Source organism: uncultured Maribacter sp., assembly GCF_963975365.1.
Taxonomy (GTDB): Bacteria; Bacteroidota; Bacteroidia; order Flavobacteriales; family Flavobacteriaceae; genus Maribacter.
Genome location: NZ_CAXBGF010000003.1, coordinates 57,672 through 288,357 on the forward strand (window position 1 = coordinate 57,672; position 230,686 = coordinate 288,357).

General features: G+C 36.3%; 223 protein-coding genes and 2 tRNA genes (2 of these 225 only partly in view). 126 read left to right on the forward strand and 99 right to left on the reverse strand.

Annotated elements, in window-relative coordinates; all coding sequences use genetic code 11:
* From corA to AACZ49_RS04955, 5 genes are all read right to left on the reverse strand, one after another.
* Positions 1-457: the 5' portion of a magnesium/cobalt transporter CorA gene (corA, locus tag AACZ49_RS04935; RefSeq protein WP_339652295.1), read on the reverse strand. The gene continues 638 nt to the left of window position 1, outside the view; only the first 457 of its 1,095 coding nucleotides appear in the window; the start codon lies at positions 455-457; its stop codon lies beyond the left edge, outside the window.
* A 32-nt stretch (positions 458-489) separates the two neighbouring features.
* On the reverse strand, positions 490-1,275 hold the full coding sequence (locus AACZ49_RS04940) for a tRNA pseudouridine(38-40) synthase TruA (protein WP_339652297.1): 786 nt from the start codon (positions 1,273-1,275) through the stop codon (positions 490-492).
* A gap of 890 nt (positions 1,276-2,165) precedes the next feature.
* Positions 2,166-3,635: a magnesium chelatase gene (locus AACZ49_RS04945; RefSeq protein ID WP_339652299.1), complete on the reverse strand. Its 1,470-nt coding sequence runs from the start codon at positions 3,633-3,635 to the stop codon at positions 2,166-2,168.
* An 8-nt stretch (positions 3,636-3,643) separates the two neighbouring features.
* On the reverse strand, positions 3,644-4,057 hold the full coding sequence (locus AACZ49_RS04950; RefSeq protein WP_339652301.1) for a hypothetical protein: 414 nt from the start codon (positions 4,055-4,057) through the stop codon (positions 3,644-3,646).
* Between the two features lie 104 nt (positions 4,058-4,161).
* Positions 4,162-5,310, reverse strand: coding sequence for a VWA domain-containing protein (locus AACZ49_RS04955; protein WP_339652303.1), 1,149 nt, complete (start codon positions 5,308-5,310; stop codon positions 4,162-4,164).
* A 163-nt stretch (positions 5,311-5,473) separates the two neighbouring features.
* Between AACZ49_RS04955 and AACZ49_RS04960 the strand changes: the two genes are divergently transcribed.
* The 5 genes from AACZ49_RS04960 (at position 5,474) to AACZ49_RS04980 (ending at position 10,414) form a co-directional block, all read left to right on the forward strand.
* Entirely contained in the window at positions 5,474-6,319 is an 846-nt protein-coding gene (locus AACZ49_RS04960) for a DUF1853 family protein (RefSeq protein WP_339652305.1), read from the forward strand.
* 177 nt (positions 6,320-6,496) lie between these two features.
* On the forward strand, positions 6,497-6,793 hold the full coding sequence (locus tag AACZ49_RS04965; RefSeq protein WP_339652307.1) for a hypothetical protein: 297 nt from the start codon (positions 6,497-6,499) through the stop codon (positions 6,791-6,793).
* 705 nt (positions 6,794-7,498) lie between these two features.
* The gene (ggt, locus tag AACZ49_RS04970) at positions 7,499-9,211 is read left to right on the forward strand and encodes a gamma-glutamyltransferase (RefSeq protein WP_339652309.1); all 1,713 of its coding nucleotides are present in this window, start codon (positions 7,499-7,501) and stop codon (positions 9,209-9,211) included.
* 55 nt (positions 9,212-9,266) lie between these two features.
* Complete coding sequence (locus tag AACZ49_RS04975) at positions 9,267-9,677, forward strand: GNAT family N-acetyltransferase (RefSeq protein ID WP_339652311.1); 411 nt, start codon at positions 9,267-9,269, stop codon at positions 9,675-9,677.
* A 14-nt stretch (positions 9,678-9,691) separates the two neighbouring features.
* The gene (locus tag AACZ49_RS04980; RefSeq protein ID WP_339652313.1) at positions 9,692-10,414 is read left to right on the forward strand and encodes a class I SAM-dependent methyltransferase; all 723 of its coding nucleotides are present in this window, start codon (positions 9,692-9,694) and stop codon (positions 10,412-10,414) included.
* 18 nt (positions 10,415-10,432) lie between these two features.
* On the opposite strand, the gene hisIE is transcribed toward AACZ49_RS04980, so the two are convergent.
* From hisIE to AACZ49_RS05090, 22 genes are all read right to left on the reverse strand, one after another.
* Positions 10,433-11,041, reverse strand: coding sequence for a bifunctional phosphoribosyl-AMP cyclohydrolase/phosphoribosyl-ATP diphosphatase HisIE (gene hisIE, locus AACZ49_RS04985; RefSeq protein ID WP_339652316.1), 609 nt, complete (start codon positions 11,039-11,041; stop codon positions 10,433-10,435).
* Positions 11,042-11,183: 142 nt separating this feature from the next.
* Positions 11,184-11,876, reverse strand: coding sequence for an aspartate/glutamate racemase family protein (locus AACZ49_RS04990; protein ID WP_339652319.1), 693 nt, complete (start codon positions 11,874-11,876; stop codon positions 11,184-11,186).
* Between the two features lie 108 nt (positions 11,877-11,984).
* Positions 11,985-12,740 carry an imidazole glycerol phosphate synthase subunit HisF gene (gene hisF, locus AACZ49_RS04995; protein WP_339652321.1) on the reverse strand — a complete coding sequence of 252 codons (756 nt, stop codon included), beginning with the start codon at positions 12,738-12,740 and terminating at the stop codon, positions 11,985-11,987.
* Between the two features lie 40 nt (positions 12,741-12,780).
* Positions 12,781-13,059 carry a GIY-YIG nuclease family protein gene (locus AACZ49_RS05000; RefSeq protein ID WP_339652323.1) on the reverse strand — a complete coding sequence of 93 codons (279 nt, stop codon included), beginning with the start codon at positions 13,057-13,059 and terminating at the stop codon, positions 12,781-12,783.
* 35 nt (positions 13,060-13,094) lie between these two features.
* On the reverse strand, positions 13,095-13,610 hold the full coding sequence (locus AACZ49_RS05005) for a DinB family protein (RefSeq protein WP_339652324.1): 516 nt from the start codon (positions 13,608-13,610) through the stop codon (positions 13,095-13,097).
* Positions 13,603-14,367, reverse strand: coding sequence for a 1-(5-phosphoribosyl)-5-[(5-phosphoribosylamino)methylideneamino]imidazole-4-carboxamide isomerase (hisA, locus tag AACZ49_RS05010; RefSeq protein ID WP_339652325.1), 765 nt, complete (start codon positions 14,365-14,367; stop codon positions 13,603-13,605). Before hisA ends, AACZ49_RS05005 begins: the two co-directional genes overlap by 8 nt.
* A 6-nt stretch (positions 14,368-14,373) precedes the next feature.
* Positions 14,374-14,796, reverse strand: a complete 423-nt coding sequence (locus tag AACZ49_RS05015; protein WP_339652328.1) for a GNAT family N-acetyltransferase — start codon at positions 14,794-14,796, stop codon at positions 14,374-14,376.
* Positions 14,796-15,377, reverse strand: a complete 582-nt coding sequence (gene hisH / locus AACZ49_RS05020; RefSeq protein WP_339652329.1) for an imidazole glycerol phosphate synthase subunit HisH — start codon at positions 15,375-15,377, stop codon at positions 14,796-14,798. Before hisH ends, AACZ49_RS05015 begins: the two co-directional genes overlap by 1 nt.
* 84 nt (positions 15,378-15,461) lie before the next feature.
* Positions 15,462-16,604: a bifunctional histidinol-phosphatase/imidazoleglycerol-phosphate dehydratase HisB gene (gene hisB, locus AACZ49_RS05025; RefSeq protein WP_339652331.1), complete on the reverse strand. Its 1,143-nt coding sequence runs from the start codon at positions 16,602-16,604 to the stop codon at positions 15,462-15,464.
* Positions 16,594-17,652, reverse strand: coding sequence for a histidinol-phosphate transaminase (hisC, locus tag AACZ49_RS05030; protein WP_339652333.1), 1,059 nt, complete (start codon positions 17,650-17,652; stop codon positions 16,594-16,596). Before hisC ends, hisB begins: the two co-directional genes overlap by 11 nt.
* 42 nt (positions 17,653-17,694) lie before the next feature.
* Positions 17,695-18,981 (reverse strand): histidinol dehydrogenase, encoded by a 1,287-nt coding sequence (gene hisD / locus AACZ49_RS05035; RefSeq protein WP_339652335.1) that lies wholly within the window; start codon positions 18,979-18,981, stop codon positions 17,695-17,697.
* Positions 18,982-19,095: 114 nt separating this feature from the next.
* Positions 19,096-19,953 carry an ATP phosphoribosyltransferase gene (hisG, locus tag AACZ49_RS05040; RefSeq protein ID WP_339652336.1) on the reverse strand — a complete coding sequence of 286 codons (858 nt, stop codon included), beginning with the start codon at positions 19,951-19,953 and terminating at the stop codon, positions 19,096-19,098.
* A 235-nt stretch (positions 19,954-20,188) separates the two neighbouring features.
* Entirely contained in the window at positions 20,189-21,004 is an 816-nt protein-coding gene (locus tag AACZ49_RS05045) for a prohibitin family protein (RefSeq protein ID WP_339652337.1), read from the reverse strand.
* Positions 21,005-21,014: 10 nt separating this feature from the next.
* Positions 21,015-23,042, reverse strand: a complete 2,028-nt coding sequence (locus AACZ49_RS05050) for a VWA domain-containing protein (RefSeq protein WP_339652339.1) — start codon at positions 23,040-23,042, stop codon at positions 21,015-21,017.
* Positions 23,043-23,110: 68 nt separating this feature from the next.
* The gene (gene fabG / locus AACZ49_RS05055) at positions 23,111-23,860 is read right to left on the reverse strand and encodes a 3-oxoacyl-[acyl-carrier-protein] reductase (protein ID WP_339652341.1); all 750 of its coding nucleotides are present in this window, start codon (positions 23,858-23,860) and stop codon (positions 23,111-23,113) included.
* Between the two features lie 107 nt (positions 23,861-23,967).
* Complete coding sequence (gene sucD / locus AACZ49_RS05060; protein WP_339652342.1) at positions 23,968-24,840, reverse strand: succinate--CoA ligase subunit alpha; 873 nt, start codon at positions 24,838-24,840, stop codon at positions 23,968-23,970.
* Positions 24,841-24,911: 71 nt separating this feature from the next.
* Complete coding sequence (locus AACZ49_RS05065; protein ID WP_339652343.1) at positions 24,912-25,847, reverse strand: UDP-3-O-(3-hydroxymyristoyl)glucosamine N-acyltransferase; 936 nt, start codon at positions 25,845-25,847, stop codon at positions 24,912-24,914.
* Positions 25,848-25,883: 36 nt separating this feature from the next.
* Positions 25,884-26,450, reverse strand: coding sequence for an elongation factor P (gene efp, locus AACZ49_RS05070; protein WP_339652344.1), 567 nt, complete (start codon positions 26,448-26,450; stop codon positions 25,884-25,886).
* A gap of 51 nt (positions 26,451-26,501) precedes the next feature.
* A complete protein-coding gene (gene lpxA / locus AACZ49_RS05075; RefSeq protein ID WP_339652346.1) occupies positions 26,502-27,287 on the reverse strand; it encodes an acyl-ACP--UDP-N-acetylglucosamine O-acyltransferase in 786 nt (261 codons plus the stop codon).
* Position 27,288: 1 nt separating this feature from the next.
* Positions 27,289-28,689, reverse strand: a complete 1,401-nt coding sequence (locus AACZ49_RS05080) for a bifunctional UDP-3-O-[3-hydroxymyristoyl] N-acetylglucosamine deacetylase/3-hydroxyacyl-ACP dehydratase (RefSeq protein ID WP_339652347.1) — start codon at positions 28,687-28,689, stop codon at positions 27,289-27,291.
* A 2-nt stretch (positions 28,690-28,691) separates the two neighbouring features.
* The gene (gene lpxD, locus AACZ49_RS05085; RefSeq protein WP_339652348.1) at positions 28,692-29,708 is read right to left on the reverse strand and encodes a UDP-3-O-(3-hydroxymyristoyl)glucosamine N-acyltransferase; all 1,017 of its coding nucleotides are present in this window, start codon (positions 29,706-29,708) and stop codon (positions 28,692-28,694) included.
* Between the two features lie 23 nt (positions 29,709-29,731).
* Entirely contained in the window at positions 29,732-30,961 is a 1,230-nt protein-coding gene (locus tag AACZ49_RS05090) for an HD domain-containing protein (protein ID WP_339652349.1), read from the reverse strand.
* 86 nt (positions 30,962-31,047) lie between these two features.
* Here AACZ49_RS05090 and AACZ49_RS05095 point away from each other — a divergent pair, with 86 nt between their 5' ends.
* The 6 genes from AACZ49_RS05095 to AACZ49_RS05120 all read left to right on the forward strand — a co-directional run bounded on the left by AACZ49_RS05095 (position 31,048) and on the right by AACZ49_RS05120 (position 35,899).
* A complete protein-coding gene (locus AACZ49_RS05095; protein ID WP_339652350.1) occupies positions 31,048-32,592 on the forward strand; it encodes a PglZ domain-containing protein in 1,545 nt (514 codons plus the stop codon).
* A gap of 10 nt (positions 32,593-32,602) precedes the next feature.
* Positions 32,603-33,022: a tRNA (adenosine(37)-N6)-threonylcarbamoyltransferase complex ATPase subunit type 1 TsaE gene (gene tsaE / locus AACZ49_RS05100; protein WP_339652351.1), complete on the forward strand. Its 420-nt coding sequence runs from the start codon at positions 32,603-32,605 to the stop codon at positions 33,020-33,022.
* Between the two features lie 219 nt (positions 33,023-33,241).
* The gene (locus AACZ49_RS05105; RefSeq protein ID WP_339652353.1) at positions 33,242-33,373 is read left to right on the forward strand and encodes a hypothetical protein; all 132 of its coding nucleotides are present in this window, start codon (positions 33,242-33,244) and stop codon (positions 33,371-33,373) included.
* Positions 33,374-33,475: 102 nt separating this feature from the next.
* On the forward strand, positions 33,476-34,138 hold the full coding sequence (locus AACZ49_RS05110) for a hypothetical protein (protein ID WP_339652355.1): 663 nt from the start codon (positions 33,476-33,478) through the stop codon (positions 34,136-34,138).
* Positions 34,139-34,237: 99 nt separating this feature from the next.
* Entirely contained in the window at positions 34,238-35,437 is a 1,200-nt protein-coding gene (locus AACZ49_RS05115) for an alanine dehydrogenase (RefSeq protein ID WP_339652356.1), read from the forward strand.
* Positions 35,438-35,515: 78 nt separating this feature from the next.
* On the forward strand, positions 35,516-35,899 hold the full coding sequence (locus tag AACZ49_RS05120; protein WP_339652357.1) for a DUF4258 domain-containing protein: 384 nt from the start codon (positions 35,516-35,518) through the stop codon (positions 35,897-35,899).
* A 7-nt stretch (positions 35,900-35,906) separates the two neighbouring features.
* Here AACZ49_RS05120 and AACZ49_RS05125 read toward each other — a convergent pair whose 3' ends face one another.
* Positions 35,907-37,073, reverse strand: a complete 1,167-nt coding sequence (locus AACZ49_RS05125) for a proline dehydrogenase family protein (RefSeq protein ID WP_339652358.1) — start codon at positions 37,071-37,073, stop codon at positions 35,907-35,909.
* 112 nt (positions 37,074-37,185) lie between these two features.
* On the opposite strand from AACZ49_RS05125, the gene aroB reads away from it, so the two are divergent.
* Positions 37,186-38,247: a 3-dehydroquinate synthase gene (aroB, locus tag AACZ49_RS05130; protein ID WP_339652359.1), complete on the forward strand. Its 1,062-nt coding sequence runs from the start codon at positions 37,186-37,188 to the stop codon at positions 38,245-38,247.
* 109 nt (positions 38,248-38,356) lie between these two features.
* On the forward strand, positions 38,357-38,686 hold the full coding sequence (locus AACZ49_RS05135) for a hypothetical protein (RefSeq protein WP_339652361.1): 330 nt from the start codon (positions 38,357-38,359) through the stop codon (positions 38,684-38,686).
* A gap of 2 nt (positions 38,687-38,688) precedes the next feature.
* Here the strand turns inward: AACZ49_RS05135 and AACZ49_RS05140 are convergent, their stop codons facing one another.
* The 3 genes from AACZ49_RS05140 to AACZ49_RS05150 form a co-directional block, all read right to left on the reverse strand.
* Entirely contained in the window at positions 38,689-39,207 is a 519-nt protein-coding gene (locus AACZ49_RS05140) for a DinB family protein (RefSeq protein WP_339652363.1), read from the reverse strand.
* Positions 39,208-39,294: 87 nt separating this feature from the next.
* Complete coding sequence (locus tag AACZ49_RS05145; protein ID WP_027066901.1) at positions 39,295-39,774, reverse strand: winged helix-turn-helix transcriptional regulator; 480 nt, start codon at positions 39,772-39,774, stop codon at positions 39,295-39,297.
* Between the two features lie 116 nt (positions 39,775-39,890).
* On the reverse strand, positions 39,891-40,994 hold the full coding sequence (locus AACZ49_RS05150) for a M14 metallopeptidase family protein (protein ID WP_339652365.1): 1,104 nt from the start codon (positions 40,992-40,994) through the stop codon (positions 39,891-39,893).
* Positions 40,995-41,253: 259 nt separating this feature from the next.
* On the opposite strand from AACZ49_RS05150, the gene AACZ49_RS05155 reads away from it, so the two are divergent.
* The 4 genes from AACZ49_RS05155 (at position 41,254) to AACZ49_RS05170 (ending at position 44,451) form a co-directional block, all read left to right on the forward strand.
* Positions 41,254-41,610 carry a helix-turn-helix transcriptional regulator gene (locus AACZ49_RS05155; protein WP_339652366.1) on the forward strand — a complete coding sequence of 119 codons (357 nt, stop codon included), beginning with the start codon at positions 41,254-41,256 and terminating at the stop codon, positions 41,608-41,610.
* A 71-nt stretch (positions 41,611-41,681) separates the two neighbouring features.
* On the forward strand, positions 41,682-42,062 hold the full coding sequence (locus AACZ49_RS05160; protein ID WP_339652367.1) for a hypothetical protein: 381 nt from the start codon (positions 41,682-41,684) through the stop codon (positions 42,060-42,062).
* A gap of 509 nt (positions 42,063-42,571) precedes the next feature.
* Positions 42,572-42,841: a hypothetical protein gene (locus tag AACZ49_RS05165; RefSeq protein WP_339652368.1), complete on the forward strand. Its 270-nt coding sequence runs from the start codon at positions 42,572-42,574 to the stop codon at positions 42,839-42,841.
* Between the two features lie 140 nt (positions 42,842-42,981).
* A complete protein-coding gene (locus AACZ49_RS05170) occupies positions 42,982-44,451 on the forward strand; it encodes a Gfo/Idh/MocA family oxidoreductase (protein ID WP_339652369.1) in 1,470 nt (489 codons plus the stop codon).
* A 71-nt stretch (positions 44,452-44,522) separates the two neighbouring features.
* Here AACZ49_RS05170 and AACZ49_RS05175 read toward each other — a convergent pair whose 3' ends face one another.
* From AACZ49_RS05175 to AACZ49_RS05190, 4 genes are all read right to left on the reverse strand, one after another.
* Positions 44,523-45,479 (reverse strand): sterol desaturase family protein, encoded by a 957-nt coding sequence (locus tag AACZ49_RS05175; RefSeq protein WP_339652370.1) that lies wholly within the window; start codon positions 45,477-45,479, stop codon positions 44,523-44,525.
* Positions 45,480-45,587: 108 nt separating this feature from the next.
* Positions 45,588-46,016 carry a large-conductance mechanosensitive channel protein MscL gene (mscL, locus tag AACZ49_RS05180; protein WP_339652372.1) on the reverse strand — a complete coding sequence of 143 codons (429 nt, stop codon included), beginning with the start codon at positions 46,014-46,016 and terminating at the stop codon, positions 45,588-45,590.
* A gap of 8 nt (positions 46,017-46,024) precedes the next feature.
* Complete coding sequence (locus AACZ49_RS05185; protein ID WP_339652374.1) at positions 46,025-48,688, reverse strand: DNA gyrase/topoisomerase IV subunit A; 2,664 nt, start codon at positions 48,686-48,688, stop codon at positions 46,025-46,027.
* A gap of 25 nt (positions 48,689-48,713) precedes the next feature.
* Positions 48,714-50,576, reverse strand: a complete 1,863-nt coding sequence (locus AACZ49_RS05190) for a DNA topoisomerase IV subunit B (RefSeq protein ID WP_339652375.1) — start codon at positions 50,574-50,576, stop codon at positions 48,714-48,716.
* A gap of 240 nt (positions 50,577-50,816) precedes the next feature.
* On the opposite strand from AACZ49_RS05190, the gene AACZ49_RS05195 reads away from it, so the two are divergent.
* Positions 50,817-51,713, forward strand: a complete 897-nt coding sequence (locus tag AACZ49_RS05195) for a DnaJ C-terminal domain-containing protein (RefSeq protein ID WP_339652377.1) — start codon at positions 50,817-50,819, stop codon at positions 51,711-51,713.
* A gap of 2 nt (positions 51,714-51,715) precedes the next feature.
* Positions 51,716-52,009, forward strand: coding sequence for a chaperone modulator CbpM (locus tag AACZ49_RS05200; protein ID WP_339652378.1), 294 nt, complete (start codon positions 51,716-51,718; stop codon positions 52,007-52,009).
* Here AACZ49_RS05200 and ychF read toward each other — a convergent pair.
* Positions 52,006-53,100 (reverse strand): redox-regulated ATPase YchF, encoded by a 1,095-nt coding sequence (ychF, locus tag AACZ49_RS05205; protein WP_339652380.1) that lies wholly within the window; start codon positions 53,098-53,100, stop codon positions 52,006-52,008. The genes AACZ49_RS05200 and ychF overlap by 4 nt on opposite strands.
* A 200-nt stretch (positions 53,101-53,300) precedes the next feature.
* Here ychF and AACZ49_RS05210 point away from each other — a divergent pair, with 200 nt between their 5' ends.
* From AACZ49_RS05210 to AACZ49_RS05230, 5 genes are all read left to right on the forward strand, one after another.
* Entirely contained in the window at positions 53,301-53,879 is a 579-nt protein-coding gene (locus tag AACZ49_RS05210; RefSeq protein ID WP_339652382.1) for a sigma-70 family RNA polymerase sigma factor, read from the forward strand.
* Positions 53,880-53,936: 57 nt separating this feature from the next.
* Positions 53,937-54,950, forward strand: coding sequence for a FecR family protein (locus AACZ49_RS05215; RefSeq protein WP_339652384.1), 1,014 nt, complete (start codon positions 53,937-53,939; stop codon positions 54,948-54,950).
* 15 nt (positions 54,951-54,965) lie between these two features.
* Positions 54,966-55,118: a hypothetical protein gene (locus AACZ49_RS05220; protein WP_339652385.1), complete on the forward strand. Its 153-nt coding sequence runs from the start codon at positions 54,966-54,968 to the stop codon at positions 55,116-55,118.
* 192 nt (positions 55,119-55,310) lie between these two features.
* The gene (locus AACZ49_RS05225; protein WP_339652719.1) at positions 55,311-58,058 is read left to right on the forward strand and encodes a TonB-dependent receptor; all 2,748 of its coding nucleotides are present in this window, start codon (positions 55,311-55,313) and stop codon (positions 58,056-58,058) included.
* Positions 58,059-58,116: 58 nt separating this feature from the next.
* Positions 58,117-58,860: a class I SAM-dependent methyltransferase gene (locus AACZ49_RS05230; RefSeq protein ID WP_339652386.1), complete on the forward strand. Its 744-nt coding sequence runs from the start codon at positions 58,117-58,119 to the stop codon at positions 58,858-58,860.
* A gap of 14 nt (positions 58,861-58,874) precedes the next feature.
* On the opposite strand, the gene AACZ49_RS05235 is transcribed toward AACZ49_RS05230, so the two are convergent.
* Positions 58,875-59,225 carry a 4Fe-4S dicluster domain-containing protein gene (locus AACZ49_RS05235; RefSeq protein WP_339652387.1) on the reverse strand — a complete coding sequence of 117 codons (351 nt, stop codon included), beginning with the start codon at positions 59,223-59,225 and terminating at the stop codon, positions 58,875-58,877.
* Between the two features lie 89 nt (positions 59,226-59,314).
* Between AACZ49_RS05235 and AACZ49_RS05240 the strand changes: the two genes are divergently transcribed.
* The 8 genes from AACZ49_RS05240 (at position 59,315) to AACZ49_RS05275 (ending at position 66,804) form a co-directional block, all read left to right on the forward strand.
* Positions 59,315-60,379, forward strand: coding sequence for an acyl-CoA reductase (locus AACZ49_RS05240; RefSeq protein ID WP_339652388.1), 1,065 nt, complete (start codon positions 59,315-59,317; stop codon positions 60,377-60,379).
* A 71-nt stretch (positions 60,380-60,450) separates the two neighbouring features.
* Positions 60,451-61,515, forward strand: a complete 1,065-nt coding sequence (serC, locus tag AACZ49_RS05245; protein WP_339652390.1) for a 3-phosphoserine/phosphohydroxythreonine transaminase — start codon at positions 60,451-60,453, stop codon at positions 61,513-61,515.
* A 62-nt stretch (positions 61,516-61,577) separates the two neighbouring features.
* On the forward strand, positions 61,578-62,528 hold the full coding sequence (locus AACZ49_RS05250) for a D-2-hydroxyacid dehydrogenase (protein ID WP_339652391.1): 951 nt from the start codon (positions 61,578-61,580) through the stop codon (positions 62,526-62,528).
* 69 nt (positions 62,529-62,597) lie between these two features.
* Positions 62,598-63,230 carry a DUF937 domain-containing protein gene (locus tag AACZ49_RS05255; RefSeq protein WP_339652393.1) on the forward strand — a complete coding sequence of 211 codons (633 nt, stop codon included), beginning with the start codon at positions 62,598-62,600 and terminating at the stop codon, positions 63,228-63,230.
* 78 nt (positions 63,231-63,308) lie between these two features.
* Positions 63,309-63,767 carry a DUF6146 family protein gene (locus AACZ49_RS05260; protein ID WP_339652396.1) on the forward strand — a complete coding sequence of 153 codons (459 nt, stop codon included), beginning with the start codon at positions 63,309-63,311 and terminating at the stop codon, positions 63,765-63,767.
* 30 nt (positions 63,768-63,797) lie between these two features.
* On the forward strand, positions 63,798-64,115 hold the full coding sequence (locus tag AACZ49_RS05265) for a DUF6787 family protein (RefSeq protein ID WP_339652399.1): 318 nt from the start codon (positions 63,798-63,800) through the stop codon (positions 64,113-64,115).
* 62 nt (positions 64,116-64,177) lie between these two features.
* Positions 64,178-64,495: a hypothetical protein gene (locus tag AACZ49_RS05270; protein WP_339652401.1), complete on the forward strand. Its 318-nt coding sequence runs from the start codon at positions 64,178-64,180 to the stop codon at positions 64,493-64,495.
* 47 nt (positions 64,496-64,542) lie between these two features.
* Positions 64,543-66,804 (forward strand): TonB-dependent receptor, encoded by a 2,262-nt coding sequence (locus tag AACZ49_RS05275; protein ID WP_339652403.1) that lies wholly within the window; start codon positions 64,543-64,545, stop codon positions 66,802-66,804.
* A 69-nt stretch (positions 66,805-66,873) separates the two neighbouring features.
* On the opposite strand, the gene AACZ49_RS05280 is transcribed toward AACZ49_RS05275, so the two are convergent.
* The 4 genes from AACZ49_RS05280 to folE form a co-directional block, all read right to left on the reverse strand.
* Positions 66,874-67,323 (reverse strand): monoheme cytochrome C, encoded by a 450-nt coding sequence (locus AACZ49_RS05280; RefSeq protein ID WP_339652406.1) that lies wholly within the window; start codon positions 67,321-67,323, stop codon positions 66,874-66,876.
* Positions 67,323-68,543 (reverse strand): sulfite oxidase, encoded by a 1,221-nt coding sequence (locus AACZ49_RS05285; protein WP_339652409.1) that lies wholly within the window; start codon positions 68,541-68,543, stop codon positions 67,323-67,325. The genes AACZ49_RS05280 and AACZ49_RS05285 overlap by 1 nt, the downstream gene beginning before the upstream one ends.
* Before the next feature lie 54 nt (positions 68,544-68,597).
* On the reverse strand, positions 68,598-68,897 hold the full coding sequence (locus tag AACZ49_RS05290; protein WP_339652411.1) for a hypothetical protein: 300 nt from the start codon (positions 68,895-68,897) through the stop codon (positions 68,598-68,600).
* A gap of 83 nt (positions 68,898-68,980) precedes the next feature.
* Positions 68,981-69,580 (reverse strand): GTP cyclohydrolase I FolE, encoded by a 600-nt coding sequence (gene folE / locus AACZ49_RS05295; RefSeq protein WP_339652413.1) that lies wholly within the window; start codon positions 69,578-69,580, stop codon positions 68,981-68,983.
* Positions 69,581-69,812: 232 nt separating this feature from the next.
* Between folE and AACZ49_RS05300 the strand changes: the two genes are divergently transcribed.
* The 3 genes from AACZ49_RS05300 to AACZ49_RS05310 are packed head-to-tail and all read left to right on the forward strand — an operon-like array spanning position 69,813 to position 71,822.
* The gene (locus AACZ49_RS05300) at positions 69,813-70,493 is read left to right on the forward strand and encodes an ABC transporter ATP-binding protein (RefSeq protein ID WP_339652414.1); all 681 of its coding nucleotides are present in this window, start codon (positions 69,813-69,815) and stop codon (positions 70,491-70,493) included.
* A 10-nt stretch (positions 70,494-70,503) separates the two neighbouring features.
* The gene (locus AACZ49_RS05305; protein ID WP_339652416.1) at positions 70,504-71,061 is read left to right on the forward strand and encodes a CPBP family intramembrane glutamic endopeptidase; all 558 of its coding nucleotides are present in this window, start codon (positions 70,504-70,506) and stop codon (positions 71,059-71,061) included.
* On the forward strand, positions 71,058-71,822 hold the full coding sequence (locus tag AACZ49_RS05310) for a TIGR02757 family protein (protein WP_339652417.1): 765 nt from the start codon (positions 71,058-71,060) through the stop codon (positions 71,820-71,822). Before AACZ49_RS05305 ends, AACZ49_RS05310 begins: the two co-directional genes overlap by 4 nt.
* A 158-nt stretch (positions 71,823-71,980) precedes the next feature.
* Here AACZ49_RS05310 and AACZ49_RS05315 read toward each other — a convergent pair whose 3' ends face one another.
* On the reverse strand, positions 71,981-73,651 hold the full coding sequence (locus AACZ49_RS05315; protein ID WP_339652418.1) for a cytochrome c peroxidase: 1,671 nt from the start codon (positions 73,649-73,651) through the stop codon (positions 71,981-71,983).
* A gap of 78 nt (positions 73,652-73,729) precedes the next feature.
* The gene (locus AACZ49_RS05320) at positions 73,730-75,352 is read right to left on the reverse strand and encodes a phosphatase (protein WP_339652420.1); all 1,623 of its coding nucleotides are present in this window, start codon (positions 75,350-75,352) and stop codon (positions 73,730-73,732) included.
* 377 nt (positions 75,353-75,729) lie between these two features.
* Here AACZ49_RS05320 and AACZ49_RS05325 point away from each other — a divergent pair, with 377 nt between their 5' ends.
* Entirely contained in the window at positions 75,730-77,214 is a 1,485-nt protein-coding gene (locus tag AACZ49_RS05325) for a carboxypeptidase (protein ID WP_339652422.1), read from the forward strand.
* Positions 77,215-77,229: 15 nt separating this feature from the next.
* On the opposite strand, the gene AACZ49_RS05330 is transcribed toward AACZ49_RS05325, so the two are convergent.
* The gene (locus AACZ49_RS05330; RefSeq protein ID WP_339652424.1) at positions 77,230-77,685 is read right to left on the reverse strand and encodes a hypothetical protein; all 456 of its coding nucleotides are present in this window, start codon (positions 77,683-77,685) and stop codon (positions 77,230-77,232) included.
* A gap of 149 nt (positions 77,686-77,834) precedes the next feature.
* On the opposite strand from AACZ49_RS05330, the gene AACZ49_RS05335 reads away from it, so the two are divergent.
* The 4 genes from AACZ49_RS05335 (at position 77,835) to AACZ49_RS05350 (ending at position 81,157) form a co-directional block, all read left to right on the forward strand.
* Positions 77,835-78,257, forward strand: coding sequence for a hypothetical protein (locus tag AACZ49_RS05335; protein ID WP_339652425.1), 423 nt, complete (start codon positions 77,835-77,837; stop codon positions 78,255-78,257).
* A 13-nt stretch (positions 78,258-78,270) separates the two neighbouring features.
* Positions 78,271-78,957: an SGNH/GDSL hydrolase family protein gene (locus AACZ49_RS05340; RefSeq protein WP_339652427.1), complete on the forward strand. Its 687-nt coding sequence runs from the start codon at positions 78,271-78,273 to the stop codon at positions 78,955-78,957.
* A gap of 140 nt (positions 78,958-79,097) precedes the next feature.
* Entirely contained in the window at positions 79,098-79,535 is a 438-nt protein-coding gene (locus tag AACZ49_RS05345) for a nuclear transport factor 2 family protein (protein ID WP_339652430.1), read from the forward strand.
* Positions 79,536-79,591: 56 nt separating this feature from the next.
* Positions 79,592-81,157 carry a M28 family peptidase gene (locus AACZ49_RS05350; RefSeq protein WP_339652431.1) on the forward strand — a complete coding sequence of 522 codons (1,566 nt, stop codon included), beginning with the start codon at positions 79,592-79,594 and terminating at the stop codon, positions 81,155-81,157.
* A 129-nt stretch (positions 81,158-81,286) separates the two neighbouring features.
* Here AACZ49_RS05350 and AACZ49_RS05355 read toward each other — a convergent pair.
* Positions 81,287-81,362: transfer RNA gene (locus AACZ49_RS05355), tRNA-His, on the reverse strand.
* A gap of 216 nt (positions 81,363-81,578) precedes the next feature.
* Between AACZ49_RS05355 and AACZ49_RS05360 the strand changes: the two genes are divergently transcribed.
* Together AACZ49_RS05360 and AACZ49_RS05365 are read left to right on the forward strand one after the other, a co-directional pair.
* Positions 81,579-83,567, forward strand: coding sequence for a tetratricopeptide repeat-containing sensor histidine kinase (locus tag AACZ49_RS05360; protein WP_339652432.1), 1,989 nt, complete (start codon positions 81,579-81,581; stop codon positions 83,565-83,567).
* 272 nt (positions 83,568-83,839) lie between these two features.
* Positions 83,840-85,912 (forward strand): tetratricopeptide repeat-containing sensor histidine kinase, encoded by a 2,073-nt coding sequence (locus AACZ49_RS05365; protein ID WP_339652434.1) that lies wholly within the window; start codon positions 83,840-83,842, stop codon positions 85,910-85,912.
* On the opposite strand, the gene bshB1 is transcribed toward AACZ49_RS05365, so the two are convergent.
* Both bshB1 and AACZ49_RS05375 read right to left on the reverse strand, forming a co-directional pair.
* The gene (bshB1, locus tag AACZ49_RS05370) at positions 85,909-86,625 is read right to left on the reverse strand and encodes a bacillithiol biosynthesis deacetylase BshB1 (RefSeq protein WP_339652435.1); all 717 of its coding nucleotides are present in this window, start codon (positions 86,623-86,625) and stop codon (positions 85,909-85,911) included. The genes AACZ49_RS05365 and bshB1 overlap by 4 nt on opposite strands.
* Positions 86,626-86,657: 32 nt before the next feature.
* Complete coding sequence (locus AACZ49_RS05375) at positions 86,658-87,812, reverse strand: PLP-dependent aspartate aminotransferase family protein (protein WP_339652436.1); 1,155 nt, start codon at positions 87,810-87,812, stop codon at positions 86,658-86,660.
* 146 nt (positions 87,813-87,958) lie between these two features.
* Between AACZ49_RS05375 and AACZ49_RS05380 the strand changes: the two genes are divergently transcribed.
* Entirely contained in the window at positions 87,959-89,224 is a 1,266-nt protein-coding gene (locus AACZ49_RS05380) for a M14 family metallopeptidase (protein ID WP_339652437.1), read from the forward strand.
* Position 89,225: 1 nt separating this feature from the next.
* Here AACZ49_RS05380 and ccsA read toward each other — a convergent pair whose 3' ends face one another.
* Positions 89,226-92,411: a cytochrome c biogenesis protein CcsA gene (ccsA, locus tag AACZ49_RS05385; protein ID WP_339652720.1), complete on the reverse strand. Its 3,186-nt coding sequence runs from the start codon at positions 92,409-92,411 to the stop codon at positions 89,226-89,228.
* Positions 92,412-92,549: 138 nt separating this feature from the next.
* Between ccsA and AACZ49_RS05390 the strand changes: the two genes are divergently transcribed.
* From AACZ49_RS05390 to galK, 8 genes are all read left to right on the forward strand, one after another.
* A complete protein-coding gene (locus AACZ49_RS05390; protein ID WP_339652438.1) occupies positions 92,550-93,314 on the forward strand; it encodes a DUF2520 domain-containing protein in 765 nt (254 codons plus the stop codon).
* Positions 93,298-93,825 carry an HAD-IIIA family hydrolase gene (locus AACZ49_RS05395; RefSeq protein ID WP_339652440.1) on the forward strand — a complete coding sequence of 176 codons (528 nt, stop codon included), beginning with the start codon at positions 93,298-93,300 and terminating at the stop codon, positions 93,823-93,825. The genes AACZ49_RS05390 and AACZ49_RS05395 overlap by 17 nt, the downstream gene beginning before the upstream one ends.
* Before the next feature lie 2 nt (positions 93,826-93,827).
* The gene (locus AACZ49_RS05400; RefSeq protein ID WP_339652441.1) at positions 93,828-94,415 is read left to right on the forward strand and encodes a Maf family nucleotide pyrophosphatase; all 588 of its coding nucleotides are present in this window, start codon (positions 93,828-93,830) and stop codon (positions 94,413-94,415) included.
* Between the two features lie 31 nt (positions 94,416-94,446).
* The gene (locus AACZ49_RS05405) at positions 94,447-95,394 is read left to right on the forward strand and encodes a septum formation inhibitor Maf (protein WP_339652443.1); all 948 of its coding nucleotides are present in this window, start codon (positions 94,447-94,449) and stop codon (positions 95,392-95,394) included.
* Between the two features lie 4 nt (positions 95,395-95,398).
* A complete protein-coding gene (locus AACZ49_RS05410; RefSeq protein WP_339652444.1) occupies positions 95,399-95,977 on the forward strand; it encodes a mechanosensitive ion channel domain-containing protein in 579 nt (192 codons plus the stop codon).
* Positions 95,978-96,057: 80 nt separating this feature from the next.
* Entirely contained in the window at positions 96,058-98,589 is a 2,532-nt protein-coding gene (locus AACZ49_RS05415; RefSeq protein WP_339652445.1) for a PIG-L family deacetylase, read from the forward strand.
* 111 nt (positions 98,590-98,700) lie between these two features.
* Positions 98,701-100,434, forward strand: a complete 1,734-nt coding sequence (locus tag AACZ49_RS05420; protein WP_339652447.1) for a sodium:solute symporter — start codon at positions 98,701-98,703, stop codon at positions 100,432-100,434.
* A gap of 27 nt (positions 100,435-100,461) precedes the next feature.
* Positions 100,462-101,619 (forward strand): galactokinase, encoded by a 1,158-nt coding sequence (gene galK, locus AACZ49_RS05425; protein WP_339652450.1) that lies wholly within the window; start codon positions 100,462-100,464, stop codon positions 101,617-101,619.
* 72 nt (positions 101,620-101,691) lie between these two features.
* Here the strand turns inward: galK and AACZ49_RS05430 are convergent, their stop codons facing one another.
* Positions 101,692-102,537 (reverse strand): DUF2911 domain-containing protein, encoded by an 846-nt coding sequence (locus AACZ49_RS05430; protein WP_339652452.1) that lies wholly within the window; start codon positions 102,535-102,537, stop codon positions 101,692-101,694.
* An 88-nt stretch (positions 102,538-102,625) separates the two neighbouring features.
* On the reverse strand, positions 102,626-103,825 hold the full coding sequence (locus AACZ49_RS05435; RefSeq protein ID WP_339652454.1) for a T9SS C-terminal target domain-containing protein: 1,200 nt from the start codon (positions 103,823-103,825) through the stop codon (positions 102,626-102,628).
* A 173-nt stretch (positions 103,826-103,998) separates the two neighbouring features.
* Between AACZ49_RS05435 and AACZ49_RS05440 the strand changes: the two genes are divergently transcribed.
* From AACZ49_RS05440 to AACZ49_RS05450, 3 genes are read left to right on the forward strand one after another with little or no spacing between them, the layout of a single operon-like run.
* Positions 103,999-104,496, forward strand: a complete 498-nt coding sequence (locus tag AACZ49_RS05440; protein WP_339652457.1) for an SRPBCC family protein — start codon at positions 103,999-104,001, stop codon at positions 104,494-104,496.
* Positions 104,497-105,186 carry an SDR family oxidoreductase gene (locus tag AACZ49_RS05445; RefSeq protein WP_339652460.1) on the forward strand — a complete coding sequence of 230 codons (690 nt, stop codon included), beginning with the start codon at positions 104,497-104,499 and terminating at the stop codon, positions 105,184-105,186.
* Positions 105,187-106,500, forward strand: a complete 1,314-nt coding sequence (locus AACZ49_RS05450; RefSeq protein WP_339652462.1) for a deoxyribodipyrimidine photo-lyase — start codon at positions 105,187-105,189, stop codon at positions 106,498-106,500.
* A gap of 3 nt (positions 106,501-106,503) precedes the next feature.
* Here the strand turns inward: AACZ49_RS05450 and AACZ49_RS05455 are convergent, their stop codons facing one another.
* Positions 106,504-107,472: a DUF6340 family protein gene (locus AACZ49_RS05455; protein ID WP_339652465.1), complete on the reverse strand. Its 969-nt coding sequence runs from the start codon at positions 107,470-107,472 to the stop codon at positions 106,504-106,506.
* A 343-nt stretch (positions 107,473-107,815) separates the two neighbouring features.
* Between AACZ49_RS05455 and AACZ49_RS05460 the strand changes: the two genes are divergently transcribed.
* From AACZ49_RS05460 to AACZ49_RS05475, 4 genes are all read left to right on the forward strand, one after another.
* Positions 107,816-109,243, forward strand: coding sequence for an amidohydrolase (locus tag AACZ49_RS05460; protein ID WP_339652467.1), 1,428 nt, complete (start codon positions 107,816-107,818; stop codon positions 109,241-109,243).
* An 86-nt stretch (positions 109,244-109,329) separates the two neighbouring features.
* The gene (locus tag AACZ49_RS05465; RefSeq protein WP_339652468.1) at positions 109,330-109,773 is read left to right on the forward strand and encodes a VOC family protein; all 444 of its coding nucleotides are present in this window, start codon (positions 109,330-109,332) and stop codon (positions 109,771-109,773) included.
* A gap of 30 nt (positions 109,774-109,803) precedes the next feature.
* Positions 109,804-110,802 carry a pirin family protein gene (locus tag AACZ49_RS05470; protein WP_339652469.1) on the forward strand — a complete coding sequence of 333 codons (999 nt, stop codon included), beginning with the start codon at positions 109,804-109,806 and terminating at the stop codon, positions 110,800-110,802.
* Positions 110,803-110,856: 54 nt separating this feature from the next.
* Positions 110,857-111,219: a hypothetical protein gene (locus tag AACZ49_RS05475; protein ID WP_339652471.1), complete on the forward strand. Its 363-nt coding sequence runs from the start codon at positions 110,857-110,859 to the stop codon at positions 111,217-111,219.
* On the opposite strand, the gene murA is transcribed toward AACZ49_RS05475, so the two are convergent.
* From murA to AACZ49_RS05490, 3 genes are all read right to left on the reverse strand, one after another.
* The gene (murA, locus tag AACZ49_RS05480; protein ID WP_339652474.1) at positions 111,206-112,513 is read right to left on the reverse strand and encodes a UDP-N-acetylglucosamine 1-carboxyvinyltransferase; all 1,308 of its coding nucleotides are present in this window, start codon (positions 112,511-112,513) and stop codon (positions 111,206-111,208) included. The genes AACZ49_RS05475 and murA overlap by 14 nt on opposite strands.
* A gap of 16 nt (positions 112,514-112,529) precedes the next feature.
* On the reverse strand, positions 112,530-113,189 hold the full coding sequence (locus AACZ49_RS05485) for a DUF4290 domain-containing protein (protein WP_339652477.1): 660 nt from the start codon (positions 113,187-113,189) through the stop codon (positions 112,530-112,532).
* Between the two features lie 81 nt (positions 113,190-113,270).
* Complete coding sequence (locus AACZ49_RS05490; protein WP_339652480.1) at positions 113,271-113,558, reverse strand: DUF493 family protein; 288 nt, start codon at positions 113,556-113,558, stop codon at positions 113,271-113,273.
* An 87-nt stretch (positions 113,559-113,645) separates the two neighbouring features.
* On the opposite strand from AACZ49_RS05490, the gene AACZ49_RS05495 reads away from it, so the two are divergent.
* The 5 genes from AACZ49_RS05495 to AACZ49_RS05515 all read left to right on the forward strand — a co-directional run bounded on the left by AACZ49_RS05495 (position 113,646) and on the right by AACZ49_RS05515 (position 118,167).
* A complete protein-coding gene (locus tag AACZ49_RS05495; protein WP_339652482.1) occupies positions 113,646-114,215 on the forward strand; it encodes an ATP-binding protein in 570 nt (189 codons plus the stop codon).
* Positions 114,208-116,103 carry a RecQ family ATP-dependent DNA helicase gene (locus tag AACZ49_RS05500; RefSeq protein ID WP_339652485.1) on the forward strand — a complete coding sequence of 632 codons (1,896 nt, stop codon included), beginning with the start codon at positions 114,208-114,210 and terminating at the stop codon, positions 116,101-116,103. The genes AACZ49_RS05495 and AACZ49_RS05500 overlap by 8 nt, the downstream gene beginning before the upstream one ends.
* Position 116,104: 1 nt before the next feature.
* The gene (fmt, locus tag AACZ49_RS05505) at positions 116,105-117,052 is read left to right on the forward strand and encodes a methionyl-tRNA formyltransferase (protein WP_339652488.1); all 948 of its coding nucleotides are present in this window, start codon (positions 116,105-116,107) and stop codon (positions 117,050-117,052) included.
* A 173-nt stretch (positions 117,053-117,225) separates the two neighbouring features.
* A complete protein-coding gene (locus tag AACZ49_RS05510) occupies positions 117,226-117,498 on the forward strand; it encodes an HU family DNA-binding protein (RefSeq protein WP_058102542.1) in 273 nt (90 codons plus the stop codon).
* A 108-nt stretch (positions 117,499-117,606) separates the two neighbouring features.
* On the forward strand, positions 117,607-118,167 hold the full coding sequence (locus AACZ49_RS05515; RefSeq protein ID WP_339652493.1) for a YqgE/AlgH family protein: 561 nt from the start codon (positions 117,607-117,609) through the stop codon (positions 118,165-118,167).
* On the opposite strand, the gene AACZ49_RS05520 is transcribed toward AACZ49_RS05515, so the two are convergent.
* Positions 118,164-119,021, reverse strand: coding sequence for an aminotransferase class IV (locus AACZ49_RS05520; protein ID WP_339652494.1), 858 nt, complete (start codon positions 119,019-119,021; stop codon positions 118,164-118,166). The two genes, AACZ49_RS05515 and AACZ49_RS05520, sit on opposite strands and share 4 nt — an antisense overlap.
* 51 nt (positions 119,022-119,072) lie before the next feature.
* On the reverse strand, positions 119,073-119,456 hold the full coding sequence (locus tag AACZ49_RS05525) for an START-like domain-containing protein (RefSeq protein WP_339652496.1): 384 nt from the start codon (positions 119,454-119,456) through the stop codon (positions 119,073-119,075).
* Positions 119,457-119,665: 209 nt separating this feature from the next.
* Between AACZ49_RS05525 and AACZ49_RS05530 the strand changes: the two genes are divergently transcribed.
* Positions 119,666-119,739, forward strand: a tRNA-Met gene (locus tag AACZ49_RS05530).
* A 528-nt stretch (positions 119,740-120,267) separates the two neighbouring features.
* Here the strand turns inward: AACZ49_RS05530 and AACZ49_RS05535 are convergent.
* The 5 genes from AACZ49_RS05535 to AACZ49_RS05555 are packed head-to-tail and all read right to left on the reverse strand — an operon-like array spanning position 120,268 to position 123,533.
* Positions 120,268-121,047, reverse strand: a complete 780-nt coding sequence (locus AACZ49_RS05535; RefSeq protein ID WP_339652499.1) for a PRTRC system ThiF family protein — start codon at positions 121,045-121,047, stop codon at positions 120,268-120,270.
* Positions 121,037-121,744, reverse strand: a complete 708-nt coding sequence (locus AACZ49_RS05540; RefSeq protein ID WP_339652500.1) for a hypothetical protein — start codon at positions 121,742-121,744, stop codon at positions 121,037-121,039. Before AACZ49_RS05540 ends, AACZ49_RS05535 begins: the two co-directional genes overlap by 11 nt.
* A 2-nt stretch (positions 121,745-121,746) precedes the next feature.
* A complete protein-coding gene (locus tag AACZ49_RS05545) occupies positions 121,747-122,790 on the reverse strand; it encodes a hypothetical protein (protein ID WP_339652501.1) in 1,044 nt (347 codons plus the stop codon).
* Between the two features lie 36 nt (positions 122,791-122,826).
* A complete protein-coding gene (locus tag AACZ49_RS05550; protein ID WP_339652502.1) occupies positions 122,827-123,045 on the reverse strand; it encodes a PRTRC system protein C in 219 nt (72 codons plus the stop codon).
* A complete protein-coding gene (locus AACZ49_RS05555; protein ID WP_339652504.1) occupies positions 123,045-123,533 on the reverse strand; it encodes a PRTRC system protein E in 489 nt (162 codons plus the stop codon). Before AACZ49_RS05555 ends, AACZ49_RS05550 begins: the two co-directional genes overlap by 1 nt.
* Before the next feature lie 320 nt (positions 123,534-123,853).
* Between AACZ49_RS05555 and AACZ49_RS05560 the strand changes: the two genes are divergently transcribed.
* Together AACZ49_RS05560 and AACZ49_RS05565 are read left to right on the forward strand one after the other, a co-directional pair.
* Complete coding sequence (locus tag AACZ49_RS05560; RefSeq protein ID WP_339652506.1) at positions 123,854-125,971, forward strand: ATP-binding domain-containing protein; 2,118 nt, start codon at positions 123,854-123,856, stop codon at positions 125,969-125,971.
* Positions 125,971-126,618, forward strand: a complete 648-nt coding sequence (locus tag AACZ49_RS05565) for a DUF2290 domain-containing protein (protein WP_339652507.1) — start codon at positions 125,971-125,973, stop codon at positions 126,616-126,618. The genes AACZ49_RS05560 and AACZ49_RS05565 overlap by 1 nt, the downstream gene beginning before the upstream one ends.
* Before the next feature lie 207 nt (positions 126,619-126,825).
* Here AACZ49_RS05565 and AACZ49_RS05570 read toward each other — a convergent pair whose 3' ends face one another.
* From AACZ49_RS05570 to AACZ49_RS05585, 4 genes are read right to left on the reverse strand one after another with little or no spacing between them, the layout of a single operon-like run.
* Entirely contained in the window at positions 126,826-131,733 is a 4,908-nt protein-coding gene (locus AACZ49_RS05570) for a helicase-related protein (RefSeq protein ID WP_339652510.1), read from the reverse strand.
* A gap of 35 nt (positions 131,734-131,768) precedes the next feature.
* The gene (locus tag AACZ49_RS05575; protein WP_339652513.1) at positions 131,769-132,203 is read right to left on the reverse strand and encodes a hypothetical protein; all 435 of its coding nucleotides are present in this window, start codon (positions 132,201-132,203) and stop codon (positions 131,769-131,771) included.
* A gap of 11 nt (positions 132,204-132,214) precedes the next feature.
* Positions 132,215-133,489 carry a hypothetical protein gene (locus tag AACZ49_RS05580; protein WP_339652515.1) on the reverse strand — a complete coding sequence of 425 codons (1,275 nt, stop codon included), beginning with the start codon at positions 133,487-133,489 and terminating at the stop codon, positions 132,215-132,217.
* A complete protein-coding gene (locus tag AACZ49_RS05585; protein ID WP_339652517.1) occupies positions 133,479-134,315 on the reverse strand; it encodes a M23 family metallopeptidase in 837 nt (278 codons plus the stop codon). The genes AACZ49_RS05580 and AACZ49_RS05585 overlap by 11 nt, the downstream gene beginning before the upstream one ends.
* 60 nt (positions 134,316-134,375) lie before the next feature.
* Between AACZ49_RS05585 and AACZ49_RS05590 the strand changes: the two genes are divergently transcribed.
* From AACZ49_RS05590 to AACZ49_RS05625, 8 genes are all read left to right on the forward strand, one after another.
* Positions 134,376-135,602, forward strand: coding sequence for a hypothetical protein (locus AACZ49_RS05590; protein ID WP_339652519.1), 1,227 nt, complete (start codon positions 134,376-134,378; stop codon positions 135,600-135,602).
* Between the two features lie 141 nt (positions 135,603-135,743).
* Positions 135,744-136,574, forward strand: a complete 831-nt coding sequence (locus AACZ49_RS05595; protein ID WP_339652520.1) for a hypothetical protein — start codon at positions 135,744-135,746, stop codon at positions 136,572-136,574.
* Positions 136,575-136,641: 67 nt separating this feature from the next.
* Positions 136,642-138,207, forward strand: a complete 1,566-nt coding sequence (locus AACZ49_RS05600) for a hypothetical protein (protein WP_339652522.1) — start codon at positions 136,642-136,644, stop codon at positions 138,205-138,207.
* Complete coding sequence (locus tag AACZ49_RS05605) at positions 138,204-138,461, forward strand: hypothetical protein (RefSeq protein WP_339652523.1); 258 nt, start codon at positions 138,204-138,206, stop codon at positions 138,459-138,461. Before AACZ49_RS05600 ends, AACZ49_RS05605 begins: the two co-directional genes overlap by 4 nt.
* A 35-nt stretch (positions 138,462-138,496) precedes the next feature.
* Positions 138,497-141,037 (forward strand): type IV secretory system conjugative DNA transfer family protein, encoded by a 2,541-nt coding sequence (locus AACZ49_RS05610; protein ID WP_339652526.1) that lies wholly within the window; start codon positions 138,497-138,499, stop codon positions 141,035-141,037.
* A 41-nt stretch (positions 141,038-141,078) separates the two neighbouring features.
* Positions 141,079-141,456: a hypothetical protein gene (locus AACZ49_RS05615; RefSeq protein ID WP_339652527.1), complete on the forward strand. Its 378-nt coding sequence runs from the start codon at positions 141,079-141,081 to the stop codon at positions 141,454-141,456.
* Positions 141,457-141,521: 65 nt separating this feature from the next.
* Positions 141,522-142,016, forward strand: a complete 495-nt coding sequence (locus tag AACZ49_RS05620; RefSeq protein WP_339652529.1) for an ORF6N domain-containing protein — start codon at positions 141,522-141,524, stop codon at positions 142,014-142,016.
* A 341-nt stretch (positions 142,017-142,357) separates the two neighbouring features.
* A complete protein-coding gene (locus tag AACZ49_RS05625; RefSeq protein WP_339652531.1) occupies positions 142,358-143,374 on the forward strand; it encodes an AAA family ATPase in 1,017 nt (338 codons plus the stop codon).
* Here AACZ49_RS05625 and AACZ49_RS05630 read toward each other — a convergent pair whose 3' ends face one another.
* The 3 genes from AACZ49_RS05630 to AACZ49_RS05640 form a co-directional block, all read right to left on the reverse strand.
* Positions 143,375-145,792 (reverse strand): S8 family peptidase, encoded by a 2,418-nt coding sequence (locus AACZ49_RS05630; RefSeq protein ID WP_339652532.1) that lies wholly within the window; start codon positions 145,790-145,792, stop codon positions 143,375-143,377.
* Positions 145,793-146,127: 335 nt separating this feature from the next.
* On the reverse strand, positions 146,128-148,428 hold the full coding sequence (locus AACZ49_RS05635) for a relaxase/mobilization nuclease domain-containing protein (RefSeq protein WP_339652533.1): 2,301 nt from the start codon (positions 148,426-148,428) through the stop codon (positions 146,128-146,130).
* Between the two features lies 1 nt (position 148,429).
* Positions 148,430-148,816, reverse strand: a complete 387-nt coding sequence (locus tag AACZ49_RS05640; protein WP_339652534.1) for a hypothetical protein — start codon at positions 148,814-148,816, stop codon at positions 148,430-148,432.
* 1,055 nt (positions 148,817-149,871) lie between these two features.
* Here AACZ49_RS05640 and AACZ49_RS05645 point away from each other — a divergent pair.
* The 13 genes from AACZ49_RS05645 to AACZ49_RS05705 all read left to right on the forward strand — a co-directional run bounded on the left by AACZ49_RS05645 (position 149,872) and on the right by AACZ49_RS05705 (position 162,315).
* Positions 149,872-150,555 carry a ParA family protein gene (locus tag AACZ49_RS05645; protein WP_339652535.1) on the forward strand — a complete coding sequence of 228 codons (684 nt, stop codon included), beginning with the start codon at positions 149,872-149,874 and terminating at the stop codon, positions 150,553-150,555.
* Positions 150,556-150,566: 11 nt separating this feature from the next.
* Positions 150,567-151,013: a hypothetical protein gene (locus AACZ49_RS05650; RefSeq protein ID WP_339652537.1), complete on the forward strand. Its 447-nt coding sequence runs from the start codon at positions 150,567-150,569 to the stop codon at positions 151,011-151,013.
* Positions 151,014-151,141: 128 nt separating this feature from the next.
* On the forward strand, positions 151,142-151,372 hold the full coding sequence (locus tag AACZ49_RS05655) for a hypothetical protein (protein ID WP_339652538.1): 231 nt from the start codon (positions 151,142-151,144) through the stop codon (positions 151,370-151,372).
* Positions 151,350-151,664: a hypothetical protein gene (locus AACZ49_RS05660; RefSeq protein ID WP_339652540.1), complete on the forward strand. Its 315-nt coding sequence runs from the start codon at positions 151,350-151,352 to the stop codon at positions 151,662-151,664. The genes AACZ49_RS05655 and AACZ49_RS05660 overlap by 23 nt, the downstream gene beginning before the upstream one ends.
* Positions 151,651-152,001, forward strand: a complete 351-nt coding sequence (locus AACZ49_RS05665) for a DUF4133 domain-containing protein (RefSeq protein WP_339652542.1) — start codon at positions 151,651-151,653, stop codon at positions 151,999-152,001. The genes AACZ49_RS05660 and AACZ49_RS05665 overlap by 14 nt, the downstream gene beginning before the upstream one ends.
* Entirely contained in the window at positions 151,986-154,526 is a 2,541-nt protein-coding gene (locus AACZ49_RS05670) for a TraG family conjugative transposon ATPase (protein ID WP_339652543.1), read from the forward strand. Before AACZ49_RS05665 ends, AACZ49_RS05670 begins: the two co-directional genes overlap by 16 nt.
* Before the next feature lie 3 nt (positions 154,527-154,529).
* A complete protein-coding gene (locus AACZ49_RS05675) occupies positions 154,530-155,147 on the forward strand; it encodes a hypothetical protein (protein WP_339652544.1) in 618 nt (205 codons plus the stop codon).
* Positions 155,148-155,156: 9 nt separating this feature from the next.
* Positions 155,157-156,068, forward strand: coding sequence for a hypothetical protein (locus AACZ49_RS05680; RefSeq protein ID WP_339652545.1), 912 nt, complete (start codon positions 155,157-155,159; stop codon positions 156,066-156,068).
* Positions 156,069-156,114: 46 nt separating this feature from the next.
* A complete protein-coding gene (locus AACZ49_RS05685; protein ID WP_339652546.1) occupies positions 156,115-156,732 on the forward strand; it encodes a hypothetical protein in 618 nt (205 codons plus the stop codon).
* Between the two features lie 9 nt (positions 156,733-156,741).
* Positions 156,742-157,749, forward strand: a complete 1,008-nt coding sequence (gene traM / locus AACZ49_RS05690; RefSeq protein ID WP_339652547.1) for a conjugative transposon protein TraM — start codon at positions 156,742-156,744, stop codon at positions 157,747-157,749.
* 4 nt (positions 157,750-157,753) lie between these two features.
* On the forward strand, positions 157,754-158,722 hold the full coding sequence (locus AACZ49_RS05695; RefSeq protein ID WP_339652548.1) for a DUF4138 domain-containing protein: 969 nt from the start codon (positions 157,754-157,756) through the stop codon (positions 158,720-158,722).
* A gap of 3 nt (positions 158,723-158,725) precedes the next feature.
* Positions 158,726-159,265, forward strand: a complete 540-nt coding sequence (locus AACZ49_RS05700; protein ID WP_339652549.1) for a conjugal transfer protein TraO — start codon at positions 158,726-158,728, stop codon at positions 159,263-159,265.
* An 11-nt stretch (positions 159,266-159,276) separates the two neighbouring features.
* The gene (locus AACZ49_RS05705) at positions 159,277-162,315 is read left to right on the forward strand and encodes a TraQ conjugal transfer family protein (RefSeq protein WP_339652550.1); all 3,039 of its coding nucleotides are present in this window, start codon (positions 159,277-159,279) and stop codon (positions 162,313-162,315) included.
* 18 nt (positions 162,316-162,333) lie between these two features.
* Here AACZ49_RS05705 and AACZ49_RS05710 read toward each other — a convergent pair whose 3' ends face one another.
* Positions 162,334-162,816, reverse strand: a complete 483-nt coding sequence (locus tag AACZ49_RS05710) for a hypothetical protein (RefSeq protein WP_339652552.1) — start codon at positions 162,814-162,816, stop codon at positions 162,334-162,336.
* Between the two features lie 466 nt (positions 162,817-163,282).
* Between AACZ49_RS05710 and AACZ49_RS05715 the strand changes: the two genes are divergently transcribed.
* The 5 genes from AACZ49_RS05715 (at position 163,283) to AACZ49_RS05735 (ending at position 171,729) form a co-directional block, all read left to right on the forward strand.
* Complete coding sequence (locus AACZ49_RS05715; RefSeq protein WP_339652554.1) at positions 163,283-163,591, forward strand: DUF6660 family protein; 309 nt, start codon at positions 163,283-163,285, stop codon at positions 163,589-163,591.
* 110 nt (positions 163,592-163,701) lie between these two features.
* Positions 163,702-168,066, forward strand: coding sequence for a CusA/CzcA family heavy metal efflux RND transporter (locus tag AACZ49_RS05720; protein WP_339652556.1), 4,365 nt, complete (start codon positions 163,702-163,704; stop codon positions 168,064-168,066).
* Between the two features lie 37 nt (positions 168,067-168,103).
* Complete coding sequence (locus AACZ49_RS05725; RefSeq protein ID WP_339652558.1) at positions 168,104-169,288, forward strand: efflux RND transporter periplasmic adaptor subunit; 1,185 nt, start codon at positions 168,104-168,106, stop codon at positions 169,286-169,288.
* A 15-nt stretch (positions 169,289-169,303) separates the two neighbouring features.
* Positions 169,304-169,720, forward strand: coding sequence for a transcriptional repressor (locus AACZ49_RS05730; RefSeq protein WP_339652559.1), 417 nt, complete (start codon positions 169,304-169,306; stop codon positions 169,718-169,720).
* A gap of 41 nt (positions 169,721-169,761) precedes the next feature.
* Positions 169,762-171,729: a heavy metal translocating P-type ATPase gene (locus tag AACZ49_RS05735; RefSeq protein ID WP_339652722.1), complete on the forward strand. Its 1,968-nt coding sequence runs from the start codon at positions 169,762-169,764 to the stop codon at positions 171,727-171,729.
* A gap of 37 nt (positions 171,730-171,766) precedes the next feature.
* Here the strand turns inward: AACZ49_RS05735 and AACZ49_RS05740 are convergent, their stop codons facing one another.
* The 28 genes from AACZ49_RS05740 to AACZ49_RS05875 all read right to left on the reverse strand — a co-directional run bounded on the left by AACZ49_RS05740 (position 171,767) and on the right by AACZ49_RS05875 (position 195,494).
* Positions 171,767-171,976 carry a GDCCVxC domain-containing (seleno)protein gene (locus tag AACZ49_RS05740; protein ID WP_339652560.1) on the reverse strand — a complete coding sequence of 70 codons (210 nt, stop codon included), beginning with the start codon at positions 171,974-171,976 and terminating at the stop codon, positions 171,767-171,769.
* On the reverse strand, positions 171,976-172,572 hold the full coding sequence (merTP, locus tag AACZ49_RS05745; RefSeq protein ID WP_339652563.1) for a mercuric transport protein MerTP: 597 nt from the start codon (positions 172,570-172,572) through the stop codon (positions 171,976-171,978). Before merTP ends, AACZ49_RS05740 begins: the two co-directional genes overlap by 1 nt.
* Complete coding sequence (locus AACZ49_RS05750) at positions 172,569-172,937, reverse strand: metalloregulator ArsR/SmtB family transcription factor (protein WP_339652566.1); 369 nt, start codon at positions 172,935-172,937, stop codon at positions 172,569-172,571. The genes merTP and AACZ49_RS05750 overlap by 4 nt, the downstream gene beginning before the upstream one ends.
* Before the next feature lie 338 nt (positions 172,938-173,275).
* On the reverse strand, positions 173,276-174,052 hold the full coding sequence (locus AACZ49_RS05755; protein ID WP_339652568.1) for a M90 family metallopeptidase: 777 nt from the start codon (positions 174,050-174,052) through the stop codon (positions 173,276-173,278).
* A gap of 28 nt (positions 174,053-174,080) precedes the next feature.
* Positions 174,081-174,299 (reverse strand): heavy-metal-associated domain-containing protein, encoded by a 219-nt coding sequence (locus AACZ49_RS05760; protein ID WP_339652571.1) that lies wholly within the window; start codon positions 174,297-174,299, stop codon positions 174,081-174,083.
* Between the two features lie 23 nt (positions 174,300-174,322).
* Positions 174,323-176,581 (reverse strand): heavy metal translocating P-type ATPase, encoded by a 2,259-nt coding sequence (locus AACZ49_RS05765; protein WP_339652574.1) that lies wholly within the window; start codon positions 176,579-176,581, stop codon positions 174,323-174,325.
* A 108-nt stretch (positions 176,582-176,689) separates the two neighbouring features.
* Positions 176,690-177,256 (reverse strand): AraC family transcriptional regulator, encoded by a 567-nt coding sequence (locus AACZ49_RS05770; RefSeq protein ID WP_339652577.1) that lies wholly within the window; start codon positions 177,254-177,256, stop codon positions 176,690-176,692.
* Positions 177,257-177,284: 28 nt separating this feature from the next.
* Complete coding sequence (locus tag AACZ49_RS05775) at positions 177,285-177,455, reverse strand: hypothetical protein (protein WP_339652580.1); 171 nt, start codon at positions 177,453-177,455, stop codon at positions 177,285-177,287.
* 204 nt (positions 177,456-177,659) lie between these two features.
* Positions 177,660-177,788: a hypothetical protein gene (locus AACZ49_RS05780; RefSeq protein WP_339652581.1), complete on the reverse strand. Its 129-nt coding sequence runs from the start codon at positions 177,786-177,788 to the stop codon at positions 177,660-177,662.
* 135 nt (positions 177,789-177,923) lie between these two features.
* The gene (locus tag AACZ49_RS05785; protein WP_339652582.1) at positions 177,924-178,409 is read right to left on the reverse strand and encodes a DUF305 domain-containing protein; all 486 of its coding nucleotides are present in this window, start codon (positions 178,407-178,409) and stop codon (positions 177,924-177,926) included.
* Positions 178,410-178,430: 21 nt separating this feature from the next.
* Complete coding sequence (locus AACZ49_RS05790; RefSeq protein WP_339652583.1) at positions 178,431-179,141, reverse strand: PepSY domain-containing protein; 711 nt, start codon at positions 179,139-179,141, stop codon at positions 178,431-178,433.
* Between the two features lies 1 nt (position 179,142).
* Positions 179,143-179,727: a DUF2911 domain-containing protein gene (locus AACZ49_RS05795; RefSeq protein WP_339652584.1), complete on the reverse strand. Its 585-nt coding sequence runs from the start codon at positions 179,725-179,727 to the stop codon at positions 179,143-179,145.
* Between the two features lie 18 nt (positions 179,728-179,745).
* On the reverse strand, positions 179,746-180,234 hold the full coding sequence (locus AACZ49_RS05800; protein ID WP_339652585.1) for a nuclear transport factor 2 family protein: 489 nt from the start codon (positions 180,232-180,234) through the stop codon (positions 179,746-179,748).
* A gap of 147 nt (positions 180,235-180,381) precedes the next feature.
* Positions 180,382-181,044, reverse strand: a complete 663-nt coding sequence (locus AACZ49_RS05805; protein WP_339652587.1) for a class I SAM-dependent methyltransferase — start codon at positions 181,042-181,044, stop codon at positions 180,382-180,384.
* A gap of 34 nt (positions 181,045-181,078) precedes the next feature.
* Positions 181,079-181,216 (reverse strand): hypothetical protein, encoded by a 138-nt coding sequence (locus AACZ49_RS05810; RefSeq protein ID WP_339652589.1) that lies wholly within the window; start codon positions 181,214-181,216, stop codon positions 181,079-181,081.
* A 187-nt stretch (positions 181,217-181,403) separates the two neighbouring features.
* Positions 181,404-181,931 carry a hypothetical protein gene (locus AACZ49_RS05815; RefSeq protein WP_339652590.1) on the reverse strand — a complete coding sequence of 176 codons (528 nt, stop codon included), beginning with the start codon at positions 181,929-181,931 and terminating at the stop codon, positions 181,404-181,406.
* Positions 181,932-182,073: 142 nt separating this feature from the next.
* A complete protein-coding gene (locus tag AACZ49_RS05820; RefSeq protein WP_099543566.1) occupies positions 182,074-182,592 on the reverse strand; it encodes a DUF3347 domain-containing protein in 519 nt (172 codons plus the stop codon).
* A gap of 22 nt (positions 182,593-182,614) precedes the next feature.
* On the reverse strand, positions 182,615-183,067 hold the full coding sequence (locus AACZ49_RS05825; RefSeq protein ID WP_339652591.1) for a heme-binding domain-containing protein: 453 nt from the start codon (positions 183,065-183,067) through the stop codon (positions 182,615-182,617).
* A gap of 1 nt (position 183,068) precedes the next feature.
* On the reverse strand, positions 183,069-183,743 hold the full coding sequence (locus AACZ49_RS05830; RefSeq protein ID WP_339652592.1) for a DUF3347 domain-containing protein: 675 nt from the start codon (positions 183,741-183,743) through the stop codon (positions 183,069-183,071).
* Between the two features lie 73 nt (positions 183,744-183,816).
* Entirely contained in the window at positions 183,817-184,203 is a 387-nt protein-coding gene (locus tag AACZ49_RS05835; RefSeq protein ID WP_339652594.1) for a DUF302 domain-containing protein, read from the reverse strand.
* A gap of 4 nt (positions 184,204-184,207) precedes the next feature.
* On the reverse strand, positions 184,208-184,390 hold the full coding sequence (locus AACZ49_RS05840; protein ID WP_339652595.1) for an SHOCT domain-containing protein: 183 nt from the start codon (positions 184,388-184,390) through the stop codon (positions 184,208-184,210).
* A gap of 18 nt (positions 184,391-184,408) precedes the next feature.
* Positions 184,409-186,793 (reverse strand): multicopper oxidase domain-containing protein, encoded by a 2,385-nt coding sequence (locus AACZ49_RS05845; RefSeq protein WP_339652596.1) that lies wholly within the window; start codon positions 186,791-186,793, stop codon positions 184,409-184,411.
* Positions 186,794-186,805: 12 nt separating this feature from the next.
* Positions 186,806-187,246 carry a hypothetical protein gene (locus AACZ49_RS05850; RefSeq protein ID WP_339652597.1) on the reverse strand — a complete coding sequence of 147 codons (441 nt, stop codon included), beginning with the start codon at positions 187,244-187,246 and terminating at the stop codon, positions 186,806-186,808.
* Between the two features lie 237 nt (positions 187,247-187,483).
* The gene (locus AACZ49_RS05855) at positions 187,484-188,026 is read right to left on the reverse strand and encodes a DUF3347 domain-containing protein (RefSeq protein ID WP_339652599.1); all 543 of its coding nucleotides are present in this window, start codon (positions 188,024-188,026) and stop codon (positions 187,484-187,486) included.
* 19 nt (positions 188,027-188,045) lie between these two features.
* Positions 188,046-189,896, reverse strand: coding sequence for an efflux RND transporter periplasmic adaptor subunit (locus AACZ49_RS05860; protein ID WP_339652601.1), 1,851 nt, complete (start codon positions 189,894-189,896; stop codon positions 188,046-188,048).
* A 10-nt stretch (positions 189,897-189,906) separates the two neighbouring features.
* Positions 189,907-191,172 carry a TolC family protein gene (locus tag AACZ49_RS05865; protein WP_339652602.1) on the reverse strand — a complete coding sequence of 422 codons (1,266 nt, stop codon included), beginning with the start codon at positions 191,170-191,172 and terminating at the stop codon, positions 189,907-189,909.
* Positions 191,165-195,004: an efflux RND transporter permease subunit gene (locus tag AACZ49_RS05870; protein ID WP_339652603.1), complete on the reverse strand. Its 3,840-nt coding sequence runs from the start codon at positions 195,002-195,004 to the stop codon at positions 191,165-191,167. The genes AACZ49_RS05865 and AACZ49_RS05870 overlap by 8 nt, the downstream gene beginning before the upstream one ends.
* Before the next feature lie 109 nt (positions 195,005-195,113).
* Positions 195,114-195,494: a hypothetical protein gene (locus AACZ49_RS05875; protein ID WP_339652604.1), complete on the reverse strand. Its 381-nt coding sequence runs from the start codon at positions 195,492-195,494 to the stop codon at positions 195,114-195,116.
* 303 nt (positions 195,495-195,797) lie between these two features.
* Here AACZ49_RS05875 and AACZ49_RS05880 point away from each other — a divergent pair, with 303 nt between their 5' ends.
* The gene (locus AACZ49_RS05880; RefSeq protein ID WP_339652605.1) at positions 195,798-198,032 is read left to right on the forward strand and encodes a TonB-dependent receptor; all 2,235 of its coding nucleotides are present in this window, start codon (positions 195,798-195,800) and stop codon (positions 198,030-198,032) included.
* 59 nt (positions 198,033-198,091) lie between these two features.
* Here AACZ49_RS05880 and AACZ49_RS05885 read toward each other — a convergent pair whose 3' ends face one another.
* Positions 198,092-198,676: an RNA polymerase sigma-70 factor gene (locus AACZ49_RS05885; RefSeq protein ID WP_339652606.1), complete on the reverse strand. Its 585-nt coding sequence runs from the start codon at positions 198,674-198,676 to the stop codon at positions 198,092-198,094.
* Positions 198,677-198,791: 115 nt separating this feature from the next.
* Between AACZ49_RS05885 and AACZ49_RS05890 the strand changes: the two genes are divergently transcribed.
* The 5 genes from AACZ49_RS05890 to AACZ49_RS05910 all read left to right on the forward strand — a co-directional run bounded on the left by AACZ49_RS05890 (position 198,792) and on the right by AACZ49_RS05910 (position 208,130).
* A complete protein-coding gene (locus AACZ49_RS05890; RefSeq protein ID WP_339652608.1) occupies positions 198,792-199,946 on the forward strand; it encodes a FecR domain-containing protein in 1,155 nt (384 codons plus the stop codon).
* A gap of 101 nt (positions 199,947-200,047) precedes the next feature.
* Positions 200,048-203,311 (forward strand): SusC/RagA family TonB-linked outer membrane protein, encoded by a 3,264-nt coding sequence (locus AACZ49_RS05895; protein WP_339652610.1) that lies wholly within the window; start codon positions 200,048-200,050, stop codon positions 203,309-203,311.
* A 17-nt stretch (positions 203,312-203,328) separates the two neighbouring features.
* Entirely contained in the window at positions 203,329-204,666 is a 1,338-nt protein-coding gene (locus AACZ49_RS05900) for a hypothetical protein (protein WP_339652611.1), read from the forward strand.
* Positions 204,667-204,761: 95 nt separating this feature from the next.
* A complete protein-coding gene (locus tag AACZ49_RS05905) occupies positions 204,762-207,308 on the forward strand; it encodes a fused MFS/spermidine synthase (RefSeq protein WP_339652613.1) in 2,547 nt (848 codons plus the stop codon).
* Between the two features lie 57 nt (positions 207,309-207,365).
* Positions 207,366-208,130: a DUF6503 family protein gene (locus AACZ49_RS05910; protein ID WP_339652614.1), complete on the forward strand. Its 765-nt coding sequence runs from the start codon at positions 207,366-207,368 to the stop codon at positions 208,128-208,130.
* 11 nt (positions 208,131-208,141) lie between these two features.
* Here AACZ49_RS05910 and AACZ49_RS05915 read toward each other — a convergent pair whose 3' ends face one another.
* Positions 208,142-208,585, reverse strand: a complete 444-nt coding sequence (locus tag AACZ49_RS05915) for a Rieske 2Fe-2S domain-containing protein (protein ID WP_339652615.1) — start codon at positions 208,583-208,585, stop codon at positions 208,142-208,144.
* Between the two features lie 596 nt (positions 208,586-209,181).
* Between AACZ49_RS05915 and AACZ49_RS05920 the strand changes: the two genes are divergently transcribed.
* The 28 genes from AACZ49_RS05920 to AACZ49_RS06055 form a co-directional block, all read left to right on the forward strand.
* Positions 209,182-210,903, forward strand: a complete 1,722-nt coding sequence (locus AACZ49_RS05920; protein WP_339652616.1) for a GMC family oxidoreductase — start codon at positions 209,182-209,184, stop codon at positions 210,901-210,903.
* Positions 210,904-210,907: 4 nt separating this feature from the next.
* Positions 210,908-211,627, forward strand: coding sequence for a gluconate 2-dehydrogenase subunit 3 family protein (locus AACZ49_RS05925; protein ID WP_339652617.1), 720 nt, complete (start codon positions 210,908-210,910; stop codon positions 211,625-211,627).
* 246 nt (positions 211,628-211,873) lie between these two features.
* Complete coding sequence (locus AACZ49_RS05930) at positions 211,874-212,296, forward strand: hypothetical protein (protein ID WP_339652619.1); 423 nt, start codon at positions 211,874-211,876, stop codon at positions 212,294-212,296.
* A 179-nt stretch (positions 212,297-212,475) separates the two neighbouring features.
* Positions 212,476-213,057, forward strand: coding sequence for an AraC family transcriptional regulator (locus AACZ49_RS05935; protein ID WP_339652620.1), 582 nt, complete (start codon positions 212,476-212,478; stop codon positions 213,055-213,057).
* A gap of 111 nt (positions 213,058-213,168) precedes the next feature.
* Positions 213,169-213,534 (forward strand): cytochrome c, encoded by a 366-nt coding sequence (locus AACZ49_RS05940; RefSeq protein WP_339652724.1) that lies wholly within the window; start codon positions 213,169-213,171, stop codon positions 213,532-213,534.
* Complete coding sequence (locus AACZ49_RS05945; protein ID WP_339652621.1) at positions 213,534-214,691, forward strand: hypothetical protein; 1,158 nt, start codon at positions 213,534-213,536, stop codon at positions 214,689-214,691. The genes AACZ49_RS05940 and AACZ49_RS05945 overlap by 1 nt, the downstream gene beginning before the upstream one ends.
* 120 nt (positions 214,692-214,811) lie before the next feature.
* Positions 214,812-215,033: a hypothetical protein gene (locus AACZ49_RS05950; RefSeq protein ID WP_339652622.1), complete on the forward strand. Its 222-nt coding sequence runs from the start codon at positions 214,812-214,814 to the stop codon at positions 215,031-215,033.
* 113 nt (positions 215,034-215,146) lie between these two features.
* Complete coding sequence (locus AACZ49_RS05955; RefSeq protein ID WP_339652623.1) at positions 215,147-215,962, forward strand: prohibitin family protein; 816 nt, start codon at positions 215,147-215,149, stop codon at positions 215,960-215,962.
* Between the two features lie 107 nt (positions 215,963-216,069).
* Positions 216,070-216,579 (forward strand): hypothetical protein, encoded by a 510-nt coding sequence (locus tag AACZ49_RS05960; protein ID WP_339652624.1) that lies wholly within the window; start codon positions 216,070-216,072, stop codon positions 216,577-216,579.
* A gap of 33 nt (positions 216,580-216,612) precedes the next feature.
* Positions 216,613-216,873 carry a hypothetical protein gene (locus tag AACZ49_RS05965; RefSeq protein ID WP_339652625.1) on the forward strand — a complete coding sequence of 87 codons (261 nt, stop codon included), beginning with the start codon at positions 216,613-216,615 and terminating at the stop codon, positions 216,871-216,873.
* Positions 216,874-216,889: 16 nt separating this feature from the next.
* A complete protein-coding gene (locus AACZ49_RS05970; RefSeq protein WP_339652626.1) occupies positions 216,890-217,105 on the forward strand; it encodes a heavy metal-associated domain-containing protein in 216 nt (71 codons plus the stop codon).
* A gap of 28 nt (positions 217,106-217,133) precedes the next feature.
* Positions 217,134-217,352, forward strand: a complete 219-nt coding sequence (locus AACZ49_RS05975; protein WP_339652627.1) for an SHOCT domain-containing protein — start codon at positions 217,134-217,136, stop codon at positions 217,350-217,352.
* A gap of 39 nt (positions 217,353-217,391) precedes the next feature.
* Complete coding sequence (locus AACZ49_RS05980; RefSeq protein ID WP_339652628.1) at positions 217,392-217,607, forward strand: SHOCT domain-containing protein; 216 nt, start codon at positions 217,392-217,394, stop codon at positions 217,605-217,607.
* 62 nt (positions 217,608-217,669) lie between these two features.
* Positions 217,670-218,116 (forward strand): hypothetical protein, encoded by a 447-nt coding sequence (locus AACZ49_RS05985; protein WP_339652629.1) that lies wholly within the window; start codon positions 217,670-217,672, stop codon positions 218,114-218,116.
* A gap of 21 nt (positions 218,117-218,137) precedes the next feature.
* Complete coding sequence (locus tag AACZ49_RS05990) at positions 218,138-218,467, forward strand: DUF5676 family membrane protein (protein ID WP_339652630.1); 330 nt, start codon at positions 218,138-218,140, stop codon at positions 218,465-218,467.
* A gap of 12 nt (positions 218,468-218,479) precedes the next feature.
* Positions 218,480-219,763 (forward strand): multicopper oxidase domain-containing protein, encoded by a 1,284-nt coding sequence (locus AACZ49_RS05995; protein ID WP_339652631.1) that lies wholly within the window; start codon positions 218,480-218,482, stop codon positions 219,761-219,763.
* A 29-nt stretch (positions 219,764-219,792) separates the two neighbouring features.
* Positions 219,793-220,947, forward strand: coding sequence for a hypothetical protein (locus tag AACZ49_RS06000; protein WP_339652633.1), 1,155 nt, complete (start codon positions 219,793-219,795; stop codon positions 220,945-220,947).
* A gap of 3 nt (positions 220,948-220,950) precedes the next feature.
* Complete coding sequence (locus AACZ49_RS06005) at positions 220,951-221,754, forward strand: ATP-binding protein (protein WP_339652635.1); 804 nt, start codon at positions 220,951-220,953, stop codon at positions 221,752-221,754.
* A 4-nt stretch (positions 221,755-221,758) separates the two neighbouring features.
* A complete protein-coding gene (locus AACZ49_RS06010) occupies positions 221,759-222,475 on the forward strand; it encodes a lycopene cyclase domain-containing protein (protein WP_339652637.1) in 717 nt (238 codons plus the stop codon).
* Between the two features lie 4 nt (positions 222,476-222,479).
* On the forward strand, positions 222,480-222,986 hold the full coding sequence (locus AACZ49_RS06015; protein ID WP_339652638.1) for a hypothetical protein: 507 nt from the start codon (positions 222,480-222,482) through the stop codon (positions 222,984-222,986).
* A 27-nt stretch (positions 222,987-223,013) separates the two neighbouring features.
* The gene (locus tag AACZ49_RS06020) at positions 223,014-223,487 is read left to right on the forward strand and encodes a universal stress protein (RefSeq protein WP_339652639.1); all 474 of its coding nucleotides are present in this window, start codon (positions 223,014-223,016) and stop codon (positions 223,485-223,487) included.
* A gap of 58 nt (positions 223,488-223,545) precedes the next feature.
* A complete protein-coding gene (locus AACZ49_RS06025; RefSeq protein ID WP_339652641.1) occupies positions 223,546-224,022 on the forward strand; it encodes a universal stress protein in 477 nt (158 codons plus the stop codon).
* A 7-nt stretch (positions 224,023-224,029) separates the two neighbouring features.
* Positions 224,030-225,445, forward strand: coding sequence for an NAD(P)/FAD-dependent oxidoreductase (locus AACZ49_RS06030; protein WP_339652642.1), 1,416 nt, complete (start codon positions 224,030-224,032; stop codon positions 225,443-225,445).
* A complete protein-coding gene (gene nhaA, locus AACZ49_RS06035) occupies positions 225,438-226,772 on the forward strand; it encodes a Na+/H+ antiporter NhaA (protein WP_339652643.1) in 1,335 nt (444 codons plus the stop codon). The genes AACZ49_RS06030 and nhaA overlap by 8 nt, the downstream gene beginning before the upstream one ends.
* A gap of 2 nt (positions 226,773-226,774) precedes the next feature.
* Positions 226,775-228,130, forward strand: coding sequence for an APC family permease (locus tag AACZ49_RS06040; RefSeq protein WP_339652644.1), 1,356 nt, complete (start codon positions 226,775-226,777; stop codon positions 228,128-228,130).
* Between the two features lie 21 nt (positions 228,131-228,151).
* Positions 228,152-229,168, forward strand: a complete 1,017-nt coding sequence (locus tag AACZ49_RS06045) for a type II glyceraldehyde-3-phosphate dehydrogenase (protein WP_339652645.1) — start codon at positions 228,152-228,154, stop codon at positions 229,166-229,168.
* An 8-nt stretch (positions 229,169-229,176) separates the two neighbouring features.
* Positions 229,177-230,238, forward strand: a complete 1,062-nt coding sequence (locus tag AACZ49_RS06050; protein WP_339652647.1) for a class I fructose-bisphosphate aldolase — start codon at positions 229,177-229,179, stop codon at positions 230,236-230,238.
* Between the two features lie 13 nt (positions 230,239-230,251).
* On the forward strand, positions 230,252-230,686 hold the 5' portion of the coding sequence (locus tag AACZ49_RS06055) for a dicarboxylate/amino acid:cation symporter (RefSeq protein ID WP_339652649.1). Its footprint extends 930 nt past the window's final position; the window shows 435 of its 1,365 coding nt (coding positions 1-435); it begins with the start codon at positions 230,252-230,254; its stop codon lies off the right edge, out of view.

Below are 230,686 nucleotides of genomic sequence, written 5' to 3' on the forward strand. Positions count from 1 at the left end.
GAAAGACTAAAACTGTATTCTCGAGCAGCACAAGTGCAATATGCTCCCCTATTATTTCATCTTCCTCAGATATATATAGCATTCTGAAAACAGCGAAAATATAATCATCATATTCATCAATTTTCGGGCGCTGTTCTGTATTTACAATATCCTCTAACACTAAAGGATTCAAATTAAAATGTTTGCCAATACGTTCTATGAAAGGTTCATCAGAAATACCGACAACATTTACCCATGAAATCTTATTTCTCCTATCTTCTTTTATAAATTCATCGAGATCAATAAACTCTTTGGTTTCAAAATTATCGGCATCGTAGGTCGTACTATAAATAATGCTGTCACCTGGTTCTTTATCGCCCATATAACTAATGGTGCCAGGTGCCTTACCCATTTTGTTCTGTTGACGAGACTTCCTCTTCTTTCTCTTTGGGAAGTTTAGTTTTTTGTTTGAAGCCATAAATGATTTTTTTTATATAATAAAACTCCTTTCTAACTATTAAAATTTAGCTTGTTTAAGAGTAAACCAGATCCAGGTGCAATTGTATTTAACTTAAAAAGAGAGCCAGGTTCCAACGATAATTTAATTTGATTTAAGGTAACTTCACTTTTACCCAATTGTACTAACACACCCATAATCATACGTATTTGATAACGCATAAAACCTTTCCCTTTAATTTTCAATATATAACTGTTTTCAGGAAAAAAATTAGCCGTTAAAACATCATTTTTCTCAATGCAGCAAGATTCAATGGTTCTAACTGTTTTAGTATTTGGCTTAAGACTTGCCGTGTATATTGAAAAATCATGCCTGCCCACAAATAATTCAGCACCTTGTTTCATGATTTCTAAATTAAGATCCTCTATATAATTTGTTATAAAAGGTGCACTGAAAGGATGATTTTTACATCCGAAAGAAAAGAAATAAAAATACTCTTTGGTTTTACTATCCTTGATTATGTTGAAATTTCGACTTACCGGTTCTATGGAGAGCAACCGAATATCAGAAGGTAAATTTTTATTAAATTCTATAATAAAGTTTTCTAAATCTTGTAATTCCTCTTCTAAAAAAAGTTCGAACGCACCATCTAAAGAAGAAACTTTGGCATCTGTTCTTCCAGCCCCTAATATCTTATAACTTCTATTGGGATATAAAAATTCAAACGTTTTGTTCAACATACCAACTATAGTACGTTGTTTAGGCTGTATTTGCCATCCACTATATCTAAATCCTAAATACTGTAACCGTACCAAATAGCAAAAACCTTGAATCTTCATGATGGTAAAAATAAATACAATACATGTAACCTTGTGTATATTATTAAAATACTCTTATGTTCATCCTTTTTTTATAAATTAGAGATTTAGGATTGTAATAAACTATAGGTAGTGTTTTAGTTGATATAATTAAGTAGTTTTAAGTACTGTAATTGTTAACCTTATAATCAAAAATAGTAATGTTTTTTTTAAGAAATAATCCTACTAAAGTTTTAATTACATAGGTTTTAAGAGATTGGACAACAAAATATACCTTTTGTCGAATTGTTTAAAATAAAGAGAATTCTTGCTCGTTCTTGAAGTAAAAAATAATGGTTTTCCAAGACCATTAAATCTAAATTAATATGAATTTTATTAAAAATATACTAACATGGAAACGCACATTAATTTTATCTGTTGGTATATTGGCATTATTAAACATTTTTAGTTTTTACGGGCTTTACACAAACAAGTTTTATTTCTTTAAAATTGACAATTACATATTTCCTTTACTATCAATCGTACATTTTATTTTTCTATACGTTTTATGGTTTAAGATAAAGGAAGATGAATTGAGCGATCCACCAATGCGCACACTTGAGTATTTACTATACATTATCTCGTTGGTTTATGTTTACAAACTTGTAGAAACCATAATCATTCTATTAAGTTACAATAGCTTCGACAATCACTTAATACCCAGCACTTTTTTACCATTAGGATATTTTATATTACTACTTTACATTTCACTCTTAATCGTTACATACTTAGCTATAGATTACAGAAAAAAAATAGTAGGAACATATCTTTTTGATGATATGAATCAGCATGTTGATCATTGGAAATAATCCAATAAACAAAAGCCCTTTCATAATTGAGAGGGCTTTTTGTTTATATACAAATATGATGTATTAAATACCATTTAAGAAGCTACTGTATAGGTCTTTAAATTCATAACCATCAGTAAAACGTTGCTTGTTCAACTTTTTGTAGGATACCAAGCCCCACAATAACAATTCTTTCAAGAAATAAACATCTTTTTCTGGGTACTCTGGCTGATGGTCCTTGATCAATTGATTTAAAGCAGGTATACTGTCTAAAGCACGTTTGTATTCTTCATCAGTGAAATCATCCAACAACTCAAATCCCTCACCTTGAAAAAACCAATGCAATAACTCGTCATACACGGTTTCTTCGTCTTTACGTTCTAATTTATTGATTTTCGGAAAGTACTTTGGAAACAATGATTTTACGGCATCATCGATTAAGATTTCTGCAACACCGTCAGCTCCCTCCTGCTCTCCTTCATACACCAATTCTATTTTACCGGTTATTGCTGGTATAATTCCCGCAAAATCACTTAAACGAACCATAGTTTTATCTGCACCGTTTAATAATGTCCTACGTTCTGCTGTGCTTAATAAATTTTCAAATGCTGTTATACTGGTGCGCGCACTCACTCCACTTTTTGCATCGACATATTCGCTCTCGCGTGCTTCGAAACTTACTTGTTCCAATAAATCCTTGGCCAAATCGGGTACATATATACTTTCTAATTGTCTGGCATCTAATTTAGCTTCTTGCTCGGTAATTTTGCGTGCCGTTTCGATATCGTCTGGGTAATGTGTTAAAATTTGCGACCCTATTCTATCTTTCAATGGCGTTACAATACTTCCCCTATTCGTATAGTCTTCAGGGTTTGCCGTAAAAATGAATTGAAGGTCTAAAGGCAACCGAAGTTTAAAACCACGAATTTGAATATCACCCTCTTGTAAAATATTAAAGAGTGAAACTTGTATTCTGGCCTGCAAATCAGGTAGTTCGTTAATAACAAAAATACAGCGGTTTGCACGCGGTATCATTCCAAAGTGAATCACTCTATCATCGGCATATGATAATCTTAAATTTGCAGCTTTAATAGGGTCTACATCTCCAATTAAATCGGCAACAGTAACATCTGGTGTGGCCAATTTTTCATAGAATCGGTCATCTCTATGTAACCATGAAATCGGAGTATCTTCCCCCTTTTCCGCAATAAGCTCTAAGGCATATCGCGACATAGGTAATAACGGATCATCATTAATTTCTGAACCATCGACAACAGGTATCCATTCATCCAACAGATTCACCATCAATCTGGCTAGACGTGTTTTTGCCTGTCCTCTCAAGCCTAAAAGATTGATATTATGTCGCGAAAGAATTGCACGTTCCAATTCTGGAATTACCGAATCTTCATACCCCCAAACACCTATAAAACTATCTTTACCGGCTTTTATATTATCGCGAAGATTATCGCGAAGTTCATCCTTAATTTTTTTTGTTTGATATCCGGCCTTTACTAACTGACCTAATGTTTTTATTTCTGTATGCTTCAATTTCATATATTTTTTTAATCAAATGGTAATAAATCTGGTTCTTGATATTCTATTTTGGCTTTTTCCGAATTAAAAATATCAAACCCATAGTGCGTATTCATCAAATCTTTAAAGTTATGTTTCAATCTTGGGAATTCAAGAATAAAATCCTTAAAAGTATCCGATTCAGATCTTAACATAAAATGATATACTGTTTTTATGCCAGCTATGGTCAATGTCTTATTGTATTTATGGCCAGCTCCTAAAAGTTTTACAAATGCCAACAACTGATTGTGAATATGCTCCTCTGCCTTTGCAACACCGTATCTATTTATTTGTAGCCAGGCAAGTCTCAAATGCGCTTCATGATCGAACAATGCTGCATTAAAAACCCCCGTTTTAAACTGCTCTTCAAATTCTAAATCATTTAAGTTGTAATGTGTATTCATTAGCGGTTTATAATTGCTATTCTATAATCTGTACTAGCTTTCTATTTTGGTTTTAAAATTGAAATATTTCTAAATAGCCAATACTTTGTAATAAATAATAAATACTATTTAAGCCGCTTCTTTCTGTTCGCCTCATAATCTTCAAAAATCATTTCCCCTAAACCTTTAAGTCCGGTGAAAAAAGCCTTGCCTTTATTGGCTTCCGTAAAATGACGTATAAATTGCATTAAATAAGGATCTTGTGCAATCATAAAGGTTGTAATGGGTATATGCAACTTTCGCGCCTCCCTCGCTTTATTATAACATTTTTCTACAATAAAATCATCAAGCCCCACACTGTTCTTATAATACGTACCATCGGGCATGCGCAGGCAACTAGGCTTACCATCGGTAATCATAAAAATCTGTTTATTGGTATTTCTTTTTCTACGCAACATGTCCATTGCTAACTGTAAACCGGAAACGGTATTGGTATGGTAAGGTCCCACTTTTAAATAGGGCAGATCTTTAATAGGAATTGGCCATGCATCGTTACCAAAAACCAATATATCTAAAGTGTCTTTAGGGTAACGGGTAGTAATAAGTTCTGCCAATGCCATCGCCACTTTTTTTGCTGGTGTAATACGATCTTCACCATATAATATCATACTATGGCTAATATCGATCATTAGCACGGTGCTCATCTGCGCTTTATATTGCGTGTCTTCAACAACCAAATCTTCTTCGCTAAGCTGAAAACTGCCCATACCATGATTTATTTGGGCATTTTTAAGGCTCTCGGTCATAGAAATGTTATCAAGGCCATCACCATAACGGTATTCTCTAAAATCGCCAGTATGTTCATCACTCTGTCCAGATTTACCTGTTTTATGGTTGCCGGTACCGCTGCGTTTCAGTTTACCGAAAATTTGGTCTAATGCACGCTGACGAATAATACGTTCCATTTTAGCCGTAATCGAAATATCACCGCCCTTACCTTCTTCACCTTTATCGCCGTCACCACCGCCATCTTCATACTCTTCACGTATATAACCTTTCTGCTTTAATTCCTCAATAAAATCTTCAATCGTATAATCTTCGGTGGTTAGTTCATATTCCTTGTCCAATTCTTGTAGCCAATCAATGGCTTCGTCAAAATCGCCAGAAGTATGTATAATCAGTTCTTGAAAAATATCAAAAAGCTTATCAAAAATAGATTGTTCGGGAGCTTCATATTTTTGAAATCGATACCCTTTTCTTACATTCATAGTCATACTATAAAATTAACACATTTCAATTGGATGCCCGTCGTATTTATAAAATGTTAACGTTATTGTTTAATATTTTAGGTAGATTTAAATTATATATAAATCGGTAAACACGCAAAGAAGAAATAAACCTATTCTAACTAATAAATGGCTACCTAAAATGGCCGAATTGAACATTATAAAAAAAAGAGCCATCAACGAACAGCCATTAACAATCAAACAAATAAAAGGGTTTATAGATACGCCACCGATTTGGGAGCAAACGCAGTATGGAATAGAGCAGTTTAAATTTCCAATAATCGATTTGTCCGACTTCACAACCATTCCCATTCCAGAAAATTTGCGCCTGGGGCATCAAATAGAATATGCCTGTAAGCAACTATTAGAAATTTCGGAACAGTATAAAGTGCTTGTTTATAACCTACCTATTCGTGAAGAAAAGCAGACTTTAGGTGAAATAGATTTTATACTGAAGGATGTTGTTACCGAACAAATTATACATGTAGAACTCACCTTTAAATTCTATATTATAAATACGGATATTGTTGAACCCTTGCACCAATTGATAGGCCCCAACAAACGTGATTCATTTTTCATGAAAATGGAAAAAATAAAGAACAGGCAATTTACTTTATTACATTCCACCGCTGGTATAAAAGCATTGGCCGATAAGGGCATATCTATTACCGGCTTAGTACATCAAACCTGTTTTAAGGCACAACTCTTTAAACCTTATACAGTCAAGACGCTACAAATGGACCCGCTAAACGAAAAATGTGTTGTTGGGTATTGGTTACGATTACCCGACTTTACAACCGAAGCATTTACAGCCTACCAATTTTATATACCCAATAAAAGGCAATGGGTTTTAAACCCCATTTCTACTTCTGAATGGACTTCGCATGCGAATACGTTATTATATATAGAACAACAGCTACTTAAACAAAATTCACCTATGGTTTGGATGAAAAGAAGTGACACCGAGTTTGAAAAGTTTTTTATGGTGTGGTGGTGATGGAAAAGTATAAAAATTTTAAAATAAAAGAAATAGATTATATTTTTTTGGTTGATAACTGCTAAAAAGCAGATTTTTTCTACGGGTATGAATAGGTTGCTTTTGATGAAAACATATAAGCTGGATATAGCATTTGTTGATATCCCTTTGTTAGCAAACATTAAAACCTCAATTCACATGGAATCCTTAACCGAAAATCCATATTCCTCGAAAATCATTCTAACCATAATTGCTGTTGTGGTTAAATTAGCTTTAGATGCTATAATGCAAGCCTTTTTTAATGTTAAGCCAGAGGATTTCGAAAATGATAACAAGGAATATGCAGTAATCATGTTAACCCACCTTTCCGACTTGCTACTTAACATCAGAAAAGATTTATACTCGAAAAAGACCAACTTAAAAAGAAGTGAAATGTTAGAATTTATGATAAATGATATTAAGAAACATCAGAACAGAATAAGTAATTATAAATAAAACATTTGCTAAAAACACCTATAATTACTTGCGGGCAGATTTTCCATTCGGAAAATCCACGCATATCCAATATGTTTAGTTTGAGAGCCAAAATCCTGTTGGATTTCACACCGCAACAAATCATAGATAAACGTTGTTAATCATTGTGAAAAAGTCAAAAACCCAATAATTTAAATGGAAAGTAAAAACTTGAATTTGATTCTTGGAATTGTTTCCACATTCGTATTTACTGGACTACTCATGGACTAAGAACCTTTTAATTATAGAGGATTGCGAATTGACATTCGCAATCCTAGAATGATATTTTTACTGATTGCAGTCATAAATTTCGCTAGTTATATTGGTTTGAAAAAAAGTACTGATTTAATTCAATTTCTAAATTATTAAGTTAAAAAGAATTGTGAAAACTTAAATTTTAGCTGAAAATTACTGAACAAGACGGATAAAAACATTTGGTATCCTTTACAAAATAATTTATTAGGATAGCATTAAATAGAAGAATAAAGCGTAATAAAAAATTAAAACCAAGTATAAACAACGAAATGGTTACAACGTATAGCTCATGGCGGTCGAAATTTCGATATGAAAATTCTAGCCTGATTTGGTAACTTAGGGCTACAGTGGAAAAGTCCGTTGGACATTTTCCACAACGGAGCCATATATTAACCGTTTAAAAACCATTCAAATCCCTATAAATTAACCGCCATGAAAACCAAAAAACTATATCAACTCAGTTATCTTTTCATTTTACTAATCACCACTATTGCAAATGGACAAATCTATGGCCGTAATGGTATGGTAGTATCGAGCAGTGAAATTGCTTCGGAGGTAGGCGTTGATATACTTGAAAAAGGTGGTAACGCCATTGATGCCTCCGTGGCTACGGCATTTGTTTTGGCGGTAACACACCCTTCCGCAGGAAATATTGGCGGTGGCGGTTTTTTGGTCTTTATGGATGCCAGTGGAAATGCCACCACGATCGACTTTCGGGAAAAGGCACCGCTAGCGTCATCGCCGACCCTATTTTTAGATGGCGCAGGCAACCTACCCGAGGGTAAGAATCTATACGGAATGGAATCTACCGCAAACCACATTGGAGCGAAGTCTGTTGGCGTGCCAGGAACCGTTGCGGGTATGTATATGGCACATCAAAAATATGGCTTGTTACCCTGGGCCGATTTGGTACAACCGGCCATAGATATTGCTACTAACGGATTTCCATTGACATACAGCCTTTATGAAGCAGAGACCTTTTTTAGCGCCAACTCCCCTATTCCATTTCTACAGGAGTATTTTAAAAAGGATAATGGGGATTTTACCGAGTTTGGGGAACTTTGGAAACAACCGGAACTGGCCCAGACCTTAATTGAAATTCGTGATTACGGTCAGGATGGATTCTATAAAGGAAAAGTCGCCAAAGAAATTGTACGGTACATGAAGGAGAAAGGGGGTATCATCACCATGGATGACCTAAAAAAATATAATGCAGTGGAACGTAATCCCATAAAAGGCACTTTTAATGGTTATGATATTTACTCCATGCCACCGCCCAGTTCTGGCGGTGTGGCTTTAGTGGAAATGATGAACCTTATGGAATTGGCCGATTTAAAAACCATTGAATTCAATTCTACAGAATACGTGCATCTAGTTGCCGAAGTGATGCGCAGGGCTTTTGCGGACCGTGCAGAATTTATGGGCGATGCCGATTTTAACGAAAACCTTCCGTTAGATAAACTCACCTCCAAAGCATTTGCGAATAAACGATTCGAAAATATTGATATGACCAAGGCATCGGTCAGTGATTCCACCAAATTTGGGCAACTATACGATGGTAGCAGCACCACACACTTTTCGGTTGCGGATGCACAAGGCAATGCGGTATCCGTTACATACACGTTGGAACATAGCTATGGTTCTGGGATGGGTTCCAAAAAATTGGGCTTTATTTTCAATAACGAAATGGGCGATTTTAACCCAATACCAGGCGTAACCACTACGGACGGACTCATTGGTACGGACCCTAATTTAATTCAGCCTGAAAAACGAATGCTATCCAGCATGACGCCTACTATTGTGGCTAAAGATGGCAAACCGTATTTAATTATCGGCAGTCCGGGTGGGCGGACCATTATAAACACCGTTTTTCAGACGGTACTCAATGTTTTAGCTTATGATATGCGGGTAGACAAGGCCATTGAGGCAATGAAAATTCACCACCAGTGGTTACCAAATACCATAGAATATGAGAACGGACTTCTTTCACCAGACACCATAAAGAACTTACAAGCCATGGGGCATACCCTGGAAGCCACCAATGTACTAGGGGAACTGATGGGGATTCAAATAGATACCGAAAACAAAATTCTAATTGGCGCATCCGATTCTTCTAGCCCAGATGGCGCTGCGGTGGGGTATTAAATTGATATTTTAATTTATTCAGAATATTTAGTTTTGTCACTATAAAACAAGTTAGATGGTGCGAAAAGTACAAGAAATAACCGCTGAAGAAACTTGGCCTATTCGCCAAATAGTTATGTGGCCCAATAAACCTTTGAATTTTATAAAACTAAATAGTGATTTTGAGGGAAGACATTTTGGGTTGTTTTTGGATGAAACCTTGGTATCGGTAATTTCTTTGTTCACTGAAAATAGTATAGCCCAGTTTCGAAAATTTGCTACCCTACAAGAATACCAAGGTCAAGGTATAGGGAGCCAATTACTTACAGAAATTATGCAAGTAGCCGAAAAGGAAAGAGTACTAAAAATTTGGTGCAATGCCCGAAAAGAAAAAACGAATTACTACGCCAAATTTGGTTTAAAAGAAACAGCGATAACATTTAGTAAAGAGGGTTTTGATTATATAGTAATGGAAAAAATACTTTAAAACCACCTATGACAATGGAATACGACCATATCACAGCTTTGCATTACGCCGCTTACAGGCCTTCTTTACATACCGAGATTTTAAAATCACATCTAAGTTCTAAACCCTCCTATACTTTGGGATTGGATATTGGTTGTGGTACCGGACGATCCTCTATTTCATTGTCAAATTTTTGTAAAAAAGTAATTGGTGTAGATCCTAGCAAAGAAATGTTAGATAAATCGCTAAACCATTCTCGAATTACCTATAAACTAGCCGATTCTAATGCACTCAATTTTGATAATGATGAATTTGATATCATAACCTTTGCGGGTTCTCTATTCTATGCCAAATCACAAGCTGTGCTTAATGAAACTATAAGGGTGGCTAAGAATAAATGTAAAATAATTATCTATGATTTTGAAATAGTTCTAGAACCGGTTTGCAAACAATTAGGACTTGAAAATGAACCAACACCATCATCTAATTATGACCACCAGATAAACTTTTCTGGGCTTAATGAACAGTTTATAAAGCTGATTATTGAACAAATAAATCAAGTTAAGCTAGATATCGAACCTTCGGACCTAGCCCATTTACTTTTGTCCTCAAAAAATAACTATGCGAGATTGGTTCACAAGTTTGGCATTACTACTATTTATGATAAAACGGTAAAGCAGTTACAGGCTATTTTCACAAATGAAAAGATTTCATTGAATGCAACGACTTACATGACTTCTTATGAAGTGATAAAATAATCTGAAAGTAGTTGCAAGTTATTTTTTCCGCTTCATCAACTCCGCCTCAATATCTTTTAAGGTAAAACCCTTAGCTTGTAAAAGCATTAGATAGTGAAAAAGCAAATCTGCACTTTCATAAAGGAAAAGCGCGTCATTATCATCCATTGCTTCAATAACGGTTTCTACCGCTTCCTCCCCTACTTTTTGGGCTATTTTATTGATCCCTTTTTTGAATAAAGATGCTACATAAGATTTTTCATCATCCGCAGCCGTACGCCTTTGTTCTATTGTTACTTCCAATTCAGAGAAAAACCCGAACTGAGAGTTGTTTTCTTCTTCCCAACAAGTATCGGTTCCTTTATGGCACGTTGGGCCTACTGGGTTTACTGAAATAAGTAATGAATCGTTATCACAATCGTTCTTAATGGAAACAAGGTTCAAGAAATTTCCACTTTCTTCACCCTTGGTCCAAAGTCGTTTTTTAGTCCTGCTAAAAAAAGTAACCTTACCGGTTTGTATCGTTTTCTCCAATGAATCTTCATTCATATACCCCAGCATCAGTACATTTTTAGTGTGTGCATCTTGTATGATAGCAGGTACCAGTCCGTCACTCATTTTATCCCAGTTTGGTGTATTAAATTTCATATCTGTACTTATATTTCATTCTTAATTTAATCATGCCCGTTATTCTGCATATATTTCAGAATCACATTATGATGAGCTCAATTTTTATTTAACTCTGAATCTAGTTTAAGGTAACTCCAATTATTTTTTTAACAACCTACAATTATTGAAGCGCGAATTCAACAGCTGCATGCGCATGCTCTTTGGTGGTATCAATAACCACAATATCACAATCTTCTTGCTGAATTAGCAAAGGTATTTCGGTACAACCTAAAATAACACCTTCAGCCCCTTCTTTTTTAGATTTTTTAATGATGTCCAAATATTGTTTTTTAGACGCGTTGGTTATAATGCCTTTAGATAATTCGGAATAGATAATAGTATGCACTATTTCTCGGTCTTCTTTATTCGGTATCAGCACTTCAATTCCAAACTGATGCTTTAAAACATCCTTATAAAAATCGAGTTCCATTGTATATTTGGTTCCCAATAACAACACTTTCTGACAGCCTTTGTCCTTAACTACTTTACCCGCTACTTCTGCTATGTGCAATAGAGGAACGGTGATTTTTTCTTTAATGGCTGGCACGCTTAAATGCATGGTATTGGCACAAATTAAAATAATTTTAGCACCGGCATTTTGTAAACGTACTGCAATATCGGTCATTTCGGTATGTAAAGTATCCCAATCACCTGCTGCTTGTTTTGTTGAAATATCAGCAAAATTTACCGACTCTAGTATGCATTTGCAAGAGCTTTGTCCGCCAAGTTTTTCAGCAACTTTAGAATTCAACAATTGGTAGTACAACTGTGTAGACTGCCAAGTTATACCTCCAATTAAACCTATTTTTTTCATTTCTTAAGCCTTATTCATTACTATTTTCTGTCTAAGCATAAACAATGTGACTTTTCATGTTTCAATCTTTATGACTAAACGCTGTATGACATTTTGCCAAACAGAAAACTAAATACGTACCGGAATACCATTATCTCGTAACTCCATCTTCAATTCTTGAATTCCAATTTCCTTAAAGTGAAAAACACTTGCTGCCAAGGCGGCATCCGCTTTTCCTTCAATAAAAGTATCGGTAAAATGTTGTTTGTTTCCTGCTCCTCCAGAGGCGATGATGGGAATATTCAATTCCGTCGATAATTTAGCCAAAGCCTCATTTGCAAATCCGTCTTTAGTCCCATCATGGTCCATAGAAGTGAATAAAATTTCTCCTGCACCACGTTCCTCCACTTCCTTTGCCCACTCGAACAATTTACGTTCCGTTGGTACTTTACCACCCACTAAGTGAACGATCCATTCTCCAGCAATCTGTTTGGCATCAATGGCAACAACGATACATTGTGAGCCAAATTTTGCGGACAAATCATTGATCAATTGCGGATTTTTTACGGCAGAAGAATTTATAGAAACTTTATCCGCGCCATTTTGAAGTAAAATATCCACATCCTCTACTGAAGATATACCGCCACCAACAGTAAAAGGGATGTTTACTTTCTCCGCTACACGATACACCAACTCGGCCAATGTTTTTCGTTTCTGTTCCGTTGCCGAAATATCCAGGAAAACCAATTCATCAGCACCTTCTTTACTATAGATTTCCGCTAATTCTACTGGATCACCGGCATCGCGCAAATCAACAAAATTGACACCTTTTACGGTTCTTCCATCCTTTATATCCAAACAGGGAATTATTCTTTTTGCTAGCATAGTTTTTCATCACCCTGAACTTGTTTCAGGATCTCATTATTTAGTAATCCAAGGTCTGAATAGTTGGATTTTTCTGTTTGATAAAATTTAATTTCCAATCAAGATGACAATTTTTCAAATGTTTTTCCCTTGAAATGGCCCTATTAATATCTGTAAACTCTTCAAAATAAACTAAATCCACTAGACTATATTTTTTAGTGAATTTTGAACCCTCACCCAATGCATGTTCCAAAATTCTTTTTGATAAACTGGAAGTTACTCCAATATAAAAAGTAATTCGGTACTTATTTGTCTTAATATTTACAAAGCTTTGTTGCATAAGATGTGTGACCCTGAAACCAGTTCAGTGTGACGTTATTCATTTTTTACATTCAAATCTACCCCATCATAAAAGCCTAAATCGGTATTCTTTAATTGCTTTACCCAAAAGGCAATTTGCCCGGTATGATATGAATAATGTTCCACGGCATGAAGAATAATACCTACCCCAGAAAATGTAAACCCCTGTACAGACCTCATTCTTACCAATTGGTTGGGCGTTGCATCAAAAATTACGCGTTTCGCTGTATCTACAACATCTTCCAATTTTTTCAACAATTCTGCTTTGGTGAGTCCGCCAGTGGCAGAAAATTCGGCGTCACGATTTCTTTTGTCTTCATTTTCACCCAAAGATGAAATAATGTACTGTGAAATATTTCCACACAAATGAAGCATTAAATTCGCAATACTGTTTAATGAAGAATTCGGTTTTTGCCACACCTCTTCATCTGAAATATCCGAAAGACTTTTCTTTATCATTCGGGTACTTTCATCCATACGGTACAGGGCATTCTTTACCAATTCTTCAATTAATTGAGATTCTTTATCCATTACTTAAAATATAAGATTCTAACTGCTTTAAACTGATTCTATTCTCATAAATGGCTTTACCTATAATGGTACCTTCACAGCCCATTTCTGCCAATTTGGGCAGTTCATTAAAAGTAGAAATACCACCGGAGGCAATTAATTTTAGTGCACGAACAGTTTGGTCTTCGACTGCGCTCAGACTGACATTTATATTTTCTATTATTTTCCGATACAAATCAAACGACGGACCTTCTAACATACCGTCTTTACTGATATCGGTACAAATAACATATTGAATTCCTTTTGATAGATATGACTTAATAAACGGAATAAGTTCCTCTTTAGATTCCTCTTGCCATCCAGAAACGGCTACTTTTTCATCCATAGCATCTGCGCCTAAAATTATCTTCCCTGCACCATGTTTTTCAATCCAACCAAGAAAAGTATCAGAGTCTTTAACGGCAATACTGCCACCGGTAATTTGTTTGGCCCCACTTTCAAAAGCAATCCGCAAATCATTATCCGTCTTTAATCCGCCACCAAAATCTATTTGCAAACTAGTCTGGGAAGCTATTTGTTCCAATACCTTATGGTTTACAATATGCTTCGATTTTGCTCCGTCCAAATCTACCAAATGCAAATAGTTTATGCCATGGGCTTCAAACTCTTTAGCAACTTCTAAAGGACTTTCATTATATATTTTTTTAGTATCGTAATCGCCTTTGGAAAGACGGACACATTTACCATCAATAATATCAATTGCAGGAATAATTCTCATGTTTTTTTACTCTAATATTTGTTTATCTACCGACATCCATAATGGTGAATCGGCTATTTTTTTAAATCCATATCTCTCATACAATTGGTGTGCATCTTTCGTCTTTAGCGCCAATGTCTTTAGGTTTTTTATAACTGAATCGGCCAACATATGTTCAACAAGTAATTTGCCAAATCCCTGTCCTTGAAATTTGTCAAGGATAATAACATCCATAAAATATCCAAAATAAGTATAATCCGTAACGACCCTGGCATAACCAATTTGTTCGTTATCCAAGGTATACATACCAAAGCAATACGAATTTTCAATGGTCTGTTCTATTTCCGTTAACGTTCTTCCTTTTCCCCAATAAGTTTTGGCAATGAACTTTTGAATCTCATTCGTATTCAATAACCTTTTATCGGTCGATATAAAATAGTTGGGTTCCATTACATTCTTAAAAAATTATCAAGAATCGTTTCACCTACTGAACTACTCTTTTCTGGGTGAAACTGAGTTCCATAAAAATTATCCTTTTGTAAGGCTGCGCTATATTCAACTCCATAAAAACACTGAGCAATTGTTTCACTGCATAACGGCGCGTAAAAACTATGCACTAAATAAATATGCTCTTTTTCTTGAACATCTATAAATAAGGGTGACTTCAAATTTGTTATCTGATTCCATCCAATCTGTGGAACCTTTACTTTAGCATCAAATTTAACAACATCAACATCAAAGATGCCTAGACCCTTAGTTTCTCCTTCTTCAGATGAATGACACATTAATTGCATTCCCAAACAAATACCCAAAACAGGCTGTTTTAAAGTTGGAATGATTTTATCCAAACCACTATCACGCAGTTTTTTCATTGCACTACTTGCCTCTCCCACACCAGGAAATATAACTTTATCGGCATTTTGAATTTCCGATACATCGTTACTTAAAACCGCTTCATAACCCAATCTCCTAATGGCAAACTTAATACTCTGTATATTTCCTGCACCGTAATTTATGATGACTATTTTCATTAAAACTAGTATTAAGTAGTTAGTATTAAGTACAAAGCAAATCTTAAAAGACTGAATACTTTGTACTTATTACTAAATACTATTTTAAAGAACTCCTTTTGTACTTGGTAAAACCATCTTCTCTACATCACGTTTTACGGACATTTTTATACTCTTTGCAAAAGCTTTGAATATGGCCTCGATCTTATGGTGTTCATTGGTACCTTCTGCTTTAATATTTAGGTTGGCTTTGGCACCGTCAGTAAATGATTTGAAGAAATGATGAAACATTTCGGTTGGCATATCCCCTACCTTTTCACGCTTAAAGTCTGCATTCCATACCAACCAATTTCGCCCTCCAAAATCAATTGCGGATTGCGCTAAACAATCATCCATTGGCAAACAAAACCCATAGCGTTCAATGCCCAATTTATTCCCTAATGCACTATGAAAAACCTCGCCTAATGCTATACCGGTATCTTCTATCGTGTGATGCTCATCGACCTCCAAATCACCATCAACTTTTATGGTTAGATCCATTTGTCCATGCCGTGCCAACTGGTCCAGCATATGGTCAAAAAAAGCCAATCCGGTTTTGATATCGCTTTTACCTGTACCGTCAAGGTTTAGTTTAATGGAAATATCGGTCTCATTGGTTTTTCTATGAATTTCGGCAGTTCTATCCTTTAATTTCAAAAATTCATAAATCTTTTCCCAATCGTTACTTTCAATGGCTATGTAACTTTCTAGTTCATCTCGTTTTATAGTGATTTCAGCAGTGCCTAAATTCGTTTCGTCATTGATAAAAATACCTTTAGCGCCTAGGTTTTTAGCCAATTCCATATCTGTTAATCGATCCCCAATTACAAAAGAATTCTCCAAATCGTATACATCGGAAAAATATTCGGTTAACAATCCAGTGCCTGGTTTTCTAGTATTGGCATTTTCATGCGGAAAAGTGCGATCTAGAAATACCTTATCAAAGAAAACCCCTTCATTTTCAAAGGATTTTAGAATAAAATTGTGCACTGGCCAAAAGGTATCTTCAGGAAAAACATCGGTACCTAAACCATCTTGATTGGTAATCATCACCAACTCATAATCCAACTCCTTAGCAATTTTTCCTAGAAAAGTAAATGCCTTAGGATAAAATATCATTTTCTCAAAAGCATCTATCTGCTCATCAATGGTTTCTTTGATAATGGTACCGTCACGGTCTATAAATAATACTCGTTTTTTACTTTTCATATGAATTCGATATTGCTTTTAAAGCGGTAATTACACTATTATTTTCTTTGGATGTACCAACGGTAAACCTCAGTGTATTTTGGCATAAAGGTTGAGTTGTACGATTTCTAACGACAACACCTTTTGCCAATAACTGATGATATCTTAATGTTGCATCATCCACTTTTATCAATACAAAATTGGCGTCTGTTGGATAAATTGTTTCAACAAAGGAAATCGTATTTAAGGCATCAATAAGTTTTGTGCGTTCATTTAAAATTTCATTCACCTCATTTTTAACGGATGCCTTATCCAACACTCGTGTAATTGCCTTATCCTGTGTTAATTGATTAACATTATAAGGGGGCTTAATTTTATTTAAAACAGCAATAATCTCAGTTGATGCAATGCAAATGCCCAACCGTATACCTGCCATGCCATAGGCTTTGGATAATGTTTGCGTGACTATTAAATTTGGAAAATCTGCAAGTTTTGATGTCCAGCTCTCTTCGGGTGAAAAATCGACATAAGCCTCGTCAATAACTACGAGCCCGTTGAACGAATTTAATAGTTCCTCTATTAAATTCGTGGAAAAACTATTTCCTGTAGGATTATTAGGAGAGCAAATAAACAATAGTTTAGAATTCACATCAATAGCTTTCTTAATTTCAGGAATATTAGGCTGAAAATCATTAGTTAACAACACTTCTCTATTTTCTACCAAATTGATGCCAGAAAGTACCTTATACATTCCATAAGTTGGTGGAAGTGTAATAATATTATCCTGCTTAGGCTCACAGAAAGCCCTAAACAACAAATCTAAAACTTCATCACTACCATTACCTAAAAGGATATTCGCCTCATCAACACCTTTCTGGTCCGCTAAAATGGCTTTCAAACTTCTTTGTTGCGGATCTGGATACCGATTTACCCCGTTCTCGAACGGATTCTCGTTCGCATCCAAAAATATCATGGTAGAACCATCGGAAACATATTCGTCACGTGCGGAAGAATACGGACTTAACCCCTTTACATTTGCCCTTGTTATGTTATTTAAATTGAAACTCATTAGTACAAAATTAGGTCTCGACTGCGCTCGACCGGACAACAATTAATTTTTTAAACTCTTTAATCTTAAGGTAACCGCATGTTTATGTGCCTGTAAACCTTCTGCTTCCGCCATAAGTTCTATAGCGTTTCCTATAGCCTTTATACCTTTCTCGGTGATTTTTTGAAAAGTCATGCTTTTCATAAAACTATCAAGATTTACCCCACTATATTGTTTAGCATAGCCATTTGTTGGTAAGGTATGATTGGTACCAGAGGCATAATCCCCAGCACTTTCGGGCGTATAATTTCCAATAAAAACAGACCCCGCATTTTGAATATTTTCGATATAAAAATCTTCATTCTCTACACAAACAATAAAATGTTCTGGCCCATATTCATTGATCAAGTCAATAGCTTCTTGATCATTATCTACATAAATCAATTTACTATTGACTATTGCTTGTCTCGCAATTTCTTTTCTTGGCAAAACTTCCAACTGAGACAAAACCTCTTTCTCAACGGAATCTATTAACATATTAGATGTTGAAACCAAAATAACCTGACTATCGACCCCATGCTCCGCCTGACTTAATAAATCGGAAGCAACGAAGGCCGCATTTGCAGTATCATCAGCAACCACAAGTAATTCTGAAGGCCCGGCTGGCATATCAATAGCAACACCATGCTTTGTTGCTATTTGTTTTGCTACTGTAACATATTGATTGCCTGGTCCGAAAATTTTATACACTTGCGGAATGGTCTCAGTTCCAAATGTCATACCGGCAATAGCCTGAATACCTCCAACCTTTACAATTTTGGTTACACCACATAAATTGGCGGCATATAAAATAGCAGGATTCAAATTCCCTTTCTTATCAGGTGGGGAGCATAATACAATTTCCGCGCATCCAGCTAAGACAGCAGGTACGGCCAACATTAAAATTGTTGAAAATAAAGGTGCCGTTCCCCCAGGAATATAAAGACCCACTTTCTGAATAGGTCTTTTTTCTTGCCAACAAGAGACTCCAGGTGACGTTTCTACAGTTACACGACCCGTTTTTTGGGCTTTGTGAAATACTTCTATATTAGATTTAGCAAGTTGAATAGCGTCTTTAAGCTCCTCAGAAACCAATAAATCCGCTTCATTAATCTCTGCTTGGGAAACCAATAAATTAGCTAGTACAACCTTATCGAATTGTTCTGTATACTTTAAAAGGGTAACATCTCCATTATCGGCAACCTCTTTAAATATACCATTTACCAATCCTTCAATATCGGCTACGGTCTGTGTAGGACGCTTTAAAACAGAGTCCCAATCTTCTCTTTTGGGATTAAATATTTTATTCATTTTTATTTAGTTGTTGGTTGATGGTTGTTTGTTGCTCTTTTACAAAATGTAAAAAGAACAATAAACTTTTCAACTAATATCAATTCCGAATACTACTTAAAACTCATTACTATCTTATAATACCATTTTCTCAATTGGGCAAACGAGAATGCCTTCTGCCCCTGCCTTCTTCAACTCATCAATTACTTCCCAGAATTTGTCTTTATTTATTACGGTGTGTACAGAACTCCAACCTTCATCGGCCAAGGGTAAAACAGTTGGACTGCGCATTCCTGGCAATAACTTTAGAATTCCATCTAATTTATCATTTGGAGCATTAAGCAATACATATTTAGAGCCTCTTGCCCTTAAAACGGATTGAATTCTAAATTGTAACTTATCCAGTAACTCTTTTCTTTCCTGGGTTATTTTTGGTGAAACTGCCAAAACTGCTTCACTGGTAAGCATTACTTCTACCTCTTTTAAATTGTTTTTAAACAAGGTACTTCCGCTAGATACAATATCACAAATTGCATCGGCCAAACCAATATTTGGAGCAATTTCTACAGAACCACTAATTATGTGTAAATCAGCAGTAACTCCCTTGTCCTTTAGGTAATTTATAACCGTGTTTGGATAGGAAGTGGCTATGCGCTTACCTTCAAAATCCTTAACCGAATTATATTTCACAGATTTTGGTACAGCCAAGGAAACTTTGCATTTAGAAAAACCTAGTTTTTCTACTATAGAAATATCCTCGCCTTTTTCAATTAATACGTTTTCTCCGATAATTGCGATATCTACTACTCCATCTCTTAAATATTGAGGAATATCGCCATTTCTCAAATAAAAAACTTCTATAGGAAAATTTCTCGAGGAAGCTTTGAGCTGGTCTTTTCCATTATCTATGGAAATTCCACAGTCCTTTAATATTTGAAGGGATTCCTCATTAAGTCGTCCTGCCTTCTGAATAGCAATTCTAATTTTTGTCATTTTATTAATTTAATGCTTGACCAACCAAAACAGAGTTAAATACAAAACCCGTTTGATTGCTCAAACGGGTTTTAAAATATGTTGTACTACTACAATACATTCCTACCTCGCCTGAGCGTGAGTATGGAAATGATGATGTGTAGTTCTGTTTTTCATTATATTGTAAAAGTATAAGGTATTTTTGATTTCACAAAACAAATGTTTAAAATGAAACAAAAACTTTAGCCTTCGTGTTTTAGTTATTACCTAAAATTAATGGTAGACCTTCTCCACCACCACCCACAATGACCACTTTAGAATTTGGGGACTCCGCTAATTTTAAGGTAGCATCAATTCCTTTATCCTTTAAAATCTGGTCATTTAATGAAGCGCTTAGAATACGGTTGGCATCTGCTTTCCCTTGTGCTTCAATGGTTACTTTTTCAGCCTCTTTTTTAGCGGTCACCAAACGAAATTCATATTCCAAGGATTCCTGTTCCTGTCTAAGCTTGCGCTCAATAGCATCCTTGATAGTTCCCGGCAAGGTAACATCACGTACCAAAACCTCATTTAATTGAACATTCTGTTTATCCAAAATCTTTTTTGTCTCTTCAAATATTTCATCTTGGATGGCATCTCGCTTACTGGAATATAACTGTTCTGGGGTGTATCTCCCAACTACGCTACGGGCCGCACTTCTAATGGCCGGCTTAATTACACGATCTAAGTAATTTTCCCCTAAATTCTGGTGCAGAAATCCTAATTCGTTCGGAACTGGTTGATACCAAGCAGAGGCATCGATTTGAATTTCCAAACCATTCGATGATAATACTTTCATTTGTTCAAAAAGTTCTTGCTGACGTACTTCATAAACAAAAACCTTGTTCCATGGCGCAACAATGTGAAAACCCTCACCCATTGGGGGCTCATCAGTTACAACACCACCTCCAAAGGTCTTATATAGAACTCCTGCTTGCCCGGAGCCTATGGTTATGGTGGATTTAGAAATTCCAATAATCAATACAATAAAAATAAATATTGCGGGTAACGCAATCTTAGGTAACTTATCCATTCGTGTCTATTTAAATTAATCCGTTATATTTTCTGATAAACCATTCTGCCGTGAAAGCAAAAACGATGATTGCCAAAAGCAATTTGAAATCTATCAAAGATACGATATTTTCAGTGCTTTTCTCTGTGGGCACATAGGTATCATTTTCAATTAATTCGGCTATTAAAGTTTCTATTTGCGAAGGATAAAATTGTTTTCCTCTAGCGTTTAAAGCAAGTTTTTCCATTTTTAAATTATCGCTAGATACAAACTGGTTTTCCATATCAAATTCAGAAATAACAAATGTGCCGACTTCAGATTTACTTTCATTTGCAACTGATACTCTAAAGTCATATTCACCGGCTAAAAGATTAGAAAGGTCTGCTTCAAAATATCCATTTTTTAAAACCATAGGATTATCCTGAATTAAATTTGTATTCCTATTAGTTACCTTAATATTCATTTTTACATTAGGATCAAACAAAAAGGCCTCGTCAAAAAAAGTTGCGGTTATAATGGTGTTTGTACTGCCTTCATAAATTTTTTCATATTCGACATTAAGGCGCGACTTATTCTTTGTACTGGTAAGGTATCGAATTAAATTACCGACGAATTCGTCAAAATTGATAAAATCACCGGTATTTCTAAATGTTTGCATTCGCCATTTCCAAAGATTTTCGCCAACTAGCAAAGCCTGTTTTTTTGAATTATCCGCTATGATAGACAATAACGGCTGTTGTACATTCAATCCTTTTATTTGAGTACCAAGCAATGCCTCATAAGATTTTTGAAAAATAATAGGTCCAGCATCACTTAATAATGGAGGGAAATCTGTTAAATCGAATTTAGAAATATCATACTTTGAAAATACATTATTCAATAACCCAAAAACTTCTTGCTTTGGATATCCATTTTCAATCTCAAAACCAAGATTCTCCTCATTCAAAAATGAATAATCTGCATGGGAACCTGTAATTATAAAGGTATTTGCATTTTTACTTTTAGCAAAATTCAATGATGGTTTAAAACTAATAGTTGGCTGATAAAAAATGAATAAATCCAGTTGATCTAAAGTACTATTAGTAACATTTGGCTTTAAAATGGTTACTTCTCTTTGCTCATTACTTTCTATAGCTTTCTTGAGAGTTCCCAAATCAGGGTGCAAAATATCGGCAATCAATCCTATTTTAGTTTTCTCATTAATTACCTCAATACTAGTAGACCTTCTATTGTTGGCTATATTTCGTTCTTCAGGTAATTGAGATATTTCTACCAACAAATTTTTAATTCCGACAGAATTAGCATTTAATTCTATAGAAATAGTTTTAAAATTAGATTCGTTATTAAAACTAAAGTTCTCGCGATATACAATTCTATCATTCATCTTAACAGTTAAGATAGTCGAAACAGCCGTGCTACCTTGATAAGAAATATAGGTTTCTAACGGGAATTTATTTTTTAAGAATGCATATTTATTGGTTAAAATAGGCCCAACAGATAAATCTTTATACTTTGTAGTATCACCCAAGACTATAGTATAAAGAGTATTATTTTCATCAGTTTTAAAATAACTATAATCTTGGCCAATAGTCTGGTTACCGTCAGATAATAAAAGAGTTACAGTCTGTTCACGAGCAAATACATCTTTTAAAGCAGAAAGAGATTTAAAAATATTGGTGTTCTTATCTTTAAATGTTAAACTATCCAAAACACCTAATTCATCACCAAATCTATAATCCCTTATTCTAAATTTATTTGAAATTTCTTGTGAGGATTTTAATTTAGAAATCACCTCCTTAATTTCATCTCCACTCTCAGAAATAGAGCTTGAATTATCAGCTAATATTACTAGATTTGGTTTTTCTAAACTATAAGATATCTGAGAAAACTGAGGGTTTATAAGTAATATGAGAAGACCAAATATTCCAATAAAACGTAAAAAGGCTAAGAGCAAATATACGTTGCTTTTAGCCTTTTGTTTATAAACATATTGAAGCACAACTATACCTAGAGCAACGATAGCAGCAAGAACAATATACAATACCGTTATGGTTTCCATGGATTTAGAAAATATTATGCGCTTTAGAACAGATGAATTATCTGATAACCGAATTATTGATTTTCGGCTTAAGTTAACATACCTCCGTCTACATTCAAAACTTGACCGGTTACATAACTAGAAAGGTCTGATGCAAAATAAAGACATGCATTGGCAATATCCTCTGGAGAACCACCTCTTTTTAAAGGAATACCATCTCGCCAGCTTTGAACCGTTTTTTCATCAAGCTTTTCTGTCATTTCAGTTTCAATAAAACCTGGTGCAATTGCATTACACCTTATATTTCGTGAACCTAATTCAAGTGCTACAGATTTTGTAAACCCGATCATACCTGCTTTTGAAGCAGCATAATTTGTTTGACCCGCATTACCTTTAACCCCAACTACACTACTCATATTTATTATAGAGCCGCTACGTTGTTTTAGTAAAGTTCGTTGAACCGCTTTGGTCATATTAAAGACCGATTTTAAGTTAATATCGATTACCGCATCAAAATCCGCTTCAGACATTCGCATTAGAAGATTATCTTTCGTAATACCGGCATTATTGATTAAAACATCAATTCTACCACCAAAATCCTCTAAAACCTTAGCGACCAATTCTTCAGCTTCTTGAAAACTAGCTGCATTACTTTTATAGGCCTTGGCATTAACACCTTTAGCCTTCAATTCTTTCTCTAATTCAAGAGCAGGAGCTTCGCTAGAGCTATATGTAAAAGCAACATTGGCTCCATGTTCGGCAAATACTTGGGCTATACCCATTCCAATTCCCCTACTTGCTCCTGTAATAATTACGTTTTTATCTTCTAATAATTTCATAAGTCAATCATTTACTTAAGGACGTTTACCAAATATACCTTTTGTTTAAATTATAGGCTAAAAAAAATCCCGCTACAAACGGGATTCTATATGAATAATATGAATTTTTAACCCATTACTTCTTTTACTTTCAATCCAATTTCTGCTGGAGAATTAACTACATGAATTCCACATTCTCTCATAATACGTTTTTTAGCTTGCGCCGTATCATCACTACCACCAACAATTGCACCTGCATGACCCATTGTTCTACCAGCAGGAGCAGTTTCACCTGCAATAAAGCCTACCACTGGTTTTTTACTTCCACTTGCTTTGTACCATTGTGCAGCATCAGCTTCTAATTGACCTCCAATTTCACCAATCATAACTACACATTTAGTCTCAGGATCATTGATTAAAAGCTCTACAGCTTCTTTTGTTGTAGTACCAATAATTGGATCACCTCCAATACCAATAGCAGTGGTAATACCTAAACCTTGACGAACAACTTGATCAGCTGCTTCATAAGTTAATGTACCTGATTTAGATACAATACCTACATTACCTTTTTTGAAAACAAAACCAGGCATAATTCCTACTTTCGCTTCACCGGGAGTAATTACACCAGGGCAGTTAGGTCCTATTAAGCGACAATCCCTATTTTTTATGTAGTTCGCAACCATTACCATATCAGCAACTGGTATACCTTCTGTAATTGTAATAATAACTTTAATACCTGCATCTGCAGCTTCCATTATTGCATCGGCAGCAAACGCTGGTGGAACAAAAATAATAGTCGTATCAGCGCCAACTTTTTCAACAGCTTCAGAAACTGTATTAAAAACTGGTTTTCCTAAATGCTCCTGACCTCCTTTTCCTGGTGTTACACCACCCACAATATTAGTACCGTACTCAATCATTTGCTCGGCATGAAAAGTACCTTCACTACCTGTGAAACCTTGCACGATTATTTTGGAATCCTTATTTACTAATACGCTCATACTACTGTAGTTTTATTTTTTAACAGAACAAAAATATAGGTTTGTAAATGAATTTTAAAGCATTAACTCGCTTATTTGTTGTCCAACTTTTTAATTATTTCTGGAATCTTCTTTATATATGCTAATTGTTTCAGTTTTTCGCGTGACTCTTCTATTGGTGTGCCAAAATAACTCTTACCGCCAGCTACCGATTTAGTAACTCCGGTTTGCCCCATAATAACCGCATTTTTACCAATCGTAATTCCACTATTTGTACCTACTTGCCCCCATAAAGTAACTTCATCTTCTATGATAACACAGCCTGCAATACCCGTTTGGGATGCAATTAAACATTTCTCACCAATAACTGTATCGTGCCCAACATGAACTTGATTATCAAGTTTTGAACCGAAACCGATTGTAGTATCTCCTGTCACTCCCCTATCAATAGTACAAAGTGCCCCAATGTCAACATTGTTTTTCAAAACAACTCGTCCTCCAGAAATTAATTTATCAAAACCTTCAGGACGTTTTTTGTAATAAAATGCATCTGCACCTAAAACGCTTCCTGCATGAATGGTTACATTGTCGCCAATAATACAATTATCATATATAGATACATTGGAATGTATCAGGCAATTATCCCCAATAGTTACATGGTTACCTATGAATGTATTCGGTTGTATAACCGTATTCTTTCCAATTTTTGCCGAAACAGAAATTGCTTGGCTATTTGGAACGAAAGGTTGAAAAAAAGTAGTCAATTTATTGAAATCTCTAAACGGATCATCTGAAATCAACAGAGCCTTGCCTTCTGGACAATCAACATTTTTGTTGATTAATATTATCGTAGCCTTAGACTTTAAGGCTTTATCATAATATTTAGGATGATCTACAAATACAATATCACCATTCTCAACAACGTGGATTTCGTTCATTCCCAAAACTGGAAAATCATCGTCACCCACATATTTACTCGAAATAATATCGGCTATTTGCTTTAATGAAAATATAGTAGGAAACTTCAACTGCTAAATTTGATTAGTATATTTTGCCACTTATAATTACTCTTTCACACGCTCCATATATGAGCAACTAGAAGTGTCAATCTTAATTTTATCTCCTTCATTAATAAATAATGGTACATTAACCTCTGCCCCAGTCTCTACTTTTGCTGGTTTAGTTGCATTAGTTGCTGTATTTCCTTTTACCCCAGGTTCCGTATAGGTAACTTCCAGAACGACACTTGCAGGCATGTCAACGGATAATGGCATATTATCTTCTGTGTTAAACAAAATAGTTACAACTTCACCCTCTTTTAATAAGCCTGGTGCATCTAACGAACTTTCTTGCAAAGTAATTTGATTATAATCATCCGTATTCATAAAATGATATGTTTCTCCTTCTGGATATAAATATTGATAAGAACGTGTTTCAACTCTTACATCTTCTATTTTATGACCCGCGGAAAAAGTATTGTCCAATACTTTACCAGAAGTAACACTTTTTAATTTTGTACGCACAAAAGCAGGTCCCTTACCTGGTTTCACATGTAAAAACTCAATTATTTTATAAATATCATTGTTATAACGTATGCAAAGTCCTTTACGAATGTCTGAAGTAGATGCCATTAAAATATAGTATTTGGAATTGTTAATTTAAATTTTATTGAGGAGTATTCTTTAGTTATTACTAAAATAACCTTTCATAATACCACGTTGCGAATCACGTATAAATTGAAGTATTTCATCACGTTCAGGAGTTGCTTCCATTTCTGCTTCAATAATTTGTACGGCTTGCGAATTATTGTAGTTCTTTTGGTAAAGAATTCTATAAATGTTCTGAATCTCCCTGATTTTATCGGAGGTAAAACCCCTTCTTCTCAATCCTACAGAGTTGATCCCAACATAAGATAATGGCTCTCTAGCCGCTTTTACATATGGCGGAACATCTTTTCTAACTAAAGAACCACCCGTAACAAAAGCATGTTGACCAACAGAAACAAATTGGTGTACTGCAACCAAACCTGCTAGAATAACATTGTCCCCAATTGTAACATGACCTGCTAGTGTTGAATTATTAGAGAAAATACAATTATCTCCCACCAAACAATCATGAGCAACATGACAGTACGCCATTATCAGGCAATTTTTGCCGATAACAGTTTTCATACGGTCAGAGGTTCCCTTATGGATTGTGGCACATTCCCTAATAGTGGTATTGTCACCAATAACTACCGTTGTTTCCTCTCCATCATATTTTAAATCTTGAGGAGAAGCAGAAATTACGGCACCTGGAAAAATATTACAATTCTTTCCTATACGTGCACCCTCCATAATAGTTACATTGGATCCGATCCAAGTACCATCACCAATAGTCACATTATTATGAATAGTGGTAAAGGGTTCTACTACAACATTTTTAGAGATTTTAGCGCCCGGATGAATATAGGCTAAAGGTTGATTCATTCTAAGTTCTTTTAACTATTTGTGCCATTAACTCTGCCTCACTTACCAACTTGTCGTTCGCATAGGCGTATGCTTGCATATGACAGATACCTCTTCTAATTGGAGTGATTAAACTACAGTGAAATATTAATGTATCTCCTGGCAATACTTGTCTTTTAAATTTTACTTTATCTATTTTCATAAACAAAGTCAAATAATTTTCTGGATCAGGAACGGTACTTAACACTAAAATACCACCTGTTTGTGCCATAGCTTCTACTTGAAGAACCCCTGGCATTACTGGAGCCCCTGGAAAATGACCAACAAAAAAAGGTTCATTCATGGTCACATTTTTCATACCCACTACATGCTCATCTGAAAGTTCGATAATACGGTCTATTAATAAAAAAGGAGGCCTATGAGGTAGCATATCCATTATTTTATGAATATCCATTAACGGAGGCAAACTTAAATCGTATTTCGGTACTTTATTTCGTTTTTCTAATTTGATAATTTGTGAGAGCTTCTTCGCAAATTCGTTATTCACAAAATGACCAGGCTTATTGGCTATTACCTTGCCCCGTATACGTGTACCAATTAATGCCAAATCTCCTATAACATCTAACAACTTATGCCTTGCAGCCTCATTTGGCTGATGTAATGTAAGATTGTCTAAAATACCATTAGCTTTTACAGAAAGTTTCTTCTTATTAAACGCTTTTTCTAATTTCATCATTGTGGCTTCAGAAATTTCTTTATCCACATAAACGATAGCGTTGTTTAAATCCCCACCTTTAATTAGTCCGTTTTCCAAAAGCATTTCAAGCTCATGAAGGAAACTAAAGGTACGAGCATTTGAAATTTCTGTTTTAAAATCAGAAATTTTATCTAAAGTAGCATTTTGAGTCCCTAAAACTTTGGTTCCAAAATCCACCATTGTCATCACTTGATATTCGTCTGAAGGAATAATTGTTATTTCACTACCTGTGTCCTCATCCTTAAAAGAAATAACTTCTTTAACAATGTATTCTTCACGAACTGCATCTTGCTCAACAATGCCGGCATTCTCCAATACCTCTACAAAAAATTTAGAAGAACCATCCATAATTGGTGGTTCTGCAGCATTCAGCTCTATCAATACATTATCGATTTCAAGACCTACTAAAGCTGCCAAAACGTGTTCTGAAGTTTGAATCTTTACTCCATTTTTCTCTAAATTGGTACCCCTTTGCGTATTCACAACAAGATTTGCATCAGCTGGAATAATTGGCTCACCTTCTAAATCTACCCTTTTAAATGCATAACCATGATTTTCACTTGCGGGTAAAAATTTAATGGTAACATTGCTACCCGTATGTAAACCAACTCCGGTTAGGCTAACCTCTTTACTAATTGTTCTTTGTTTATTTTTTGTTGTACTCATCCTCAATCCTTCTTTTCTAAAGTGTCGATTCTATTAATTATTTTTGATAAGTTCTTAAAATGAACATACGATTTATTGTAATCACCATAATTCAAAGCTGGCGAACCTTGTAAAACCTCCCGGTCCTTTACATTCCTCCCAATACCTGATTGGGCTTGTATTTTAACAAAATCACCAATAGTGATATGGCCTACAATACCAACTTGACCACCTATCATACAATGCTTACCAATTTTAGTAGAGCCTGCAATACCGGTTTGAGCAGCAATTACTGTGTGTTCACCAATCTCAACGTTGTGGGCAATTTGAATTTGATTATCTAACTTTACGCCTTTTCTCAAAATTGTAGACCCTAAAGTCGCTCGATCTATAGTGGTCCCTGCACCAACATCAACATTATCTTCCAAAATAACATTACCCGTTTGTGGTACTTTAATGAATTCTCCATCTTCATTGGGCGTAAAACCAAATCCATCTGCTCCAATAACCACTCCACTATGAACTACACAATTATCTCCTATTATTGTTTCTGAATAAATTTTAGCTCCTGCAAAAATGGTAACATTATTACCAACCTTTACATTATCCCCAATATATACATTCGGATATACTTTTACATTATCGCCAAGTGTTACGTTATTTCCTAAATAAGCGAAGGCACCAAGATAAACATCAGCACCATAAGTTGCTGTATCCGATTTAAAAATAGGTTCCTCTATTCCTAGTTTATTGTTTTTGACCTGATTATAGTATTCCAATAATTTAGAGAACGATTTATAAGCATCTTCTACCTTAATTAAGGTAGTAAATAATTCATGCTCAGGAATAAAACTTTTATTTACTATAGTTATTGAAGCTTTAGTTTTATATATGAATGAAGTATATTTTGGGTTTGCCAAAAAAGTAAGAGAACCCTCTTCGCCCTCCTCGATTTTAGCAAGTTTATACACAGCTATTTCTGGATTTCCATGAACCTCTCCTTCTAAAATACCTGCAATCTGACCTGCTGTAAATTTCATGGGCGTAAAAGTAAGAAAAATAGTTAAACTGCTTCTTTTGGGTAGCACATATAATATTTGGTCACCGTTTTAGAAAGTGCATTCAAATTAAGGTGATCCGATAATTTAGCAACATCTGTTATTTTCCCATTTTTCTTCAAGATATTAATATTCTGGTGCTCTCTATCATATGCCTTATTCTTTAACTCGCCGGTAAAAACAAAATAAGAGGTTTCTTCATCCGTAAGTTTGTAATGCTTCTTTATTTTACTGAACTTATTCTTAAACTTGGTTTCATTTATTGGCTCCTTTTTAAGTTTAATATGCAAAAGCTTTCTATTTAATATCATTTCACATAGTGTTGATAGCACAAAATCGTCAGAGTATTGCCATTCCTTTAATGCAGCCAATATATCGACATCATCTAATTTAGCAAACTTTGCCAACGTTATTCTATCAAAATTACTTTTATCGATATGTTGCGATAAGAAATAAAGTAATGCTTTGCTGCAATTTAGTGTTGTACCACTTTTAATTAAAAAACGTGCTCTTTTCAAAATGCTGATAAGCAATTGCTCGGCGACCACACCTGTCTTATGCAAATATACTTGCCAATACATAAAACGCCTTGCCATTAAAAATTTCTCGACGGAGTAAATTCCTTTTTCCTCGATCACAAGATTACCATCAACAACATTCAACATCGTGATCAAACGTTCTGCATTGGTATTCCCTTCGGCCACACCGGTATAAAAACTATCTCTTTTTAAATAGTCTAATCGGTCCATGTCTAACTGACTCGAAACCAATTGGTTTAAGAACTTTTTAGGGTGTTTACCTGAGAAGATCGAGATTGCTTCCGTTAAATTTCCGTTAAATCGTTCATTGAGTTCTTCCATAAATTGAAGAGAAATGAACTCATGACTTACACCTTCAACGATACTATGCTCCATGGCGTGAGAAAAAGGACCATGACCGATATCGTGCAAAAGAATAGCCCCAAGCAGTCCATCAGTTTCAGACTCCGTTATTTCAACTCCCTTGAAACGAAGTACTTGAATCGATTTCTGCATTAAATACATGCAGCCTAGTGCATGATGAAAACGAGTATGATGTGCACCAGGATATACTAAATACGATAACCCCATTTGCGATATTCTACGCAACCGTTGAAAGTAAGGGTCGGCAATGAGGTCAAATACTAGCGTATTGGGGATTCTAATAAATCCGTAAATTGGATCATTAAAGATTTTCAATTTGTTCGATGTCTTCAATATAGATTTGTCTTTTCTGAAATTAACATTTCAAAGTTATACAAAAGCATCAGCATAGAATTTGATTATCGTCAAATAATAATACAATGAACAAGATTAAAATATTATGGGTAGATGATGAAATCGATTTACTCAAACCTCATATCATTTTTTTAGAAGCTAGAAACTATGAAGTAATCACCTGTCAAAGCGGTCAAGAAGCATTAGAAGAATTAGCGGATATGAGAGTAGACATTGTTTTTCTTGACGAAAACATGCCAGGTATATCTGGTTTAGAAACCCTTTCGGAAATAAAAATAATTGACGGTTCTATACCTGTAGTGATGATTACTAAAAGTGAGGAAGAATTTATCATGGAAGAAGCTATTGGTTCTAAAATAGCTGATTACCTTATTAAGCCTGTAAACCCGAACCAGATATTACTTTCCCTTAAAAAGAATTTAGACCATTCTAGATTAATTTCTGAAAAAACGACCAGTAATTACCAGCAAGAATTCAGAAAAATTGCAATGGATCTTTCTATGGTAAATAGCTACCAAGAATGGGCAGATTTATATAAAAAATTGATTTATTGGGAATTACAGTTAGAGGAGATTGAAGACAGCGGTATGTTCGAAATACTTGAATCCCAAAAAATTGAAGCTAATCAACAATTCGGAAAATTCGTTGATCGTAATTATGAAGATTGGTTTACCGATGTAGATGGCCCAGTAATGTCTCACACGTTATTTAAAGAGTGGGTCGCGCCGGAAATTAAAGACGAAAAAACGTTACTTATTGTTGTAGACAACTTACGATACGACCAATGGTATGCCTTTGAAGATACCGTGAGCTCATTTTACAAAAAGAAGAAAGAAGAATCTTATTATAGCATTTTACCGACGGCAACACAATACGCTCGTAATGCGATATTCTCAGGATTGACTCCGTTGGATATGGAAAAAAAATATCCTGATTGGTGGAAGAATGATACCGATGAAGGCGGTAAAAACTTATATGAAGACAAGTTTTTAGGTGCGCAGTTAAAAAGACTAGGACTTGATTTAAAATGGGAGTATCATAAAATCAGTAGTTTAAAGCAAGGAAAACATTTAAGTCAAAATTTTAAGGCTCAAAAGGATAACGACCTTACGGTAATTGTGTACAATTTTGTAGACATGCTTTCACATTCTAAAACAGAGATGGAAGTGATAAAAGAACTTGCCTCTAATGACAAGTCTTATCGATCCTTGACCACCAGTTGGTTCAAAAATTCACCGATGTTAGAAATTATTCAGCAAGCACAGAATTTGGGAATGAAGTTGATTATTACCACGGATCATGGCACTATAAATGTAAAGTCTCCATCAAAAGTAGTCGGAGATCGTGAAACAAGCTTGAACCTTAGATACAAAACAGGAAGGAGTCTTACATACGAAAAGAATGAAGTACTAGCGGCTAAAGACCCTAAATCAATTTACCTACCTAGTATAAATATGAGTAGCTCTTATATTTTTGCGAAAAATGATTTTTTCTTCGCATATCCTAATAACTACAACCATTATGTAAGCTATTATAGAAATACCTATCAACATGGTGGTGTTTCTTTAGAGGAAATGATCATTCCTTTTGTAGTTTTGGAACCTAAATAAGTTAAAGTTTATGGAATTCATTTATAGTGAAAATGAGTTGAGAAAAATTGCTAATGAGATAATTCATAATTCAAAAAGCAAAATTCTGGCATTTTATGCGCCAATGGGTGCGGGTAAAACGACACTGATAAAAGCACTGGTCAAGGAATTGGGAGGCAAGGACAATGTAAGTAGTCCTACATTTGGACTCGTAAATGAATATGAAAATCTGAATGGAGAGCTATTAGGATATCATTTCGATTTTTATAGGCTAGAAAATGAAAATGAGGCTATGGATATGGGCTTAGAAGATTACCTTAATACAAAAGGATGGGTTTTTATGGAATGGCCAGAGAAAATACCTAATCTAGTTCCTATTGATGCACAGATAATTAAAATTGAAATACTGAGTGAGAAATCTAGAAAATTAACATTGCTAAACAATTTATAAAGCATACAATTTTCAAGGCAAAGGGTATTAATCATTTTTAAGTATCGTTACTACCGAGTTTTTATTGTATTTTTTTCGATGAAATACTCAAAAATCGATGAAATGCTCATAAGATCAGTTGAAATGTATAATTTTAACGTTTAACAGCATTTTGTTTGCGTATTATTTCTTACGTTTGTAAGGAGAACTAATTCTTGTTTAACCAAAAATCCATTGAAAATGAAGAACAAAAGAACTTTTCTTGCCTCACTGGCATTAGGTGTATTTCTTTTAGCTATGGCTGCACCAATTATTAATGTTGATAATCAGCAACTTAATGTTGATAAGAAAAAAATTGATAGAAGAATATAATTTTTATTCTTTTATTAGGATTTAAAGAGCAATTTTATTGCTCTTTTTTTTTAGACATAATATTTAGCATTATACTTCGTTAGCATACTGTAATAGTGTATTATGATTCATAAAGTAAAACGAAAAAAAGCTAAAAAAAAGATATTCCTAGAATCTCTATTAGTCTTCTTTATTGCTATTTCTCCATTTTTGTATAAAATATATGATTATCTACCATATGATTCGAATGATAATGCCTCATTTTTAGGTATAATTATTGGAGATAATGGGTTTCAAGACACTCAAACTTTTCTTTGGTTTTTAACCTCAAAAATTGTCCCTCTTTATCTATTAATTTTTTGGTTCTTAACCTCAAGAGATTGGTGGTATCATATCATTATTATACCAATAGCAATGTATGCTTTTCAATTTTTCGAAGTATTCTATGATTCCGATGATTATATTGACACTGATAATATTTGGTGGTTAATACCTATCTGTCTTATTACTATTCCCTTTGTATATTTTATTCGTATCAAGCTTTACGATAAGCATGTACATGGTATAGATTTAGAAGCAATTGAAGCTGAGCTTGAAGAATTAAAAAAAAGAGGCTTTGAAAGCAACAATATTACATCTAACGAACAAACGCTTTCGAATGACAAGGTATTAGAAATGCCATCTTTGTCTGAAGAATTAAACACAACTTTGTCAACAGGTAACATTGAGCATATATTAAAAGGATACCAAGAACGTATACAAAGCTGGTTAAACTTCAAGTTTTAATTACTTACTATTACAAATACCTTTCCCCATTATTCATTTCCTTAAAAATTGTACATTTGAGTTTCAAATACTTTTTTTTGAAAAAGTACATTTTTAACTATGAACCAACCCACTTCGCCATTTAGCAAACATCAATTACTTCCCCAAGAAGAAACATTAGAAGTTTTTAGACAAAAAGGTGAATTATTTATTGGCATTCCTAAAGAAAATCAATATCAAGAAAAACGTATCTGCCTTACTCCAGATGCTGTAAATGCAATTACCTCAAATGGGCATCGTGTACTTATTGAATCAGGCGCTGGCGAGGGTGCACATTATACCGATTTAGATTATACCCAAGCAGGTGGTGAAATTACAAAAGATACTAAAAAAGTATTTGCGTGTCCGCTAATTTTAAAAGTAGAACCTCCTACCCTAAACGAAATAGGTTTTATAAATCCACAGACCGTCATTATTTCGGCCCTTCAAATTAAAACTCAATATAAAGAGTATTTTGAAGAATTGGCAAGAAAGCGAATTACGGCAATTGCTTTTGAATACATTAGAGATGATGAAGGCAAATATCCTGCAGTACGTTCACTCAGTGAAATAGCAGGTATTTCTTCGGTTCTAATAGCAGCAGAATTAATGGCCGCAAATAATAATGGAAACGGACTAATGTTCGGCAACATTAGTGGTGTACCTCCTGTAGAGGTCGTAATTATTGGCGCAGGTACTGTAGGTGAATTTGCAGCAAGATCAGCTATTGGTATTGGGGCGAACGTAAAAGTTTTTGATAACTCGATAACTAAACTTAGAAATATACAGACCAACTTAAAACAAACAGTTTATACATCAACAATACAACCCAAGAACCTCTTAAAAGCTCTTAAACGTTGTGATGTTGCCATTGGTGCTACTAGAGGAAAAGATAGATCGCCAGTAGTTGTATCTAGTTCTATGGTAGAGCATATGAAAAAAGGTGCCGTTATTATAGATGTAAGCATTGATACCGGTGGTTGTTTTGAAACCAGTGAAATAACCAATCATAATAAGCCTACTAGAAAAAAGTTCGATGTAATACATTACGGCGTTCCAAATATACCTTCTAGGTATCCAAAAACAGCTTCAGTGTCAATTAGTAATATTTTCACCCCTTATCTTTTAAAAATTGGTGAGGACGGCGGACTTGAAAATTCTCTTCGATTTGACAAAGGGTTACGAAACGGACTATACATGTACCACGGAATTCTTACTAATAAATCTGTTGGCGAATGGTTTGATTTGCAATACAGTGATATTAATTTCTTAATTTTTTAGAATACTACCTATTTTCCTTTTCCTATCCTTATAAAAAGGTATAATTTCGCGTTCTAAATTAATTCAACAAAGAACTAAATGGATTTTCTAAAAAGGTTAGGTTTTTTCTTGGTAGGTTTATCTATCGGCATCGTTTTTCTAACCATGTTCTTAAAAAAGAAATCAGAAGATACAGGCGTATATTTTTGTTATCTACCAAATTGTCGAACACTAAAGGATATTCGCTCGAAACCTATGTATTACAGTGATGAGGCCAAACTAAAATTAGTTGAATACCAATTAGATTCTCTTGATGTAAAGCATATATTGACTGAAGGTGATGTAGATTTCAGTAGTAGTGATACCAAATCGGTACCTTGCAAGACCTACATCGTAGAATCTGATTTAAAGGATCGTGAATGGAAATTTACTGTGCAAAATTGCAGAAATAAAGCCACACTTCAGCAAATAGACGTGCACTAAATTATTCTTAAATTTTTCTACGTTTTCTTTCCTTCTTAAGTAATGTTAATTCTCTACTGGTTTGTCCGGCTACCGAGGTATTCTCATCTGCTCTTCTTATTAAGTAAGGCATAACATCGCGAACAGGTCCGAAAGGTAAATATTTAGCAACATTATATCCATTTGCTGCTAAATTGAAAGAAATATGATCACTCATACCATATAATTGTCCAAACCAAACATGTTCGTTGTTTTTATCTATTCCTTTGTCGGCCATTAATTTCATTAAGCGATAACAGCTATCTTCGTTATGAGTGCCAGAAAATATTGATAGCGTATCAAGATTTTCAATCATATATTTAATAGTGGCATTAAAATTCTCATCTGTCTCAGCTTTAGATTTACAGATAGGCGAAACATATCCTTTATCTTTAGCTCTGTCATTTTCCTTTTCCATATATGCCCCTCGAACAACCTTCATTCCCACTTTAAACCCTTCTTTCTTAGCACGTTCGTGTAACGATTTTAAATAAGGCAAACGATCCCATCTATAGGTTTGCAGCGTATTAAATACAATTCTTTTCTTTTTATTGTATTTACGCATCATATCTTCTGCTAAATCATCAGCTGCATCTTGCATCCAGCTTTCCTCACCATCAATTAACAACGATACTTCAAGATCATGAGCTTTCTTACAAACTTTATCGAACCGGTTTATGACCCTTTGCCATTCAGCTTGCTCTTCTTTAGTAAGTTCTTTTTTCTCACTTACTTTCTGGTATAGCGCAAATCGACCAAATCCAGTTGGTTTAAAAACCGCATATGGTATCGCTTCTTTTTCTTTTACAAAATCCAGTATGGTCAAAATAATTTCAGTAGCAGCATCAAAAGGATCTTCTTCTTCCTTACCTTCTACAGAATAATCTAAAACAGAACACACCCCTTTCTTCCACATTTTATCTACAACTGGTAAACAATCTCTTTCGTTGACACCTCCACAAAAATGGTCAAAAACCGTTGCTCTAATTAAGCCTTCTACTGGCAAATGTGCTTTAATTGCAAAATTTGTAATTACCGAACCCATTTTCACTAATGGTTCATTCGAAATCATTTTAAAAAGAAAATAAGCTCTTTCTAATTCCGAATCTGATTTTAGAGCAAATGCCGTTGCGGTATTTTCAAATATTTGGTCCATTTTTTATTATTTCTATAGCTGGTAAATATAATCACAGATTTTATAATCCTAAGACTAAAAATAACCTTTATTTTGTGCTCAATTAGAAACCAATACTTAGCCATACCATATTATGGAATCTATAATTTCAGACTCATACGCAGTACATTTTAATGAAAATGCTTTTAAATCACTTAATGCCCATTTAGATAAAAAAGCGTATTCGATTGTTTTTATTTTAGTCGATGAAAATACACATGAACTATGCTTGCCACAGTTTATGGCCGAAATAAATGGAGAATATCAATTTGAAATCATTGAAATAGAATCTGGTGAGATCAATAAAAACATAGATACATGCGTTGGTGTTTGGGAAGCCCTATCAGAACTCGACGCTGATAGAAAAAGTATTCTGATTAATCTAGGCGGCGGAGTATTAACCGATTTGGGTGGTTTTGTTGCTTCTACATTTAAAAGAGGAATTGACTTTATAAATGTTCCAACTACGCTATTATCTATGGTAGATGCTTCTGTTGGAGGTAAAACTGGTGTAGACCTAGGTTCTTTGAAAAATCAAATAGGTGTAATTAACCAGCCAGTTATGGTACTGGTGGCGCCTGATTTTCTTGATACTTTAGATAAAAGACAAATTAGAAGCGGATTTGCTGAAATGCTTAAACACGGTCTTATTCAAGATAGATTGTATTGGGAAACATTAAAGAAAGCTGAAAGTTTAGAGGATATGAAAAAACATATTCTTTCATCAATTAAGATTAAGAACAATGTTGTTTTACAAGATCCAACTGAGCAGAATATCAGAAAAATATTAAACTACGGGCACACTTTAGGTCATGCTATTGAATCTTATTTTTTAGAAAATGATTCGAAAGAAACGTTGCTGCATGGAGAGGCCATTGCCATTGGAATGATTTTGGAAGGATATTTATCCTATAAATTAACAAATCTTCCTTTAGAGGACTTAAATGATATTAAAACCACTTTTTTAAGTAGATATGAAAAAGTGGAATTCTTAGAAGATGATTTTGATAACATACTCAAACTCATGAAGTACGACAAGAAAAATTCGCATGGAAAAGTAAATTTTGTTCTATTGAAAGAGATTGGTAATCCTGTTTTTGATATTGAAATTCCTGTAGAATTATTTGCTAAAGCTTTCGCATACTACAAAGTTTAAAAACTTCATATACCTAAAACACCACTTTCACAACTATACAAATTTAATTGACTGTATAATTACTAGTTTAGGTTAAGAAATTAAGTAACCTTCTTAAAACAAATTAGTTATGACCAGAAGACTTATCGATTATCGCAAACTAGACCACCAATTAGCGGCACTTTTAATTGAAACATACCCATATGGATATGGTGATGAGGATATTATATCCTTTAAAAATATTCAGGGTGATTATGTAGAAGCTGTTCAAATAAAAACCGCCGACACTCTTTATTTGGTAAAAATAAGTAAAAGCCTTTCAAACTTTATTGCGAATGTTGAGGGAAATTTAGAAAAAGAGCTTGAGCCTAAAACACCTGAAGAAGTTATGCGATCAGAAGAAATGACCAATGCATTATATCTGAATTTCGAAAGGGAAGTGGAACCAGACCTAGACTAAATTTACAAATAGCGTTCTTTTAGTATAATTTCATGATGTCTTTGATGACCACTTATGGCAAGTCCTAAAGCGGCAACCGACCATGGTAAACCACTAGCCGTACCCATTCGTCTTAATTCAACTTCAGATAAGTTTTTAAATAAATTAATTGTCGCATTTCTAACGGAAAGATATTCTTCTAATATATCTTCTTTAGTTCGTTGATTGCAATTACTCGCTAATATGTAATCATCTTGCTCAAAACCTGGCATAGGCGTTTTATCATTTCTTGATATTCTAAATGCACGATATTGAAATATACGTTCTGTATCGATTAAATGAACAAGCACTTCTGCAATGGTCCATTTACCTACTCCATAACTAAATGCTAATTGCTCAGAATTCAATTCCGCTACAAAATTCTGAAACCATTTTTTACCTATTAATAAAGCTGACTTTAAATCTTCTTGATCCTCAAGTTTTTTCAAGTAAGTGGCATAATAGAAATCAAATTCCTCTTTATGTAAATCTGTAATTGTCATAATTAAGCTTCTTTCTTAGTTATTTGAAAATCAAAAAAGCCCAATCATAAAAATAACTGGGCCTTTAGAGTTAGTTAAGGTTAAAAATTATAACTCATTAAATATGGTATGCATTAATCGTTTCTTATCATTGAAACTCTCCTCCAAAGAAATCATTGTTTCAGTTCTACTTATGCCATCAATATCATCTATTTTAAAAATGATGTTTTTTGCATGAGTGGTATCCTTCGCTCTAATTTTACAGAATATATTGAATTTACCAGTGGTAATATGTGCTATGGTAACGTTTGGAATTTGGTTTAAACGTTCCAATACAAATTTTGTCTGATGGGTTTTTTCCAAGAAGATACCAACATAGGCAATAAATGCGTAACCTAATTTCACATAATCTAATGTAAGTGAAGAACCTTTTATAATTCCGGCTTCCTCCATTTTCTTAACTCTCACATGAACAGTACCTGCTGATATAAGAAGTTTTTTAGCAATATCGGTAAAAGGGGTTCTGGTGTTGTCAATTAACATATCCAGAATTTGGTGGTCTATTTCGTCTAATTTGACTTTGCCCATAGTGGTAAAATTTTTGGCAAAAATAAAAAATTATCACATTAAATTCATTGAATATGAACTTTTTTTAATGAAAATGTAAACATTTTTAAGTTTTTAAAGAAATAAGACAATAAAAATCAATCCAATAGTTTTAATATCTTATTGTTTTTAAGCCACTCTAAGTCTTCTTTTACCTCTAGATCAAGTCTTTTATGACCAAATATTTCTAAAGGAGTTGTTTCGAAAATATGCTGAATTGGATTAAAAACAACCCTACCATCTTTAAGAACTTCCTTGTATTGAACAGAAAACGGACTTTTCACTACTTCAGTTCCATTTACATTCCTAGATTTTTTTATCAAAATATCTACAAACTGTTTTCCATTTTCCGGAATAGCTAAATATTGCTCAATTGTATAATCTTCAATTTGTTTTAACACAATAGTATTTATTCCTTTTAATAAAGAGTAAAAAATAAACTCCCTAGTCTTTTCCCGCTGATAATCTTCATAATAATGTCCTGCTTCGAATAAAATAGTAGGCGTTTCTCTCATTTGAAATGCATCCCCAACACAGTTCGCATTAAAACCATCATCATATCTACCGACCTGACCAGGAATTAATTCCTGCAATTTAGAATTCATAGCAGCAATTAACTGCATGCTTAATTTACGTGAAGGCGAATTACTTCTTTCAACATCAAAAGCAGGTGCTAAAAAAGATACCGTTGCTGGCTTATTGGTTTTGCCAACGTTGAAAATTGTACGTTGATCATGCAGGTTAAAACAAAAATCTGGATGAAAAGAATCATACTCTTTTTTAAGTATTCGACTTTCTGGTTGCGTTAAGTCTTGAGCGTCTCTATTTAGGTCAACTTCGTTTGCATTTACCCTAGTATAATCACGAGCACCATCTGGATTAAGAATTGGGATGATTTTTAATGTACAATGTTTTTCAATTTCTAAAGCACTAACAGTATCATGTTCCAAAAAATTCAATAAATCTATTACTGCCTTTGTGGTCGTTGATTCATTACCATGCATTTGAGACCACATTAAAATACGTGTAGGACCATGCCCGAAAGTAATGCTTTTTATAGGTTCATCGCGTACAGATTTCCCAATTGTAATAACCCCAAAACTTTTGGAAAGACCTAAAATAAATTTGTTTAGATGATCATAAGTAATATATCTACCCTGAATACTTGATACATAAATTTGACCATAATCAATTGCCTCCATATACTTCCTTAGATTAGTAATGACAAAAATAGCACAGCTATAGTTTACATTTGTAAACAGTTGAATATTAAAATAAGGCCGAAATAAATCGAAAATATTTACAAAATTAACTTTTATATTTAATAACAAACTAAAATACACATTATCAGTATTTTATATGATTCAATAGTAACTATAACTTTAATAAAAATTATCGGATTTATATGATTTACCACACTAATAATAATAACCAATGTAAGAATACATTAGTTTTGTAAACATGTTAGATACTACCACATTTATAACCAGGCTGAAGACTATTTTAAATCATCACGAACTTTCTTCAGCTTCTTTTGCAGATTTAATTGACGTACAACGCTCTAGTATTTCTCACTTATTAAATGGTAGAAATAAACCAAGCCTTGAATTTATAATGAAAATAAACGACACTTTTAAGGAGGTGGATTTACAATGGCTTCTATATGGAGAAGGAGAATATCCAAAGAAAAACTTAGACAAAAAATCAAACGAGTGTTCAAACATTAAAGTGGTTACGAGACCAATTCAAAAAAAGGAGGTTGAGCGTATCGTAATCTTCTATACCGATGGCACATTTAAAAATTATGAAGAGCAATAAGAATATGTTTTAACATAAACTATTATTGTCTTTTTCAATCAACTTCTCTCCTATTTTCTTTATTTTGCACCATGGTAAAAAAAATATCTACCCTTATAATCACATGCCTACTTTTTAGTTCTTGTTACCAACCGGAACGTGATTGCGAAAAGTACAAAACAGGCTCTTTTAAATTTACTTATAAGTTAGGAGAGATTATTAAAGAAGGTAAATTTACCAGAGATGAAAAGTTTAGCGTCGATTATTATGAAAACAAAATCGATAGCGCCACGGTACGTTGGTTTAATGACTGTGAGTTTGTTTTACAAGATATTCACAGCAAAACTGCCATTCATTATAAAATAATCAGTACTACAGATTCATCTTACACTTTTCAATACAAAAGTGCCGTAAAAGATCCAAACAAGGAACTAATCGTTAAAACAGGAACCGCTGTTAAGATTAAATTATAAAGTTCGATATTTTCATTAACCCCAATGCATGGGTTTCACTACTCACCCTTACATTTCTTGAAATTCTTTTAGGAATAGATAATATTATTTTCATTTCAGTGCTGCCGGATATTTGGAACCTGGCCATCATAAAAGACCTCGAATTTAGGTTTAGTATTAGCAATAGTAATGGGTATTTTACTATTTTTCGGGATATCGTTACACACCTCTATAAAAAAACCTTTCTAGGTATTCGATAGCCATTGGATTACCGGAGGTATTAGTGATCAATAAATTATCCTATTCCTAAGCGGCTGGTTCCTGCCCTATAAGAGCACAAAAGAAGTTTATGCAAAGGTTGAGGATTAATGTCATGACGAACCTGAAGTAAAGAAAGCTAGATTTACCTCATTAGCGAATGTTATTCTTCATATAACGGTTACTAATATCGTTTTCTCCTTTGCATCTATTCTTACCGCTATAGGAATGACCAACGACATTTCACCTAGCCTAACTACGCCCTTATACTAATGATCGTTGCAGTTATCATCACAGTGGTAATTATGATGCTTTTTGCGAATCCTGTTGGAGAGTTTGTTATTAGACACCAAACCATTCAAATTTTAGGATTATCGTTCTTAACATTAATTGGCTTTATACTTATTGCAGAATCTACTCATTTAAGTCATCTTATTGTATTTGGTAACGAAGTAGATGTAATACCTAAAGGATACCTCTACTTCTCTATCGCATTCTCACTTATGTTTGAATTTTTCGACCTGTGTATGAAAAAAAAATAAAGTTGATATTGTCGATCTAGAAGAATAAAGCATTCTAATAATATTCACATAGAACTCTGTATATCAATTATTTTGTAATTGTTTTATAGGGGTCTTTTCATTACCTTGGTTTACCAATCAAACTTAAATCAAGTCTAACTATGAAAGAATCCAACAAAAACAAATCCACGAATCTTAATCGACGAGATTTCGTTAAAAAAACTGCATTAGCTTCATCTGTATTTATTATTCCAAGACATGTATTGGGCGGCCCGGGTTTTATTGCTCCTAGCGACCGTCTCAACATTGCCGCAATTGGCGCAGGCGGTAAAGGTATTAGTGATATAAAAAATGCATCAGTAATGGGAAGAGAGCGTGTAGCAGCTTTGTGCGATGTTGATTTTACCGGTACTGCAGCAAAAAGCATAGAGAATTTTCCAAAAGCCAAGCTTTACGATGATTTTAGGGTCATGCTAGATAAAAAGAAGAACATCGATGCTGTAACCATATCAACCCCAGACCATGTTCACGGGCCTGCAGCTAAATGGGCAATGGAAAGAGGAATTCATGTATATGTGCAAAAACCTATGACACATAACATTAAAGAAGCCCGAATTTTAACCCAAATGGCACGCACCAATAAAATAGTAAGTCAAATGGGAAACCAAGGCGGCTCAAATCCGCTTTTAGGCATGGTACAACGTTGGATAGATGAAGGTAAGATTGGAGCGGTATCTAAAGTTCAAGTATGGACGAATAGGCCTGTGTGGCCACAAGGTATTGAAATGCCTAAACCAGATGCCAACTTAAAACCAAATGGTTTAAATTGGGATTTATGGTTAGGCCCTGCAACTGAGCGAGAGTTTGTCCCCAATCTTCATCCATTTAATTGGAGAGGCTGGTGGGATTTTGGTACAGGTGCCTTGGGAGATGTAGGATGTCATTTAATAGATATCCCTTTCAGAACATTAAATTTAAAGTACCCTACAGATGCAGAATGTAGCGTCGCATCAGTATTTTCAAAGATGTGGACTCCAGATTATTATCCAGATGGTTGTCCTCCATCATCATTTATAACATTACACTTTGACGCTACTGAAAAATCAAAATCACCCATAGAAATGACTTGGAGCGATGGTGGCATTAGACCATCGCATCCAGATATTATTCCAGCAAACGACGATATAGGTGGTAAGAATAGTGCAAATGGTGTATTAATTATAGGTGAAAAAGGAATTATTTCAACAAACATAAATGATAGCTCACCGTTAATGCCAAAATTATACCTAAACGATGGTACTACGGAATTCGGACCTGAAGTAGAGGAAGATTTAGAACCAGAATATGGTCATCAACGTAAATGGGTAGATGCCTGTAAAGCTGGTTTTGGTAGCGCTGAGCACTTAGCACTTACTTCTTCGTTTGATTATGCCGGACCTATGACAGAAACTGTTTTAATGGGTAATTTAGCTATTAGAAGTTATATGCTTCAAAAAGAAAACGCAGAAGGCGCTATGGAATTCTTTGCTCGTAAAAAATTATTATGGGATGGAGAAAATATGAGAATCACCAATATGGAAGAAGCCAACCAATTTGTTGGAAGAACATATAGAAATGGATGGGAGGTTTAACACCTCTCTTTGCTGTAAGAACGAACAAAAAAAAGGGAGGTTTAAACCTCCCTTTTTTTTATAACAATACTTTAATTTGGTCTATTGAAAGCAACCTTAGGATTTACCTGTTTTTGCTCTTCAAACAATCGCTGTTGCTGCTTAACTGTCATAGTGCTACCGTCATGACTCCAACCAGGGGGTCCAAAAATATACATTAGTTTGTGACTGAATTTCCTGGACTTTTTCATGTCAGCCCAAATATCCGTGAATTCATGAGTAAGAATTACAATAGGATTGTTAGAATTAGGCGCGTGAATTACACCGAATTTTACATCTATTTCTTCATCATACTCTTTCCAGGTTCCAAATATCTTATCGAAGAAGTTTAAAAACCCACCATGGTTTTTATCCAAGTATTCTACATTCTGAGCATGATGAACTTGATGCATTGTGTGCGTATTGAATATTTTTTCAATGAATCCCATTTTTGGAACATACTGCGAGTGTAATTGAAATTGCCAGAACGACTCAATAGCCAAACAAACGACTACCATCTCTACCGGAAATCCAATAATAGGCATCCATACATAAAAAAAAGGTTTGTACAAAAGTGTAAACCAACCATTTCTTATAGCAGTACCGAGATTAAAATTATCTGATGAATGATGTACTATGTGAGCAGCCCAAAGGATTCGGATTTCATGATTTGCTCTATGAAACCAGTAATACGTAAAGTCATCTGCAAGTTGACATAGTAACCAAACATACCAAGCATATCCAAATGATTTATACCCCATTATATTAGTTCTTACACCATCGACCATAGGATTGAAAAGTTCATATGCATATTCGAAAAGAACAACTAATAAAACCACCTTAAGTAAAGGTCCGATTATAGCTGAGCCAATACCCATTACACTACTTGCGGCAAAATCTTTCCAATCATAAAGATCATCATCTCCATGAGTTTTACTGTAGGTTAATTCTAATAAAATAAAGGCTATAAAAGCTGGCGCACCATATACCAGAGGGTTGGTAAAATCCATTAATTTAATATTTTTGTAAATGTAGTTATAAAAGCATTTATTCTATAATTTGTCCAATCTTAACTTCTTATTTTAGGATAAGACAATTCAATTATTAAACACATCGCATTATTGTTTACCTCTAAGAATTTCATTTTGCTCTTTCAACAAACTCTCTATACTAGCAAGCAATGCTATATTTTTGGGCGTCTCCACCTCTTTATTAGATGGGTCTTCAGATTTCTCTTTAAATCGATTTATAAACTTAACCATAACAAAAATGGTGAAAGCGATAATACAGAAATCGACCAATGACTCTATTAATTCTCCATATTCAATAGCGACTTCCTCAACTTTTTCACTAGCCACTCTTAAAACCCATTTCTTATTTGATAAATTAACGTCATCTGTCAATAATGAAAGTGGAGGCATTATAATTTTAGACACCAAAGCACTTACCACCTTATTGAATGCCGTACCTATAATTATACCGATAGCCAAGTCAATCATATTGCCTTTAATGGCAAAATTCTTAAATTCTTCAAAGAATTTTTTCATATCAATAATTAATCAAACAATGTTTTAGGCTCATCTGGTGGCAGTCCCTCATTCGATTCTTCACTGTCATTTTTATCATCAGATTCTACAGCCTCTTCATCAACTACTTCAATATCCTCTGGCTTCTCTGGAACGGCAGGTTCAAAAGGCAATGGATCTAATAAATTAATATTCTTAACCTTTTCAGTAATGAATTGATTACCTAAAGCTTTAATTCCTTTTATAGATATAAAACTCTCTAAATCAACAAATTCATTTTCTTTCGCATCTTTACCTCTAGGTTTAGGGAATTCAATTTCCACTAAGGGTCGCCAGTCTGTCGAAACTAGTTCTAAATACGATTTAGAATGCTCAGAAATAAACAAATCTTCTTTATTCTCATTTTCTATAAGAAACCGTTTTACGTAAAAACGCTCTTTTTCACCCTCCCAATAAATAACTGAAATTGGCTTCTCTGGAATCCATTTTTCAAGCACAATCATATCATCATCGAAGTGAGATGTCAACACTGGTAAAAATGTTTTAGCAACTCCTTTTTGATTGATAACCAACAATAAATCATCACCTTTAAACTCACCAAGAAGCTCTCCCCTACCATCAACATTTAGTCTACGAACAACATCGTCGAACCAAATTTTTCGCGGTTTTAAAGTTGATACGCCTTTCTCTTTTAACTCAATTCGTTTTACCGAGTACTTTGTAACTATATTTCCTTTTGACGCTCTTCCTTTGATCAATACATCAGAAAAATCAATATCCCATTTCAGCTTCTTAATACTACCTACCTGACGCAACAACACCGTAATAACTTCAGCCTCACCATTTGGGTTAGCAGAAAAATACAATACTTGAGAACCAGGTTTACCGGTCGTTAAGTCATAAATTCTGTCCCTAGTAATACTCGTAATATTAAATCGCTTAATATAGGCCGGGCCACCTTTACCGTCTTTATAGACCAAATTATAAGTTGTACGCTTATCCTTTTTCTTAAAGACAGCGACATGAATAATACCCTTACCAACAAAAATCTTGGAATCTACTTTAGACACCATCATTTTTCCTTCATTGGTTATCACTATAATATCGTCTATATCACTGCAATCAGTAACATATTCATCTTTTTTGAGCGAGGTGCCTACAAATCCCTCATCCCTATTCACATAAAGCTTAGTATTTCGAATAGCAACCTTAGTGGCTTCAATATCGTCAAACACCCTAATTTCTGTTAAACGACCTCGATCTTTACCGTAAGTTTCTTTTAAATTCTTAAAATAATTTATCGCGAACTCGATTAAATTAGCCAAATGATTTTTAACTTCTGCAATACGCTCCTGCAAACTCTCTAGATATTGCTGAGCCTTATCCAGATCAAATTTTGAAATTCTTTTAATTCGAATTTCGGTAAGTCTAGTTATATCTTCCTCGGTTACCGCTCGTTTTAAATGTTTGGTAAATGGGGCTAAACCTTTATCAATAGCATTAATTACACCTTCCCAAGTTTCTTCATCCTCAATATCTCGGTAGATTCGATTTTCAATAAATATTCTTTCTAATGACGCAAAATGCCACTGCTCTTCCAATTCACTTAGTTGAATTTCAAGCTCCATTTTCAAAAGTTCTACAGTTGAATCAGTAGACCTTTTCAGCATTTCCGTTACACCTATAAACAAAGGTTTATTATCTTCGATTATACAACCTAGTGGAGAAATTGACGATTCGCACGCCGTAAAGGCATAAAGCGCATCAATGGTTTTATCTGGTGAAATGCCAGAAGGAAGATGAATTAAAATTTCAACATCAGCAGCCGTGTTATCTTCAATTTTTTTAATTTTAATCTTGCCTTTATCATTAGCTTTTAGAATTGAATCTATTAAACTTCCAGTATTAGTTCCGTATGGTATTTCATTGATTATCAGTGTATTTTTATCAATTTGAGCTATTTTAGCACGGACTCTAATTTTTCCTCCTCTTAATCCGTCATTATAATTTGTCACATCAATAATACCAGCTGTTGGAAAGTCTGGATATATCTTAAATCGCTGACCCTTTAAATGCTTTATTGAAGCATCAATAAGCTCAATGAAATTATGGGAAAGCACTTTCGTAGAAAGACCAACCGCTATACCCTCAGCTCCTTGCGCTAACAACAAGGGGAACTTTACAGGTAAATTTACCGGCTCTTTTTTTCTACCGTCATAGGAAGATTGCCATTCAGTAATTTTTGGGCTAAAGACAACTTCTAGTGCGAATTTAGATAGCCTTGCTTCTATATATCTAGATGCAGCTGCCCTATCGCCTGTCAATATATTACCCCAGTTCCCCTGGGTATCTATAAGCAGATCTTTCTGTCCAATTTGGACCATGGCATCAGCAATACTAGCATCGCCATGTGGGTGATACTGCATAGTATGCCCAACAACATTGGCAACTTTGTTATACCGACCATCATCCAATTCTTTCAAAGAATGCATGATCCTGCGTTGTACTGGCTTAAAACCATCTTCAATCGCAGGTACAGCTCGTTCTAAAATTACATACGAAGCATAATCCAAAAACCAATCTTTATACATACCACTAACCCTTGTTAAAGCATCAGATGAGTCTGTATTAATATTGTTTTCTTCGGAAAGATTTTCGTTAATATCTTCGTTCAAATCGTCATTTTCTTCCATTCAGAAGCTATCGTATTTATTTTATTTATACTACTTTATCTTTAATTAAGTCAACTTCAACTTTAAGGTTTTTGATGATAAATTTTTGTCTATCAGGAGTATTTTTTCCCATATAAAAGCTTAATAGTTCTTCTATGGACATTGCTTTATCTAGCATTATTGGTTCTAATCGAATATCATCACCAATAAAGTGCCTAAACTCATCAGGTGATATTTCTCCCAAACCCTTAAATCGTGTTATTTCTGGTTTACCTGTCAACTTATTTATAGCATGTTGACGCTCTTCATCGCTATAACAATAAATGGTTTCTTTTTTATTACGAACCCTAAATAGAGGGGTCTGCAAAATATATAGATGATTTTCTTTTATCAACTCTGGAAAAAATTGCAAAAAGAAGGTAATTAGCAACAATCTAATATGCATACCATCCACATCGGCATCGGTAGCAATTATAATATTATTATAACGTAAATCTTCAATAGACTCTTCTATATTCAATGCAGCCTGCAAGAGATTGAATTCCTCATTTTCGTAGACAATCTTCTTAGACATGCCATATGAATTTAAAGGTTTTCCTTTCAAACTAAATACAGCCTGGGTATTAACATCTCTTGATTTAGTTATAGAACCCGATGCAGAATCACCCTCGGTAATGAATAAAGAACTTTCTAACCTACGATCATTCTTCATATCACTTAAATGAACCCTACAATCTCGAAGCTTCTTATTATGCAAACTTGCCTTCTTTGCGCGATCACGTGCCAATTTACGAATACCCGAAAGTTCCTTTCGTTCTTTTTCGGCCATCATGATTTTTCGCTGAAGCTTATCTGCAGTATCTGTATTCTTATGAAGGTAATTATCTAAATACTTACCAATGAAATCGTTTATATAGGTTCGTACGGTAGGAAATTCTCCACCCATATCGGTAGAACCTAATTTCGTTTTAGTTTGACTTTCAAAAACTGGCTCTGTAACCTTTAATGCAATGGCTGAAATTATAGACTTTCGAATATCGGATGCATCGTAATCCTTCTTGTAGAATTCTCTTATAGTTTTAACTATAGCTTCTCTAAATGCAGCTTGATGCGTACCACCTTGCGTAGTATGTTGGCCGTTAACAAAAGAATGATACTCTTCGCTATATTGTGTTTTACTATGTGTTATAGCAACTTCAATATCCTCTCCTTTCAAATGAATAACAGGATAAAGCATATCATCCATATTATTATTATCCTCAAGAAGATCTTTTAATCCGTTTTCAGAGTAAAATTTCTCACCATTAAAAACTATAGTAAGACCAGGATTTAGATACACATAGTTTTTCAACATGCGTTCTACATACTCATTCCTAAACTTATAATTTTTGAATATAGTTTCGTCTGGCACAAAAGTAACCTTTGTTCCTTTTCTTTTACTAGTATCTTCTGGACCAACTTCATTTTCTAAGTTTCCAGAACTGAACTGAGCTGTCTTTAATTGATTGTCACGTGAAGATTGTACTTCAAAAAAACTAGATAGTGCATTTACAGCTTTGGTACCAACACCATTAAGTCCAACAGATTTTTTAAATGCTCTACTGTCATATTTACCCCCAGTGTTCATTTTAGAGACCACATCTACAACTTTACCAAGCGGTATACCACGGCCATAATCTCGCACCTTAACAACCTTATCTTTTATAGTAATTTCAATGGTCTTGCCTGCACCCATAACAAATTCATCGATACAGTTATCAATAACTTCTTTCAGCAAAATATAGATGCCATCATCTGCCGATGAACCATCTCCCAATTTACCGATATACATACCAGGTCTTAATCGAATATGTTCTTTCCAATCAAGCGAGCGTATATTATCTTCAGTATATTGAGTGTCTTGGGACATTAAATAAAATTTTATGAAAGTGCTGCTAAAGATAGTACCACTTGGTAAAAGATAAAACCCCTAAAGGTTAAAGTAATTAACAATGAATTCCACATTTTTGTTGATAGCACTAACAAATAAGAATAATCACTAACAAATCCATCATTCTAAAACTTACTTTAAATTGGCAAATAAGGGATGATATCCATCATAGGAAAGACCTCATTGTTTTTATATCTTTAGTTTAGATTTTTAAGACCTATGGAATTTATTGATTATTATAAAATTCTTGAAATAGACAAGAAAGCTACTCAGGCAGATATAAAAAAAGCCTATAGGAAATTGGCTCGAAAGCTGCACCCAGATTTAAATCCCAATGATAAAAGGGCACAACAAAAATTTCAGCAGATAAATGAGGCAAATGAAGTTCTAAGTGATCCTGAAAAAAGAAAGAAATATGACCAATATGGCAAAGATTGGGAGTATGCAGAGGCATTTGAAGAGGCGAAAAGAAATCAACGTAGTTCATCGGGAGGACGCAGAAGCACGTATAGCACATCAGGAGGCGGCAATGAAGATTTTTCTGATTTCTTCGAGTCTATGTTCGGTGGAGCAGGTTTCAGCGGTAGAGGAAGAAGATCTACTCAGTTCAAAGGTCAAGATTTGAACGCTACCTTAAAATTGAATATGCTCGACATCCTAGAAGATCAGAAGCAAACATTAGACCTTGGGGCAAAGAAAATAAGGATTACAATACCCGCTGGTGTTGAAGATGGTCAAACCATTAAAATCGCCGGTTATGGTGGCGAAGGAGTAAATGGAGGCCCCAAAGGAGATTTATATTTAACATTTGAAATCAACAACAATACGCCATTCAAAAGAGTTGGTAATGATTTATATAAAAATCATATCATCACCCTATATGATGCTATTTTAGGTAAAGAAATTGAAGTAGAAACTTTAACCGGCAAAGTAAAATTAAAGGTTAAGCCAGAAACTCAAACCGACACAAAGATTAAATTAAAAGGTAAAGGTATGCCGGTATACAAGAAAAAAGGCGCACATGGAGATTTATATATTACCTATAAAATATCAATGCCAACAAACCTTTCGGCGAAAGAAAAAGAATTATTCAAACAACTTTCAGAATTACAATAAATATGGATTCAGAAAATTATATAGAAATAGAGGTGTATTGCGAGCGAACACAGACTCCATTAGATTTCATAGACGATCTTTTGGAATTTGATATGATTGAAGTACATCAAATTGAAAACAAAACTTATGTTCAACCTCACTATATTATAGAAATAGAACGTATATATCGATTACGAAAAGATCTTGGTATTAATATGGAAGGCATAGACACCCTCAACCAAATGTTAAAAAAAGTCAACAGACTGGAACAAGAATTAAAATTGTTAAGAGATCGGTTGACTATTTATGAACATTAAACATTAAACCTGAAATGCATTACATCGCCATCTTTAACAATGTATTCCTTGCCTTCTACTCTCATTTTACCAGCTTCTTTTACTTTTGATTCACTACCAAAAGTAACGTAATCATTATAGGCAATTACCTCTGCCCTAATAAATCCTTTTTCAAAATCAGTATGTATAACACCTGCCGCTTGAGGGGCTGTAGCTCCAACTGGGATTGTCCAAGCACGAACTTCTTTAACGCCAGCAGTAAAATACGTATCAAGATTTAATAATTTATAAGCTCCACGAATCAATTTTGCAGAACCTGGCTCTTCTAGCCCTAGGTCCTCCAAAAACATCTTTCGCTCATCATAGGTCTCTAATTCAGTAATATCGGCTTCTGTACCCACTGCGAGAAAAATAACTTCAGCATTTTCGTTGGCAACCATTTCTTTCACCTTCTCCACATAGACATTCCCTTTCACAGCTGCATCTTCATCCACATTACAAACATACATAACCGGCTTATCCGTTATAAACTGTAATGGTTTTACGAATTCAAGCCTAGACTCCTCATCAATTTGAATTGCCCTTACCGACACACCTGCCTCTAGTCCACTCTTTATAGCCAATAAAGCAGCCTCTTCTTTTTGAGCTTCTTTATTACCAGTTCTTGCTGCTCTTTTTACTTTTTCAAGTTTTTTATCTACGGTCTCCAAATCCTTTAATTGAAGCTCCATATCAATAGTCTCTTTATCCCTAATTGGATCCACACTACCATCTACATGTATAATATTGTCATTATCAAAACAACGTAAAACATGTAAAATGGCATCCGTTTCACGAATATTACCAAGAAACTGGTTACCTAATCCTTCACCTTTACTTGCTCCTTTTACCAAACCTGCTATATCAACGATTTCAACCGTAGCAGGCAATACCCTTTCAGGATTCACTAATTCTTCTAATTTCTCTAATCTAGCATCAGGCACATTAACAACACCAATATTTGGCTCAATAGTACAAAATGGAAAATTTGCACTTTGCGCCTTAGCATTAGATAAACAATTAAAAAGTGTTGATTTACCCACATTTGGTAATCCTACTATACCTGCTTTCATAATAAAGATTATTTAAAGGGTGCAAATATAGTTTTTACTTGAACATTCTACATTCAATTTCTGCTCTTATGTTCAATTAAAATGAATAGTAAATATTTATATTATTTTCAAATTTTTTAGACCAGCAATATCTATTGTTTGATGTTTTAACATTTTTTAAGATAATTTTTAATATTTTACGCCAAGAATCGTAGTAATAAATGGAACTTCACTCTGACGAAACACTCTGGTATTTTTTTAAAAAGGGAGAAATCAATGCTTTTTCACTTCTATTTAAAAAGTATTATCCCCAATTACATGCCTATGGAATAAAATTGAGCAATGCTCCTGCTCTTACTGAAGATTGCCTTCAAAACTTTTTTATTCAACTTTTTGAAGAAAGGGAGAAACAAGGAACTATAAAAAATCTTAAAGCATACTTATTTGTTTCTTTTAAAAGAAGACTTATAAAACAACTTCAAAAAAATCAGAAAAACATTCCAATTTCAGAAGCTCAATTATTTAAATCTAACTTCACCTTTTCTGAAGAGGAAATTTCCATAAATCAAGAAATTCAATTTCTATGTACAACGACATTGTCTCAATTAATAAACCAACTTTCCCCAAGACAAAAAGAAGTTATTTATTTAAAGTATTACAGTAATATGCGAAGCACTGATATCGCTGAAGTCATGGATATGAATTACCAAAGTGTATTAAATATCCTCCAAAAAGCACTATCAAAATTAAGATTATTATCTGAAAATCAACAAATTAAATCTATTTTGAAAAAAAATTGAAAATAGTAGGGTATATTTTATAAAATTAAACCTCTTATAAATGGAACACCTTACTAAATGGACAAAACAAACAAATTCGATTTACAGTATTTCTTAACAGATACGTCATTTAAGAATTGGGCAAAAGGCTTAAATAAAAATGATATTGCTTACTGGAATAATTGGCTCCTTAATAATCCTCAGCATATCGAAACTGTTGAAAATGCCAAGGCTATTGTAGTTGGTATAAATTTTAAGCCACAATTTCTAAGCAATGAGAAAGTTAACCAAGAGCTAGCTAAAATTCTACCCAAAATAGGAATTGAAAATTCCACAAAAAAACCTTTAACAAAAACAAGATCATTAAATAAGACTATATATTTTTCAGCCGCAGCCTTTGTTCTTATTTTATTAAGTTGGACAAGTTTGTCGCTTTTAAATGTTCACAACACAACCACGCATAAAACGAATTTTGGTGAAATTATAGACCTAAAATTACCTGACGGCACTTCTGTAGTATTAAATGGTAACTCAGAAATATCTTACAAAAAAGATAATCCGCGATTGATAAATCTTAAAGGTGAGGCATATTTTAAGGTTAAATCTATACCGAGTACCAATGCGAAATTTTGGGTTATAACGAATGACCTTAAAGTAGAGGTTCTTGGAACTCAGTTTCATGTAAACACTAGAGAACAAAAAACAAATGTCATTTTAGATGAAGGTTCCATTCATTTAGAATTTAAAAATGGCGGTGTCACTAAAATGATTCCTGGTGAAATGGTATCATTTTCAAATAAAAGCAATGAGGTTGTTCATAAAAAAGTTACTATCGAAACACCATATGCCCTATGGCTCGGTGGAACATATGTTTTTAATGAAATTCCCCTAAAAGATGTGATGATTAACCTAGAGCTTACTTACGGCCTTGAAGTCAAGTATTCATCTGATTATTTAAAAGATATACCCATATCAGGAGGTATTCCAAATCAAAATTTAAAAATATGTATTGCCGCAATTGAAAAAGCAACCAGAACAAGAATTATTAACAAAGGAAATATTTTACAAGTACAGGAGAACCCAATTTATTAACTAAACTATTTATTTATGAAAACAGACAAATTAATGAGAATGCTAATCGCAGTATTGCTTTTTTCGAGCAGTACCAGTATGATGGCATCTAATGAACTGAAAAAAGAGGTAACTCTAAGTGAGTTTCTAAATGATATTAGTGCAAAGCACGAAGTGTTTTTCACCTAAAACCCTACCCTGGTTTCTACCACCAGTTTAAATCCTGAGGAATATGAATTTCCTTTATTGGATAAGATCATCAATAAATTAGAACGTAAAACTAGTTTCGATTTCGAATATTTAGGTAACAAATATTACGTGGTTTACCATAAGAAGGCGGAACGAGCGAAAGTTTTAAAAGTTAATTCTGTTAACAATGGTATTACCGCCTTAACACTAAACGAGGTAATTCAAAATAACGTTACAGGTAAAGTTACCGATGATTCTGGAATGCCTTTATCAGGAGTAAATATTATTGAAAAAGGAACTACCAATGGTACTACTTCAGATTTTGATGGTAATTATTCAATAGATGTAAACAATGATACAAAATTAGTATTTAGTTATATTGGTTTCGCTACTCAAGAAGTATCTACTGCTGGTAAAAACGTCATAAATGTTCAGTTATCTGAAGGTATGCAATTAGACGAGTTTATTGTTGTTGGTTCTCGTACCGCACCAAGAAGTAACGCTGACACACCATTACCTGTTGATGTTATAGGCGCTAAAGACCTTACCTCTACAGGTCAGGTTACTTTTGATAAGGCTTTACAGTATAGAATTCCTTCATTTAACACGGTTCAAACTCCGGTAAACGATGCGACATCATTATTAGATCCTTATGAAATTAGAAACATGGGACCATCTAGAACGTTAATCTTAATTAACGGTAAACGTAAAAACCTAAGTGCATTATTGTATACTCAAACATCTCCAGGACGTGGTGAAACTGGTGCGGATATTTCTGCAATACCAACAGATGCAATTAAGAGAGTTGAAATCTTACGTGATGGTGCTTCTGCACAATACGGTTCTGATGCAATCGCAGGTGTTATGAACATTATTTTGAAAGATACACCAAATGAAGGTTCTGCAACAGTAAGAACAGGTATCACTTCTGAAGGTGATGGTGAAATGTTCGGTGTTGCTGTTAATAATGGATCATCAATAGGCGACGATAAAGGTTTCGTAAACTATACCGCAGATTTCTCTAAAGTAAATCTTGCAAATAGACCAGGTACAGTTGATGCCGCAGGTGAAGCAGGCGATTTTGGAGCTGACATTGCTGATGTACAATCTTTCTTATCAAGAAAACCTGATGCTGGAAACATTAATGGATCTCCAGAAACTGCTGCGGCTAAATTTTCTGTAAACTTTGGTTATGACCTAAGCGAGAATACCTCTCTTTATGCGAATGCAGCTTACGTATACAAGGCAGTAAACAGTTTTGCAAATTACAGAACTCCTTATTGGAGAACAGAAGCAGACTTTCCTTATTTAGCAGATTTCTTTCCAAATGGTCCAGGTGGAAGTTACGATGGTTACGTTCCTACTTTTGAAGGCTTACTAAGCGATTACAATGGAACTGTAGGTTTCAAATCAACCATAAATGAATGGAACGTTGATGCTAGTTTTACTACTGGTGGAAACTTACAGACATACAAAGTAAACAATTCACATAACAGAAATGTAGTTTACTCACCATCAACTTGGGTTGATGCTAATGGTAACGGTTCTGTTGAGGATGGTGAACTTACCGAAGGATCTCAATTATACAGAGAAAACAGTCAACAATCATTTGATCCAGGAGGAACCAAGTTCTCTCACAATGTGGGTAACATTGATATTTCAAGAATACTTTCTGACAAGGTTAGTATTGGTGTTGGTGCTGAATTTAGAACAGAAACTTTCGAAGTTATTGAAGGTGAATTGGCTTCTTATGACGGTGGTGGTGCAGATTCATTTGCAGGTGCTTCTCCTCAAAATGCTGGAAAATTCAATAGATATAATATTGGTGGATATTTAAGTTTAGATTACGATGTATCAGATGCATTCTTATTAAGCGGTACTATTAGAACTGAAAACTATTCAGATTTTGGTAATGCATTCGTGTATAAGTTTAGCTCACGTTATAAAGTAAGTGATGCTTTCACTTTAAGAGGTTCTATCTCTTCTGGTTTCAGAGCTCCTACCTTACACCAAATTTATACTCAGAAAGCACAATACAGTTTTGTACCAGGACAAGGTATTCAAGTTGGTGGTTTAATAAACAACGTGTCTACACAAGCAAAATTATTAGGTATCCCTCAATTAGATGCTGAAACATCAACTAACTTCACTATTGGTTTTGGAGGTAAAATTGAAAACAAATTCAGCTATACATTTGATTATTACAACATCGCCGTTAAAGACAGAATCGTATTAGGTTCTGAAATAGGACCAAGTGGTAATGCTACAAACCCACTTGATATTCTTTTGAACAACAACAATTTAAGTGATGTAAGTTTCTTTTCAAATGCAATAGACACTAAAACTTCTGGTATTGATGTGGTTCTTGCTTATAAAGGAATAGAGTTAGGTGAAGGTAGACTTGATTTAAATTTATCAGGAAACTATACCATACAAAACGAAAGAGATGGTGCAGTAAAAGATGTGCCATTGGTAGCAAATTCAGGTCAGTCTGTAGTTAATGAAACACAAGAAGCTTTGTTCTTTACATCAAGACCAAAGACAAAGTGGATTTTAGGTGCAAACTATGACATTAACAAGTTTGGTTTTTCTTTGAATAACACATATTTCGGAAAAACAACTTTTCAACAGCAAGGTTTAGATAACAATATATTTACAGAGTTCACTCCAAAAATTGTTACTGACTTAGGTGTTAACTTTAGTGCAACCGACAAATTAACGTTAGCATTAAATATCAACAACTTGCTGAATGTTTTACCTGAATGGAGTTTCAAATCTAAAAATGCAGCAGGTGATGCTATATTAGCCGATGCAGCACAAACACAAAACCAGTCTAACTTAATTACCTTCAACCAACGTTATTCTCAAATGACATATGATGGTTATCATTTTAGTCAATTAGGTACTATGTTCAACTTATCATTAAATTATAAGTTCTAATTTGATTTAGTTTATTATAAGAAAGCTACCTATATTTAGGTAGCTTTTTTTTTGTGATATGGGTGAGTTATACAATGAAAACCTAGCTTGGGTTTATGATGAAATTTATCAAGGTTTTATAGATTATAGTGCAGAATACGAATTTTATAAGAATTTGTGTAATGACCATAATAGAAACCGAATATTAGAAATTGCATGTGGTACAGGTAATTTAGCTAAATCATTTACTAAAGATTTTAATATGTATGCTGGTTTGGATTTTAGCGAATCGATGCTCAATATTGCAAAGGAAAAATTTCCTCCTGGAAATTTTATTCAAGGTGATATGCGCCATTTAGAATTTGTCAATCAGTTTGACACTATTCTAATTACAGGTAGATCTACAAGCTATTTACTTAATAATACAGATTTAAAACAAACTTTTAAATCTGTACACACAGCCCTTGAAGATAAAGGACTTTTCATTTTTGATTGTATCAATGCGGACTTATTTATGCCATATATTCTAAAGAATAGAAATATAGTTCATAAATCAAATTCCAATAAGAAACAGTTTGAAAGAGATTCTAATTGGGTGAAAAGTAAATCAAAAAAATATCATTTAATTGATTGGAAATCCACATATTACCAATTAAAAGACACCGAAAAAATAGTATTGGGTAAAGACTCAACTCTATTTAGAGCTTTCACCATAAAAGAAATTACCAAAGCATTACAGCATTCCGGATTTAAAATTTTAGAAATAATTGATAGAGAGACATATGCTTTTAATACAAATGTATATGTATGCAAAAAAGAATAGAGATAAAATTTTCCTTATTCAGGATGCATAAATCTTTGTTTAGCCAAAAGTACTTCCTCTGATTCTACATGATCATCATCAGGCACACAACAGTCAACTGGGCATACAGCTGCGCATTGAGGTTCTTCATGAAAACCCATACATTCAGTACACTTATCTGGCGCTATATAGTAAACTTCATCACTAATAGGCTCTTGAACTTCATCTGCATCTACTTGTTTACCATTAGGTAAGACAACATCTCCCTTTAAAGAAGTACCATCGCTATATCGCCATTCATCCGCACCTTCATAAATTGCTGTATTTGGACATTCAGGCTCACAGGCCCCACAGTTAATACATTCATCTGTTATAATAATCGCCATAATTTCTTCTACATTAAAATGCCCAAAAAAGAACGGGCATGCTTATTTTTGCACAAAGGTAATTCCTACTGGATTAGTATACAAATATAATGAGCTATCACAACCTTACTATAAAAGCTTTTGTTAAACTTGGAGAATTTCTAAGAACATTTTGTGAATTTATAACATCAGACAACTACTCTGAAAATATAAATGATGAATGGAATGGATTGTTTAAGGCTGAAATTGAAATGGCCCAACATTATAATGGTTGGTTCTCAGAAGAGAATTGCATTTATGCATTTCAAGAATGGGGTAATTTATTGAAGAAAGAAAATCTTGAAAATTGGTTGAAAAATTATGACTTAACAAAAAACAAAGAAAAAGTCGTTGCCCTAATTATGGCGGGCAACATTCCACTCGTTGGGTTTCATGATTTATTATGTGTTTTAGTTACGGGCAATAAAGCTTTGGTTAAACTATCAAGTAATGATCAAAAATTAATTCCACTCATAATTAATTATCTAAAAGATATAGAGCCATACTTTGAAGAAAGGGTGATTTTTACTAAAGAAAAGCTTGAACATTATGATGCTGTAATTGCAACAGGCAGTAATAATACAGCAAGGTATTTTGAATACTATTTTGGTAAAAAACCACATATAATAAGAAAGAACAGAAATTCTGTAGCCGTTTTGAAAGGAAATGAATCTAGAGAAGAGCTAACCGCTTTGGGCGAAGATATTTTTAGATATTTCGGCTTAGGCTGCAGAAGTGTCTCTAAAATATTCATTCCAACAAATTATGACATTGATACTTTTTTCAATGCAATGTTTCCGTATAACGACATTATAAATCATAATAAATATGCCAATAATTATGATTATAATAAAGCTGTTTATCTCATGAGCGAATATAAGATATTGGACAATGGTTTTCTTATTTTAAAGGAAGAAGAAAGCTACGGCTCCCCTATCGCCTCACTTTTCTATGAGTATTATGACAATCTAGAAGACTTAAAGTCAAAACTAAAGGGAGAAGAGGATAAAATTCAGTGCATTGTTTCATCCGATTTTATAGATGACGAAATTTCATTTGGGCAAACCCAAAAACCTTCATTAAATGATTATGCTGATGGAATCGATACGGTAAATTTTCTATTGAGAACATCATAGAATTAAATACCTTTCAGTATCGTAAATTCTTGAAAAAATTCTGACATTTGCAACCTTAAATTACAATCAAAATGAAAAAACATAATTTTAGCGCTGGCCCTTGTATATTACCGAAAGAAGTATTGTTAAAGGCTTCTGAGGCTATTATGGACTTCAATGGTTCTGGACTTTCCCTTATCGAAATTTCACACAGAAGCAAAGATTTTGTCGCCGTAATGGAAAATGCGAGGTCATTGGCCTTAGAATTACTTGATCTAACTGACAAAGGTTATAAAGCTCTTTTTCTACATGGTGGTGCCAGTCTTGAATTTTTAATGGTAGCCTATAATCTTTTGAATGTTAAGGCAGGTTATTTAAATACAGGTACTTGGAGTGATAAGGCAATTAAAGAAGCTAAATTATTTGGTGAGGTTGTTGAAGTCGGTTCATCTAAAGATGAAGATTTTAAATATATTCCAAAGGGGTATTCTGTACCTGGTGGACTTGATTATTTACATATTACGTCTAATAATACCATTTATGGAACTCAATTCAAGAAATTTCCAAAAACTGACGCTCCATTAGTTTGCGATATGAGTTCCGATATATTTTCTAGAAGTTTAGATTTCTCTCAATTCGATTTAATTTATGCTGGTGCTCAAAAGAATATGGGTCCTGCAGGTGCAACTTTAGTTGTTATTAAGGAAGATATCTTAGGAAAAGTATCAAGAAAAATTCCTTCGATGTTAGATTATCAAGTACATATCAGCAAAGACAGTATGTTTAATACCCCTCCTGTTTTTCCTGTTTACACATCGATGTTAACATTAGAATGGCTTAAGAATCTTGGTGGTATTGCTGCAATTGAGGAGATTAATGAAAAGAAAGCCAGATTGTTGTATTCAGAAATAGATTTAAACCCTGTCTTTGAAGGATATGCAAATATTGAAGACCGTTCGCTAATGAACGCTACCTTTAATTTAACAGATGATAGCTTAAAAAGCACATTTGAAAACATGTTAAAGGAAGCAGGTATTATTGGGCTAAACGGTCACCGTTCGGTTGGCGGGTATAGAGCTAGCATGTACAATGCCCTTTCTTTAGAAAGCGTAGGTGCATTGGTAGACGTTATGAGTGAAATGGAACGAAAAGGATAGTTGACATAATTGTTAATTTAGGTAATAAGCATTTCATTCAATCATTAAACAAGAATTATACTATGAAGATTTTAGCTAATGATGGTATTTCCGTAAATGGCATTGCCACAATGGAAAATGCCGGATTTGAGATATTAACAACTACTGTGGCGCAAGAACAATTAGCCAATTATATAAATGAGAATAAAATAGATGCTTTATTAGTTCGTAGCGCAACTAAAGTTAGAAAAGAATTAATTGACGCTTGTCCTACATTAAAACTTATTGGTCGTGGTGGTGTTGGTATGGATAATATTGATGTTTCGTATGCAAAGTCTAAGAATATTCATGTAATAAATACTCCTGCAGCATCATCAGAATCAGTTGCCGAATTAGTGTTCGCTCATCTTTTCGGAGGTGTTCGATTTTTATACGATGCCAATAGAAATATGCCTTTAGAAGGCGATAGCAACTTTAAAGAGTTAAAAAAATCATATTCAAAAGGCACAGAATTGAGAGGTAAAACACTAGGTGTTTTTGGTTTTGGAAATATAGGTCGTGCTACCGCAAAACTTGCTTTAGGCGCAGGTATGAATGTCATCTATTATGATCCAGATGTAGCGAATGCCACTATCGAACTAACTTTTTTTGACGGACAAAAAGTAACCTTCTCACTGAAGAATACCGAAAAGTCTAAATTGTTAAAAAATGCCGATTTTATTTCATTACACATACCAGATCAGCAAAGCTATGTTATTGGCAAAGAAGAATTTTTGCTAATGAAAAAGGGCGTAGGCATTGTAAATGCTGCTCGTGGTGGTGTAATCGATGAAGTTGCGTTAGTAGAGGCACTTGAAAATGGTACGGTTTCTTTTGCTGGTCTAGATGTTTATGAGTCAGAACCAAAACCTGAAATTAAAATTCTTATGCATCCAAACATTTCACTTTCTCCTCATATTGGTGCTGCCACATTAGAAGCACAAGAGCGAATTGGGTTAGAATTGGCAGGACAAATAATAACATTACTAAAATAAGTGCATATAGCATATTTTAATGACTCTTTTTGTACTTTACAGTATAAACATTAAATTAACTATATTACTATGGCAGGATTATTAGATTTATTAAACAGCCCAATGGGCAAACAATTGATTAGTGGCGTTGCAGGACAAACAAATCAGCCTGAAAACAAAACCGCCGATGTATTGAGTATGGCTATGCCCCTAATTTTAGGTGCAATGAAAAAGAATGTTTCTTCACCAGATGGTGCTGAAGGATTAATGAATGCCCTTTCCAACAAACATAATGGTAGCATCTTGGATAACCTTGGTGGACTTTTCAATGGTGGTGTTGATGACAATGTAATGCAAGATGGTGCAGGTATCTTAGGACATGTTTTTGGCGGTAAACAAGCAAATGTTGAAAATGCCCTAAGTCAAAAATCTGGACTTGATGCAGATTCTATAGCTCAAATACTTAAAATTGCTGCCCCAATTGTAATGGGTATGATTGGTAAACAAACGGCTCAAAGTAATGTTAATGATTCTTCAGGTATGAATGCTTTATTAGGAAGTATGCTTGGTGGACAACCACAAGAAAATCAGAGTTTAATTACTACTCTTTTAGATGCTGATGGCGATGGTAGTATTTTAGATGATGTTGCCGGCATGGTAATGGGTGGTAGCAAGAAAAAAGGTGGTTTAGGAGGCCTATTAGGAGGTCTATTCGGTAAATAAATAGATTTTTACAATTTAACATAAGCCGTTTGTGATAGCAAGCGGCTTTTTTGTATCTTATACTTTATGAAAGGGAGAATGAAAAAATCTGTCCTACCTAATTTCATTATCATCCTTATTTTTGGTATCACATTAATTAGATGTGGATCAACAAAGGAACCATTATCTATTTCAAATGATGAAAAAATAGCATTTGAACAAGAAGTTGGTGATACTATAACTATTTCGAGTGATAAAACTGAATATGAAATTATCATTATTGAACCTGGTTTTTATTCATGGCTAAACTCGATAGCCAAACCTGAAGGATATTATTCTCAGAGTTTTCTAGAAAATCGCAATTATTTAATGGTATTAGAATGGAATCAAAGAGTATTGCAACCTATGCAGTATAATCCAAATTTATATGAGCTCCAGATTGACTATGATCAAAATATAGATTACGGCTATAAAGTAAATTATCAACTCTATAATTACTTTATCTATTTTCAAAGAAAGTACAATCAAAGATTGGGTCCTTTTATCCCACGCATATAAAAAGTATATTTACGCGCTTTAAAAATTATTATGCATAGATTAAAAGAACGCTGGGGTGTTTCCAGCAATTTTCAATTAATAATCATTTTCTTCGTTTTCTCGATAACAGGCTCATCTTCAGTTTATGTAGCGAAACCATTTCTAAACCTTATAGGATTACAACAATCTAATTTTGCAGATACCTGGTGGGGAACGGCTTTTTATTGGCTTCTAAGAATTCTTTTGATTTTTCCATTTTATCAAATTCTATTGGTTATATACGGTTGGCTATTTGGTCAATTTAAATTCTTTTGGAGCTTTGAGAAAAAGATGCTCAAAAGAATTGGGCTTGGATTTTTGCTTAGTTAATTTAATAATTTCTTAACAGGTCTTTACTAAAAGCATTGTTTAGATTTGTAAAGATGAGTTTTATGAAGTACAAAATAGTTTACCCAATAGTTACCATAATCTTAATAGCCAGTCTGTTGGGTCCTTATTTTGTGAAAATATATCACGCGCTAAACGAGCATAAAGAATTTCACTGTACATCTAAAAAATTACATATTCATGCTATTGAGTTCGATTGTGATTTTGAACACTATCAACTATCTTCTCTTTATTATCCAGAATTCGAATACCCGAAGTTTATTGAATTAGCTCCTATTACCGAAGCTATTATAAACAACTACTATTTTTTAAGTAAGTATCAACAACTTCATTTTGTATTAAGAGGTCCTCCTTCTTGTTAAGAATTAATTTAACAAGCTGAAGTCTATAAACCCTAATACAATTTTATATGAAAAATATTTATATAACAATGCTAATGGCATTTTTGGTTCAATGCACATTTGCCCAAAACACATTAAAAGGAAACATTACAAATCAAGAGGACCAAACATCTTTAGAACAGGTATCAATATATTTTCCTCAATTAGAAAAAGGTACTGTTACCAATGCCGATGGATTCTTTGAGATTAACAATTTACCGTCTGGAAAGTTCAAAATTGTAATTTCTTATATAGGTTTTCAAACCTATTCACAAACTGTTGAACTTTTAGAGCCTACTACCCTATTATCAATGGAACTTATGCCTAGTGCTATTGAAATGGAAGAGGTTATAGTTTCTACTCCCTTTCACAAACTACAACGAGAGAATGTAATGAAAGTCGAGAGGACCAGTATAAAGGAACTAAAATCGGCAGGAGCTTTAAATTTATCTGAAGGTATTACCAACATTCCAGGTGTAGAAAGTGTTTCCACCGGAGTCGGAATAGGAAAACCCGTTATACGTGGCCTTAGCTCTAATAGAGTATTGACTTACACACAAGGTATACGATTAGAAAACCAACAATTTGGTGATGAACACGGATTAGGAATTAGTGATGCAGGTATAGAAAGTGTTGAGGTCATAAAGGGCCCAGCATCTTTGCTATATGGTTCTGATGCCCTTGGTGGTGTTCTATATTTAAACCCTGAAAAATTTGCAAACTCCAATGATGTAGAAGGTGATTTAAACTTAAATTATTTCACTAATACCGAAGGATTTAATGGAAATGGCGGATTTAAAGCTTCCTCCGAAAAATTTAAGTTCTTAGTTCGATTAGGGGGAAGTTCACATATAGATTATAAAACTGGTAATAATGAACGAGTAACCAATTCTAGGTTTAACGAAAAAGATTTAAAAACCGGTTTTGCATATCAACTCACTAATTTTAAAACTGAGCTACGTTATAATTATAATAATTCTGAATTGGGTATACCCGAAGAAATAGGAGAACAATCAACCAATCGCTCTGCTTTAGAGCCATTTCAAGATATTACCAGTCATATTTTAAGTTCAAAATCAAATATCTATTTCAACAATTCTAGCCTTCAAGCGATTATTGGCTTTACTAGAAATGACAGAAAAGAATTTGAAGAACATGAACATGGTTTGGAAGGGATTGTGGAAGAAGAGGAAAATAAGGAAGTAGAAGCACCAGCATTGGACATGAAATTAGAAACTTTAAGTTATAACATTCAATACAATTTAGCTAAAATAGGTGCTGTTGAGACAATTATTGGTTTACAAGGAATGAACCAGAATAATAGTAATTTTGGTGAAGAGGTTTTAATACCTGATGCTACAACCAACGATATTGGACTTTTAGCCACATCACATATTCATTTGAATGAAAGTGATGTGCAACTAGGAATACGTTATGACAAAAGAACAATTGATTCAGATGAAAATGGCCTTGTTGGTGATCAAAACTATATTGAAGCTGTAGATAGAAATTTCAATAGTTTTAATATCGCCGCAGGATATAAAGTAGCTATTTCTGAAAATTTTATAACACGTTTAAATATCGCCTCAGGATTCAGAGCACCTAATTTGGCAGAGTTGACTTCAAATGGCGCACATGAAGGAACAAATAGATATGAAATTGGAAATGCCAATCTAAATAACGAAAGAAATGTACAAACAGATTTATCATTAGAATTTAAGAATGAGCATTTTGAATTTTATGTAAATGGATTCTACAATACTATTTTAGATTATATTTATTTAGAACCAAGTGGTACATCTATAGATGGTAATGCCGTTTATCTTTACCAACAACAAGATGCAAATTTGTTCGGTGGCGAAGCAGGGCTACATTATCACCCACATCCATTAGATTGGTTACATATGGAAAGTAATTTTTCTACCGTAACCGGTCAATTGAAGAACGATGGTAATTTACCTTTAATACCAGCAAACAATTGGTCTAATACCTTACGATTTGAGTTTAGCAAAATTAATAAGGACTTTAATAATGGCTATGGTTTTCTGACGTTGAAATCATACTTCGCCCAAAATAAAGTAAGTGATTTTGAGACTCCCACAGATGGGTATTCGCTGTTAAATATAGGCTTTGGAGCTACTGTTACAATTTCTAACCAACCGATTGATTTTAAGTTGAGTGCTAATAATGTTTTGGACAAAGAATATATTTCGCACTTGTCGAGACTGAAAAGTGATGGCATATCAAATATTGGAAGAAACATTAATTTTGGAATTAGTGTACCTCTCTAATATTAAATTATAAGATGTAAAAAGCCCACATTTTTTTTTAAAAATGTGGGCTTTTTAAATACTTATCAATCACTCACCTTCTAATTGGTACCAATCAATAGTAGTCAACGGAGGTCTTCTTCCTTTTTCTAAAACAGGATAATTTTTCGTCAAATAATCTACAATCACTTTTTGGTTCTCACCTAAAGGCCATAATCCCTGAGTTTTCTGCATCCATCGTATGGTTGCATCCCATTGCTCCTCTCCCATTCTATTTTGAATAATAAGCTTTGATGAATGACACGAAGTACAGTTCGTAATTACTGTTTGTAATCCGTCAGCTTCAATTAATCCTGTTCGAACATGAATACCATTTTCAATTAATTCTAGATCTTCCTCAACTATTTCAACTTCAGATTGTTTTGGTCCAAAGAAAATAATAGCTAAAGCCCCAAATAGCATGAAACTTGTAAAAATCAATAATATAACCTTAAAAATAGGCTTAAAAACGATTCCATTGTTATTCTCCTTCTCTTGCATTACACGACTTTTACGGCAATTCTATGGCATGCGTTATTTAAATATCCTTTAGGGTTCCAACCTGGTAAAACCATTGGCTGTTTATTATCGTAAGAATCAGTAGCTCTAGCCCAAATTTCATAATATCCTTTTTTTGGAAAGGTTACCGTTGCGTTAAAATGTTGCCAAGCTAATCTATTCTTTGCCTTTTCCAATGTTGCAGATTTCCAAGAAGTTCCATAATCAATGGAATATTCCATCGCATATATCTCTAATTCACCAGCCCATGCGTGACCGTTTATTCTCATTGCTTTTCCTTCACTAATTATTGCTCCAGACTTTGGATATGTAATTAATGATTTTACAGGCATTGATTCAATAATACACATATCTTCATCTGCAACAGTTTCACCTGGGGCAACAGTTTCACAGGGTACTCGGTAAGAACCACCTTGCATTTTTTCACCATCATGCACCTTATTTCTAATACTAATGGTTTTTAACCATTTACCTGAAGTTGAAGCTGGCCAACCACCACATACCAATCGCAATGGAAAACCGTGTGCTAATGGTATAGCTTTTCCATTCATAGAAAATGCCACTAACGTTTCATCTTGTAATGCCTTTGACATGGGCACTCCTCTTGAAATGGGTTCTTTGGTAGGGTTTCTACTCAAATGCATATCTGCCGAGTGATATCCGATGTAAACTGCATCTTCCTTTATTCCAGCATCAGCCAAAACATCCTTAAGTCGAACCCCTGTCCATTCAGCACAGGAGACTGCCCCAATGGTCCATTGATTACCTTTCGCTGGCGGATTGAATTCACTTCTACCATTACCACCGCATTCTAAAGTAAGCTGATAAGTATAATGTTTAAACTTGGTTTTTAACTCGGAAAGAGAATAGGATTTCGGTTCAAGCACCGATTCACCATCAATCTTAAGTTCCCAAGAATTTTCTTCAATTTTTTCGGGTAGCAGTCCATTATTACGAATGAACATATATTTATTTGGTGTAATTCTATCATTTAATAGATGTGCTTGGGCCTCCATGTTCCACGGTTTATCGTTTAAAATAACCATGGCTTCATCTTTTTTAAAAAGGGCAAATGGATCTATTTCCTGTAATGCTAACGGCGTATACCCTTTAGGTATCAACTCTTTATAAACAATATCAACACCAAGTAAAGTAGCTAGTGTACTTAAACCTGATTTTGCAACAAAACTTCTTCTCTTCAAAACATACTAGATTTGAGATAAAGTTAAGTTATTTGGTATGAAAATATGTATTATTTAAACTTCAATAGTCTGCCCTCTTTTAGCGCCTTTAAAAATATAAGTATATAACCACATTAATGTAAATGAGGGTATAAGGTCAAAACCCGGTATAATTTCTTCAACGAAAGTAAATACACCCGCAGCCTGCCCAACTTTACCCTTATACATTCTGGTCATTAGCCAACCAGAGAGTGGTGCCCAAACAATGTCTGAAAATTCACCTACAAAGGGTATAGCAAATGATAGCATACCTATACCATCAAAAAGCAATCCCATTAAAAGTTGCTTATACTTTTTATTCTTTAAAATTGACATACTCAAAAATTAGTTATTCTTTAATTGGAATACAACAAAGATGCCAAATTTTTAAAATAAATAATTACGAAATATGGACTGTTTTAAGAAAGTTTGGTGCCAATTAATTTAAGAAACTCATTCCTTGTCTCAATTTTTTCAAACTGACCTCTAAAACCAGAAGTGGTAGTAACAGAGTTTTGTTTTTGAACACCTCGCATCATCATACACATGTGAGAAGCTTCAATAACAACCGCAACACCCTTAGGCTTTAATGTATTATTAATACATTCTAAAATATCATGGGTTAACCGTTCTTGTACCTGTAATCTTCTTGCAAAAACATCAACAACACGCGGTATTTTACTAAGGCCAACGATATGACCATTGGGAATGTAAGCAATATGTGCTTTACCAAAAAAAGGAAGCATGTGATGTTCGCATAAAGAATAAAGCTCAATATCCTTTATAATAACCATATCATCATAAGACTCTTTGAACATAGCCCCTTTTAATATTTCAACGGCGTCCTGTTGATAACCTTGAGTTAAAAAAAGCATGGCTTTGGCTGCCCGTTCAGGTGTTTTAACTAACCCCTCTCTACCAACATCTTCGCCAATTTCATCAATAATTGAAGAATATCTACTTTTAACTTCATCGGTAATCTCAAGGTTGTATTCTTCTAAATTTTTATAAGGAGACATACTCTTTATTTAATGTTTAATATATTTATAATATTCTTGAACAAAATTAATGTTTTCTTTTATCAACAACATTAAAATTGTCATAAATACGAAACGCAAAACTACTTAATTTGAAATTTACACGCATTTTAAAATTCTATACATAAAGTAAAACCTGATTACTATTTTTACCATGCTCCTTTTTCATTAATTTTGAAAATATCAATAAACTAAATCAAACAACACATTTCAAATGATAAAAGCTTCTAACATTCATAAATATTACGGTAAGTTAGAAGTATTAAAAGGCGTCGACCTCCATATTAAAAAGGGAGAAATCGTTTCTATAGTTGGGGCTTCTGGCGCAGGTAAAACTACCTTATTGCAAATTCTTGGCACCTTAGATGTTCAATCAAATAAAAGTGATAGTACATTATTAATAAATAGTAGGGAAACTACCAACCTAAGTGATAAGGATTTGGCGAAATTTAGAAATGAACATATTGGTTTTATTTTTCAATTTCATCAGTTACTTCCAGAATTTACTGCAATTGAAAATGTTTGCCTACCAGCATTCATTAAAAAAACACCTAAATCCGAAGCTGAGAAAAGAGCTAAAGAACTTTTAGATTTTTTGGGATTATCTCACAGATATGATCATAAACCGTCAGAATTATCTGGAGGAGAACAACAACGTGTTGCTGTTGCACGTGCATTAATAAACAACCCTTCTATAATTTTTGCAGATGAGCCAAGCGGTAATCTTGATTCTGAAAGTGCGGATAATCTTCATAAATTATTTTTTGAACTAAGAGAAAAATTCGGACAGACTTTTGTCATTGTTACCCATAATGAAGAACTAGCTGAAATGGCAGATCGTAAATTAACCATGGTAGATGGTAAAATTTTGGATAAAGTCATCTCAGAAGCATAACGACAATTTTATGCTTGAAGAATTTATTGTATTCGCGAAGAAACCTATTTATGAGAAAGATGTGAGTTCCAGTGCCTCAGATAAATTGAGGTTATTTATTAAACTATTAGTCTTGGCACTAGGTTTAAGTATTCTTTTGTTAATTATAGCGAGCGTAATTCAAAACATTTTTAATATTGAGGTGGGTAAACATGCCTTTGATGATTTATTCAATAATAATTCAGAAATTAAAATCTTTGTCTTAGCAGTTTTGGTTGCTCCTTTTTTAGAAGAATTAATTTTTCGAGGTCCTTTAGTATTTTTTAAAAATTCTAAGTATTTTTCAACTGTTCTATACATTTTTACAATTGCCTTTGGTCTGGTACATATTAGCAATTTTGAATTGACAACTCAGGTATTATTACTTTCTCCTTTTCTGGTTGCACCACAGATAAGTGTAGGTTTCATATTAGGATATATTCGTATAAAATTTGGATTAATTTGGTCAATGGGACTTCATGCATGTTACAACATGGTGCTAATAATTCCCTTATTACTCTTAAAGCTATTAGATATTCCAATAGAATGACGAAAATTGAATTAAAAGAATTTCTAGATGAAAAGGTTATTCAATACAATAATCCTCAATTTTTAGAAACCGACCCCATTCAAATCCCACACCTATTTACTAAGAAGGAAGATATAGAAATCAGTGCATTTTTAACTGCTACAATAGCTTGGGGCAATAGAAAAAGTATCATCAATAATTCTCATAAATTAATGGAATTATTGGGGCACAGTCCTTATGACTATATTTTAAACCATAGTGATGATGATTTAGATAATTTGGAAAATTTTGTACACAGAACTTTCAATGGTATTGACTTAAAATATTTTATTCAAAGCCTTAAAAATATGTATTTAAATCATAATGGTTTAGAGGGCATATTTACTGACTACCAAGAAAAGACTTCTTTACAACCTACTATTGCTAAATTCAAAGAATTATTTTTTGAATTACCCTATGAACAGCGCACCACTAAACATGTTTCTGACCCTTTAAAAGGTTCAGCCGCGAAAAGAATAAATATGTTTTTGCGTTGGATGGTAAGAGATGCTTCAACAAATGTAGATTTTGGCCTTTGGAAAAATATAGCACCTTCCAAATTATCTTGCCCGTTAGATATACATTCAGGAAATGTTGCCCGTAAGTTGGGGATTTTAAAACGAAAGCAGAATGATGCCAAAGCATTAGCAGAACTAGATAAAAATTTAAGAAAACTGGATCCAAAGGATCCAGTTAAATATGATTTTGCTTTATTCGGTCTTGGTGTATTCGAAAAATTCTAGTTTACTATTTCAAATTGCTTATCTGTCAGTGTTTTCATAAAAGCTATAATTGACTTAGATTCTTTTTCAGTTAAGTTTAAAGAATCTGGCGGCAAGGTTTGATTAGGTACATCTAAGCCCATACCTTGACCACCACCAACATTATAAAACTCAACAACTTATTCTAAAGTAGCATATACACCATTATGCATATAAGGTCCCGTTAAAGCTACGTTACGCACAGTTGACGTTTTAAAAAAGTGTTTCTTTTCTTCTACTTCGTAAGGGTAATATTGGCCCCAATCATCATCTAAAACAGGGTTTTCAAAACTTGCATTCTTAGGCACACCTAAATTTTCAAATTCACTCTCCATATATTTAGGTGGCACCGTACCATTGAATGCAGGTGGAAAATGACATGTAGCACAAGCTGCTTTTCCCATAAAAAGATTGAAACCATCAACTTCTTCGTTGGTCATGGTTTCTTCAAGCCCGTTTATATTTCTATCAAATTTAGAATCGAAACTAGAAAGGCTTCTAATATAGGTAGCAATGGCATTTCTTACATTCATATTTGTAATTTTACCACCATACAACGAATCGAACTGTACTTTATAAACAATCTTTGATTGTATTTTTTCTTCTAGCTTTTCTAAATCTATATGAAATTCATTTTCATTATTAGTTACACCTACAATTTGATCTTCTAGACCATCTGCCCTACCGTCATAAAACAATGAGCGTTGGTAAACAGCATAAGTTAATGTAGGTGAATTACGTTGCAATTCTTTGCCATTACTACCCAAAGCTTTTGTATGAGCATCGGTAAAAGCTTTTTCTTTTATATGGCAAGTAGCGCAACTTATTGTACCTGTACTAGATAAAGCTTTGTCATTAAATAATCGCTTACCCAAAGCTATTCTTTCTTCCGTAATTTCTGGAGTTCTTTGCATTGAGAATATTTTCATATTGAAGAAGTTTTTATCAAATAAACTTGTTGCATTCGGGTCTAATGATCGAGAATTACTTAATTCTACATTCCAGTCTTTTGCAGTTTTTAAAACTAATTCCAATTGAATATTAGTATGTTCTTTAATGAACGAATAGCGATCAAATTTATCAAAATTTCCTTCTTTTAATATAGCTATAGAAGAAGTTATTTCTGTACGCCATTCTGAATATAAGTCTGGATTATAAAATGCATCTTTATAAATATCCAATACTTTTTGAATTGATTCATAATTGTAGATGGCTTCGTTTAATGAGTTTGTTAGCATAGGAGAATCAAAACCTGTAATCCCTTTTGTAACAATATTTATAATCGCATCGCGTATCATTTTTAAATGATGTCTATCTCGCTGTGCTATTAGAATATGATTCTTTCTAACAAATGGCAATCTAACTTTTAAATAGGTTAACACAAAGTTTAATTCTTTATTCGAAAATCCGTCTTCTGAATATAATAGCTCTTCTAAAACTTGATAGCTTTTGGGGTTTTGTATTTTAACATCTTGGTGGTCATCTATTTCAACCTTCAATAAATTTGGGGCATTCATAGACACATAATTCTCGTAGTCATAAGCTATAAGCATTGGTTCTACCCTTTTATACCATTCTCTACTTTTTAGAAATAACTCTTTATTTTTTGAAAGACTATTGGTTGTGTCTATCTGTTGCATATAATGCGAAGCACTATCTAATGTGACAAAATAATAATTACGTATGGCATCATTGAACATGGATAGCTCATTAGTAGTAATCATCAATTTAGGTTTTGTTTCTTCATGTTTACATGACAGAAAAACACCCAAAATCATTAATAAAATCCATTTATTATGAACTGTTTTCATGTATATCTTTAAAATTATTATGAATAGAAAAAAGGTTCCCAAAGAAGGGAACCTTTTATTAAGATTTCATAAGACTATTTATCTAGGCAATCCTGTCAATTTAAAAAGAACAGATCCTTCTAAAGAAGCACTACCTTCACTAATTGCAGTTGGATCAACAAATTTAAGTCCGTCAGCCCTAACTGCAGTTTCAGGAGTAGTATTAAAATTCCACCCATGTACTTGAGCACCACCTATGAAGGTAGGTTCAGATGCACCAATGATATCGGTAACATCAAATAACCCTGTAATTTCCCACATACTATCAGTGTTACCAATACCTACGCTAGATGCAAAAGTTTGGTTGCACTCCATCACTTCAACAAAGCTACCAGTGTTTAAATCTAATTGCCATAATTTTGCGAACCCTGTAATATCAGCATTTAAATCACTGTATCCGTTAGGATCTTCTTGAATGTAAGCATAGTTCTCTGTTACCATAATATTATCAGGTGAGTGCATACCGTCACCCTTACCACCTTCTACATCACCATCTACAACTACGGTAAGAACAGCATCTGCAGTTGGATCAGTTTCATTTAATTCTAATTTATAAACACGACCAAAACCTGTACCTCTTAAATTTAAATCTGGGTTGTCTCCACGAATTCTTCCGGTTGCATTAAAATATACTTCTCTTTGAGCTTCGGCAGAACCCCTTCTCCAGTCTATATCTTCAATTCTTTGAAAACCGATAGCAGAAACATCGATAGCTTCTTGATTTAGTTCATCTATAGTTCTTTCGGTAACTTCTACCCATTCAACGTCATATGAGACATCTTCTGCCATACCCATTTCAAATAGCTGTCCTCCTTCGCCAGGTAAAGACTCCACAGGATTTTTACCTCTTAAAACATAAAGTTTCCCACCATAAAGATCACCTCTAGATGCAACGTACATACCAAAATGAGCTTGTGGGTACACATTATCACTATGATCATCTCCCATAAAAATAACGGTTTGTGAAGCGTATGCATCTTTACCGATAGCAACGGCATTTTCAGTAGACCATTCACCAAGAGCAGGAAGTCTTTCTACCTCTACCCTATCTTCTTTAGCTCTAAAAGGATTTACTTTATAAACACCTTTAGCGTTACCGCCCCATTCACCACCAGAAAGGTATAAAGGACCGAAACCATGCTCTTCAACGGTTATAGCAGAACCAGAACACATTGCAGTAAACGCCGTAGCTGTAGAGTTTACAATATAATCTCCTTGTAAGGGTTGTAGTTCAGAGTTCAACATTATTCTTACAATAGAATAATCTGCCTCTAAATTATTGATCAAAGCGTAGTTACCATCCTCTGTTGGAAAAAGGGCAGCTCCATCCATATACGAACCGTAAACAAAAGTCGAGTCAGATTCTAAAATATCTGCAGATGACATAATCATATTAAGCTCGGCAGATCCTGCAAATGGACCTTTAAGCTCAAACAATTCATTCGGAGTTACAGAACTTGTTAATGGTATTGATTCCTCTAAAGTTAAATCTTGACCGTCAGCACCATCTGCTCCGTCAATACCATCAGCGCCATCGATACCATCGACACCATTTGTTCCATTAGTACCATCAGCACCATCTTCTAGTTCACAGCTGATTACTGCCAACCCTAGGCAAGAAAGGAAAATAGCTTTCAATAGTAAATTTTTTGATTTTTTCATTATCAATATAGTTTTTAGGTTATGTATTCCACAAAACTAGATTGAGTTGTTTGTTTAAAGGTTCAATTAAAATTAGCATTGATTCATGCTTTGTTTAACTTAGTGTTAAGATGTAAATTTTAGGTACCTTAAAAATTTTCTAATCATAAAGAAACTGTAACTAAATAAAATTAACACACATTAAAAACTAATAATCAATTAGTTACACAACATGTTAAGTAGCGGTAATTCAAAATTTGGTTGAATACTATTCTCTAACAAGCAATTCATGTATCAATAGTTTTAGCTCAATTTGACATATTTTCACTTAAAAACTTAATGGTCAAGAATTCTTTTATTATTCTTATTTTCGTTTAACATCAGAACTTAAGAAAACCATGAAAAGAATTTTACAATTATCCATTTGCTTGGTAACTACCATTACCCTTTCACAGTCTAGGACATTACCAATCGACACCGTTATTACTACACAACATAATGCTACCATCAATGGCGCAACCTTTTCTTACACAGCACAAACAGGAACACAACCTGTGTGGGATGAAAATGCAAAACCAATTGCCTCATTGCATTACTCCTATTACACAAGAAATAATATTAAAGACCGTGCTTCTAGGCCTTTATTAATTTCTTTTAATGGCGGACCAGGTTCTGGCTCTGTTTGGATGCATCTCGCATATACAGGTCCTAGAATATTGAAAATTGATGATGAAGGCTTTCCAGTTCAGCCATACGGAGTTAAGGAAAATCCGTTTTCAGTTCTTGATATTGCGGATATTGTCTATGTGAATCCTGCAAATACTGGTTACTCTAGAACAATTCCTGAATCTGGGGATGAAGTAGACCGTAAAAAATTCTTCGGTATCAACGCGGATATTACTTATTTGGCAGAATGGCTGAATACTTTTGTAACCCGTAATAACCGATGGAGTTCACCTAAATATTTAATTGGCGAAAGTTATGGTGGTCCAAGGGTTATGGGTCTTTCGTTAGAACTGCAGAATAAGCAGTGGATGTACCTAAACGGTGTAATTCTAGTATCTCCTGCCGATTATAAAATTATACAAAATGAAGGCCCAGTGGCAGAAGCAATAAATCTTCCCTATTTTACGGCTGCGGCTTGGCATCACAAAGCATTACCAGCTGAATTACAAGGCAAAGACCTTTTGGATATTCTCCCAGAATCCGAAGACTATACAATTAATACCTTGATTCCTGCACTGGCAAAAGGAGGATTTATATCGGATCAAGAAAAAACAACCATTGCTAAAAAGATGTCTTATTACTCCGGCTTGGAAACGAAAGATATAATAGACCAAAACCTTTCTGTACCTACCTCCTTTTTCTGGAAGAATTTATTAAAGGAAAAAGGAGGTTATACCGTTGGAAGATTGGATTCAAGATATTTAGGAATGGATAAACAGCTTTTAGGCATGCGACCTGATTACAATTCTGAGTTGACCTCTTGGCTGCATAGTTTTACCCCAGCAATAAACTATTACTTGCAAGAAGAACTGAAGTTTAAGACCGATGTAAAATATAATATGTTCGGACCTGTGCATCCTTGGGACAACTCTGACGAGAATACCCGTGAAAGCCTAAGACAGGCCATGGCACAAAATCCATATTTAAACGTAATGGTACAATCAGGTTATTATGATGGCGCAACAACTTATTTTAACGCTAAATACCTAATGTGGCAAGTAGATCCAAGCGGAAGAATGAAGGATAGGTTTAGCTTTAAAGGGTATCGTTCTGGACATATGATGTATTTAAGAAAAGAAGATCTTAAAACTGCAAATGATGATATTCGCGATTTTATCGAAAAAACTATGACAAATGGTAAGAGTGCAAAATACTAACGTATAAGTATAAGTTTACCTTTCCATTACAGTTTTAGACATTCCTAATAATGACAAAGAATTAATTTCAGCGTTTTCTATTAGGAATGTTTTTTTTATTTCTAATTCAGAATATCCAACAGCGTCTTTAAAAAGCTTATCCCGTTTGCGCTGCTTTCTTTTTTTAAAAATATCGATGGTAACCCCCACTGTTGCTCCACCCAACACAGTAGCCAACAAATCGGCATTGTCCCAGCCACCATATTGATTTTGGTCTATACTCTCTTTTGCCAAGCCAATAAGTAGACCACCTCCTACAGCACCAATAAACGTCCAAGTTCTATCGCCATCTGAAATTTGACTAGCTACACCTGCGCCTACTAAACCATATAAATTTCCTCCAAGAAAGTGAAGCGCCTTATCTTGTTCTAATTGACTATATGTACTGTGAAGCGATCCTAGAATAAAGCAGAAAGCAAATATTTTTTTCATAGTTGGCAAAGATAGATATTCTAAAACAGTTGTGGATCTTAAATAGGTTTACGAACAATAAACTAAATCTGTATTAATTTTAATTTATAGTATCTTAGAATTTTAAAAACAATATGGAATTAAAGAACTTTATTAAAAGTCTAAAAATCATGCACCTTTTTTTAGTTACTGGTCTAAGTATTTTTACCATTTGGGTGATACTTCAAATTAACAGCTTTAACACCAGTACAAAGGGTGAGGATTTATACTTATTTATTGTACCACTCTCGGCTTTATTAGGCTATTTCGGCAGTCAATTTGTTTTTAACAAAAAGACTTCTAAAATTAATTTATCAGAACGGTTAGAAGATAAGTTGAAAAAATATCAATCTGCATTACATCTAAAATATGCTCTTATTGAAATTCCTGCTTTTCTAGGTCTTTTTGTTTATTTTAATACTGGTAATGCCTTACCTGTTGTAATCACCATATGTTTATTGGCTTATTTATTCGTGCAAAAGCCAAATAAAGAAAATATAGTCAAAAGTTTACCATTAACATCAGAAGAAAAAACTCTAATTCAAAATTTATAACCTTTACCTAAGAATGAAAAATTTAAATAAAATAATAGTAGCCTGTATGTTATCTCTTTTTGGACTTGCTAATTTACAATCACAAGATTGGGCCGACTTAAATCGATTTAAAGAAGAAAACACAAAACTACCAAGCGTTCAACAAAATGAAAATCGCATTTTATTTATGGGGAATTCCATTACTATTGGCTGGTTAAATCTTAGACCAGAATTCTTTGCAAATAAACCATATGTTAACCGCGGCATAAGTGGCCAAACTACTCCACAGATGTTGGTAAGATTTAGACAGGATGTAATTAATTTACATCCAAAGGTAGTAATCCTTTTAGCTGGCACTAATGATATTGCAGGTAATACAGGCCCTTCGACCTTAGAAATGATTATGGATAACATTAAAGGAATGTCTGAAATGGCGAAAGCGAACGACATCAAGGTTATTTTATCTTCTACCCTACCCGCATATGATTATCCATGGAAACCAGGTTTAGAACCTTCTGGTAAAATTATCGCGCTTAATAAAATGATTAAGGAGTATGCCGAATTAAAAGGTCATATCTACTTAGATTATTTCTCTGCCATGGTTGACGAACGTAACGGTTTACCCAAAAAATATGCTGAAGATGAAGTACACCCAACTGTTGAAGGCTATAAAATGATGGAACCTCTAGTTGAAGCTGCAATTAAAGCAGCATTAAATTAATAGTTGAATTACCTCAAATAAACGACCGTACTTGCCTTCTATGGTTCAATAAATATGTTATGCATTGTAATAGTAGATTTACTTATTTCATACGTTCCACAGTCATTCGATTTATATAATTTTTTATACCAAAGCTATTTATGAACATCAAAGCCATATTACTTTTTATAACTATAGTCATTATAAGTTCATGCTCTTCAAAAAATACAATAGAACAAGATCAAATAGAGATTATGACCATCTTAAATCAACAAGAAATAGACTGGAACAATCATGATTTAAAAGGTTTTATGAGTGGATATTGGAAATCAGATTCACTTTATTTTTATAGTGGTAAAAAGCTGAAATCTGGTTGGGAATCTACGCTAAATAGTTATTTAAAAAATTATCCCGACAAGTCATATTCTGGTACCCTGAAATTTACAATTGAAAAAATTTCCGCTATTACTACTGATTCTTACTTTGTAATGGGAGAATACAACTTAACACGCGAAGTTGGTAATGCAACAGGAACGTTCATGATTATCTTTAAAAGAATAAATGGAGAATGGAAGATCATTGCTGATTCTTCCTGTTGACCCTAATCCGTGCTTAAGTTTTGATTATTTTTGATAAATTTTGATTAAACAATAAAATGAATAAAACATTAATTCTATTGGTCTCTTTGGCCTTTTCTTGTAACTCTTCTCAAAAAACAGTTAAAGAAGCAACTATTGAAACTGGTTCAACAAAAACCTCGGAAAATACCTTTGCAGAATCTATAACTGAAAATGAATTAAAAGAACATTTATTTACTTATGCCTCAGATGAATTTGAGGGAAGAGAAACAGGTGAACCAGGTCAAAAAATGGCTATAGCTTATATTAAGGCTGAATATGAAAAATTAAAAATTCCTGCTGCGAAAGCCGACGGTGACTATTATCAAGAAGTTCCTCTAGAAATAAGCAAACTACCAATTGGTAAATTGAAAGTAGATGGTAAAGACTTTCCTATTGGCGGACATGTTTTAACATTTTCTGCGGCCAACACTTCTACTAATGAAATTGCATATGTTGGTTATGGTATCGAAGAACCAAACTACTCCAACTACAAAGATATTAACGTAGAAGGAAAAATTGTATTACTTAAAGCAGGAGAACCTAAAAATTCTGATGGAACATACAAAATTTCAGGAACTAACGAAGCTTCTATATGGAGCAACATATCTGAATCACTTACTACAAGAATCCAAATAGCAGTTGATAAAGGTGCCACAGGAATACTTTATTATGACACCGACAACTTTAACAGATTTAAACGAAGGTTCGAGTCTATGAAATCGAACAACAATGACCGAATGGAACTTGTTGATAATAGCGCATTAGAGTTTTATAGCTTATATATAGATCAGGTGTTGGCAAAAGACATACTATCATCTATTGATACTGATGACACTTCTAAAGTACTTACCAAAGCATTACAATTAAGTTTTGAAAGTTCTAACGATAAAATAACCACAGAAAATGTAGCTGCACTTATTAAAGGAACAGAAAAACCAAATGAATATTTAGTGATATCCTCGCACTTAGATCATATTGGCATTTCGCCAAATGGGGACATAAATAATGGAGCCGATGATGATGGCTCTGGAACCGTTGCTTTATTAGAAATTGCAGAAGCATTTAAATTAGCGGCTGATGCTGGTAAAGGACCTAAAAGATCAATCCTATTTTTACATGTTACGGGTGAGGAAAAAGGACTGCTAGGTTCTCAATATTATACAGATATGGAGCCAATTGTTCCGTTAGCCAATACCGTGGCTAACTTAAATATTGACATGATTGGCAGAATAGATCCAAAACGTGAAGGAGACCGTAACTATATTTATCTTATTGGATCAGACAAATTGAGCACAGAACTTCATAATCTTTCAGAAAATGTAAATAAAAAGTCCGAAAATATAGAATTGGATTATACCTATAATGATGAAAATGATCCTAATCGTTTTTATTACAGAAGTGACCACTATAACTTCGCTAAAAACAATATTCCTATTATATTTTATTTTAATGGCACTCACGATGACTATCATCGACCAGGTGACACACCAGACAAAATAAATTATGATTTATTGCAAAACAGGGCACGACTTATCTTTTATACTGCTTGGGAAATTGCAAATAGAGAACAACGAATTGTAGTGGACAAACAACCAAACTAATTTTACTATTATAAAAAAGTCCTGTTAACCAACTGTTTAACAGGACTTTTTATTTAAATAAATTTACTCCACAAATGGTATAAAAACAAAAAAGTCTTAGAATAAATCCAAGACTTTTAGTTTGCTTTAGGGTGGAAGACCGGGTTCGAACCGGCGACCCTCGGTACCACAAACCGATGCTCTAACCAGCTGAGCTACAACCACCATTTGTAAGCGAGTGCAAATGTAAATTTTTTAAATAGTACTCACAAATAATAAATGATATTTGAATAAAAAATATCATTATTCCCATGCTTAATATTTTTCTAATTAAATTGTCATGCAACTATTAGAATCTTAGTATTTATACTTTAAACAATTAATGTTATTCAAATTTAAACTTAAGCACATTTTATTTCTTTTCTCCCTGGTATGTATTAATATGAATACGACTATTGCGCAAGTAGATAGTATTCAATTTTATAAAGAAAAAATAAAAACATTCTCTCAAAGTTCAAATTATTCTGAAAATAGTACTACTTACATTGACCTTATTAATAATTTATCATTTCAACTAAGATACTCTGGCTTAGATACCATGAAAATTATTTCAGAGAGAGCTATGAAACTTAGTAAGATAATTAAGTATAAAAAAGGTGAACTAGAAGCCTTAACAAATTTTTCTACATTTTATCTATATCGAGGAGACACTGAAAATTCTATAAAGTACTGTCAAAAAATATTAAAGGATAACGAGTTGATAAATTATCCTAGCATGGAAATGAAAGTATATAATAATTTAGGCCAAGCATATTTCATTAAACAAGTTTACCCACTAAGCTACACTTACTTTTTGCAAGGATTGGCACTTGGCGAAAAACATAAACAAGAGTTCTATACATTTTTAATGAATATGAATTTAGGCACCATGTTTAATCTTCTAGAAGATTATGATGAAGCTTTAATGTTTTATTCCTCTGCGCTTAATTCTACTAAAAAGACTAAAGATGCAAATATGGATGCCATGTTGTCTAGCAATTTAGCATTTCTCTATATTCAAACAGGAGATTTTGATAAGGCCCAAAAGTATTTGAGTAAAAGCATTGATTATTTTGAAATTGCAAAAAACAAAGAGTGGCTAGCTTTTTCTCTTTCTACTTTAGCCCAGTTATACTTGAAATCAAAAAAATATAATGATGCTATAATTAACTACCAAAAAGCATTAAGTGTTCACGGTTCTGATAATGACATAAAAGGTAGAGCAGATATTTATTATGGCTTGGCTAAGTCTTATTATGAGTTTCAGGACATTACCAAGGCTGAAGAATATATAAATGAAAGTCTTAAGCTTTATTCATCATTTAATCTTAATACAGGTTTAGAAAAATGTTATAGAATTTTATATCAAATTAAAAAAGAACAAAATCAAATATCAAAATCTTTAGAATACTTAGAATTAACTGAAAAATTGGCTAATGATATTTTTATAGAAAAAAATAAAAGAAATTTAAACATGCTTAATACAAAGTTGAATTTCGAAAAAGAAAAAGATGACCTGAAAGCAAAAAATGAATTAGCTATCGACCAGCAAAGAAAATATGTAAAATGGTCATTGGCAGCCTTGCTAACATCATTTATAATAGTTTTAATAATTTTAAATTCTGTTAAAAGAGAAAAATTATTAAACAAGAAACTTGAGAATCAAGCAATTGTTTTAAAGGATAATCAAAAAAACCTTTCAAAAATTAATCAAAATCAAGATCGGCTTTTTTCTATAGTAGGTCATGACTTACGTGGACCTATAATTTCATTTAAAGAACTACTTAATTTATATATTGAAGAGCCAGAAGGCAAAATCTATTTTGAAAAATTTGCGCCGCTATTAAAAGAAGATTTAGAACAGTTACAATTTACAATGGATAATCTACTTCATTGGGGGAAAACACAGATGAAAGGAAATTCAATAAGATTAGAAAGAATTACTATAAAAAATGAAATAGAAAATATCTTACAGTTCTTTGGTCAAGAAATTAAAAAAAAATATATTAAAATTGACAATCAAATACTAGAAAACCATTACGCATTTGCCGATAACGATCAATTTAATGTGATATTTAGGAATTTGATAAGTAACGCTATAAAATTTACCCCAAATGAAGGCAAAATAATTCTTACCTCTAAAATAAGAAATGAGAACGTTTTAATTAAAGTTTCTGATACAGGTGTAGGAATGAGTGAGTTGGAAAAAAGTAAATTATTCAAAGACACCGAGTATATATCAACAGTTGGAACCAATTTAGAAAAAGGAACAGGTCTTGGTTTACGGTTAGCTAAAGAACTGATAATAACGAATCATGGAGAAATTTTTGTTAAAAGTAAAATTAATGAAGGCAGTCATTTTATTGTAAAACTACCTTTATCTTCCATTTAAATATAGTATTCCAATTAATACCGTTAGAATAATATTCTTGATTATTTCTATTAAAATTGTGTTGCTAGAAAGTCAATATAAATCAAATTAACAAACAAATCAAAATCGCTAATATAAAGAGGTTAAAATAATAATTTATCGATGAAATACATCTTTAATTCGTTTAAATACACAATTATCAGCATTTCACAACAATAATTACTAATTCCTTCAGTTCTACTCTAAATTTAGGTATTCAATAGTACCGCTTATTTATGTTTAATAATATTTCAATGACTTTATTTTATGTGAGCCTATCCAGAGGCTGTCTTCCTATTATTTTATTTTTCAGTTTATCTTATAGCACTTTATCAGCACAAATTTCTAAAAGAGCTAGTTTATTAAAGAATGTAAATCAAAGCCAAATTTTAGTACATAAAAAGTCTAACGACACTCTACATATACATAATCTTATAACGCTTGCCGCGGAATATCGCTTTCATAATTTAGATAGCTTATTATATTTAAGTAATGAAAGTCTTACTATAAGCAAAAAAGCAGACTATATAAATGGTATAATTCATTCTTATTCTAATATAGGAGGGTACTATTCAGACAAGGGTCAAATAGATGAAGCAATTTCATACTACAAAAAAGCTTACGAACTTGCATGTCAAAAAAACAATCTCCGTTTAAAAGTCAACGTTTTAAATGAACTAGCTAAAGAATTAGGTTATAAAGGTGATTATGCCCTTTCTTTAAAGAGATATTTAGAAGCTATAGAAATTGCAGAAGCGTTAGATTATAAAAAAATATTATCAATTATAAATGAAAACATAGCTCACCTATACCTTGAGCAGAAAGATTATGAACAAGCTATGGTGTTCTTTAAAAAAGCGCAAGCAATCAATAAAGAAATCGACAATCCCATTTTCATGGCTGAAACCATGAGCAATATAGCTTCTACCTATGCTGAAATGGATGAATTAGAGTATGCCATGTTCAACATTAATAGCAGTATAGCCATTTTTGAAAAAGAAAGGATACTTGATTGGTTGGCTTACTGTTATGAGGTTAAAGGAAAAATTTATTTAAAAAAAGGAAAAAACACTTGGGCGCTTTATTGGTACAAGCAAAGCGAGTTATTACATCAAGAAATTGAAGATGATAGAGGTGAAATTGATTTGTTAATTGGAATGACCCAAGCCTTTTTAAACCTGAAAAAAGATAGCATTGGAGAAGTATATGCTTTAAATGCTTTTGAATTATCTAAGAAAATAGGCCTTCGCACAGGAATAAAAGGTAGCACTTACCAATTGTTCAAAATTTATAAAAACAAAAAAGATTATGAAAAATCGTTATGGTATCATGAAATATATCAGGTAACCTCTGAATCTTTAACCAAAACAAGTAATGAGAAGGGGTTAAACATGTTGAAAACGAAAATAGAATATGACCAACAAAAGCAGCAGCTAATAATAGAAAATGAAAAGGCATTAGCAAAACAAAGTATTTATATTTATGTATTTATTATTATCCTTATCATCTTCGCTATAATTGTTTTCATAATACATAGAAACGAAAAAACTCAGAAAAAATTAAATATAGAATTGCGTTCAAATAAATCTGACCTAGAGGAGAAACAGGCATATCTTAATGAGTTAAATCAAACAAAGAATAAATTATTCTCCATTATTGGGCACGATTTAAGAGGCCCAATTGGCGCCTTTCAAGGTCTTTTAAAGTTATTTAAGGAGGGTGAAATGACGAAGGAAGAATTCTTAAATTTCGTACCAAAACTTAAAGTAGATATCGATTCTATATCGTTCACTTTAAATAATTTATTATCATGGGGACAAACCCAAATGAATGGCTCTACCACAAGACCTATGACTACAAATCTAGAAGGCATCATTGAAGAAAATATGGCGCTTTTATCTGAAATAGCAGAATCAAAATCTATTAAACTAATTAATAGAATTGAGTCCAATTGTCAAATTTGGTCAGATCCAAATCAGGTTGATATCATCATTAGAAACTTACTCAGTAATGCCCTAAAATTTACATCAAATAATGGAGAAATTATTATTGGTGCTATTCAAAAACTAAAAACTTGCGAAATTTACGTAAAGGATAATGGTATGGGTATGACCGAAGAAACTATTGGTAAAATTTTCCAAAAAGATTCTACGCATACCACTTATGGAACAAACGACGAAAAAGGAACAGGTTTAGGTTTATCTCTATGTAAAGAAATGGTTGAGAAAAACCAAGGTAAAATATGGGTTCATAGCGCCATTGGTAAAGGATCAAGTTTCTATTTTACAATGCCAAGAGTTATGGAACCAATTAAAAAATCTGCCTAAATCAATTGATCTAGGGAGTTTACAGCTACCATTCTTTCAACTGTAAAACCTTCACCATAATCTACACCTACTAAACGACCTAAGTCTTTAGCTCTATAATGTACGCTCTCAATAAAAGTTTTACTACTTATTGGTGTTTCTGGCTCGTTACTATTAGGGTCATGAAATTGAGAAGTATAAGCTAAAATAGCAGCTGTTTTTATTTCAATGTAATCACTTATATCAACCACAAAATCTGGAGTTAAATTTTTCCATTGAATATAGTGATAAACTAATTTAGGCCTCCATTCTACTTGGTTCTCCCCTCCTATTTTGGTTTCAACTCGCCTTAATCCACTTAAAAAACATGCATCACTTACCAATTTACTCCCCTTACTGTGATCAATATGCCTATCATCAATAGCATTGCACAAAACAGTATTAGGCCGGTACTTACGAATCATTTTGATAATTTCTAATTGATGGGTTTCATCATTGATAAAAAAACCATCTCTAAACCTTAGGTTCTCGCGTACTGCTACACCTAAAACTTTAGCCGCAACAGAAGATTCCTTATCTCTAATTTCAGCTGATCCTCTTGTACCCAATTCGCCGCGTGTTAAATCAACTATGCCAACTTTTTTTCCTAAAGCTATTTCTTTAGCAATAGTACCTCCTGCACCAAGCTCTGCATCATCAGGATGCGCTCCAAATACTAAAATATCCAACTTCATTATTTACTATTTGTTTCTAATTATGCTTAAACTTACTTTTTAATAGCTTCTAAGGCTTGTAAAATATCTTGCATTAAATCCTCTGGTTCTTCAATCCCTACAGAAAATCGAATCAACCCATCAGCTATCCCTTGTTCCGCACGTACCTCTGCACTCATTAATGCATGAGAAGTTTTAGTAGGCGATATTACCGTGCTCTCTACACCAGCTAAACTCATTGAAGGTTTTATCAATTTTAATGATTTTTGAAATAGCGAAGCATCTAAACTTGAATTTAATTCGAACGATAACATTCCACCATACCCTTTCATTTGTTTTTTTGCAATCTCATGGTCTTCATGCAAAGGCAAACCAGGATAATAGACCTTTTCTATGTCTTCATTTTCTTCAAGAAAATTAGCCATAGCTAAAGCATTTTCATTTTGAGCTCTTACACGTATACCCATAGTCTTTATACTTCTTTCTAATAGCCACACTGTATAATCACTTAGACTACCACCAAAGTTCTTTGCCAAATGAAAAATACGCTCCATATTAACAGCAGTAGAAGCAACAGCCCCTGCACAAATATCAGAATGACCACCCATGTATTTTGTAGCACTATGAATTACGATATCAATTCCAAAATCAATAGGATTTTGATTCACAGGACTAGCAAAGGTATTATCGATCATCGTTACTAATCCGTGCTTCTTAGCTATAGTTGCAACTGCTTTTAAATCTGTAATAGTCAACAACGGATTTGATGGTGTCTCTATATAAATAACTTTAGTGTTCTCTTTAATTTTATCCTCAAAAGCTTCAGCCTTCCAACCTTCTGTAAAAGAATATTCGATACCATATTTACCAAATTCTTCATTCACCAAGTTAAACGTACCACCATATAATGTCTGCTGCAATACAACATGATCCCCAGCCTTCAAAAATGCAAGTAATGCAGTACTGACCGCAGCCATGCCACTTCCGAAGATAAGAGCCGCTTCTGCATGCTCAAGTGCCGCAATTTTCTTGCAAAGTCCTTCTTGATTTGGTGTATTGAAATATCTAGGATAACGTTTTACGTCAACATCTTCATAAGCATAAGAAGTACTCATATAAAGTGGTGATATCGCCCCACGATGTTGTTTATCCTCTAATTCACCTACATGAGTACATATGGTGTTCAAACCTTTATTTTGTGCTTTCATTTCAAAAAATAATAAAAATTAAAGGTAAGAAAATAGTATGTAAAGAAGTTCATTTCAATATTTGTTAATAGATTTACTAGTATAGGTTTTGAGCACACTTTATTATACACAATCGTGCATTAATCACCTAACAAATATTTCTGAATATGAGAAAACTAGTTTATATCACAATACTAATTACAATTTTTACAGCCTGTAAGAATCAAAAACCTATTGCGAAAGGCTATCAAGGACAAGGAAAAAGTGCCGTAGTTTCAACATTATCTAAACCAGTACAAAAGCAATGGAAAGGAATTTGGTCATTCGAAAATGAAACCACTTTTTTTAGCAATGATTTTGAAAGTGGAAGATTAAACGGTATAACAGCAGACGGTAATGACCATTACACAGCTTTAATCACGGCCGAAAACACTCCTGTTAATGTTAGTCCATGGTATGCATTTAAAGTGTGGTCCAATACCCCAAAAACCATAATTATAAAAATGACCTATCAAGATTCTCGTAGCAGATACTATCCTAAAATCAGTACTGACGGAGAGAACTTCACTTCTCTAGACAGCGTAGATTTCACAGTGCTTAATAAAGGCACTGGAACTTTCGGTATTAATGCCGCACCAGAGTTCGTAGAAATAAAAGTTACTATTGGCGAAAAACCGACTTATATTACTGCTCAAGAACTTTATGGGTCAACAAGAGTTAAAAATTGGATTGATTCTTTATCTACCAAACCCCATATATCTACCTATGAGATAGGAAGAAGCAGAGAGAATAGGGCTCTGAATTTAATGGAGGTAAGCTCTGGAGCACACAAAAAAGCTGTAATAATAATTTCAAGGCAGCATCCACCTGAGGTGACAGGATTTCTGGCTATGAAGTCCTTCATTGAAACACTTAGCGGAGATTCCCCAAAAGCGCTGAAATTTAGAGATAGTTACGACTTATTCGTTGTGCCTTTAATGAATCCTGATGGGGTTGATAACGGCAACTGGCGCCATAATATGGACGGTATTGACTTGAATAGGGATTGGCAAGATTTCAATCAGCCAGAAACTAGTAGTGTGAGAGATTTTCTTGTAAAAAAAGAAGCTGAAGGATATGAATTTGTTTTCGGAGCAGATTTTCATTCTACTTGGGATGATATTTATTACCCAATAGATTCTACGATTATTGGCAAAAAAGGAGATATTGTTTTTAACTGGATTGAAAACATTGCCAAACGCCTGCCTCAAAAACACACAAATATTAAACCGTCAACAGAAATAAAACCTACCATGGTATCTCGTAATTACTTTTACGTTAACCATGGTATGCCAGCTATTGTTTTTGAATTAGGCGATAACACCCCAAGAAATTTTCTAAAACTGAAAGGTAAAGTAGCCGCCGAAGAATTAATGGATTTGTTGTTAGATTGAATTACTTACTAAAATTTACTTTATATCTCCAGTAACTAATTCCGCCTAATGCTAAAACACCCGCTACTAGGTAATATATGAACATAGGTGTAATTACTTGTGCACCACTGGCGTAGCTGTGCAAACCTGCTAGGTAAAAGTTAACACCGAAATAAGTCATCATAATACTACCAAAAGCTACGACACTCATAAAATTAAAGGTCCATTTTCCTCTTAAACCAGGTACTAATCGAGTATGTATAACAAAGGCATAAATCATAATAGAAATTAAGGCCCAAGTTTCTTTTGGATCCCAACCCCAATAGCGCCCCCAACTTTCATTGGCCCATTGACCTCCTAAAAAGTTACCAATGGTCAACATAACAAGTCCGGTGGTAATAGCCAATTCAGTAATTATGGTCAATTCTTTTATATTGATTGCCATACGTTCCTTATTCTTCTTTGTGGTCAAAATCATTAGAATTAACGAAACTAAGCCTAATATCATACCAACGGTCAAAGGGCCATAACTACCCACAATTACCGCTACGTGTATCATTAACCAATAGCTATCTAAAACAGGTTGTAAATTGGCAATCGATGGATCTATCCAACTCTGGTGTGCAATCCACAATAACATTGCTGTTACAAATGCAGATGCCGCAAAGGTCATATCACTTTTACGACCTAATGCCCAACCTATACCCATTGTAGACCATGCCACGTACAAGATACTTTCATAAGCATCACTCCAAGGTGCATGACCGGAAATATACCAACGTAGTGCCAAACCAGCCGTATGCCACAAAAAGAGTAACATGATAGTACCCTTAAAGAAATATATCGCCACATGCCAAATTGAACGATCTTTAAATATTTGAAAAATCAAAGTAAAGAACATTAATAAACCGACTAGTGCGTAATATTGATAGAGCCTATTGAAAATATTTAAGCGGTTATAAATAACTTCCGTTTCAATTTTATTTGTTGATGGTAAAACCTCGCTGCCATGATTCAACTGGTTTTGTTGAAACGCTGCCAATAATTTGTCGGCTTGTGCATAATCACCACTTTGTTGCGCTTTACCCAATGTCATTAAGTAATAAGGCATCGCATTTTTTACGAAATTGGCATAAAGAGAATCCCTTATCTCGTATTGCCCTCCCCTATATTCTATGGCTGAAATCCATTTGTTATTCTCATCATCCAATAATGGAAATATTTTAACAATATCTTGGCCCAATGCTTGGTTCAACAAACTCAATCGAATATTGGCATCTTTAAAATCTTGTTGAAATTTATTTGGATTGGTTGTCGATGTTGCTTCAACTAAGAACGGCTCCAACTTATACTGCCCTTTGTCATCAAAAAAATCGGTTGCTTTAACATATTTTTGTCCCGATGGAATTCCGATTATTTTCCTGATGCTATCATTTTGAGCTTTTTTATCTAAGGCGATAAACTCTGTATTATACCACACAGCAGGGTTCATCATCATTGATAGTAAAATCTGGTCAGAATTATATTCCAAATAGGTGTCCTTTAGACTTAATTTTCGAAGTAATTCTGATGAAAAAGTATTGATAGGCTTCATTCGCCCACCATCATCTTGTATAACTAATTTCCCAAATTTATCAGCATGTTCTTTATCAACCATACTTGATTTCAACAAAGAATCGATTTGCATTTTGGTTGGGGCCGACTGATGTCCATGCCCATCATCAACAGTATGTTGGTCTTGAGCATATGACGAAAAAGAAAACGCCATTAAAAGCGCGATGGCACCAAACATCTTTTTCTTTTTCACTTTAATTTTATCTAAAGAGTCAGTTAATTCCCTAAAACGCGTTTTACCAAAAAACATGATACCCATTAAACCTATATACAAGAGAAAATAACCGATGTACGTAATCCACGTACCAAAAAAATCATGATTTACCGATAACGTTGTTCCTTTTTCATCAGGATCAAAACCTGATTGAAAGAAACGATACCCTTCATGATCTAAAACATGATTCATGAAAATATCATAATCAAAAGGTCGCTCATCGGCAATGGTTACTCTACTCATAAAAGAAGCATAACCTTTTTCTGTGCCTGGATATTTTTCAGCAATAAAGTCATTCAATTTGATACCAAAAGGCAATTCGTAAATTTTAGAACCATAACGCACTGAAAAATCTAGCCCACCTACTTTTATTTTTTCACTAAAATCTGATGGTCCCTTACTTCCTAACACTTTAACTTGTTTGGTTTCTCCATTTGCAGAAATATCAAATATTATCGCATCTTGGTCAAACTTGGTTTTCTCAGCATCAGGAATTTCAACGATACCATACGAACCGCGAGTTAAAGAATCTGGCATTACAAATTGCATACCAGCAGTATTATAGAGCGAACGTAATTGTAAAGGCTGTAAACTATCTTTTACCAAAACACCTTGAAATTGGTCTGCCATTCTCATAAAATCACCCTCGAACGGAGCGAATATCTGATAAATAGAATCGGTTGTCTTTATATTGATGGCACCTTCTGTATTATTGTTCAAAGCAAACAGTACATTGTGTATACTAGCAACTTTACCATCCTCTAGATAATGCTCATGACGCTGACCGTCACCGGCCTCTACAATTTTCAGATAGTTATTGCCAGCTGGGTCAGGCAAAAGGCCCTCTTTAGCTCCAGAAATAAAATCAACATAAGAAACTTTAAAATCCTCTCCATTGAAGTCTTCTTGCCATGGTAGGTTAGATTTTATGGCTTCAGGGGTAACCATCAAATCATCTTCCAATACTTTTCTACGTGGTTCTCCATCGATATCACCATCAACATATACCGTTAAATAAGTTTTATCGGAATAAAATACCTTTTCCGTTTTTCCTTCACGAATCGGCATCATTCCTTCAAAACTTATATATCGGGTTACAAAAGCCCCAATAATAATTAATACCCAAGAAAGATGAAGAACAAGAACTGGCCATTTTTCTAATCGTAACAAACGATATCTAGAAATGTTTCCAAGAAAATTAATCACGAAGAATACCATGATAACTTCGAACCATAAGGCATTATAAATCCAAATACGTGCAGTTTCTGTGCTGTACCAACTCTCTATGAAAGTACCGAATGCCATAGCAGTTGCAAAAACAATAAACAGTATAGACATTAAACGAGTAGAAAAGAATATTTTTTTGAACATTTCCGTCATTGAAGCAAGGCGTTGATTTTCAAGATGCAAAAATAAGCTCTTTTCATCATTTACGTGTTCCTTTTTCTGCTTTAAAACAACTTAAAAACTGTTAATATTAATATAACACAACTTCAATAAACTTTGTATTTTTACCGCATGATATCGGTAGTTATAGTAGGAACAGGCAATGTCGCCCAAAATCTTTTTCAGGCGTTTTATAAAGTGCCCGATATAGAGATAAAACAGGTACTCGGCCGAAATGAAATTCACTTGGCTTTTGCCAAGGAAAAAGTATCCATTAACACCGATTTCAGTAGAATACCTACGGCAGACATATATATTTTAGCAGTGTCAGATGATTCTATTGGTGAAGTAGCCGAAAAATTTAAAGATTTGGATGGTCTTGTTGTTCATACTTCTGGCGCAACATCTATCGAGGTTTTACATAAATGTAATCGAGCAGGAATTTTTTATCCTTTACAGACATTCACAAAAGGTAAAATTATTTCATTCGAAACTATTCCTATATGTATTGAAACGAAGAATAAAAAGGACCTTGAACTTTTACAAAATTTAGGAAAGACACTTAGCGATACTGTTATTGAGATAAATTCAGAACAACGTAAAATTTTACATGTGTCAGCAGTATTTGTAAATAATTTCACCAACTACTTATATACTATTGGAGCAGATATTTGCAAAGAAAGCAATATCGATTTTAAACTATTACAACCCTTAATAAAGGAAACTGCCGCCAAACTAGATGATTTAACCCCTTACGAATCGCAAACTGGGCCTGCAAAACGTGGCGACCAAAAAACAGTACACAAACATTTACAATTAATTAAAAGCACTCACCAAAGGGAGCTTTATACCTTATTAAGTAACGCAATTAAAGAGAAACATGGAAAAGAGTTATAAGGAGTATTTAAAGGACATTACGACATTCGTTTTTGATGTAGACGGAGTATTTACAGATGGAAGTCTTTTAATTACAACCGATGGTGAAATGCTTCGTAAAATGAGTGTAAAGGATGGTTATGCATTAAAAGTTGCGCTTACTAAAGGGTATAATGTGTGTATTATTACTGGTGGCACAAATGAAGGTGTTCGCAGTAGATTAAAAGCACTTGGTGTTACAGATATTTATATGGGTGCCCACCACAAAATTGATGCTTTAGAAGAGTATATGGACATCTACCAAATTGAAGCAGAAAACATTTTATACATGGGTGATGACATACCTGATATTCCACCAATGAAAATAGTTGCCTTGGCTGCTTGTCCTCAAAATGCGGTTGCTGAAGTAAAAAGCATAAGTAATTATATATCACATATTAATGGCGGCCATGGTTGTGTTCGAGACGTAATTGAACAAGTTTTAAAAGTACGTGGTGACTGGATGAGTCATTTTAGCGCTGCAAACGATTAATTATGCTGAAAGAAAAACTTAAAAATTACCATATAATTTTAGCTTCCGGGTCCCCTAGAAGACAACAGTTTTTCAAGGAAATGGAACTGGATTTTGAAGAACGGTTAAAATCTGTTGAAGAAGTTTATCCTTCCGAATTAAAAGCAGCCGAGATATCGGATTATTTAGCTAAATTAAAGGCAAGTGCTTTTAAAAATGAGTTAGACACAAAAGACATATTAATTACCTCAGACACAGTGGTATGGCACAAAGATGAGTCGTTGGCCAAGGCAGCAAATGACTCTGAAGCTGAAAGTATGCTTAAAAAATTATCAGGAGATTGGCATCAGGTAATCACTTCGGTTTGTTTTACCACAATTGAACGGCAAATTGCACTCAACTCAGTAACTGAAGTTAAGTTCAAGAATTTAACGCATGAAGAAATTCGGTTTTATATTGAAAAGTACGCTCCTTTTGATAAAGCTGGTGCTTACGGAATTCAAGAATGGATTGGTCTAATTGGCATAGAAAAAATAAAAGGCTCGTATACTAATGTTGTTGGGCTACCGACCCAATTAGTTTATGAAACATTAACTAAGATGGTAGATTGAAATAATATTAATACTTTAAAACATTGTGATTATGAATAATCTAAAAATCAATTCAATACGTTACTTTTTTTTCGGATTAGTATTATTAATAACCTCATGCAAAGAAAAATCTGTAGAAAATAGCGATACATTGGCCATAGGTTCTATGCAAAAAGAAATCCAAAAGCCTAAAAAGAAACTTACCCAAGAATTTAAAGATTATTGGTTCAATGGCACAGCAGAAATCACATCTTACTCATTACAACAAGCTAGATATGGCGAAATAAGAAAAGGAAATGCTGTAATGATATTCGTTACCGAACCATTTTTACCTGGCCTACAGGTAAAAGCTGATACCAACGATAGCAATAATATTCCAGTACTTAAACTGAATGCTACAAAGAATTATATTACAGGAATTTACCCTTATTCTATTATGACAAGTAGTTTCTATCCTGTTTATGACAACCAACATGCACTGAAGCTTTCATTTTCTTCTCAAGAATGGTGTGGTCATGTTTATGCCCAACTTAATAACAGGAATGATTTTGAAATTATGTCACACTCCTATTTTGGCTCTGAAGCAGACCAAGTTTATCATTTGGACAAAGCTAATCTTGAAAATGAAATATGGAATAAAATCAGAATAAATCCTACAGATTTACCTATTGGTGAATTAAATATGATCCCGTCGTTAGAATTTATAAGGTTAACCCATAAAGAACTAAAGACTTATAAAGCAATTACAGCCTTAACGGAAGCTGATGGAATAAAGACTTATGAAATCACCTATCCAGAGTTAGAGAGGGTATTAAAAATTAATTTCCGTAGTGAATTCCCTTACACAATTGAAGGTTGGTTGGACTCTTATAAAGATGGTTTTGGTGAAAAAGCTAAAGTATTGACCTCTACAGCAACAATAATTAACAGGATTAAAACACCATATTGGAAGCAAAATTCGAATAAGGATTTATCTTTGCGTGACAGTTTAGGATTATAACCTTATGAAAAACTTTATTGCCAATCATCACAATGAGCTTATCTATAGCCTTATTGTTATTATCGTTATTCTTATATTAAAATTTCTTTTTTCCACTGCAGTAAGAAAGGTGAGTAAGATCAGTGAATTTAATCCTGTTCGCACCAATTTAATACTCAAGTTCATTAATATTGGGTTAACCATTATTGCTATTGTCGCACTCACTTTAGTGTGGAGTGTAAATTATAAGGATTTAGGAGTTATGTTATCCTCGATTTTTGCTGTCATAGGTGTTGCACTATTTGCTCAATGGTCAATACTTAGTAATATCACTGCAGGGGTTATCATCTTTTTCTCCTTTCCATTTAAAATAGGAAACACCATCCGTATTTTAGACAAAGAATTGACCGACACAAATTCGACAGAGATAGATTCTTTTGTAATTGAAGATATTAGGGCCTTTCATCTTCATTTAAGAAGAAGCAATGGAGAGATTCTTACCTATCCAAATAATTTGGTTCTTCAAAAAGGTGTTATTCTAATTTCAACCTATCAGCAAGGTGAATTTTTAAATACCGACGAAGATGAAGAACAAACAATGTAATTTTGTTAAAGAACTCGTAAAAAAGCCCTGTTAGATTCTTATCTTATTATATTTGGCTCTACTACAAAAACCATCCAAAAATGCGCCAATTATTAGGGTTAGCAACCTTTTGCCTAATTGTATTTCATACTCTTTCATCTCAGGCACCAAAAAACAGCTCACCATCAGATATCTACCATTCCATTGAAAAACTAAATTTTTTAGGCTCAGCATTATATATTGCTGCTCACCCTGATGATGAGAATACACGGTTAATCTCCTTTTTATCAAATAATAACAAGGCAAGAACAGGATATCTTTCGTTAACAAGAGGTGATGGCGGTCAAAATTTAATAGGTCCTGAATTAAGGGAACTTTTAGGTGTTTTACGTACGCAAGAATTACTTGCAGCTAGACGTGTAGATGGTGGGGAACAATTATTTACCCGTGCAAATGATTTTGGATATTCTAAACACCCCAATGAAACTCTTGAAATATGGAATAAAGAAGCTATTTTAGGAGATGTGGTAAAAGCAATTCGAAAATTCAAACCCGATGTTATCATTAATAGATTTGACCATAGATCACCTGGCAGTACTCATGGTCATCATACATCTTCCGCTATGCTAAGCTTTGAAGCATTTGACCTTGCAAATGATGCAAATGCATATCCTAATCAACTAAAGACTTTTAGCACCTGGCAACCAAAACGATTGTTTTTCAACACTTCGTGGTGGTTTTATGGTAGTGAAGAGAATTTTGAAAAGGCCGACAAATCTAAAATGTTAAATATGGACGTTGGTGTTTACTACCCTATGCTAGGCATGTCGAATAACGAAATAGCTTCAATAGCAAGTAGCCAACATCTATGTCAAGGTTTTGGCAGATTAAGTACAAGAGGCTCTGAAAATGAATATATAGAATTATTAAAAGGAGATTTACCAGAGGATAAAAACAATATTTTCGATGGAATAGACACTAGCTGGTCTAGAATTAAAGGCGGTAAAGCTATTGGCGAAATTCTATATGGAGTACAGAATAATTTCAATTTTAAAAATCCAACGTCTCATTTACCTGCCCTACTAAAAGCCTATCAATTACTTCAGAAAACTACTGATGGTCACTGGAAAGCAATTAAAACCGAAGAATTAACAAATATAATAACATCCATATCTGGATTGTACTTAGAAGCTACTACAGAAATACCATATGCAAACCCAGCTGAAACTGTTGATATAAAAATACAAGCTTTAAATCGAAGTACTATTAATGTAATAATAAAGTCTGTTTTCATTAATAAACAAGATATTGCCATTAATGAAATTGATTTAAAGAATAATGACTCTTTTGAAAAAAAAGCAATTCTAAATATACCTATAACAACTGATTTTACGAGCCCTTATTGGTTAATGGAAAAAGGGACACTAGGAACCTATACCGTAAACGATAGCGATTTAATAGGTAAACCAGAAACACCAAGTGCTTTCGCAACAACATTTAATATAGATTTTAATGGTATTATTATCCCTGTAACTAAAGAGGTAATATATAAATATGCCAAACCCGAAAAAGGAGAAATATATCAGCCTTTTGAAATAATACCCGAGGCTACAGCTAGTTTTGCTGATAAGGTTTTAATTTTTGCAGACGCTTCTTCAAAAAGAATTCCAGTTATCATTAAAGCACACCATGACAGTATCTCTGGTACTATTGAACTAAATTATGGGTCAGAATGGCAAATAGACAACAAATCTCAGCCTTTTTTCATTGCAAAAAAAGGAGATGAAAAAACAGTCTATTTCAATTTAAGTCCACCTTCTTTAGAGAATGAAAGCACTATCTCCCCTATCATAAAATTAAATGGCAACGAGATAACAAAAGAGCTAGTAACTATTGATTATGACCATGTACCTACCCAAACAGTGCTTTTACCTTCAGAAGCAAAAGTGGTTCGCTTAAACATACAGAAAGCAGGCGATAATATTGGTTATATTATGGGTGCTGGCGACGAAGTACCTACTAGTTTAGAACAAATTGGCTATAATGTTCAGATAATTGACCCTACTACAATTACTACAGAATCATTAGCAAAATATGATGCTGTAGTTTTAGGCATACGCGCCTATAACGTTGTTGAAGAATTAAAATTCAAACAACGTTTTATATTAGATTATGCCAAAAATGGTGGCACCGTTGTTGTCCAATACAATACCGCAAGTAGATGGGGTAGTCAATTTGAAAATATAGCTCCGTATGAACTAGAGATTTCTAGAGATCGGGTTACAAATGAACATTCTGCTGTCGAAATAATTGCAAAAGAAAATTCGTTAGTAAATTTCCCTAATAAAATAGAACAAGATGATTTTAAAGGATGGGTTCAAGAAAGAGGTTTATATTTTCCAAATAAATGGAGTTCAGAGTTCACTCCTATTTTGAGCATGCACGATAAAGATGAAGAAATAACAAAAGGCAGCTTATTAATTGCCCCTTACGGGAAGGGAAACTATATTTATACTGGACTTAGTTTTTTTAGGGAATTACCAGTTGGTGTGCCTGGAGCTTATAAATTATTCTCAAATATGCTTTCAGTAGGTAAGGATAAGGTGGAGATTAAAGAGAATATAAAGGGATGAAAACAGCAAAAGACGAAAATGCAACTTGGAAAAAAGAGTACACCATACTTCTGGTGCTCAATTTAATATATATCCTTATTTTCTATTATATCATGACTTCATTCAACTAATATGAAAGAATTAGATTGGATTATTTTGGCCAGCACCTTACTCTTTATAGTTATATATGGAGTTTGGAAAACTAAAGGAAGTAAAAACGTCGACGATTACGTACGTGGTGGCAACGACTCTAAATGGTGGACCATTGGTTTATCCGTAATGGCCACACAAGCAAGTGCAATTACTTTTTTATCGACACCAGGTCAAGCATTTCATGACGGAATGGGTTTTGTGCAATTTTATTTTGGCCTTCCTTTTGCCATGATTATTATATGTTTGGTTTTCATTCCGTTATACCATAAAATGAAGGTTTACACGGCATACGAATTTCTTGAAAATAGATTTGATCTAAAAACTAGGTCCTTAACTGCTGTTTTATTTTTAATTCAAAGAGGACTTGCCGCCGGTATCACCATTTTCGCACCTTCAATAATTCTCTCTGCAGTTTTGGGTTGGGATTTGCGTACCCTAAACATTATTATAGGATCCCTTGTAATCATATATACTGTTTCAGGAGGAACAAAAGCTGTTAGCGTTACGCAAAAGCAACAGATGTTCATCATTATGACTGGTATGTTCATCACCTTCTTTTTCATTTTAGGATATCTACCATCAGATATAACCTTTAGTAAAGCAATGAAAATTGCAGGTGCCAGTAATAAACTTGAAATATTAAATTTTGATCTGGATACTTCTAGCCGATATACATTCTGGAGTGGTATTACAGGAGGATTATTCTTATTTCTAGCCTACTTTGGAACAGACCAAAGTCAAGTTCAGCGTTATTTAGCGGGTAAATCAGTTAGAGAGAGTCAATTAGGACTTGTATTTAATGCTATTTTTAAAATACCTATGCAGTTTTTTATTCTGTTGGTAGGGGTTATGGTTTTTGTTTTCTATCAATATAATCCATCTCCATTGAACTTTAATCCATCTGCCACCCAAGCAGTCATGAATTCGCCATATGCCAATGACTATAAAATTTTACAGGAAGGTCAAATTGCATTAGAGGCTGAGAAAAGAATCGCACAGAACAAATTTTCATCGGCTCTGGAAATAAAAGAATATACTGCGGTTGAAGAAGCAAAGAATCAAATTATCCGAATCAATCAAAAAGACAGTACCAATCGTATTGCTGCAAAATCATTGATTAGTCAAGCAAATGATTTGGTAGAAACAAATGACAAGGATTATGTTTTTATCCATTTTATATTAAATAATTTACCAACTGGTTTGGTGGGGTTATTATTGGCTGTTATACTTTCTGCTGCGATGTCATCCACAGCGTCTGAACTAAATGCACTCGGTACAGTTACAGCTTTAGATTTATATAAGCGAAATATGACCCGTAATTTTAATGAGGCGCATTATGTTAAGGCATCGAAGTACTTTACGCTATTATGGGGCATAGTGGCAATTTCCATAGCTAGTGTTGCCAACCTTTTTGATAATTTGATTCAATTAGTTAATATTATAGGTAGTATCTTTTATGGTAATGTTTTAGGCATTTTTCTTATTGCTTTCTTTTTTAAATTTATTAAAGGTAACGCAGTATTTTTAGCTGCTATTGTTACACAAATTATAATTTGTATTATATACTATTATTTAATACACATATATCCTTCAGGTCAAGAAAAATTAGGCTATTTATGGCTAAACTTTTTTGGTGCTGCTATGGTAATACTTATTTCTTTTGTATTTGAAGCGTTTGATAGAATGTTAAAAAAACCACTTCCTTCAATTTAACAACAAATATATTTTACATAACTGTAAATGGTAGATAAAACTATTATATCTTATTTTAAAAGAAACTATAATGATAATCCACTTATTATTAAAGCTCCAGGGCGAATAAATCTAATAGGTGAACATACGGATTACAATGAAGGTTTAGTCCTACCTGCCTCAATAGAAAAAGGAATTTACTTTGCGGTTTCAGCCAATAATAACGAGATAATTCGAATTGAAGCATTTTTATCTCAGCCTGAAAAAATTGAATTTGCTCTTAATGGAACCCATAAAACATTCAAATCTTTTTGGGGAAATTATTTTAAGGCAATTATTGAAATACTTATTTCTGAAAATTACCCTTTAAAAGGTCTGGATTGTGTTTTTGGTGGTGATATTCCTATAGGCTCAGGACTTTCATCATCTGCAGCACTGTGTTGTGGTTTTATATATGGTATAACCAAAATTTCAGGAAAGGAGCTTTCAAGAGAAGAGATTGCGCTAATTGCTCAAAAAGCAGAACACAAAATCGGACTCAATTGTGGTTTAATGGATCAATATGCTGTTCTCTTCGGAAAAAAAGGAAATGCATTTTTCTTAGACTGTAAAGACCTAACACATAGTTATATACCAATAAACTTAAATGGCTACAGTTGGGTATTGGTCAATTCTAATATTAAACACAACCTAGCAGTCGATTCAGAATATAATAAAAGACGTATTTCTTGCGAGAACATTGTTAATGAAGTTAAACTCTCCAAATCTGATGTTAGTTCGCTACGTGATGTTACATTAGAAGACTTAAAAAATATTTCAGATACAATTAATCCTATTGATATTAAAAGGGCAAAATATATAATTGAAGAAAATGAGCGAGTTCGTCGAATGATGAAAGCATTAACAAAAGGAGATGCAGAAGAAGTAGGAAACATTTTAAAAGAAGGGCATTGGGCAATGTCTACCCAATATGAAATAACAACTTCAGAATTAGATGCTCTTGTGAAAATTGGTGAAAATTTAGAAGGTGTTCTTGGCTCAAGAATGATGGGTGGTGGATTTGGAGGATGCACCATTAACCTAATTCAGACTTCTAAATTAGAATCAAGTATAACTTCTATACTTGAAGCTTATAAAAATCAAACAACTATAGATGCCGAATATTACCATTTAGCCATTGATGATGGTGTAAAGGTGTACTCTTAATATATAATTGTCTTAAAATTAAAAAGTCCGTGTATAAATACACGGACTTTTTAGCTTTTTTAAGGATATCGATTACATAGATCCCCACTCTTTTAATGAATCATTGTTCATTTTAATATAATCTTCATTACCAGCTTCAGTAGCACCTGCCAATGATTTCTTTGCAGCTTCAATTGCTCCTTTTTTATCACCCGCTTTGGCTAAAATCAAAGACTGTTGTCTAAGCTGCCAAAATGCTGGTTTTTCGGTCATTGACATTGCTTTATTCATCCAATCTTTTGCCTTGTTGATATCTTTACCTTCGCTTGAGTAGTAAACTGCTGCTGCATAATAATCATCTGCGGTTGGTCCATTCAAAGCTTTTTCGATACTTTTCATAACAGTAGCATCAGTAGGAACAGTAAATGGAACAGCTACGTATGTATTCGCCCAAATAATTCCAATATTAGCTCCATTACTCATTACATCATCAATAGTAATAGTAAAAGTTTCAACTGGCATATCCAATTTATAAACAGGAACAGTTAATTGTGCAACTACCTTACTTTCTTCCCAATTACTTGGTGTACCACCACCTACGATATCGGTATAAAAGAAAATTTCCCAGGAAGAAGCACCTGGCTTTGTAAAAATAGAATAAGTACCTGCTTTGACCTCTTTACCGCCAATTGTTACATCGGTATCAAAAGTGATTTTAGTATAGGCATTAGCACCAGTACGCCATAATTTATCAAAAGGAACAAGGTTACCATATACTTCTCTTCCTCTCATATTAGGCCGAGAGTAATCTATCATAACTTCAGTTAAACCTACCGTTTGCATCAATTTAGCCGATGGACTTGCTGCAGGTGTATTTATTTGTGCTTCAACAGTTAAAGAAGCAACAATTGTTATTAAAAAAAGTACTACTTTGTTCATGATTTTTATTGATTAGTTTATAATAGCAAAACTAATTATAAACAAACTTGAGAAATGTTAATATATTCCTAAATACCCGAAGGTCTTACTATTGATATACCGCGAAAGGTTTCGCAATTATTCCATCTTCAAGATATAAAGTCAAGTAATAGATTGAAGATTCTAACGGTTGTTCTATAGTTCCTTTCTTTTCAATATTACCAGAATTTTGCCAAATCTGTCTACCCGAAACGTCATAAATTATTTGACCATATATCTCCTTATTGGTTGACAGAGAATAGTGATATTGGTTTGTAAAGTTATCTTTAAATATAACTAACTTATCATTTTCTTCTGGGTTTTCAGGTTCAGGATTATCAGGTTCCATTGGTGTCTCCGGGTTTTCGGGTTCCTCAGGTACTTCAGGGATTTCAAGAACATCTTCCGAAATCTCAAAAGAGAACAATCTAGATATCGATTCAATTGTAGGACTTTGTCTAGAATAATACTCGGAAGTAAAAAAGTAATTCGTTGAATTGACTTGAGTTATTCCTTCGGCTTGAACAAAATTTAAACCTAGATTTTGTGGCGTATACCCATCAAATGGAGATTCTATATTTAAATCTTCAACAACACCAATAAAAGGACTCAAAATAGATGAATACCCTACAATCACCAACCTATTGGTTACAACATCATAAGTTACATCTGTAATAAGACCAACATCTGCAATGGCTCCTACCCTAATTGCCTTATGTATTCCCAGCGTTATTGGTAGTGTATACGCAACAGAACCAAAAGATTTCCATTGTTTGGTTAAAACAACAAACTGATTGTTTACTATAAAAAAAGCTTCAGCATCCCAGTCACTATTACCCATATTGCTAAAATCTTCTTGGTCTTCATAAGAAAAGTTAATTGTAGTGGCTTCTACGGTATCAAAAGATATAAAATCTACCTTAGAAATTCGATGTATTGCTAGATCTACACGCATACCAAGATTATTGCCAAAATCACCTATATATATAAATTCTTCATCTTGCGTAATTGCTTCCCAATCTATATTAGCAATATTAGAAATAGTAATCCTCCTTTTAATAGATAAATTTAAGGTATCTAACTCATATAATATTGGTTCATTCCCAGAATCATTATGGGTAATTAGACTCTCATTAAAATAAATCAAACCTGAAGTTTCAAAGACATCATCAGGAAGCTGCCCACGGGTTTGTAGATTTTCTTGTGCCAAAAGACCAACTGTTAAAAAGAACAGTAAGGCAAAACTTAGCTTTCGAAGATGATTTTTCATAACAACCAATAAACTACAAAAAAGATAAATATGTTTATTTATGCGACCTAAATTTATTTTATTCGTTAAAGTCTATTTTTAGACCACCATGTAAAATTTAATTCAAACATTGTTTAACTATTATTAATTTTTATTAAACATTATTTGGTTCTATATTTGTTGAAATTTCAAATATGAAACTATATCAATTACATTCCAAGCAAGCCTTACCTATATCTAAGAAAGAAGCTTGGGGTTTTCTATCTAATCCGGCGAATTTAAAAGTAATAACGCCTGACCATATGGGATTTCATATTTTATCTGGTTCTGATAGACCCATGTTTCCGGGTCAAATTATACAATATAAAGTTTCACCTTTCCCTGGTTATACTACGAAATGGGTAACGGAAATTACGCATGTAAATGAAGGCAACTACTTTGTAGACGAACAACGTTTCGGCCCTTACGCTCTTTGGCATCATAAACACTTTATAAAAGAAATTGATGAAGGCGTAGAAATGGAAGACATAATCGATTATAAAATACCATTTGGCATTTTGGGACAATTAGCACATCCAATAATTGTGAGAAAACAGCTAATCGAAATTTTTAAACATCGGGAACAAAAATTAAATGAACTATTCGGAACACTATCAGGGGTTCCAACTGAACTAACACTAAAATCATTTTAAATGAAAAACGTACTTCTTATTGGCGGTTCACATGGCATTGGTCTTTCTATCGTAAAAGAGCTTCAAGAAACACATAAAATATATGTAGCCTCTCGTACAGATGAGGCATTGTCCCATCATAATATTGTACATATTGAATTTGATGCAACTAAAGACACATTAGATATAACAAAACTTCCAGAAAAGATAGATGGATTCGTTTATTGCCCTGGCAGCATTAATTTAAAACCATTTAAAATGATGGGGTTGACCACTTTTAAAGAAGATATGGAACTCAATTTTTTTTCATTGGTAAATGTGGTGAAAACTATAATATCTAAAATGGATGAAGGCTCTAGTATGGTATTCTTTAGTACAATTGCTGTAGGCACCGGCATGCCTTTTCATACAAGTGTAGCTGCCGCAAAAGGTGCCATTGAAGGTTTTGCAAAGTCTATGGCAGCTGAATATGCCCCAAAAATAAGAGTTAACGTGATTGCTCCTTCATTAGTCGATACTTCATTGGCCAAGAGACTATTAAACAACGATAAGAAAAGAGAAATGATGAGTGAACGTCATCCGCTAAAAAGGGTAGGTAATTCAGAAGATATAGCCAATAGTGCAGTATTTTTATTGAGTGATAAAAGTACATGGATTACCGGACAGATTATAGGTGTCGATGGAGGCCTTTCTACATTAAACATAAACTAAATGTCAAAAAAAGAGATATCGATTTTCTGGTTTAGAAGAGATCTAAGACTAGATGATAATGTAGGATTTTTAGAAGCATTAAAAAGTGACTTTCCAGTACTACCAATTTTTATTTTTGACAAAAAAATATTATCTAAATTACCAAAAGATGACGCTCGTGTAACTTTTCTATATAATACGTTACAGGTAATGCGCAAAACGCTTCAAGAGGAAAACGATAGTTCTTTAGCCATATACTACGGCAAACCATTTGATATTTTAAAGAATATTACCGAAGAATATTCGGTAAAAAATATTTTTACAAATAGAGATTACGAACCGTATGCAACAGAAAGAGATAGACAAATAGAATCATTTTCTTTAGAAAGGAATATTACATTTAAAGCGTTCAAAGACCAAGTAATTTTTGAAAAATCGGATATTGTTAAAGATGATGGTGACCCTTATGTTGTATACACTCCCTATAAAAATAAATGGAAAGAGAATTTTGATGCTGACACAGATTTAAATATTCATAATACAAGTCAATATTTATCGAGTTTAATTGAAAATACCCGACTTCCAAACTTGTCTTTAAGCGACATCGGTTTTACGAAATCTGATATTGACGTACCAGAATATGATGTAACACCAACCCTAATAGACAATTATGAAGATACACGTAATTATCCCGCTATAAAAAATGGAACTTCTCGTTTAGGTCCACATTTACGTTTCGGTACTGTTTCTGTTCGTAAAATAATAAAAAAGGCTATTGCAGAAGAAAACGAAGTATTCTGGAGCGAATTAATTTGGAGGGAATTCTTTATGTCAATTTTGTGGCATTTTCCCCATACGGTGAATCATGCTTTTAGAGCAAAATATGACCGTATTGATTGGAGAAATAATGAGGCAGAGTTTGAAAATTGGAAAAATGGGAAAACAGGCTATTTATTGGTAGATGCAGGGATGCGAGAATTGAATGCAACAGGATACATGCACAATAGAGTACGTATGATAACAGCAAGTTTTCTTTGCAAACATTTGTTAATTGACTGGCGATGGGGAGAAACTTATTTTGCCGAAAAGTTATTGGATTATGAAATGAGCTCAAATGTAGGAAATTGGCAATGGGCAGCCGGTAGTGGTGTAGACGCGGCTCCCTATTTTAGAATTTTCAACCCTATGACACAGGTCGATAAATTTGACAAGAATAAAGAATATATTAAAAAATGGATAACAGAATATAATACCGATGAATATCCAGAAAAAATGGTAGACCATAAAATAGCCAGGGAACGATGTTTAGAAACCTATAAACAGGCTTTAAGTTAATCTCTATTTTGCCATCTGTCTTTCCAGTTCTTGTTGGTTCACTACCCTTCTTTTAAGCATATTCACGTAACGCAAGCCCTCCTTATTACCATAATCGGTATATGCTTTCGATGCAAACTCAATCGCTTTATTAAGGTATCCATTAATTTCATTACTAATGGCCATATTGTAATAGGCTCTACCTGCTACTTTTAAATTAGAATTGTTCAATTCTGCATTCCATAAATCTGCAGCTCCGTCCCAATTTCCAGTTTGTGCACGTCTTTTTGCGATTTTAAAATTAGAGCTTCCTCTTACAAAGTAATCTCTTGCGATTCGAATACGCTCTGGCTTAGTATATGTTGCATAGTTTGTACCCAAATTGGTACTTACATCCAACACGGCCACTTTTCGACCCAATACGGCCTCAAAAGCTCTTATTGGGTTTATTCCCTCACCTAAAGAATAGACTTGATCATTTGAAATGTATTCATCAACTATAGTTTTATTTGCAGGATCATATACACGCCATCCATTTTTAATAAGCGTATTTAATTTGATTCTATGTCCAGGTACTTCGGCTACTATTCCTAAATTGTTAGGTACTCTTACCATGGTCATTTCATAATCTACTGCGGTATCTGTATCATAAAATTCAAGAGAAAATAAAACATCAACTCCATTTTCCTTACAAATTTGATCTACAATTTCCCATGAAAGCTCAGAAGGAAAAACACCTAATCCTTTTTCAAAATCTTTTTGACCTTCAATTATTTTAACAGTTTCAAAACGGTTATCTTGTTCTAACTCATAACTAAGTCCTAGAATTGTATTTTGTGCTCCTTCCTTATCAAGATTAAGTCCCTCCAAGGATAATACTTTATCTATTTTATCAACTATTTTATTTTTCTCAGATGCGGTACTCCTATTTATAATTCCAATACTGGCAACATCCGATGGTATTGAAATCTGAGCTGGTTGGGTTATACCCATCGTTAGCCTATTTGTTGAACTTCAGGCAACAATTGAAAATAATGCGAAAATTAATAGTAGTTTTAAAACTAGATTTTTCATAATTCAAAAAAAATAAAACAAAACGATTTGATTATAAACGAAAAATCAGACTAAAAATTATATAATTGGTAAGTTTTTATTCTACTCATATATAAATCAATCTTATTTAATACTACTATTTTTCAGTAGTTGAAAAATAGTGGTATTTGTACAAATCAGTAACTACAATTAAACAGTGTAATTTGGTATATTTACTATGATATATCAAAATCCTCTACTTCCTTATAGAATTGGAGAAAATTAATAACCAACATTACCTAAAATGAAAAAAACATTTCTAATAGCGCTCTGTTTGTGCATGAGTGCTTCAGTTTTTTCTCAGAGAATGAGCAAGGACAAAAATTTATTAATTTCTTCTATTGAAAAGCATAAAGAAGAACTTATTAAAATCAGTGATTCTATTTGGGCATTGGCCGAAACTGCTTTCGACGAAACTGAATCTTCTCGAATTTTAGCTGATTATGCTGAAAAAAATGGATTGACCGTTACAAGAGGCGTAGCAGATATTCCAACAGCTTTTACGGCAACTTATGGTTCTGGAAGTCCTGTGATTAGTATTCTTGGTGAGTTTGATGCCCTACCTGGTATTTCTCAAAAAACATCTCCGGTAAAAGAACCATTTAAAGAAGGTGCAGCTGGTCATGGTTGTGGCCATAACATGTTCGGTACTGCAAGTCTTGGTTCAGCAATTGCCATAAAGGAATTAATGGATGCTGGAAAGATTACCGGCACCGTAAAATTCTTAGGTACACCAGCGGAGGAAAAATATTTCGCAAAGGTTTGGATGGTAAAAGCAGGATTGTGGAATGATGTAGATGTAAATGTAAGCTGGCATCCATCCGCAGGTATTGAAGCAGATGTTCAAAGCGGATTATCTTTAATTGATTTTATCGTTGAATTTTATGGCCAGTCTGCACATGCCTCGATGGATCCATGGAATGGGCGTAGCGCTTCAGATGCCTTAGAGTTATACACGACAGGAATAAATTATTATAGAGAACATATTTTACCAACATCTCGCATTCATTACCATATACAAGATGGTGGTCAGGTGGTAAATGTGGTTCCAGATTACGCAAAACTATGGGTTCGTGTAAGAGATCCTAAAAGGTCTAAAATGTTACCCACTTATGAACGCGTAAAAGCAATGGCCGAAGGTGCTGCAATTATGGCTAATGTAGATTATAAAATATCATTAGTTTCAGGGATTTACGAAACTTTGGTTAACCGTTCTGGTGGAGAAATAATGCAGAACAACCTAGAATTATTAGGTCCTATTTCATATACCGAAGAAGAAACAGTATTTGGCAAAGCTATACAGAAAGCAACAGGTAAACCTGAAGTTGGTATGGATGGTACCATACATCCGCTAAAAGAAACAGAAGAAAATCCGGGTGGTGGTTCTACTGATGTTGGTGATGTAAGTTGGAATGTTCCAAATATTAATTTAGGAGTTTCTGTTGCCCCAACAGGCACACCATGGCATTCATGGGCCGTTGTGGCATGTGGCGGAATGTCTATAGGTCATAAAGGAATGATTCATGCATCAAAAGCTATGGCCATGTCCATGTTAGATCTTTTCCAAAATCCGAAATTAGTCACCAAAGTAAAAGAGGAATTCAAAACACGAAAAGGTGACGAAATTTATGAACCAATGATCGATGGTCCACCACCATTAAATAACAAATAATAAATTAAATAAAAAGAAGCTATCTTAATCGATAGCTTCTTTCATTTTTGAGTAACTTGAAAATTCAAATAATCATACTTTTTAAAATGAAAAAAATATTTCTATTACTTATTTTTATTTCAGTTTCATTCGCATCGGCACAGTCATTCAATTTTCAATATGACCATTACTCTGTAATTGTTAAAGATTTAGATAAGGTTGGTGCTTTTTATAAAAATGTATTGAATCTAAAAGAAATTCCACATCCATCTGCACCATCGGGGTTTAAATGGTTTGTAATTCAAGGAAATTCACAATTACATTTAATTGGCAAGGATAGCGTTGCCATGGAGCATAGCAAAAGTGTTCATCTATGTTTAGCAACTCAGAAATTAGATGAGCTGATCACTTATCTTGAAGAGAATAATGTAACGTATTGGGATTGGCCAGGAAAAGAGAATTCAGTAACCTTAAGAGCGGATGGTGTTCGCCAAATCTACCTTAAAGACCCAGAAAATAATTGGGTAGAAATTAATAATGCAGTACATTAATTTTTAGCACATTTTAAATTTCAGCGCAAAATGAATGATGAAATTAAAAAAATATTCAAGTTAGATTTCCCTTGGCAAACACGAGATCCATTCCTGTTTTGTGTATATCATTTAGACCATTACCCAAAAGGTAACGGAAAACTTGGACCTGATAGTTCTTTACAAAATAGAAATCTCGGAAATGACTTTACAATAAAAGATGGTTGGCGAATGTATCATGGAACAACAATTCCTGGTTTTCCTGCACACCCACATCGTGGTTTTGAAACCATTACAATTGCAAATAAAGGCTTTTGTGACCATTCTGACTCTCTCGGTGCCGCTGGTCGTTTTGGTGAAGGAGATGTACAATGGATGACTGCAGGTAAGGGTGTACAACACTCTGAAATGTTTCCATTACTGCATACCGAGAAAGAAAATACCTTAGAGCTTTTTCAGATTTGGTTAAACTTACCTCAAAAAAGTAAGTTTGTTGACCCACATTTTAAAATGCTTTGGCACGAAGATATTCCTGTATTAGAATTAGAAGAAAGTACGGTAAAAATTATCGCTGGTCATTTCAATAACAACAATGCTCCAAAACCAGCACCAGATTCTTGGGCGGCAGAAAATAAGAATCAAGTTGCCGTATGGCTTATTCATATATATGCGAATGGGTCAATTACAATTCCTAAAGCAGAGGAAGGCACGATTCGAACGATATACTTTTACGAAGGTAGTACCATCGAAATTTCAGGGGAAAGTATTGAGTTAAATTACGGAATAGAAGTAGAATCATCTAATGAAATAATGCTAAATGCTAGAGACAAAGACGCTAAGGTCTTAATTTTACAGGGCAAACCGATAAAAGAACCAGTTGCCAAATACGGCCCATTTGTTATGAATACCGATGAAGAGTTAGAAAATGCTATGAGTGATTTTCGACTAACCCAATTCGGGGGCTGGCCTTGGAGATATCCTGATAACGTTCATGAGATAAACCGTGGTAGATTTGCTAAATATCCTGACGGAACTATAGTAGAAAAGTAAATGCTTGAAACAATTCGTCTAATATGCGATAGTGGTTTATTAATTCTAATATGGATGGTACAGCTAGTCATATATCCTAGCTTTTCTTATTACAAACAAGAAGACCTTTTTAAATGGCACGAAACCTATACCAAAAGAATCGCTGTTATCGTAATTCCTTTAATGCTCGGACAATTGATTACAAGTAGTATTCAAATTTACACTAATCTTGATTTTTACACCATTACGAGTAGTTTATTAGTTTTTGGTGTATGGCTTTCCACCTTTTTATTGTTCGTCCCTTTACATACCAATTTATCAAAAAGAGAAGAAGTAGAATTATCTATAAAAAAACTAAAACTCCATAATTGGCTACGAACCATATTATGGAGTTTAATTTTTATAGTAACGTTCTATTTGAAATTTAGGACCTTGTAATTTTAGCGCCTATTGCACGAAGTCTTTCATCTATATTTTCATAACCACGATCAATTTGCTCGATGTTATGAATAGTTGAAGTTCCTTTTGCCGATAAGGCCGCTATCAATAAGGAAACACCTGCCCTAATATCTGGTGAAGTCATTGTAGTTGCCTTAAGGGTAGATTTGAAATCATGACCAATTACTGTTGCTCTATGTGGATCACAAAGTATCACCTTAGCACCCATATCCAATAACTTATCCACGAAAAACAAACGACTTTCAAACATTTTCTGATGAATAAGTACTTCACCTCTTGCCTGTGTCGCAACCACCAACATAATACTTAATATATCTGGTGTTAATCCAGGCCAAGGTGCATCGGCTATCGTTAAAATAGAACCATCTATATAATTCTGTATTTCGTATCCATCTTTATGGATAGGGATAAAGATATCATCTCCCCTTCGTTCTACGGTAACCCCTAATTTTCTATAAACGGTAGGTATTTGGCCTAAATCGTCCCAACTAACATCTTTAATAGTCAGTTCACTTTTGGTCATGGCCGCTAAACCAATCCAACTACCAATTTCAATCATATCAGGAAGCATTCTGTGTTCGGTTCCACCTAGTTTATCAACACCGTCAATAACCAATAAGTTAGATCCAACTCCAGAAATTTTAGCTCCCATTCTATTCAGCATTTTACATAACTGTTGTAAATAGGGCTCACATGCTGCATTATAAATAGTAGTTTGACCTTCTGCTAAAACAGCTGCCATAACAATATTGGCAGTACCAGTTACCGAGGCTTCATCTAGCAACATATAAGTACCGATCAACTTCTCTGCCTCTACACCGTAAAAATATTCTTCACGATTATATCGAAACTTAGCGCCTAACTTTATAAAGCCTTCAAAATGGGTATCTAATCGTCTTCTACCTATTTTATCACCACCAGGCTTAGGTATATAACCTTTACCAAAGCGAGCTAATAACGGTCCAACGAGCATTATAGATCCTCTAAGACCTCTACCGTCTTCCTTAAATTGATCAGACTGTAAATAATCCATATTCACATCGTCTGCCTTAAAAGTATAGGAGCCTTTTCCTTTCTTCTGTATTTTTACACCTAAATCCTCTAAAAGGGATATGAGCTTATTTACATCGACAATATCAGGAATGTTGTTTATTGTTACTTTTTCATCTGTAAGTAGTACGGCGCAAAGTATTTGAAGTGCTTCGTTCTTTGCTCCTTGAGGTGTTATTTCACCAGATAATTGGTGACCTCCTTCAATTTTGAATGTTCCCATCTAAAGAAGTGGAAATTTAATAGCGTTTCTTACCGCGGTTATTATTATTTCTTTGAATTTTCTTTCCAGCGCTAGTAGATCTAGGTGTTTTCGCCACACGGTTTTTAAGAAACTGACCACTATCAGTTAAACTTTCACCCTCTGCAGCTAAGTCTATACGACCATCACTTAAATCGTATAAATGTTTGAAAATTGCCTTATCATCAACCACATCTTTATTCCAATTCAAATAACATTTTTTCATGTGATTGGCAATAGCATACTCCAAACCAGAGCGCTTGTCACCTTTCTCCCATTCAACCGCAACATCAACCATGCGCTTAATGTTATTACCGTAAAATCGATATTTCGGAAAATTCTGAGGGTATTCTAATGGCTCAGGTCTTTGCCTTAAAACCTCTTTTGAGGTTATAGGAAATGGCGATTCTACATCTAATTTAAAATCAGACATAATGAATAACTGGTCCCAAAGTTTATGTTGAAAATCGGGTACATCGCGCAAGTGGGGCTGTAAATTACCCATAACGCTAATAATTGCCTGAGCTACTTTATTCCTTTCTACCGGATCTTTAATTGATACCGCGTGGTCAACCATTTTTTGGAAATGACGGCCATACTCTGGTATTATTAAATGCGAACGCTCGGTATTATATTCTAGGTTTTCTACTAATTGCAAATTGAAATATTTAACTTAATGTTTTGAAGAAGTATTCTTATAACGATGCCAAATTAATAAAATTATAGAAGAAATGCTATTTTACAAGGAGATTACACCTTCTATTTCGCCTACTTCTTTATATTTTTTAATTACATCATCTGCGCTATTCAAATTCACTGTAATAGAAACACTAGTATATTTTCCATTTTTCGATTTTTTTGAGTTGATCACAGCTCCTATATTATCGAATATTTTATGAATTTTAACAACCTTATCTGTATCGCTCTTTACTATGAATTTATATAGATAATTTGATGGCCATTTGGAGGTTGCTTCTAATTGTTCCTTTAATTTTTTATAAAACTCTACTGGGTTATTTTCTTCCATGACTTTTATTTTACACAAAGATAAGTGTAATGTGTCAATTTTTTAATACTCAGGGTTTATGTACTTTTGTCAATATAAATGATGAATTTGACCAACAAAAGAATTGTTATAACAGGCGGGCCAGGAACAGGTAAAACCGTATTAATCTCATCCCTTGAAGAAAAAGGTTTTCACTGCTTTCATGAGGTGATAAGAACAATGACCTTAGATGCTCTTAACGACAAACCAGCAAATGAAATACTTATAAATCCTATAGATTTTGTCGACGATGCAAAAAGTTTTAATGATGAACTGATCAATGCTCGTTTAAATCATTTTAATAAAGGCATAAGCATAGATAAAAAGCATCTATTTTATGATCGAGGTTTACCCGACGTTATTGCTTATATGAATTACTTTAAACAACCTATTGATAAAAGATATAATGTTTTGTGTTTAGAAAATCGATATGATGAAGTTTTGATTTTACCGCCTTGGAAAGATATCTACGTTCAAGACAATGAACGTATGGAAAATTTTGAACAAGCTTGTGGTATTCATAAACATCTTGAAAACACATATATTGATTTAGGATACAGACCAATTGAAGTGCCATTTGGCACGATAGATAATCGTTTGCGATTTGTAGTGGACCATATAGAGAATATCGGTGAATAATACACCTAAAGACATCTTAACTAAATTTTGGGGCTTTGATAGTTTTAGAGGTTCACAAGAAGAAATTATCAATGCTGTTATTAATAACCAAGATGTCTTGGGATTATTACCTACAGGTGGCGGAAAGTCTCTTTGCTTTCAAGTACCTGCATTAATGAAAGATGGTATTTGTATTGTTATTTCCCCATTAATCGCCTTAATTGAAAATCAAGTAGATAACTTACAAAATCGTGGAATAAAAGCACTCGGATTAAAAGGCGGGCTCAAATTCAGTGAAGTCGATAAATTGCTTGATAATTGTATTTATGGCAATTACAAATTTTTATATTTATCGCCAGAACGTCTTCAACAAGAACTTGTTCAAGAACGAATTAAAGGAATGAATGTTTCTTTATTAGTTATCGATGAAGCCCATTGTATTTCCCAATGGGGTCATGATTTTAGACCTGCGTATTTAACCTGTTCCATATTACGCGATTTACACCCAAAAGCGCCCATGATAGCGTTAACGGCTACAGCTACAAAGAGAGTGAGCGAAGACATTGTTACCTCTCTTAATCTTCATGAGCCTTTGGTCAAAAAAGATTCATTTTATAGAAAAAACATAGGCTTCGGAGTTATTATGACCGAGGATAAAAATAATTACCTTAAACAGTACTGTCGAAAAATCAAGAACAGTGCAATTGTTTATGTTAGAAGTAGGAGAAAAGCTGAAGAATTATCAAAATACCTATTAAATAATGGTCTTAAAGCAATTTTTTATCATGGCGGAATAGCCCAAAAAGCTAAATCTGAACGACTAAATTCTTGGCTACAAAATAAAGTGAACATTATGGTGGCCACAAATGCTTTTGGTATGGGAATAGATAAACCAGATGTTGAATTGGTTGTTCATTATCAAATACCTGACAGTATAGAGAATTATTTTCAAGAAGCAGGCCGAGTAGGCCGAAATGGTGATTCTTCAAAAGCAATAATATTAACAAATACTGCAGATAAGTTATTAGTTAAAAAGCAGTTTATAGAAGTACTGCCAGATGTGTCCTATATTAAAAAGATTTATCTAAAATTGAATAACTACTTTCAAATTGGATATGGGGAATTTACCGAAACAAAATTTCAATTAAATTTTAATGAATTCTGCTCTGTATATAAGTTGAATACCTTTTTAACCTATAATGCCTTATTGATTTTAGATCGAAATTCAGTTATTTCATTATCTGAGAATTTCTCCAAAAAACAATCTATCAAATTTAAAACTAGTAAAGAAACACTTTACAGATACATTGAAGAAAAACCTAAACTAGAAGATTTTATTAAAGTTGTGCTTCGAACTTATGGTGGTCTTTTTGAATTTGAAACTCAAATAAACACCTATCTATTAGCAAAAAAGACACAAATATCCGAGTCAATCATACATCTAAATTTCGAGCAATTAGCAACAGATAATATTATTGATTATACAACTACTGCAAGCGATTTAGAGCTATTGTTTTTAGTACATAGAGATGATGACCGAACTATAAATAGATTTGCAAATATTATTAATGACCAGAATCAACTAAAAATAGAGAACGTTTCTAAAATGCTTGCCTATATAGAAAACGATAAAATTTGTAGAAGTTTTCAATTATTACAATATTTTGGAGAAAACCAAAAAGGCGTTTGCGGCATATGTGATGTTTGTATCAACAATAAACTAGGTCTACATGATGTAATTAATACAAAATTGAAAATAATCGAATATTTAAAAATTAATAAAGCGAGCTCAAGAGAACTTCAACAAAAGTTAAATATAAATCAGTCAATAGTAATTACCGTCTTACAAGAATTATTGGAAGAAAATCTGATAACATTAAATTCTATAAACGAATACGAACTTATATAACATGGAAGCATTAAGAATTATATTTATGGGTACCCCAGATTTTGCCGTAGGCATTTTGGATATACTTGTTAAAAATGAATATAACATAGTCGGGGTAATCACAGCACCTGATAAACCCGCAGGTAGAGGCCGTAAATTAAATGAATCTGCAGTGAAAAAATATGCGGTAGCGAATAACATTAATGTATTACAGCCCACCAATCTAAAGAATGAAGACTTTTTAGAAACCTTAAAATCTTTAAAAGCCAACTTACAAATTGTGGTCGCTTTTCGCATGCTACCTAAAGTGGTATGGAATATGCCGAAATATGGCACTTTTAATCTTCATGCTTCTCTTTTACCACAGTATCGTGGTGCTGCTCCTATAAACTGGGCAATTATTAATGGCGAAACTAAAACAGGAGTTACAACTTTCTTCATAGATGAGAAAATAGATACAGGAGCCATCATATTACAAGAAGAAACCGCTATAGAGAAAACCGATAATGCAGAAGATTTACATGACCGTTTAATGCATTTGGGTGCGAAAACAGTTTTAAAAACGGTAGAGCGTATTCAAAATGGTAATTTCAAGACAACAAAGCAACCAAATCATGACGATTTAAAACTTGCATATAAGATACATAGAGAAACGTGCCAAATTGATTGGAACAAACCCATTGAAGATATCTATAATTTTATTCGTGGTTTAAGCCCATACCCTTCAGCATGGACTACTTTGGAAAACGGTAATTCAAAAATTATTACGAAAATATATAAAGCCAACATGCAACTTGAACAACATGACTTAGAAAACGGAACGTTGGTTTTCAATAAAAAAGAAATGAAAGTTGCTGTTAAAAAAGGGTACTTGGATTTAGTAGAAATACAGCTTCAAGGCAAAAAAAGAATGCATGTTAAAGAGGTACTGAATGGTTTAAATCTTGAAGAAAATGCTATAATGAGGTAAAGCCCCGTTGTCATTGGGCTGCGAGAATTGTAAAAAAACCCTACTTTATCAACAAACACGCTGAGTTATCAACAAAATAGGGGATTTCCCCTTGTTTTACTTGTGTTAGTCATAAATCCATATAAATTTGTTAATAGGTATAAATTATTTAATCACAATTAATTAATCACATTATGAACAAAACAGAATTGATCGATGCAATGGCAGCTGACGCTGGCATCACAAAAGCTGCGGCTAAAAAGTCATTGGAATCTTTCTTGGGAAATGTTGAAAATTCCCTAAAAAAAGGAGATAGAGTTTCTTTGGTAGGTTTCGGTTCTTGGTCCGTATCTAAAAGAAATGCAAGAGAAGGTAGAAATCCATCAACTGGAAAAACTATCCAAATTGCTGCTAAAAATGTAGTGAAGTTTAAAGCAGGTGCTGATTTAGGCAAAGCTGTAAACTAATTTTACATAGATAAATTTTTAAAAGCGCCTAAAAAGGCGCTTTTTTGTTTCTATGTTTTTGCAATTAAGAGGATTTGTCTTACTTTAGAAATATAATCATATGGTAAAATGATCCTATTAAAACCTACTAAAGGCAAATTGCTTATTGCTGAACCATCACTTACAGGTGATGTGTCTTTTAATAGATCTGTAGTTTTGTTGGCAGAACATAGTAGTGAAGGTTCTATAGGTTTTATATTGAACAAGCCTTTAGAGTATTCAATAAATGATTTAGTAACTGAAATTGAATTACCATTTCAGGTTTACAATGGTGGTCCCGTAGAACAAGACAATCTTTACTTCATTCATAAAGTACCACACCTAATTGATAACAGTGTAGAAATTTCTGATGGAATTTATTGGGGAGGAGATTTTGAAACCACCGTTGAACTCATCAATAAAGAAATTATTTCAGAGGATGACATTAGGTTTTTCTTAGGTTATTCGGGCTGGTCTTCACTACAACTTGATGATGAGTTATCCTCAAAATCTTGGATAGTAATTGAAAATGAGCATGAAAGTAGAATCATACAAAAGGCAGCAAATGCATTTTGGAAAGAAAACATGATACAGTTAGGTGGAGATTATTTACTTTGGTCTAACGCTCCAGAAAATCCTAGTTTAAATTAGACCGCTTTACTTACAGACATTCTTGCAGCCGCATTTAATTTTCCTATTAATTTTTTTGCGACAGAATTAGAGTACACCTTTTTCCTATATTTCGTAATTGAAGTAATACCGTCAATAGCATTGATAGTAAATAATTCATCCGCTTTTTGAAGTTCAAATGGTGAAATACTTAGTTCTTGCAATTCATAATCTTCTAGTTTTGAAATAATTTCAATCATTTTTTTTCTTAGAATTCCGTTTAAGCAACCATCGGTTAATGGAGGCGTTTTTATAACATTCTTTTGAATTAAAAAGATATTACCGTTTAAAGACTCTATAACTTGTTTCTGTTCATTTAAAAGCAGGCAATCTTGGTAATCATTTTCTTGAGCATAAATTCCACCAACAATTTTCAGCATTTTATTGGTAGTATTAAGATTTGAAAGCATGCTACTATTCTTATAAAAATCTTTAAAAAGCTCTACTTCATATTCATTCTCTTCTAAAATATAAAATGGATTTAATAGTAAAGAAGTTGTTACTATGTATGAAACACTATTTCTAGCCAAGGCACTATTATTATCACTGTTTCTAAAAACAGTGAACTTAACACGCTTTGTATGCTTTAAATCTTCATTTGAGATAGTTTTAAGCATTTCTTCTTCCATAAACTCCATAGTAAAATTCATAGGAATTTCCATTCGAAGAATTCGCATCGAAGACATTAATCTTAAATAATGTTCTTCTAAAAAAATAACTTCACCAGAAACTATTCTTAGCTCCTCATAAACACCATCACCCAATTGCAAGCCCCTATTTTTTGCATCTAGAATTTTATCATCCTCATTAATAAGTTTGCCATTAAAATTGAACATAAAAAAGCCTTAAAAAATTAAGGCTCAAAGATACAGTAAATAAGAGTATTTCTAAGAAGAACCCAATACCTGCTTTAAATCCGATACTTGATTGCTCCAAAGCATTTTAGATTCCTCAACCTCATCATCTTCGGCGAAATCTGTTATAAATAAAGAAACATCCTTTGTGATTTCGTCAACAATTATTTTCATTTCAAAATAACTATCATCCTCCGCTTCTTCCCAAGCAAAGCGAACAAATTCGTCGGTTTTTCTTTTTAATAATTTAGCTTCTTCTTCAGTTCCGTCCCAAATAAAGGTAAACTTTTCGCCTCTAGAGTTAACGTTATCTGCAAACCATTCTGATAAGCCTGAAGGTGTTGCCAAATATTGATATAACATTTGTGGTGAAGACTGAATTACAAATTCTATTTCAAATTTTATTTTATCGCTCATTTTCCTACTACTTTATGCCGAGCAATATATATATTTCTAAATGATTAAAAAATATTTGTGCACTATAATTTTTTTACGCGACATTAGTTGAAGAACTAATAATTTACCACTATATTTGCAGCCGTTTAAAAATAATATGGCGAGGTAGCTCAGTTGGTTAGAGCGTCGGATTCATAACCCTGAGGTCAAACAGGTAAAAAATTACAAATGGCGAGGTAGCTCAGCAGGTTAGAGCGTTGGATTCATAACCCAGAGGTCGGGGGTTCAAGTCCCCCTCTCGCTACTTTTTTATGACAAAAAACCCAAGACCAAAATCTTGGGTTTTTTTGTTAGGTAAAACATAGGTAAAACATTTACAGTTTTTCCTAATCAGTCCGAATAAGTTTCAAGAATTACATGCCCTCCGTGTTTTACCAACAAATTCGGCAATTTTTCCAAAGGAATCATTCTTTCGATTACATCTAAGCGGTAAAATCCCCCATCAATTTTGAAAATCTCGTTTTGTCTCGCACCAAGAGCAGCGGATTGAAAGGACTCTGCATTCTAATTGGTAAACTCCCAAAATAATTTCTCAGGGTGGATTTTCCTAAAAATCTTGATTAGGTGGGCGTACATAATCATAGTGCCATCAGTTTTTATTCTCCAACTGTTCCCAAAACTCGAAGTGCAATGGTCCGCAATTTGCAAGGAAAGAAAGCCTTCTTTGAAATCCCTGTTCTGATAAAGCCTATAAAATCCCTATCCGCATATTCTATTACTTTATTCCGTTGAATTTATGGTCAGACGGAACTATATATGTTTACATTCCCCATCATACCGCTATGGAGTTTACCTTACCACTTTCCAAATTCACAAAAGCCCCATGTTTTTGAATCTGTTTGTGATACAACAAGCGAAAGAGACAATCAGATGCGTGGGCGACCAATACATCGTTGATGAATAACGATTGCTCATTTAGCTTATCGGAATAGGCACATCCAGCACCTTGAAGTCGGGGTGTGTCATGTACATCCAAATCGGGGAAAAAGTCGATTATATTTTTCAATTTGTCCACCATTTTAAAATCTTCCCTATCCATGTTTCGTTTTTCATCGAATAATGTTCCCAATACAAATTGTCCCGTATCCCTGCTGTTTCCAATATCCAACCAGTAAAACATGGTTTGGTACTCTAGACCTTGATACGGGTACTTAACTGATTTAGCCAGTAGTGTTCTAAATCGGGCATTATCGACACAAGTAATAATAATATTCGCCTGAATATTTTCACCATCGGGTATCGCATCCGTTGGAATCCCTTCCCATTGAAGGCCAAAAGCCATATTGACCTTATTTACGGCATGGAGAACTTTGTATTCTCCGACATCAGAAAGCGTGTACAATTGCCTCCCCACGTTGTTCGTTTCGACAAAATCGGAATCGTAGGCTATAATATGAAGTCCTGGGTGTCCAGTTTGACGCAAAGCAAAATCCATTCGTGCCAACCGTGCCAACATCAAAGAGCCTGTTCCTCCTACCCCAATTAGCGCAATGGTTATCGGATGGGTCGGATTATAAAAATAATTAGGTGCAAAATGTATTCTAGTTTTCATACAAGTCTTTTAAGGTCAATTTGTTTTCTTTCAGTAGTTCATCATCAAAAGACGTTTTCTCAAAATTCTCTTTCATTATATCTACAATGTTTCCTTTGGCAATGTTGTTATGATGGGTTGCCGTAAAAACAGAACGGAAAAATTGCTGCTCGACAAACCCCATGATATCCTTATAAAATTCAAATCCGTCATAATCCATGGAAGCATTGCCCATACAAATAGTACCCTGTCCGTTCACATTTAGCAAGGGGGCGTGATATATGGATATGGAATCGTTCAACGCATCCTTACGATGTATCGCAAAAACCTGTAATGCGTTTCCACATAATTTAAAAATTAGTTTAGGCAAGGGATATTTTCCAGAAATTATGCCTGTTCGCGTATCAAAATATAAAGTGTGCTGTTTTGGATGGACGTACCACATCAATTGGAGGTTTCCTTTAAAATCAAAATGGATAAGGTTTTTGGGCAAAATTCCCTTAAAACGGAACTTTATCAAATCGCCTTCTAAACACTTAAAGAGGTTTCGGGCGGTATCTTTGGTAAGTGGCATACCTGCTGTCAACTTCGCCCCTACTATATTGTGATATGAAAAGTAGTGTCCCCTGTTGTAATAACCTTCCTCCTGAGAATAGCCAATAATGGCGAATTTTGGAAGAAAGTGTTCATCTGGCTGTATAATAGCAATCTGTTTCATATTCAAAGCTGTCTTAAAAGTTCGTTGAGATCTGTTAGAAATTCTTCCAATTGATTAAGGTTGTAACTCAGTCCTTCTTCAAAAGGCTGTATGTTCCCCTTTTCGATTGTCGTAAAAGCATAAGCTGAAATTATGTCGTGTTCATTGGAACATTCGTTCAGCATTTCGATGTAGGAACGGGTAAACTCGCTGTCCGAATCGTCAACTATTAAGAACGATTCCCAATGTTCGAACATACTTTCATACGCATCCCTAGTTCCGATGCGGAATGGTGTTTGAAAATCAATGGTATCAGCTTTCAATAACAATTCCTTGATTTGTTTGTGTAAAGGTTTTCGAGGTAGGTATTTTAGCAATAAGGATTTCCAATCTTGCAATTCGTATGCGTCGAACAACTTTTGGTAGCGGTCAAAAAACTTGACGGAATTGGCATTTGAAAATACACTCCCGTTTTTCTTGTGATAAGCTTCTTCTTCAAATAGATATTCCCAAAGCCAGTCTATTCTCGATTCATTGGTTTGGAACATTCCTGTATATGGTAAACTTTTGATGAAGGACAATAGAATATCAAAAAGGGTTCGGTTCTTCCACCGCAATGGCATTATGGGTCTTAACGGAATACAGTAGATGGTGCTACGATTCCCGATATGGCGTTTCAATATCAATCGCAAATCCGAATCTTCCTGTAAAACTTCGATATGGTTTATCTTAGCCCTATCCTTTAAACAACTGGCACATCGCAATATCAAATCGTCCATGCTATCGGCTGTAGAAAATTGCCAACCGTCAATATTTCCCGAAAAATTTCGGGTCGCATCCACCATCAAACTTGCTAGTGCTTGTGTGTTAATAGTCGGTTCGTCCTCAATAATCGGCTTTGTAAGGATAGGAAGTACTTCTAAGTCAGAAAGGGAAAAACTTTTGGTTGCAACACCTTCGCTCTTTGCGTTCCGTATCTGTAATGGGACTGTTGGACTGCTTTGAATAGTCGGGCGTGGAACTCTTTGAGTTCTTTCGATAATTCGAGTTTCGGCTTGGTTTCGCATTGTTTTCGTTTTAAGAATTCATCAACATTCATGGGGTTATCCTTTTGTTCCTGCCAAAGTCTTAAAGTGGATTTCATGAAACCCATTGACTATACCCTTGTCCATAATCTTGGCGTTGGTCAGTTCTGCATATAACTGGGAATAGTGTTCCATAATCTGCTGATGGGATAGCATGTCGTCAATATCATCCAACTCTATGGAATTATTGTTTCCGTTTTGGTAAACGTATTTGCGTTCTATTGTGGCGATTTCCATTATTGAAATAGTTTAGGGGATTCGTATGCTTTCATATCCTTGATGACCTTTTGCGCTTCTTTGTGGTTCGGGTCTTTCTTCAAAATATCGTTAGCGATGTCGGTTGCCTTTTTATGGTCCTGCATGGGATTAAAATCTTTCTCTTTGAGAAGTTGTTTTAGCTCTGTGGCTTTCTTGGAAACCGATTCCTTTTTCTTCTTGGCTTGTTGGGTCTTTAGTTCGGTTTCCTTTAGGGTCTCTTCAAAAGCTATCGTGTTCCTGAAAAGAACGGCTGTCTTTTCCAACGGTTTTTGGAGTATTTGGAAAAATTGCTCGTCTATTTCCCTCAATGTTCCACGAAGGGTAAGGGGTTTTAGAGATTGGAGTGCTTTGTCCTTCGCACTCGATTTGGGGAGTACAGACACGCTGACCGAATCTCCATCGAACGAAATACTGATGCCGTATTGTTCGATACCCGTCTGATGTAGGGTTGAAAAAAAATTACTCATTTTGAATAGGTATTAACTTGTTATACAATTACTTAACTACCTTCAAGATACACCAACACCTTCGCAAACCCTTGCGGAATCGAGTGGAAAACCACCTTTTTCTTCCTTCTCCCTATCCATAAAAAAAGCGCCCGGTAGGGCGCAAGATTCTGTATCGGAATTTGAATCTGAAATATTTAAAATTCAAAAGCCATTGAAGAATAACTAGTAATTTTCATATCGTGTCCTTCTGAATTTGTAACGAGTTTCTCAGGGAATTCTTTATCATTGTAGCCAATCCGTTAATTTGGCTATTTTTGTCAAATAATCTTTTGTCATAAATGGAGGAACTAAACATAGTTAGAGGGGACTTAAAGAACAAGCCCGAATCTTCGAAACAGTTAATAAATTTCTTTGAGTCTATTAAAAGTGAGCTTACTGGGACGCTTTATATTGGTTATCCCATCATTGGAACTTCTCAAGGTGGTTTTCAGATTGATGCCTTGCTATTAACTCAAGAAAAAGGTTTAGTAATTATTAATATTGAGGAGGGAGCGAATCGGTCAAAGGATTTTATAGAAATTCAAGATGAGAATTTTACTAAATTATCATCAAAACTTCTTCAACATAAAAATTTAACAGAAAAAAGGAATTTAGCCATTGAAATAAAAACAATGACATACGCTCCAGCTTGGAGTACTACCGATTCTGTGGATAAAGACTATCCTTGTATTGTCAATGATGAACAACTTTCAAATTATATAAATTCCATTGAATCTGAAGATTCTGCCTATTTTGAGAATGTACTGTCTGTTCTACAATCGATTACTTCAATTAGAAAAAATAAATCAAGAGATTACGTAAAGTCTGAAACTTCTAAGGGAGCAAGGCTAAAAAAATTAGAAGATTCTATTGCTAACCTTGACCGTCAACAAAGTTCAGCTGTAATTGAGACGGTAGAGGGCGTGCAACGCATTCGCGGACTAGCCGGCTCAGGGAAGACTATTATACTAGCATTGAAGGTAGCATATTTACATGCTAAAAATCCTGATTGGAAAATCGGTGTGACATTTAATACACGGTCATTAAAAGATCAGTTTAGAAAGTATATTACATTATTTAGTTATGAGCATATTAACGAGGAACCTAACTGGGAGAAAATAGATATTATTCATGCTTGGGGAACTCCATCATCCCCAGGAATTTATTTTAACATATGCAAAGATCACAATATTGAATATTTTGATTTTAGAGCGGCCAAAAGTTTAACACGAATTTATGGGCGTGAATTTGACAAGGTATGTGAAAAAACCTTGAGTGAAATTTCTGATTTCAAAAAGAAATATGACCTTATTGTAATTGATGAAGCACAAGATTTTTCAAAAGATTTTTTAAAGATCTGTTATAACATTCTTGGCGACCCTAAAAGACTTGTCTACGCTTATGATGAACTACAAAGTTTAAACACAAAAACGATGGCCTCGCCTGAAGAGATTTTTGGTGATGATGAAAAAGGCTTTCCATTAGTGAAGTTAGTAAATGAGGCAAATCAGCCTAAGCAAGATATCATATTATACAAATGTTATAGAAACTCTCTAGAAATCTTAACTACTGCTCATGCACTTGGGTTTGGAATTTATAGAAAAAAATTAGTTCAAATGTTTGATAATTCAGCCCTTTGGAATGATATTGGCTACAAAGTCGAAGAAGGTAAATTAGAAGAAGGAGAACAAGTAACATTACGGAGAACCAATGATACCAGTCCTGAATTTTTATCAGACCATTCTGATACCGATGACCTTTTGAAATTTGAAGTATTCAAAAACAATGAGCAGCAAATAAAGTATATCGTTGACGAAATTTTTAAAAATATCCATGAAGATGAATTAAGGTTGGATGATATTATGGTAATAAACCCTGATCCAATCACGACTAAGAATCTTGTTGGTGCGTTTCGCCAAAAATTATATGATAAGGGAATTAATTCGAGTGTGGCGGGAGTAACTGATTCTCCCGATATTTTTTATAGTCAAGACACTATAACTTTTACTGGGATTTATAGAGCAAAAGGCAATGAAGCCGCAATGGTTTACGTAATAAACTCTCAATATTGCTATAGTGGGGTCGAGTTGGCAAAAAAGAGAAATATACTCTTTACGGCAATGACAAGAAGTAAAGCATGGGTTAGGGTTTGTGGTTATGGAGAAGACATGATTGGTTTAAAAAATGAATACAAAAAAGTCAAAAAGAATAAGTTTGGACTAACCTTCGATTACCCAACAGCTGAAGAGAGAGAGCATATGAATATCGTTAACCGTGACATGTCAATGCAAGAGAAAAATAGGGTTCAGAAAAATCAACAAAATCTAGGGGATTTGTTGAAGGATTTGAATGAAGGTAAAATTCACAAAGAAGATTTACCTGAAGAGCTTATTGATCAGTTAAGGAATCTGTTGTAATGACAAAAATTGAAATTCTAAATCAAATAAATTTCATTACATCTAGTCTTATCGGACTGAATTTATCGGAAGAGCAAAACTTTCCTTCAGAAAAAGATGGGTCAATATATATAAGCGGCAACCACGATATTTCAATTTCTCTTAAAAATATTCCTTATTCTGAGATATATAGTATTCTGAGAGAGGACAAAAATTACAATTTTAAACTGATAGATGGTGCGCTTATACAAATTCAGTATTCTTACAACGTAGAGGGAAATTTAAAGAAGTACAGGTTAGCGTTTTTTCCATCCCCTAGTTTAGAAGAGTTTCAAAACAATAGTGAAATTTATGAAATGGATGAGATATATGCAGATATCATCCAAAAAAACATCATAACAACACCAATAAGATTCGATTTTGATTCCGAAAACAATTCGATTATTCATCATCCATACTCGCATTTAACAATTGGTCAGTATAAAAATTGTAGAATTCCAGTATGCAAGCCAATCACACCTTTTATTTTCATGGATTTCATCTTAAGGAATTTTTACAATACGGCCAAAAACAAATTTTCTGAAGAATTGAATTTTGACAAAACAAATTCATTTGATTATTGTATCCATGATTTGGAAAAGAAAATTCTTCATTTGTCCATAGCCTAACATTTAAATTTCTTCAGTTTTTAGATTAAACATCATATTTATTATGAATAAATAACCTGAAAGCGTTAGGGATAGCAGCGGCATCGAACGCAGCGGGCCGCTAGGGTTCGTTTTCGTGGAAAGCGACATCGGAGATCTTCCACGGATTACGGAACCTTGGGGCCTGCAAGGGCGATATAGCGGATAGCCCGGCCAACGCCCTAAAAATCATATGGAAATATGTCGTGCATTGGTTACTTGCTTTACGGATGACGTTTCGGACTTAGCTATCTCTTTGTTTTCCTCCGGCTCGGCATCATACTTTTCATCTAAATCGATATTGATTTCCACCAATCTTTTATGAACGAGTTCTAATTTTTCGGTCTTATCAAAATCCAATTCTAAAACCTTTTGATTTGCCTTAACGGATTTTTTATAATCGGCAGCCAGCTCTTTTTGCGTAGAAAGGGATTTGGGTATTTTAGATAGGGCATTGTACATATAGTCCGCCAAGCTTTGCCAATTCGTTACGATTCTTTTAGAACCGTAGCCATAAGAGGCATTGGGAGTAACCACCAACAATTGATGATGTTGTCTGTCTTCCACATCGAGTTCCAAATTTGCAGTTGCTATTGAGATTATTGTATGTTCCCCTATTTCTTCCTTTTTATGTTGTAAGCGGTTGTTTAAATTTTCTCCCAATAGTAAAGCATCAGAAGCATTGGGAGTTTGAAGCGCTGTTCGCAATGCTGTGTAATAAGAACCTTTCTCCGATAACGAATCCCATAAGGGTAAATCTTTTTTGAGTTTGATAATGTTCTTGGCTACTCTGTTCAGTTCCGTTTCGTAAAAAGAAATATTGTTCTTTGCTTCCAAACGGTTCTTTTTAAAGATGGATTTTTCAAGTTCTAATTCGTCCAATTCTTTGGCGAGTTCTTCTTTTTCAAGATATAGCGGGTCATTTTTAGCGACTGCCAGCAAAGTTTTGTAATCGATGGAACCTTCATCGTTTACGGCACCCATATCAAGCCTATTGAATTGTATGGTGCCATTGGTCAGTTGTTCGATGAAATTCTTTTTGATGTTGACGTTATTGAGCATCAGCGCATCAGTACAATTTTCAACGATATAGAAAGAGACAATAACCTTATCCCCAAAAAATTCCTTAGCGCCCAAATTTCCCTTGCGCACTCCCCTACCGTTACGTTGGTCGATATCTGTTGGTCGGTACGGAATATCGACATGGTGGATGCGAACCAATCGTTCTTGAATATTCGTACCAGTTCCTAATTTTTCGGTAGAACCTATAATGACACGATACGCACCATTATTCACTTTTTTAAAACACTCCAAACGTTTGGTGTCGGTCTTAAAATCATGGATAAATACGACTTCTTCCGTTGGAACATCGAATTCTTCTACTAGGATACGCTTTAATTCATCATAAATATTGAAGCTCTCCTTGGGTACTCCCAAATCAGAAAAAATAGCCTGTGCGCCTTTAAAGGATTCAGTCTCTTTGTACGTTTTATAGACTTCTGAAGCAATGGTTCTCAACTTCGCCTCCCCCGGATCTTCCAAGTCTTCGTTCAACATCCTCGGATCTATGGAAGCATTGCGCATATGGTGCAACGCAATTAACGAGATGGCGCTTTTTTGTTCCTCGGTATAGTTTTTATCCCCGTATAATAGACTACTGTTGCCTGTTCTTAGAAATTCCTTGATTTGCTCAAAGTATTCTAGTTGTGCAGGTGTGGGCTTTAGCGTATGTACGTCCAATTGCATTTTGGGCCGGTCGATATGGTGCGTAGTTCCGTTGACGATAATCGAAATCTCATTGTACAACGAAGACAACAGTTTCATCTTTTTGAACGAACGAAAGCGTTCACGCACCTTATAATCTCCAGAAACCGTAGGTTCAAATTCGTAGGATTTGTTCGCAAATACCTGCGCCCATTGGTCGAAGGAGGTAATGTTCATCTGTTCCATCCGATGAGGAATCAGATATTTAAAGAGCACATAAACCTCGGTGATGGAATTGGATATGGGAGTACCCGATAGAAAAGTAGTCTGAAAATCCCTTTGTTTTGATTTCTGCAACGTACGAATGGCCACCAATAGATTCTTGCTGCGTTCGGAACCTTGGGAGGTATTCAATCCGGCAACTCGATTATGCCGCGTGGTGTACATCAGGTTTTTGAACTTGTGCGATTCATCGACCATAATGTGTTCGAAACCCATTTGCTCAAAATTCACAACATCGCTTTGCTTACTCTCGATTTCAAAATAGACCTGTTTCAAATCTGCGGTTAAATTATCCTTTCGCTGTTCCAAACCTTTTAGCACTCTTTTACCCACATTGTATTTATCCTCATAAATAACACTAAGGTCACGTTCAAGGTTCGCAAGTTCTTCTGCTATGATTTCATGGATGATTTCAGGGGATTGCGGTATAAACTTAAACGTGTCATGGCTCATCAGCACTACATCATATTGAGTTTCCCCAATTTTTTTAAAAAATGTATTTCGTTTTGCCAGTCCGCTTACCACTTTATCATGCGCTACCAAGAGTTTCATTGTTGGAAATGCGTTCAATAATTCCCTTTCCAATTGGATGACTGTAGACCGCAGGCCGATGACCAGCGTTTTTTTGGATAGGTCAAGTTCTTTCAATTTTTGAACGGTCAAGGCTATGTCAAGTGTTTTACCAAAACCTACTTCCTTATTGACTAACAATCCTTGATTGACGATGATACCTGCAACGGTATCTTTTTGACTTTTGTAAGGTGTAAAATGCCGTAGGCCTTCAAAATGAAGATAATCGCCATCATATTTTGGATGGACTTGGGCATCATAGGTATTGTAAAAAATTCGTTCTAATCTTTCTTTAATTTCAGGTTTTTCGTTAATGTACCCATTGAACTCTTTATACATCTGGTCGAACTTGATGCGTACTTCCTGCATTTTCGCCTTGTCCGTACGCTTATATTCTTTTGAACCTTTTGATATGTAGGGAATGGTGGAATTCAATGCGCCTTCCAAAATTTCCTTGAAACCGTAATACCGATGCTCCGATTGAACACTAAATTTTTTGATGTATTCATAGTCGGCTTTCTCGATTCTGACCATATACTTTGAGGTACTATCGTTGTACGCCATGTGAACCATAGAATTATAGGTGTCAAAAATGAATGCTTGGGTATATTCTATAGGAAACCAAGGTTCGTGCAGTTTAATATCCAAGTCTTCGAATGGCGTCATTGGAGGTTTGACCCTTTCCAAAGCCAGAACCGTTTGGTCTATATAGGATTTATCCACATAGGACTGGTAATCGCCAAAATCGTTTTTGCGATACGTATTTAATTTTTGATAAATGGTGCCTGATAAAAACAAGAACTTTGGAGCAAGTTCCCAACCTTCTTTGGTAGGGTTTAAAAACAATAGCTTTCTTTCCAATGCTTCTTTAATAACATGATCTTTCACACTCCCTGTATTCTGCACTAGAGAATCAATATCGATTCTGTTGTATTTGTTCAAGGAATAATAGATAGCATCTTCTAGGCTTAGAATTTTAAGCGGCTCTTCTATGTTTTTCTCCGGACTGGTAAGCTTAATGTAGGCATCGAAAATATCGGACTTAATAAAAATTCCATTTTTAGGAGTTTCCAATCCTAAAATAAATGGTCCTTGAATATCCAAAGTGACAAAAGGATAGTTCGCTTTATCATGAAGTTGACCATATTGAAAATTAAAGGCATCGTATTGATAATCGAGTTCATCCCTAATTTTCTCCTTTTCTACTTCAGGGCTATCCAGTAATTTGAAATACGTATCACGCAGTGCAATGATTTTCGATAGCCTATCGAATTCTCTTGGCTTAACCTGTAGAAGCTCCAATTCGTTATCTTGGCTGACCTTATAGAGTTTTTGTCGCTCAATGGTCAAGTTACCTGGCTTTAAGATAGTTAGGCTGTTTGATTCTATTGGCTTAACAACAGTAATAGTTTCAGCTATAACCTCCTTGGAAACTTGAACTTCTGTTTTACTCTGTGATTTTTCAAGATGTGTCCGTATCTGAAATTTTAATAAAGAAGTAGCTATTTCTCTTGCTAATTGCTCAAAACCGTAATCTGGTTTTACGGTATAATCCTGATTATTATAAAGTCCACCTTCGGCAAGGGTTCCTAAAATGTTTTCCGGATGGGATAGGAAATACTCATTTATTTGTACGGAATTCACTCCTAAAACTTCTTCGGCGCTCTGAGTGAACAGCGCATTGATTTCATTTTGTTCGAGGGTGGCTTCGATACGCTTATTATTTTGAAAAATTAAAATATCGGTTACTATGGCAGTATTTTCCTGTGCAAAGGTGGAATCCGGTAAGCGAAGTCCTCCTATAAAATTATTGGTGTTCATCAAGTGTTCACGTATTAGCGCATATTGTTTTTTATCCATAAAATTCTTGGTGCAGATCAGAATGGATACGCCCGATGGTTTTAATGAAACGAGGCTCTTATAGATGAAATAGGAATGGATATTTTTGGATATTTGGGATTGCAAGGGATGACCTTGTAGCTCGCTATCGAAAATTTTGTTTGCTCCAAACGGAATATTACTAATAATCAAATCATATTTTTTAGTGGCATTCGTTTGTGCAAGATTTTCAAAAGGGACTCCGTAGACTTTCACGTTGCTATGGTTCTGGAAATTATGCTCCAATATGCGAACTGTGAGTACTTCCTTTTCAAAGGTGGTAAATCTTGCCAAAGGATAGATTTTAGCCAATCTTCGAACAAACACCCCGTTACCGGCACTTGGTTCTAAAATATTTTGTGGTTTGAACGCCTCGTTAGATTTTAGATAATCCGTTATGGATTGCACAATGGCATCTGGAGTATAATAGGAGTTCAGGGAACTTTGCTTTAGGCTATTTACTATGGTCTGGGTATATTCTCCGCCATAGTATTGCTCTAACTTTTGGATTAAAAGGGTGCGATAACCTTCGTTCTTTAAAACATCGAAAATGTTTCCAAACCCAGGATTATTGATGAAAAAATGCTGTTTTGCATTTGAGTCATTGAGTGCGTCTATGGTCCGGAGCATATAGTCCAGATACTTTTTTTTTGAGTATTTCATGAGTGAGTGAGTTAAGGAAAGTGTCGTGTTCTTATTTACATATTCAATCCATTGGTTTTAGTATTGTTTATTAATTGGGTTCTTATGAGCTGTAATTCTCCTTTGGCAAGTGTAAAACCTAAATCTTGTCGCAGGGCCTTATTAAATTTCAGATTCGCATTTTTCGACCAATCCAGAAAAGCTTGGTGTTGGGGTCTATTATCTAAAAAGTATTTCTTGGCCAGACTTATTTTATGTTCTTCGACGATGCATTTCCTTGCATAAAGTAATGTCTTGCATATCCATTCATATTTAAAATACAGCAGGTTTTCGTACATATCCCTATTCGCAAAATAGTTGTCGGAAATTAACACGCCCGCGGACCTACTGTACATTTTGACACTTCCGTTATCATCGCATTCGCTGTAATCCATGTAATACACGAAATCCTTGGTTTCCATTGCTTTTTGGAATCTATTGCTCTTTTCCATAATCTTCTATCTTAAGATGGTCTAATTTGCACACTCTCTGCATCGTTATTTTTATGAACCTCTGCAACCGCAAGCTGGAAGTTTTTGCTTTGTGAATAGGTACTGTTGATATATTGTAGTACCGTAACGTCAATCGGTTTAAATTTATCTTCTTTTTGGTTATCTTGAACTTCAGAGAAATACCATTGCCCAGTTCCGTAGTGTTTTTTTAGACAGGCCTCTTTGCCATTCGATTGCAGTACAATGGCACTCTTTTCTTCAAAAAAGTTCTTTTTGCCAATTACTTCAGTAGACACGTAGAATGTTTCAATGCGAGAAATTGATTTGGATGCTATGCGATTGGTAAAACTATCCCATCGCAATTTCGCTTTACCATGGCCCTTCTCATACTTTCCTATTTGAAGCACACCATTTTGAACTCCTAAACACAAGTCATGTTTTAAGTTGGCTAGTACGGTAATGGCACTATCCAAAAAACGTTCCTTGAACTCTTGTTTGTCGAAATAAAGTGATTCCGGATTGGGTGCACTTCTTAGATATGATTGAAACACAAAATAACGGTCTGTAGCTTCCGTCAAGGTCATTATAGTAGCATTATCATCGGATAGCCTAAGATGAAATTGCCGGTTCATATATGCGGCGGGCTTAGTCATTAATCCCTCATCAGGTATTAAAATGCTATTTTTAAAATAGGTGTTGCTTTGGAAGGATTGCTGAACAACTTCGTTATAGAATTCACTTATTTTTTCCCAATCTTTTTTGGGAGTTTGGTGTATCTCTTTTTCAAGAAACATATGTTCCAAGCGAAGTTCCTTTCCCGATTGGGGGTGTTGGTAAGCAAAATGCTTTTGTACTCTTTCATGGTCATAAAGTTTCCATAATGGAATATTTTCATGACTGTTCGAAGCCATATAGAAAGTTTTATTTTCTATATCATAGCCAAATTGCACTTCGGTCAAATTGTTTTCTCCTTCCATGACCTTTACTATGCCAACAGGAACTATTTTGTGGTCATTACTAACAAAGTGTTCCTTCTCCTTCAAATACTTCAAACGGCTTGTAAGTTCTTTGCTGATTTGACCTTTTCGAGCCATTTCCAAACGTTTTACATAGGTAAGTCTTTTCAGGTCTTGTATATCTTCTGGTACTACCTTCCCGTATTCGAGCAATCCGAATTCTTTAAAATCGGGATTCTTGTTCATGACCCTATAATTATTTAGGGAATAGTAGATTCTTTTAAAAGTAAGCATAGCTTTTTGCCAACCCTTGGTTTTATTATTCTCCATGATTGTTATTGTTTTGCTCTATTAACTCCGCATAAACGTTTCTTTTAAGGTTAAGTGAAGGAATGGGGTCTATTTTAGATTCGTTTTTTACTGTTTCATAATGCAAGTGGTAGCCAGTAGAGTTTCCTGAATTTCCAACCGTCGCAATGAGTTCGTGCTGTTGTATTTTTTGACCTTTTCTGACCAATATTTTATTTAAGTGACCGTACAAACTTTCAAAACCAAAGCGGTGCTTAATAATAATGTGATTGCCATAGCCATTGCTTGAATAGATGACCTCGGATACAATTCCGGAGGCCGTAGCATAAACTGTTTTGCCCAATGGAGCGGCCAAATCAATACCAAAATGTTTTTTAGTTTTTAAAGAAATCGGATGGGTGCGTATACCATACTGACTAGACAAAACATAATCTCCTTTCTCCAAGGGTACTGCGGATGGAAACTGTTGCAAAAGCTCTGGCCTGTACTTTAAATAGACCTCCAAAGAAGTCATGTATGAGTAATCAGGCATCTGATAGAGATAGGCTACAATACGCTCTTCAATGGCCGTTAACAAATGTTCTCTTTCTTTCAGTACCACTATGGTATCGGTTTGTTTTGAACTTAAATTCATTTCCAAACGCTGCCCGTACTGTTCCATGACGACTGTAGTTTCGGGAAGTCTTTTATCTGAATATTCCAAAACGTGACCGAAGAGATAGTATAATAACAGGACGGCTAAGAACAGCACATACGCCAGTTGTTTCCGTCCAAAACTTTGTAGATATCGTTTCGCATCGAATCGTATTTTTTTTAGTAAAAAGTTGGTCGTTTCAAAAATTATCATACTTTTGTTATATATTTACAAATATATTATTTATTTACAAATAAGCAATTAATTTAGAAAATGCATAGAAACTGGCTAACAGAAGACCACAATATTCATATTCCCAACCTCATGGAGCATTGGGGATATAAATGTATTACCGAGAAACGGACACATTTAATCTATAAAGGTGCTGGCTCTTATTTTGTAATCATCCATACCGCTGATGGATTTCTATATTATAAAGTACAACGTCCGCAGGAGAAGTTATCGGCATCGAATCTGATTATCGAACATGTATCGAAAATCGAAGGTGTTGATAAAGAATTGGTTTGGGGCAAGGTCGATAGGTATTATAGCGAAGTGCTAGAAGCCAAGGGCCTGATGACGAATAGTTCAAGTTTTGATGGGCTTGAAAAGGTTGGAACGGAATTTAATCACTTCTTATCCTATAGTTCTCCTTTTCGAGATAATCCTGAAGAGTTATATACTGGTGTAGCAACTTCCACCCCTTTTGCCGAGCGTGTATTTCAGGGTAAAGACGACCAACCGCTGTTCCCTTTGTTCAATATTCAAAATGAAGTCTGCGGTTATTTTACAGATACGACCAAAACGGTACTGCCCTATGAGGAATCAGCAATAAAACATTCCCTTTGGTATTCCAATATCCCTAAATCCATTGAAGGATTGTTCCTTTTCAAGGACCCAAAAGAAGCATTGGCTTTTCATACCAAATTCCAATTAAAAAACGTGGTTTATTTAGCTCTAGGTGATATCAATTCCCAAACAACGGATATCCTTTTTCAGATTCAGCGATTGACCAAAGTAGATAAGCTCCACTTGAGTTTTACGGGCGATAAAAAAATCGAGGGGTACTTGCGCGACCTCCATTTCATATCCTATATCCAGGGTTTCGATTTTAAGTTGAGCCTGACAGATAGGGATATGTTGTTGCGGTTCCCCGTTGGAGAAGAAAAGTCCTTTTCCAAATTTTATGACCATACAAAGCGGTTCAATCAAGAATTGGCCAAAAGCTTTTTGAAGTACAACAAAATAATCGATCAAAATATGGTCAATAAATATAGTGTCCTAGTATCCAAGGATGGAGAAAATATCAAAGTTCGATTGCCATTGGAAACAAATGCTATAAAGTTGGTAGTCTGGTCATATTACAAGAACTACTTGAACAAGACGATAGAGATATTAAAGCCTACCACCGATAATTGGTATTCGGAATGGGCGACGACTAAAAATCAAATCAAGAAAGGGAAGGAGGTGCATTTAAAAGAATATAGAATCGCATTATAAGAACTGAGAAGTTCTAAAATGGAAAAAGGACCCTCCGGTCCTCTTTCCTTCAAATTTCCTTAACAAGCAGATCACTCACGAAATGCTCGTTATTCAAATGTAATTAAATTCAAATTCCTTAACAATTTAAATCACTCAAAAATGGAAAAACAAGTAGAAAAAGTTTACGTAAAACTCAACCAAGTATGGCAGAAAGGCGACGCGGTCGCAGTCAACGACACTACCTATAAGGTTAAGACACCGGATAACCTGACCTTTGAAATCGAAAAGGGCAGTAAGTATCTTGAAAAGCAGAAATTCCCGGCGCAACGTTTCGCAATGGGCGAAGCCAAAGAGCGTCTTGAAGGAGCTTATATCAGTTTTGACAAACTTTCTGAGAATGTTCAAGATGCTATCGTCAAAGGCGAAGAATACCTGCATCAATCGGCCTACCCGAAAGATGGAGTCATTAAGGAAAGTGTTAAAATGATTCAGATGGTCTATAGTTCTACTTCAGGATCTAGGCTAGATGTGCAAATCAAGCGCAACGAACCTGTTAAATTGGAAAATGCCGAAGCCTACCAGCATCAATTTACCAAGGAGGAATACGACACCATGGTCAAGGAAGGTAAGACGGTTGTGTTCACGGGCACATCGTTGAGTGGAGAAAAGTTCCCGAAGTTGGCCTATTATGAGCCGAAAGTGAACGATATCAGGACGAAATCGGCTTTAACCTCCAATACTTATCTCTACGGGCAAAAATTGACCCAAGAACAGGCTACTTCCATTAACAATGGTATCGAAACCAAGATTACTATTGAGAAGACCAAGAAAGGACCTGTTACCTACATGGTAACTTACAGTCCTCGTGCCGAACGCTTTATTACCAAATCATTGGAAAAAGCAAAGGCTCAGGAAGTAGATAAAAAAGAGCACATGGCTGTTGTCGGCGAAAAAAAAAAGAGACAGCCTAATAATGCCATGAGCCTCTAATTCCAATTTTACTAACTCAATTTAGTGGCCGGCATCCTCGTCATGTCGGCCATTTTAAAATCTTCCGATGTCAAGTCCGAACTACAAAGATAATCCTGAGCACTACAAACAATTAATTGCTAAAATCAATGAAGGGGCGAATTTTCCCATATACCTACATCAAAATGGGTATGTCTTGATAAAGCAGAGTGCAGGATCAATGGAGTTCCAAAACGATGAAGACCAGATTGTGTTACAGACATCAAGAAGCCCTTTTACCTATTTCAATCGAAACGATTCCCTTGACAAAGGATTATTTTTCAAGTATCTCTTGCAACGAAGTCCAAATTTTTATATCGCGGTACAAAACGGTTTAGAAACCATTAACCAAAAGCATGAGATTAAAACTATCGATTTGAAAACTGAAAAATCAAAACGGTCGGCAATATCCTTAGAAGAAAATTACAATATCGTTCCGTTGCGCAATGCAACCTATTTACGAAAGGACAGACAAATCTCAAATGAAACGATAAACAACCAATTATTCAAAGGTCGCATTTTTAACGCTTATCACATAAGGGATAATGGAGGCAAAATTGCCAATATTGCTTTTCCGAAGTACGATTTGGAAAACAATCCCAAAAACTATATTCTCTATAACAAGCCATATCGCGGGAAAGCCGACAACAAAATCAAAAAGTTTCGACTGGTACTGAACCAAAAAGACCGGTTCCTTTTTTACTCAAAGCCAATAGCAAATCCAACTCGAATAATCTTTGGTGAAAGTGGCGCTGACCTCCTCTCCTATCACGAGCTTCACGGAAAATCGAATAACTTTTATATTTCCTTCGGAGGGAATGTATATAGAGAAAAATTGCAATTTTTTGTACAGCTTATCAAACCTTATTTAAAAACCAAAACAGTTGATTTGGTTTCTATTATGGATAATGATACTTCTGGACATGAATTCGATTTGAAGGTATTTACAGCGGTCATCAACCACTATAATAAGAACGTTTATATTGAAAGTTCCATCAGAATGGATATAGTAAATTTACATATACATTATACAGAGGGAGTCAGACACCGTATATCTAAACATAAGGATTTAATACATAAAGGTTTGACATCCGATATGAAAAGAGACGACCCTATTTTAGGTATAGTCAAATGTATCGTATTTTCTGATAAGTTCCTTTTGGAATTTCCATTGAAAGAAACCATCGATGCGAAGCATATCGAGCAAAAAGGTAGTGTGTTCCATACCCTAATAAAAACAGTCAATGCACTATATCTGCCATTTAAAACCAGCATGCATAAATCACTAGGAAAGGACTGGAACGATGACCTTCGGGAATCCAAAAAAATCAAATATCTAAAAATGGAAAAGGTTTTCCAGAACAAGCTGACCGTAGGGGACAAAATCGAAATAAACACCATCAAAGGGCCCGAGGGAACAAGCAATCAAGGCATAATTAAAACCATAAACGAGAAAGGGGTCGAATGTGATTTCGGGCTAAGGTATACCTATGCCATTCCTTATTCCGCCATTGCATTTCATTTTAAGAAAATCACACCCGAAAATGGTGCGAAAGAAAATATTACATTAGAAAAGAACAGCAAAAACGTTAACTTACAAACCCATACTTTATGAAAATCATGGAACCATTATCCGAAGAATTAAAGGACAATCAATACTACGTTTCCCTTTTGGACGAACTTATCGTAGAAAACGACCAACTTTTAAAACACCGTTTGCAAAAGGCGGACACCTATGCCCGTTTCATCAATGAACAAGCTGGCTTGTTGATGGACCAGACCATCGATTATATTCGAGAAAACGAGACCTCATTTTCGATTGCATCTTCCACGCTTATCGAACAATGGAAGGAACGGATGTTCAACTAATTCATCACTTCATTTCATAATTCCAAGGTTTTATCATGAAGGACAAGAATTTGGCATTTTCGGCCATGCTACTCTCGGTGGCATTTTTCGCGGTTATAGGTTTTACGACCTATTATCCTCTCCTACATGGTCAAAAATGGAATTCTGAACTATCGGCTATCGTCTACCGGTTTTTGATACGGTTTGAACTCCTACAGCATCCACTTAAAAGCAGAGGATTATTACTGATGTGCATTTTAGGGGCAGTACTACTTTACAACCCAAGAAAAAAAGAAGGTAAATCGTTATCGGGTGGACTGCTATACTTTGGCTTGGGATGTCTTTTACTATTGGTGTCTGGATATATTACCTCTGCCCATATTGGCCTAATCTGGTCTTCGGTCGCTCTATACAGTATCGGTTTTCTATTCGCAGTTTCCGGTGCGGTACATCTTTTTCAAGTGATGAACTTTGGTAATTTGGCCGAGGATGATCCTTTTAACGATGAGAACGAAACATTTAAGCAAACGGAGAAACGGGTCGATACCGAATATTCCGTCAACATAGCTTATGAGTACAGATATAAAGGCAAAATAAGAAAAGGCTGGATTAATTTTGTCAATCTTTTCAGGGCTTTGTTGATTATTGGAACGCCAGGAAGTGGAAAGTCTTTCGCATTGATAGAGGAAATTATAGAACAGTTCATAGAAAAGCGATTTACCCTTCTAATCTATGACTTCAAGTTCGATACCCTCAGTAAAATCGCCTATAACTACTGGCGACGAAAAAAGGAAACATTGGAAAAGTCGAAATCTGAGGAAATCTCGGAAATGCCCGACTTCTATACCATCAGCTTCGACAATATCGAAAAATCGCATCGCTGTAATCCAATAGACCCCTATTTGATGACGAACCAGACAGACGCTGCCGATGCCGCAACAATCATCATGAAAAATTTGAATAAGGACTGGATAAAAAAGAGTGATTTTTTCTCAAAGAGTGCCATTAGTTTTGTGTCCGGGCTTATTTGGTACCTCAAAAAAAAGTCGGAGGCTCTTGGCAAGAATATTTGTACCCTACCCCATGTAATAACCCTATCTACAGTCAATATCGAATACCTATTGGAAATCATGATGCAGGAAGTGGAAGTACGTAGCCTTATGATTCCTTTTAAAGATGCTATGGAAAGAAATGCGGGCCAACAATTGGCAGGTCAGACCGCAAGTGCCCAGATATCGCTTTCGATGTTGGCCAACAAAGAAATCTATTATATTATGACCGGTAATGATTTTCGATTGGATTTGAACAATCCAAAGAGGCCAAAAATACTTTGTATACAGAATAATCCAGACCGTTCAGAAGTCTATGCAGCCCCCATTGGTTTGTATATCAATAAAATTCTACAAGTCGTGAATAAACCTGGCGGTAGACCGTTGGGATTGATTCTTGATGAACTACCCACCGTATTTATCATGGGGCTTCGTAAAATCATCGATACCGGACGATCACATTATGTGGCAACGATTTTGGGTATTCAAAGTATAACCCAATTGATAGCCGACTATGGCAGGGAGTTGGCCGAGGTCATTTTCGATAATTGTTCCAATGTTTTTAGCGGTGCCGCAAAAGGGGAAACTGCCAAACGGGTCAACGAGATATTTGGCCGCATCCATCAAGAGAAAAAGACAAAGACTATTTCCAACAATGATACTACTGTAAATTTTAGCACAATACTTTCCGAGCTTCTTCCCAAGAGCAAGATTACCAGTATGTCGACCGGTCATTTCGGTGGTATTGTCGCGGATACTTTTGAGCACCCTATACCACAGAAATTATGTTTCGGCTTGATAAGGCCAAATATGGAATCGAAGAAAATTCAAGGGAAGTATGATATTCCGGCACACACACATTTTAAAAGTAAGGACCATAAAGAATTAGTCGAAAGTAAATTAAGGTTGATGAAGACCCTTAATTTCTTTGAAATCATTGGCAAACTTGACTTTGACCAAACGGACTATCTGGGCTTTTATAATAGCTATTTAAAAGTGTTTTCTGCCGAACATTATAAAAATCCTATCCACCGAATGCAGTTTATTACTTTAGGTAAGGAAATGAAACTCTTTAACCATCTACAAAAAATAGAAGAATTAACGAATGCCAATATTGTCTGTAATGAACTACTTGCAACTTTTATTGCAGGTTTGGTAGACCGCATGTTCGTAAACAAAGAAATTGATGCGATTTTGGATGCCAATTTTTTAAAGGTTATCAAGGATATTGATGAACTGGTTCAAGAAGAATACGTGGCTTGTACTGGAAAACAACCGAAACTGGCGGTATTTGATAAGGACAAAATGGGGGATGAAATTGGTGCATCATTGGAGAAAGACCAGGCTATCGCTAACCAGTTTATGAAAGACTATAACAAACGTACCAGCAGGGAATTGGCCGACGCATTCCGTAAGGTACATGAAATCCCTACTTTTGAGAAAGTTGCTGTTGCATCTAAAGATGTGGCCGCGGTATACGGCGGGAATACCTTTAACGATTCGGAAGATTTGTTCTCCAGCTATCCCATTGAAATGCTAGAAGATTAAAAAGATTAAACTTAAAATATATGAAAGACATAGACGAAATTATGAGAGCCTCTGTCGAGGACTTTGATTACATCGGAGATCGACTACGTATTATACGTGACGAACTTATTGAAAAGGACACCGGCAACAAACGTACAAGTGAATTTTCAAGAAAAACCATTTCAGACCGTTTTGACATGGATTACAACACCCTTGCCAACGTAGAACGGGGAACCGTGTCGCTGACGACCATAAAATTGGTTTTGTACTACTATACCTTGGGCTATAACCCCATGTGGATATTGTCGCCCGACAACGAGTTCATTCCCAAGCACAATATCGGCGAGAACGTAGTGTATCAAACCGATGTACAAGAAGAATATAAAGATCTCGAATCTGTCATTGTCAATGCTTTGATGGAGTTCAAAAAGAAGATTTAAAACTGTAGACCGACCATCGCATTCAAAGGGTATCACAAAATGTGATACCCCTAAAAAAGAAAGACATGACGAAAGTTGTACCTGAAATCATCGCCAATACCATACAATACTTTAGAGGCCATAAAGTAATTCTGGATTTTCATCTTGCAAAACTTTATGAGGTGGAAACACGTTCTTTAAAACAGCAGGTGAAACGAAACCTTGATCGGTTCCCCAAAGATTTTATGTTCGAACTTACGCCAAATGAAATAGAAGAGATGGTATCACAAAATGTGATACCCAACAAAAGTATATTTGGTGGCGCAGTACCCATGGCCTTTACCGAACAAGGTGTTGCAATGCTCTCTAGTGTATTAACGAGTAAAAAAGCCCTCGATGTCAATATTGCCATCATGCGGACCTTTGTACAATTGCGAAAGCTCTTAGAATCTAACAAGGAGCTGGAAAAGCAAATACTCTCCATGGAACGGAAATACGACCAACAATTCAAAGTTGTTTTTGATGCGATAAAGGGACTTATCGTGAAGGAGAATGAGCCTAGGAAACGAATTGGATATTAATAGTCGAGTTTTTAACCCATAGTGTTAACACCCTTTTGTTTTTATCTAAAATATTCTTCATAAATATGATTATTCTGATTGATTTTGAGCTACTTACAAAACGTGTTTTTTTTAAGGAGGTTACCTTGAATAATTTAAAGTTTAAATAACTAGTTTAAACTATCTCGATAAATTATAGTGCCATTCTTTGTCTATTGTTCAGTCCAAACTCTCTTAGATCCATTTCTTGCTTTATAATTTACTATTCAGATTTTTTATTGGTTCAACCTAGAATTATAATCTTGAAATTGAAATACATATTGATATCTTTCGTTTAATTTTGTCGTATATTTAAATTATTAGTGGGACAAATCGATCACATAAAGAAAATTGCGCGGTATGGTTTAGAAAACGATCGTGAAAGCTTACTTAAATCTTTGAATGAATTCATCGAATTTTACAAAGAGAGTAAAAAAATCAACCTTGCTCTTCAGTTACAATCTTTGTTAAAGGAATCTAATCGAAATAGCGGTAACTTAACTAAAGTAGGTTCTGATCACTATTTTAATCAGCAAAATGAAAGAGAAATCAATGACCTTTTTATTGACAAGCTAAAATCTGATTATAAATTAGAAAACTTAGTTATTGATTCTGAAGTAAAAAATGAACTAATTTACTTTATCAAAGAAAATAATTCCATTGAACTTTTACAGAAGTTTGAATTACCTGTTTCTAATAAACTCTTATTACATGGTCCTTCGGGTTGTGGCAAGACTTTAGCGTCATACGTTATTGCTGGGGAATTAAATAAACCAATGTATGTTGTTAATTTAGGAGCAATAGTGTCCTCTAAACTTGGAGAAACTAGTAAGAATCTTACGAAAATCTTTAAGAAAGCGGCAATGGAAGATAGTATCATATTTATTGATGAATTTGATTCTTTAGGTAAAATAAGAGACTATAATCAAGATCATGGTGAGATGAAACGAGTTGTGAATACAATTCTTCAACTTTTTGACTATTTACCTCAATCGTCCATAGTTATAGCAGCAACTAATCAAGAAAACATGATAGATGAAGCTCTGCTTAGACGTTTTGATGTGAATCTGGAGTTTTCATTACCTAATAAATCTCAAATTGAAGAATTGATTCATTTGACACTTAAAAAAGGTAATTTCTCAATACCTTCGAAGACTTCCTTAAATAAGATTATCAAACAATGTGAAACCCTAAGCTATTACAGCATTCAGAAAACTTTAGTTAATGCTATTAAACGCACACTCTTCAAGCAGTTAGATGATAAAAAATTAGGACATAAAATTGACGTTTCCGTTTGGTCTGAATTAATTAATCTTGAAAAAAAAGCATTAAAAAAGTAATTAATTTTCCACCTCCAAATCTAAATTAGCATCTGTTTCTGCTTCACCTATTAGGGTTAAATCATTGATAGCAAGCATTTCATTATACAGATTATTTTCGGTATGATTTTTCTGTTCCTCTCTTATGTGTATTACTAAAGAAAATGCGTGTTCATTATTTTCTAGGTAATGTTTCAAATTTTCACTTATGTTCTCTTTTGATAAGCAACGAATAGCCACAGCCATTTGTCCATTTAAAGAATTGATGTCGTTGGGTTGAAGCCTGTATTCCTTACTTTGGGCATTTGAAAAAAGAATATTTTCCTTTCCAAAATGATCTTCACTCCATGAAAATCCTTTTTTCGCAACGATTTCTTCTGCATTTTTTGTGGCAATATCTTTTATGGAAAGGTTTTTCATCAAATTAAAAGACATGTGCAATGGTAAATAGCCCAAATGATTTCCTTTATCAGTATAGGAACTATAGGCAATTGATATTCTGAAGATTAATTTGTTCTCAGCAGTTTTTAGATATTCTGGTAAGAAAATTGGGATAGAAGCAATCTCAAGCAGTTTTATTTTATCTTCAACCACCATCGTGATTGATTTATTATCAGAAACCAATGATTGATTTCTATTCGGTACGCCAAAACCAATAAGTTTCCGCAATAACTCACCACTATTTTGAAAAAGTGGTAGTTGCTTAGCCTTATAATAACTGGCTCTGTTAATTAACAAGGCTTTTATTGATTGAACATTTAAATCAGGATACATTCCCTCTATTTCTGCTGCTATTGAAGTAATTAAAGGAGCGGAAAGACTTGTACCTGATGCTCTTCTAAAATAGTTGTCGGCAGGACTCGCTATAATTTCAATACCAGATTCCTCATTTAAAAGGTCTCCTCCATCAAACACTAAATCAGGCTTGTTTAAATTTTTGTTCTTTTGATTTTGCTTAAAATCTGTTGTATTTAACTTTTGTTCATAATCAAAATGAAACTTACGCGTATAATATGCAGGATAAATATTGGCAGGGGTAAGGTCCGAATTGTCACTTTCTTCTATATTACCTGCTAACGCTCCAATAGATACATTATTTAGTGATTCTGAAGGAGTACTGATGTTTGTATTTTCACAATTATGAACAGGAGATGTGGTATCCAATTTATAATAGAATTCGGGATAGCCGTGATCATTATGAAAATTTGTCGTCAATAATTCCGTTAATGATGTAGAATCAAAATTACCTACCGATATAAAAATCAAAACACCAAGTTCGTGGGAAAGTCGATCAAGTTCATATGCAAACTCTGAAAAAGCCTCGTTATATTTTTTAGGATAAAATACTAATGACATATTGAATATACGAACGCCTTTATCTTGATTTGCGGTTCTTATTGCCTGTAGTAGCATTGGGAAATTAATTCCGCCATTATTGTTATGGAGTACTTTTATAGCTAAAACTTTGCACTTAGCTACATAAGAATTTTCAACCGAAGAAGGTAAATCTTGTCCAAAAATGGCTAAACCCGCAACCAACGTACCATGACCAGAATGATCTGCATTAGTTTCTCCCGTTATGTTGATACCTCCCTCCACAATCAAATTGTTAAAAGGTTCTATTGTATTCACCCCAGTATCAATAATTCCGACAGTAGGAAGGTTTTCTGGTACTTCTACTTCAAAACCATGTTCCATTCTGAGGGTACCCAACATTCCAGGTCTAACATTTAGTGCCCTGGAGCTACTTATGCTTTCTATTATGTCAAAATTTTGTTCAATATTATTTACTATATCGTTACTCGCGTGATTTAGATAAAAAAGATCTTCACTATTGTTGGTTGAAAACGACAAATTGGCTTCACTAAGAAATTGCTTTAATCTTTCTTTTTGAAGATTTGCAATTTCTATTGATACAGATTGAATGACGGAAAGAATTATATCCTTCTCTTCATTAGTTCTAGCTCTTTTATCAATAAAACGAAACTTGTAAATTGTAGCGATTAGGTTATGTTCTTCTCCTGAATAAGGCACATCCTCATCTAGGCTAATTATAAATTCTATATCCGCTTTGAAAAAATCAAATAAGCTTTTGTCAACTACCTCAAAAACAACTGTTCGGTTGAAATCACTATAAGAGACTGGTAATAGACCATATTTCTGAAAGAATTTATTTTTTAAGTCTTTATTAAAAATTGGGAAAAACCGAATCTCAATTAAATCAATATACGCGGGAAATTCAATGGTTCTTCTATTATATCTCCTCTCATACGTTTGAATAAAGGAAGTATAATAATTTCGGAGATTGGTGACCTGAAATTGTTTTATAGTAGGCTCTTCGGGACTTTCTTCAATTGCTTCTGGAGAAAATCCTCTCTTACGGTTAAAACTATTTTGTTGATTTTTTTTATTATTGAGATATACGTGTTTGTTATTCATTTTCTACAAAATTATCGAGCAAATCTGCAAGATAGTTTAAACTTATGGTGGTTATTCTAATAGTAATTATCAAAAAATAAGAGATAAAATGGAGAAATTAAATATACTGTTTTTTAACAAGTAATCAATTACGACAAACGGCAATAGGATTAGAATTTGTAGTAAAACCTCATTTCAGACACATTAAACTTCTCTATTGTCGCTTGCTCCCATTAAAAGTTTCACATCAACCTTTATGAGGAAACTTGTTAAGGCAAAAATTTACAAAAAGTGAAACTCCTAATACTTCGCTTTATCAACAAATCCGAACAGTAAACAGACTAAAATGTTATTACCTACATGAAAACACCCCTATACTTCGAAAAATCAGTCAACTCGTCCTTAAACCCATTAAAAGCTTCTTCTTCCACATAATCCTTACCTCCCATTATAGAACTAAAAGCATATGCGCTTTTTCTTAGTACAGCCGCCAGTTCTCTATTAACTTTTTGATTGGAAACTTCCAGAATTTTATCTCGTAATCCTTCATCCAGAAGATGTTCCATAACTTCGTCATGCAGATTTGGATGTACCCCTTCATAAACCATCATATAGGCCGCCTTAGCGTATAGTTTCAACTCCATCAAATGAGTGACCCATAGGTTCTTTAATTGTCCTTGCGCACTTTTTTGAATTTCTCCAATAATCTTGTTTTGTTGCGTCAATAGAGAGTCCAGGTTTTTAACTGAATACAAGTACGACTGTATTTTTTGTGCCAACGGAATGGTAATTCTACTCTTAGAATATATCGAGCCAATATGAATGGCATTCTCTTTTCGTTCGAAATAGAATCCCTTTGCATTGAAAAGTTTTATATAATCCGCCGGAGACTTTTCGTAGGGCATATGAAACTGTTCTGCCTTTTGATGATACGCTTTAAGGCTAAGTTCCTCAAATCTTACCCTGTGTTCAGGCTTCATGCTATCATATAGTTCAGGAAACATCATTGGAAGGAAAAAAGAAGTTGCCTTTAAATCGTTGGATTTACTTTGATTTACCTGTGTAAGCATTTCCAATACTTTATCATTTTGGCTAATGAAACCTGTGGAAATATAGGAATTGCTTGTCTTTGGAATCAGAAGTTTTTGCATGGCCATAGAAACCGAATGGGCATTGGAATTTATAAAAGATAGCCCTCCGTTTGCGTATTTAAGTCCTAGACTTTGAAGTAAGTGGAAGGGAATATTTGAATCATTCATGGTTTCAAACGCCGATATTTCCATCACTTTGTTAAATAGCGTCACTTTTTCTTCTAAAGCTTTGATTTCTTGTTTTGACTGCGAAACAGCTAATTTGTTCCGTGCTCCGTCAAATTCCTGTCGCAGCGTCTTCAGTAGCGCTTGGCTGCCATTTTTGCCAGAATAAAAGTTTAAAAAGGTATAGGACTTTGAATTTGCGATATGGGGTAGCAAATCCTTCAAATTCTTGGTCCTTACAAATTCAGATAACAAATGGTTTCTTTTGTCGGATGCTAAATAGGATTCGATAAAGGCATTTTTTATCAATTTTCTTACTTCAAGCATATATTGGTCGCTCAGCGAGTTGATATAGGTTTGGCTTTCATGTGTATCCGATAACTTTGGATGGTTCGTAAAATCCATTCCAAGGCCTATTTCAGCCTGGTTAAAAACATATCCTGACTTATCATAAAGAGTTAAACCAATAGGTCTTTGCTTTCGGTCATACTGAAGCTCGCAGTCGATATTTTGATATGTTTTTAGAATATCCGGCAAATCCTCGTAACGAATACTTTCAAACAGTTTCATGGTCGTTGACAGTTGTTTCTCCAAACGTTTTTTGTGCATCGGAAGGAGCTTCGACTTTCTATTACGCTCAAAAACAGCTTTGATTTTGGGTCCACTCAGTTTCGGATGCACTTGATACCCATCTATAAAACGTGTTTTGTACTGTTTTTGATTGTTCAGTCCATACGCTACTCCTACCCTACCATTTTCGTTAATGGATTGCTTTATGACAATGTGATAGGGTTCTAGAAGTATTTTCAGTTCATCGATGCTACGTATGTTGTATTTCTGAAAAGTGCTGTTCAATACCTCCTGAAGGTAAAATCGATTGCCATTGCCATCGTCGGTACTAAACTGTAATTCAGGCAATCGATGTATGGGTAATTGCCGCTCCGATCGTGTTTCTGGAGATGGGGAAAGCTCGTACGTCTTTTCAAGATATTTTTGTGTGGCGACGTTACGCCTGTAATCATGGGAAAGATTGATACTACTCCCATCGTCCATTATAGTTGTGGAGACAATATGTATGTGTTCATGTTTAGTGTCATCATGCCTCACTACAACATAAGGCTGCTCTCCATAACCCATTTGTTCCATATATTCTTTCGCCACCTCATAGAACTTAGTATTTTCCAGATGCTCGCCATGGGGCAGGTTCAATGTGATATGCGCGTACCGTTTAGGAGACTTTTTGCGCTGTCCCAAACCATATAATATATTGCCGAACAGCCGAGTATCCGTATCGAACTCTGAATAGGTATTTTGAAAGCCTAAAATCATCCTATTCTCTTTTCCAAAAACATAATTTAGTACTCCTTGTACGGTTTCTCGGTATAAGATTCGGGCAATCATATTATGGCTTTTTTTGAATCAATAATTGCATGACTTGGAGTAATAGCTCATTTGATTTTTCCACCTCACTTTGCAGTTTTGCCGATGGAGACCTCATGTTTTTGTACTGTGCCACTTTTGTCAATTGATTAATATTGTTCCCGATTTTGTTGATTTGATAGACTAAATTTGAGAAACCATCTGGTAGTTTATCCTCCTTTTCGGCTTCTTTATTTAAAATAAACCGTCTCAAAAATGGGCCTACTGTTCCTCTTTTTTTAAAATCAAGGTTATATGATTGCAGAATAGTTTTGACTTTTTCCAATTCTTCATTGTTGAAACGCAGCATAATCCGGTGCTCTCTTTTCCTATCTCCAAGACGCTTTCTTCCTCCCTTATTCTGTGCCACTATGGTATCAATTTTATGGACATATTGTCCTTTTCACTTCGTAAGAAGTAGTAAGTTTTAAGCTGCTTAAAACATAACTCGCTATATTCTTCGAATATAAATATACAGAAATATTTCGGCATTAAATTTACTTATATGATTACCTCATTAAGCTATATGGTTTATCTAGTGTGGATAGTGTACTATTTTTATTCTATGGTTGCCGTTTGGAAAACATAATCCTTATTAGTTCATCCTAATTTCTAAATCAGATTTACTGATATGGAATCTATCAAATACATAACCATCCACTTAGACATCATACCAGGTATTTGACGTGGGCGTTGGCAGGAAAAGTTCATGGGGTTTTTCGCCCCATGTGCTTTTGTGCGGTTTCGAGGATGTCATGGGAGCCGATAGGCTTCCTTGACTTCCGCAGAGACTGGAATCAACCATTACGGAAAGTAATTCGCTATATCATTTCTCAATACCGAGACAATTCAATGAACTATTGACCTGCGCGTCGGCGAAAAAAGCTTATGGAGCCCTTCCGCTCCATGTGCTTTTGTGCGGTTTCGAGGATGTCATGGGAGCCGATAGGCTTCCTTGACTTCCGCAGAGACTAGGCTACACACAACCAAACCTTTTTCAATACTAATATTTTCCGAGAGGGACTTAAACGTCGATTTTCTTTTGGTTCTACGAAAGGAAAATGAACTACTCAGGTGTAAGCTGAATATTACAATTTCATCCACCTCAGTATTTCATTTGAATTCAAAATAGTTACAGGAAAAGTGAAACGCATTAGACCATATTAAACCATGCATTGTACCCATTTGTTTTCATGTGAATCAATATGGTCAACAAGCAAAAATTATTTCATAAACACTTGTTTATTAACTAATTATATTCATATATTTAAATATTAGTATAGGTAAATATGCTCATATAATCATAGGCTTATATTCAACTATTTGACTATACATGTATTCAACAATAATGAAATATTTATGGTTTTACAGCAACATAGTTTGCTATTATCATTCATAGCTATTAAACTAAAATCATTACATAAAATGGAAACAAAGATTATTAGTATCGTAGGTGAAAAAGGAGGTGTGGGAAAAACAACCTTGAACGTAATTTTGGCATCCAACCTGCACTATGCCAATAGTAAAAAAGTGTTGCTTCTAGATGCAGATAATCCACAATACTCCATATACAAAAAGAGGCAACGGGAACTTAGTCTGTTGGATGCTTCGACAATAAGCGAGATGAGCCCCTATCCCATCGAGAGGGTAACTGCGGAATCTATTCAAGATACTATTTTGAGGTACTACGGTCTTGTTGATTACATTATTCTAGACCTGCCAGGAAGCCTTAATGTAGAAATGGTCAAAGGCCTCTTGTATGTTGAGCATGTGTTTATTCCTTTTGGGCATGACGAACTGGAAATCGACAGCACATCTAATTTTTACTTTACATTAAAGAACAACTTTCTGGACAATGAGGAGCGAGTACTAAAAAGCGTCAATCTTTTCTTTAACAAATATAAACTCGTTAGAAAAAACAAGTTCTCGTTATTGCGAGAGCAATTCGAAAAAGCGAACATCCCCATGATGCATAGTGTGGTTAGGGACAGAACGATTTACAAGGAACAATACCGAAATACCCTCTACCCCATTCCAGAAAATAAAGAAGGTGGCCAAATGGAACTTAAACGGTTTTTCGAGGAAGTAGAACAAGTATCTAACCAATAAAGACAAGTCTTATGGCAATACAGAAAAAAGTAACGACAATGGAATTGATCCAAAAAATGGCAGATAAAAATCAGAATACGGCAAACACTCTCGAAAACCTCAAACGCGAGCGATTGGATGGAAAACAACAATCTGAAGCAAAAAACGTTAGAAAAGAAGTCTTGATGGATAAGATGGATGACAGGGGACAATTAAATCATGAACCGTTGTCGAAGACCAACCGTAGTACCTTGAACAAATTGGACATGCTATTGTACATGGATACGCTGAAGAATAAAAAAGAATCCTTTTTTATGACAATGAATGAAGATTGTGTAACCATGTATGAAAAACTGGCTATGGGCATTTCCTATAAAATGGGCGTTAAAACATCAAGAAACGATCTAATACGTAAGGTCTTAACAGATTTCACGGATAAGAACTATGAAAAACTAATCGCTTTTTTAGAATCTAAATAAAAGAAGAATTGAGCATCTATTGGTACATATTGATTGGTTTGGCCCTACTATATTATGGGTATATCATGTGGGTTCTCAAATTCAAGAAAAAATCAAAAACGAAAAAAAAATCAAAAAAACTTGCTTATTTGCATTTAAATAATAAATTTGTATATAATTCCGATAATGAACAAACTGATTTAGGAGCTGTACTCAACCAAATAACTGAAGTGGAAGATACTTCAAAACTTTTGGAAGCTTTTAAAGAGGGTTCATTACAGGAAGATTCAAATTCCTTAACTCGCAAAAAGCATGAAAAACTCAAAGTTATCCGCAACGAGGATACGGCCGAGAAAAATGGGCCAGATTCCGAAACCTGAAGTACTTCTCCTATTTTTACTACTGGTCAGCATTCCCATATGCTCTTATGGCCAATTCGAACAATTGCTCCAAGAAGCGCAAGATTTCAAGAACGATTCAAAAAGTCTTTCTAGGGAAATCGTCGACATTATCAAGATAATTGCTGGAGTGGCCATTGCCATTACAGGCTTGGCCTATCTCTACATTAGAGATCAACAGACTGACTTGGCTAATAAATTGGGCAAGGCAATTATCGGTATCGCTATCTTTTTTGCATTGATCGCCATAGGCGAGGAAATTGCTAACATCTAAATTTCCTCACATCATGGAGAATTATCATATCCCTATTAAGAAAGGGCTACAAAAGGATGTCCTATATAGAGGTCTCAAGGCAAAGTACATTATGTATTGCCTTTACCTCGGCATAGGAGCAATTCTGCTGGGTCTTGTTCTATCCACTTTTATTCCGATGCTAATGGCGTTGATAGCTATTATTGTAGCAATCGCTATTGTATTTCTAATACTCTTGTTCTACTCAAGAACCTACGGTGCCAATGGCTTTGTCAAAAAGTTAGCGGATGCCGCTAAGCCGGATTCCATCAAGGTCGCCAATTCATTTCAAAATCTATTGGTATGGAAAAACAGGTAGCTCTTTGGGATGCGTTCCCTATTTATGGATATGAAAGGCAATCCCTAATTGCAAAGGAAAAAGGTTGCGTTACCATTCCATTGCAATTGCAATTACCGGAGGTTTTTACTTTGGATGCGAGGGAATATGAAATACTACAAGAACTCTTTTTCAACATCATAAACGTTCTTGGTCCGAATAGACTTTTACATCGGCAGGACTTTTTTCTACAGGAAAACTATACCCCCATAACAGAAAGGTTGCAAGGAGATATGTTGGAAAGGGCGAATGAGCATTATTTTGAAGGTCGTCCGTATTTAAGGGGAACCCACTATCTGTACATAAGTATTGTCCCCAAAAATTATATGAAATATAGTTCCAAACGGGCAAATTCGTTTTTGGGAAAAACACGTGACTTCTATCTTTCACAAACGGTTCCGAAAGATTATCTAGATGGCAACATTTTAAAAAATTTCGAAAGTCAGGTGCAAAGTGTCAACAACCTGATCAATTCGACTGGACTTCTCAAATCAACTATTTTGAATTACAAGGAGCTATTCTCACCTAATGGTTTATATGCCAAATACTTCGGTCTAAGCGATACAGATACCAATTTAGCGGATGTTGATTTTGGAAACAACACCATCCAAATAGGAAGTAAGCAAGGCCAGTTTTTTACCCTAGAAAACTTAGATCAATTTACCAAAGGTCATATTGGAACCCACGAGTTGTATGGTAAGTTCACGACCCGTCACAATCGATTCCCAATCGGTAATCTTTTTTCATTGGGCTTTACAGTTCCCCATGAACACATTATCAATCAGTACATCTACGTTCCAGACCAAGAAAAAGCCCTAAAGAGTTTGCAAAAAAAAGCGAAAAGCTTTGAGCGGTTTAGCTCCGGAAAAAAAGATGATAGCAACTCCATATATGCCGATCAAATCCACGATTACACCAAAGATGTTCTTGAAAATCACAAAGAAACGGTCTTTTATCACTTAAACGTATTTGGTTTTCAGGATGAGCGAAACAAACAAAAGCAAATGGAAAACGACATTTCCGCCGCATTCAAAAAATTGAAAATCAATGTAAAACAGAATACTATAGATCGTAAAAACTTATTTTTCGCTGGAGTTCCTGGCAATGCTATCGGAATCTCTTCGGATATGTATATGCCCATGCCCAGCGACATGGCCGCTGCCCTACTCTACTTTGAGGGAGGTTACCAAGATTCTTCCAAAGCGATTCATGGGATACGATTAGTTGACCGAATTTCAGGTCGCCCACTTTCCGTCAGTATGTATAGGGAACCAGAAAAAAAAGACTGGATATTTAATCGCGGTATGTTGGTCGCTTCCGGGTCGGGCGGTGGAAAATCCTATTTGGCGAACCACTATTTTGCCTCCGAATTAAGGCAAGGTGGAGAGGCCATTATCATGGAGGATGGCAACTCTTATGATAAACTGACCGAAGTATTTGGCGGAGTCATTCTACAGCATGATGATGAACGACCATTTACGTTCAACCCTTTTCTTTTAGACGAACATGATGTAGTCGAAAGTGCAACCCATGAAAAAAAATTGAGTGAGGGTAAGTTACTATATCTCATCACTTTGTTGAAGTTGATTTCAGGGGACAAAAGCAATAACAATGATTCCGAGGTAACCAATACGGTTCTTGAACTTTTAGTTACTGGCTACTATGAGTCGATGTGGTTAGTTGATAGGCCGGTTCTTAAATTCAATACCTTTTTTAAATATTGCAAAAATCACTTAACAGATTTTTTAAAAACAAAGGAGGTTCCAAAAAAGCAATTCGATGCTAACGTTTTCCTTTTCCTTTTAGAAAAATATCATGCCGAGGGCTCAAGGGGAAACCTATTGAACAAAGAAGACGATAGAATTACTAGCCTAAGCAATGAAAAGCTCGTATACTTCAAATTGGGCAAACTGATAGACAACGAACTGTTGTTTCCTATTACTGCTTTAATGATTATGGACATCTTCAATAAAAAGATGCATGACCCGTCTAAACTATCTATTAATAAGATATTGGCCGTCGATGAAGCTTGGAAGGCACTTGAACGCCCAGAACTAGTACACTATTTCAATAGTCAATCAAGAATGGCTCGAAAGCTGGGTGGTCAACCAATTTTCATTTCGCAAAAGGTAGATGATTTTATTTCTTCTGAAATCATTAAAAATGCCATTGTCGTCAATTCTCATATTAAGGTATTCCTTGACATGCGTGACTTCGCTCAATCCTTTGACAAAATACAATCCATCATGGGATTAGGAGAAAAACAAAAGCAGCTAATCTTGTCTTTGAACAAAGATATTCCGAAGGATAAAAAATTTCGCGAGGTCGCAATTTGTTGGATGGATAAGGTAAAGGTCTATGGCGTAGAGACGTCTTTGGAAGAAAAATGTATCTACGAAACGAATCCGACTGAAAGTGCTAAAATCAATCGATTACATCATAGAAATCATAATAACTGGGAGTTAACGGCAAAGGCATATGCTTTTGAGAATACTCCAAAAAACTAAGATATGAAACGAACACTACTACTGGTAAGCCTATTCACAACCATAACCTTGACCGCTCAAATTCCGGTAACAGATGTTGCAACCAATGCAAGCGTCGGTATGGTAAACAGTCAATTGACAAGCATCAACATACAGCTAAAAGCGGTAAACAAAAACCTTGGCCGCTTAATCAACCTGATGGAGAAAAACAACAATGATACTTCAAAATCCAGAAAAATATTGAAAGAAGAACTAGAGGCAAAAAAACAGGCACCCGAGTATGTAACCAAATCTACCGATGTAAGCATGACAATGGATCTGAAATCAAAAATCTTGGATGCATACCGAACTTCCAAACAAACTGTGCAAGAAATGGAATATTTAGATCGCAAAGAAATACAGGAGTTTCTAGGTTATGCGTCAAACGCAATTCTTGAAACCAAGGATTTGTTCAAACAATGTAATGATATCCTAAAGACAAAAGCCATCATTCAACCAGAAGAACGGTTGAAAAAAGTCAATGGAATCAACATTAAACTAGAAAACATTTTAGATAACTTGATTGCATATAACAACAAATTATCACAAACCAACGCTTTTCGAAAGTCAAGTCGTACGCTAATCAACATGAATAAAGATTAAAAGACAGCCATGCAAGTCACGGATAAAGGAATAAGGGAAACAGTCAACGAACTATTTGACCAATATATTATCGATGCATTTGAAGTGGTGGACCCTATCATAGGCATTGGTCAACAATTAGCTTATATCGGTGTTGCACTTATGGCGTTAGGCATATTTCTTAATGAAGATAAAAGAGCGGATGTGTTCGCTTATCTACGTTGGGTACCCTTGGCTATCTTACTATTAAATTACAAGGTTGTTACCTTGACTATTTTCGAGTTTTATCAAACCATTGGAAACACGTTCAAGGCGAACGATATCTCTTGGGATGTACTCCAAATGAAAATTTTTGTAGCGCAGATGCAGGCCCTGGAATCTGAAGATGGTACATGGAGCCTATTGGCCATCGATGCAGAGGGGCTTGCTTCAATTGCTCTAGGGTTTATGACCTCCGCAGCAACTTCGATTGCTTCCTTTATATCCGCTGTAGTTTTTGTTGGCATCAAAGCGATGTCGGTCATATACCTTTTTGTTCTGATCATATTTGGACCATTGAATATAGGATTGTCCTTTATACCCGCATTCTCTGGCATGTGGAAAGCTTGGTTACAAAAGTTTATGAGTGTATGCCTATGGATACCTATGCTATATCTCATTGACAATTTTATGTTGAACATACTGGATAATCTGATTCGAACATTGCTATATGAAGGAGAGGCTAATTTAGGTCTTGTATTTACTAGTGCGCTACTTATGATAATGAACGTTTTTGTATACCTGAAAGCCCCGACATTATCAAATTTTATAGTGCAAGGAATGAACGTAAGTGCGAGCCAGTTGAAGGACAGGACTAAACATTACGCTAAAAAAGCGGCACAAACTGCTGTAGATGCAAAAACGGGAGGGGCTACAAAGGGAGTAAGAACAATGATACAATAATCCACTTACCGATAATAATGGATTTTTAACGAATACGAAAATACAGATGGACGATAATTATAAGATTTTCAACGATTTAAGCAAGATTCGTAGCAATAGCTACAAAGTTCTGTATGTATCTTTATTTCTTACGTTCGTATTAACATCCCTAAATATCTTTTATACCTACAGAACGAACGAAAGTGCCAAGAACAAATTTTATCTACTCGACAAAGGCCAAAAGTTAGCCGTGGTCAGAATCACGGACCAAAAGCGAGCGGTAGATATTTTATGTGAAGGGCATATTTCAAATTTCCATGAACTATTCTTTGCCTTGGAACCCGATTTGCGCCATATCAAAAGGAACATCGAAGGCAAGGCGCTTTATATGGGAGGTCATTCGATACAACGCCTTTACAATCGATTGATCGATCAGAACTATTACGAGGATATAGCCAAAAGTGGCTATTCCATCGAGGTTGAAAAGGATTCGATTTTCGTGGACTATTCTCGCTACCCGTTTCCGTTTCGATTTGTAGGTAAACAACGGATTTTAAAAAACGGTAATGCAGAATATCGAACCCTGATTACCAATGGATATTTAGAAGAGACCAAATCGACCCCGAATAACCTAAACGGCTTAAAAATTGTCAGGTTCGATGTTTTAAATAATGAGGACTTATAAAACCTAACTATGAAGGGCATCGTTGAAAAATTTAATTCTTGGATCAAGCGACATACGCTCTTTGCCGTTTCTGCCCCCATCATATTGATGTTGTTGGTCTACTTTGTTTCGAACAACATTAGCGCAATGAAAGGTGAGCAAGAAAATAGTATTCGGAATGGTAAGTATAACAATACGCTACCCAATCAAAAGAAGGAACTCCAAGTACAGCAGCCAAACGACATCTATAAGAAATCGCAACAAGATTCTTTAGCAGCACTCAAAGAAAAAGGTCTTTTTAAAAGTATGCTTGATACCAAGAAAGAGAACGATTCTTTAGAGCGAATTTTAGAAGAATTAAACAATTTCTCTTTGGGCGAAGCACATACCAATGATATAAGAACAGAGAAACTAAACAATACTATTAAGAATGATGTACCGCAATACGTTTCTAAAACCACAGCCGCCCAAGAAAAACTAGAATATAGAAAACTATTGATGGAAGCACGAGATGAGAGGCTCTCGCGAAGTCAAGATTATTCTGCACCATATAGTAAAGAAGCCTCAATGCCGTCAGTTACTGCGCTAAAATTCGATGCGTCGATTTATCGTGACCAATTTATTTTACCGGGCGACCGAGTTACTTTGATTTTGAAGGAGGAAGTTTACTTCGGTCACAAACATTTCCCCAAAAACACTTTTGTGTATGCAACCGCCAATATACAGGGTTCACGTCTTCTTTTGGAGGTGACAAACATCAACAATGAAAGAATATCATTAGCTGCAATAGACCAAGAAGATGGTATGCTGGGCCTTCACAATAATAGAGCGGGCGAGCTACTGCAAGAGTTCAAGGCAGATGTCCAACAGCAAGGTGTAAATGAATTGTCTGAAGTGACGGGCGAGACTACCAATCTTCCTTTGGCTAGAAACCTGTTAAGGTCTTTTGGAAACTTCTTTACAAAGAAAAAATACAAACAAAGAGATAAGATTCTATTAGTAAATGGAGATCGTGTATTTCTAGTACAAAAAAAATGAACACATGAAAGGAAAACTATTTTTCATATTGGTTCTATTGTTAAGTGGTAAGCTAACCGCACAGGCCTTTAGTGATACATTACAAATTTCCAAGGACTACAAAACCATTGTAATCTTTCCCGAAAATATATCTGAAAGTAGTATTGGCAATGATTTCGGTTTTATAGTTGATTTACCAAAATCAGAAGAAGGAAAATATAGTGGTAGAATTTCAAAATTATACTATGATGAATTGGCCACGGAGAAAGAAAATACCACCAATTACTTGGTCATTACGGATTCTGGAAATGTTTATGATTTTCTCGTCAAACTAGTTGACGTTCCAACTAAAACTACCTGGTATATCAACCCTAAAATGTCGGTCGCCAATATTGAAGGCGCATCAGGTAGAGAAGCAAAAAAATATAAGCAGAAAACCCATAGCTCTGAAAAGCTGCAAGAACAAAACGAAGAAGGTTTGGTCAAAACAGTTATCTCAGAAAAAACAAGCAAAGACAATTCCATAGATAGGGCCACTAAAGAACTTTATGAAAGCGATCCGTTGGAATATTATCGTTTACGATGCTATTATATGCAATTCGACAAGGCCAAGATTAGCCGCTATTTTTCAAGGTTGGATAATGTTTTTCTATGGCTAAAAGGTGTTTATTTTAATGAAGACGAGCTCTATTTTCAGTATCGCATTGAAAACAAAGAAGGCTTGGATTTGGATATCAATTTTGTAAAACATCAAATAGCTACCAATTATAAAAACAGCAGTAGCAATCAAAAGCTAGGCATAGAACCTGTTTTCGTTTACAAGCAGCCAAAAACGGTCGCTGGTAAGAGTGAGAACCACTTTGTTCTCGTATTCAAAAAATTTGCTTTGGACGAAAAGAAAGAAGTTGTTGTAGAACTAGATGAGGAATCTGGCAATCGAAATCTCTCCTTGAAGATAGGACATGAAATCATTAACAATCCCATACACTTCTAAGCCATGAAAATAAAGATACTGCTAATAGCACTTTTCATTATGCCTTTTGCCTTTTCCCAAGGTAGCAATTATGCCTCTTCTATAGGCCTCAGCGGTGGTTATGCTGAAGACGGGTTTGGGGTAATGGGCACGTACAATTATCATTTGAACCGAACTCGCTATGCGCAATTAAGCGTATTCGCAGCAATAGCGGAGGACAAAGGCTCATTCAATATTCCGTACAATATTTTTACTGTGCAACCGGGCTATTTTATAAGGGTTTGGGAACAAAAGAATTTTAAAAAGTATGCGCTCAACCTAGGTGGTGGCGGCATCTTCGGGTACGAAGTCATTAATAATGGAAACAGTCTATTAGAAACCGGTGCTGTAATTGATGCCAAAAGCCAATTCATTTATGGAGTTTTTGTGGGGTTGGAGGGAGAAATAACACTTAGCAATGATTTTTCATTGTTGCTGAAAGCAAATGAATACTATCATGTGAATAGTGACGTCGGAAACTTCTATCCCTACGCGGGTATAGGATTGCGCTATTTTTTGTTTTAAACCAATTGAAAATGAAAAATCTATATACACCTACCAAAATCATAATGGGTCTTTTGACCTTAGTTTCTATTTTTGTATTTGCATGCAGCAAGGATTTTGAAGATGTCATCTTGGATGATTTCGATTTTAGCTTTTCGGGAGAACATCCAGAAGAAAGCTTTCTTTTCGAAAGTAGCAGAACATCTTTTTCATTGGTTCCTGAAAAAGAAATCTCCACGGTTGATTATTACCTAAAGTACACGAGTTTAAATGCAAGAGGGTATTTTTTGAATATGGAAGGTGATACCCTAAGGCAAAATGACACTTTGAATATCAAAAACCGCAACTGGGCATTTAATTATGTTGCCATCGATACTGGTGCTCATAGGGTAAAGTTTACGGCATGGGATTCAAACTTGAGAACAAAAGAGCTTGAACTTCTATATAATGCCAAATTCGCCAGTTTTAGTTTTTTATTGAACAAAGGAGTCAACGAATTCATAATCAATTCTAAAAACCCCGTAAATGTTACCCTTTTAAGAGATAAAGAAACCGAGAATCCTGAAAATAAAAGTGATTTTGAAGTAACGTATCAGATTGAAAATGGGACTGGAAAACTCTATTCAGGAAATGAAATTTTTGATGCTGGAAAGCCATTTAACCTACCAAAAGGAATTTCGGAATTGAGCTACCTTCCAGAAACCTTGGGCGAACACAAATTGATTGTAACGGCCAAAGCTCCTGATGGTGCCTCTTTGACCGAAGAACTACTTTTGAATGTCTTAAATCTCGATTTTACCATCAATACGACCGCTGCATCTACTCAAGTGGAGTTGGATACAAATCTGGCCATTGCAATAGACCTTAAAACCCAAGATGAAGAATCGGATGTAGCATACAAGATCACGCATTCATTTGCCACAACAAGTGAAGGAAGTGGAACAGTTCGAGATCATAACGGAGGTGTAATGGAACCAGGCCAATACCGAACCATTGTGCCCAACTCTTATAATTACACATTTACCAGTACTGAATTGGGTAAAAGAAAGATATACTTTGATTTAAGAGATTCAAACGGACAGACCAAACGTGATAGCGTTGAAATTGAGGTTGCCAATATACCTTTTACCTTCTCAGGAAATTCAGAAAGTAATTCTGTTTTTGTGAACGAACGTTCACAGTTCAATTTTAATATTAAATCTAACGGGAATACTGAGAATATCGAATACAACCTCACTTATGAAATCTTGGAAGGGAATGGTAGACTTACTGGAATCAATGGAAATAACATCCAAAATTCAACAGATTATCCCGTTGAATTGGGGAATTTTTCATTATTCTATTACCCCGAAAGCATCGGCTCCCATCAGGTGTCATTCTTGGTAACCGATAACTATGGACAAGAAGTAGGCCCCGTAATCATCGATTTGGAAACAAAACAGAATGATTTTCAAGTAAATATTACACCGTCCAAAACATCTGAATTCGCAAATATTCCGGTCAATGTGATTATCGATATAGACGAGATTCCCGATGGAGCAAATGCGAGCTACGAAGCATTCTATTCGTCAGGGAAAAATAGTGCTATTCGGGTAAATGGGACCGAGTATGGTCCTGGGGAGAAATTTCAGTTGAACCCTAACGAGAATAATGTGGTCTACACGGGAACGGAAGTAGGTCAGCATGATATCGTGATAAGTGTGGAATCAGATGCCGGTGTAACCCATACCGCAAGCACAACGATAAACTACAATCAGGTTGATTTCTTGTTTACGGCGGGAAGTCAAAAATCCGACATCTCAATTGGAGAGACCACTTCCCTGAACTTCAATATTTCGGAAAGCATTGGTTCTTCTGACTATACAATGCGCTTCAGTTTAAACGGTAATGCATTGATTAAAAACGAAAGCGAGATTGAAGTTAATGCGGGAAATATTTATAATGTGCCCAAAGGCAATTTCAACTGGACCTTAGAAGGAACAGACGAGAGTAATATCAATTTGATTTTCTATGTGCAGAACGATACTGGTCTTGAAAAAACGGTTACAATATCCATTTCCGTCAGTCCAAAGAACTACAATTTTACCGCCAATGCCACCGAGTCAGAGGCATTCACAAATGAAGAAGTAGATATTAATTTTAATATTTCCGAGTTAGGTATCGGTGGCGACACCTATGTGATGTACTACTCTTCAGGAAGTAGCAACGGTAGTTTTGAATATCAAGGAACAACTTACGCCGCTGGGGAGAGTTTTACCGTACCAATTGGTTCGTTTCAGGGAATATATGCGGGTATTTCAGAATCCAATCATAACATCGAGTTTACTGTTCGATCTTCTTCAGAGGTAGAAAAAACAGCAAACGTCAATATTGATTTTGAGAAATATGAAGAATTATTTGATTTGACGGTTACACAACCATCGGTCGACTTATTTCAAGACCAGCCTTTTCCGTTTTCATTTGTAGTCAATGGTACAGCAGGACATAACCCAGAAGTGACTTATGAAATGACATTTGATTTTGACGGTATAAATGCAGGTTACATAGTTCATAATGGCCAAACCTATAGAGCGGGTGAAGTAATTCCTTTGGAATACGGTTCATCAAGATTAAATTTTACGCCATTGACCGATGAAAGCTTTACTATAAATTTTAGAGTTGAAAATTCGACCGGTATTTCGCAGACTGCAAGTGAGTCCGTTACAATACTAAAAAAACCTAAGGCAGCCGTAAAGGGCGAGAAGCATAATGTAAGTTGCGGAGGTTTTAACGGATGTGATTATCAAGTAAGGATATATACTTGTTTTGACACTAATTGTTCTGAAGCCTACAATGGTGCTACTTTGCAACAAGTAGAAATTCGCATATATAATCGTTCTGATAGAAGATGGGATACAAAACTGTTCAATTATGATGATGCTCAGGGCTCAGGCGTTGAACGCTTTTTTCTCCTAGAAAAAGAACCGAGTGAGGGCAAACTCAAATATCTAGATCAGCGATATGAAGTTCGGGTACTCGACACAAATGGACAATGGAGCGAAAAGGCAACTGGCAATATCATTAGGGTGTAACGTATTAAGACAAAACTATTAGCTTTTATTGTAGATAATTGTAACTATGACATCGGTATCTCCTAAATTGTCGTTCGTTTCTATTACAAGTTTGGTTTTGGTTAGTTCCTGTATGCGCATTTCATTCCTTGAATCGAAACGTATCACGTTGTTGTCAATGAGTTCATATCGGTCCTCTTCAATATTCGTGAACTCTGTGTCTTCTTGACAAGCCAGACCATTATCGTTAATACTATAATCTCCTTTTTCTCCGGCCGCCCGTGCCGTAAAAAAAGTGAGGTTATCTTTGATGCATTGCCTAATTTCTTGGGTATTGAACAGGTCTATATTTACAGTTCCATCGCCATTGATGTCAACGGCTCTATCTGTCATTATCGATTGATATTCCCATTGTCCCAATAAGGTCTCTGCCCGCTCCGACTCGGATACATCGTCATTTTTTTTACATGATGAAAAACCGAGTACAATTCCAACCAGAAGAATGCTACAAATTGGTTTCATAATAGCAAAATTTAATAGGATTTTCATAAAGATAATATTTTCATTAACTATTTTTCATGAGTGACGACATAACTAATAACGTTTAACATAGGTCAATCGTATTTCTGAAAACTTGAGCGATGGAAAGATAAATGCATACGGGCGATTTTTCTTCGCCCGTATGTGTTTATGTGCGGTTTCGAGGATGTTCAAAAACCTGAAACGGAGGGGCCCCGAATGCGGACCAGCGTAGCGTGTCCGCTCGGGAAGTACTGGAGTGAAAGGATTTTGAACTTCCGCAGGAACATGGAAAATAATCCATAGAATTCTTTTGAATTAATGCTAAAATCCCTGCGTGGACATACTTCAAGGAATTTTACCGCCTAGACCAAAGAAGTCCGTTCCCTAAAATATTTGTTTTAAGGGACTGACAGTATAGAAACCCTTTTGCAACACAGTTGCATGTATTTCTTGCTATCTTTGCAAAGTGAAAACAATCGCATTCATACTATCCATCTACTTTTTGGCACTTAACTTTGTGCCTTGTAGCGATAGTGCAAACGCGCTTGATGAAACTCAAAAGGTTTCGGTTAGCGACTTCAATGGCGATCACGACCAGGAGTGCGAGTTATGTTCCCCTTTCTGTCAATGCCATTGTTGCCATGTTCACACGGTGGATTTTGGTCTCGCCAACTTCAAACCCTTTCTACCTTCAGTTAGCCAAAAAATATTTGCCCATTTCGATAGTCTTGGCAAAGATATTTCACACTCTCTTCTACAGCCCCCACGGGCATAATTAAGTTTCCATAGGATAACTATATCCTTTTTTGAAGCTTTCGTTTCGATAACTATCGGATTCACGGAAGAACACACCTATTTTTTTTAACTGAATTAACGCTGTAATCCATGATTAATAGAATCATTGATTTTTCAATCAATAACAAACTTATAATCGGGCTATTTACCCTGCTCATTGTTGGCTGGGGTATCTACTCGCTCAATCAAATACCCATTGATGCGGTACCCGATATTACCAACAATCAGGTACAGGTAATTACGACTTCCCAGAACCTTGCAGCTCAGGAAGTCGAGCAGTTCATTACCTACCCTGTGGAACTCGCAATGGCCAATATTCCCGGAGTGGTGGAAATCCGTTCCATATCCCGTTTTGGACTTTCCGTTGTTACCGTGGTCTTTGAGGAAGATATGGGAACTTATCTTCCGAGGCAACTCGTCAACGAAAAATTAAAAGAGGCCGAGGAAAACATCGGTTCCGATTTGGGAACGCCTTCCATCGGGCCCATTTCAACGGGGCTTGGAGAAATCTATCAGTACACCCTAGAGGTTGAATCGGGCTATGAATCCCAGTACGATGCCGTCAAGTTACGAAGCATACAGGACTGGATTGTAAAACGTCAATTAAGTATGACTCCCGGTGTAGTCGAAATCAGTAGTTGGGGAGGCTATATCAAGCAGTATGAAGTTGCCATTGACCCTTCTGTACTCAACTCTTACAACCTCACTTTACCAGAAGTGTTCAATGCCCTAGAACAGAATAATGCCAATACGGGAGGAAGCTATATTGAAAAAGGACCCGAGCTTTTTTACATACGTAGCAAAGGATTGGTAAAGGATTTTGACGATATACGCCAGACCGTAATTACGAATAGGAACGGTGTCCCACTTACAGTAGGGCAAATCGGGAAAGTGGGAGTTGGCAAAGCACCAAGATACGGAGCGGCAACCAAGGATGGAAAAGGCGAAACAGTTATAGGTATAGTAATGATGCTGAAGGATGCCAACTCTGCCGAGGTCATTACCCGAGTAAAGGAAAACGTTGCAAAAATCCAGCAGACCCTGCCGGAAGGTATAACGATTAAACCCTTTCTCGACCGTACCCGCCTAGTGGAGAAAACGACATCCACCATTTCAGAAAATTTGATAATCGGTGGACTTATCGTGATATTCTTCTTGGTATTTCTATTGGGAACGTGGCGTTCAGGACTTATCGTGGCATCCGTAATCCCACTTTCGATGTTGTTCGCCTTGGGGATGATGAACACCTTCGGCGTTTCGGCCAACCTAATGAGTCTGGGGGCCATCGATTTTGGGATTATCGTAGATGGAGCGGTCATTATCATCGAAGCAATGGTCGTCCTTATAGTGGCAAGGCTTGCCACGCTCAAAAATCTATCCAAAGAGGAACGCAAATCCGAGGTAAACAAACTAGCTTTCAAATCATCCTCCCAGATGATGAACGCTGCCATTTTTGGTCAGATTATAATTCTGATTGTCTTTATTCCTATCCTAACACTTACGGGCATCGAAGGGAAGATGTTCCGCCCAATGGCACTAGTATTCGGATTCGCCATCATAGGGGCGATGATATTATGCCTGACCTACGTTCCGATGATTGCCGCCAGCCTATTGTATTCCAAAAAATTGGATAAAAAAACGTGGGGCGACAAATTCATGGGATGGTTGGAAAGTAAGTACCGCCCTGTTTTGGATTGGGCATTGACCGCTAAAAAACTTGTGGTCATGGGTGCAGTTTTTCTTTTGGCGATTGCCCTTTTCATATTCTCGACATTGGGCGGAGAGTTTATCCCAAAACTGGATGAAGGGGATTTTGCATTGGAAACCCGTATGGCACCAGGTACTTCCCTTTCCGAAATGACCAGAAATATGACCAAACTGGAAGCTATTCTATTGGAAGAATTTCCAGAGGTCGAAACAGTTGTTACGAAAATTGGAGCAGGAGAAATCCCTACCGACCCAATGCCCATAGAAGGTGCTGATATTATGGTAAGCCTTAAAAATAAGAATGAATGGGTGTCGGCGGAGAGTAAGCAAGAATTGGCGGAACAGATGGAGGAAGCCCTGTCCGTACTTCCGGGCGTGGATGTAGAATTTTCCCAGCCTATCGAAATGCGTTTCAATGAACTGATGACGGGAGTGAAACAGGATATCGCTGTAAAAATTTACGGGGAGGATTTGGACTTGTTACAGGAAAAAGGAAACCAAGCTGCCGAGATTATAAGGGGCATTACAGGTGCCGCCGATGTTCGTGTGGAACAGGTCGTTGGCCTACCACAAATCGTTATCGATTACCAACGTGGCCGAATGGCAGAGTATGGACTTACTATTCGCGAACTCAACCAGATTGTAAGCACCGCTTTCGCAGGGGCAACCACCGGCAAGGTTTTTGAGGGCGAAAGAAGGTTCGACCTAACGGTTCGGCTGCAAGAAAAATCCCGTGATGGCATTGCCTCCATTAAGAACCTATACGTACCACTTGCAAACGGGCAAAAAATTCCGCTCAAGGAAGTGGCCAATATTAGTTTTGAGGATGCCCCTGCCCAGATTTCGCGTGATGATACAAGCCGTCGTATTGTTATCGGGGTCAACGTGGGTAATAGGGACACACAATCATTGGTTGAGGAAATGCAGAATACGATACAACAACAATTAGACCTCCCACCAGGCTATTCGGTTACCTATGGCGGAGAGTTCGAGAACTTGCAACGGGCTAAAAAACGCCTTGCATTGGTCGTTCCCTTAGCGCTGGTGCTCATTTTTGTTATCCTGTTCATCAGCCTTCGCTCTTTGAAGCAGTCGCTACTAATCTACACCGCCATTCCCTTTGCTGCGGTCGGTGGCGTATTCGCACTTTGGTTGCGGGGGATGCCGTTCAGTATTTCCGCAGGTGTGGGCTTTATTGCCCTGTTCGGAGTAGCGGTGCTAAACGGTCTAGTATTGATAAGCAGTTTGAACGAACTGAAAGCGGACGGAGTAAATGACCTAAAGACCCGAATCAGAAAAGCGACCAAATCGCGATTACGTCCTATTTTTTTAACCGCCGTAACCGATATCGTTGGTTTTCTACCTATGGCACTTTCCGGTTCTTCGGGGGCTGAAGTACAAAGACCTCTGGCAACGGTAGTCATTGGCGGACTGTTTACCGCCACGCTGCTTACCCTAATCGTATTACCAGTTCTGTACAGCTGGTTTGAAAAACCCAAAAAGATGAAAATAAACCCAGCAATAGCAACGGTCTTGGTGTTTTTGGTTTTCTCGTTTTCCGTGAAAGCGCAGACCCCAAACGATAGTAATGGAATTTCCTTGACCCAACTTCAAGAACGGGCGATGGGTAACAATCCATTGCTTAAGGCAGATAGCTTGAATATCTATAAAAACAGGAAATTGCAAGGAACGGCCTTCAATCCGTCGAATACAAATTTTTTCTATTCAGAGGAAGAGGTGCCTGGCAACGGTGTCAACCAGTCCAATCTAGGAAGCGGAATCAATAGCTATGGCATTGGCCAGAAATTCGATTTCCCTACCACCTATATCCAACGTTCACAATTATTGAAACAGCGTACAAAAGTTGCCGAAAAAAGTTATCGATTGCAACAAAACGAACTGGAAAAACAGGTGGCTAAGGCCTATTACAAATGGGTCAACGGGTGGCAGAAAGTTATGTTCTATAATCAACTGGACAGTCTGTATGCCAATTTTGAGATGGCGGCCAAACTTCGATATGAGACAGGCGAGACAACTAAATTGGAACAGTTGAACGCCAGTAGCAAACGAAAGCAAGTCGAACTGAAACTGAAGGAATCCATGGTTCTTTTCAATTCCGCAGTTTTGGAACTGGAACAGTTGACGGCCTCGGAAATCTCTGATAGGGATTATCCTTTAGCTATACAACATATGCCTATTTTGAATTCCGAGAACGAAGAAGCCCTCAACGACGACAATGCCTTCCTTTCCTATCGGAACGAGTTGGTAAAACTGGCCGAGGAAGAAACCGATGTCCAACAGTCGCAATGGTTACCTGATATCAACCTGCAATATTCGTTACAGTCCGTTGACGGTACAAGTGGATTTTATGGTTTTCAGGCGGGAATCAGCGTTCCAATACTATTCAATTCTCAGAAGGCAAATGTACAAGCCTTGAAAATCGATAAGATGCGTCAAGAGGAATTGTTGAAAAGCGAAAGAATGACCATAAACAAAAGCCTAGCAACGGCCACAGCAAATTATGACCAATGGTTGCAACAAGTAGCCTATTATAAGGAAACTGGACTACCAATGAGCGAGGAACTACTAAGCGGAGCTTCGCTTTCCTTCCGAGTGGGCGGTATTGATTATATCGAATACATCCAGAGTCTTTCCGAGGCAACCAATATAAAAACCAATTGGTTCGGTGCCCTGCTCAATTACAACCTGTCGGTGGTAGAACTCGAATACTTAACTGCAAAAAAGTAAAAAATTAGCTCATCATGGGCATTAAAAATATATACAAATGAAAGATTTATCAAAAATAGCGGTCTTGGGATTTGCGGTAATTTCGTTGACCGCCTGTAAGGAGAATCAGAACGATTCTGCTGAAATAATGGCAGAAAATGCTCAAGAAGAACATCACGAAGAAGGACATATTAGCCTAACGCAATCACAGGCGGAAGATGCCGGACTTGCCTATGGCACCTTTGCTCAGGAGGAAATCAAAGTACCTATCGAGGCCAACGGAAGTATAGAGCTCCCGCCCAACAATATGGCTTCCATTTCTTCCCTTTTGAATGGATTTGTGGTCAAAATCAATTTCTTGGAGGGCGACGTGGTCAAAAAAGGCCAAGTATTGGTGGAATTGAAAGACCCTGCCTATGTAAAAATGCAACAAGAATATTTGAGCGTGTACGGTCGCCTTAATTACTTGGAGCAGGAACTGGAACGCCAACAGATTTTAAACGACGCCGATGTCGGTGCAAAGAAAAACTTGCAACAGGCACAGTCCGAGTTCTCTGCTAAAAAGTCGGAATTGGCGGTATTAAAAGAGCAATTGAATTACGCTGGGATAAGCGCAAGCGCAATAGAAAAGGGTAAGATTCAGAACCGTGTTTATTTGAGGGCACCATTTGGGGGTACCGTCACATCGGTTTCAGCCCATAACGGCCAGAAAGTGATGTCGGGACAGGAAATAATGCAGGTCATCAACAGGGAACATATGCACTTGGAGCTTCAACTATTCCAAAAGGATATTCCCAAGGTCAAGAAGGGACAAAAGGTACAGTTTACTATTCCGGCATTTGAAGAAAGCCCAGTATTTGAAGGCGAGGTTTCCTTGGTAGGTAGAAACCTAGATATGGATTCTAAAACCATTAGGGTACACGCCCATTTCGAGGAAAATGATTGGTTGATACCAGGCTTGTACACAGAAGCAAGGATTATGCAGGATAGCAAAAAGACACGGGTACTACCAACGTCGGCAATAGTCTCGGACAAAGGAACTTCCTACTTCTTTGTCAAAACCGAAACTGAAGGAGATGAAATCAATTATGAAAAAGTCGCTTTTGAGCCGGGCATCAAATCGGACGACTATGTTCAAATAAAAAAGTATGATAAAATACAGGACACTACAGCAATTGTTTTAAATGGTGCGTTTACCTTAAAGGCGGTAATGAACAAATCCGAAGGTGGGCACGAGGACTAAAATATACTTAAAATTATGACTGAAATAGAAAAAACATTAGAGAACAAGGATGTACGCCCTACGGCAATGCGCATCTTGATTTATAAGTATATGGCCGAAAAGGAAATCGCAATCGCCCTTACCGATATTGAGAACGCCTTTGCAAAAGCGGAACGCACCACTTTGTACCGTACCCTTAAAACTTTCGAGGAAAACGGCATTGTGCACCAAATAGACGATGGCACGGGAATTTCAAAATTTGCGCTTTGCGAGGCGGGCTGTAATTGTGATATAGAACAAGATTTACACCTGCATTTTCATTGTAGCAACTGCAATGAGACGGTCTGTCTAACCGAGCATAAAATTCCACATATCAACCTTCCTGACGGTTACGTTGCGGAGGATGCAAACTTGGTTTTGAAAGGAATCTGTGATAAATGCAGCGGGCAATAAATGCACTTCTGTTGCATCAAACAAATTTGGAAATTGCACTTATGAAAAAGAAAAAAGTAAACTTACGGGATATCGATACGCAAAAACATTCTGGAGAACACAGGCACGATGATGGCCATAACCATAGTAGCCCTGAACAGCTATCCAATTTAAAGACCTATCTACCTGCCCTTTTCAGTTTTGTGATGCTTATAGCAGGTATTGCCGTTGATTATTTCGATGTGTTACCATTATTTAAAGGTTGGATTCGTGTTGTATGGTATACGGTAGCTTATATTCCAGTTGGTCTTCCTGTAATAAAGGAAGGTTGGAACAGTATCAGGAACGGCGATTTCTTTACGGAATTTTTGTTGATGTCCATTGCCACTTTGGGAGCTTTTGCGATAGGCGAATACCCAGAGGGCGTTGCCGTTATGCTGTTCTATGCCGTTGGCGAATTGTTTCAGGCAGCAGCTGTAAAAAGTTCCAAAGAGAATATAAAGGCACTATTGGATGTGCGCCCTAACGAAGCAATTGTTTTCCGCAACAACGATTTTATTTCTGTAAGTCCTGAAACTGTTGCGATTGGGGAGAAAATTCAGGTACGTGTGGGCGAGAAAGTGCCACTTGACGGTATACTGCTTTCTGAGAAAGGCTCTTTTAATACCGCTGCCCTAACGGGCGAGAGTAAACCTGATACCATTGCAAAGGATGATAAAGTATTTGCAGGTAGTATCAATCTCGATGGTGTTATCGAAATTGAGACCATCAAAGAGTTTAAGGACAGTTCCATTGCACGTATTCTTGATATGGTACAGAATGCGACCGCAAGGAAATCAAAGACGGAATTATTTATTAGGAAGTTCGCAAGGATTTATACGCCAATCGTTGTCTTTCTCGCTATCGCTCTGACGTTTCTGCCCTATTTCTTTGTAGATGATTACGTATTTCGCAATTGGCTGTACAGAGCTTTGATATTTCTCGTGATTTCCTGTCCCTGCGCTTTGGTCATTTCCATTCCTCTTGGCTATTTCGGTGGTCTGGGTGCGGCATCGCGCAACGGTATACTATTTAAGGGCGCATCCTTCTTGGATGCAATGACTAAAGTAACATCCGTGGTAATGGACAAAACTGGAACTGTAACTAAGGGGGTCTTTAAAATCAAGGAAGTGGCAAATAGTTCCGATTTCTCGGAAACGGAATTTATGAAATACTTGATGGCAATGGAAGAACAATCTACTCATCCCATTGCCAAAGCCATATTGGAACACAAAGCCAAGGGGGCAGATTTAGAGGCTACGAATGTTTCTGAAGTTGCAGGAAAGGGTTTAAAAGGTACGGTTAATGGTAAGACTGTTCTGGTAGGGAATAAAGCGTTGATGACCTCAAATAGTATCGAAGTTCCATCCACAACCAATGACATTGTAGAATCAATTGTAATAGTCGCCATTGATGGGAAATTCGCAGGCTACGTGACCATTGCCGATGAATTGAAGGAAGATGCGCATCAAGCCATAAAACAAATTAGGGAATCAAGAATTTCGGAAATCATTATGCTTTCTGGTGATAAGGATTCCATAACCCAACAGATAGCAAAGGATTTGAAAATCGATTGGGCGAAGGGTGGTCTATTACCTGAAGATAAACTAAACGAAGTCGAAAAACTAAAAAAGCAGCCCGATTCCAAAGTTGCTTTTATTGGCGATGGAATTAACGATGCTCCCGTTTTAGCTGCAAGTGATGTAGGGATTGCAATGGGAGGTCTTGGCAGCGATGTCGCAATCGAGACTGCTGATGTCATTATCCAGAACGACCAGCCTAGTAAGATTGCACGTGCTATTCAGATAGGTCGCTCAACAAGAAGTATCGTTTGGCAAAATATTGCCTTAGCTTTTGGAGTTAAAATCATAGTACTCATTTTGGGTGCGGGTGGTCTGGCTACAATGTGGGAAGCTGTTTTTGCCGATGTGGGTGTGGCGTTGTTAGCGATATTGAACGCGGTGCGGTTGCAGAAGATGAAGTGGGGATAGAGTCGAGGGAGCTTATGTTTTTAAACTTTTGTCATGCCTAATTACAACAACTTGAGCCTTCTTGAATAGGAGGACAGGCCACAGTGCCATATGAACAATAAACACAGCAATCGCCTTCTTTCGGTTTCAGCAAAGTTTTACAATTTTCGCATTCATAGAAAAACTGGCATGCTGTTGTGGGCATCTCCTCCTTGGCTTCATGACCACATTTGGGGCAGGTAATTGTTGATTCCAATTTTATCTCCATTACTTCACTATTTTGTATCCTGTTTTAAGAATAGCAGCTTCTATTTTTTCAAGGTCGACTTTAGTTTCATCATATTTTACGATTGTATTAGCCGCTTCATAATCTGCATTGACCTTTAGTATGCCGTCTAGTTTATTAACTTCACTTTCGATATGTGCTTCGCAGCCTTCACAGGTCATCCCTTCAATTATCACCTTGATTTCTTTAACGTTCGATTGCTCCACGTAAACGATTTGCTTACTTGAATCTGGTCTGGAATAAAAAATATGGGAGTAGGACGGAAATGCCAACATGGCCAAGGCAAATATTGTTATCAAAAACAAAAAACCCTTGGAATTTATAAATTTTGGTTTTTCATCGTCACATTCACAGTCAATTTCGGCTTCGGTTTTAGGTTTGAATTTTTGGTACCATGCAAAAGCTAGAACCAAAACAGTAAAACCGATTAAATAGGGCTTATAAGGTTCTATCCAAGAAAAAGTAGAGGCTAAACCCGTAGTTCCTGCTAATACCGCAAGTACAGGGGTTATGCAACATAAAGATGCAGCGAGAGCCGTTAGAACCGACGTTCCGATTAATTTTTTATCTCCAATCAAACCGCAATATTTTTGTTTTTCAATAAATCGAGAATTGGACTCAATGTCATCAACTTGTCCTTGTTAAGCGCATAAAAAATCGTCTGCGCTTCTTTTGTTGCGTAGACCAAATCTCTATCCTTTAGCTTTCTAAGGTGTTGTGAAATTGCAGATACATTCATTTGAAGTATATCACTCAAATCACAAACGCAGAGTCTTTTCTCCTTTTGGAGCAAAAAGAGAATTTGAAGCCGAACTTTGTTTCCTGCCAAGTTTAGAACTTCGGATACAAAACTTAATGAACTGTCCAACTCCTCGATTGAAGACCTACAGTCCATTATCTGTTTTGCGTCTGCTTCTAATCTTATACAAATCTGTTTTCCCATAAGATAAAGGTATGTATTTTAGTATTTGCTTAAATACAGGAATATGTTAAATTTTTAATTCTATAAAACTTCAGATTGATAGGCCTCGATTGGAAAGGAAGGTAACATTCCCATAAATCCTCTTTCTGGGACTAATGTTGTCTATTAGTATGATAATTTATACCTACTACTTTTAAGAATGAAATGCACAAAATAAAAAATAAGAGCGATTTGAGTTTAAATTCAAATCGCTACTTCCTCTACATGCCTTGCTGCGGCACGTTTTTAATTCCATTCTAATTGAAAAACCATCAACAAACATTTCGATAATACCTTCAATTAGATTAGCCAAAATTATTTTAACTATTAGGGTCTTGCCTAAAACATTCCACTAGCATTTTATATAGTTCAGGGTGCTTCTTCTTTAGTAAATCGGGACGTTCAAAAAAGTATTCAGAAGCAACGGCAAAAAACTCGGCCTCGTTGGTGCCGCCATATTTTCGGATATCCGATTGGTTGTCGTTTATGGCTTCCATTTCCTTATGAATCAATTTTAGCCAAGGAATCGCATATTGATGTGCCAACAACAAACGTTCTGGAACTCCGTCGGTCACATCGTCTATTTTATCTATTAGGTGTACAAATTCGTGAATACCAGTGTTGCTTTTATCGGTAGTATTGGCAAAGCCATGATACAAGGCTTTTTTTGATAGAATCATCTGTTTTTCGAATCTTCCATTACCGACAAGTCCTCCAATATTTCGTAATTGTCCTTTACTGTTAAATTCTAAATCTTCGTTGAAATGGTCCGGATATAAAAGTATCCCGCTTAGGTTGGTGTAATGCCATTCCTCAAAACCAAAAACTGGAATCACGGCGCTTGCGGCAATCAATATTTTATCGAGTTCCTGTAATTCCAGTTGTACTCCGTCAATGTAGACTTCACTTAAAAATTGCATCATTCTTTGTTGAAAAACTACCTGCTTACTCTCGGAAAGATTCCGGTAAAAGAGCACATGTTCCATCAGTAACGGATGCCAACGTTTTGGGAAGGGCTTTACCTTTTTCTTTCCTATTCTTGAAAAAAAATAAACGGCGAGTACAATAATGAGCGTAAGAATTATAGTGTATAACATAATTGAAAAATCAGTTTGCGAAGTTCTGCTAATTCGAACTCACACTTTCCGCCTCAAATCCAGTTTTTTGCAGGGTAGTTTTAATATCCTCTTCGGATGCTCCGTTACTCACCACCGTTAGGATTTTATCTGGATTATCGGTATCTACTTCCCACTTGTCAATCCCTTCTTGTTTGTTTAGAAAAGGTGTGACCTTAGATACACATCCACCACAATTGATATTTGTTTTAAATTTTAAAGTTTTCATCGTATTTAAATTTTTAATTAGTATTAAAGCTTTACTCCTTTTAACCGTAAGCTGTTAGCTACAACCGACACACTACTAAAAGCCATTGCAGCACCTGCGATCATTGGGTCCAATAAAAAACCATTTACGGGATACAGAACTCCTGCCGCAATTGGTATTCCAATGATATTATATATGAATGCCCAAAATAGATTCTGACGGATACCTAACACGGTTCTTTTTGAAAGTTCCAATGCTTTGGGAATCGATTGCAAATCTGACGTTATCAATGTCATTTTTGCGACATCCATTGCTATGTCTGAACCTTTACCCATTGCGATACTAACATTGGCTTGTGCTAAAGCGTGAGAATCATTGATACCATCGCCAACCATAGCTACTATCTTTCCTTCTGCTTGTAATTTTTCAACAAAAGCTGCTTTCTCTGAAGGCATTACTTCTCCTTGGTAATTTGTTATTCCTACTTCTTGTGCTACTGCTGCTGCAGTTTTATTATTGTCTCCTGTCAGCATATAGACCTCAATGCCCCTTCCTTGAAGGGTCGCTATCGCCTTTTTAGATGTTTCCTTTATTTTGTCTGCAATGGCGAGTATCGCAAGCACTTGTTCTTCATTACCAAAGAATATGACTGTTTTTGCTTGCTCTTCGAGACTTTCTGCCGTTTGCATTAAGGTAGCGTCGATTTGAATATTTTTATCAAGCATTAGCTTATGGTTTCCCACAAAATATTTTGACCCATTTTCTGCTTGGGCTTTCACGCCCATACCTGTAATACTTTCGAAGGAATCAATTTCAGATTGTTCAATATCTTCCTCTTTCAAAAGGTTAACAACTGCCTCCGCCAAAGGATGTTCTGATTGCGCTTCAATAGCTAAAAGAACTTTTTTATATTCCTTGTTATTTTTAAGTTTATCCTTCCAAAGTATGTCAGTAACTAAAGGTTTTCCCTCGGTAATTGTACCTGTTTTATCAAGAATGACCGCATCAACTTTATGACCGAGCTCTAAACTTTCGGCATCTTTTATAAGAATATTGTTTTCAGCTCCTTTGCCAATACCCACCATTATGGCAGTAGGTGTTGCCAACCCTAGCGCACAGGGGCAAGCAATTACCAACACTGCTACTGAGGTCAATAAAGCCTGCGAAAATGCATTCTCCCCTCCTGCTGACATCCAGACAATGAACGTAACAATGGAAATACCGAGTACTACTGGAACGAAAATACCCGCTATCTTGTCTACCAGTTTTTGAACGGGTGCCTTGCTTCCTTGTGCTTCCTGCACCATTTTAATGATTTGGGACAGCAAGGTTTCCCCTCCTACTTTCTCAGCGGTAAATTGAAAGCTCCCTTTTTGGTTTACCGTACCTGCAAATACTTTTCCACCATCTGATTTTTCCACGGGAACAGGTTCTCCGGTAATCATACTTTCATCTACATACGAACTCCCTTTGGAAACTTCCCCATCCACGGGAATCTTTTCTCCCGGGCGCACCAAAATGGTTTGGCCAACTTGCACGGACGAAATAGGGATTTCTTTTTCTTCCCCATTCTCAATCATTTTCAGTGTTTTGGGCTGCAATCCCATTAGTTTTTTAATGGCCGAAGAGGTATTGGATTTTGCCTTTTCTTCCAATAGTTTTCCCAAGGAAATAAAGGTTATGATTACCGTAGCCGCTTCATAATACACATGGGGTTCAATACCACGACTTAACCAGAATTCAGGAAAAAAAGTATTGAATACACTGAAGAGAAAAGCTATTCCTGTGCTTAAAGCTACTAGGGTATCCATATTCGCCTTCCCATATTTAGCTTGTTTATAAGCATTAATGAAAAAGCTACGACCGAACCAAAAGAGGACAGGAAAAGTTAAAACCAAGGATATCCATTTTCCAGGTTCCCATTGCATAAAAAACATTCCTAACACAAAAATTGGAAACGTAAGTATTGCCGACCAGATAGTACGCTTTTTTATATCCTGATAGTGCTTTTGTTGAAGTTCTTGTTGAACTTCCGAAGGGTCTTCAGCATCTATGATAATGTCATAGCCCACCTGACGTAAAGCGTTTTGCAATTTTTCTTCGGTAACGTTTTCATCATAATCTACGAGTACCGAGCTGCTCGCAAAATTAACACTAGCATTATTGACCCCTTCGGTATGAGACAGGATGGATTCAACACTTGACGCACAAGCAGCACAAGTCATTCCTGTAACAGGAAAGGATTTTTTAATTCCCTGTTTACGGTTCTTTTCTTTGCTTTCAAATATGCTAACTGTCTCCATAATCCTATTCTTATTTGTATACTACAAATTTCAGGATTAAAGGGCTTTAATATGTTACGTAATATGCTGAATGATTTGTAGAATTTTCAGATATAGCAGTAATTTTATCTAAAGACCATCCAAAGATTTACGATTTTTATCTATTGATTTTTTGAATATGGAAGGGGTCATTCCCGTAACTTTTTTGAATTGGTTGCTTAGATAGGCAACGCTGCTATAGTTCAGCTTAAAAGCGATTTCGCTCAAGGTAAGTTCGTCGTACACCAACAATTCTTTAATACGCTCAATCTTTTGGTTGATAATGAATTGTTCAAATGTGATGCTTTCAACGGAGGAGAAAAGGGAACTTAGATATTTATAATCAAGATGTAGTTTTTCGCTTGTATAATCTGCCCATTTAATATTTAATTCGTCTGATGAGTGATGGATTTTATCCACCACCATTGTTTTCATTTGTTCAATAAGCTGACTTTTTCGGTCGTTGATTAAACTGAAACCGGATTCCTGAAGTCCTATGGAAAATGATGATTTTTTCTTTAAAGCAAGAGCAGAAGGTAATTCCACTTCTCCTAATTTGATAGATATATAAGGGATTTCCAGCTCTTCCAAAATGTTGGTTACTGCTGTTATACATCTGGGACAGACCATATTTTTTATGTGGATGGTATTAGGCATTTCCTCTTCTTTTTTATTTTTAATATTACTAACGTATTTTAACACCGTTAAGAGCAAAGTATAAAACCAGCACTACAGCCATAAGAAATAACAATGCAATGGCTAGTATCCCTACCGTTTTATCTTTCTTGGTAATATCATTTTTGGAAGCTTTTTTACTTCTTTCATTCTTTCTCCTTATTCTACGATTATCACTCATGTTCATTAATTATTGTCATTTTACCATATACGAGTCCTATTACTTCCAGCTCTATTTGGACCGAGAGCTCATTTTAGTTCGATGGTTTAAAAATTGGTTTTCGATATGCTATTTTCCCAGATTACACCTATTTCACATTTCTATTTTCGGTAGACCGATTTCAAGTATGATTGACTGTAGTTATTTATGTTACAATCACATCATTCAAGAAAGAGCCATAATTATTGCCACTACTAGCATGTTGAAGACAAATAAAGCCATAATGGAAATGATGATATATAAACTATCCTTTTTGGTAAGAATGCCTTTTGATGTATTTACATTTATTTCCATCTTTTAAAATTTTTATCGTTCTCCCTCCCTACCTTCCAGTATTTTTTTGACTTTAACTAGATATTTTCTGGTTCTTAATTCTGGAAGTCCGTTACCTTACAAATGGTTTCTCACTAGACCAACAACCATTTATAATCAATTTTCATCCTTTTGTAGTTGAGAAATCATCGCATTCATCTCAGTAATCTCCTTGCGTTGTGCTTTAATGATTTCCTCTGCAAGTTTTTTAACATCTGGGTCTTTAATATCTGCGCGCTCACTTGTCAATATTGCTATTGAGTGGTGTGGTATCATCGCTTTCATCCAAAGTATGTCCCCAACAGTAGACTTCTGCTCGCGTACTAATCCCAATGCACCGAGAAACAATACGGCGCTCCCTACTAAAATGGCGATATTTTTCTTCTTATTTTTATACATATTGAGCATAAAAAGAAGCATTATTACAGCCATTGTAGAAATACCTAGACAAACCATATAAAATCTTGTAAGACTAAACCTTACGTGGTCAAACTCATACGTATTTAAATACATTGTAATATACATTGCTATAAATGATGCTCCTAACATTAAGAAAAACTTGGTGTATTGGCTCATTCCTTTATTGTCATTTTTATGTTCCATAGTAGTTGATTTTAGTGTTAATTATTTACGTTTATTTTTAATTATTTTTTTAACAGTAGGCGAACTTGTATACCAAAGTAAAAACCCGCTGAGAACTGTTATTAAGCCTAAAAGCGAAAAAGCTCTTAGAACTATTGTATTAAAATTGTCTCGCCCTTGATAGTCCATCGTATGCGTCATCCAGAGAAAGTCAAACCAGCGCCAATCGCGATGACGTACTGTTTGAAAGGCTCCATTCTTAATTGCCACGTAAGCTTTTAGATTTTCATCGGTTTTATATGAAATCTCATAAGCTGGCAAAGGTCTTCCGCGATATTCGTGATGATCACCTACCGTTTCAATCCTTTGTATTTGATCAAATTCTAAATTAGGCAACATATAACGCTCTGCTACTTTAATTGCCTCTTGTTCGGTAATTCCTTTCTTTTTTGTTCCTGTAATAGCATCGTATAGTTGTTCTTCATTTATCCAAAAATAAGGCGTGTTATTAATTTCTAATAGCTCTAAAGATTTTATATTTAGTTCATTTCCGAACTCAGATGTACCGAGCAAGTTCTTAAATGCAACTTGTTCAGGATTTTCTTTTTTAAATTGGTCGCCGTGTATCTCATCGATATCCGTCCAACTGAAATACATGCCGCTAATGGTCCACATCAAAAATTGAACACCTAAAAAGATTCCCAAATAGCGATGTGCTTTTCTAATTTTTAATGCCGTCTTTCTTTCAACCATTCTATTTTACTTCAAATGGAAATTCAACAACGACCTTCTCCCAACTTAAACCAATTGTTCCTGATGTACCGGTAGTTTTTATTATCTTATACTCTAAATGTTCCTGAATATCTCCGGATATTTTAGGAATTACTTTGAATCGTAATACATCATCTTTCTCATCATATTCATCTTTACCATGTTGATCCCAATTGGTATTGAAAATGATTGTCCATTCTTCCTCATTAGGGATTACAAAGAATCCGTATTTGCCAGCTTTCAATTCTTTTCCATCAATGCTTAAATCTTTGTTAGTTTCCATCCAAGTTGCCATATGTGCACCTGCCTGCCAAACAGCATCATATGGAAGTAATCCTCCAAATATGATTCTGTTGCGAACCCCCGGGGATGAATAATCTATATGAATGTGTGCACCACTAACCATAGCCATTGTACTGGTGTGGGGACTTAGTTTTTTCTTTTCAGTAGACACTTTCTCTGTCTTTATTTGATCTTCGTGGTTGGCTTCTGCCTTTTTCTTCTCTTCTTTACAGCTTGCTGCTAAAACGAATGCTAAAAGAATCAGTACTATTTTGTTGTTTTTCATCTGTTTTGATTTTATTGGTTATTTACTTTTAACATTTCTAGAAGAAGAATGGGTTTTAATAATTTTCCATTCACCGTTTATTTTCTTTAACACAGAGGTTGCAACACCTTTTTTATGTATTGTTCTCGCCTCTTTCCCATCTTTTGGTTTTAAAACTATTGTATAAACATATGTTTCAGTGGTAAAGGCATAGGGCGAGCTAACTTCCGTTTCTATGGTATAGTCGGAAAAATCAAATTTTTCAAAATGACCAAGTTCAGGTCCTAAATGATGCGCTATATAATTCTTATAAGTGCCTTCAACACCACCTTGTTCGAATACGTTGGAATCATCTGTAAAAAGATCAAATGTACCCTCCGCAGTCAGGTTGTGTAGCGCATCCTTGTATTTTTTTAGTATTAATACCACTGCTTCTTTCTCGGATGTAATGGTTTTTTCCTGTGCATTTCCACTTGCGAAAATCAGAATCGCAAAAAGGAGTAAAAAGAGTCTTTTAAAGTTTTTCATTTTATAATTTATCTATTGTTGTTGTTTTCATCTTATTGATGTTCCGAATAAAAGGATCATTAAAATCACCTCTAGTCTTACTATACGCTATATCATTTAAGTTTTCCATATTATTCTAGAAATTTAAACCTCTTAGAGAATAATGTATTAACCTATTTTTTTGGCTGTGTAATAACAATAGCTTCCAATTTTAGTGTTTGTATAGCTTGATTCTTCAACGTCTTCAAACCCTGCTTCAACCATGTAATCCGGTATAAGTCCTTTTACGTTGTCGGTAGTGGTCGCAAACCCATCAAGAATTTGTACCGAATAAAACAGTAATCTCATAAGTTTGGATTTGGGCTTTCCCCAATCCCCGATAATCAAATCTCCATCAGGTTTTAGCACTCTCTTGATTTCATTTAAACAAGAAATCTTTGTGTTCTTATCCAGCTGATGAAACACCAATGAGCTAAATACCTTATCATATGTATTATTCGGATATGGAAAAAGACCTCCCGCATAAAGATCAAGTTTGATAGCGATATCATTTTCAGCAAACTTCTTTTCCGCGATATATTTGACCTTCGGGTCAATATCCAAACCGCTATAATACGTGTTTCTATTTCGGTTATTGGCAATAATTAAATTCTGTCCTGTACCGAATCCAAACTCAAGAATTTGCTCGCCATCTTGGGGGTTTAGGAAATCAATCAAGTTATTTCTAAATTTCTTCTCCGGCATGGTAACCCTAATAGCCAGGTCATAAAACTTGGTCAACCAGTCATACCCCAAAGCGGGAATAAATTCTTTGTCCTTTTTATTTACCATGTTAATCGGTTTGGTAATTCATTTCCTATTTTAATTAATCGTTACTGATCTGTAAGACCAGTGCCCAGAGTACAATAGCTCCAATGATGATATAGAGCAAATAACTAAACCATTTCTTATGCTTAGGTCTCCCTTTCTTTTTCTCTCCACAATCTTTACAACAATCTTTCATGGGCTTATTTATCTTAATTGTGCCTGTCAAGGGAAGGGCATTAAACACTAACCATTAACTACATATTCCCTTCCCATAACAGGACTTTGACCATTAATACTATTGTCTGGACAGAAATGGGAAACACTAGATAATTAACCAAATAAAAAACACTCCCCAAGCCCGCCCAGAACTTTACCTTTGTATCTTAATTTCCTTTTTTATATTTATCACCAATCATAAAAATCAGCCATGGTAAAATTGTAAACTGTATTACCGGCGAAATCCCCACATCCACTACCGGTAGTAACGGCATTGTGTAAGCGTATGACCAATCGCCCCGAAGGGTATGTAAAACTTCTGCCAGTATGGCCCCAGAAAATCCGACAAACATTAAAAGCAATACTTTGTTCACATCCATACTTTTGATCCAAAACACGTTTTTATAAATCAGTCCGAATGCAAAAAGTAGAATAAATACCATCAACATGTCGGCGACAGATGCCAAAGCACAAAAGGAAATATGTTTTAAATCATATTCGAACCCTTCGTATAATGGGCCTTGCACCAGCTCCCATACAAAATTCAATACAAAAGACGTAACTGCCACTGCAAACACAAACCTCCTATATTCCCCTCTGTCTTTTACCCGTTTCGCAAAGTACAAATAGCCCAAAATGACCAAAGTCAACGCTATGGTAGGGACAACGAAAATACCGGGGCTTAATTCTTCCATTTATTTTCTACTTAGACTACTTTTTTAAGATCACTAAAATTGGCCTTCAATTCTTTGGTCAACACCAATTGCATATTACCTGAAAGGGAAGGGGTTAACCAACTAACCAAACTAAATCGCCCCTTCCCATAACAGGCTTTTATTATTCGATTACCTCCGTCACTTTTCCGCAACTGAGCATTTGGGCGCCGTAATAAGGATTACGGATATCCTCAATTGACGATAACCAATAGGCGCCCCCATTCAAGGCCATGGGACAAAAATCCTTATACAGTTTACCCGACGTTATTTTTCCTCTTAAAAGAGCTTCCATTTCAGTGCTCAGTTCTGAAAATGCTTTTCGCTGTACCTTTAAATTATCCGTAGTGGCTATCTTTTGTGATGCCGATAAAGCGGCATCGGCACCTTCAACTTTACCAAGTGCTTCGTTCAACATCTCCGCTCCCTTTTGGGCATCTCCCGGATTTGAACCGACCAGATCATTTTTTACGTGCTCATAATGTTCGTAGGCATTGGCCACATTTTCATTGCTGAACTCAAGTGGGGTTTGCTTCATTTCCATTTTGCTATGGTCATGGTTCAACTTTATCTTTTCCTGTGCGTAAGAAAAAGTAAGGGTCAGTAACAGTAGGGCTGTAACCCCGTTTTTCAAATTCCTCATTGTTATCCTTTTTAAAATATTTTTATAGACTGTCCTTTAATTTTGATACCCAATCCAAAACGATTTTCTTTTCGTTGTCCGAAAGTCTTGCATCCCTATGGATGAGGGTGTATGATTTAAGGGGCATTTCATCATCCTCGATTTGACTTATAATGGATTTTAACTTGCTATTCTTTCTTCGTGATGAATAGGAATCCCATTCATTAAAATTCAATTCTTCCTTGCCATGCTCCACATGGTCTTCCAAGTACCACGCAACCGGTTGTACCTTGTTGTACCAAGGATAGTCGGTATTGTTGCTGTGACAATCATAGCAGGATACCTGTAACTTTTTTTGAATGTTCTCTGGAACATTATTGACCAACATAAAATCGGTGGAAGGCACAGAATCACTTTGGTTGCGTTCTGTGGGAATAAATTGTATTCCCACAAACGCCACCAATAATACAAGGGCTATTTTTTTAACAACCTTCATTTTAATTTATCTGCTTTTGTATTGTGCCACACGTTGGCATTTTGATTCCCATATAAGGGTTCTTGATTTCTTCAACCTCACTCAACCAGATGGCTCCTTTACCATTATTTGCCATTGGACAAGAATCTTGGTACAATGTTTTTTCAGTTCCTAATAAAGCTACCAAATCATTTATATCTGTGCTCAATACTTCAAAATGTTCCCTTTGATGATCTATTGGGCTTTTTACAATATGCTCGGCATGCTCTTTGGCACTTTCTAAAATTTCCATGTATTCTTTGTGCGTTTCTCCGGTTAAATTGCTCATATCAAACTTTGAAAAGGCTGCAACTAACGCTGTTCCTCCTTTTGCAGCTTCGTTTTTATTGTCTGTTGTTAAAGCGTTTTTAATTTGAATATAGGCATCTATAATTGGTGTAGTTGCCGTATTTTTTTGAGTATTTGCTTCTATATCTCTTGTATGGTCCGTAGAAGAATCGCTATCTTCATCATGATGTCCGTCACTATTATCGTGCATGGCTTCTTTATCATGGTGTCCGTCACTGTTATCGTGACTGGCTTCCATTTGAGACCCCTCTTCATTCGTGTTTTCTTTTTTTGCATCTTTACAGGATATTGCTGTTAGACCTATAAAAGCCATTGCCAGAATTACTGTTGTTACTTTTAAGTTTTTCATTGTTTTAGTGTTTTTAATGTTAATATTAATTTGAATTATTTTTTGTTTTGATTATTAAGATAATGTTATCTGCCTAAAGTTTTTCAATTACATTTTCCAACTTTAGGGTTATCTCTTGGGCGATTCCCTTTAACGCATCATTATCTACTGCTTGCATTGAAGACATAGGGTTAACAGCTGCAACTTCAATGACTCTTGCTGCAACTTCTTGCACTATTACATTGCAAGGCAGCATGGTGCCAACTTTATCTTCTGCAAGCAAAGCTTTATGGGCATAAGGCGGATTACACGCTCCTAAAATTCTATACTTCTTGAAATCGACATCCAGTTTCTTTTTTAATGTTTCCTTGATATCAATCTCTGTTAGGATACCAAAGCCTTCTTCTTTTAATGCTTGAGTGACTCTATCGATAACCTCTTCAAAAGTTCCATTGATGGTTTTGTTGAAATAATAGTTCATGTTTTTATTTTTTTGAATTAATGACTCGTTTTCTTTCTTCATATTCTTCCTTGGTGATTTCTCCCTTGGCATATCTTTCTTTTAGAATATCCAAAGGATTTTCATGCTTCGGTTGTACTCTCCCTGATGAAAAATACCAAAGCCCAATAATTATTGCAATTACTAAAATTATCCAAGCGTACATCATACCATTCTGTTTTTATTGTTAAAATCGTATTGAAAGTCCGCCACCACCACCAAAACGGTTGTCATAACTTCCCACTAACGATACATTTCTGGAAAGGAAATATTCGGCTCCTGCACTCCAAACGGTTTCAGATTCACTATTAATGCCTGTAGGTAAGGAATTTACCCAACCAAAATCCAGTTGGTATTCATAGTATCCAAACACCGAGAATTTAGGAAACAACATCAAGTTTCTTCCAATTCCTACCCTTGGTCTTAAGTCGCTATCAATCCTTGCATCAAGGTTAAACAAATAGGGCGTCAAAAACCTTATACCAGCAACGGCAACCGTTTTAAATTCATTAAAGCTATCCTCAATTTCATTTTCAATATTCACACCACCAAACACTCTTAAATAATCGTGTAAATATCTTTCATAGGTAAATTCTGCCTCCAGGTTTTCGTTATAGCCATATTCCACCGTTGCATTGAATTGGTTTCTCAAGTTAGACGCCACCAGATTCATGGTCGTATTTTGGGACGAAGCATCTACCATACCCCAAGAATAAAAAAGATCGGTTTCTGCCACGGCTATGGATGCCGGAAATTCTTTCATACGAGCATCGGGTGGCGTGTCGTAGCTCATCACGCGTGCCATTCCTCCCATTAAATGATATAAAATATGGCAATGGAAAAACCAATCGCCGTATTCATTGCCATAAAATTCAATGGTTACGGCCTGCATTGGTGGTACATTTACCGTATGCTTTAATGGAGAATATTCACCATTCTCATTCAATACCCTAAAAAAGTGACCGTGCAAATGCATGGGATGGTGCATCATTGTCAGGTTATTGAGTGTTATTCTGGTAACTTGGTCGCCTTCAATTTTTATGTTATCGGTTTCAGATAACGGTACACCGTTCATACTCCAGATGTACCTTTGCATATTTCCTGTGAGGTTTAGTAAAATTTCCTTTACGGGAACATCTTTGCCATAGGCTGTCTTTTCTGGTGATTTCAAGAAGTCATAATTGTATTCTGAAAACAAATCCATACCACCCATTTCATTCGTGTCACCTATTTTTTGGTCTTCCGTTTTCATGTTATTCATCTTCATTTTTGAATGATCCATTTTAGGATCTTGCATTTTCATGCCATCCATCTTCATTTTTGAGTGATCCATTTTAGGGTCTTGCATTTTCATGTTATCCATTTTCATTTTTGAATGGACCATTTTGGAACCCTCCTGCTTCATAGCTCCCATAGCGTCGCCTTTCATCTGCATGCCATACTCATCCTTCATTTGAAAACGCTCATCTTTACTTGGACGATACTTTAGGGCGTGCGCTCCCATTTTCATGTCCATTTTAGCCATTTCTTTCATCATGCCGATCTTATCAGGTCTTGGAAGGGTTTTGGCAGCAAGTATTTTTCCATTACCAAAAAATGCCGAAGCCGTTCCAGAACCATCTTGTGCCATGATTTTAAACTCCACTTTACCTTCTTGAGGAATAGTGACTATATAATCGTAAGTTTCTGCAATACCAATAAAGGTTTTGTTCTTTTTAACAGGTTCTACATCGATGCCATCTGCCGATATCAATAGTGGGTCTTTACCACCAAAGGTCATCCAAAACGAGGTGGAAGCACCACCATTGATAATACGTAATCGTACTTTTTCTCCTGGTTTAAATTCAGGATATTCAATTGATTCTTCACCGTTGACTAAAAAGGCTGGATAATATACGTCGGCAATATCGGCGCCTTCCATACGCTGTCTCCAAAAATTGAGTTGAGCCCCTAAAGCACCTCTCGAAATGACTTGGTTTAGTGGTGTAGCGGTTCCTTTTCTAATACCATACCATTCGTTTCTTCGCTTTAAGTTTCGTAGTACATTCATTGGGTTTTCATTGGTCCAATCGGACAACATCAATACCAGTTCTTTATCATACTCCAATGTTTTTTTCTTTGGATGGATAATAAAAGATCCGAAAACACCACTTTGCTCTTGTAAGAGCGTGTGTGAATGATACCAATACGTGCCGGATTGCTTTAATGCAAATTCATATTTAAGTGTATGACCAGGCTCAATAGGTGGCGTGTTTAAATAGGGTACACCATCATAAAAATTAGGTAATAAGAGTCCGTGCCAGTGGATGGATGTCTCCACACTCATCTCATTTTTCACGTAAATAACGGCATATTCGCCTTCGGTGAATTCAAGGACAGGTCCTGGGATACTGCCATTGATGGTCATGCCCTTAACTTCTTTTCCGGCTTTGTTTACAATAGCTTCATTGATTGTAATGGTGTATTCTCTAACCGGAAGGTTATCAACATTTCCTTCAACAGATTTTTCTGTTTGGGCTATTATACTTGTACTTATGAGTAATAACCCAACTAGGTAAACAAGATTTTTCATTGTGTTACTGTTTTATGATTTTGTTTTATAATTCTTATAATTTTCTTCTGATTCAAAATAAGCCACTTCCCCTTCTTTTTTCATCAATACAATGTAGGCTTCTGTTTTGTCAACAGGCTTATTACTATAAGGGTCTATACCAGTTCTGGCAGTTTCTTCGTTATTCAACTTACCTACACACATGTCACAACAACCATAATACGTTTTACCATTCACTGGCACTGCTATTTGAGGCATACCCATATACGCATTATTTACCATACACACCAACTCATTGGGAACTTGTGAACCGACTTGGTAATTTTGTTGTGTATCTTCGACTTTAACTTCGGTAGTGGCAACAGCTTGTTCCTTAACTTCTTTTTTTTCTGTTTTTGAATTACAGGCAACCAAACTGATTGCCAATACAGCAATTATGGATAATTGCTTTGTTTTGTTTTTTATTGTTTTCATCTTTGTTTTTTTTATTTTTTTGTATTTAGAGCTCTTCCGTTAATTCACACCAATTATTAAAAGCCTTTTTCAACTCAAAAGAATTGAATAGATAATGATATCACATTAGTAACTTTTAGGGTATTCCAGAAATATATTGACTAGCAAGTAAGATGTCTTATCAAACATACCTTTTCTGATTTTTTACTTCCGTTAAACTCACAATACGTTTTAATTTTTTAAACCAAAATGCTGCATTTACATAGACTTAAAGGTGTCTTTAACACTACCACAGCTCACCATGGCTTTATCCATATAAGGGTTTACAATGTTACTGGAATTGGAAAACCAGTATGAACCTTCTCCACTATTAGCCATTGGGCAAAATGTTTTATAGATTTCGCCTTTAACAACATTGTCTTTTAAAAAAGGTTCAAATGCCGTTGTAAGTTTTCCAAACTCAATACGTTGCTCCATGACATTGGATTTTGATGCCATTTCCATGGCTGCCTTTAAGGCTTCTTCCGCTTTACCATACTTTTTTAAATTTCCAACAAGCATCTTTGAAGCCTTTTGTACTTTTTCGGAATTGGCATCAACAAGAGCCTTATTAATCATTGTATAATGCGTATATGCCATGGTTAGGTTTTTGTCATTCAACTTTACCATATTATCACTATGATCCATCATGGTATGATTGTCTTTATTCATTTTCATATTGCCATGATTATGTTGAGCATATGTGAAATTTAATACGCTTACTATTAAAGCTATAGTTGCTATTGATTTTAAATTTTTCATGTGTTTTTGTGTTTAAATTTTATTTTATAATTACCAGTTTATTGTCTCCACATCCTAACATTTTGCTACCATAATATGGATTTTGTATTTTCTCTTTAAGGCTTAACCAATAGGCTCCCTTATTATTATCGGCCATAGGACAAAATTGTTCATAGACCTTTTGGTTAACACCAAATAACTTTACGCCTTTAGATAAATGTGCCGATAAATGTTTAAAATGACCGCGCTGTTTTTCTATATCCGAAATTTTTGAGATAGAGGTAGCAGACTCTGTAATCTCTTTGGATATGGTCATCCAATGGTTATGTGCATTATGGTCTGTTAATTGCTTCATGTCCACCTTTTTCATGGCACTCAGCAATGTTTTAGTCAATGTACTGACTGCACCGCTATCATCACTTACAAAAGCATCCTTTAATTTAATGTAAGCGTTGAATACCTCTTCTAATTGACCTTTAAATGTATCTGTTGTTATTATTCGCTGGTTCATATCAGTATGATCTGTTTCAGCTTCCATTGTAGTATTGCTCATATCCATTTGAGAATGATCGACACCATCTTCGCTCTCACCATTATCCATTTTCATTCCACCATGGTTATGACCAGTATTTACCTTTCCACCCTCAGGATTCATCATGCTTTTTTGCCCCAATAGTTGTGCAGAAGCATCAATTCTGAACACACCATTTGTGGCAACAACTTCACCTTCTTCCAAGCCGTCAGCAACACTATAAAACTGGCCCATATCCTGCCCCAGTTCTATTTCCCTATAAACGAACGAAATGGTTTTTTCGTGTGGCACTTTTACGTAAACCACAGCACGTTTTCCGGTCCAAAGTACTGCTGTTTTTGGTATAACAATGGTATTTTCCATGCCTTTCATTTTTGCTTTAATAATACCACTGGCATACATTTCCGGCAGGAGTTTGTTACCAGGATTATTTACTTCAACACGTACTTTGGCAACTCGTGTATTGGATGATACAAAAGGATCGACATAGGTGATTTTACCTTCAAAGGTTTTACCAGAGATAGCTTGTATGTTGAAGCTTACCTTATCGTTAATGTGTATCCATGGAATATCGGCTTCATAGGCTTCAAACATCACCCAAACAGAGCTTAGATTGGCAATATCAAATAAGTTACCTCCAGCCTTGATATAGTCTCCAAGCTCAACATTTCTATTCATGACATAGCCTGTATGATCGGACAAAATATCGATTTGTTCCTGCACATTCCCAGTTGCTTCAATGGCATCAATTTGCTTATCGGACAGCTTCCATAGTTTTAATTTATTGCGTGATGCTGTATAAAGTTGCGGGTAAATATCTTTAGACTTAATAGCTTCAAAAAGCTCTTTTTGGGCAGAAATCAGTTCTGGGGAATAAATACGTACTATTTTTTGACCAGTATATACTTTTTCACCTGTAAAATTAACGTACAATCGTTCTATACGACCCGGAATATGAGACACTTGAGAATACAATCTACGTTCATCCGGTTTTACACGACCTAACAATCGTATCTCTTTGTCGGCACTTGCCTTTTCAACTATTGTAGTCTGTATATTTGCTAATTGATAGGCTTCTTCATTCATTACAATTTCATTGGCTGCAATGTTTTCTGAAGAATCATCAGATGATTCCATTGGAATAAGTTCCATACCACAAATTGGGCAATTCCCAGGTTCTTCCATCTTTATTTGTGGATGCATAGAGCAAGTCCATAATTGTGTTACAGGGTCTTGAACATAATTGTGTTCCCCTTCCGCATGTGTAGTTTCTGAGTCTCCACCAGAAAACACATTTCCTAAAATAATTCCGAGTATTAAAATACCGGCTGCTATGATATATTTTTTATATTTTTCCATGATATTCATTTTATTGTCCTATTAAATAATCCATAAATGCGGCTGCGGCATTTTTATCGGTTAATGCTTTTTGATGTTCTAATTTGTATTTAAGTAATTGGCGTTCTATCCGCAATACTTCTTCAAAGTCTTTAGAGTTTGTAGAGTACGACACAATTAATATATCCAATACTTTTTTGGCAATTTCCGACTGTGTTAGGTTTAATGCAATACGACGGTCGCCATCGTTAAAATCCTTATACGTGTTTTCATACAACGAACTCAAGGTGTTCTTTTTGTCCTCTTTTCTGGAAATTTCGGCTTCTTGCCTAAACTGTGCTTCCTTAATCAAGGCTTTATATTTTTTTCGATATAAAGGAATAGTAACACCTACCGATGGAAACAAGAAAGCATCTTTACCATTATCTGAAACCGAAGATCCAGCATTTTCACTAACAATGGTATAACCAAGTCCTATTTTGAATTTTGGTAAACCTTGTTTTTTAGCTACAATTTCCTGATTTAAAAAGGCATTCAATTTATGTTCTATGCCTTTTATTTGATGGTTTGACGCATAAATTTCATCGAGCATACTTAATTGATCTAAAGGAATTTCTTCCTGCCACAAGACTTCCGGAACGATAATTTCAGAACTATCATCTATATCCAATAGGTTATTGAATTTTACCTGTAAGGCATCCTTGGTGTCCAGAAACAGTGCTAATTGATTTTCCAGATCGTTCAACTCCAATTCCACACGCAACTCATCAACAATAGAGGCTGTTCCAGCTTCAATTTTAACTAATGATAGGCGTTTAAAAACCTCGAGTATCTCGATATTCTCTTTTGTTATTTCAATAGCCTTTTCAATAAAATAATAATTATAATAAGCTGTTTTTACTTCAAAGAAAATATTGGATTTTGTGTTTTCAAAGTCTTCATATTTAGCTTTTGCCAATTCGGTGGCAACATCTTCCTGTGCACTCAAGAGGCCAAACCAAGGAAAGCTTTGTGCTAAATTAAAAGTTGCTCTTTGCGGTCCAACCCTTGTTTCTACTGGCTGGATAAAATATCCAAAAGCAAAAGTAGGATCTGGTAAAGTACCAACTTGAGGTACTTTTTCCATAGCAGCCATATAATCATAAAACTTTGCCTTTAAAGCAGGGTTATTATTGGCTGCTATTTCTAAATAGTTATTTAAATTTTCTTGACTGAAAATACTTGTTGTAAACAGTACAACTAGGCTCAAGAAAAGGTATGTTTTAGTATTCGCTGTCATCATTATAAATTTAAGCATTACTTGATTTTAATTGTTTTTTTAACCCTTTCTCTTTCCACATACTGTAAAGTACAGGTACTACAAACATGGTCATGACCTGTAACAGCATACCACCAAATGAAGGGATTGCCATGGGGATAACCACATCGGAACCTTTACCACTAGATGTAAGTACAGGGATTAAAGCAATGATAGCAGTCGCTGCGGTCATCATTGCGGGACGAACCCTTTTTGAACCTGCTTCAATTACCGAAGCCCGAATTTCTTTAACGGTTTCTGGATGTCTCTTATCAAATACTTGGGTTAGATAAGTTCCCATAATTACCCCATCATCAGTTGCAATCCCGAACAAGGCAATAAAACCTACCCAAACGGCGACGCTCAGGTTTATGGTGTGCATCTGAAACAAATCACGCATATATACCCCAAATACATCAAAATTCAAGAACCATTCCTGTCCATATAACCAAATCATGATAAAACCACCAGCGAAAGCTACAAAGATACCAGAGAAAACCATCAGTGAAGGAATCATTGATTTAAACTGAAAATATAGAATTAACAGAATTACAATCAGAGAAATTGGCACCACGATCATTAAACGTTTTGATGCTCTTATCTGGTTTTCGTAATTTCCCGTAAAACGATAGGTTACACCTGCTGGTAATGTAAATTCGCCACTATCCATTTTCTGTTTGATAAGGGCTTGTGCATCTTCAACCACATTGGTTTCAGCATAGCCTTCTTTCATATCAAATATAACATAGCCTGTTAAAAAGGTATCTTCACTTTTTATGACTTGTGGTCCTCTAACATAAGTAACATCAGCTAATTCACCCAATTCTACTTGAACTCCTGCGGGTGTGGGGATCAATATCTTTTTAATATCATCTGGATTGTCCCTAAACTCCCTGGCATAACGTACACGTACTGGAAAGCGCTCTCTACCTTCTACTGTTGTAGTTAGTTGTTTTCCACCTATGGCTACCGAGAGTTGCATTTGCATATCTTTTACGGATAGTCCATATCTAGACATGGCCTGACGGTTTAACTTCATTTCTAAATAAGGTTTACCAACAACTCTATCTGCAAACACGGTTGGTGGATTAACACTTGGTACTTCCTTTAGAATGTTTTCTAATTCAAACCCAACTTTTTCAATCGACTCCAAGGTGGGTCCAAATACTTTGATCCCCATTGGTGCTCGCATACCTGTTGCCAACATAATCAATCGTGTTTGGATAGGTTGCAGTTTTGGAGCTGATGTTAACCCCGGGAATTTGGCGTGCTTAACAATTTCATTCCAAATATCATCTGGTTTTTGGATATGCTCTCGCCATTGCCTAAAGTTTTCACCGTCATCATCTGGAATAAGTTCTTCTTCCGTTATTTTACGAAACTCGTCAGTACCATATGTATAGGTGGTACCATCTTTTAAAACAAAAGCGTTGTTTTTATTAACTTTAAAACGCTCTCTGTGTCCATCTTCATCAAGAATATATTCTGGAATGTAATTTATGGTGTTTTCATACATGGATGTAGGTGCAGGATCAAGAGCAGAGTTTACACGTCCCCATTTACCTACCGCAGACCCGATTTCAGGGATGGTCATGACGTGTTTATCAATACTTGCAATAACTTCCATATTTTCAGAAATACTAGAGTGTGGCATGGTAGTGGGCATTAGCAAGAATGACCCTTCATTTAAGGCTGGCATAAACTCTTTACCCAACCCAGGGAGAGCTTTGTCCAGTTTTTCCCAAACCACATTGTTTTTAGTGAATTCCGGCATAAAACCAAGGACTTTGCCAAACCCTAACCAAATGGTCATTCCGAAGAAAACCAAGAGAATGGGGATCAATAAAAATTTCCATTTATTATCTAAACACCAGGTTAAAATGCTTTTGTAAAAATACACTACAGCCATTAATGCCCCCAAAACAACACCTATTACTATTATCACAAAAATAAAATTGACAAATGTAGAGTTAGCAACTCCTAAAGGCATCCATTCTATAGTCAGTAAGTAGACTAAAATTACAATTGCGATGGCTATATTGACATAATTGGCTGTTTTTTCGGAATAAGGAAGCTTTAATTTTCCTTTTAAAAAGGTTTTTTCCGGTACTTGTGTCAATAGATTATTTATACCAATGGCAATTAGGGCTATGGCAATAATGCTTCCGTAAGCGATTAGGAAAACAAATCCAAAACTTATTAAGATTGCATTAAATATTCGACTCGTTCGCTTTGAATCAATTCTAATGGAAAACAGAACCTTTGCCAAGGCTGGAATAAACATAATACCAATGAACAGTGCTGAAATCAACGCAAATGTTTTGGTCCACGCCAAAGGACTAAATAACTTCCCTTCTGCGGCTTGCATTGCAAATACTGGTAAGAAACTCACAACAGTGGTAGCAAGAGCCGTAATTACAGCTCCTGCAACCTCCACCGTGGCAATATAAATGACCTGCACCAATTTTTTACCTCTTACGCCTTCATTTTCGGGCATTTCCAGATGCCTGACTATATTTTCGGTAAAAACTATCCCCACATCGATCATTACACCAATAGCAATGGCTATACCCGAAAGGGCAACAATATTGGCATCTACGCCAAAATATTTCATTAGTATAAAGGTCATCAATACGCCAACGGGCAATATACTCGAAATTAATATGGAAGCCCTAAGATTAAGAACCAATACGATTACCACCAAAATACTAATCAGTATTTCATGAGAGAGCGCTAGTTCTAGAGTTCCAATGGTTTCCTGAATTAAACCAGAACGGTCATAAAATGGTACAATAGTTACTTTGGAAACTGTGCCATCTTCTAGTGTTTTAGACGGTAATCCTGGAGCAACTTCATCTATTTTAGCCTTTAGGTTTTTAATTACAGCTTGCGGGTTGGCACCATAGCGTGCAACAGCTACTCCACCTACAGCTTCCACACCACTTTTGTCAAGGCCTCCTCTACGACCTGCTGGACCAAACTGTATTTTGGCTACATCTTTTAATCGTATGGGAACATTATCCCTAACGGTAACAACACTCTCCTCTAAATCAGATAAATTTTTAATATACCCTAGACCGCGAACTAAATATTCTACTTTATTAAATTCTAAAGTTCTGGCACCAATATCTAGGTTACTGTTTTGAACAGCGTTCATTATCATTTTAACGTCCACGTTGTTGGCCTTCATAGCATCAGGATCTATTTCGATCTGGTACTCTTTTAAAAAGCCTCCAATGGAAGCTACTTCGGCAACACCACTGGCAGCGGTTAAATAATAACGCACATAAAAATCTTGAATGGTTCGCAATTCTTGGGGGTCCCAACCTCCAGTTGGTTTGCCCGTTTTAGCATCTCTACCTTCAAGAGTATACCAATATACTTGCCCTAATGCTGTGGCGTCAGGTCCAAGTGCTGGTGTTACCTCGTTAGGTACTGTACCAGGTGGTAAAGAATTTAGTTTTTCTAGAATTCTAGTTCTACTCCAGTAAAAATCAACGTCATCTTCAAATATGATGTAAATACTAGAAAGTCCAAATATTGAATTACTACGTATGGTTTTCACGTTTGGAATACCAAGTAATGCTGTTGTTAATGGATAGGTTATTTGATCCTCTATATCCTGAGGTGATTGCCCCATCCATTCGGTGAAAACGATTTGTTGGTTTTCACCAATATCAGGAATGGCGTCAACAGGTACTGGGTTTCTCTCTATTAAAGAGCTTTCCCAATTAAACGGAGCGGTTACATAACCTCCAACAATAAATGCGGCGAGTAATATAAATGTTATTAGCTTATTTTCGAGAAAATAACGGATAATTTTATTTAACATAAATTTTGATAATTAAACAATTAAACTTTGGTATAAAGAAAATACCGAATACATAAAGCTACCCTAATGGAAAAGCATCCATTGGATAATAAAGTCTATTGTTTAAAAATCAAATAAGGAAAGTCTGATCTAGAACTTGAACGTCCCGTATCAGTGGAGGGGGGGAATAGTCCCTAAAAGGAACGATTTTCGTATCGAATCCTTCATAAAAGTTTATATAGGAGTATATAAATGAAACAACAAAGAGTTGTTGCTCCGAGCTTAGTTTTTCAAATGAAATCTTTAAATCATCTTGGCCCGCAATGGCCAAGGTCTGATCCTCGCAAAAACCTTTTTTATCAAGACTGTCGTCATATAATTCACTGAATTGTTGCATTTCCATACCACAGGATTCCGCTTTGCCGAAAAAAGAAAAATCCACCAAAACATCGCCACAATAATGCTGATCAACGGCAAAGGAGAACGTCGATAACAGCACTACGATTGCCATTACAAAAGATGATATCTTGAAAAAACTTTTTTTCATTCGTATTGCAAAACTACAAAAATTTTAACATATGGTATATGTTTAACAAAATTTTGGCATAGAAATTTCCCGATTTTCTAAAATGGAAAAATAATCGATTCCGCTTTCTCACAACATGATATATATCATCATTTTGAAAAGGATGCTTCCAGATTGAATCACAGGGCTTCATAAAAATTTATTTAGAATCTTTCTTAATAGTATTGTGAGATATGTGCAAATAAACTACGTTTGTACTTTTTTATATTAAATCTAAATAAATATAACATGTGGAAGCCATTTCTAATATCCCTCTTTTTTATTTCTTTTCACACTAACGTGCTGAGCCAAGACAATCAAGATCGGAAAGATTCTACGGCCTTTAAGACTGAAATGTTGAACGAGGTCATTGTAAACGGTAACGCTATACTAGGTAGTACGTTCGAAGCAAAGAACAGAACAGGTTCTGCGGTCTACATATCAGAAAAAGAACTACTAAAATTTAATTACAATGATATTAACAGAACGCTAAAAAGTGTACCCGGGGTAAATATATATGAAGAAGATGGGTTTGGTCTTCGGCCAAATATTAGCTTACGCGGTACTTCACCGGAGCGGAGTGCGAAGATTAACCTTATGGAAGACGGCGTCTTAATTGCCCCGGCCCCATATAGTGCCCCGGCGGCGTATTATTTCCCTACCATTGGCCGAATGCAAGCTGTCGAAATATTAAAAGGAAGCAGTCAAATTCAATATGGGCCAAATACGACAGGCGGAGCGATCAACATGATTTCAACTCGCATTCCTGACGAATTTTCTGGACGAGCTTCCATTGCCGCAGGAAATTATGGCTCAAGAAACACGCAATTAGTCCTTGGTGATAGCTATCAAAACTTTGGATTTGTAACGGATTATTTCAATTACAGCTCAGACGGTTTTAAGGATTTAGATGGTGGTGGCAATACAGGATTTGATAAATCTGATTATTTAGCCAAGTTTAGTGTCAACTCAAATTTAGATGCAAAAATGTATCAGTCACTAACATTTAAAATCCAATATTCTGAAGAAGAGGCAAACAAAACTTACTTGGGATTGACCGATGAAGACTTTGAAGAAAACCCCTTTAGAAGGTACAGGGCATCGTCTGAGGATGTAATGAACGCTGAACATCAACAATACCAACTTACCCATTTTATACAAGTATCCCCATCGCTAAATATAAGTACCACTGGTTACTTGAATAAATTCAAACGGAATTGGTATAAGTTAACCGATGTAAACCTTGGCGAAAGAGTGAGCATAAACAACATCTTGTCATCACCACTGGATTACCCCATGGAATATCAAACTATTTTAGGAAACGAAGACAGCCAAGACGATGTTATGGGTATAAAGGCAAACAACAGAAAATACACCTCAAATGGTGTTCAATCCATAGCCAAATTACGATGGGGTTCGGATTGGTTACAAACCCTGGAAGCGGGAATACGTTATCACGAAGATGACGAGGACAGATTTCAATGGGTGGACAGGTATGCATTTCAAAATAGAGAATTAATAAGGACTACAGTAGGCGTAAAGGGTGAAGATGCCAATCGTATAAGTTATGCGAAAGCCGTAGCTGCGCATTTTTTATATAAATTAAGTATTAACGGGCTTACGGTTACTCCAGGCCTACGCTATGAGAATATAACGTTGGGTAGAACCGATTATGGAAGCAACGATGCCAAGAGGTCGGGCCTTGACCTTTCCGAAAGGGAAAATAGGGTGGATGTTTGGATGCCGGGATTAGGTGCCAATTATAGGTTCACCAATAATTGGTCCGTTTTTGGTGGAATTCACAAAGGGTTTTCTCCTCCGGGGAGTACTGACGGCCAAAATCCGGAACAAAGTATAAATTACGAACTGGGCACACGTTTCAACCATAGTGGCCTAAAAGGCGAAATAATAGCGTACTATAATGATTATCAAAACCTACTGGGCAGCGACCTTGCCGCCACTGGTGGTACGGGCGGCCTTGACCAATTCAATGCGGGCGAGGTACGTGTAAGCGGGGTAGAAGTATTGTTGAACTATGATATTTTAAAAAACAGCTCCGAAAAGTTAAGACTTCCTGTATCGGTATCCTATACCTTGACCGACACCAAGTTCCTAAGTTCCTTTGAAAGTGATACCGATATATTCGGAGAGGTTACAGAAGGGGATGAAATTCCTTACATCGCCAAAAATCAGTTTAATTTGAATCTTGGACTGGAGCATGAGAAATTTTCTTTAAATATGGGTTTGCGATATACCGACGCCTTTAGGACGCAAGCGGGAACGGGCACAATACCGGCAAACCAAAAAGTTGATTTCAACTATGTTATTGACCTGTCGGGTCGATATTTTTACAATAAACACCTTACCTTCTCTTCTAACATTATCAATTTATTGGATGAAACCTATGCGGTATCCAGGGTTCCGGCAGGGCTAAGACCAGGGCATCCTTTTGGCATTAACTTTTCAGTAGCTTATGGTTTTTGACATAAAAATCAAAAATCACGCATTGTTGTATCAATTCTTCTATAAAGTTATTTCTGATTTTATTCACTAGAGTGAAGAATCATTAGTAAGACATGAATTTTATCCTTCAATTTCTCCCTCAAAATTTTAAGGGCTTTAGTAAGATGGCCTTCTACAGTTTTAAGGGAAACTCCCAAGTAATCTGCAATTTCAATATTTGTCAATCCTTCCTTTTTGCTCAACAAAAATACTTTGGAGCATTTTTTGGGAAGATTTTGAATCTCCATATCAATGATTTCCATCTTGCGTTTTAAAATTTCCTGGTTTTCGGACCGGGCAACAGTATCGAGTGTCTCAACAAAAGCGGTTTCCAATAAATAAGTCTCTTTTCTGTATTTTTTTACGTGGTCCAGGAACTTGTTGCGAACAGATTTGTACAACCATCCCTTAACCACCACCCCATCGCTTAACTTGTCCCTTTTTTTCCATAAGGTAAAAAATGTTTCTTGGGTAAGGTCCTTTGCCAAAGTGTCGTCACGACCTAAACTTTTGGCATACCAATAGACTTCTTTGTAGTAAAGATCAATGACCGCCCTAAATGCCACCTTGTCCCCATTTCGGATTGCATTGACATCAACATTTATGTTACGATCATTTGAATTCATAAGCTATTTTAACAAAATTTCATCAAAATTATAGGTAAATGTAAATAAAAAGCAAGGGTATTGTAAAGTTCGGTCGTTTGGTTAGTATGCATTGGCATTATCTTAATATTTCATAATGAAAAAAAGGAATATCAAAAACATCGTTCATAAATTCCTGAGCAATACCGCCACTACTGAGGAAATTGAATTTTTGACGAAATGGGTCAATAACAACAAGGCCAGCTTTCAAGAAGAGATCAAACTGCACCATCTCGTTACAGGGCTTTTTGAGGAAGAGAAAGCGGAAAGCCTGAAAAGGGAATTGTTGGACAATATTGAACAGTTCGAGATTAGGAAAAGAAGAAGTAGAGGGTTCAATGTACTGAAATATGCCGCTGTCTTCATAGGTATTATTACGGTCGGCACTTTATTTTATTTGGGGGGAATTGCGGATAAGGATTTACCCCAAAAGCAAATCACCATTACTTTGGGTGATGGGTCCACCAAGGAAATTTTGGAAGCCAAAACTTTGGAGGTGGTCTCCAGCTCCGGCACGTATGTGGCCGAGCAGGAAGGAAGCAAAATTATTTACAAAAAAAAATCAGAGAACACCCTAAAAAACTTAAGGCCGCTGGTCTACAATACTCTGGAAGTCCCTTATGGTAAGAAATTCCAGATAGTATTGTCCGACGGTACCGAGGTTTACTTAAACTCAGGATCATCGTTGACATATCCCGTGGCTTTTTACGATGAAGGACCTCGGAACGTGGTTTTAAGGGGGGAGGCTTACTTTACCGTCAAGTCAGACTCCTTGAGACCTTTCTCGGTGGATGCAGGTTTACTGGGCACCAAGGTTTTGGGTACCGAATTCAATATTTCCAATTACGCGGACGACGAATATGCCAAGGTTGTTTTGGTAGAGGGCAGTGTAGCTGTAAATGAAGGGGGAAATCCTGATAGACGGGCTATGGTTTTGAAGCCGCATCAAATGGCCTTATATTCCCTCTCCGGCGCAAATCTGACCGTGTCCGATGTTGATGTAAGTAGCCACATCGCTTGGAAGGATGGGATATTATTGTTTAAAAACGAGGACTTTTATCGAATCACCCAAAAGCTTGAAAGACATTATGATATCGAAATCAGTATTAAGGACGTAGAGGTGGGCCAAGAAAGATATACCGGAAGATTTAAGACGGAAACCATTGACGAGGTGCTACAAGCGTTCCAACGCATAAAAGATTTTGAGTACTCAATTTCCAAAAACAAAATAGAGATTAACCCTAAAAAGTAGACGTATGATATAAACAAAAGAATCAGGGACTGCTCTAACAATCCCTGGATTCCAAATGAATTTAAAAACTAATTAGCCAATTTCTAAACTCTCTCAAAAGTATGAAAAACACTCTATGTAGAAGCTATTTTACGATTAAAATGGACCTAAAAATGAAGATAACCGCATTGTTATTATTGGTTGCCCTATTCCAACTTAGTGCCAAGAATGCGTATTCCCAAAAGGGAAAAATTTCAATTAATATGGAGGATGCTACCATTGAGTCCATATTTAATGAAATAGAAAGACAGACGGATTTCAACATCCTGTACAAAAATTCCACCCTGGACACCAGCAGAAAAGTAACGATAAAGGCGGATAAAGTTAAAATTGAAGATTTAATGGGCCATATTTTAAAGGAAACCAATGTTTCTTTTGAAATAAGGAGAAAACTTATTGTTCTTCTGGAAAAGAAGATAGTTCCGAGAATGAAAATCAAGACATCATCCTTGGATACTCCCAAGATAATGCAGCAGACAATGACGGTAACCGGCTTGGTAACCGATCAAGACAATGTGCCCTTGGGCGGGGTAAGTATAGTGGTCAAAGGCTCCACAAAAGGGGTTTCCACCAATTTTGACGGGGAATATGAAATCGAAGTCTCGGAAGGTGATATTCTTGTATTCTCATACATTGGCTTCGCTTCACGTGAAGTTACTGTTAAACAAGAAAAAAGTATTAACGTGACCCTGCAGCCAGATCTTATGGACCTTAATGAGGTAATCGTTACCGCAACTGGGGTACGCCGTAAAGTTGAGATGGGCAATTCCATTGCCAATCTCAATGTTGCCGACGACGTAAAACAACGCCCAATAAGCAATGTTTCAGATCTGCTTCAGGGCCAGGCGACCGGTGTTCAAATTTCCAGTAGTGGGGGTTCTACCGGCATGGGCTCCCGTATTAGGGTAAGGGGTTCCAATAGTGCATCCCTCTCCAACGAGCCGGTAATATATGTTGACGGAATTCTTATCAACAACGAGGCCAATTCCATCTCGTTTGAAACAGGTGGGCAGTCTCCTTCGAGGTTAAACGATATCAACCCAGAGGATATTGAATCTATCGAAATCATCAAGGGGCCTTCAGCAGCGACCTTGTACGGGTCAATTGCGGCGAACGGTGTGATTCGTATTACTACTAAAAAAGGGAAGCAAGGGGAACCGAGATGGTCCGCTTTTATGGAGAGCGGTATTGTAGAGAATGTGACGACCTATCCTTTAAATTATCAGGCACTTGATGCCCAAGGTAATCCTGGTTTCAATTTTGAAGCGGCCGACGGCACTTTTGTCCCCAGTACGGTCAATTCTTTTCAGCCCTTGAACGACCCCCGTACCTCGCCCTTTAGAACAGGACAGTCTAATGGTGCCGGATTAAGCGTATCGGGAGGTTCGGAAGTACTTACCTACTTTCTTTCAGGTAGTCTTACCGACGGTGAAGGTGTCTTACCGGTCAATAATATTAAAAGGACCAATTTCAGGGGGAATTTTGGGGCTAAAATTACCGATGACCTGAAGGTTAATTTAACCACGGGCTACACTAATAGTAATCTAGAATTACCCTTGAACGATAATTTTGCCTTGGCCCTAATGAGTCAGGGACTTAATGGTGCATCTTCGATCGACGTGAACAACGGTTGGGGCGAATTTACACCCGATGAATTGTTCACAATCGATACCCGACAAATAATCAATCGTTTTACTTCAGGTCTTGAGATTTTATGGCAACCTATGGAGAAACTGAATGTAAGGGCTTCTGGTGGACTTGACTTTACTTCGCGTTGGGACAGCCAGTTTTTCCCAACGGGAGAAGCCCCGGCTTTTCTCAACTATGACCAAGGTGCCCGATTTTCCAATAGGTTTAACGACTTTGTCTATACCCTCGATATGGTAGGGTCTTACAAAACAGACTTATGGGAAGGCATAAATTCACGTACTTCCCTCGGGTTTCAATATTTACAGAATTTATCACAGGGTACATTTGCAACCGGGCTTCTTTTGGTTGCGGGTAGCAACTCAATTGCGGGTGCCGCTGTTACACAAAGTAACGAGCAGACCATCGAATCACGCACCGTTGGTGTCTTTTTGGAGGAACAGATTGGCTTTAGCGATAAACTATTCGTAACTGGTGCGGTGCGGGCAGATCGCGGAAGTTCTTTTGGTGCTTCCTTCAATTCGGTATTTTACCCCAAAGTGAGTGCCTCGTGGCTCATTTCAGAGGAGGAATTCTTTAATAATTCCGATAAATATGGAATAAGTTCCTTACGGCTTAGGGGAGCATGGGGTGCCTCCGGGGTTCAACCTGGCACTAATGATGCCTTAAGATTTTTCAATCCTATCGCGGCTACATTAGACGGACAAAGTGTAACGGGGGTAACCATTGGAAGTGTAGGAAATACTGGTTTAAGTCCAGAGAGATCTACAGAGGTTGAATTTGGTTTTGATGCCAAATTATTGTCTGATAAAATCGGCTTTGAAATGACCTATTTTAATAAGCGAACCGAAGATGCCCTTATTTTCAGGCAATTACCCCTATCTCTTGGAGTGGGTGAGGGACGTTTTGAAAATTTGGGCTCCGTAAAAAACTCAGGTATCGAAATAGGCCTGAATACTAGAATCATCGAGACCGACAAGTTTTTCTTTGGACTGGATTTCGTGGGTTCTTTTATCGATAACGAGCTGATTGAACTGGGTGAGGGCATCCAGCCTGTCATTTTTGGACAGCAACGTCATGTTGAAGGATTCCCCCTTGGTGGCTATTGGGACGAAACCTATACCTATAACGATGCCAACGGCGACGGTTTCATTGGGCAAAATGAAGTACAAGTAGGGGAACTAGGTTATTTGGGCACCCCGTTTGCAACGACCGATATTTCTTTTACCCCGACACTGAGTTTTTTCGAAAATCAATTTGTGCTGAAAGGACTTCTTAACTATAGAGGCGGTCAAAAGCTGTATAACAATACCGGTGCATGGAGAAATGGGAACAGTAATAACCGAGAACTAAACGACCCCAATGCCTCGCTTGAAGATCAGGCCAGGGCCGTTGCTTCAAAATTTTTGGGAACAAATGCAGGTTATATCGAAGATGCTTCTTTTTGGAGGCTTCGTGAAATCTCATTGACCTATAACGCACCGGGCACCTTTTCAAGCAAACTTGGTTTTGACCGTATAAGCCTTACACTTTCTGGACAGAATTTGGGAGTATGGACAGATTACTCCGGACTAGATCCCGAAATAAGTTCTGAGGGACAAGCCAATTTTACCACCGAAGAATTTCTCAGTCAACCACCTATACGTTCTTGGAAAGCAAGACTGAATCTATCTTTTTAACATAAAAATTCAAGAAAATGAAAAAGTCAATTAATGTAAAAAAAAGCTATTCCAAATTTATTTTTAGCGCCATTGTCTTGATGGCATTGACATCGTTGTGCATATCATGCGATTCGGTGGTAGAAGTCACAGATCCCGATATCGTTACCCCGGAATTACTGAACAGTGAGGCCGGTATACAAACCCTTCGCGCGGGTTCCTTAGGAGATCTAGCAGTGGCCATGAGCGGTTCCGCTGCAGGTCATGGTGCCACTACGGGTCTAATTGTTATGAGCGGCCTTATGGCTGATGAGTATGCCTATTCAGGAACCTTTCCCACCAGACGCGAGGCCGATACCCGTAATCTTCAAGATATCAACAGTGACGTAAATACAATTTATGGCAACCTGCATAGATCGCGAACGGGCGCCGAAACTACGGTTGACCTTCTTGCCGATTTCGGTGGAAACCCAGAAATTGAAAGTGAGATGCAAAGCGTTACTGGCTACGCTTATGTCATGTTCGCGGAAACCTTTTGCGGTGGGGTGCCGTTCAGCAAGGCCCCTGCCGATGGTGGAGAATTGATCTATGGCGAGCCTTTGACCACCGAACAAATGTTCAACCAGGCGATAAGTTGGTTCGATCAAGCTATCGCCAACGCTGGCAGCAATGATAAATTGGCGAACCTAGGGCGGGTAGGCAAGGCTCGCTCCCTTTTGGGTCTAGGGCAAATGGATGCGGCAGCCGCTGAAGTAGCTGCTATTCCAACAGATTTTGTTTATAATATTGAGCAATCCGACAACAGTCGAAGACAAGAAAACGGTATTTACATTATGAGTACTGTTCGCCGCCAGTTTTCTATCGCCGACGGAAAGGGAGGAAACGGCTTAATGTTCCGCTCTTCCATGGATCCCAGGACGCCTTGGGACGGCGGTACGGAATTTGGGCAGGATGATATTACCTTGTATTACAATCAGCTAAAATATGATTCTTCCAATGTGCCCGTAGTCTTGGCTTCTGGAACGGAGGCAAGATTGATCGAGGCCGAGGCCGCCGCCAATGCGGATGATGCTACCACCGTGGAGGACATACATAATGCACTTAGGGCTACTATAGGTCTGTCAGATTTAGACCTCTCAGGAATTAGCGGTGACGACCTATTGCTGGCCCATTTTTCGGAGCGTGCATTTTGGCTCTTCAGTACCGGTCATCGACTAGGCGACCTTAGAAGACTTGTGGACGTTTACGGCATGATGCCCTCGAATGTCTTTCCGTGGGGGCCTTATTTCAAGGGAGGGGAATATAGTACAAACCTTAAATTTCTAGTTCCACAGTCAGAATCGAACAACCCTAATTATGTAGGCTGTTTAGATTAAATTGATCACTAAAAAATAGATGGAAAAGAGGCTGCTAAAAAAGCCTCTTTTCTTTTTATGTTTGTATAATACCACATTATCAACGACCATTTTTTATGAAAGGTAAGTTTATGTCTCCACAATTTGAACGTTCGGGAAACTTCACTTTTTTATATGCTTTGTTTTTTCTGTCCGGTACCGCCGGTCTAATTTTTCAGGTGGTCTGGATGTACCGCTTAGGCTTGGTATTCGGAAACGCCGCGTACGCAACAGCGGCAACACTCTCCGTTTTTTTTCTTGGGCTCGCACTTGGGGGAAGGTTTTTTGGCAATATCGGCGCTCGTTTGAAGAGACCGTTTCGTGTATATGGGCTTATGGAGCTGGGCATTGCATTAACTGCCTTTTTGATACTACCAGGTCTTGATTTATATGAAATGTATTATGCCGAGATAGTATCCTTTTTGGGCGGTTCAAAAAGTGCCCTTTTACTGGCGAAATTCTTTTTTGGTGCTTTATTGCTTTTGCCTCCAACGTTTCTTATGGGCGGTACTTTTCCAATATTGGCACAGTACATCGGTAAAAATCGCAGGTACCTCGAAAGGCGCGGAACCATTCTATATGCAGTGAATACATTGGGAGCAGCACTTGGAGCTTTTTTTACAGGGTTTTACCTGATCAGGGAATACGGGGTAAGCTCAACCTATGGCCTTGCATTGATACTGGCAGCTTCCGTAGGTGTTCTTGCAATTGTTCTTGATAAATTCCTGGTGTCTTATTCCGTTGCGCCCACGGTGGCCAAGGTAAAGCCAAAACCCAAAAAAAATACCGAACGTTCGACCAAGTTAAGTTATACCCAGTTTGCCGTGGTGGCTTTTTTTTCAGGAGTATTGGCACTATCGGCCGAAACCTTATGGACCAGGATGTTCGCTCAAGTACTACAAAATTCAGTGTATTCGTTCTCCGCTATTTTGGTGGTATTTCTTTTGGCTTTGGCATTTGGAGGGTTCGTCGCACATCTACTTGTTAGGTCAAGGATGCCCTCAAAAAGAGCCTTGGCCCTACTCTTGTCCGTATCGGCCATTTTAATAGGGGTTTCCCCGAATGTTTTCAATATCGCTACAAACGGTCTTGGGTATTTGGCAATGGGCGCATCTTGGTACGCCTATATATGGGCCGTTTTTAAACTGGCCTTTTTAGTGGTCTTGCCGCCAACATTTGTTCTGGGCGCGGTGTTTCCATTCTTGCTCAAAGTAGCTCCCATGATAGATAAGCCGTCCGGACGGATTGTTGGCAGGTTAGTACTTTTCAATTCCACAGGTAGCTTTGTAGGCCCCGTACTATCAGGTTTCGTTCTACTCGACACTTTAGGCCTTTGGGACAGTATAAAAATCGTTGCTGTTTCTTACGGGATCTTGGCCATTATGGCCTCCCTATCGTTTTATGGGCGAAAGAAAATTGGTTGGACCTTGGCGCCAATTGTTATAATTATGGGGATACTTGTTCTGAAAAATCCACCAATAGTACGCTTGGATGCTGATGAAACCTTATTGGATTCCTGGCAATCGAGCGATGGTGTAGTTTCCATCGTGCAATTACCAAAGAATATTCAGATGCGCATGGATAACTTTTATGTGCTCGGGGATTCCGGCTCGCTGTTGGTCGAACAAATGCAGGCCCACATTCCGTTACTTATCCATCCGGCACCAAAAAAAGTAGTTTTCTTGGGCATGGGAACCGGTATTACTGCGGGGGCTGCCCTCCACCATGAGGTAGAAAAGGTTGTGGCGGTAGAGTTGGTATCCAATGTAATTCCGGCCGCACAGCGCTATTTTGCCCCTTGGACCAACGGACTTTTTAATGACAAACGCGTAACCATTGTTGCCGACGATGCCCGAAACTATCTTTTGGGCACGCACGAGCAATTCGATGTTATTGTTGGTGATCTTTTTACCCCATGGCACGCAGGTACCGGAAGCCTTTACACCCTTGAACATTTTAAAGAGGCGAAAAAGCGGTTATCTCCCGGAGGGATTTTTGCACAGTGGTTACCAATGTACCAACTCACTTCCGAAAACTTCGATATCATTGCCGCTACGTTCGCTTCGGTTTTCCCCCAAGTGACCCTATGGAGGGCCGATTTTTCCGGAACAAGGGCAAGTATCGTGCTTATTGGCCAAGAGACAGGTACGCCGCTGGACGAAAACATCCTTAGGCAAAATAGTGTCCATGTCGTTGGAGGGCAAGGCAGTTCGACCAAAGACGATCATATGGCTGGCCTGTTCTATTTAGGAAACTTGGATGCCGTACGAAATCGTTTATCTGGAATTCGCCCGAACACCGATGACAAAAGATCGGTCGAATTCGAAGCCCCCATTTTATCGCAGCAGGCCAATGCCGGGCGTGCCAATTATATTGTTGGAACAGAATTGCAAAACTTTCTCAAAGAACTTGCCGGCAATCTCCCCCCGGAAGAGGATCCCTATCTTTCGAACCTGCCACCTGATGAAATTCGGTACGTAAAAATAGGTTCGCTTTATCATCGTTATATTCAGCTTATAAATGTGGGGAAAGACAAAGAAGCTAAAATGGTACTTGAACGGATACAGCTTCTGGCGCCCGACTTCTTGAAAAAGAAAACCGGATCCATTGACGAAACAGAATAACGAAGTGTCTGAAAACATTAAATATTTTAAAAAAACTTTAGAATAATCAAAGAACATATGAAACTATTAAATCACAAACCATTTCCGTTTTCCATCCCGATAATCCTGCTCATATTGCATTTTAATCCCTTAGTAGCGCAAGAAAGCGTCGTAGACAAAGCCATTGAGGTATCGGGTATGGATAAAATGAAAAATGCAGAGGCTTCCTTTACCTTCCGTAAACATACCTATAGTTACCGACGCCAAAACGGACAATTTACTTATACAAGAATCGGTAAGAACAAGGACAGCAGTATGGTAAGGGATGTATATACCAATAAAGGGTTTACCCGATATATTGACGATGCCGTGGCATCTATCACGGAGGAAAGAAAAAATGCGTATACAAATTCAGTCAATTCCGTAATGTACTTTGCATTTCTGCCCTTGTGGCTCAAAGACCAAGCTGTTGTTCTTGAGAATAAGGGCACCACCTCTATCAAAGGAAAAGAATACCATAAGATCCGCGTAACCTTTAAAAAGGAGGGCGGTGGCGTTGATTATGAAGATGTGTTCCTTTACTGGTTCGATGTTGAGGATTATAGTATGGACTACTTGGCCTATAAGTACTTTACCGGTAAAGGAGGGATGCGGTTTCGCGAGGCATATAATCAACGTACCGTTAACGGGGTCACCATACAGGATTATCGGAACTTACAGCCCAAAGTAAAGGATGGCTTTCCCTTTGATCAAATTGAAGAGGCCTTTGCCAAGGGCGAACTGGAAGAACTCTCGCTTATCGAATTGAAAAATGTAAAAATCGAATCGATACCAAAACCTTGACTCAGTCCAATTCATTCAAAAACCCGAAGTATGTTTCCGGTAAGTTCTGTATTGAATATTTTCAAGGGATTACTGGTAATATTGTTCAAAGGCTTTCCGGTTTGGTCAAACCGTGCGCCATGGGTAGAACAGTAATAAATACCGCCGTCATTCTCCACAAACCTAACTTCCTCCGTCTGTTGATGACTGCATATCTGACTGGCCGCCACAAAATTGCCTTCTAAATTTTTAACTACTACTACATAGTCTTTTAATATATAATCTCCTTCGTTCTGTAAGCCATTGCCTTCGTTAGAACTGAGGTCTATCGTAAAGTCAATTCCGGTAGGTATGGGTCTCATATCTTCTAGCGCAACCTCATTCCTACTCCCTTTGGAGCAACCTTGAACACAGGGAAAAATAATTGCGAATGCCGCACCAGCGCCCAAGCTTCGTAAAAACTGTTTTCTTTCCATAACAAAAACGATTATTAAAAATAAACGTTTTTAGTTCGAAAATCGTATGCAGATAACAAATATGTGCCCCTTAGCGCTTGTTTTAAAGAAATAAGAGTAATAACACCTCTCCATATGACCCAATTTAATATGTCGAACACACCCGATTTAAACTGTGCAAAGTGCGTTTATGTAAAATACAACTATGACCTTTATTGAAAACCAGGCATGTAAGCGAAAGTGTTGCAGGGAAATTATATAAAAAAGAAAGAAAATTATGCAGATAAAGATTGTTGAGAATAAATACTTTTAACGAAGGTCAGACATAATGGACACGGAAAGAAACGTAATAGGCTACAGGATTACTAGGTCAATACGATGCTAGGAATATAGTGGAAGATTTCTCGCCTTTGACAGGAGTTTTATGTTTCCCTTGGGTTTCAACAAAGGTTCTAGACGACAAAATGATAAGCCTCTATGAATTATATGCAGACTGACTAAAAAGACAACATAATTTAGATTGGTTTTACAAGGGCCTGTTCACTCAAGCCGAATGTGGGGTTTTGCTTAATGTGAACAGGTCTTACTACCAGGTATATTACAAAAGAAAATTCAATATGCAGATAAAAGAATCTACGACCCTATACGATGTAATCATAGTCGGCTCCGGCGCAGGCGGAGGCATGGCGACCAAAATACTTGCCGATGCAGGTCTAAAGGTTGCCGTTGTGGAGGCTGGGCCGTTCTTTGACCCAAAAGACCCTGAACTGATGACCCAATTAAAATGGCCTTGGGAATCGCCAAGGAGAGGGGCGAGTACAGTGAGGCCTTTTGGCGATTTCGATAGCGCATACGGTGGTTGGGATATCGAAGGAGAGCCTTACACAAATAGCGACGACAGCAATTTTAAGTGGTTTCGTTCGCGGATGTTGGGCGGTCGGACCAATCATTGGGGCAGGATTTCCTTGCGCTTTGGCCCTAGGGATTTTAAATACAAAAACGAAGATGGATTGGGCGATAATTGGCCCATAGGCTATGAAGATGTAAAACCCTATTATGACAAGGTAGATAAATTGACCGGGGTTTTCGGCACCAATGAGGGCTTGCCCAATGATCCTGATGGTTTCTTTCTGCCACCACCGAAACCTCGATTGCATGAACTTTTTTACATCCGTGGGGCACGGAAATCCAATATTCCTGTTTATCCCTCAAGGATGTCGATCCTTACCAAAATGATAAATGAGGATAGGGGCATCTGTTTTTATTGCGCGCAATGCTCTAGGGCTTGCATGGTATACGCCGATTTCTCTGCGGGAACGTGCTTGATTTTCCCGGCACAAAAAAGTGGCGGTCAGATCGATCTGTTCCTGAATGCCATGGTAAGGGAGGTTACCACCAATGAAGAGGGTAAGGCTACGGGCGTTTCGTATATCAATAAAGAAGATAGAAAGGAGTATAAGTTAAAGGGGAAGGTCGTCGTTCTGGCGGCATCCGCCTGCAGCTCTGCCCGGATACTCCTGAATTCCAAAAGTGCGCAACACCCAAATGGATTGGGCAACAGCAGCGATATTGTCGGAAAATATCTTCATGATTCAACGGGAGCGAGCAGAGCCGCCTTTATTCCGGATTTGATGAACCGGAAAGTATCGTACAACGAGGACGGCGTCGGGGGCATGCACGTGTATTCCCCTTGGTGGGGCGACAATAAGAAATTGGACTTCCCCCGCGGCTACCATATCGAGGTATGGGGCGGAATGGGCATGCCCAACTATGGGTTTGGCTTTAATGCGAACGAATTCAATAAATTTTTTGGCACAGAAGTGGGGGGCTATGGCAATGGCCTTAGGGACGATGTCAAAAAATACTATGGCTCCGTCCTTGGCTTTGGTGGCCGGGGAGAATCTATCGCCATGAAGGACAACTATTGTGAAATAGATCCCACCAAAGTAGATGAGTTTGGAATTCCGGTGCTTCGGTTTAATTACAAATGGTCCGATCACGAACGAAAGCAGGTTAGGCACATGCAGGACACCTTTGAAGAACTGATCCACAACATGGGCGGGGAAGCCTTGGGCGAAAAACCCACTATGGAACAAGATTATGGCATATCCCCACCGGGGTCGATCATCCATGAAGTGGGTACGACCAGAATGGGCAATGATTCCAAGACTTCCGTAGTGAACAAGTTTCAGCAACTTCACGATACCGACAATGTATTTATCGTCGATGCCGGTCCCTTTGTGTCCCAAGCAGACAAGAACCCGACATGGACCATCTTGGCGCTCTCCTGGAGAACATCCGACTATATTATAGAACAATTGAAACAACAAAATATATAGGAAAATGGATAGACGAAATAGTATAAAATCGATTATCCTAGGTTCGGTCGCCGGGGGATTGGCGGTCCACGGATGCAAACCGGAAGCCGAGGTCATGGCAGAAGACGCCCAGATACTTGGGGGATATAGTTACAAATTTGGACGGACTCCAAAGGAGAAGGAACGGATCATGGAATTGGAAGCGGAACAATTTTTCAACGAACACGAGTTGGGGACCATTACCGTTTTGAGCGACCTGATCTTACCTTCCAATGATATATTTGGCAGCGCAACGGAAGCAGGGGTACCGAATTTTATCGAATTCATGGCCAAGGATATTCCGGAGATGCAAACCACCGTCAGAGGCGGGCTCATGTGGTTGGACCACCAGAGCAATACCCAATTCAGAACAGAATTCAAATCGGCTTCGGAAGACCGGCAAAAACAACTATTGGATACTATTGCCTATCCAGATATATTGGTTCCGGAGGCCTCACGTCCTTTGGGAATGCAATTTTTTTCCTTGATGCGAAATTTGGTGCTTACGGGTTATTATACTTCAGAAATCGGGATAGAAGATTTGGGTTATAAGGGCAATACGCCCAATGTCTGGGACGGCGTACCCGAAGACGTATTGAAACAGCACGGCGTAGCTTACGAGAAAGAATGGCTGGCAAAATGCATAGATCAAAGCAAAAGGGGGGTCATGGCCGAGTGGGATGAAAATGGAAAGCTGTTGACGTAAAAGTTTGTTGCATTCTTTTAAAACTATTTAATAGGCTTCTCTAATTTCTAAAGGCCTTTAGAAGTATTCAACAGTTTTTTCTTACAAACATGACGATCGTCATATTTATGTTTAAGCACTTAGGTTACTTTTGAATAACGCTAAAGTCGAATTTAAATGTAAATACTTAAAAATAAATGCATTATACTTATTTAAAAAATCCGAGATAATTTTAAAACTTTAACAGATTTTAACTAATTTTAGAATATGAAACGCTTTTTGCATAAAATAATAGCCACTGGTTTGACGTTCGCAGTACTTTTTGCGACTACTTCATTTAACGTGGATATGCATTATTGCTGTGACAAATTGGTAGATGTTGCGGTTTTCGGGAAAGCAACGTCCTGTGGTCAAATAATTCAAAAACCTGAAGAACCTACAAAAAAATGCTCTATCGGATATACAGACGACTGTTGCAGTAATGAGTCTTTTATTCATCAAGGCGATAATAATCTCAAAACGGTTTCTTTTGAACTGAATGCCGAGAATTTTGTTTTTCTACATACTTTTTTCTACACATATATTAACCACTTCGAAGGACTTGAAAGCAAGGTCGTTCATTTTTTACCTTATGACCCCCCTTTTATAGAGAAGGACGTACTTGTGCTTTACGAAACTTTCCTTATTTGATTTTTATTTAGACAGATTATTGTTTTAATAATCTGTGCTTCCTATTGGCCAATCCTACATTTGGCCCCTCTTGTCGCACCCATTTTCCAGCGGCACACTCATCCCTATTGGTCAAAGTGCCAAATAGTTTAGAGCCCTTGTGGGTTTAAGCAATTATAACATTCAATAAAAACTAAAGTATGGATTCTCAAAGAGAATACTGGATCAAGAACATGGTTTGCAGTCGGTGCCTTAAAGTCATAAAGCAAGACCTTAGGGAAATAGATGTAGATGTTCTTTCCCTTGAACTAGGCAAACTAACGATTCGAATCACTACTGAAATCGATAATAAAATCGATTTAAAAATAGCTGAGGTGCTTCACTCTAACGGATTTGGAATTGCAAAAAACGAAGAGGAAATGATTGTTGAGAACATCAAAATCACCTTGATTGAAATGGTAACGGGGCTTCCCTTACACATTAAGGAAAAGACTTCCGAACATTTGGCGGCAGAACTGCATCGGGACTATAAGATGTTGAGCAAGATTTTCTCAAAAAAGGAGAACATCACGATTGAAAAGTACTTCATAAAACTAAAAATCGAAAGGGTCAAAGAGCTCATACAGTTGCAACAGCTAGTATTTTCAGATATTGCCTATCTGCTCGATTACAGTAGCGTGAACCACTTATCCAGACAGTTCAAGAACGTTACCGGATTAAGTATGACGGATTATAAAAATAGTCAAATCTGGGAAAGGAGTTTCCTTGACGAAATTATATAGATAAAAACGAAAATCATGCAGATGTAAACATTCAATAAAAAATAATTTTACTAACAATTAAATACGAATAAAATGAAAAACAATAGAGATGTACGGAGTTGGACCATGGCGATGGTCATAGGTTTATTATTTCTTGGGTTCAATAGCCAAGCCCAAGACATATGGGTAGCACCGGCCAGTGCCGATAAGCTTGTCAACCCATTAAAGGGTGATGTCGATGCGGCAGCAACCGGAAAAAGGACGTACAGAATGCTCTGTGTGGTCTGCCATGGGGCCAAGGGTAAGGGCGATGGCGTAGGGGGTGCAGGATTAAAACCTAAACCAACCGATTTGACCAGTGCCGAGTTCCAAGCCCAGACCGATGGTGCCATTTTCTGGAAAATAGAGGAGGGACGCTCCCCTATGGCTTCCTACAAAACAGCGCTCCCGGAAAAGAAACGCTGGGAATTGATTAACTATATAAGAACATTAAAATAATGAAAAAACTAATATATTTTCTAATAGTAGTGGTCTTAGGTACTACTGCATATGCGCAGACCTATAACACATTTGAACCGAGCAAGACCCAATTTATGATCCGGGGTTATGGACACACGGGATTTGAGTACATGGATTCAGGGGATGAAACAGAATCAACATTTTTGGGTGCGGCTTTCGCCCCGATCTTTCTCTATAAACATTCGGACAGGCTGATGTTCGAAGCAGAACTGGAGTTTGTGTTGGAAGGAAACGAACTGGAAACCGGTTTGGAATATGCAGACGTTATGTACGTGCTTAATAGGAACATGACCGTTAGGGCCGGTAAATTTCTATTGCCCTTTGGAACATTCATGGAACGCTTGCATCCGGCATGGATTAATAGACTACCCACAAGACCTCTTGGTTTTGGTCATGATGGAATAGCACCTTCCTCAGGTATCGGGGTGGAATTAAGGGGGGCATTTAATCTAGGAGGCCCTACCTTGAACTATTCTGTGTATACCACGAACGGTCCACGGCTCAAGGATGGTAGTTTAGAACCTGAAGAAGCGGGTATGCTCCAGTTCCAGAATTACGAGGACAATAACTTGGCCAAGGCCTATGGTGGACGTTTAGGCTTACTGCCCTTTTCGGATTCTTCAACGGAAATCGGCTTTTCAGCATATTCTACAAGTGGAGCGGGGGAAGAAGATTCGGAATATGAAGATATAGGTGCATTCCTTTATGCCTTGGATTTTTCCTTTGTCAAACAAATATCGGAAATAGGCGGCGTAGTTGACGTAAAGGCTCAATATAATAGTTCTAATGTGGATACGGCAACTTATATAGAACTGGAGGATGGTATTGCCGAAGAGTACTCCTTTGATAACCAAAGTAATTCCTTTTATGGGCAATTGAGCTATCGCCCTACCATGGCAAGCAGTGACTTTGTCAAGAAATTGGAATTTGTCGGAAGATATTCGGATTTCAACGCTCCTGAAGGGGCCGAATGGGAGGAAAAATCAGTTCAATATGCCTTCGGCCTTAATTATTGGTTAAGCTGGCGTTCCGTAGTCAAGCTGAGTTATCAGACTACCGAAACGGAAGGGGGTCATGATAGTGACGGAATAACTAATACGGACGGATTGTTTCTGCACTGGGCCATAGGATTTTAAAAGAACCATAAAAACAACAAAATGAAAATTATATATAAAATATCTAGGGCCTTGGCCTTAATAGCAATAGTAGGTTTGACGCTGGTAGCGTGCTCTTCAACGAAAAATAAATATACGGATGTGCCCACTGATTCAGTTGCAGATGCATCCGATGAATTTAAGATAGAGAAATCAGGGGCTCAGCTTTGGGGAGAAACTTGTAATCGGTGTCACATCGCTCCCTCTCCAGCTGATTATAACGACACGGATTGGGAGACCATTAGCCTTCATATGCGAGTCAGGGCCAACCTTACGGAAAAGGAAAGTAAGAAGATTGAGGAATTCCTCAAATCGGCAAATTAAAATGGCTAGAAATATTCCCATAATTATTTCAGTCGAAAAGCGATAGGGACAAATAGAAGCACGAATCCTACAATGGGACAATGCAAAATAGTACAAATTTAAAATAGAATATAATGGACAAATTACCAAAAATTGCGTTACCAGCAGTAATTATTCTGATTGTGCTGATTGTTTTAATTACAAAATCTGCCGTGACAATCGATTCAGGACAAGCCGGTGTGTTGTACAAAACTTTTAGTGGAGGCGTTGTGACCGACGAACCACCTATGGGCGAGGGTTTTCACATCGTGGCACCCTGGAACAAGGTTTTTATATATGAGGTCAGACAGCAGGAAGTTTTTGAAAAAATGCAGGTGCTTTCTTCTAACGGATTGGAGATTAAACTGGACGCCTCCGCTTGGTTTGAACCAAAGCGGGAATTTTTAGGAAAGCTTCACCAAGAAAAAGGGTCGGAATACATTCAACGCGTACTATTGCCTACGATACGATCGGCTGCTAGAAGCGTTGTGGGACGCTATACTCCAGAGCAATTGTATTCGAGTAAGCGAGATGCTATACAGGCCGAGATTTACGAAGAGACCAAAAAAATCGTTGACGGACAGTACATTCAACTCAATGAGATATTAGTACGGGATGTCACTTTGCCAGGTACCATAAAGGAAGCTATCGAGCGTAAGCTAAAACAAGAACAAGAGTCGTTGGAGTATGAATTTCGTTTGGTTACAGCTAAAAAGGAAGCTGAAAAAGTAACCATTGAAGCTCAAGGAAAAGCGGACGCGAATAAAATTTTAAGTGCTTCCTTGACCGATAAGATATTACAAGACAAGGGTATCGATGCAACATTGGAACTAGCGAAGTCACCTAACTCGAAAGTAGTCATAGTTGGCAGCGGTGATTCTGGACTACCATTAATATTGGGAAATAATTGATTTTTTGGATTGAAGGGAAAATTTGAGCATAAAGTGTGACCCCGAAACTTGGGGGGCAAGTAAAAGAAAAAGTTAAAACGAATGAAATAAATCTTAAATCAAATACAATGAAAAAAGCAACACTAATTTTTATGACAATCGGGCTGGTATCCTTAAATAGTTGCACCCAGAAAACAGACGTTAATTCAATTCTTGAAAATTCGGAAACAAAGACTGAAATTTTTAATGCGATTGCGAACAACCATAGTTATATGATGCAGTTTATGGAAAACATGCAAAGTAACGAGCATGCGATGCAGATGATGAAGGGTGACAGTCAGATGATGGGCAGCATGATGCAAGGCGGTGGCATGCAAATGATAATGAAAGACAGCATGATGATGAAAAACATGATGCAGTCCATGATGAAAGATGGAAAGATGATGGGCAATATGATGCAAATGATGCATAAAAAGGGCATGATGAGCAAAGACTGTATGGAGTCCTGTAAGCAGATGATGGGCGAAAAGGCAATGGACATGAAAGATATGGGGATGATGGATGAAAATGAAATAGATGCGATAGAACAAGCCCAACCCGAATTGAGTAAAAGCCAAAGTCATGGCGATCATCATTAGAGAAGATAACATTTAACACTAAACATAAAAATTATGAAAGGTCATTGGATATGGATGGTTATCGGTTGTGGATTGCCACTGCTACTAATATTTTTCGCTCCCGCATTGGGTATTACTGGATATAACGGGCTTTTTGGATTTATCATCCTGATGTTTTTAGTACACCTTTTTATTCCGCATGGTGGTCATGGTCGGCATAATCATTCGGAACAGAATGACAAGCAACACGAAGACGGTGAAGCGAAACCGCTAGAAGAAACCAAGGAGGAACATAAGGGTCACCGCCATCATTAATATAAAGAAGAGTCAGATGAAACATAAATATCAAATAAACGGAATAAGCTGTGGCGGATGTGTATCACGGGTAAGAAAAACCTTGGAAGCACACCCGGATATTGAGAAAACGGAAATCTTTTTAAGCCCAAAAGGAAAGACGATCATAAGTATGAAGGAGAAACTTTCGGTAGAAGATTTGCAAGAGCAACTCAACAAACTTGAGGGCTATACCATTACAGAAATCATTTAAAAAGAATAGTAACTATAAAATTAAGAACATGTTTTACAAAGATGGATTTTTTTGGGGAATGCACCTTATCTGGTGGGCAATTTGGATCGTGGCCTTAGGCTGGATCTTCTTTGCCCCTTCCAGCACAACTTACACGGAAACCATGGAAGACGATTCGGCCACAATGCTCAAAATCCGGTTTGCCAAGGGGGAGATTTCCAAGGAGGAATATGAGCGGTCAAAGGAACTTTTAAAAGCGGACAAATAGTCCAGCAACAAACAACTATTAATCTTTAAATCTGAAACTATGCATTTTTTCAATGGACACTGGGGCGGTATGCACTTCGTATGGTGGATCATATGGTTGATCCTATTAATCTGGGTCTTCTTTGTTCCATATGACATCCCCTACCGAAAATTAAAGAAGGAAAATCCTTTAGCAATTCTTAAAAAAAGATTTGCCAATGGTGAAATTACAAAAGAGCAATTTGAAGAATCAAAAAGGATTCTAAAATCCGAATAGTGTCGTGTCAAAGTTGACGTAACACTAATATCAATAAAATTTAACAATTAAAATAAATCAAAATGAAAACGAAGACCAAAAAAGCCCTAGGAATTGTATTGGCTGTTTTTACGTTATCGGCCTGCGCACAAAAACAGGAAAGTGCTGTAAAGGATATGCTCAAGGATCCAGCACAACAAGAGAAGGTCTTGGCATTGATGGTGGAAGACCACGATTTGGGTAAAAAGTATGTTACCAAGATGATGGCTAACCACCATGCCACGGGCATGATGGTGGACGAACTCGTAAACGCTGCGGCAAACGATACGATTCTTGCCAGTAAACTGAGCGATATGATTACTGTGTACCCTGAGCTTATGTTGCTGACCAGCCACCATTTTATGCCGGTCATCGCCAACGACAGCCTTTTGAGCGATACCTTTTGCGACCATGTTTTGGAGAATGAAAATCTGAAAATGACCATGCACGAAAAGATGGAGTACAAAAAGAGTCTAGAAAAGAACCATTAATTAAAATTTTGGTTTAGTAAAATGAGTCATTACTCTGCAAATGAATTTGCAACAACTATTAACATAAAAACAAGAATCATGTATCGATTAAACGTAAAAAAACTTGGTTTTGCCTTCGGTCTCACAGGGGCTTTAATTTATTTGGGCTGTATGGTCGTCATGGCTACCGCAGGACAAGAAGGGAGTATATTATTTTTCAATAGCCTATTGCACGGTCTGGACACGACCAATATTATAAGAATGGATGTTCCTCTTATCGAAGCATTATTCGGTATCGTTCAAACATTCATTTTGGGGTGGCTTATTGGTGCTTGTATTGGAGGATTTTATAATGCTCAACTTAAAAAATAATAATAACAACTTATGGATAGAAGAGACTTTTTAGGAACTGGTGCCGCATCCACCGCTGGCATGTTGTTTTTTCCAGGCAATCTGCTTGCAGAAAGTGCCAAGGAAGAGAATAAGCAACGCTTGGTACGGCAATTGCCATATACAATGGATGGCGAATGGAAGGAATTTGAACTTTACATAGACCTGCATACACACGAACCGGCACCGGGTTTTAAATACCATACGTTAGCCTTTAACGATATGGTTCCAGGCCCTGAAATAAGGGTCAACGCCGGGGATAAGGTGCGGGTAAAGTTCACGAACAGAACCGATCTGAACCATACCATTCATTGGCACGGACTCTATGTGCCATGGCGTATGGACGGGGTACCTTTTGTGACACAACTTCCCGTAATGCCCAAAAATGAATTTATCTATGAGTTCGTAGCAGAACCGGAAGGCACCCATTTTTACCACTGTCATTGGGGCACGCTCATGCACATGCAGGCCGGTATGTTCGGTAGCGTGATCGTAGAAAACCCCGATGACCCTATTAAAAAGAAATTCCCTTATGAGAGGGAATATACACTAGTGTATTCCTCCCATGATACCAACTATATCCGTGAAGAGATGAACAGTATGCTGGAGCGAATGAAGCAACGGAGCTTTTTGATGAAAGAGGGAAGGTTTACCAGTGAACAATGGGCCGTTTTTGATAATAAGGAGCAATTACTGGATAGTATGGAGAAAGGCTACCAACCTCCCTACTTGAACAATAGAAGATCAAATTCAGATCTACCACAGGCCAATTGGTTTACGGTAAATGGCAAGTCCTATCCTTCTACACCCTATTTATTTATCAAGTCTGGCGAGAACATCAGAATACGTTTGATAAATGCCGGTGCCGAAACACACCATTTACATCTGCATGGCCATGATTTCTGGATGGTAGCCGATGACGGGGTGCCCATCGAACATCCTTGGAAGAGAAATACCGTTCCATTGACCCCTGGTAAGACCTTCGATATTGTTGTTGAGGGTAAAAATAGAGGCATTTGGACCTTTCACGACCATGACACCCGTAAAGTGACCAATAACGGACTGTATCCCGGGGGCAATTTGTTGGCTTTGGTCTATGAGGACCTACCGGAAGATGAGCTTATTATTTCCAAGTATTCCGGTAATCCAATGTACAATCCAAAAGCGGGGATGTCCGATATGAAGGGAATGAAATCCATGGAAAAAAATGAAATGAACGGTATGGATAAAATGATGTTCGGGCAGGATAAATTACCCAAAATAGCCCTGGACGAGTAGCAAATCTGCAATTAGAAACTAGAATTAAAATGAAAAATTTACTATATATCATAATATTTATATCAGGTTGGGGCTATGCTCAAATTACCCCAGAATTTGAAATAGGTGCAAAAGGCGTTTTTTCCGGAAACCTGAATTTCAACTCTGACGAGTCCAGTGCCGTTTCCGATTTTTCCGATACGCAATTATTAATGGGCCTACGGCAAAAACTGTATAATGATTGGAGGGCACAATTTGTATTGGGCTTACAGTTTCCGGATGCGAATTCGAATTTGGGACAAGTTTTTTACAATAACATTTTCGTTCGCCTAGAGGATAAAAAGAACATTTTCAAGGTCGGCCGTACCCTGGCACAGACGAATCTAAATGAATTTCCGACCCTTCGGGACGATGATGCGCAACGCTTTACCTACGCCCTGAACCCGTTTTCGGATGGGGTGAATACAGAACGGGACCAGTATGCAAATGTGCTCGAATATGCGCGCGTCTTCAAGCAACGTTTCTTTGTCTCGGTGCATGGCGAAAATTTTTATGACAGCACCGAACCAGACGACTTTAGGTTGAACTCCATGGGGTTGACCCTTCTCTACAGAGTGCCCGAAAGCCAACGGTGGAACCGTAACGTCTTACAGGAAATCGGGTTGAGCTATAACAACTATTTTACCGATAGGTCTGGGTATTCCAATGATTTTGATGCTTCGGTAAAAAATCTATTGTTTAGTACTACCATCAACTTGAAACCAGATCCTATCAACTTTGTGGACTTCAGGTTTCAGGCCATACAAAATTTTGGTTGGGACGAGGTAACCACACTTAACGACTATTTTGATTATACCCGAACAGAATCAACGACCCTTTTCGGAACGGTACGCTATCTAAAGCAAAAATTGGAGCGACCGCATTATCAATTGGCCATAGGTGGTGGTTACAAGTCCCTATCGAATTTAGGGTTAGATTCCGACCAGTTCATGTTTATTGCCAACGGATTCTATCGTCTTGGGCAAGACTTCGACATCGGGTTACAGTATCGGTACTCAGATAATAAAGGATTAACGGAAATTTTGTTCGGAAAAAGTGAGCACCGTGTGCAGCTGGCCTTGGTGTATTCCTTTAGTAAAATATTCAACAAACAGTTCGGCGACAGGGAAGACCTGTTGAATCTGGAACATAATTATATCAAATAATAGATGATGGAGCAAAAAAGGCCGGGACAAAAATTAAAGATTATTTTGATTCATGTTTTTATTGGAGCAGGCGTCTTCTATTTCCTGGTGCACCCTTTCACTATGGTAATCTATTGGTTCGAATATAGTAATACGCCTTTTTCAACGGCACGCTTTCTAGAAATTTTAAACAAGCGTGTTCTAGAATCCTTCAGCTTTAATATGTGGGGAATGGGCGGCCTGCTTACAATTTTCGGAATTGTACTGGGACTGTTTACGGGATTGACTTGGATTCATCTCAAAAATAAAAATAGCCTCATAGGCAAGCAACAGCGCTTATTACAGAGAGACATTACCGAAATTATCGCAGATGGCGAAAACGAAAAGGTAGAATTTAAGTCATCGATTCGCTATGATTATTTTAGGAAAACCACCAACCGCGAGCTGGAATTGGTCATTGCCAAGACCATTGTAGGTTTTATGAACGCGAAAGGCGGAAAATTAATTATAGGCGTTGACGATGATGGAAACGTTTTAGGTCTGGAAAAGGATTTTAAAACCCTTAAACACAAAAACAGGGATGGCTACGAGCGGGAGGTTTACAGGATTATATCCACTCAACTGGGGCACGAGGCCTGTTTCAGCAACCATATTTCTTTTTATGTCGTCAATGAAAAGGAAATATGTGTCATAGACATTGAACCCTCAAGAGAACCGGCTTATGTAAACGATGGTGCGGGCACGACTTTTTACGTGCGCACCGGTAACGCTACATATCCCTTGACAGTAAAAGAAACCGTGGATTATTTAAAAACCCAAAAAGTATAGAATTATGCAATACGTCTGGTTCATATGGTCGCTTATTCTCCTTGCCCTTTGGGGCTTGGTTTACCTTTTGAAAAAGGATTCCAGGAAGGAAATGCTCAAAATGAGTTGGATTACAATGCCCTTTGGGCTTACAGAGCCTTTGTTCATTCCTGAATATTGGTTTCCCCCATCGTTGTTCGATTTAGCCAAAAAAACAGAATTTGATATCGAAAGTTTGATTTTCTCTTTCGCCATAGGCGGAATAGGTACGGTACTCTACAACCTTATTTTTAAAAGAGGCCTTGCCGAAATACCACATAGCGAGCGCAGTCACCAAAGACATCGTTTGCATATTTATATACTATTTATACCTGTCATCGTGTTTGGTATTCTAGCGCTATTTACATCGCTCAATCATATTTATTGCGGCAGCATAGCGTTGTTCGTAGGTGGATTGGCAACAATGTACTGCCGCCCAGATCTGAAAAGAAAAATTTGGGTTGGGGGAATTCTGTTCACGGTATTGTACTTCATTTATTTCGGAAGCATTCTTCTGATCTATCCACAATATGTGAGGCTGTTCTGGAACCTTGACAACCTGACCCATATTCTTGTCTTGGGCATTCCCATTGAAGAATTGTTGTTCGCGTTCACTTTCGGAATGTACTGGTCTGGGCTGTACGAGCACCTGTATTGGCGAAAACTCATTCAAACTGAAATTATAATTCCACTTAAAAATTAGCACTATGAAACCTATTCCATTACATCAGATAAACAGTAATTTCCAAGTCGTGACCATTAGAAATCCAATGGGCAGATTATCCATTGGTGTATTAATCCTGTTACTGTCTTCAATACTATTTCTATCCTGTTCCAACAAGAAAAAGAAAGTTGCCGAAAGTGTAACCCAGCCAACTGTTGAAACATCCCTAACAGTAAATGAAGGCGTTGCTTCATCCGAAAACTATGAAATCGTCCCCAACGATAAAGTTTGTATGGTCAACGATAGGTTTATGGGTGTGGCGCAAATACCTATTGAAGCCAACGGAACTACCTACTACGGTTGTTGCGAAAATTGTGTTGAAAAATTACAGAAAAACTTGGATGATGTCCGCTTCGGAAGCAATCCACTTAGTGATAAAAAAGTTGATAAAGCTTCAGCAATTATTGTTCAAGATAAAAACAGCGGAAGTGTGTTTTACTTCTCATCCAAGGAAGATGCCAAAACATTTATAAACGAGAATAAAGGATAAAATCCTTCATTCATAAAAATTCAAATTATGAAAATAGTATTGGCAATAGATGGTTCTGACTTTAGTAAGATTGCAATAGATGAACTTGCGGCGATGCCATTGCCGTCAGGTACCGAAGTACAAATCTTATCGGTTTTTGAGAGCCCTGTTCTGGCGACTTCAGGGGCTGTCTCCATGGGTGGTGGGCTCGGTAATTATTATGAAGATGCCTTGTCCCGAGCAAAAAAATCAACAGAAGAAATCGTCGACCGAGCGGTCCAAGTATTAAAAGAAAAAAATCCCAGACTATCAATAACAACGGCAGTTGTGACAGGTTGGCCTAAAAACGCAATCTTGGAAGAGGCAGAAGCCTTTAACGCAGATTTAATAGTTGTAGGATCACAAGGCCACGGGGCGGTATCCAGGTTTCTGCTCGGGTCGGTTTCCCAGTCAGTGGCAATGCACGCCCACTGTTCGGTCATGATTGCACGAAAACGCGGAATGAACAAGAAGGACCAATAATAAATATTGGTTATAGGCTGCAAAATGAAAGACAGTGTATCATCCAAAAAAACAAATCATGAAAATAGTATTAGCAATAGACGGTTCGGACTTTAGTAAGGTAGCCATAGATGAACTTGCGGCGATGCCGTTGTCTGCGGGTACCGAAGTATGTATTTTGAATGTGTTCGAAAATCCCATGTTGGCCGCTCCCGGCGTCCTACCATTCGGTGGCACGCTTGGCAACTATTATGACGAAGCCGTTTCCAATACAAGGAAATTGGTGGAAGATACTGTTAATGATGCCTCAAAATCATTAAAGGAAAAGAACGATGCTTTGTCCATAAAAACAGCAGTAATCGACGGGCTTCCCAAAAGTGCAATTTTGGAAAAGGCGGAAGCCTTTGACGCCAATTTAATAGTTGTCGGATCACAGGGCCATGGCACATTTTCTAGATTTTTGCTCGGCTCGGTTTCCCAGTCCGTGGCAACACATGCCGACTGTTCCGTCTTGATAGCACGGAAACGCCATTCGAAAGAGAAAAATAATCAGTAAAAAGTTAATGAAACAGAATCAAATGTTAAACGGTATCGACGATCATGCATGCAAAATGACGGAAGCAATCTGCTTACCAAATTCCACGCTGCCACGGGTAGTTATAGTTGGTGGTGGCTTTGCGGGCCTGGCATTGGTGGAAGGGCTCAAAAACAAAGATGTTCAGGTCGTGCTGATAGACCGCAACAACTTTCATCAATTTCAACCCCTATTTTATCAGGTAGCCACTAGCGGCCTCGAACCCGATAGTATTGTGTTCCCTTTTAGAAAACAAATTAAGGGGTATAAGAATGTGAGCTTCAGGCTGGCCGAGGTAAAGGAAATTCAAGCCTCTACCAATACTGTCATAACGGACAAAGGAAAACTTACCTACGATTATCTGGTCTTAGCAACGGGAACCAAGACCAACTTCTTTGGTATGGAAGAAGTGGAAAGAAATAGTTTGGGCATGAAGGATATCCGGGATTCCCTAAATATCCGCCACATGATGCTGCAAAACTTGGAGCAGGCCGCGATTACATGCGATGATGAGGAACGCGATGCCCTAACCAATTTTGTAATCGTGGGCGGTGGCCCTGCAGGAGTAGAAATGGCAGGTGCACTAGCTGAGTTTTGCAAATACATCCTTCCAAAGGACTACCCCGAGTACCCTTCTTCCATTATGAACATTTATTTAGTAGAAGCGAATAATGAACTACTCATGGCGATGTCGGAAAAAGCTTCTTCAAAAACACTGACCTATTTGGAAAATCTGAATGTGAAAGTATTGTTGAAAGAATCCGTAAGTGCTTACGACGGTACGGTCGTGCAAACCAAAAGCGGGAAGACAATTTTGGCCAGAAACCTTATCTGGACAGCAGGCGTAAAAGGGGACTTCCCAAAGGGTATCGATGAGAAGCATGTAGTCAAGGGAAATCGCTTAAAAACCGATGCATATTTAAAAGTGGATGGTCAAGAAAACATTTATGCCATTGGGGATATTGCCGCCCTGATTTCCGAAGAGACCCCAAAAGGCCACCCACAAGTGGCACAGGCAGCTATGCAGCAAGGAAAATATCTTGCCCTTACATTGACAGGGCTCATCAACGATAAGCCATTAAGCCAATTTAATTATAAGGATAAAGGGTCTTTGGCTACCGTGGGTAAGCGAAAAGCAGTTGCCGATTTGGGGAAATTGAAGTTTGCCGGATATTTTGCCTGGTTGCTATGGTCAATTGTGCATCTAATGTCTATCAGCGGATTTCGAAACAAATTATTGGTGGGCTTTAATTGGGCCATCAGTTATTTTACTTATGAAAAAAGCAATAGGGTCATTATTAGGAATTTCAAACGTGATGCTACTACGGAAACCCGATCAAAAGAGAATTTCAAAAATGATTTGGAAAAGGATATAGCCACAAAAAAAACCACTATTGATGCCTAAACAGGATACAAATAACGGCATTATTAAATTCTTCGGAAATACGGCCAAAGAACTCAATAACAGCGGTGTTATTCTCTTTATCACGGTCGTTTTCGCAATGGTCTGGGCCAATTCGCCATGGAAGGAATATTATATCGACTTAATGCAAACCGATATTGCCTTTACCATTGGCAGCCTTCAGCTATCGGAGCCGCTGTTGTTATGGATCAACGATGGTTTAATGGCCCTTTTCTTTCTACAAGTCGGTCTAGAGCTGAAACGTGAAATAATCGGGGGTAAACTTTCATCCCCAAAGAATGCGGTATTACCGATTGGCGCCGCTATCGGCGGTATGGCAATTCCTGCCCTTATTTATTTTATGTTCAACAGCTCGGGCGAAGCTTCAAATGGTTGGGGCATTCCCATGGCCACGGACATTGCCTTTTCCCTAGGAGTATTGGCCCTTGTCGGGAAAAGACTGCCAGCCGCTTTAAGGGTTTTTCTTATTACGTTGGCGATAGTGGACGATTTGGGCGGTGTCTTGGTCATTGCCCTTTTCTATACCTCCGATATATCAGCAATGGACCTGCTACATGGGCTATTGTTCTTCGGTGCTTTGATTATCGGCAATTATGCGGGAGTGAGAAGCACCTGGTTTTATGCCATCATCGGTATCGGTGGTGTTTGGTTGGCCTTCTTTTTTTCAGGAGTACACCCAACCATTGCCGGAATTCTTACCGCATTTGCAATTCCGAGCAGGGTGAAAATTAAGGAGAACATCTTTTTGGAGCGTTTGGATAATCTTCATAAAAGATTTCAAGAAACCAAATCGATAAAGAGTACGCTTATCTCAAAAACACAGTTGGAGATATTGGAGGATATCAAGACCATAAGTTCAGAGGCGGAGACTCCCCTTCAAAAATTTGAAAGGTCCTTAAACCCCATAGTGAGCTTCGTCATTCTTCCCTTGTTTGCTTTGGCAAATGCAGGAATACATCTTCACGGGGATTTGTTTAAAGTACTATCCAGTCCCATTAGCTTGGGGATTGGCCTAGGTTTGATTTTTGGAAAATTTATCGGTATTGCCGCTTTTTCAAGAATACTGGTCGCACTTAAATTGGCCAAGCTTCCGGAAAACGTGAATTGGAGCATGATCTATGGTATAGCTTTTCTTGGCGGTATCGGTTTTACGATGTCACTATTTATAAACGAACTGGCCTTCACGGATGAGTCTTTGATATTCACGGCCAAGGTAAGTATTCTATTCGCTTCTATGATAGCCGGCATCATTGGCTCTGTCATTTTAATGAAAAGTTCAAAGAAACTACAAAAATCACAAATAACATAAAGATGAAAAGTACCAAAGGCAAAAATGATAAGCTTTCCCTAATAGGTTCCATATCCCTTGGTACCGGTGTAATGATTGGTGCTGGCATATTCGTTCTTATGGGGCAAATAGCCGAGTTGGTGGGCGATCTGTTCCCGATTGCTTTTATCGCTGGTGCCATCGTGGTAGGTTTCAGCTCCTATTCCTACGTAAAGTTCTCAAATACCTTTCCATCTTCGGGAGGTGTTGTCAAATTCTTCAATAAATCCTATGGGCCGGGAACCACAACTGGTCTCTTTTCTTTGTTGATGTATGTGTCAATGGTGGTCTCGCAAAGTTTGGTAGCGGGTACTTTTGGGGCCTATACGCTTCGGTTGTTCCCAGAAAGTTTTGCCGGTTATGCATCCGTTCTTGGTATTCTCCTTCTGGTAACTGCTTACGTCATAAATATTTTAGGCAACAAAGTTATTGGCGCAACGGCAACATTCACAGCAATTATCAAAGTGGCGGGTATTGCATTGCTCGCCATTGCCGGCCTTATAGTTTCCGGGTTTGCTGATATGACAGGGAACTATATTCCCAAAAATTCCGAAGCGTTGCCACAAGGATTCAGCTTTGTAGCTGCATTGGCGTTGTCAATCCTTGCCTACAAAGGATTTACAACAATCACAAATCAAGGTGGGGACATTAAAAATCCCCATAAAAATCTTGGACGTTCCATTGTGTTTTCCATTTTTATTTGCACTGTCATATATGTAGCCTTGGCACTTGCCGTTGCAGGAGGTTTGAGCATCCCTGAAATAATCAAGGCAAAGGACTATGCCTTGGCCGCAGCAGCAGAACCTGTTTTTGGGGAATGGGGTTTATGGTTTACCATAGCAATCGCTATTGTAGCAACCTTTTCAGGCGTTATCGCCAGTGTGTTTTCGGCATCGCGCTTATTGGGGATGTTGAGCAATATGAAACAGGTACCGTCCTTAAAAAGAATGGGCAATTTTAAAAATCCCGCTCTCATATTCACGGTTTCCCTTGCGATTTTACTCACTGCCCTTTTCGATTTGACAAGGATTGCTTCCATAGGAGCTATTTTTTATCTTATTATGGATATTGCTATCCACTGGGGGCTGTTCCGCCATCTAAAAAAAGAAGTGAAATTTCAACCCATCATTCCGTTAATAGCCATTGTAATGGATATTGTAGTACTGACGTCCTTCCTTTATATAAAATATCTAAACGATCCAATGGTACTCATCGTAGCAGCAATTGGAATTATCCTAATACTTGTTGCGGAACGGTTTTTTATGAATTCGCATACAGACGATAAAGGTAACATGTCGATGGGAATGGAAACTACAAATAGTAAAAACAATAAAACTTAATTAATTAAAAACCCAATTTATATGAAAAATATAGCAGTTATAGGATATGGCGTAATCGGAAAAAGAGTAGCCGATGCCATCAACGTACAAGATGATATGAAACTTAAAGGTGTTTGCGACGTCATCAGTGATTGGCGGATACAGAACGCCGTAAGAAAAGAGTATGAGATCTATGCGGCAACCGCCGATGCCGAAAAACAAATGGAGGCTTCCGGTATTTCGGTAAAGGGCAATATGCAAGGCCTATTGGATAAAGTGGACCTCGTGGTCGATTGTACCCCAAAGAACATAGCGGCCAAGAATGTTGAAATGTATAAGAAACAAGGTATAAAGTTCATTGTCCAGGGTGGCGAAAAACACGAAACCACGGGCCATTCCTTTAGTGCGGAAAACAATTACAAATCCGCTGTAAATCTTGATGCTACAAGGGTGGTTTCCTGTAACACCACCTCTATATTAAGAACATTGACCGCCTTAAAAAAAGCCGATTTATTGGACTACGCAAGGGGTACCTTGTTAAGAAGGGCCACCGATCCTTGGGAAAGTCATTTGGGAGGCATCATGAACACTATGGTTCCTGAAAGGGATATCCCCAGCCACCAAGGGCCCGATGCACAGAGCGTTGATCCCGATTTGGATGTGATTACTTCAGCGGTAAAAGTGCCCGAAACCCTGAGTCATATGCATTATTGGAACGTGAAATTGAAAAATCAAGTTACCAAGGAAGAAGTGCTCAACGCCTTTAAAACTTCGAGCCGTATTAAATTGATACGCTATGATCAAGGTCTGGTTTCAAACAACACCATCAAGGAAATGTTCATGGATATGGGCAGACCTTGGGGCGATATGTACGAGGTAGCCCTTTGGGAAGATATGCTCAAGGTAGTTGGCGACGAACTTTTTTATGCCTATGTGGTGGATAACCAAGCGATTGTTATTCCCGAGACCCTAGATGCCATTCGTGCACTTACCGGCATTGAGACCGATGCCCATAAATCTATAGAAAAGACCAATAAAAGTCTTGGTATTAATCAATAGCAACAACAATGAAAACATACGAAAATATAGTGGAACAGCTAGGGGACAAAGCGCCCTTTTATCTGGATCATGTTAGCGAAAAAATCACCAAAGATGAACTGCAATTGCCCGATGCTGATTTTGTCTCCAAAGTTTTTGTCAATAGTAATCGGAATCCTCAAGTGCTTCGAAGCCTTGCCCAATTGTACGGGCATGGCAGTCTAAAGGATACCGGGTATTTAAGCATACTTCCCGTTGACCAAGGTATTGAGCATAGTGCCGCTTTTTCCTTTTACAAGAACCCCGATTATTTTGATCCCGAAAACATTATAAAACTTGCTATCGGAGCAGGTTGTAACGGGGTGGCTTCGACTTTTGGGGCACTGGGTCTGTATGCCCGTAAATATGCGCATAAGATTCCGTTCATTGTTAAGATTAACCACAATGAGCTACTGTCCTACCCTAATAGCTACGACCAAACCTTGTTCGGAAAGGTCAGGGACGCTTGGAATATGGGGGCTGTTGCCATCGGGGCGACCATCTATTTCGGGTCTAAGGAAAGTAATCGACAGTTAAAAGAGATTGCGGAAGCTTTTGCCGAGGCCCATAGCCTCGGCATGGCCACGATCTTGTGGTGCTACACCCGTAACGACTCCTTTAAAAAGGGTAAGGAGGACTATCACACTGCTGCGGATTTAACAGGACAGGCCAATCACCTTGGGGTAACGATACAGGCGGATATCATCAAACAGAAACTGCCTACTACTAATTACGGTTTTAAAGACCTCCAATTCGGGAAGTATGACGATGCTATGTACGAAACCCTAACGACCAAACACCCCATCGATCTGTGCCGTTTACAGGTTGCCAATTGTTATATGGGCAAAATAGGATTGATCAATTCGGGTGGAGGTTCTAAAGGAGCATCCGATATGACCGAGGCCATCACAACGGCTATCGTAAACAAACGAGCTGGAGGCTCCGGGCTTATTTTGGGAAGAAAGGCTTTTCAAAGACCTTTTAAGGAAGGGGTGGAATTGATACATGCGGTTCAGGGCGTTTACCTTGAAAAAAGAATCACAATAGCATAATACAGATATAACAATGCTCGATACGGAAATAAAATCATTAAAATCCCTTAACAACTACCTACGAAAACTGGTAGAAAATAGGCTGTGGCTCAAGGTTATCATTGCCTTGTTCCTAGGTGTTGGTGTTGGCCTGTTGTTAAGCCCCCAAAACGGTTGGATCACCAAAAGCACTGCTGATGCTCTAGGGAATTGGTTGGCCCTGCCGGGAATGCTCTTCCTTAAATTGGTACAGATGATCATGATTCCCCTGATCGTGGCTTCCATCATTACGGGCATCGCCAGTAACGATAAGGAAAATCTGAAACGGCTGGGCGGTGGTGTGTTCTTGTATTTTATATCTACCACAATTATATCGGTAACCATAGGCACAATACTGGCCTTACTCTTTAGACCGGGAAAGTATCTGCACCAACAGGCAGAAGTCGATCATGCAAATGCATTGGCCGGT

Excerpts from the sequence above, each read along its gene's own strand:
- AACZ49_RS04940 (WP_339652297.1), bottom strand. The coding sequence starts at position 1,275 with ATGAAGATTCAAGGTTTTTGCTATTTGGTACGGTTACAGTATTTAGGA.
- AACZ49_RS04945 (WP_339652299.1), bottom strand. The coding sequence starts at position 3,635 with ATGAAATTGAAGCATACAGAAATAAAAACATTAGGTCAGTTAGTAAAG.
- AACZ49_RS04950 (WP_339652301.1), bottom strand. The coding sequence starts at position 4,057 with ATGAATACACATTACAACTTAAATGATTTAGAATTTGAAGAGCAGTTT.
- AACZ49_RS04955 (WP_339652303.1), bottom strand. The coding sequence starts at position 5,310 with ATGACTATGAATGTAAGAAAAGGGTATCGATTTCAAAAATATGAAGCT.
- AACZ49_RS04965 (WP_339652307.1), top strand. The coding sequence starts at position 6,497 with ATGGAATCCTTAACCGAAAATCCATATTCCTCGAAAATCATTCTAACC.
- ggt (WP_339652309.1), top strand. The coding sequence starts at position 7,499 with ATGAAAACCAAAAAACTATATCAACTCAGTTATCTTTTCATTTTACTA.
- AACZ49_RS04975 (WP_339652311.1), top strand. The coding sequence starts at position 9,267 with ATGGTGCGAAAAGTACAAGAAATAACCGCTGAAGAAACTTGGCCTATT.
- AACZ49_RS04980 (WP_339652313.1), top strand. The coding sequence starts at position 9,692 with ATGGAATACGACCATATCACAGCTTTGCATTACGCCGCTTACAGGCCT.
- hisIE (WP_339652316.1), bottom strand. The coding sequence starts at position 11,041 with ATGAAATTTAATACACCAAACTGGGATAAAATGAGTGACGGACTGGTA.
- AACZ49_RS04990 (WP_339652319.1), bottom strand. The coding sequence starts at position 11,876 with ATGAAAAAAATAGGTTTAATTGGAGGTATAACTTGGCAGTCTACACAG.
- hisF (WP_339652321.1), bottom strand. The coding sequence starts at position 12,740 with ATGCTAGCAAAAAGAATAATTCCCTGTTTGGATATAAAGGATGGAAGA.
- AACZ49_RS05000 (WP_339652323.1), bottom strand. The coding sequence starts at position 13,059 with ATGCAACAAAGCTTTGTAAATATTAAGACAAATAAGTACCGAATTACT.
- AACZ49_RS05005 (WP_339652324.1), bottom strand. The coding sequence starts at position 13,610 with ATGGATAAAGAATCTCAATTAATTGAAGAATTGGTAAAGAATGCCCTG.
- hisA (WP_339652325.1), bottom strand. The coding sequence starts at position 14,367 with ATGAGAATTATTCCTGCAATTGATATTATTGATGGTAAATGTGTCCGT.
- AACZ49_RS05015 (WP_339652328.1), bottom strand. The coding sequence starts at position 14,796 with ATGGAACCCAACTATTTTATATCGACCGATAAAAGGTTATTGAATACG.
- hisH (WP_339652329.1), bottom strand. The coding sequence starts at position 15,377 with ATGAAAATAGTCATCATAAATTACGGTGCAGGAAATATACAGAGTATT.
- hisB (WP_339652331.1), bottom strand. The coding sequence starts at position 16,604 with ATGAAAAGTAAAAAACGAGTATTATTTATAGACCGTGACGGTACCATT.
- hisC (WP_339652333.1), bottom strand. The coding sequence starts at position 17,652 with ATGAGTTTCAATTTAAATAACATAACAAGGGCAAATGTAAAGGGGTTA.
- hisD (WP_339652335.1), bottom strand. The coding sequence starts at position 18,981 with ATGAATAAAATATTTAATCCCAAAAGAGAAGATTGGGACTCTGTTTTA.
- hisG (WP_339652336.1), bottom strand. The coding sequence starts at position 19,953 with ATGACAAAAATTAGAATTGCTATTCAGAAGGCAGGACGACTTAATGAG.
- AACZ49_RS05045 (WP_339652337.1), bottom strand. The coding sequence starts at position 21,004 with ATGGATAAGTTACCTAAGATTGCGTTACCCGCAATATTTATTTTTATT.
- AACZ49_RS05050 (WP_339652339.1), bottom strand. The coding sequence starts at position 23,042 with ATGGAAACCATAACGGTATTGTATATTGTTCTTGCTGCTATCGTTGCT.
- fabG (WP_339652341.1), bottom strand. The coding sequence starts at position 23,860 with ATGAAATTATTAGAAGATAAAAACGTAATTATTACAGGAGCAAGTAGG.
- sucD (WP_339652342.1), bottom strand. The coding sequence starts at position 24,840 with ATGAGCGTATTAGTAAATAAGGATTCCAAAATAATCGTGCAAGGTTTC.
- efp (WP_339652344.1), bottom strand. The coding sequence starts at position 26,450 with ATGGCATCTACTTCAGACATTCGTAAAGGACTTTGCATACGTTATAAC.
- lpxA (WP_339652346.1), bottom strand. The coding sequence starts at position 27,287 with ATGAATCAACCTTTAGCCTATATTCATCCGGGCGCTAAAATCTCTAAA.
- AACZ49_RS05080 (WP_339652347.1), bottom strand. The coding sequence starts at position 28,689 with ATGAGTACAACAAAAAATAAACAAAGAACAATTAGTAAAGAGGTTAGC.
- lpxD (WP_339652348.1), bottom strand. The coding sequence starts at position 29,708 with ATGAAATTTACAGCAGGTCAGATTGCAGGTATTTTAGAAGGAGAGGTT.
- AACZ49_RS05095 (WP_339652350.1), top strand. The coding sequence starts at position 31,048 with ATGAACAAGATTAAAATATTATGGGTAGATGATGAAATCGATTTACTC.
- tsaE (WP_339652351.1), top strand. The coding sequence starts at position 32,603 with ATGGAATTCATTTATAGTGAAAATGAGTTGAGAAAAATTGCTAATGAG.
- AACZ49_RS05105 (WP_339652353.1), top strand. The coding sequence starts at position 33,242 with ATGAAGAACAAAAGAACTTTTCTTGCCTCACTGGCATTAGGTGTATTT.
- AACZ49_RS05110 (WP_339652355.1), top strand. The coding sequence starts at position 33,476 with ATGATTCATAAAGTAAAACGAAAAAAAGCTAAAAAAAAGATATTCCTA.
- AACZ49_RS05115 (WP_339652356.1), top strand. The coding sequence starts at position 34,238 with ATGAACCAACCCACTTCGCCATTTAGCAAACATCAATTACTTCCCCAA.
- AACZ49_RS05120 (WP_339652357.1), top strand. The coding sequence starts at position 35,516 with ATGGATTTTCTAAAAAGGTTAGGTTTTTTCTTGGTAGGTTTATCTATC.
- AACZ49_RS05125 (WP_339652358.1), bottom strand. The coding sequence starts at position 37,073 with ATGGACCAAATATTTGAAAATACCGCAACGGCATTTGCTCTAAAATCA.
- aroB (WP_339652359.1), top strand. The coding sequence starts at position 37,186 with ATGGAATCTATAATTTCAGACTCATACGCAGTACATTTTAATGAAAAT.
- AACZ49_RS05135 (WP_339652361.1), top strand. The coding sequence starts at position 38,357 with ATGACCAGAAGACTTATCGATTATCGCAAACTAGACCACCAATTAGCG.
- AACZ49_RS05140 (WP_339652363.1), bottom strand. The coding sequence starts at position 39,207 with ATGACAATTACAGATTTACATAAAGAGGAATTTGATTTCTATTATGCC.
- AACZ49_RS05145 (WP_027066901.1), bottom strand. The coding sequence starts at position 39,774 with ATGGGCAAAGTCAAATTAGACGAAATAGACCACCAAATTCTGGATATG.
- AACZ49_RS05150 (WP_339652365.1), bottom strand. The coding sequence starts at position 40,994 with ATGGAGGCAATTGATTATGGTCAAATTTATGTATCAAGTATTCAGGGT.
- AACZ49_RS05155 (WP_339652366.1), top strand. The coding sequence starts at position 41,254 with ATGTTAGATACTACCACATTTATAACCAGGCTGAAGACTATTTTAAAT.
- AACZ49_RS05160 (WP_339652367.1), top strand. The coding sequence starts at position 41,682 with ATGGTAAAAAAAATATCTACCCTTATAATCACATGCCTACTTTTTAGT.
- AACZ49_RS05165 (WP_339652368.1), top strand. The coding sequence starts at position 42,572 with ATGATCGTTGCAGTTATCATCACAGTGGTAATTATGATGCTTTTTGCG.
- AACZ49_RS05170 (WP_339652369.1), top strand. The coding sequence starts at position 42,982 with ATGAAAGAATCCAACAAAAACAAATCCACGAATCTTAATCGACGAGAT.
- AACZ49_RS05175 (WP_339652370.1), bottom strand. The coding sequence starts at position 45,479 with ATGGATTTTACCAACCCTCTGGTATATGGTGCGCCAGCTTTTATAGCC.
- mscL (WP_339652372.1), bottom strand. The coding sequence starts at position 46,016 with ATGAAAAAATTCTTTGAAGAATTTAAGAATTTTGCCATTAAAGGCAAT.
- AACZ49_RS05185 (WP_339652374.1), bottom strand. The coding sequence starts at position 48,688 with ATGGAAGAAAATGACGATTTGAACGAAGATATTAACGAAAATCTTTCC.
- AACZ49_RS05190 (WP_339652375.1), bottom strand. The coding sequence starts at position 50,576 with ATGTCCCAAGACACTCAATATACTGAAGATAATATACGCTCGCTTGAT.
- AACZ49_RS05195 (WP_339652377.1), top strand. The coding sequence starts at position 50,817 with ATGGAATTTATTGATTATTATAAAATTCTTGAAATAGACAAGAAAGCT.
- AACZ49_RS05200 (WP_339652378.1), top strand. The coding sequence starts at position 51,716 with ATGGATTCAGAAAATTATATAGAAATAGAGGTGTATTGCGAGCGAACA.
- ychF (WP_339652380.1), bottom strand. The coding sequence starts at position 53,100 with ATGAAAGCAGGTATAGTAGGATTACCAAATGTGGGTAAATCAACACTT.
- AACZ49_RS05210 (WP_339652382.1), top strand. The coding sequence starts at position 53,301 with ATGGAACTTCACTCTGACGAAACACTCTGGTATTTTTTTAAAAAGGGA.
- AACZ49_RS05215 (WP_339652384.1), top strand. The coding sequence starts at position 53,937 with ATGGACAAAACAAACAAATTCGATTTACAGTATTTCTTAACAGATACG.
- AACZ49_RS05220 (WP_339652385.1), top strand. The coding sequence starts at position 54,966 with ATGAAAACAGACAAATTAATGAGAATGCTAATCGCAGTATTGCTTTTT.
- AACZ49_RS05230 (WP_339652386.1), top strand. The coding sequence starts at position 58,117 with ATGGGTGAGTTATACAATGAAAACCTAGCTTGGGTTTATGATGAAATT.
- AACZ49_RS05235 (WP_339652387.1), bottom strand. The coding sequence starts at position 59,225 with ATGGCGATTATTATAACAGATGAATGTATTAACTGTGGGGCCTGTGAG.
- AACZ49_RS05240 (WP_339652388.1), top strand. The coding sequence starts at position 59,315 with ATGAGCTATCACAACCTTACTATAAAAGCTTTTGTTAAACTTGGAGAA.
- serC (WP_339652390.1), top strand. The coding sequence starts at position 60,451 with ATGAAAAAACATAATTTTAGCGCTGGCCCTTGTATATTACCGAAAGAA.
- AACZ49_RS05250 (WP_339652391.1), top strand. The coding sequence starts at position 61,578 with ATGAAGATTTTAGCTAATGATGGTATTTCCGTAAATGGCATTGCCACA.
- AACZ49_RS05255 (WP_339652393.1), top strand. The coding sequence starts at position 62,598 with ATGGCAGGATTATTAGATTTATTAAACAGCCCAATGGGCAAACAATTG.
- AACZ49_RS05260 (WP_339652396.1), top strand. The coding sequence starts at position 63,309 with ATGAAAAAATCTGTCCTACCTAATTTCATTATCATCCTTATTTTTGGT.
- AACZ49_RS05265 (WP_339652399.1), top strand. The coding sequence starts at position 63,798 with ATGCATAGATTAAAAGAACGCTGGGGTGTTTCCAGCAATTTTCAATTA.
- AACZ49_RS05270 (WP_339652401.1), top strand. The coding sequence starts at position 64,178 with ATGAAGTACAAAATAGTTTACCCAATAGTTACCATAATCTTAATAGCC.
- AACZ49_RS05275 (WP_339652403.1), top strand. The coding sequence starts at position 64,543 with ATGAAAAATATTTATATAACAATGCTAATGGCATTTTTGGTTCAATGC.
- AACZ49_RS05280 (WP_339652406.1), bottom strand. The coding sequence starts at position 67,323 with ATGCAAGAGAAGGAGAATAACAATGGAATCGTTTTTAAGCCTATTTTT.
- AACZ49_RS05290 (WP_339652411.1), bottom strand. The coding sequence starts at position 68,897 with ATGTCAATTTTAAAGAATAAAAAGTATAAGCAACTTTTAATGGGATTG.
- folE (WP_339652413.1), bottom strand. The coding sequence starts at position 69,580 with ATGTCTCCTTATAAAAATTTAGAAGAATACAACCTTGAGATTACCGAT.
- AACZ49_RS05300 (WP_339652414.1), top strand. The coding sequence starts at position 69,813 with ATGATAAAAGCTTCTAACATTCATAAATATTACGGTAAGTTAGAAGTA.
- AACZ49_RS05305 (WP_339652416.1), top strand. The coding sequence starts at position 70,504 with ATGCTTGAAGAATTTATTGTATTCGCGAAGAAACCTATTTATGAGAAA.
- AACZ49_RS05310 (WP_339652417.1), top strand. The coding sequence starts at position 71,058 with ATGACGAAAATTGAATTAAAAGAATTTCTAGATGAAAAGGTTATTCAA.
- AACZ49_RS05315 (WP_339652418.1), bottom strand. The coding sequence starts at position 73,651 with ATGAAAACAGTTCATAATAAATGGATTTTATTAATGATTTTGGGTGTT.
- AACZ49_RS05320 (WP_339652420.1), bottom strand. The coding sequence starts at position 75,352 with ATGAAAAAATCAAAAAATTTACTATTGAAAGCTATTTTCCTTTCTTGC.
- AACZ49_RS05325 (WP_339652422.1), top strand. The coding sequence starts at position 75,730 with ATGAAAAGAATTTTACAATTATCCATTTGCTTGGTAACTACCATTACC.
- AACZ49_RS05330 (WP_339652424.1), bottom strand. The coding sequence starts at position 77,685 with ATGAAAAAAATATTTGCTTTCTGCTTTATTCTAGGATCGCTTCACAGT.
- AACZ49_RS05335 (WP_339652425.1), top strand. The coding sequence starts at position 77,835 with ATGCACCTTTTTTTAGTTACTGGTCTAAGTATTTTTACCATTTGGGTG.
- AACZ49_RS05340 (WP_339652427.1), top strand. The coding sequence starts at position 78,271 with ATGAAAAATTTAAATAAAATAATAGTAGCCTGTATGTTATCTCTTTTT.
- AACZ49_RS05345 (WP_339652430.1), top strand. The coding sequence starts at position 79,098 with ATGAACATCAAAGCCATATTACTTTTTATAACTATAGTCATTATAAGT.
- AACZ49_RS05350 (WP_339652431.1), top strand. The coding sequence starts at position 79,592 with ATGAATAAAACATTAATTCTATTGGTCTCTTTGGCCTTTTCTTGTAAC.
- AACZ49_RS05360 (WP_339652432.1), top strand. The coding sequence starts at position 81,579 with ATGAATACGACTATTGCGCAAGTAGATAGTATTCAATTTTATAAAGAA.
- AACZ49_RS05365 (WP_339652434.1), top strand. The coding sequence starts at position 83,840 with ATGACTTTATTTTATGTGAGCCTATCCAGAGGCTGTCTTCCTATTATT.
- bshB1 (WP_339652435.1), bottom strand. The coding sequence starts at position 86,625 with ATGAAGTTGGATATTTTAGTATTTGGAGCGCATCCTGATGATGCAGAG.
- AACZ49_RS05375 (WP_339652436.1), bottom strand. The coding sequence starts at position 87,812 with ATGAAAGCACAAAATAAAGGTTTGAACACCATATGTACTCATGTAGGT.
- AACZ49_RS05380 (WP_339652437.1), top strand. The coding sequence starts at position 87,959 with ATGAGAAAACTAGTTTATATCACAATACTAATTACAATTTTTACAGCC.
- ccsA (WP_339652720.1), bottom strand. The coding sequence starts at position 92,411 with ATGACGGAAATGTTCAAAAAAATATTCTTTTCTACTCGTTTAATGTCT.
- AACZ49_RS05390 (WP_339652438.1), top strand. The coding sequence starts at position 92,550 with ATGATATCGGTAGTTATAGTAGGAACAGGCAATGTCGCCCAAAATCTT.
- AACZ49_RS05395 (WP_339652440.1), top strand. The coding sequence starts at position 93,298 with ATGGAAAAGAGTTATAAGGAGTATTTAAAGGACATTACGACATTCGTT.
- AACZ49_RS05400 (WP_339652441.1), top strand. The coding sequence starts at position 93,828 with ATGCTGAAAGAAAAACTTAAAAATTACCATATAATTTTAGCTTCCGGG.
- AACZ49_RS05405 (WP_339652443.1), top strand. The coding sequence starts at position 94,447 with ATGAATAATCTAAAAATCAATTCAATACGTTACTTTTTTTTCGGATTA.
- AACZ49_RS05410 (WP_339652444.1), top strand. The coding sequence starts at position 95,399 with ATGAAAAACTTTATTGCCAATCATCACAATGAGCTTATCTATAGCCTT.
- AACZ49_RS05415 (WP_339652445.1), top strand. The coding sequence starts at position 96,058 with ATGCGCCAATTATTAGGGTTAGCAACCTTTTGCCTAATTGTATTTCAT.
- AACZ49_RS05420 (WP_339652447.1), top strand. The coding sequence starts at position 98,701 with ATGAAAGAATTAGATTGGATTATTTTGGCCAGCACCTTACTCTTTATA.
- galK (WP_339652450.1), top strand. The coding sequence starts at position 100,462 with ATGGTAGATAAAACTATTATATCTTATTTTAAAAGAAACTATAATGAT.
- AACZ49_RS05430 (WP_339652452.1), bottom strand. The coding sequence starts at position 102,537 with ATGAACAAAGTAGTACTTTTTTTAATAACAATTGTTGCTTCTTTAACT.
- AACZ49_RS05435 (WP_339652454.1), bottom strand. The coding sequence starts at position 103,825 with ATGAAAAATCATCTTCGAAAGCTAAGTTTTGCCTTACTGTTCTTTTTA.
- AACZ49_RS05440 (WP_339652457.1), top strand. The coding sequence starts at position 103,999 with ATGAAACTATATCAATTACATTCCAAGCAAGCCTTACCTATATCTAAG.
- AACZ49_RS05445 (WP_339652460.1), top strand. The coding sequence starts at position 104,497 with ATGAAAAACGTACTTCTTATTGGCGGTTCACATGGCATTGGTCTTTCT.
- AACZ49_RS05450 (WP_339652462.1), top strand. The coding sequence starts at position 105,187 with ATGTCAAAAAAAGAGATATCGATTTTCTGGTTTAGAAGAGATCTAAGA.
- AACZ49_RS05455 (WP_339652465.1), bottom strand. The coding sequence starts at position 107,472 with ATGGGTATAACCCAACCAGCTCAGATTTCAATACCATCGGATGTTGCC.
- AACZ49_RS05460 (WP_339652467.1), top strand. The coding sequence starts at position 107,816 with ATGAAAAAAACATTTCTAATAGCGCTCTGTTTGTGCATGAGTGCTTCA.
- AACZ49_RS05465 (WP_339652468.1), top strand. The coding sequence starts at position 109,330 with ATGAAAAAAATATTTCTATTACTTATTTTTATTTCAGTTTCATTCGCA.
- AACZ49_RS05470 (WP_339652469.1), top strand. The coding sequence starts at position 109,804 with ATGAATGATGAAATTAAAAAAATATTCAAGTTAGATTTCCCTTGGCAA.
- AACZ49_RS05475 (WP_339652471.1), top strand. The coding sequence starts at position 110,857 with ATGGTACAGCTAGTCATATATCCTAGCTTTTCTTATTACAAACAAGAA.
- murA (WP_339652474.1), bottom strand. The coding sequence starts at position 112,513 with ATGGGAACATTCAAAATTGAAGGAGGTCACCAATTATCTGGTGAAATA.
- AACZ49_RS05490 (WP_339652480.1), bottom strand. The coding sequence starts at position 113,558 with ATGGAAGAAAATAACCCAGTAGAGTTTTATAAAAAATTAAAGGAACAA.
- fmt (WP_339652488.1), top strand. The coding sequence starts at position 116,105 with ATGGAAGCATTAAGAATTATATTTATGGGTACCCCAGATTTTGCCGTA.
- AACZ49_RS05510 (WP_058102542.1), top strand. The coding sequence starts at position 117,226 with ATGAACAAAACAGAATTGATCGATGCAATGGCAGCTGACGCTGGCATC.
- AACZ49_RS05515 (WP_339652493.1), top strand. The coding sequence starts at position 117,607 with ATGATCCTATTAAAACCTACTAAAGGCAAATTGCTTATTGCTGAACCA.
- AACZ49_RS05520 (WP_339652494.1), bottom strand. The coding sequence starts at position 119,021 with ATGTTCAATTTTAATGGCAAACTTATTAATGAGGATGATAAAATTCTA.
- AACZ49_RS05525 (WP_339652496.1), bottom strand. The coding sequence starts at position 119,456 with ATGAGCGATAAAATAAAATTTGAAATAGAATTTGTAATTCAGTCTTCA.
- AACZ49_RS05535 (WP_339652499.1), bottom strand. The coding sequence starts at position 121,047 with ATGAAAACTAGAATACATTTTGCACCTAATTATTTTTATAATCCGACC.
- AACZ49_RS05540 (WP_339652500.1), bottom strand. The coding sequence starts at position 121,744 with ATGAAACAGATTGCTATTATACAGCCAGATGAACACTTTCTTCCAAAA.
- AACZ49_RS05545 (WP_339652501.1), bottom strand. The coding sequence starts at position 122,790 with ATGCGAAACCAAGCCGAAACTCGAATTATCGAAAGAACTCAAAGAGTT.
- AACZ49_RS05550 (WP_339652502.1), bottom strand. The coding sequence starts at position 123,045 with ATGGAAATCGCCACAATAGAACGCAAATACGTTTACCAAAACGGAAAC.
- AACZ49_RS05555 (WP_339652504.1), bottom strand. The coding sequence starts at position 123,533 with ATGAGTAATTTTTTTTCAACCCTACATCAGACGGGTATCGAACAATAC.
- AACZ49_RS05560 (WP_339652506.1), top strand. The coding sequence starts at position 123,854 with ATGGAGGAACTAAACATAGTTAGAGGGGACTTAAAGAACAAGCCCGAA.
- AACZ49_RS05565 (WP_339652507.1), top strand. The coding sequence starts at position 125,971 with ATGACAAAAATTGAAATTCTAAATCAAATAAATTTCATTACATCTAGT.
- AACZ49_RS05570 (WP_339652510.1), bottom strand. The coding sequence starts at position 131,733 with ATGAAATACTCAAAAAAAAAGTATCTGGACTATATGCTCCGGACCATA.
- AACZ49_RS05575 (WP_339652513.1), bottom strand. The coding sequence starts at position 132,203 with ATGGAAAAGAGCAATAGATTCCAAAAAGCAATGGAAACCAAGGATTTC.
- AACZ49_RS05580 (WP_339652515.1), bottom strand. The coding sequence starts at position 133,489 with ATGGAGAATAATAAAACCAAGGGTTGGCAAAAAGCTATGCTTACTTTT.
- AACZ49_RS05585 (WP_339652517.1), bottom strand. The coding sequence starts at position 134,315 with ATGATAATTTTTGAAACGACCAACTTTTTACTAAAAAAAATACGATTC.
- AACZ49_RS05590 (WP_339652519.1), top strand. The coding sequence starts at position 134,376 with ATGCATAGAAACTGGCTAACAGAAGACCACAATATTCATATTCCCAAC.
- AACZ49_RS05595 (WP_339652520.1), top strand. The coding sequence starts at position 135,744 with ATGGAAAAACAAGTAGAAAAAGTTTACGTAAAACTCAACCAAGTATGG.
- AACZ49_RS05600 (WP_339652522.1), top strand. The coding sequence starts at position 136,642 with ATGTCAAGTCCGAACTACAAAGATAATCCTGAGCACTACAAACAATTA.
- AACZ49_RS05605 (WP_339652523.1), top strand. The coding sequence starts at position 138,204 with ATGAAAATCATGGAACCATTATCCGAAGAATTAAAGGACAATCAATAC.
- AACZ49_RS05610 (WP_339652526.1), top strand. The coding sequence starts at position 138,497 with ATGAAGGACAAGAATTTGGCATTTTCGGCCATGCTACTCTCGGTGGCA.
- AACZ49_RS05615 (WP_339652527.1), top strand. The coding sequence starts at position 141,079 with ATGAGAGCCTCTGTCGAGGACTTTGATTACATCGGAGATCGACTACGT.
- AACZ49_RS05620 (WP_339652529.1), top strand. The coding sequence starts at position 141,522 with ATGACGAAAGTTGTACCTGAAATCATCGCCAATACCATACAATACTTT.
- AACZ49_RS05630 (WP_339652532.1), bottom strand. The coding sequence starts at position 145,792 with ATGAATAACAAACACGTATATCTCAATAATAAAAAAAATCAACAAAAT.
- AACZ49_RS05635 (WP_339652533.1), bottom strand. The coding sequence starts at position 148,428 with ATGATTGCCCGAATCTTATACCGAGAAACCGTACAAGGAGTACTAAAT.
- AACZ49_RS05645 (WP_339652535.1), top strand. The coding sequence starts at position 149,872 with ATGGAAACAAAGATTATTAGTATCGTAGGTGAAAAAGGAGGTGTGGGA.
- AACZ49_RS05650 (WP_339652537.1), top strand. The coding sequence starts at position 150,567 with ATGGCAATACAGAAAAAAGTAACGACAATGGAATTGATCCAAAAAATG.
- AACZ49_RS05660 (WP_339652540.1), top strand. The coding sequence starts at position 151,350 with ATGGGCCAGATTCCGAAACCTGAAGTACTTCTCCTATTTTTACTACTG.
- AACZ49_RS05670 (WP_339652543.1), top strand. The coding sequence starts at position 151,986 with ATGGAAAAACAGGTAGCTCTTTGGGATGCGTTCCCTATTTATGGATAT.
- AACZ49_RS05675 (WP_339652544.1), top strand. The coding sequence starts at position 154,530 with ATGAAACGAACACTACTACTGGTAAGCCTATTCACAACCATAACCTTG.
- AACZ49_RS05680 (WP_339652545.1), top strand. The coding sequence starts at position 155,157 with ATGCAAGTCACGGATAAAGGAATAAGGGAAACAGTCAACGAACTATTT.
- AACZ49_RS05685 (WP_339652546.1), top strand. The coding sequence starts at position 156,115 with ATGGACGATAATTATAAGATTTTCAACGATTTAAGCAAGATTCGTAGC.
- traM (WP_339652547.1), top strand. The coding sequence starts at position 156,742 with ATGAAGGGCATCGTTGAAAAATTTAATTCTTGGATCAAGCGACATACG.
- AACZ49_RS05695 (WP_339652548.1), top strand. The coding sequence starts at position 157,754 with ATGAAAGGAAAACTATTTTTCATATTGGTTCTATTGTTAAGTGGTAAG.
- AACZ49_RS05700 (WP_339652549.1), top strand. The coding sequence starts at position 158,726 with ATGAAAATAAAGATACTGCTAATAGCACTTTTCATTATGCCTTTTGCC.
- AACZ49_RS05705 (WP_339652550.1), top strand. The coding sequence starts at position 159,277 with ATGAAAAATCTATATACACCTACCAAAATCATAATGGGTCTTTTGACC.
- AACZ49_RS05710 (WP_339652552.1), bottom strand. The coding sequence starts at position 162,816 with ATGAAACCAATTTGTAGCATTCTTCTGGTTGGAATTGTACTCGGTTTT.
- AACZ49_RS05720 (WP_339652556.1), top strand. The coding sequence starts at position 163,702 with ATGATTAATAGAATCATTGATTTTTCAATCAATAACAAACTTATAATC.
- AACZ49_RS05725 (WP_339652558.1), top strand. The coding sequence starts at position 168,104 with ATGAAAGATTTATCAAAAATAGCGGTCTTGGGATTTGCGGTAATTTCG.
- AACZ49_RS05730 (WP_339652559.1), top strand. The coding sequence starts at position 169,304 with ATGACTGAAATAGAAAAAACATTAGAGAACAAGGATGTACGCCCTACG.
- AACZ49_RS05735 (WP_339652722.1), top strand. The coding sequence starts at position 169,762 with ATGAAAAAGAAAAAAGTAAACTTACGGGATATCGATACGCAAAAACAT.
- AACZ49_RS05740 (WP_339652560.1), bottom strand. The coding sequence starts at position 171,976 with ATGGAGATAAAATTGGAATCAACAATTACCTGCCCCAAATGTGGTCAT.
- AACZ49_RS05750 (WP_339652566.1), bottom strand. The coding sequence starts at position 172,937 with ATGGGAAAACAGATTTGTATAAGATTAGAAGCAGACGCAAAACAGATA.
- AACZ49_RS05755 (WP_339652568.1), bottom strand. The coding sequence starts at position 174,052 with ATGTTATACACTATAATTCTTACGCTCATTATTGTACTCGCCGTTTAT.
- AACZ49_RS05760 (WP_339652571.1), bottom strand. The coding sequence starts at position 174,299 with ATGAAAACTTTAAAATTTAAAACAAATATCAATTGTGGTGGATGTGTA.
- AACZ49_RS05765 (WP_339652574.1), bottom strand. The coding sequence starts at position 176,581 with ATGGAGACAGTTAGCATATTTGAAAGCAAAGAAAAGAACCGTAAACAG.
- AACZ49_RS05770 (WP_339652577.1), bottom strand. The coding sequence starts at position 177,256 with ATGCCTAATACCATCCACATAAAAAATATGGTCTGTCCCAGATGTATA.
- AACZ49_RS05775 (WP_339652580.1), bottom strand. The coding sequence starts at position 177,455 with ATGAGTGATAATCGTAGAATAAGGAGAAAGAATGAAAGAAGTAAAAAA.
- AACZ49_RS05780 (WP_339652581.1), bottom strand. The coding sequence starts at position 177,788 with ATGGAAATAAATGTAAATACATCAAAAGGCATTCTTACCAAAAAGGAT.
- AACZ49_RS05785 (WP_339652582.1), bottom strand. The coding sequence starts at position 178,409 with ATGGAACATAAAAATGACAATAAAGGAATGAGCCAATACACCAAGTTT.
- AACZ49_RS05790 (WP_339652583.1), bottom strand. The coding sequence starts at position 179,141 with ATGGTTGAAAGAAAGACGGCATTAAAAATTAGAAAAGCACATCGCTAT.
- AACZ49_RS05795 (WP_339652584.1), bottom strand. The coding sequence starts at position 179,727 with ATGAAAAACAACAAAATAGTACTGATTCTTTTAGCATTCGTTTTAGCA.
- AACZ49_RS05800 (WP_339652585.1), bottom strand. The coding sequence starts at position 180,234 with ATGAAAAACTTTAAAAGACTCTTTTTACTCCTTTTTGCGATTCTGATT.
- AACZ49_RS05805 (WP_339652587.1), bottom strand. The coding sequence starts at position 181,044 with ATGGTAAATAAAAAGGACAAAGAATTTATTCCCGCTTTGGGGTATGAC.
- AACZ49_RS05810 (WP_339652589.1), bottom strand. The coding sequence starts at position 181,216 with ATGAAAGATTGTTGTAAAGATTGTGGAGAGAAAAAGAAAGGGAGACCT.
- AACZ49_RS05815 (WP_339652590.1), bottom strand. The coding sequence starts at position 181,931 with ATGGAAGAATTAAGCCCCGGTATTTTCGTTGTCCCTACCATAGCGTTG.
- AACZ49_RS05820 (WP_099543566.1), bottom strand. The coding sequence starts at position 182,592 with ATGAGGAATTTGAAAAACGGGGTTACAGCCCTACTGTTACTGACCCTT.
- AACZ49_RS05825 (WP_339652591.1), bottom strand. The coding sequence starts at position 183,067 with ATGAAGGTTGTTAAAAAAATAGCCCTTGTATTATTGGTGGCGTTTGTG.
- AACZ49_RS05830 (WP_339652592.1), bottom strand. The coding sequence starts at position 183,743 with ATGAAAAACTTAAAAGTAACAACAGTAATTCTGGCAATGGCTTTTATA.
- AACZ49_RS05835 (WP_339652594.1), bottom strand. The coding sequence starts at position 184,203 with ATGAACTATTATTTCAACAAAACCATCAATGGAACTTTTGAAGAGGTT.
- AACZ49_RS05840 (WP_339652595.1), bottom strand. The coding sequence starts at position 184,390 with ATGATGTACGCTTGGATAATTTTAGTAATTGCAATAATTATTGGGCTT.
- AACZ49_RS05845 (WP_339652596.1), bottom strand. The coding sequence starts at position 186,793 with ATGAAAAATCTTGTTTACCTAGTTGGGTTATTACTCATAAGTACAAGT.
- AACZ49_RS05850 (WP_339652597.1), bottom strand. The coding sequence starts at position 187,246 with ATGAAAACAATAAAAAACAAAACAAAGCAATTATCCATAATTGCTGTA.
- AACZ49_RS05855 (WP_339652599.1), bottom strand. The coding sequence starts at position 188,026 with ATGAAAAATTTAAAATCAATAGCAACTATAGCTTTAATAGTAAGCGTA.
- AACZ49_RS05860 (WP_339652601.1), bottom strand. The coding sequence starts at position 189,896 with ATGGAAAAATATAAAAAATATATCATAGCAGCCGGTATTTTAATACTC.
- AACZ49_RS05865 (WP_339652602.1), bottom strand. The coding sequence starts at position 191,172 with ATGCTTAAATTTATAATGATGACAGCGAATACTAAAACATACCTTTTC.
- AACZ49_RS05870 (WP_339652603.1), bottom strand. The coding sequence starts at position 195,004 with ATGTTAAATAAAATTATCCGTTATTTTCTCGAAAATAAGCTAATAACA.
- AACZ49_RS05875 (WP_339652604.1), bottom strand. The coding sequence starts at position 195,494 with ATGGCAATCGTAGTGCTGTTATCGACGTTCTCCTTTGCCGTTGATCAG.
- AACZ49_RS05880 (WP_339652605.1), top strand. The coding sequence starts at position 195,798 with ATGTGGAAGCCATTTCTAATATCCCTCTTTTTTATTTCTTTTCACACT.
- AACZ49_RS05885 (WP_339652606.1), bottom strand. The coding sequence starts at position 198,676 with ATGAATTCAAATGATCGTAACATAAATGTTGATGTCAATGCAATCCGA.
- AACZ49_RS05890 (WP_339652608.1), top strand. The coding sequence starts at position 198,792 with ATGAAAAAAAGGAATATCAAAAACATCGTTCATAAATTCCTGAGCAAT.
- AACZ49_RS05895 (WP_339652610.1), top strand. The coding sequence starts at position 200,048 with ATGAAAAACACTCTATGTAGAAGCTATTTTACGATTAAAATGGACCTA.
- AACZ49_RS05900 (WP_339652611.1), top strand. The coding sequence starts at position 203,329 with ATGAAAAAGTCAATTAATGTAAAAAAAAGCTATTCCAAATTTATTTTT.
- AACZ49_RS05905 (WP_339652613.1), top strand. The coding sequence starts at position 204,762 with ATGAAAGGTAAGTTTATGTCTCCACAATTTGAACGTTCGGGAAACTTC.
- AACZ49_RS05910 (WP_339652614.1), top strand. The coding sequence starts at position 207,366 with ATGAAACTATTAAATCACAAACCATTTCCGTTTTCCATCCCGATAATC.
- AACZ49_RS05915 (WP_339652615.1), bottom strand. The coding sequence starts at position 208,585 with ATGGAAAGAAAACAGTTTTTACGAAGCTTGGGCGCTGGTGCGGCATTC.
- AACZ49_RS05920 (WP_339652616.1), top strand. The coding sequence starts at position 209,182 with ATGCAGATAAAAGAATCTACGACCCTATACGATGTAATCATAGTCGGC.
- AACZ49_RS05925 (WP_339652617.1), top strand. The coding sequence starts at position 210,908 with ATGGATAGACGAAATAGTATAAAATCGATTATCCTAGGTTCGGTCGCC.
- AACZ49_RS05930 (WP_339652619.1), top strand. The coding sequence starts at position 211,874 with ATGAAACGCTTTTTGCATAAAATAATAGCCACTGGTTTGACGTTCGCA.
- AACZ49_RS05935 (WP_339652620.1), top strand. The coding sequence starts at position 212,476 with ATGGATTCTCAAAGAGAATACTGGATCAAGAACATGGTTTGCAGTCGG.
- AACZ49_RS05940 (WP_339652724.1), top strand. The coding sequence starts at position 213,169 with ATGGTCATAGGTTTATTATTTCTTGGGTTCAATAGCCAAGCCCAAGAC.
- AACZ49_RS05945 (WP_339652621.1), top strand. The coding sequence starts at position 213,534 with ATGAAAAAACTAATATATTTTCTAATAGTAGTGGTCTTAGGTACTACT.
- AACZ49_RS05955 (WP_339652623.1), top strand. The coding sequence starts at position 215,147 with ATGGACAAATTACCAAAAATTGCGTTACCAGCAGTAATTATTCTGATT.
- AACZ49_RS05960 (WP_339652624.1), top strand. The coding sequence starts at position 216,070 with ATGAAAAAAGCAACACTAATTTTTATGACAATCGGGCTGGTATCCTTA.
- AACZ49_RS05965 (WP_339652625.1), top strand. The coding sequence starts at position 216,613 with ATGAAAGGTCATTGGATATGGATGGTTATCGGTTGTGGATTGCCACTG.
- AACZ49_RS05970 (WP_339652626.1), top strand. The coding sequence starts at position 216,890 with ATGAAACATAAATATCAAATAAACGGAATAAGCTGTGGCGGATGTGTA.
- AACZ49_RS05975 (WP_339652627.1), top strand. The coding sequence starts at position 217,134 with ATGTTTTACAAAGATGGATTTTTTTGGGGAATGCACCTTATCTGGTGG.
- AACZ49_RS05980 (WP_339652628.1), top strand. The coding sequence starts at position 217,392 with ATGCATTTTTTCAATGGACACTGGGGCGGTATGCACTTCGTATGGTGG.
- AACZ49_RS05985 (WP_339652629.1), top strand. The coding sequence starts at position 217,670 with ATGAAAACGAAGACCAAAAAAGCCCTAGGAATTGTATTGGCTGTTTTT.
- AACZ49_RS05990 (WP_339652630.1), top strand. The coding sequence starts at position 218,138 with ATGAGTCATTACTCTGCAAATGAATTTGCAACAACTATTAACATAAAA.
- AACZ49_RS05995 (WP_339652631.1), top strand. The coding sequence starts at position 218,480 with ATGGATAGAAGAGACTTTTTAGGAACTGGTGCCGCATCCACCGCTGGC.
- AACZ49_RS06000 (WP_339652633.1), top strand. The coding sequence starts at position 219,793 with ATGAAAAATTTACTATATATCATAATATTTATATCAGGTTGGGGCTAT.
- AACZ49_RS06005 (WP_339652635.1), top strand. The coding sequence starts at position 220,951 with ATGATGGAGCAAAAAAGGCCGGGACAAAAATTAAAGATTATTTTGATT.
- AACZ49_RS06010 (WP_339652637.1), top strand. The coding sequence starts at position 221,759 with ATGCAATACGTCTGGTTCATATGGTCGCTTATTCTCCTTGCCCTTTGG.
- AACZ49_RS06015 (WP_339652638.1), top strand. The coding sequence starts at position 222,480 with ATGAAACCTATTCCATTACATCAGATAAACAGTAATTTCCAAGTCGTG.
- AACZ49_RS06020 (WP_339652639.1), top strand. The coding sequence starts at position 223,014 with ATGAAAATAGTATTGGCAATAGATGGTTCTGACTTTAGTAAGATTGCA.
- AACZ49_RS06025 (WP_339652641.1), top strand. The coding sequence starts at position 223,546 with ATGAAAATAGTATTAGCAATAGACGGTTCGGACTTTAGTAAGGTAGCC.
- AACZ49_RS06030 (WP_339652642.1), top strand. The coding sequence starts at position 224,030 with ATGAAACAGAATCAAATGTTAAACGGTATCGACGATCATGCATGCAAA.
- nhaA (WP_339652643.1), top strand. The coding sequence starts at position 225,438 with ATGCCTAAACAGGATACAAATAACGGCATTATTAAATTCTTCGGAAAT.
- AACZ49_RS06040 (WP_339652644.1), top strand. The coding sequence starts at position 226,775 with ATGAAAAGTACCAAAGGCAAAAATGATAAGCTTTCCCTAATAGGTTCC.
- AACZ49_RS06045 (WP_339652645.1), top strand. The coding sequence starts at position 228,152 with ATGAAAAATATAGCAGTTATAGGATATGGCGTAATCGGAAAAAGAGTA.
- AACZ49_RS06050 (WP_339652647.1), top strand. The coding sequence starts at position 229,177 with ATGAAAACATACGAAAATATAGTGGAACAGCTAGGGGACAAAGCGCCC.